The sequence below is a fragment of the Solirubrobacter soli DSM 22325 genome (genome assembly GCF_000423665.1).
GTDB classification, from domain to species: Bacteria; Actinomycetota; Thermoleophilia; order Solirubrobacterales; family Solirubrobacteraceae; genus Solirubrobacter; species Solirubrobacter soli.
The window spans coordinates 56,631-239,036 of record NZ_AUIK01000023.1; the positions used below are offsets into that span (position 1 = coordinate 56,631).

General features: G+C 70.5%; 190 protein-coding genes, 3 tRNA genes and 2 pseudogenes (1 of these 195 cut by a window edge). 106 read left to right on the forward strand and 89 right to left on the reverse strand.

Annotated elements, in window-relative coordinates; all coding sequences use genetic code 11:
- The 9 genes from G569_RS58280 to G569_RS0117880 all read right to left on the reverse strand — a co-directional run.
- Window positions 1-2,285 carry the 5' portion of a peptidase M6 gene (locus tag G569_RS58280; protein WP_157592118.1) on the reverse strand. It extends 319 nt beyond the left edge of the window, so 2,285 of the gene's 2,604 nt are visible here — the first part of the coding sequence; it begins with the start codon at window positions 2,283-2,285; the stop codon falls past the left edge of the window.
- Between the two features lie 134 nt (window positions 2,286-2,419).
- The gene (locus tag G569_RS49430) at window positions 2,420-4,801 is read right to left on the reverse strand and encodes a metallopeptidase domain-containing protein (protein WP_157592119.1); all 2,382 of its coding nucleotides are present in this window, start codon (window positions 4,799-4,801) and stop codon (window positions 2,420-2,422) included.
- A gap of 103 nt (window positions 4,802-4,904) precedes the next feature.
- Window positions 4,905-6,191 carry an ABC transporter ATP-binding protein gene (locus tag G569_RS49435; RefSeq protein WP_053226549.1) on the reverse strand — a complete coding sequence of 429 codons (1,287 nt, stop codon included), beginning with the start codon at window positions 6,189-6,191 and terminating at the stop codon, window positions 4,905-4,907.
- A 66-nt stretch (window positions 6,192-6,257) separates the two neighbouring features.
- Window positions 6,258-7,280, reverse strand: coding sequence for an ABC transporter ATP-binding protein (locus tag G569_RS49440; protein ID WP_037497440.1), 1,023 nt, complete (start codon window positions 7,278-7,280; stop codon window positions 6,258-6,260).
- Complete coding sequence (locus G569_RS49445) at window positions 7,277-8,323, reverse strand: ABC transporter permease (RefSeq protein ID WP_064750389.1); 1,047 nt, start codon at window positions 8,321-8,323, stop codon at window positions 7,277-7,279. Before G569_RS49445 ends, G569_RS49440 begins: the two co-directional genes overlap by 4 nt.
- Window positions 8,324-8,326: 3 nt before the next feature.
- Window positions 8,327-9,352, reverse strand: coding sequence for an ABC transporter permease (locus G569_RS0117865; protein ID WP_028064415.1), 1,026 nt, complete (start codon window positions 9,350-9,352; stop codon window positions 8,327-8,329).
- A gap of 4 nt (window positions 9,353-9,356) precedes the next feature.
- The gene (locus tag G569_RS49450) at window positions 9,357-10,952 is read right to left on the reverse strand and encodes an ABC transporter substrate-binding protein (protein ID WP_037497442.1); all 1,596 of its coding nucleotides are present in this window, start codon (window positions 10,950-10,952) and stop codon (window positions 9,357-9,359) included.
- Window positions 10,953-11,102: 150 nt separating this feature from the next.
- Window positions 11,103-12,341 (reverse strand): PucR family transcriptional regulator, encoded by a 1,239-nt coding sequence (locus G569_RS0117875; RefSeq protein WP_028064416.1) that lies wholly within the window; start codon window positions 12,339-12,341, stop codon window positions 11,103-11,105.
- A 16-nt stretch (window positions 12,342-12,357) separates the two neighbouring features.
- Window positions 12,358-13,794, reverse strand: a complete 1,437-nt coding sequence (locus G569_RS0117880; RefSeq protein ID WP_053226639.1) for an MFS transporter — start codon at window positions 13,792-13,794, stop codon at window positions 12,358-12,360.
- A gap of 60 nt (window positions 13,795-13,854) precedes the next feature.
- Between G569_RS0117880 and G569_RS0117885 the strand changes: the two genes are divergently transcribed.
- Entirely contained in the window at window positions 13,855-14,547 is a 693-nt protein-coding gene (locus tag G569_RS0117885; RefSeq protein WP_028064418.1) for a TetR/AcrR family transcriptional regulator, read from the forward strand.
- 465 nt (window positions 14,548-15,012) lie between these two features.
- Here G569_RS0117885 and G569_RS0117890 read toward each other — a convergent pair whose 3' ends face one another.
- Genes G569_RS0117890 through G569_RS0117900 form a run of 3 tightly spaced genes read right to left on the reverse strand, consistent with a single transcriptional unit; the run spans window position 15,013 to window position 17,581 of the window.
- Complete coding sequence (locus G569_RS0117890) at window positions 15,013-16,017, reverse strand: proline racemase family protein (protein ID WP_028064419.1); 1,005 nt, start codon at window positions 16,015-16,017, stop codon at window positions 15,013-15,015.
- The gene (locus tag G569_RS0117895) at window positions 16,014-16,898 is read right to left on the reverse strand and encodes a dihydrodipicolinate synthase family protein (protein ID WP_028064420.1); all 885 of its coding nucleotides are present in this window, start codon (window positions 16,896-16,898) and stop codon (window positions 16,014-16,016) included. The genes G569_RS0117890 and G569_RS0117895 overlap by 4 nt, the downstream gene beginning before the upstream one ends.
- A gap of 2 nt (window positions 16,899-16,900) precedes the next feature.
- Window positions 16,901-17,581 carry a FadR/GntR family transcriptional regulator gene (locus G569_RS0117900; protein ID WP_037497444.1) on the reverse strand — a complete coding sequence of 227 codons (681 nt, stop codon included), beginning with the start codon at window positions 17,579-17,581 and terminating at the stop codon, window positions 16,901-16,903.
- Between the two features lie 30 nt (window positions 17,582-17,611).
- Here G569_RS0117900 and G569_RS0117905 point away from each other — a divergent pair, with 30 nt between their 5' ends.
- Window positions 17,612-18,589, forward strand: a complete 978-nt coding sequence (locus G569_RS0117905; protein ID WP_028064422.1) for an ABC transporter permease — start codon at window positions 17,612-17,614, stop codon at window positions 18,587-18,589.
- Here G569_RS0117905 and G569_RS58285 read toward each other — a convergent pair whose 3' ends face one another.
- Window positions 18,590-19,399, reverse strand: coding sequence for an oxygenase MpaB family protein (locus G569_RS58285; protein ID WP_053226552.1), 810 nt, complete (start codon window positions 19,397-19,399; stop codon window positions 18,590-18,592).
- A gap of 107 nt (window positions 19,400-19,506) precedes the next feature.
- Between G569_RS58285 and G569_RS0117915 the strand changes: the two genes are divergently transcribed.
- The 11 genes from G569_RS0117915 (at window position 19,507) to G569_RS66405 (ending at window position 27,741) form a co-directional block, all read left to right on the forward strand.
- Entirely contained in the window at window positions 19,507-20,169 is a 663-nt protein-coding gene (locus G569_RS0117915) for a precorrin-2 dehydrogenase/sirohydrochlorin ferrochelatase family protein (protein WP_037497446.1), read from the forward strand.
- A 23-nt stretch (window positions 20,170-20,192) separates the two neighbouring features.
- Window positions 20,193-20,675: a MogA/MoaB family molybdenum cofactor biosynthesis protein gene (locus tag G569_RS0117920; protein ID WP_245602513.1), complete on the forward strand. Its 483-nt coding sequence runs from the start codon at window positions 20,193-20,195 to the stop codon at window positions 20,673-20,675.
- Window positions 20,653-21,315 carry an ABC transporter ATP-binding protein gene (locus G569_RS49460; RefSeq protein ID WP_037497448.1) on the forward strand — a complete coding sequence of 221 codons (663 nt, stop codon included), beginning with the start codon at window positions 20,653-20,655 and terminating at the stop codon, window positions 21,313-21,315. Before G569_RS0117920 ends, G569_RS49460 begins: the two co-directional genes overlap by 23 nt.
- Window positions 21,312-21,986 (forward strand): heme exporter protein CcmB, encoded by a 675-nt coding sequence (locus G569_RS0117930; protein WP_028064425.1) that lies wholly within the window; start codon window positions 21,312-21,314, stop codon window positions 21,984-21,986. The genes G569_RS49460 and G569_RS0117930 overlap by 4 nt, the downstream gene beginning before the upstream one ends.
- Window positions 21,987-21,990: 4 nt before the next feature.
- A complete protein-coding gene (locus G569_RS49465; RefSeq protein ID WP_028064426.1) occupies window positions 21,991-22,722 on the forward strand; it encodes a cytochrome c biogenesis protein in 732 nt (243 codons plus the stop codon).
- A complete protein-coding gene (locus G569_RS0117940; RefSeq protein WP_028064427.1) occupies window positions 22,722-22,910 on the forward strand; it encodes a hypothetical protein in 189 nt (62 codons plus the stop codon). The genes G569_RS49465 and G569_RS0117940 overlap by 1 nt, the downstream gene beginning before the upstream one ends.
- Entirely contained in the window at window positions 22,907-24,184 is a 1,278-nt protein-coding gene (hemA, locus tag G569_RS0117945) for a glutamyl-tRNA reductase (protein ID WP_028064428.1), read from the forward strand. Before G569_RS0117940 ends, hemA begins: the two co-directional genes overlap by 4 nt.
- Window positions 24,181-25,056: a hydroxymethylbilane synthase gene (gene hemC, locus G569_RS49470; protein ID WP_064750390.1), complete on the forward strand. Its 876-nt coding sequence runs from the start codon at window positions 24,181-24,183 to the stop codon at window positions 25,054-25,056. Before hemA ends, hemC begins: the two co-directional genes overlap by 4 nt.
- Window positions 25,053-26,606, forward strand: a complete 1,554-nt coding sequence (gene cobA / locus G569_RS0117955) for a uroporphyrinogen-III C-methyltransferase (RefSeq protein WP_028064429.1) — start codon at window positions 25,053-25,055, stop codon at window positions 26,604-26,606. Before hemC ends, cobA begins: the two co-directional genes overlap by 4 nt.
- Entirely contained in the window at window positions 26,603-27,274 is a 672-nt protein-coding gene (locus G569_RS49475) for a biotin--[acetyl-CoA-carboxylase] ligase (protein ID WP_053226556.1), read from the forward strand. The genes cobA and G569_RS49475 overlap by 4 nt, the downstream gene beginning before the upstream one ends.
- 224 nt (window positions 27,275-27,498) lie before the next feature.
- Complete coding sequence (locus G569_RS66405) at window positions 27,499-27,741, forward strand: SDR family oxidoreductase (protein ID WP_157592120.1); 243 nt, start codon at window positions 27,499-27,501, stop codon at window positions 27,739-27,741.
- Here G569_RS66405 and G569_RS0117970 read toward each other — a convergent pair.
- Window positions 27,644-28,585 carry a methyltransferase gene (locus tag G569_RS0117970; protein WP_053226558.1) on the reverse strand — a complete coding sequence of 314 codons (942 nt, stop codon included), beginning with the start codon at window positions 28,583-28,585 and terminating at the stop codon, window positions 27,644-27,646. The two genes, G569_RS66405 and G569_RS0117970, sit on opposite strands and share 98 nt — an antisense overlap.
- 39 nt (window positions 28,586-28,624) lie before the next feature.
- Window positions 28,625-30,499, reverse strand: a complete 1,875-nt coding sequence (locus G569_RS0117975; RefSeq protein ID WP_084285145.1) for a M14 family zinc carboxypeptidase — start codon at window positions 30,497-30,499, stop codon at window positions 28,625-28,627.
- Window positions 30,500-30,608: 109 nt separating this feature from the next.
- On the opposite strand from G569_RS0117975, the gene G569_RS0117980 reads away from it, so the two are divergent.
- On the forward strand, window positions 30,609-31,199 hold the full coding sequence (locus G569_RS0117980; protein WP_037497450.1) for a LysE family translocator: 591 nt from the start codon (window positions 30,609-30,611) through the stop codon (window positions 31,197-31,199).
- On the opposite strand, the gene G569_RS0117985 is transcribed toward G569_RS0117980, so the two are convergent.
- Together G569_RS0117985 and G569_RS65995 are read right to left on the reverse strand one after the other, a co-directional pair.
- Window positions 31,196-31,987, reverse strand: a complete 792-nt coding sequence (locus tag G569_RS0117985) for an SDR family oxidoreductase (RefSeq protein ID WP_028064434.1) — start codon at window positions 31,985-31,987, stop codon at window positions 31,196-31,198. The two genes, G569_RS0117980 and G569_RS0117985, sit on opposite strands and share 4 nt — an antisense overlap.
- Before the next feature lie 5 nt (window positions 31,988-31,992).
- Window positions 31,993-36,273 (reverse strand): DEAD/DEAH box helicase, encoded by a 4,281-nt coding sequence (locus tag G569_RS65995; protein WP_157592121.1) that lies wholly within the window; start codon window positions 36,271-36,273, stop codon window positions 31,993-31,995.
- Window positions 36,274-36,459: 186 nt separating this feature from the next.
- Here G569_RS65995 and G569_RS58295 point away from each other — a divergent pair, with 186 nt between their 5' ends.
- From G569_RS58295 to G569_RS0118010, 4 genes are read left to right on the forward strand one after another with little or no spacing between them, the layout of a single operon-like run.
- Window positions 36,460-37,038, forward strand: a complete 579-nt coding sequence (locus tag G569_RS58295) for a TlpA family protein disulfide reductase (protein ID WP_053226561.1) — start codon at window positions 36,460-36,462, stop codon at window positions 37,036-37,038.
- Window positions 37,038-37,988, forward strand: a complete 951-nt coding sequence (locus G569_RS0118000; RefSeq protein ID WP_037497452.1) for a galactose-1-phosphate uridylyltransferase — start codon at window positions 37,038-37,040, stop codon at window positions 37,986-37,988. Before G569_RS58295 ends, G569_RS0118000 begins: the two co-directional genes overlap by 1 nt.
- On the forward strand, window positions 37,985-38,407 hold the full coding sequence (dtd, locus tag G569_RS0118005) for a D-aminoacyl-tRNA deacylase (RefSeq protein WP_028064436.1): 423 nt from the start codon (window positions 37,985-37,987) through the stop codon (window positions 38,405-38,407). Before G569_RS0118000 ends, dtd begins: the two co-directional genes overlap by 4 nt.
- A gap of 10 nt (window positions 38,408-38,417) precedes the next feature.
- Window positions 38,418-39,011 (forward strand): hypothetical protein, encoded by a 594-nt coding sequence (locus tag G569_RS0118010; RefSeq protein ID WP_028064437.1) that lies wholly within the window; start codon window positions 38,418-38,420, stop codon window positions 39,009-39,011.
- On the opposite strand, the gene G569_RS0118015 is transcribed toward G569_RS0118010, so the two are convergent.
- Entirely contained in the window at window positions 38,990-39,604 is a 615-nt protein-coding gene (locus tag G569_RS0118015; protein WP_028064438.1) for an ATP-dependent Clp protease proteolytic subunit, read from the reverse strand. The two genes, G569_RS0118010 and G569_RS0118015, sit on opposite strands and share 22 nt — an antisense overlap.
- Window positions 39,605-39,679: 75 nt before the next feature.
- On the opposite strand from G569_RS0118015, the gene G569_RS0118020 reads away from it, so the two are divergent.
- From G569_RS0118020 to G569_RS58300, 4 genes are all read left to right on the forward strand, one after another.
- Window positions 39,680-40,027, forward strand: coding sequence for an SRPBCC family protein (locus G569_RS0118020; RefSeq protein ID WP_169542176.1), 348 nt, complete (start codon window positions 39,680-39,682; stop codon window positions 40,025-40,027).
- 71 nt (window positions 40,028-40,098) lie between these two features.
- The gene (locus G569_RS0118025; protein ID WP_028064440.1) at window positions 40,099-40,392 is read left to right on the forward strand and encodes an ArsR/SmtB family transcription factor; all 294 of its coding nucleotides are present in this window, start codon (window positions 40,099-40,101) and stop codon (window positions 40,390-40,392) included.
- Window positions 40,393-40,404: 12 nt separating this feature from the next.
- Window positions 40,405-41,121 (forward strand): SDR family NAD(P)-dependent oxidoreductase, encoded by a 717-nt coding sequence (locus tag G569_RS0118030; protein WP_028064441.1) that lies wholly within the window; start codon window positions 40,405-40,407, stop codon window positions 41,119-41,121.
- Window positions 41,106-41,783 carry a Clp protease N-terminal domain-containing protein gene (locus G569_RS58300; RefSeq protein ID WP_028064442.1) on the forward strand — a complete coding sequence of 226 codons (678 nt, stop codon included), beginning with the start codon at window positions 41,106-41,108 and terminating at the stop codon, window positions 41,781-41,783. The genes G569_RS0118030 and G569_RS58300 overlap by 16 nt, the downstream gene beginning before the upstream one ends.
- Window positions 41,784-42,037: 254 nt before the next feature.
- Here the strand turns inward: G569_RS58300 and G569_RS49495 are convergent, their stop codons facing one another.
- The 4 genes from G569_RS49495 to G569_RS49505 are packed head-to-tail and all read right to left on the reverse strand — an operon-like array spanning window position 42,038 to window position 46,137.
- The gene (locus G569_RS49495) at window positions 42,038-43,111 is read right to left on the reverse strand and encodes an ABC transporter ATP-binding protein (protein WP_053226563.1); all 1,074 of its coding nucleotides are present in this window, start codon (window positions 43,109-43,111) and stop codon (window positions 42,038-42,040) included.
- Window positions 43,108-44,166 (reverse strand): ABC transporter ATP-binding protein, encoded by a 1,059-nt coding sequence (locus tag G569_RS49500; RefSeq protein WP_053226565.1) that lies wholly within the window; start codon window positions 44,164-44,166, stop codon window positions 43,108-43,110. The genes G569_RS49495 and G569_RS49500 overlap by 4 nt, the downstream gene beginning before the upstream one ends.
- A complete protein-coding gene (locus G569_RS0118050; protein ID WP_028064443.1) occupies window positions 44,166-45,137 on the reverse strand; it encodes an ABC transporter permease in 972 nt (323 codons plus the stop codon). Before G569_RS0118050 ends, G569_RS49500 begins: the two co-directional genes overlap by 1 nt.
- Window positions 45,138-45,141: 4 nt before the next feature.
- Window positions 45,142-46,137 carry an ABC transporter permease gene (locus tag G569_RS49505; protein WP_245602509.1) on the reverse strand — a complete coding sequence of 332 codons (996 nt, stop codon included), beginning with the start codon at window positions 46,135-46,137 and terminating at the stop codon, window positions 45,142-45,144.
- 105 nt (window positions 46,138-46,242) lie between these two features.
- Here G569_RS49505 and G569_RS0118060 point away from each other — a divergent pair.
- Window positions 46,243-46,314 (forward strand) — tRNA-Arg (locus tag G569_RS0118060).
- A gap of 3 nt (window positions 46,315-46,317) precedes the next feature.
- Complete coding sequence (locus G569_RS0118065; protein ID WP_028064444.1) at window positions 46,318-48,105, forward strand: DUF1963 domain-containing protein; 1,788 nt, start codon at window positions 46,318-46,320, stop codon at window positions 48,103-48,105.
- Here the strand turns inward: G569_RS0118065 and G569_RS0118070 are convergent.
- Complete coding sequence (locus G569_RS0118070) at window positions 48,102-48,656, reverse strand: orotate phosphoribosyltransferase (RefSeq protein WP_037497455.1); 555 nt, start codon at window positions 48,654-48,656, stop codon at window positions 48,102-48,104. The genes G569_RS0118065 and G569_RS0118070 overlap by 4 nt on opposite strands.
- A gap of 42 nt (window positions 48,657-48,698) precedes the next feature.
- Here G569_RS0118070 and G569_RS0118075 point away from each other — a divergent pair, with 42 nt between their 5' ends.
- A complete protein-coding gene (locus G569_RS0118075) occupies window positions 48,699-49,811 on the forward strand; it encodes a carboxylate-amine ligase (RefSeq protein ID WP_037497456.1) in 1,113 nt (370 codons plus the stop codon).
- Here the strand turns inward: G569_RS0118075 and G569_RS58305 are convergent.
- From G569_RS58305 to G569_RS58315, 3 genes are read right to left on the reverse strand one after another with little or no spacing between them, the layout of a single operon-like run.
- Window positions 49,766-50,752, reverse strand: coding sequence for a L,D-transpeptidase (locus tag G569_RS58305; RefSeq protein ID WP_053226567.1), 987 nt, complete (start codon window positions 50,750-50,752; stop codon window positions 49,766-49,768). The two genes, G569_RS0118075 and G569_RS58305, sit on opposite strands and share 46 nt — an antisense overlap.
- On the reverse strand, window positions 50,749-51,582 hold the full coding sequence (locus G569_RS58310) for a CPBP family intramembrane glutamic endopeptidase (protein WP_028064447.1): 834 nt from the start codon (window positions 51,580-51,582) through the stop codon (window positions 50,749-50,751). Before G569_RS58310 ends, G569_RS58305 begins: the two co-directional genes overlap by 4 nt.
- A gap of 5 nt (window positions 51,583-51,587) precedes the next feature.
- Window positions 51,588-52,250, reverse strand: coding sequence for an HAD family hydrolase (locus G569_RS58315; RefSeq protein WP_053226569.1), 663 nt, complete (start codon window positions 52,248-52,250; stop codon window positions 51,588-51,590).
- Here G569_RS58315 and G569_RS0118095 point away from each other — a divergent pair.
- The 5 genes from G569_RS0118095 (at window position 52,249) to thiL (ending at window position 56,797) form a co-directional block, all read left to right on the forward strand.
- Window positions 52,249-53,010, forward strand: a complete 762-nt coding sequence (locus G569_RS0118095) for a mechanosensitive ion channel family protein (RefSeq protein WP_028064448.1) — start codon at window positions 52,249-52,251, stop codon at window positions 53,008-53,010. The two genes, G569_RS58315 and G569_RS0118095, sit on opposite strands and share 2 nt — an antisense overlap.
- A 34-nt stretch (window positions 53,011-53,044) precedes the next feature.
- Window positions 53,045-55,234 carry a transglycosylase domain-containing protein gene (locus G569_RS0118100; RefSeq protein ID WP_028064449.1) on the forward strand — a complete coding sequence of 730 codons (2,190 nt, stop codon included), beginning with the start codon at window positions 53,045-53,047 and terminating at the stop codon, window positions 55,232-55,234.
- Window positions 55,235-55,360: 126 nt separating this feature from the next.
- Complete coding sequence (locus G569_RS0118105; protein WP_028064450.1) at window positions 55,361-55,564, forward strand: cold-shock protein; 204 nt, start codon at window positions 55,361-55,363, stop codon at window positions 55,562-55,564.
- Window position 55,565: 1 nt separating this feature from the next.
- Entirely contained in the window at window positions 55,566-55,784 is a 219-nt protein-coding gene (infA, locus tag G569_RS0118110; protein ID WP_028064451.1) for a translation initiation factor IF-1, read from the forward strand.
- Between the two features lie 59 nt (window positions 55,785-55,843).
- Window positions 55,844-56,797 carry a thiamine-phosphate kinase gene (gene thiL / locus G569_RS49525; protein ID WP_306765081.1) on the forward strand — a complete coding sequence of 318 codons (954 nt, stop codon included), beginning with the start codon at window positions 55,844-55,846 and terminating at the stop codon, window positions 56,795-56,797.
- Between the two features lie 13 nt (window positions 56,798-56,810).
- On the opposite strand, the gene G569_RS63830 is transcribed toward thiL, so the two are convergent.
- The 3 genes from G569_RS63830 to G569_RS0118130 all read right to left on the reverse strand — a co-directional run bounded on the left by G569_RS63830 (window position 56,811) and on the right by G569_RS0118130 (window position 59,625).
- On the reverse strand, window positions 56,811-56,930 hold the full coding sequence (locus G569_RS63830) for a flagellar biosynthesis anti-sigma factor FlgM (protein WP_169542178.1): 120 nt from the start codon (window positions 56,928-56,930) through the stop codon (window positions 56,811-56,813).
- Between the two features lie 167 nt (window positions 56,931-57,097).
- Window positions 57,098-57,805, reverse strand: coding sequence for a class E sortase (locus G569_RS58320; RefSeq protein WP_053226572.1), 708 nt, complete (start codon window positions 57,803-57,805; stop codon window positions 57,098-57,100).
- Window positions 57,802-59,625 carry a M28 family peptidase gene (locus tag G569_RS0118130; RefSeq protein ID WP_157592124.1) on the reverse strand — a complete coding sequence of 608 codons (1,824 nt, stop codon included), beginning with the start codon at window positions 59,623-59,625 and terminating at the stop codon, window positions 57,802-57,804. Before G569_RS0118130 ends, G569_RS58320 begins: the two co-directional genes overlap by 4 nt.
- Window positions 59,626-59,677: 52 nt before the next feature.
- Here G569_RS0118130 and G569_RS0118135 point away from each other — a divergent pair, with 52 nt between their 5' ends.
- The 5 genes from G569_RS0118135 (at window position 59,678) to rpsF (ending at window position 65,544) form a co-directional block, all read left to right on the forward strand.
- On the forward strand, window positions 59,678-60,388 hold the full coding sequence (locus tag G569_RS0118135) for a response regulator transcription factor (protein WP_028064453.1): 711 nt from the start codon (window positions 59,678-59,680) through the stop codon (window positions 60,386-60,388).
- Window positions 60,389-61,846 (forward strand): sensor histidine kinase, encoded by a 1,458-nt coding sequence (locus G569_RS58325; protein ID WP_157592125.1) that lies wholly within the window; start codon window positions 60,389-60,391, stop codon window positions 61,844-61,846.
- Window positions 61,843-62,955, forward strand: coding sequence for a S1C family serine protease (locus G569_RS49540; protein ID WP_053226576.1), 1,113 nt, complete (start codon window positions 61,843-61,845; stop codon window positions 62,953-62,955). The genes G569_RS58325 and G569_RS49540 overlap by 4 nt, the downstream gene beginning before the upstream one ends.
- 44 nt (window positions 62,956-62,999) lie before the next feature.
- Complete coding sequence (locus tag G569_RS0118150) at window positions 63,000-64,469, forward strand: alpha,alpha-trehalose-phosphate synthase (UDP-forming) (protein ID WP_028064454.1); 1,470 nt, start codon at window positions 63,000-63,002, stop codon at window positions 64,467-64,469.
- Between the two features lie 700 nt (window positions 64,470-65,169).
- Entirely contained in the window at window positions 65,170-65,544 is a 375-nt protein-coding gene (rpsF, locus tag G569_RS0118160) for a 30S ribosomal protein S6 (RefSeq protein WP_028064455.1), read from the forward strand.
- 146 nt (window positions 65,545-65,690) lie between these two features.
- Here rpsF and G569_RS0118165 read toward each other — a convergent pair whose 3' ends face one another.
- Entirely contained in the window at window positions 65,691-66,155 is a 465-nt protein-coding gene (locus G569_RS0118165) for a single-stranded DNA-binding protein (protein ID WP_169542179.1), read from the reverse strand.
- A gap of 278 nt (window positions 66,156-66,433) precedes the next feature.
- On the opposite strand from G569_RS0118165, the gene rpsR reads away from it, so the two are divergent.
- The 3 genes from rpsR (at window position 66,434) to G569_RS0118180 (ending at window position 67,918) form a co-directional block, all read left to right on the forward strand.
- A complete protein-coding gene (rpsR, locus tag G569_RS60525) occupies window positions 66,434-66,757 on the forward strand; it encodes a 30S ribosomal protein S18 (protein WP_064750391.1) in 324 nt (107 codons plus the stop codon).
- Window positions 66,758-66,759: 2 nt separating this feature from the next.
- A complete protein-coding gene (rplI, locus tag G569_RS0118175) occupies window positions 66,760-67,212 on the forward strand; it encodes a 50S ribosomal protein L9 (RefSeq protein ID WP_028064457.1) in 453 nt (150 codons plus the stop codon).
- 196 nt (window positions 67,213-67,408) lie between these two features.
- Entirely contained in the window at window positions 67,409-67,918 is a 510-nt protein-coding gene (locus G569_RS0118180) for an RNA polymerase sigma factor (RefSeq protein ID WP_028064458.1), read from the forward strand.
- On the opposite strand, the gene G569_RS0118185 is transcribed toward G569_RS0118180, so the two are convergent.
- Complete coding sequence (locus G569_RS0118185) at window positions 67,894-70,578, reverse strand: ATP-binding protein (RefSeq protein WP_028064459.1); 2,685 nt, start codon at window positions 70,576-70,578, stop codon at window positions 67,894-67,896. The two genes, G569_RS0118180 and G569_RS0118185, sit on opposite strands and share 25 nt — an antisense overlap.
- Before the next feature lie 87 nt (window positions 70,579-70,665).
- Here G569_RS0118185 and dnaB point away from each other — a divergent pair, with 87 nt between their 5' ends.
- Genes dnaB through G569_RS0118200 form a run of 3 tightly spaced genes read left to right on the forward strand, consistent with a single transcriptional unit; the run spans window position 70,666 to window position 74,207 of the window.
- Entirely contained in the window at window positions 70,666-72,051 is a 1,386-nt protein-coding gene (gene dnaB / locus G569_RS0118190) for a replicative DNA helicase (RefSeq protein ID WP_053226578.1), read from the forward strand.
- Window positions 72,052-72,873, forward strand: coding sequence for an ATP-binding protein (locus tag G569_RS58335; RefSeq protein ID WP_028064461.1), 822 nt, complete (start codon window positions 72,052-72,054; stop codon window positions 72,871-72,873). It begins immediately after the preceding gene.
- A 14-nt stretch (window positions 72,874-72,887) separates the two neighbouring features.
- Window positions 72,888-74,207, forward strand: coding sequence for an adenylosuccinate synthase (locus tag G569_RS0118200; RefSeq protein WP_028064462.1), 1,320 nt, complete (start codon window positions 72,888-72,890; stop codon window positions 74,205-74,207).
- Here the strand turns inward: G569_RS0118200 and G569_RS58340 are convergent.
- From G569_RS58340 to G569_RS66000, 9 genes are all read right to left on the reverse strand, one after another.
- Window positions 74,204-74,788, reverse strand: a complete 585-nt coding sequence (locus tag G569_RS58340) for an RDD family protein (RefSeq protein ID WP_053226580.1) — start codon at window positions 74,786-74,788, stop codon at window positions 74,204-74,206. The two genes, G569_RS0118200 and G569_RS58340, sit on opposite strands and share 4 nt — an antisense overlap.
- A 10-nt stretch (window positions 74,789-74,798) precedes the next feature.
- Window positions 74,799-75,782 (reverse strand): Gfo/Idh/MocA family protein, encoded by a 984-nt coding sequence (locus G569_RS0118210; protein ID WP_053226582.1) that lies wholly within the window; start codon window positions 75,780-75,782, stop codon window positions 74,799-74,801.
- Between the two features lie 117 nt (window positions 75,783-75,899).
- Window positions 75,900-76,682: an aminotransferase class IV gene (locus tag G569_RS58345; protein WP_169542180.1), complete on the reverse strand. Its 783-nt coding sequence runs from the start codon at window positions 76,680-76,682 to the stop codon at window positions 75,900-75,902.
- A 10-nt stretch (window positions 76,683-76,692) separates the two neighbouring features.
- The gene (locus G569_RS64635) at window positions 76,693-78,417 is read right to left on the reverse strand and encodes a hypothetical protein (protein WP_211233020.1); all 1,725 of its coding nucleotides are present in this window, start codon (window positions 78,415-78,417) and stop codon (window positions 76,693-76,695) included.
- A 49-nt stretch (window positions 78,418-78,466) separates the two neighbouring features.
- A complete protein-coding gene (locus tag G569_RS62700; RefSeq protein WP_157592126.1) occupies window positions 78,467-79,081 on the reverse strand; it encodes a site-specific integrase in 615 nt (204 codons plus the stop codon).
- A 355-nt stretch (window positions 79,082-79,436) separates the two neighbouring features.
- Window positions 79,437-79,509: transfer RNA gene (locus tag G569_RS0118225), tRNA-Lys, on the reverse strand.
- Between the two features lie 28 nt (window positions 79,510-79,537).
- Window positions 79,538-80,179: a tetratricopeptide repeat protein gene (locus G569_RS0118230; RefSeq protein ID WP_157592127.1), complete on the reverse strand. Its 642-nt coding sequence runs from the start codon at window positions 80,177-80,179 to the stop codon at window positions 79,538-79,540.
- An 84-nt stretch (window positions 80,180-80,263) separates the two neighbouring features.
- The gene (gene tatC, locus G569_RS0118235) at window positions 80,264-81,280 is read right to left on the reverse strand and encodes a twin-arginine translocase subunit TatC (protein ID WP_028064466.1); all 1,017 of its coding nucleotides are present in this window, start codon (window positions 81,278-81,280) and stop codon (window positions 80,264-80,266) included.
- A gap of 36 nt (window positions 81,281-81,316) precedes the next feature.
- Window positions 81,317-81,571, reverse strand: coding sequence for a Sec-independent protein translocase subunit TatA/TatB (locus tag G569_RS66000; protein ID WP_064750392.1), 255 nt, complete (start codon window positions 81,569-81,571; stop codon window positions 81,317-81,319).
- Between the two features lie 137 nt (window positions 81,572-81,708).
- Here G569_RS66000 and G569_RS0118250 point away from each other — a divergent pair, with 137 nt between their 5' ends.
- Window positions 81,709-82,140 carry a hypothetical protein gene (locus G569_RS0118250; protein ID WP_028064467.1) on the forward strand — a complete coding sequence of 144 codons (432 nt, stop codon included), beginning with the start codon at window positions 81,709-81,711 and terminating at the stop codon, window positions 82,138-82,140.
- Here the strand turns inward: G569_RS0118250 and G569_RS49570 are convergent.
- The 12 genes from G569_RS49570 to G569_RS0118310 all read right to left on the reverse strand — a co-directional run bounded on the left by G569_RS49570 (window position 82,137) and on the right by G569_RS0118310 (window position 93,069).
- The gene (locus G569_RS49570; RefSeq protein WP_053226588.1) at window positions 82,137-83,111 is read right to left on the reverse strand and encodes a polyprenyl synthetase family protein; all 975 of its coding nucleotides are present in this window, start codon (window positions 83,109-83,111) and stop codon (window positions 82,137-82,139) included. The genes G569_RS0118250 and G569_RS49570 overlap by 4 nt on opposite strands.
- Entirely contained in the window at window positions 83,112-83,792 is a 681-nt protein-coding gene (locus G569_RS0118260) for a class I SAM-dependent methyltransferase (RefSeq protein WP_053226590.1), read from the reverse strand. It abuts the gene before it with no gap.
- 10 nt (window positions 83,793-83,802) lie between these two features.
- On the reverse strand, window positions 83,803-84,522 hold the full coding sequence (locus G569_RS0118265; RefSeq protein WP_028064469.1) for a c-type cytochrome: 720 nt from the start codon (window positions 84,520-84,522) through the stop codon (window positions 83,803-83,805).
- Entirely contained in the window at window positions 84,522-85,325 is an 804-nt protein-coding gene (locus tag G569_RS0118270) for a cytochrome b (protein ID WP_028064470.1), read from the reverse strand. The genes G569_RS0118265 and G569_RS0118270 overlap by 1 nt, the downstream gene beginning before the upstream one ends.
- The gene (locus G569_RS0118275) at window positions 85,322-86,011 is read right to left on the reverse strand and encodes a Rieske 2Fe-2S domain-containing protein (RefSeq protein WP_028064471.1); all 690 of its coding nucleotides are present in this window, start codon (window positions 86,009-86,011) and stop codon (window positions 85,322-85,324) included. Before G569_RS0118275 ends, G569_RS0118270 begins: the two co-directional genes overlap by 4 nt.
- 62 nt (window positions 86,012-86,073) lie before the next feature.
- Window positions 86,074-86,508 carry a hypothetical protein gene (locus G569_RS0118280; RefSeq protein WP_157592128.1) on the reverse strand — a complete coding sequence of 145 codons (435 nt, stop codon included), beginning with the start codon at window positions 86,506-86,508 and terminating at the stop codon, window positions 86,074-86,076.
- An 8-nt stretch (window positions 86,509-86,516) separates the two neighbouring features.
- The gene (hemL, locus tag G569_RS0118285; RefSeq protein WP_028064473.1) at window positions 86,517-87,788 is read right to left on the reverse strand and encodes a glutamate-1-semialdehyde 2,1-aminomutase; all 1,272 of its coding nucleotides are present in this window, start codon (window positions 87,786-87,788) and stop codon (window positions 86,517-86,519) included.
- Window positions 87,789-87,799: 11 nt separating this feature from the next.
- Window positions 87,800-88,873, reverse strand: a complete 1,074-nt coding sequence (gene ahbA / locus G569_RS0118290; protein ID WP_028064474.1) for a siroheme decarboxylase subunit alpha — start codon at window positions 88,871-88,873, stop codon at window positions 87,800-87,802.
- Window positions 88,864-89,835 carry a porphobilinogen synthase gene (gene hemB, locus G569_RS0118295; RefSeq protein WP_028064475.1) on the reverse strand — a complete coding sequence of 324 codons (972 nt, stop codon included), beginning with the start codon at window positions 89,833-89,835 and terminating at the stop codon, window positions 88,864-88,866. The genes ahbA and hemB overlap by 10 nt, the downstream gene beginning before the upstream one ends.
- Before the next feature lie 11 nt (window positions 89,836-89,846).
- On the reverse strand, window positions 89,847-91,157 hold the full coding sequence (locus G569_RS0118300; RefSeq protein WP_028064476.1) for an ABC transporter permease: 1,311 nt from the start codon (window positions 91,155-91,157) through the stop codon (window positions 89,847-89,849).
- Window positions 91,142-91,783: an ABC transporter ATP-binding protein gene (locus G569_RS0118305; RefSeq protein WP_028064477.1), complete on the reverse strand. Its 642-nt coding sequence runs from the start codon at window positions 91,781-91,783 to the stop codon at window positions 91,142-91,144. Before G569_RS0118305 ends, G569_RS0118300 begins: the two co-directional genes overlap by 16 nt.
- Window positions 91,780-93,069: an AI-2E family transporter gene (locus G569_RS0118310; RefSeq protein ID WP_028064478.1), complete on the reverse strand. Its 1,290-nt coding sequence runs from the start codon at window positions 93,067-93,069 to the stop codon at window positions 91,780-91,782. The genes G569_RS0118305 and G569_RS0118310 overlap by 4 nt, the downstream gene beginning before the upstream one ends.
- A 10-nt stretch (window positions 93,070-93,079) precedes the next feature.
- Between G569_RS0118310 and G569_RS49575 the strand changes: the two genes are divergently transcribed.
- Both G569_RS49575 and G569_RS0118320 read left to right on the forward strand, forming a co-directional pair.
- Complete coding sequence (locus G569_RS49575) at window positions 93,080-93,865, forward strand: TIGR00282 family metallophosphoesterase (protein WP_037497463.1); 786 nt, start codon at window positions 93,080-93,082, stop codon at window positions 93,863-93,865.
- A gap of 5 nt (window positions 93,866-93,870) precedes the next feature.
- On the forward strand, window positions 93,871-94,695 hold the full coding sequence (locus G569_RS0118320) for an LLM class flavin-dependent oxidoreductase (RefSeq protein WP_028064479.1): 825 nt from the start codon (window positions 93,871-93,873) through the stop codon (window positions 94,693-94,695).
- Between the two features lie 15 nt (window positions 94,696-94,710).
- On the opposite strand, the gene G569_RS0118325 is transcribed toward G569_RS0118320, so the two are convergent.
- Together G569_RS0118325 and G569_RS0118330 are read right to left on the reverse strand one after the other, a co-directional pair.
- Window positions 94,711-96,177, reverse strand: a complete 1,467-nt coding sequence (locus tag G569_RS0118325; RefSeq protein WP_028064480.1) for an alkaline phosphatase family protein — start codon at window positions 96,175-96,177, stop codon at window positions 94,711-94,713.
- Window positions 96,174-96,764: a hypothetical protein gene (locus G569_RS0118330; RefSeq protein ID WP_028064481.1), complete on the reverse strand. Its 591-nt coding sequence runs from the start codon at window positions 96,762-96,764 to the stop codon at window positions 96,174-96,176. Before G569_RS0118330 ends, G569_RS0118325 begins: the two co-directional genes overlap by 4 nt.
- Window positions 96,765-96,789: 25 nt before the next feature.
- On the opposite strand from G569_RS0118330, the gene G569_RS0118335 reads away from it, so the two are divergent.
- From G569_RS0118335 to G569_RS0118345, 3 genes are read left to right on the forward strand one after another with little or no spacing between them, the layout of a single operon-like run.
- Window positions 96,790-98,142, forward strand: a complete 1,353-nt coding sequence (locus tag G569_RS0118335) for an aminotransferase-like domain-containing protein (protein ID WP_028064482.1) — start codon at window positions 96,790-96,792, stop codon at window positions 98,140-98,142.
- Window positions 98,139-99,083: a D-alanine--D-alanine ligase family protein gene (locus G569_RS0118340; RefSeq protein WP_028064483.1), complete on the forward strand. Its 945-nt coding sequence runs from the start codon at window positions 98,139-98,141 to the stop codon at window positions 99,081-99,083. The genes G569_RS0118335 and G569_RS0118340 overlap by 4 nt, the downstream gene beginning before the upstream one ends.
- Window positions 99,084-99,140: 57 nt before the next feature.
- A complete protein-coding gene (locus G569_RS0118345) occupies window positions 99,141-100,763 on the forward strand; it encodes a hypothetical protein (RefSeq protein WP_028064484.1) in 1,623 nt (540 codons plus the stop codon).
- On the opposite strand, the gene G569_RS0118350 is transcribed toward G569_RS0118345, so the two are convergent.
- Together G569_RS0118350 and G569_RS0118355 are read right to left on the reverse strand one after the other, a co-directional pair.
- Entirely contained in the window at window positions 100,760-101,242 is a 483-nt protein-coding gene (locus G569_RS0118350) for a bifunctional nuclease family protein (protein WP_169542186.1), read from the reverse strand. The genes G569_RS0118345 and G569_RS0118350 overlap by 4 nt on opposite strands.
- A gap of 19 nt (window positions 101,243-101,261) precedes the next feature.
- On the reverse strand, window positions 101,262-102,278 hold the full coding sequence (locus tag G569_RS0118355) for a DNA adenine methylase (protein ID WP_211233021.1): 1,017 nt from the start codon (window positions 102,276-102,278) through the stop codon (window positions 101,262-101,264).
- Window positions 102,279-102,284: 6 nt separating this feature from the next.
- Between G569_RS0118355 and G569_RS0118360 the strand changes: the two genes are divergently transcribed.
- Window positions 102,285-102,644: a cupin domain-containing protein gene (locus G569_RS0118360; RefSeq protein ID WP_028064487.1), complete on the forward strand. Its 360-nt coding sequence runs from the start codon at window positions 102,285-102,287 to the stop codon at window positions 102,642-102,644.
- A gap of 1 nt (window position 102,645) precedes the next feature.
- Here G569_RS0118360 and G569_RS58350 read toward each other — a convergent pair whose 3' ends face one another.
- The gene (locus G569_RS58350) at window positions 102,646-103,941 is read right to left on the reverse strand and encodes a calcium-binding protein (RefSeq protein ID WP_028064488.1); all 1,296 of its coding nucleotides are present in this window, start codon (window positions 103,939-103,941) and stop codon (window positions 102,646-102,648) included.
- Window positions 103,942-103,987: 46 nt separating this feature from the next.
- Here G569_RS58350 and G569_RS0118370 point away from each other — a divergent pair, with 46 nt between their 5' ends.
- The 3 genes from G569_RS0118370 to G569_RS49590 all read left to right on the forward strand — a co-directional run bounded on the left by G569_RS0118370 (window position 103,988) and on the right by G569_RS49590 (window position 107,065).
- Window positions 103,988-104,338 (forward strand): RidA family protein, encoded by a 351-nt coding sequence (locus tag G569_RS0118370; protein ID WP_028064489.1) that lies wholly within the window; start codon window positions 103,988-103,990, stop codon window positions 104,336-104,338.
- Between the two features lie 8 nt (window positions 104,339-104,346).
- Window positions 104,347-105,324, forward strand: a complete 978-nt coding sequence (locus G569_RS49585; protein ID WP_037497465.1) for an aminoglycoside phosphotransferase/kinase family protein — start codon at window positions 104,347-104,349, stop codon at window positions 105,322-105,324.
- A gap of 874 nt (window positions 105,325-106,198) precedes the next feature.
- The gene (locus G569_RS49590; protein WP_053226595.1) at window positions 106,199-107,065 is read left to right on the forward strand and encodes an EamA family transporter; all 867 of its coding nucleotides are present in this window, start codon (window positions 106,199-106,201) and stop codon (window positions 107,063-107,065) included.
- 38 nt (window positions 107,066-107,103) lie between these two features.
- Here G569_RS49590 and G569_RS0118390 read toward each other — a convergent pair.
- From G569_RS0118390 to rpmH, 10 genes are all read right to left on the reverse strand, one after another.
- Window positions 107,104-107,177 (reverse strand) — tRNA-Ile (locus G569_RS0118390).
- Entirely contained in the window at window positions 107,168-108,052 is an 885-nt protein-coding gene (locus G569_RS58355) for a ParB/RepB/Spo0J family partition protein (protein ID WP_028064491.1), read from the reverse strand. Before G569_RS58355 ends, G569_RS0118390 begins: the two co-directional genes overlap by 10 nt.
- Window positions 108,045-108,803 (reverse strand): ParA family protein, encoded by a 759-nt coding sequence (locus tag G569_RS0118400; protein WP_028064492.1) that lies wholly within the window; start codon window positions 108,801-108,803, stop codon window positions 108,045-108,047. The genes G569_RS58355 and G569_RS0118400 overlap by 8 nt, the downstream gene beginning before the upstream one ends.
- Window positions 108,804-108,877: 74 nt before the next feature.
- The gene (locus G569_RS63835; RefSeq protein WP_169542181.1) at window positions 108,878-109,054 is read right to left on the reverse strand and encodes a DUF5808 domain-containing protein; all 177 of its coding nucleotides are present in this window, start codon (window positions 109,052-109,054) and stop codon (window positions 108,878-108,880) included.
- Between the two features lie 18 nt (window positions 109,055-109,072).
- A complete protein-coding gene (gene rsmG / locus G569_RS49600) occupies window positions 109,073-109,747 on the reverse strand; it encodes a 16S rRNA (guanine(527)-N(7))-methyltransferase RsmG (RefSeq protein ID WP_053226597.1) in 675 nt (224 codons plus the stop codon).
- A gap of 14 nt (window positions 109,748-109,761) precedes the next feature.
- Window positions 109,762-110,220 (reverse strand): Jag family protein, encoded by a 459-nt coding sequence (locus G569_RS49605; protein ID WP_084285164.1) that lies wholly within the window; start codon window positions 110,218-110,220, stop codon window positions 109,762-109,764.
- A complete protein-coding gene (locus tag G569_RS49610; protein WP_053226601.1) occupies window positions 110,217-111,149 on the reverse strand; it encodes a YidC/Oxa1 family membrane protein insertase in 933 nt (310 codons plus the stop codon). The genes G569_RS49605 and G569_RS49610 overlap by 4 nt, the downstream gene beginning before the upstream one ends.
- 3 nt (window positions 111,150-111,152) lie before the next feature.
- Window positions 111,153-111,404 (reverse strand): membrane protein insertion efficiency factor YidD, encoded by a 252-nt coding sequence (yidD, locus tag G569_RS64640; protein ID WP_028064493.1) that lies wholly within the window; start codon window positions 111,402-111,404, stop codon window positions 111,153-111,155.
- Window positions 111,401-111,793, reverse strand: coding sequence for a ribonuclease P protein component (gene rnpA / locus G569_RS64645; RefSeq protein ID WP_028064494.1), 393 nt, complete (start codon window positions 111,791-111,793; stop codon window positions 111,401-111,403). Before rnpA ends, yidD begins: the two co-directional genes overlap by 4 nt.
- A gap of 5 nt (window positions 111,794-111,798) precedes the next feature.
- Window positions 111,799-111,933 (reverse strand): 50S ribosomal protein L34, encoded by a 135-nt coding sequence (gene rpmH, locus G569_RS0118435; RefSeq protein WP_028064495.1) that lies wholly within the window; start codon window positions 111,931-111,933, stop codon window positions 111,799-111,801.
- Between the two features lie 301 nt (window positions 111,934-112,234).
- Here rpmH and dnaA point away from each other — a divergent pair, with 301 nt between their 5' ends.
- The 6 genes from dnaA to gyrA all read left to right on the forward strand — a co-directional run bounded on the left by dnaA (window position 112,235) and on the right by gyrA (window position 121,487).
- Window positions 112,235-113,563 carry a chromosomal replication initiator protein DnaA gene (gene dnaA, locus G569_RS0118440; RefSeq protein WP_053226603.1) on the forward strand — a complete coding sequence of 443 codons (1,329 nt, stop codon included), beginning with the start codon at window positions 112,235-112,237 and terminating at the stop codon, window positions 113,561-113,563.
- Between the two features lie 153 nt (window positions 113,564-113,716).
- Entirely contained in the window at window positions 113,717-114,823 is a 1,107-nt protein-coding gene (gene dnaN / locus G569_RS0118445) for a DNA polymerase III subunit beta (RefSeq protein WP_028064497.1), read from the forward strand.
- Between the two features lie 102 nt (window positions 114,824-114,925).
- Window positions 114,926-116,026: a DNA replication/repair protein RecF gene (recF, locus tag G569_RS0118450; protein WP_028064498.1), complete on the forward strand. Its 1,101-nt coding sequence runs from the start codon at window positions 114,926-114,928 to the stop codon at window positions 116,024-116,026.
- Window positions 116,023-116,316 (forward strand): DciA family protein, encoded by a 294-nt coding sequence (locus G569_RS0118455; protein ID WP_028064499.1) that lies wholly within the window; start codon window positions 116,023-116,025, stop codon window positions 116,314-116,316. Before recF ends, G569_RS0118455 begins: the two co-directional genes overlap by 4 nt.
- Window positions 116,317-116,462: 146 nt before the next feature.
- Window positions 116,463-118,913: a DNA topoisomerase (ATP-hydrolyzing) subunit B gene (gene gyrB, locus G569_RS0118460; protein WP_028064500.1), complete on the forward strand. Its 2,451-nt coding sequence runs from the start codon at window positions 116,463-116,465 to the stop codon at window positions 118,911-118,913.
- A 3-nt stretch (window positions 118,914-118,916) separates the two neighbouring features.
- Complete coding sequence (gyrA, locus tag G569_RS0118465) at window positions 118,917-121,487, forward strand: DNA gyrase subunit A (RefSeq protein ID WP_028064501.1); 2,571 nt, start codon at window positions 118,917-118,919, stop codon at window positions 121,485-121,487.
- A 307-nt stretch (window positions 121,488-121,794) separates the two neighbouring features.
- Here the strand turns inward: gyrA and G569_RS65400 are convergent, their stop codons facing one another.
- The 6 genes and pseudogenes from G569_RS65400 to G569_RS63845 all read right to left on the reverse strand — a co-directional run bounded on the left by G569_RS65400 (window position 121,795) and on the right by G569_RS63845 (window position 126,394).
- Entirely contained in the window at window positions 121,795-122,472 is a 678-nt protein-coding gene (locus G569_RS65400; protein ID WP_028064502.1) for a hypothetical protein, read from the reverse strand.
- A 50-nt stretch (window positions 122,473-122,522) separates the two neighbouring features.
- Window positions 122,523-123,281 (reverse strand): annotated as a pseudogene (locus G569_RS66410) (M48 family metallopeptidase); the annotation flags it as partial.
- Window positions 123,282-123,314: 33 nt separating this feature from the next.
- Complete coding sequence (locus G569_RS0118485) at window positions 123,315-123,809, reverse strand: HNH endonuclease (protein WP_028064505.1); 495 nt, start codon at window positions 123,807-123,809, stop codon at window positions 123,315-123,317.
- A gap of 143 nt (window positions 123,810-123,952) precedes the next feature.
- The gene (gene pheA / locus G569_RS0118490; RefSeq protein ID WP_028064506.1) at window positions 123,953-124,786 is read right to left on the reverse strand and encodes a prephenate dehydratase; all 834 of its coding nucleotides are present in this window, start codon (window positions 124,784-124,786) and stop codon (window positions 123,953-123,955) included.
- Entirely contained in the window at window positions 124,783-125,313 is a 531-nt protein-coding gene (locus G569_RS58360; protein ID WP_053226605.1) for a DUF4446 family protein, read from the reverse strand. The genes pheA and G569_RS58360 overlap by 4 nt, the downstream gene beginning before the upstream one ends.
- A gap of 10 nt (window positions 125,314-125,323) precedes the next feature.
- On the reverse strand, window positions 125,324-126,394 hold the full coding sequence (locus G569_RS63845) for a hypothetical protein (RefSeq protein WP_037497470.1): 1,071 nt from the start codon (window positions 126,392-126,394) through the stop codon (window positions 125,324-125,326).
- A gap of 168 nt (window positions 126,395-126,562) precedes the next feature.
- Between G569_RS63845 and G569_RS63850 the strand changes: the two genes are divergently transcribed.
- From G569_RS63850 to G569_RS0118540, 8 genes are all read left to right on the forward strand, one after another.
- Window positions 126,563-128,245: a serine/threonine-protein kinase gene (locus G569_RS63850; RefSeq protein WP_053226607.1), complete on the forward strand. Its 1,683-nt coding sequence runs from the start codon at window positions 126,563-126,565 to the stop codon at window positions 128,243-128,245.
- Window positions 128,246-128,307: 62 nt separating this feature from the next.
- Window positions 128,308-129,057: an FHA domain-containing protein gene (locus G569_RS0118510; RefSeq protein ID WP_169542184.1), complete on the forward strand. Its 750-nt coding sequence runs from the start codon at window positions 128,308-128,310 to the stop codon at window positions 129,055-129,057.
- A gap of 4 nt (window positions 129,058-129,061) precedes the next feature.
- Complete coding sequence (locus G569_RS0118515) at window positions 129,062-129,550, forward strand: FHA domain-containing protein (RefSeq protein ID WP_028064509.1); 489 nt, start codon at window positions 129,062-129,064, stop codon at window positions 129,548-129,550.
- 2 nt (window positions 129,551-129,552) lie between these two features.
- A complete protein-coding gene (locus G569_RS58370) occupies window positions 129,553-130,884 on the forward strand; it encodes a Stp1/IreP family PP2C-type Ser/Thr phosphatase (protein WP_053226609.1) in 1,332 nt (443 codons plus the stop codon).
- On the forward strand, window positions 130,881-132,170 hold the full coding sequence (locus tag G569_RS0118525; RefSeq protein ID WP_028064510.1) for an FtsW/RodA/SpoVE family cell cycle protein: 1,290 nt from the start codon (window positions 130,881-130,883) through the stop codon (window positions 132,168-132,170). The genes G569_RS58370 and G569_RS0118525 overlap by 4 nt, the downstream gene beginning before the upstream one ends.
- Window positions 132,167-133,552, forward strand: coding sequence for a peptidoglycan D,D-transpeptidase FtsI family protein (locus G569_RS0118530; RefSeq protein WP_028064511.1), 1,386 nt, complete (start codon window positions 132,167-132,169; stop codon window positions 133,550-133,552). The genes G569_RS0118525 and G569_RS0118530 overlap by 4 nt, the downstream gene beginning before the upstream one ends.
- Window positions 133,553-135,385 (forward strand): Stk1 family PASTA domain-containing Ser/Thr kinase, encoded by a 1,833-nt coding sequence (locus tag G569_RS49630; protein ID WP_053226612.1) that lies wholly within the window; start codon window positions 133,553-133,555, stop codon window positions 135,383-135,385.
- Window positions 135,382-136,371 carry a D-alanine--D-alanine ligase family protein gene (locus G569_RS0118540; protein ID WP_028064512.1) on the forward strand — a complete coding sequence of 330 codons (990 nt, stop codon included), beginning with the start codon at window positions 135,382-135,384 and terminating at the stop codon, window positions 136,369-136,371. Before G569_RS49630 ends, G569_RS0118540 begins: the two co-directional genes overlap by 4 nt.
- 522 nt (window positions 136,372-136,893) lie before the next feature.
- Here G569_RS0118540 and G569_RS0118545 read toward each other — a convergent pair.
- From G569_RS0118545 to G569_RS0118590, 10 genes are all read right to left on the reverse strand, one after another.
- Window positions 136,894-138,417 carry a protein kinase domain-containing protein gene (locus G569_RS0118545; RefSeq protein ID WP_028064513.1) on the reverse strand — a complete coding sequence of 508 codons (1,524 nt, stop codon included), beginning with the start codon at window positions 138,415-138,417 and terminating at the stop codon, window positions 136,894-136,896.
- 80 nt (window positions 138,418-138,497) lie between these two features.
- The gene (locus tag G569_RS49635) at window positions 138,498-139,097 is read right to left on the reverse strand and encodes a hypothetical protein (RefSeq protein ID WP_157592130.1); all 600 of its coding nucleotides are present in this window, start codon (window positions 139,095-139,097) and stop codon (window positions 138,498-138,500) included.
- Between the two features lie 66 nt (window positions 139,098-139,163).
- Window positions 139,164-139,382: a carbon storage regulator gene (locus G569_RS0118555; protein ID WP_028064514.1), complete on the reverse strand. Its 219-nt coding sequence runs from the start codon at window positions 139,380-139,382 to the stop codon at window positions 139,164-139,166.
- A 29-nt stretch (window positions 139,383-139,411) separates the two neighbouring features.
- Window positions 139,412-139,846: a flagellar assembly protein FliW gene (gene fliW, locus G569_RS0118560; protein WP_028064515.1), complete on the reverse strand. Its 435-nt coding sequence runs from the start codon at window positions 139,844-139,846 to the stop codon at window positions 139,412-139,414.
- Window positions 139,847-139,891: 45 nt separating this feature from the next.
- The gene (gene flgL / locus G569_RS0118565) at window positions 139,892-140,815 is read right to left on the reverse strand and encodes a flagellar hook-associated protein FlgL (RefSeq protein WP_028064516.1); all 924 of its coding nucleotides are present in this window, start codon (window positions 140,813-140,815) and stop codon (window positions 139,892-139,894) included.
- Window positions 140,816-140,819: 4 nt separating this feature from the next.
- Window positions 140,820-142,163: a flagellar hook-associated protein FlgK gene (flgK, locus tag G569_RS0118570; RefSeq protein ID WP_037497474.1), complete on the reverse strand. Its 1,344-nt coding sequence runs from the start codon at window positions 142,161-142,163 to the stop codon at window positions 140,820-140,822.
- A gap of 12 nt (window positions 142,164-142,175) precedes the next feature.
- Window positions 142,176-142,688 (reverse strand): flagellar export chaperone FlgN, encoded by a 513-nt coding sequence (gene flgN / locus G569_RS0118575; protein WP_028064518.1) that lies wholly within the window; start codon window positions 142,686-142,688, stop codon window positions 142,176-142,178.
- Window positions 142,685-142,939, reverse strand: a complete 255-nt coding sequence (locus tag G569_RS0118580; protein WP_028064519.1) for a hypothetical protein — start codon at window positions 142,937-142,939, stop codon at window positions 142,685-142,687. Before G569_RS0118580 ends, flgN begins: the two co-directional genes overlap by 4 nt.
- Complete coding sequence (locus tag G569_RS0118585; protein WP_028064520.1) at window positions 142,939-143,679, reverse strand: flagellar hook-basal body protein; 741 nt, start codon at window positions 143,677-143,679, stop codon at window positions 142,939-142,941. The genes G569_RS0118580 and G569_RS0118585 overlap by 1 nt, the downstream gene beginning before the upstream one ends.
- A 45-nt stretch (window positions 143,680-143,724) precedes the next feature.
- Window positions 143,725-144,423 (reverse strand): flagellar hook-basal body protein, encoded by a 699-nt coding sequence (locus G569_RS0118590; RefSeq protein WP_028064521.1) that lies wholly within the window; start codon window positions 144,421-144,423, stop codon window positions 143,725-143,727.
- Between the two features lie 40 nt (window positions 144,424-144,463).
- Between G569_RS0118590 and G569_RS0118595 the strand changes: the two genes are divergently transcribed.
- The 14 genes from G569_RS0118595 (at window position 144,464) to G569_RS49640 (ending at window position 154,838) form a co-directional block, all read left to right on the forward strand.
- On the forward strand, window positions 144,464-145,045 hold the full coding sequence (locus G569_RS0118595; RefSeq protein ID WP_028064522.1) for a TP0910 N-terminal domain-containing protein: 582 nt from the start codon (window positions 144,464-144,466) through the stop codon (window positions 145,043-145,045).
- A complete protein-coding gene (locus tag G569_RS0118600) occupies window positions 145,038-145,307 on the forward strand; it encodes an EscU/YscU/HrcU family type III secretion system export apparatus switch protein (RefSeq protein WP_028064523.1) in 270 nt (89 codons plus the stop codon). Before G569_RS0118595 ends, G569_RS0118600 begins: the two co-directional genes overlap by 8 nt.
- Before the next feature lie 174 nt (window positions 145,308-145,481).
- A complete protein-coding gene (locus tag G569_RS0118605; protein WP_053226619.1) occupies window positions 145,482-146,204 on the forward strand; it encodes a sigma-70 family RNA polymerase sigma factor in 723 nt (240 codons plus the stop codon).
- A 46-nt stretch (window positions 146,205-146,250) separates the two neighbouring features.
- On the forward strand, window positions 146,251-146,616 hold the full coding sequence (locus tag G569_RS0118610; RefSeq protein ID WP_084285173.1) for a flagellar protein FlaG: 366 nt from the start codon (window positions 146,251-146,253) through the stop codon (window positions 146,614-146,616).
- 12 nt (window positions 146,617-146,628) lie between these two features.
- Window positions 146,629-148,062, forward strand: coding sequence for a flagellar filament capping protein FliD (fliD, locus tag G569_RS0118615; protein ID WP_028064526.1), 1,434 nt, complete (start codon window positions 146,629-146,631; stop codon window positions 148,060-148,062).
- 77 nt (window positions 148,063-148,139) lie between these two features.
- Complete coding sequence (gene fliS / locus G569_RS0118620; RefSeq protein ID WP_028064527.1) at window positions 148,140-148,523, forward strand: flagellar export chaperone FliS; 384 nt, start codon at window positions 148,140-148,142, stop codon at window positions 148,521-148,523.
- Entirely contained in the window at window positions 148,513-148,839 is a 327-nt protein-coding gene (locus tag G569_RS0118625; RefSeq protein ID WP_028064528.1) for a hypothetical protein, read from the forward strand. The genes fliS and G569_RS0118625 overlap by 11 nt, the downstream gene beginning before the upstream one ends.
- Window positions 148,840-149,004: 165 nt before the next feature.
- Entirely contained in the window at window positions 149,005-149,367 is a 363-nt protein-coding gene (gene flgB, locus G569_RS0118630) for a flagellar basal body rod protein FlgB (protein WP_053226621.1), read from the forward strand.
- Window positions 149,367-149,816, forward strand: coding sequence for a flagellar basal body rod protein FlgC (flgC, locus tag G569_RS0118635; RefSeq protein ID WP_028064530.1), 450 nt, complete (start codon window positions 149,367-149,369; stop codon window positions 149,814-149,816). The genes flgB and flgC overlap by 1 nt, the downstream gene beginning before the upstream one ends.
- Entirely contained in the window at window positions 149,813-150,124 is a 312-nt protein-coding gene (gene fliE, locus G569_RS0118640) for a flagellar hook-basal body complex protein FliE (RefSeq protein ID WP_028064531.1), read from the forward strand. Before flgC ends, fliE begins: the two co-directional genes overlap by 4 nt.
- 11 nt (window positions 150,125-150,135) lie before the next feature.
- Window positions 150,136-151,683, forward strand: coding sequence for a flagellar basal-body MS-ring/collar protein FliF (gene fliF, locus G569_RS0118645; RefSeq protein ID WP_028064532.1), 1,548 nt, complete (start codon window positions 150,136-150,138; stop codon window positions 151,681-151,683).
- Window positions 151,684-151,687: 4 nt separating this feature from the next.
- A complete protein-coding gene (gene fliG / locus G569_RS0118650) occupies window positions 151,688-152,731 on the forward strand; it encodes a flagellar motor switch protein FliG (protein WP_053226623.1) in 1,044 nt (347 codons plus the stop codon).
- A complete protein-coding gene (locus G569_RS0118655) occupies window positions 152,732-153,346 on the forward strand; it encodes a FliH/SctL family protein (RefSeq protein ID WP_028064534.1) in 615 nt (204 codons plus the stop codon).
- A 40-nt stretch (window positions 153,347-153,386) separates the two neighbouring features.
- Window positions 153,387-154,838 carry a FliI/YscN family ATPase gene (locus G569_RS49640; RefSeq protein ID WP_084285195.1) on the forward strand — a complete coding sequence of 484 codons (1,452 nt, stop codon included), beginning with the start codon at window positions 153,387-153,389 and terminating at the stop codon, window positions 154,836-154,838.
- Between the two features lie 138 nt (window positions 154,839-154,976).
- On the opposite strand, the gene G569_RS0118665 is transcribed toward G569_RS49640, so the two are convergent.
- A complete protein-coding gene (locus tag G569_RS0118665; RefSeq protein ID WP_028064535.1) occupies window positions 154,977-155,966 on the reverse strand; it encodes an IS481 family transposase in 990 nt (329 codons plus the stop codon).
- 225 nt (window positions 155,967-156,191) lie between these two features.
- On the opposite strand from G569_RS0118665, the gene G569_RS0118670 reads away from it, so the two are divergent.
- Window positions 156,192-157,442, forward strand: a complete 1,251-nt coding sequence (locus G569_RS0118670) for an alpha/beta fold hydrolase (RefSeq protein WP_028064536.1) — start codon at window positions 156,192-156,194, stop codon at window positions 157,440-157,442.
- On the opposite strand, the gene G569_RS58375 is transcribed toward G569_RS0118670, so the two are convergent.
- Window positions 157,426-157,644, reverse strand: coding sequence for a hypothetical protein (locus G569_RS58375; protein ID WP_028064537.1), 219 nt, complete (start codon window positions 157,642-157,644; stop codon window positions 157,426-157,428). The genes G569_RS0118670 and G569_RS58375 overlap by 17 nt on opposite strands.
- The gene (locus tag G569_RS49645) at window positions 157,641-158,120 is read right to left on the reverse strand and encodes a flavin reductase family protein (RefSeq protein WP_064750395.1); all 480 of its coding nucleotides are present in this window, start codon (window positions 158,118-158,120) and stop codon (window positions 157,641-157,643) included. The genes G569_RS58375 and G569_RS49645 overlap by 4 nt, the downstream gene beginning before the upstream one ends.
- A gap of 82 nt (window positions 158,121-158,202) precedes the next feature.
- On the opposite strand from G569_RS49645, the gene G569_RS61235 reads away from it, so the two are divergent.
- The 4 genes from G569_RS61235 to G569_RS66005 all read left to right on the forward strand — a co-directional run bounded on the left by G569_RS61235 (window position 158,203) and on the right by G569_RS66005 (window position 163,224).
- On the forward strand, window positions 158,203-160,224 hold the full coding sequence (locus G569_RS61235; protein WP_084285176.1) for an alpha/beta fold hydrolase: 2,022 nt from the start codon (window positions 158,203-158,205) through the stop codon (window positions 160,222-160,224).
- A 73-nt stretch (window positions 160,225-160,297) separates the two neighbouring features.
- Window positions 160,298-160,864, forward strand: coding sequence for an OsmC family protein (locus tag G569_RS0118690; protein ID WP_028064539.1), 567 nt, complete (start codon window positions 160,298-160,300; stop codon window positions 160,862-160,864).
- Window positions 160,864-162,015, forward strand: a complete 1,152-nt coding sequence (locus G569_RS58380) for an acyl-CoA dehydrogenase family protein (protein ID WP_053226625.1) — start codon at window positions 160,864-160,866, stop codon at window positions 162,013-162,015. The genes G569_RS0118690 and G569_RS58380 overlap by 1 nt, the downstream gene beginning before the upstream one ends.
- 27 nt (window positions 162,016-162,042) lie before the next feature.
- A complete protein-coding gene (locus G569_RS66005) occupies window positions 162,043-163,224 on the forward strand; it encodes a hypothetical protein (protein WP_053226627.1) in 1,182 nt (393 codons plus the stop codon).
- On the opposite strand, the gene G569_RS0118705 is transcribed toward G569_RS66005, so the two are convergent.
- From G569_RS0118705 to G569_RS0118715, 3 genes are read right to left on the reverse strand one after another with little or no spacing between them, the layout of a single operon-like run.
- Window positions 163,221-164,321, reverse strand: coding sequence for a WD40 repeat domain-containing protein (locus G569_RS0118705; RefSeq protein ID WP_028064540.1), 1,101 nt, complete (start codon window positions 164,319-164,321; stop codon window positions 163,221-163,223). The genes G569_RS66005 and G569_RS0118705 overlap by 4 nt on opposite strands.
- Entirely contained in the window at window positions 164,311-164,877 is a 567-nt protein-coding gene (locus G569_RS0118710; RefSeq protein ID WP_084285178.1) for an RNA polymerase sigma factor, read from the reverse strand. Before G569_RS0118710 ends, G569_RS0118705 begins: the two co-directional genes overlap by 11 nt.
- A 25-nt stretch (window positions 164,878-164,902) precedes the next feature.
- On the reverse strand, window positions 164,903-165,811 hold the full coding sequence (locus G569_RS0118715; protein ID WP_037497479.1) for an ornithine cyclodeaminase family protein: 909 nt from the start codon (window positions 165,809-165,811) through the stop codon (window positions 164,903-164,905).
- A 50-nt stretch (window positions 165,812-165,861) separates the two neighbouring features.
- Here G569_RS0118715 and fliJ point away from each other — a divergent pair, with 50 nt between their 5' ends.
- The 22 genes and pseudogenes from fliJ to G569_RS66425 all read left to right on the forward strand — a co-directional run.
- The gene (gene fliJ / locus G569_RS66415) at window positions 165,862-166,326 is read left to right on the forward strand and encodes a flagellar export protein FliJ (RefSeq protein ID WP_028064543.1); all 465 of its coding nucleotides are present in this window, start codon (window positions 165,862-165,864) and stop codon (window positions 166,324-166,326) included.
- 14 nt (window positions 166,327-166,340) lie between these two features.
- Window positions 166,341-166,955 carry a lytic transglycosylase domain-containing protein gene (locus tag G569_RS66010; RefSeq protein WP_053226629.1) on the forward strand — a complete coding sequence of 205 codons (615 nt, stop codon included), beginning with the start codon at window positions 166,341-166,343 and terminating at the stop codon, window positions 166,953-166,955.
- Between the two features lie 6 nt (window positions 166,956-166,961).
- Entirely contained in the window at window positions 166,962-168,329 is a 1,368-nt protein-coding gene (locus G569_RS0118730) for a flagellar hook-length control protein FliK (protein ID WP_028064544.1), read from the forward strand.
- A gap of 24 nt (window positions 168,330-168,353) precedes the next feature.
- Window positions 168,354-168,770 carry a flagellar hook assembly protein FlgD gene (locus G569_RS49670; RefSeq protein WP_053226630.1) on the forward strand — a complete coding sequence of 139 codons (417 nt, stop codon included), beginning with the start codon at window positions 168,354-168,356 and terminating at the stop codon, window positions 168,768-168,770.
- 46 nt (window positions 168,771-168,816) lie between these two features.
- Window positions 168,817-169,650 carry a flagellar hook-basal body complex protein gene (locus tag G569_RS0118740; RefSeq protein WP_053226631.1) on the forward strand — a complete coding sequence of 278 codons (834 nt, stop codon included), beginning with the start codon at window positions 168,817-168,819 and terminating at the stop codon, window positions 169,648-169,650.
- 85 nt (window positions 169,651-169,735) lie between these two features.
- A complete protein-coding gene (locus tag G569_RS49675) occupies window positions 169,736-170,026 on the forward strand; it encodes a flagellar FlbD family protein (RefSeq protein ID WP_053226632.1) in 291 nt (96 codons plus the stop codon).
- Complete coding sequence (locus G569_RS0118750; protein WP_028064546.1) at window positions 170,023-170,823, forward strand: flagellar motor protein; 801 nt, start codon at window positions 170,023-170,025, stop codon at window positions 170,821-170,823. The genes G569_RS49675 and G569_RS0118750 overlap by 4 nt, the downstream gene beginning before the upstream one ends.
- Before the next feature lie 6 nt (window positions 170,824-170,829).
- Entirely contained in the window at window positions 170,830-171,672 is an 843-nt protein-coding gene (locus G569_RS0118755; RefSeq protein WP_028064547.1) for a flagellar motor protein MotB, read from the forward strand.
- Window positions 171,673-171,692: 20 nt separating this feature from the next.
- Window positions 171,693-172,139, forward strand: coding sequence for a flagellar basal body-associated FliL family protein (locus tag G569_RS0118760; RefSeq protein WP_028064548.1), 447 nt, complete (start codon window positions 171,693-171,695; stop codon window positions 172,137-172,139).
- A gap of 16 nt (window positions 172,140-172,155) precedes the next feature.
- Window positions 172,156-172,521: a flagellar motor switch protein FliN gene (fliN, locus tag G569_RS49680; RefSeq protein WP_053226633.1), complete on the forward strand. Its 366-nt coding sequence runs from the start codon at window positions 172,156-172,158 to the stop codon at window positions 172,519-172,521.
- Between the two features lie 29 nt (window positions 172,522-172,550).
- Window positions 172,551-173,492 (forward strand): YihY/virulence factor BrkB family protein, encoded by a 942-nt coding sequence (locus tag G569_RS0118770; RefSeq protein WP_028064549.1) that lies wholly within the window; start codon window positions 172,551-172,553, stop codon window positions 173,490-173,492.
- A 154-nt stretch (window positions 173,493-173,646) separates the two neighbouring features.
- The gene (locus G569_RS0118775; protein ID WP_028064550.1) at window positions 173,647-174,183 is read left to right on the forward strand and encodes a FliO/MopB family protein; all 537 of its coding nucleotides are present in this window, start codon (window positions 173,647-173,649) and stop codon (window positions 174,181-174,183) included.
- On the forward strand, window positions 174,180-174,827 hold the full coding sequence (gene fliP / locus G569_RS0118780) for a flagellar type III secretion system pore protein FliP (RefSeq protein ID WP_028064551.1): 648 nt from the start codon (window positions 174,180-174,182) through the stop codon (window positions 174,825-174,827). The genes G569_RS0118775 and fliP overlap by 4 nt, the downstream gene beginning before the upstream one ends.
- Window positions 174,824-175,096 (forward strand): flagellar biosynthesis protein FliQ, encoded by a 273-nt coding sequence (fliQ, locus tag G569_RS0118785; RefSeq protein WP_028064552.1) that lies wholly within the window; start codon window positions 174,824-174,826, stop codon window positions 175,094-175,096. The genes fliP and fliQ overlap by 4 nt, the downstream gene beginning before the upstream one ends.
- Before the next feature lie 4 nt (window positions 175,097-175,100).
- Window positions 175,101-175,883 carry a flagellar biosynthetic protein FliR gene (gene fliR / locus G569_RS0118790; RefSeq protein WP_028064553.1) on the forward strand — a complete coding sequence of 261 codons (783 nt, stop codon included), beginning with the start codon at window positions 175,101-175,103 and terminating at the stop codon, window positions 175,881-175,883.
- 4 nt (window positions 175,884-175,887) lie between these two features.
- Entirely contained in the window at window positions 175,888-176,955 is a 1,068-nt protein-coding gene (gene flhB / locus G569_RS0118795; RefSeq protein ID WP_028064554.1) for a flagellar biosynthesis protein FlhB, read from the forward strand.
- The gene (gene flhA / locus G569_RS0118800) at window positions 176,952-179,045 is read left to right on the forward strand and encodes a flagellar biosynthesis protein FlhA (RefSeq protein WP_028064555.1); all 2,094 of its coding nucleotides are present in this window, start codon (window positions 176,952-176,954) and stop codon (window positions 179,043-179,045) included. Before flhB ends, flhA begins: the two co-directional genes overlap by 4 nt.
- A 25-nt stretch (window positions 179,046-179,070) precedes the next feature.
- Entirely contained in the window at window positions 179,071-180,555 is a 1,485-nt protein-coding gene (locus tag G569_RS0118805) for a hypothetical protein (protein ID WP_028064556.1), read from the forward strand.
- 5 nt (window positions 180,556-180,560) lie between these two features.
- On the forward strand, window positions 180,561-181,169 hold the full coding sequence (locus G569_RS0118810) for a flagellar brake protein (RefSeq protein ID WP_169542185.1): 609 nt from the start codon (window positions 180,561-180,563) through the stop codon (window positions 181,167-181,169).
- Window positions 181,169-181,543: a hypothetical protein gene (locus G569_RS0118815; RefSeq protein WP_028064558.1), complete on the forward strand. Its 375-nt coding sequence runs from the start codon at window positions 181,169-181,171 to the stop codon at window positions 181,541-181,543. The genes G569_RS0118810 and G569_RS0118815 overlap by 1 nt, the downstream gene beginning before the upstream one ends.
- Before the next feature lie 93 nt (window positions 181,544-181,636).
- A pseudogene (locus G569_RS66420) lies at window positions 181,637-181,999 on the forward strand (flagellin N-terminal helical domain-containing protein); the annotation flags it as partial.
- Window positions 182,000-182,173: 174 nt separating this feature from the next.
- Window positions 182,174-182,406, forward strand: a 233-nt coding sequence (locus G569_RS66425) for a flagellin (protein WP_371683477.1), incomplete at its 3' end; no start/stop codon positions are given.

The window sequence follows — 182,406 nt, forward strand, 5'->3', positions numbered from 1 at the left end:
AGGGACAGCGTGGCCGGCACGGAGCCGCCCACGTTGCCGTCCGAGGAGGTCGACGCGCACGTCGCCGTGGCGGTCTTGGACGGATCGGAGACCGACGTCGCCGTCAGCGTGACCGTGTTGCCCGGCTCCGCGCCCGCGGCGTGCGAGATGTAGACCGGGACGTCGACCGAGTCGCCGAACTTCGCCGTCGCCAGCGCGTTGCGCAGCTCCGCCGACCAACCCGCGCCCGAGGCGGACGCGCTCAACCGGTAGATGTCGTTGTCCAGCGACGCCCGCTCGTCCTGCGGGTGCAGGGCGGGATCGGTGTCGGCGGCAGCGCCGGTGTTGGTCAGCTTGAACGTGCACGTGTTCAGGGCGTCACCCGATGTCGTGGCCACCGCCACGCCGCGCTTCTGCGGCCCGGCGCCCGTCGGGTTCTGGACGCCGACCTTGTAGTGCAGAATGCCGCGCGCGTCCGTGTACTTGTCGATCACGTAGAAGCGCAGGTTGTTCGCGGCGTCGACGTACTCCGCCGACGAGCCCGAGTTCGTGCCCGCGTGGAAGAGCGCGTCGTTGAGCTGCCGGTAGTCGGCGACCGTGCGCATGATCGGCGTGCCGTCGGGCTTGTAGTAGTCGACCTGGTTCATGTCGGCGGGATGCGCGTCCTCGACCCAGGTGAAGCAGTTGTAGCCGCACTGCGAGCCCTCGGTGCCGCGGCTCGCGCCCGCCGCCCACGCCTTGTTCTTGGCGATCAGGACGCCGTTGTCGGGCTCGAAGGACCCGTAGCCGATCCGCTGGACCGTCTCGAGCGAGTAGTTCGTCCACGCGCCGCTCGGACCGCCGCCGTCGCAGAGCGGGTTGGTGTTGACGTCACACGCGGGCTCCTTGTCGACCGGGGCCGCGCCGTCCAGGAAGACCTGGATGCCGGAGCGGATGCCCGCCGGCTGCGGCTCGGCGTTGACCGCGCGGGCGACCACGTCGGCCACGGCGAGGCCGGACTGCGCGAGCCCGTTGCGGTTGACGCGCAGCACCTGCGAGTTGGGCACGAAGCCCATGCCGACCTTCGAGCGCAGCGTGTGCTCGGCGCCCATCGAGGCGCCGAACTGCGCCGGCACCTCCCAGCGGTTGTGCGGGCCGCCCGGGCCGTTGAAGGACCCGCGGTCCATCATGTCCCACGTCCCGGAGCCGACGCGGTGGTACGGCGTGACGTACGGATTGTTGTTGTTGTCGCCGACCGAGAAGATGTTGTGCGAGATCTCGTGCGTGATCGTGCCCGAGCTCTCGCCCTGGCGGATCGAGGACTCGCCCCACTGCTGCTCGCCCGCGAACCAGGACGTCCAGTCGACGTAGCGCGAAGCGACCCAGTTCGGCTTGTTCGGGTTGGGGTTGCCCCAGACCGCGCGCGGGATGTCCTCCTTGTTCTGGAACATCATCTCGCCGAACTCCTGCCAGACCGAGGTCTCGTCGTAGCCGGCGTAGACGAACAGGTGGACGGTCTGACCGCAGTTGGTGGAGGCACAGCCCGTGTCCGCGTTCCAGAGCGCGGTCGCGTCCGAGTTGAAGTTGGTGTTCACGCAGTCCTGCACGGTGACGCCGTTCGCGACCGTGATCGGCACGCTGACCGTGATGTGGGTCGCGTCCGGGATCGCGGTGACCGTCTTGGTACCGGTCGGCGAGACGGTGCCGAAGGTGATGATGTCGCCCACGTAGAACGAGCCGGAGTCGGCGACGGCGATCGTCTGCGTCGTCGTGTGCGCGCCGGTGACCGTCGTCGAGGCCGGGCACCCGTTGCCGGTGGGCTTGCCCTGCTGGCCGATGTCGTTGAGGCCGTACTGGTAGAGCTTCTTCGGCATCCGGTACGGGCCGTACGTCTTGATGTCGGTGATCCCGACCTTGCCGCCGGACTGCTCCATCCAGTAGCCGTTGATGGTGTGGCCGCGGTTGACCGCGCTCGGCGTGTTGTAGAAGTCCGCGTAGAACTTCGGCACGTCCGCCCGCGGGATCGGGTCGATCTGCGGGTTGCCGAACGGGTCGCTCTTCTTCGGCTGGGTGATCACGAACGGCTGATCCGGGAAATCGAACGCGACGAGCGCGATCGTGACCTTCTTGGACGTCGGGACCGCGCCGTTGGTGGCCCAGTCGACCCCCGGGATCGGCTTGTAGTCCTCATACGTCATGTTCTGCTGATCCTGGACCTGCTGAGGATCGAGCGGCGGTACCGCGGCAGACCCAACCGCGGGGAGCACCAGGCCGGCAGCGAGCGCGAGACCCAGCGCGGCCGTGCGACAGGGACGGAACCTCTCCATGCCGTCAAACCTACGTTCCGTCGGTATTGCTCCGCATCCGTCACGTGCCAGAAGTCCGGAGCGCCGCGGGCGACCGCTGTCTGAGGCCGCCGCGGCCCAAGATGAGCCGCGACGGAACCACAGATGAAGAACTCCTACGGAGTGGTGGTGCTGAGCGTGAACGTCAGCGTCTTGGCGTAGGCGCCGGTGCGCAGGGCGTCGACCGCCTTCACGCGCTGCATGAAGTCGACCGTCACCGAGTCGTTGGACGCGGGCGCGCTCCAGGTCAGCACCTGCGTCGCCGCCCCGACGTCGGCGAACGCCCCACCCGGGTTGGCGGCTGTCTTGGCCTTCACCTGCAGCACCTCGGGCAGGGCGAACGCCCCGTTGACCAGGTGGCCCGGGTTCGTCCCCGCGTCACCGACCGACAGCGCCGCGTCGCCCGCCGTGGAGATCACGTTGGCGGTCGTGCTCGCGGTGTAGTCCTTGGTCGCGCCCGGCGTGAACGCGCCGAAGCTCGCCGCCGTCCCCAGCGTCAGCCCCAGCGTCGCCGGCACCGTCCCGCCGACGTCGCTCTGGCCGCACACGCCCACCGCGGACTTCGACGGGTCGCTCTCCGAGGTGGCCCGCAGGGAGACGGAGCCGTTCGCGCCCTGGAAGTAGACCGGGATCCGCGCCGACTGCCCGGCCTTGATCGCGGCCAGCGCGTTGGTCAGGTGCACCTGGACGCCGTTCGAGCCGGTCGCCTCCAGGCGGTAGACGTCCGAGCCGATGTACGGGTTCGGATCGTCCAGCGGCGACGCGGGCGGCGCGACGGAGGCCGCCGTGCCGGTGTTGTTGACCGTGAACGTGCAGGTGCTGACGCCGCCCGCGTTCAGGTTCGCCGTCGGCGCGCCGACGGTGACGCCGCGGGTGTGCGGTCCGGCGCCGTCGAGGTTGCGGATCGCGACGTCATAGGACTGCACGCCGGTCGCGTCGCGCGACACGTCGAGCACGTAGAAGTGCAGGCGGTTGGGCGTGTCCTCGAACTCGTACTGCGAGCCGGACCCGGTGCCCGCGTGGAACAGCGCGTCGTTGAGCTGGCGGTAGTCGCCGACCGTCCGCATCACCGGCGTCTTCGTGCGCGGGCGCAGGAAGTCGACCTTGTTGATGTCCTCCGGGTGCGCGTCGATCGTCCACGAGAAGCACCCGTAGCCGCAGCCGTTGGACGAGTTGTTCTTGTTCTTCTGGATCAGCACGCCGCTGTCGGGCGTCATCGAGTCCTCGCCGATCCGCTGCACGGTCTCGAGCGTGTAGTACTGCCAGCCGGTCCCCGCGCACAGCGGCTCCGTGTTGGTGTTGCAGGCGGGCGTCTTGTCGATCGGCGCCGCGCCGTCGAGGTCGAGCTTGATGCCCGCCAGCGTTCCGTCGGTTCCCGGCTCGACCGTGCGCGCCTTGACGCGCATGACCTGGACGCCGGAGGCCTGGAGCCCGCTGCGGGTGACGCGGTGCACGTCGGCCTCCTTGAGCCAGCTGTTCTTCAGGCGCGTCCAGAGCGTCATGCCCGCCTCCATCGCGCCGCCCTGCGTGACCGGGACCAGCCAGCGCTTGTGCGGGCCGCCCGGCCCGTTGAACGAGCCGCGGTCGAGGATGTCCCACGGGCCGGAGCCGACGCGGTGATACGGCGTGACGTACGGGTTGTTGTTGTTGTCCGGCAGGCCGAACGTGTGGACGATCTCGTGCGTGATCGTGCCCGAGCTCTCGCCCTGGCGGATCGACGAGAGCCCCCACTGCTGCGCGCCGGCGCGCCATGACGTCCACGGCACGTAGCGATTGGTGACCCAGTTCGGGAGCAAGGGGTCCGGCGGGCCCCACTCGTCCGGGATCTCCTCCTTGGTCTCGAACTTCATCTCGCCGAACTCCTGCCAGACCGTGGTCTCGTCGTAGCCGGCGTAGATGCGCAGGACGAGGTCGAACTGCGAGCGGATGTTCGCGCCCTGGTCCGCGCGCCAGAGCGCGTCGACGTCTGAGTCCATATTGCCGTTGCAGGTGTGCCCGGCGGGGCAGCCGCCCTGCTGGTTGAACTCGTTGAGGCCGTACTCGTAGAGCGGCCGCGGCATCCGGTACGGCCCGTACGGCGTGAAGCTCATGCCGATCCGGCCGTGCGTCTGCTCCATCCAGTACTCGTTGACCGTGTGCCCGTTGTTGAGGGCGCTCGGGATGCCGTTGAAGTCGGCGTAGAACTTCGGGACCTGCTCACGTGGGATCGGGTCGATCTGCGGATTGCCGAACGGATCGGAGCCCTTGGGCTGCGTGATCACGAACGGCTGGTCCGAGAAGTCGACCGCCACCACGGCGATCTTCAGCTTGCGTACCGACGGCACGAGCGTGGGGTCCGCCCAATTGGTCCCCGGCACGGCGCGGTAATCCGCCCACGTCATGTCGTCCTGGTCGGTGACGACCTGCTTGTCGATCGGTGGCGGGAAGTCCGCCGCCGATGCCCCAGCCGGCAGCGCCAATACGGCGCCGGCCAGCACGACACCCAATCCAACCCTCATGACGAGCCCCTCCGCGTTTGCGGTCTCTCTCATGAGAAGCCTTCCGGACCTCTGCCGGTCTGTCTTGCGGCAGACGGCAGAAGTCTCACGCGGAGCGGTCCGACTACTGTCGGAGGTCAGGCTTGTAGAGCAGACACGCGGCCATTGCGCCGTCGGTCTCGTAGAGCTCCGGATCGATGCCCGGGACGAACTTGACCCGCACGCCATGCGTCTCGGCGCTGATCTCCTCGACGCCCTTCCACAGCGGCTCGTCGGGCTCCTCCGCGCGGATCTGTTCGAGCATCTTCACCAATTCGCCCGGGTCGCGGCCCGAGCCCGCGGGCACGACGGCCTCGTGGCCGATCTCGAGCTTCTCGAGGTCGCCGAACAGCCCGCGCTCGGTCGTGTAGGCCTCCTCGCCGGCGTTGGTCCAGCGCTCGTCGAGGATCGCTCGCAGGTCGCGGGTCTCCCAGCCGCACGGCCCGAAGGCCTGCGAACAGCGCGGATGGAACGAGCAACCCAGCGGCGGCGAGGCGGCGTCGGGCACCTCGCCGCGCGGCAGGTCACGCGGCAGCGCCTTGTCGGGGTCCGGTTCCGGGATCGCCCGGATCAACGCCTGCGTGTACGGGTGCTTGGGGTCGTTGAAGATCTGCTCGACCGTCCCGATCTCGACGATCCGCCCGAGGTACATGATCGCGACGCGATCGCAGAAGAACTTGGCCGACGCGAGGTCGTGGGTGACGTAGACGTACGTCAGGCCGAGCCGCTTCTTGAGGTCGATCATCAGGTCGAGGATCTTCGCCCGGACGCTCATGTCGAGCATCGAGATCGGCTCGTCCGCGACCACCAGGTCCGGGCTCGTGATGATCGCCCGCGCGATCGCGGCGCGCTGCTTCTGACCGCCCGAGAGGTCGCCCGGCAGGCGGTAGGAGAACTGGTCGACCGGAGAGAGGTTGACGAGGTCCAGGACCTCGCGCACCTTCGCCTTGGTCTCGGCGTCGCCCTTGGTCAGCTTGTGGATCTGGAGGGGATGCGCGAGCGCGGTCTCCAGGGTCATGCCGGGGTTCAGCGAGGCGTGCGGGTCCTGGAAGACCATCTGCAGGTGCCGGCGCTTGGGCCGCAGCTGGCGCTCGGGCAGCCCGGCGAGCTCCTCCCCGCGCAGCTTGACGCTTCCGCCCGTGGGGCGCACGAGGCCGAGCAGCGCACGACCGAGCGTCGTCTTGCCCGAGCCGGACTCGCCGACCAGGCCGAGGACCTCGCCCTCACGGAGATCGAACGAGACCCCGTCGACCGCCTTGACCGCGCGGCCGCCGCGACCGGTGACGCGCGACTTGAAGCTCTCGTGCAGCGCGAAGTGGACCTGGAGGTCGCGGACCTCCATCAACGTCTTGGTGGCCACGTCAGTGGGCATCACGGCACCCCCGGAATGCCTGAAACCGCACGGTGTGTCCCTCGGAGTCGGGGGCCAGGCTCGTCGTCATGCTTCCTCCGAGGCGGCGAGGGCCTCACGCTCGAGCGGGACCTCGAACCCCGCGGGGATGTCCTCCTTGGCGTGCAGCCAGCACTCCGACCGGCGCGCGGGGCCGACGGCGATCGTCGGCGGCCACTCGGTGGCGCAGACGCGCATCGCGTCCGGGCAGCGCGGGTGGAAGCGGCAGGCGGGCGGCGGCGTGACGAGGTTCGGCGGCGCGCCCGGGATCGAGTGCAGCTCGGTCGTCGAGAGCGAGATCGTCGAGCGCAGCAGCTCGCGCGAGTACGGGTGCGCGGGCTTGGACGTGATGTCGTAGGCCGGGCCCTGCTCGACGACGCGGCCGGCGTACATCACCGCGACGCGGTCGCACGCCTCGGCCACGATCCCGAGGTTGTGGGTGATCAGCAGCAGCGCGGTGTCGAAATTGCGCCGCAGGTCGGCGATGATCCGCAGGATCTGCGCCTCGACCAGCACGTCGAGCGCGGTCGTCGGCTCGTCGGCCACGACCACCGCGGGCCGCAGCACCAGCGCGAGCGCGATCATGATCCGCTGGCGCATGCCGCCGGAGAACTCGTGCGGGTACTGGTGGTAGCGCGTGGGCGGGATGCCCATCCCGCGCAGGGTCTCCAGCGCGCGCTTGCGGGCTTCCTTCTTACCGATCTCCGGCTCGTGGATCTTGAGCACCTCTTCGAAGTGCGCCGAGATCTTCATCAACGGGTTGAGCCGGGTCATCGGCTCCTGGAAGATCATCCCGAGCTCCGGGCCGCGCAGGGCCTGCAGCTCCTTCGGCTTGAGGTCGAGGATGTTCTGGCCCTTGAAGGAGACCTCACCCGCGTGGCCGGCACCCTCGGGGAGCAGGCCGAGCACGCCGCGTCCGAGCGTCGACTTGCCGCAGCCGGACTCGCCCACGAGGCCGACGGTCTCGCCGGGCAGCAGGTCGAGGCTGACGCCGTCGACCGCGCGCACGGCGCCGCGCTCGTGGCCGTACCAGATGCGCAGGTCGCGCAGGGAGAGCGTAGGTTCCTTCATCGTCCAGCGTCCTCTTCGACATCCGGCGCCGAGGCCGGTCCGACGGCCGACGAGCCGATCGCGCGGCGTTCCACGTTCGGCCGCTTCACGTTGCGCCGGCGCAGCGTCGGGTTCAACACGTCATTGAGCCCTTCGCCGACCAGCGTCAGGGCGGTCACGGCGATCACGATGCCGAGACCCGGGTACAGCGCGGTCCACCAGATGCCCGCGCCCGCATCGGCGACCGCGCGCTGCAGGTCGTAGCCCCACTCGGCCGCCTCGTCGGGCTGGATGCCCAACCCGAGGAAGCCGAGGCCGGCGAGCGTCAGGATCGCGTCGGCCGCGTTCAGGGTCCCGATCACCGGGACGCTCTGCACGACGTTGCCGAACAGGTACTTGCGGATGATCGTGGACGGCCGCGCGCCCATCGCCCGCGCCGCCTCGATGTACGTGGCCTCTCGCGCGCTCAAGGTGGATGCTCGGACGACTCTGAAGTACTGCGGCACGTAGACCACGGTGATCGCGATCGCGGTGACCACGATGCCGGAGTCGATCGTGTCCTTGAGCAGGAAGGCCGCGACGATCGCCAGCAGCAGGTACGGGAACGCGAACAGCGCGTCCATGATCAGGACCAGGATGCGGTCCAGCCAGCCGCCGACGAAGCCGGAGACCAGGCCGAGCGGCACGCCGATCAGCACCGAGAAGGTGACGGCGAGGACGACGACCTCGACCGCCGTGCGGGCGCCGAGCAGCGCGCGCGACATGACGTCCAGACCGCCCACGGTGGTGCCCCAGTGGTTGCGGTCGGTCGGCGGGCCCTGGCGCGGGAACTCGCCCGCGGCGTCCTTGAAGGTGTCGTAGCTGTACGGCGCGATGTGCGACGCGAAGATCGCCAGCAGGATCAGCCCGATCGAGACGATCGTGCCGGTGACGAGCATGAACCGCTGGACGCCGTGCGACTGACGGTACGGCGCGGCGATCTTCGTGAAGATGTTCCCCTTGCGGGGCGGCTGGACGACCGGGGCCTTGTCGTCGGACCCGGTGACCGTGGTGGTGGCGGCCATGACCTAGTACCTCACCCGCGGATCGATGAGGGCGTTGACGATGTCGATGATCAACGAGATCACGACGACGATCAACGCGAAGAAGGTGATCAGGCCCTGCACCCCGATGTAATCGCGGTTGTTGAGGTACTGCAGCAGCCGGCTGCCGAGCCCTGGCCAACTGAAGGTCTGCTCGGTCAGCACGGCGCCGCCGAGCAGCAGCGCGGCCTGCAGGCCCATCACCGTGACGACCGGGATCAGCGCGTTGCGGAACGCGTGGCGCGAGACGACGCGCCGCTCCGGCACGCCTCGGGCGCGCGCGGCTTCCACGTAGTCACCGCCGAGTGCCTGCCCGACGTTGACCCGTACGAGACGGATGAACACGCCGGTGACCAGGAGCCCCAGCGTCAGCGCGGGCAATATCAAGTGTTTGAGGACATCCACGACCCCGTCCCAGTTGCCTTCTATGGCGAGGTCGACGATCAGGATGTGGGTGTGCTCGACCGACGTGGCCTGCACGAGTGGCGAGGCCATCTTGGATGCTGGTAGCCAGTCGAGGTTCTTGGCGAACAACAACTGCGCCAGCAGGCCGACGAAGAAGGGCGGCGCGGCGTAGCCGAGGATCGCGAAGATGCGGATGAACGCGTCCGGGACGGTCTCCCGGTAGCGGCCCGCGATCAGGCCCAGCGGGAGGCCGATGATCAGCGCCACCATCAGGGCGGCGACCGTCAGCGTCAGGGTCGCCCCGCCGTTCTCGACGATGATCGACCCGATCGACTGTCCGTCGGTGATCGTCACGCCGAACTTCAGGCGGACGGCATCCCACATGTAGTCGAGGTACTGCACCAGCAACGGGCGATCGAACCCGAGCGCGGCCTGGCGGCGGGCAAGCTCATCAGGCGAGAGCTTGCCCCCCAGGGTCGCCGAGATCGGATCGCCCGGGGCGACGCGCATCATGAGGAACACCACGGTCAGGAGGACCCAGATCATGGGGATCATCAGCGCGATCCGGACTAGGACATAGCCCCGGAGCGATCCGGCCCGGCTCATCCGACTAGGACTCCTTCTTGGTGACGAGCCAGAAGCGGAACTGGAACGCCGGATCGAACGTCTTCTCGACGCCCTCGACGCCATCCCGGATGGCTGCGATCTGCTTGCCTTCCCACAGCGGGATCAGCGGAACGTCCTTGGCCTCGGCGTCCTGAACCACGCCGAACGCCTCGGTGCGCTCGGTCTCGTCGTCGGAGGACAGCTCCTTGTCGAGCGCGTCGTTGACCTCCTTGGACGAGTAGCCGTTCTGGAAGAACCCACCGTCGCGCATGAACGGCGCGAGGTAGTTGTCGCCGTCCGGGTAATCCGGGAACCAGCCGAGCCCATAGAAGTAGTACGTGTGCTTGGCGAACGCCTCGTCCTTGTACTGGTCCCACTCGGTCGAGTCGATGTTGACCTTGAACAGGCCGCTGGCCTCGAGCTGACGCTTCAGCTCGTTCCAGAGGTCGACCTCCACCGGGCCGTAGTGGGTCGGGGTGTACCAGCCGTCGAGCTGGACCGGGGTCGAGACGCCGGCCTCCTCGAGGATGGACTTGGCCTTGGCGGGATCCGGATCGCCGAAGGCGTCCTTGAAGGACTCCTTGGCGCCCGGCAGCGCCGCCGGGACCGTCGAGTACAGCGGCTTGACCGTGTCCTTGTAGACGTTGGTCGCGATCGCCTGACGGTCGATGACCTGGGCGATGGCCTTGCGCACGGCGACGTTGTCGACCGGCTTCTTCTTCACGTTGAACGTGATGTAACGGATCTCGGTGCCGGCGCCGTCCACGACCTTGACGCCCTTGTCGGCCTCGCCCTTGAGGGCTTCGAGGTCGGTCGGGGAGAGGCTGCGGTAGGCGACGTCGACGTCACCCTGCTCGATCGCCAGCTTGAGGGCCGAGGCCTGCTCGAAGTACTGGACGATGAAGTTCGGGGTCTGCGCCTTGTTCGGCCCGTTGTAGTTCGGGTTCGGGGAGAACACGGCCTGCTGGTTGGGCGTGTACTTGTCGAGCTTGTACGGGCCCGAACCGACCGCCTTGTCATCCGGCTGCTTCGCGTCAGGCGGATAGATCTTGCTCGGGACGATCGCCGCCACGTTGTGCGTGAGGATGAAGGGCCACGTGCCGTCGGCCTTCTTCAGGTGCATCGTCACCGTCGTCGGGTCGGTCGCCTCGACGTCCTTCAGGGAGGCCAGCAGCGAGGACGGACCGCTCGGGTCCGCGATCTTCAGCTGGCGGTCGAGCGAGAACTTGACGTCCTCGGACGTCAGCGGGTCGCCGCTCGAGAACTTCAGGTCCGACTTGAGCTTGCAGACGTACGTCTTGGGATCGCTGAACTCGCAGCTCTCCGCGGCATCAGGCTCAGGCTTGTTCCCGCCGGCGGGGACCGACAGGAGGTTCTGATACATGTTGCCGATCAGCTGCTGCGAGCCGAGGTCATACGCCCCGGCCGGGTCCAGCGAGACGACCTTGTCGGTCGTGCCGAGGATGACGGTATCCGCATTGCCCTTCGGGGCCTCGGTGGTGGTTCCACCGCTGTCGGTGCTACCGCCCTTGTCGTCGTTCGAGCTGCCACATGCTGCTGCGCCGATGGCGAGCAACGCCGTGCAGCCGAATACGGCCATTCGTCGTGCGTGCATATCTTCCGCCCCCCTCCAATGGGCACGGGTTCGACCTCCACCTCGCCCACAACTCTATGGACGGGCGGCCCGCGGTCCGGCATGCATATGACGGAAACCGCGACGCGGCAGCCTAGACCAGCGTCGCAACGATGACTAGTCGGTGTTGGTTCGTCTCAGCGCCGGATGTATGCCCACCAGGCGCGCCAGTTTGAGGCCGGAGTGCAGTGCGAGCCGGTCCGCGCCGCTCTTGAGTGAGGTCGACGTGATCGCTTCGATGCGCTGCAATCGGTAGTAGAGGCTCGCGCGGTGCAGGAACAGCGCCTCTGCCGTGAGTTTCGTGTCGCAGCCGTTGTCGAGATAGGCCTCGAGCGTCTGCACCAGCGACTCCTTGGACTGCAGCGCGAACAGCTTCGGCAGACCCGGGTGGATGAGCTCCTTCGCGTGCGGCGTATCGGCCGCGCGGGCGAGCAGCCGGTACGCACCCAGACCATCCCAACCAGCAGGTGAGCCATGCTCGGGGAGCGCCGTTGCGACCCGCAACGCCAGCCGCGCGTGCTCGTGCGCGCGATGGGCGTCGCGCAGGTGCTCGCACAGATCGCTGTAGCCGATGACCGCGTGGCCGTCGTGGGCGAACGCGGCGTCGAGCGCGTCCTGGGCGCGGCGGGCGAGGTCGGCGATCCCCGCGCGCTCGGTCAGCGCCGCGATCAGGATGCCGTGGTCGGCGTGGACGGTAGAGAGCGCGTGGCGGCGCGGCAGCGTGCGCCGGAACTGGTCCAGCGCGAGCCCCAGGCGGGCGCGCTCAGCGGCGCCGAGCTCGGAGTCCGGCTCGTTCGCGCGGCGGATCGCGAGCACGCCGACGGCGCTGCCGGCGATCAGGACGTCGCCGACCGCGAGCTCGTGCGCGGCGGCGTCGCGCGCCGCCGCGTCCTCGCCCAGGAGCATCTCCAGCAACCGCACCTCGAGCTCCCGCTGCGGCTTCTCGAGTTCGTCGCGCCGATACATCGCCGTGCCGATCTCCGCCGCGGTGCGCTCGGCCGCCGCGCAGTCGTTGTCGGTCAGCGACTGGTCGGCGTCGATCAGCCACAGGTAGCCGAACAGCGCCCCCTGACAGCGGATCGGTACACATACGCGCGATTCCAGGCCGATGTCCGGCCGGCTCGCGGTCCGAACGGGCTGGGTGGCCGTGGCGATGCCCTGGGAGAAGTGCAGGTCGCGGATGACCCGCGGCGTCTCGCGGGTCAGGATCGCGGTCTTGCGAACCTCGTCGTCGGAGCCGAGCGTGGGGCTGTACGCGAGCAGCCGGAGGCTGGCGTCATCGACGAGCACCGAGCGGTCGAGGTCCGCGCTCAGCTGCTCGACGAGGGCCTGGACCTCGTCATCGCGCGGCGGCATATACCTCTGGAGCCTACTAGTGGTCGTGCCCCTCCCGGGCGCGTTTCGGGAGAAGTGCGACCAATCCGGCTGTCACCACGAGGACACCCGCCTCGATCCACAGCGTGCCGTGGAAGGCGCCGACGAAGTCGCCGCTGGCCGCGATGGAGAAGAAGATCGTGCCGATCACGGCGATGCCGAGGGCGCCGCCGAGCTGCTGCATCGCGTTCAGGACGCCGGAGGCCGAGCCGACCTCGTCGTCGTCGACGCCCGCCAGCACGAAGTCGAACAGCGGCGCGAGCATCGCGCCCATCCCGACGCCGGCGATCAGCTCGGGACCGACGAACGCCCAGGAGCTCGCGCCGTCGTCGGTGGTCGCCAGCAGGCCGAGGACGCCGACGAGCATCACCGCGAGGCCCGCGTGCAGCGTCGGGCGGCCGAACTTCGGGCCGAGCAGGCCGGCGCCGAGGCCCGCGCCGATCGCGGTGCCGAGCGACCACGGGATCAATGTGAGGCCGGTGTGAATGGCGCTGAAGCCCTGGCCGAGCTGCAGGTAGAGGCTGAAGGCCAGCATCAGCCCGATCATCCCGGCGAAGAAGACGAGCGCGCTCGCGAGGCCGGCGGAGAACGCGCGCTTGCGGAACAGGCTCATCGTGACGAGCGGGGAGACGCCTTGTGACTCGCGGCGGCGCTCGAGGATCACGAATGCCGCGAGGGCGATCGCGCTGGCGGCGATCGACACGAAGGTCCACGCGGGCCAGCCGGCCTCGCGGCCCTGGATGAGCGGGTAGACGAGCAGGCCCATCGCGAGGGTGATCAGCGCCGCGCCCTTGAGGTCGAGCGTGGGGCGCTCGTCCGCGCGCGACTCGGGCAGCAGCTTCGCGCTGCCGACCAGCGCGGCGATCCCGATCGGGACGTTGACGAGGAAGATCGCGCGCCAGCCGAGGCCGAACAGGTCGCCGTCGGTGAGCGCGCCGCCGACGATCGGGCCGAGCACGGCGCTGAGGCCGATCACGGGGCCGAAGAGCCCGAACGCCTTCTGGATCTCGTCGGGCCCGAACGCCTGGCGGAGGATGCCGAAGCCCTGCGGGATCATGATCGCGGCGAAGGCGCCCTGGACGAGCCGCAGCGCGATCAACGCCTCGGGCGTGGGCGCGGCGCCGCAGAGCGCGGACGCGGCGGTGAATCCGGCCAGCCCGAGGAGGAAGAGCCGGCGGCGGCCGAAGATGTCGCCCAGCCGCCCGCCGGTGACGAGGCCGATGGCGAACGTGAGCGCGTACCCGCCCGCGATCCACTGCAGCGCGGACAGCGACGCGTCGAGGTCCGCGCGGATCGACGGCGCGGCGACGTTGACGATCGTCCCGTCGAGCAGGTCCATGCACTCGACGGCGAGGATCAGCGCGAGGATCAGCCAGCGCTTCGGATGGCCCAGCGCGGTTTGCTGGGGAACGGTGTTCAGAACAGTGTTCGTCATGACGATCACTGTTCTAGACACGAATCGTGTTCGTGTCAAGTGGTAATGTGAGCGGCACCCGTGTCCGACCTCCCGACGCCGCCCCGGATGCGCTCCCGGCGTCCGCCGCGCCGGACGCTCTCGCCGGACGCGATCGTCGACGCCGCGATGGCCGTGTTGGACGAAGGCGGCGTCGACTCCCTGAGCATGCGCGCCGTCGCCGACCAGCTCGGCACCGGCCCGTCCTCCTTGTACGCCCACTTCGCGGGCAAGGACGAGCTCCTCGCCGCGATGATCGACCGGATCGCCGGCAACCTCCCCATCGCCGAGATCGGGGCCGGCCCCTGGCAGGAGCAGCTCAAGGCCGCGATCCGAGGCATCCGCTCAGAGCTCGCCGCCCACCGCGACCTCGCGTTGGCGGCTCTGGGCAACGTCCCCACCGGCCCCAACGCCCTGCGCTGGGTCGACGGACTGCTGGGAGTCCTGCGCGACGCGGGCCTTCCCGACCAAGTCATCGCCTACGCCGTCGACATCCTCCCCCTGTACGCGAACGCCACCGCGTTCGAGGAGTCCCTCTACCGCGCCAAGGACGACCCGGGCATGAGCGACCAGTACATCGCGGAGCTGCGGCAGTACTTCGCCTCGCTGCCCGCGGACCGGTTCCCGCACGTGGTCGCGATGGCGGTCCCGCTGACGTCGGAGGCCGAGCCGGACGCGCGCTTCGAGTTCGGGCTCGACGCGCTGGTCCGGGGGATCGAGACGATGCGGGGGTAGGCCGTTCTCGGTGGGCTGGCGGTGTGGTGCGTCTTGTGGCCGGGTCTAAGGGAGACCGACAGTTACAGATCGTGGTACTGGACACCCCTATCCGCTCTCGGCTGCCGTGATCGGCCTGAGGAACGTCCATCTGCACTCCGAAGGGGGTGGCCTACGTTTCGCCCCTGTACGGGGGCGGAACGTCGAACACCCCCACGAGCGCGCCAACTCGAACCGTGCGGTTTCGGGCGAGAAGCGCCACCATGGCCGAAAGCGACCACAACCGATCTCGCACGGTCTCCGTGGACCGTAACTTGACGGTCTCCCTGCACGGCGCGGCGAGTCAGCACGGCCAAGCGCCACGGCGGGCGGCGGCACGACCGATCAGGCCGGGGCGCAGCAGCGACCCCCTCCCTCAGTGCTTAGAGGTGTTCAGCGCACGACCAGGCCGACGCACCAACAAACGCCCGATCCAACAAGGGCGGACTAAGACAGAGCGAAACCCGCCGGGAACGGGTCGGAGTCGTCCAGCAGGTACTGGCTCATCCCCGTCACCCACGCGCGGCCGGTGATCGTCGGCACGACGGCCGGGACGCCGGCGACGGACGTCTCCTCCACCAGGCGCCCCGTGAAGCGGGTGCCGATGACGGACTGGTTGACGAAGGGCGTGTCCAGAGCCAACTCGCCTCGCGCGTGCAACTGCGCCATCCGGGCGGAGGTCCCCGTGCCGCACGGGGAGCGGTCGAGCCAGCCCGGGTGGATCGAGGTCGCGGCGACGGCGTCGGCGCCGTCGCGGCCCGGTTCGTAGAAGACGACGTGGTGGCAGCCGTTGATCCGCGGGTCGCCCGGGTGGACGGGGCGGTCGGCCGCGTTGATCGCCGCCATCACCGCCAGGCCCTTCTCGATCAGCGCGGCGTTGTTGGCCGGGTCGACGACCAGGCCCGCGTCGGCGGCCGGCGTGAGCGCGTAGAAGTTGCCGCCGAAGGCCATGTCGTACTTCACGACCCCGAGGCCGGGGACGTCGACGATCTGGTCGCGGGTGTGCAGGAACGACGGGACGTTGCGGATCGTGACGGCGGTCGCCCGCCCGTTCTCGACCGCCACGCGCGCCTCGACCAGACCGGCGGGGACGTCGAGCCGGATCACGGTCTCGGGCTCGGTCACCTCGACCATCCCGGTCTCGACGAGCACCGTCGCGACGCCGATCGTGCCGTGCCCGCACATCGGCAGCAGCCCGCTGACCTCGATGAAGAGCACGCCCCAGTCGGCGTCGTCGCGGGTCGGGGGCTGCAGGATCGCCCCCGACATCGCGCCGTGGCCGCGGGGCTCGCGCATCAGCAGGAGCCGGAGGTCGTCCATGTGCGCCTCGAAGTGCAGCTTGCGCTCGAGCATCGTGGCGCCGGGCACGGGGCCGAAACCGCCGGTCACGACGCGGGTCGGCATCCCCTCCGTGTGGGAGTCGACGGCGGTGAAGTAGCGGCGAGCCCTCACGCCACCGCCGGCTCGCGCAGAATCGCGAGCGCGTCCTCCAGCGCGGCGATCTCGTCGGCCTTGAGCGGCAGGCGCGGCGCGCGCGTCGGGCCGCCGGTGAAGCCGACGGCGTCCTGGGCGGCCTTGAAGTACTGGACGAGCTTGGAGGTCATGTCGAAGCGGGCCACGGGCAGCAGACGACGGTACACGGCGCGGGCCGTCGGCAGATCGCCGGCCTGGATCGAGTCGAACAGCTCGACGCACTCGACCGGGGCGAGCACCCCCACGCCGGTGATCCAGCCGATCGCGCCGGCGGCCAGGCCCTCGAGCGCCCAGTCGTCGCCACCCACGACCACTTCGAGATCGCCCTCGAGGTGCAGCAGGGCGGGGATCCGGCGCGTGTCGCCCGAGCACTCCTTGATCGCGATCACGCCGTCCACCGACTCGTAGATGCGCGCGATCAGCGACGCCGGCAGGTCGACGCCCGAGGCCTCGGGGTTGTTGTAGGCCATGACCGGCAGGCCGCACGTGGCCAACTCGGCATAGAAGGCCACGACCTCGTCGTCGTCGGCGCGGTAGCCGAGCGGCGGCAGCGACATCACGTACTGCGCGCCCGCGGCCTTGCCGTCGAGCGCGTACTCGAGCGACTGACGGGCGGACCCCGAGGACACGCCGACCGTGACCGGCACGCGCCCCGCGGCGGCCTCGACCACCGAACGGACCACCAGCGCGCGCTCGGCGCGTGTCAGGGAGCCGGCCTCGCCCATCGTGCCGGTGGCGACGAAGCCGTGCACGCCGGCCTCGATCAGCTTCTCGACGTTCTCCTTCAGCGCCGGGACGTCGACCTCATCGGCGGCGGTGAACGGGGTGGTGACGGCGGGGATGATGCCTTCGAAGGCCATGGCTATGACAGCTCCATGTAGGCGCGGACGCGGTTGATGTGCTGGACGGAGTAGAAGGAAGCGGCCTCGGCGTCGCCCGCGACGATCGCCTCGTAGATCATGCGGTGCTCGGCGACGTGGATGCGGGTCCGGCCGGGCTGAGCGATCGAGTCGTCACGCAGCCGCTGCCAGAGCGGCTCATCCATCAGCGACGCGACGTGATCGGCGAACGCGAGCAGGACCGGGTTGCCGGTCATGGCCGCGAGCTGGCGGTGGAAGAGGCGGTCGGAGGCGTTCCAGATGGCGATGTCCACCGGCTCGACCTCCATCGCGGCCATCAGCTTCTCCGCGAGATCATCGGCCTGCGCGCGGGCCGCGGCCAACCGGGCGACCGCGGGCTCCAGCGCCAACCGGGCCTCCAACACCGCTGACGGCGACGCGTCGTGCGGCGGCTCCGACGGCGGGAGCCCGACGACGAACGTCCCCGCGCCGTGGCGGGTCTCGACCACGCCCTGCAGCGCCAGCGAGGCCAGCGCCTCACGCACCGAGGCGCGGCTCACCTCGAGTGTGCGCGCGAGCTCGCGCTCGGACGGCAGACGCTCACCCGGCGCGAGCACACCCGAGCGGATGTCGTCCGCCAAGCGCTCGGCGATCTGCTCGTAGCGCTGAAGCAGGCGGAAAGTGGTTCGATCAGAGGACGTCATAGCGATCAACTGGTCTGGTGACAGTACCACATGACGATCGGCTATGACAAGTACGTGGCAGCTTTGCGCCGGGTGGGGGTGCTGGTTGGAACTGTGCTGGTCGCGGTGGCGATCGGTCACGTCTTCCTGGTCTCCACCACCGGCGACGAGTCGTTCGCGAGCGCGGTCAGTTCCACCCCGGGCTACATGCGCGACGTGTTCGTGCACTTCGACCTCGGCGACACCGACGGCCGCCGCTGCGGTAAGCCGGACAGCCTGCACCCGGGTGGTCCGTTGTGTGCGTCCTACAGCCCCGGCTCGGTCGCGCACCTGCTCGTCGACCGCGTGCAGGTGGACGTCCTCCTGCTGACGGTCGGCGCGTTCCTGGGCCTGCTGATCGGCGTCGCCGGCGGGCGCTTCTGCGCCACCCACCCAGGGACGCGGCGCGCGCGCGTCCTGCACGTCGCGACCGCGTTCCAGCTCGCCGCGCCCGTGTTCTTCCAGGCGCTGCTGGTGATCTTCTACTTCTCCTCGAACGTCAGCGAGTTCATCCGCCTCCCGTTCATCTCCGGCCAGGGCCAATACGTGCCCGTGCAGCAGGACCCGATCCAGTTCCTGCAGGCGATGTGGGTCCCATGGCTGCTGATCGCCTTCCCGCTGGCGGCCTTGCTCCTGCGCATCACCGAGGCCTCGCTGCGCGACGACCTGCAGGAGGACTTCATCCGCACCGCCCGCGCCAAGGGCGTCCCCGAGCGCCGCGTCATCAACCACCACGCCCTCCCCGTCGCGGGGCCCGCGATCGCCGCGATGACCGGCGTGAACGTCTCGACGATGCTGATCAACGTCGCGGTGATCGAGGTCGTCTACGGCATCCCCGGGCTCTTCCGCGTGATCAACAACGCGGTCCACGACCCGGCGGACATCGCCGTCCTGCAGGCCCTGGTACTCGAGGGCGTGGTGCTGATCGTCGTCGCCAACGCGCTCGTGGACGTGGTCCACTACCTGCTCGATCCGCGCGTGCGCGGCTGATCAGGCGGGCGCGGGCGAGCGGCCCGGCTGGCGCAACTCGATCCCGGCTCGACCCAAGAGCCCGGTCGCGCGCTTGACGTAGAGCGCCCCGCCGCGCAGCGCGACCGCACGCACCGGATCCCACCGGAACCCGTACTGGCGCCGGACGTCGCCGGGCAGCCAGCCGATCGTGATCTGGTTGACCAGTTCGACCAGCGGCCGATGGCGCAGCGGGACGGGCGGGCTCATGACGATGTCGATCGCGAGCTCGCGCGCCGCCGGCGTGACGTACAGCTCCCCGCCGGAGTACATGTCGTGCATGTAGTCGCGGAAGTCGTCGATGTCGCGCGGCATGTCGCCCTCGCGCAGGCCGAACTGCCGCCCGACGACGCGGTAGTCGGCCCACAGCGAGTCCAGCTCGTCGTGTGAGAGCGATCGCACATAGCGGCCGTAGACGAGCATCGCCGACTCGGCCAGCGCGGCGAGGATCCACAGCAGGAGCTTGGGGTCGTCGGCGCGGTAGGGCGTCCCCGCCGCGAACGGGCCGGCGGCCTCGGCCAGCTCGCCCGAGACCGTCCGGTGCATCGCTCGCACCCGCGCCGTCAGCCGGTCGGCGTGCGCCTTGGTGTCGAACGCGATCGCGTCGAGCACGGTCGCGGTGCGGCGCAGACGCGCGTACGGATCGTCCAGCGCGCCGGTGTGGGCGAAGAAGCCGGCGAAGGCAACCGGGTGCGCGGCCATCACCAGCAGGGCACGCGGACCGCTCAGCCCGGTGAGCCGATGACCCACGACCTGCCGTAGAAGCGAGTGATCGTCGAAGTAGTGCTCCATCTGCTGTTAGTACGGTGATAGGGGATATGCCGGCTCAGGCCTATGCAGGGAAAGAGTGTGTCTGCCAGTACCGGCGCGGGATCTGCGACCAGACCTGCGTGCGCGACATGCTGGACACACCGTTTTACATCGCGTGCCTCAAGCTCACGGGGCGGCGCTGCGTCGTCGTGGGCGGAGGCGAGATCGGCCTCGAGAAGGTCGAGGGCCTGCTGGCGTGCGACGGCAAGGTCGTCTTGATCGCGCCCGAGGCCGAGCCGGAGCTCGAGAAGTTGGCGTCCGAGGGCTCGATCGAGTGGATTCGCCGCGAGTACGCGACCGGTGACCTCGAGGCGACGTTCATCGCGATCGCCGCGACCAACGACACCGACGTGAACATCGCCGTCTACGAGGACGCGGAGCGCCGCGCGATGCTCGTCAACGTGGTGGACGTCCCGCCGCTGTGCAATTTCATCCTGCCGGCGATCGTGCGCACCGGCCCGCTCGCGATCGCGATCTCGACCGCCGGCGCCTCGCCCGCGCTGGCCAAGCGGATCAAGGCGCAGATCGCGCAGGAGTTCGGGGAGCCCTACGCGCGGCTCGCCGTGCTGCTCAACGAGGTCCGCGGGTGGGCGAAGGGCACGCTGCCCACCTACCAGGACCGAAAGGCCTTCTTCGAGGGGATCGTCAACGGCGACCCCGATCCGGTCCAGCTGCTGCGCGCGGGTGACGAGGCTGCGGTGCGCGCCTTGATCGCCGCTGCCCAGCGGGCACACGAACCGGCCACCGCGTAGGCTCTCACGCCATCCGCGCCGCGATCCTCACCGTCTCCACGTCCGTCTCGCGCCGCGAGAACGAGGACCTCTCAGGCCCCAAGCTGGCCGCCGCCGCCGAGGACGCCGGCTGCGAGATCGCGGCGATGGAGGTCGTTCCCGACGACTTCGCGCTGATCGAGGACCGGCTCCGTCACTTCGTCGGTGAGAACATCGACCTGGTCTTCACGACCGGCGGCACAGGCTTCACCCCGAACGACATCACGCCCGAGGCGACCCGCGCCGTGATCGAGCGCGACGCGCCCGGCTTCGCGGAGGCGATGCGCGCCGAGGGCCTCAAGCACACGCCGCTCGGCATCCTCACCCGCGGCGTGTCGGGCATCGCCGACCGCACGCTGATCGTCAACTTCCCGGGCTCGCCGAAGTCGATCGATCAGCTCTTCCCGGTGCTCGCGCCGACGCTCAAGCACGTGGTGCGGACCCTCAGCGGGGACTCGTCGCACCATGAGAGCGATCGAACTGGCTGACGTCGGGCGGGCGTACGGCGAGCGGGTCGCGCTCGCCGGGGTCACCCTGAACGTCGAGGAGGGCGAGACGCTGGCGGTCTTCGGCTCCAACGGAGCGGGCAAGACGACGCTGCTGCGGATCCTGGCCACGCTGCTGCGGCCCCACCGGGGTGTGGCGCGGGTCTTCGGGCGCGAGCTGCCGAAGGAGGGCTGGGCGGTGCGCGGCCAGATCGGCTTCCTCGGCCACGAGCCGCTGCTCTACCGCGACCTGACCGCCCGCGAGAACCTGCGCTTCCACGCCCGCCTGCACGACGTCGCGTTCGCCCGCGTGGACGAGCTGCTGGACGCGGTGGGGCTGAAGGTGCGCGCGGACGACCCGGTGCACACGTTCTCCCGCGGGATGCTCCAGCGCACGGCGGTCTGCCGCGCGCTGCTGCACTCGCCGAAGCTGCTCCTGCTCGACGAGCCGCTCGCGGGTCTCGACCCGGGCGCGGCGGAACTGGTCGCGGCGCTGATCGGCGACGGGACGCGGGTGCTGATCTCCCACGACGTCGAGCACGGGCTCGCGCAGGCGGACCTCGTCCTCGGTCTGAGGGGCGGGCGGGTGGCGTTCTGCGAGCGCGACGTGTCGCCGGCCGACGTGCGGGCGCTGTACGCATGAGGCGCGCCGTCGGAGCGTTGATCCGCAAGGACCTGCAGCTCGAGCTGCGCAGCCGCGAGTCGGTGCCGGCGATGGTGCTCTTCTCTTTGAGCACGTTCGTGCTCTTCCACTTCGCGCTGGACCAGACGGAGGTCAGCGGCGGTCTGGCGGCCGGGATCTTGTGGGTGACGCTGCTGTTCGCGGCGATCCTCGGGATCAACCGGCTGTTCGTGGCCGAGCGCGAGGAGGGCGGGTTCGACGGCTTCCTGCTGGCGCCGGTCGACCGCACCGCGATGTTCGTGGCCAAGGCGACAGTGCTGTTCGTGTTCCTGGCGCTGGTCGAGGTGTTCGTCATCGCCGCCTTCGCGATCCTCCTGCTGGGCCCTTCGCCGTGGCCCGGACTGCCCTCGCTGATCCTCGTGCTGGCGCTGGCCGACGTGGGGATCGCGGTGATCGGCACGCTGGTCGCCGGGCTCGCGATCCAGACCCGCGCCCGCGACCTTCTGGTCCCTTTGCTGGCACTTCCCCTCTCCGTCCCCCTGGTGATCGCGGGGGCGCGGGCGTGCGAGCCGCTGCTCACCGCCGGAGGCGCCGGGGCGGTGGAGGCGCGTTGGCTGGGCGTCCTCGGTCTCTATGATCTGGTCTTCGGGCTGCTCGCCTACGCGATCTTCGACTTCCTGCTGGAGGAATGACGCTGTGTTCGGCCGGGGTCTGAAGACCCTCTCGCTCCTCACCGTCGCGCTGCTGGTCGGCGCGTTCGCTCTCGTGTTCTTCTACGCGCCCAACGACGCGGACCAGGGCTTCATCCAGAAGATCTTCTACCTGCACGTGCCGCTGGCGATCGTCGCCCTGTTCGGCTTCGTGGCGGGCGGGATCTACGGGATCCGCTACCTGCGAACCGGCGATCGGATGCACGACCTGCGCTCCTACGTCGCGATCCACCTGTCGCTGATCCTCGCCGTCGGGGCGCTGGTCACCGGGTCGATCTGGGCCAAGGCCTCCTGGGGCGTCTGGTGGACGTGGGACGAGCCGACGCTGGTGAGCTTCCTGATCGTCTTCCTGCTGTACGCCTGCTACCAGCCGCTGCGGTTCTCGATCGAGGATCCCGAGCGCCAGGCGCGCTACGCCGCGGTCTTCTCGGTCATCGCGGGCGCGTTCGTGCCGTTGAACTTCATGGCGGTGCGGATGGCGCAGTCGCTCGTGCACCCGCGCGTGCTCTCGACGACCGGCGGCTCGATGCCCGGCTCGATGCGGCTGACGTTCCTGGTCTCGCTGATCGGGATGGCGCTGCTGTTCGTGACGCTCTGGAAGTACGAGCTCGCGTCCAAGAGCACGACGTTCAAGCTGCGGGCGCTCAAGCGCAAGCTCGCGGGCGAGGACGAGGTCTGGGTCGGCAACCCGCGCCGTTCTGCGGCGCCCACGCTCTGATGCCCGCGCTCCCCCTCGACGAGGCCGGCAAGTACGTCGCGGCCGCCTACCTGGTGTTCCTGGCCCTGATCCTCATCTACGTCGCGATCATGGCGGGCAGGCTGTCGCGCATCGAGAAGGATCTGCAAGAGGTCACCGAGCTGCTCGAGCGGCGGACCGAAGACGATCGGGAGCCGGTCGCTTCTTGAGCGAGCTGCTCGTCCTCGGGGCGTCGCACAAGACCGCGCCGCTGGCCGTGCGCGAGCGGCTGGCGCTGCTCGACGGGCAGGTCGAGCCGTTCCTGCGCGAGCTGATGGCGCGGCCGGGGATCACCGAGGCGGTGGTCTTGTCGACCTGCAACCGGACCGAGCTCTACGTCGTGGGCGAGGATCCCGAGATCGCGCGGGCCGCGCTGCCGGCCGACGTCGCGCTGTACTCCGAGCGCAACTGCGACGCCGCCCGGCACCTGTACCGCGTGGTCTCCGGCCTGGACTCGATGGTCGTGGGCGAGGCGGAGATCCAGGGTCAGGTCAAGCGGGCCTACGAGCGGGCGCTGGCCGCGCACACGACCGGGCCGATGACGAACAAGCTGTTCCGCGCGGCGCTGGCCACGGGCAAGCGGGTGCGGACGGAGACGTCGATCTCGTCGGGGAACGCGTCGGTCGCTTCGGTGGCGGTCGAGTCCGCGCGGGCGCTCGTGGGTGAGCTCGCCGCACGGCACGTCTTGATCGTCGGGGCGGGCGAGAACTCCGAGGCCGTCGCGAACGCCTTCCACTTCCACGGGGTCACGACGATGTTCGTGGCCAACCGGCGCCGCGACCGGGCGATCGCGCTGGCGCAGCGGTTCGGCGGGTCGTCGGGCTCGTTCGACGCGCTGCCGGACGAGCTGCTGCGCGCGGACGTCGTCGTCTCCTCGACCGCGTCGCCGCACGCGATCATCGGCCCCGAGGAGCTGGCGTTCGTGATGGAGGAGCGCGGCGGGCGGCCGCTGCTGATGATCGACCTGGCCGTGCCGCGCGATATCGATCACGCGTGCGGCGCGTTGGACGGCGTGACGCTTCTGGACATGGACGCGCTGCAGGCGCAGGTGCGCGGGCATCTGGGCGTCCGGCGGGCCGAGGCGGTGCAGGCCGAGGCGATCGTCGAGGACGAGATCCAGGCGTTCGCGGGCTGGCTCGGCCGGTTGGAGGTCCTCCCGACGCTGACCGCCCTGCGCGAGCGCGGGGACGCGATCGTCGACGGGCTGCTCGCGGAGAACGCCTCTCGCTGGGAGTCGCTGTCGGAGCGTGACGCCGCGCGGGTCGAGGCGATGGCGCGCGCCGTGGTCAAGCGGCTCCTGCACGAGCCGACCGCCCGGGTGCGCGACCTGGACGCGACGGACCGCCACGCGCGGCTCTCGCTGCTGCGGGAGCTGTTCGGCCTCGAAGAGGCGGCTGCGGCCGACGCCGACGAAGCCGCCGAAGTCCGCCGGCTCCACGGGTGAGCGTTCTCCGTCTCGGAACCCGAGGCAGCGCGTTGGCGCTGGCTCAGGCGGGTGAGGTCGCGCGGCTGCTCGGCGGCGATGTCGAGATCGTGCGGATCACGACCGCGGGCGACGTCGACCGCGCGCGCGGCGACAAGTCCCGCTGGGTGGGGGCGCTGGAGGCGGCGCTGCTGGGCGGCGAGATCGACCTCGCGATCCATTCGGCCAAGGACGTCCCGGGCGAGCTCGCCCCGGGCACCGTGATCGCCGCGACGCCGCGGCGCGCGGAGCCGTTCGACGTGCTGGTCGGCGAGGCCGGGCTGGATTCGGTGCGCGAGGGCGCGCGGGTCGGGACGAGCGCGTTGCGCCGCCGCGCGCAGCTGCTCGCCGTCCGGCCGGACCTCGAGGTCACGGAGCTGCGCGGGAACGTCGACACGCGGCTGGCCAAGCGGGTGGCGGGCGAGGTGGATGTGTTGGTGCTGGCCGCGGCGGGGCTGGAGCGGTTGGGACGGCGCCGTGAGGCGGGCGCGCTGCTGTTCGACGGCGTCTTCGTGCCCGCTCCGGGCCAGGGCGTGATCGCGATCCAGGCGCGGGCGGGCTCGGCCGCCGCCTCGGAGGCGCTGCGCGCCGACCACGCCGCCACGCACGCGGCGCTGGACGCCGAGCGCCACGTGGCGCGCGAGCTCGAGGCCAGCTGCCACACGCCGATCGGCGTCCTCGCTTCGCGCGACGGAGTCCGCGCGTTCGTCGGACTGCCGGACGGCTCCGAGTACCTCTTCGAGACCGCGTCCACCGCCGAGGGCCTCGCGAAGCGCCTGCTGGACGCCGGCGCCGCCGACCTCCTCGCAAACCTAAAGGGGCCTGACCCCTTTATGTTGCGGCGGTCGTCGTGACGGTCTACCTCGTCGGTGCGGGGCCGGGCGATCCCGGCCTGCTGACGGTGCGGGCGCGCGAGCTGATCGACGCCGCCGACGTCATCTTGTACGACCGGCTGATCCCGCCGGGTGTCCTGGACGGGGTGAGCGCGGAGCTCGTCTACGTCGGCAAGCAGGGCGGCGGGCCGCAGATGCCGCAGGAGGAGATCGACCGGTTGCTCGTCGAGTACGGGACCGGCGGCCGGAGCGTCGTGCGCTTGAAGGGCGGCGACCCGTTCGTGTTCGGCCGCGGCGGCGAGGAGGCGCTCGTCCTGCGCGAGGCGGGCATCCCGTACGAGGTGGTGCCGGGCGTGACCGCGGGGATCGCCGCGCCGGCGTACGCCGGGATTCCGGTCACGCACCGCGAGCTGGCGTCGGGGGTCGCGTTCGTCACCGGCCACGAGAACCTGTCCAAGCCCGAGACGGCGCTCGACTGGCCCGCTTTGGCCGCGTTCCCCGGAACATTGGTCTTCTACATGGGCGTGAAGGCGCTCCCGCGGATCGCCTCTCAGCTGATCGCCGGTGGGCGCCCGGCTTCGCAGCCGGTCGCGGTCGTCGAGCGCGGGACGCTGGAGGGCCAGAAGACCGTGCTCTCGACGCTGGCCGAGATCGGCTCGGTCGAGGGCATCCGCGCCCCGGCGATCACGCTCGTCGGCGACGTCGCGGCGCTGCGCGAGCAGATCGCCTGGCTCGAGACGCGCCCCTTGCACGGCCGCACGGTCGCGGTCACGCGGGCGCGGGCGCAGGCCTCTGCCTTGGCGGGGCGGCTGCGCGCGCTCGGCGCCTCGGTCGTCGAAGCGCCCGCGATCCGCACGCAGGCCTTGCCGGTCGACCTCCCCGACGTCGGCTCGTACGACCTGCTGTGCGTGACGTCGCCGACGGGCGCCGACGAGTTGTTCCGGCACCTGCGCGACGCCCGCGATCTCGCCGGCGTGACGGTGGCCGCGATCGGCCCCGGCACCGCGCGCGCCTTGCGGGCCCGCGGGATCGAGGCCGACATCGTGCCGGCGCGGGCCGTCGCCGAGGGGCTCGTTGAGGCGCTCGACGCCCACGCGGCCGCGCGCGGCGACGCGCCCGACACCGCCGCCGCGGCCGCCCTTCCCGACCCCGCCGCGGCCACTTCTTCCGACCCCGCCGCGGCCGCTCCGCGCGACGCCGCGCCCGCGTTCCCCCGCGTCCTCGTCGCCCGCGCGGCCGAGGGCCGCGACACGCTGATCGAGGCGTTGCGCGAGCGCGGCTCGCAGGTCGACGTCCTCGCCCTCTACGAGACCGTCCCGGAGCCGCTGGACGACGCGACGCGCAAGGCGGCGGAGGGCGCGGACTACCTGCTCTTCACGTCCGGGTCGAGCGCGCGGTTCTTCGCCGCGGCGGGTGGTTCGCTGGACGGACCACGGCTCGTATCGATCGGGCCGGCGACGAGCGCCGAGCTGCGCGGGCTCGGCTGGGAGCCGGACATCGAGGCCGATCCCCACACGCCGGACGGTCTGGTGGCCGCGCTGCTCGCGGACGCCGTAACGTCTGCGGCATGAGCCTCGGAGAACCCCGCGAGCACCACGAGACGATCGGGTCGACCAACCAGCGCGCGCGCGAGCTGGCCGAGGAGGGCGCCGCGCACGGCACCTTGGTCACAGCGGACGAGCAGACCGCGGGTCGCGGCCGTCAGGGGCGCACGTGGGAGACGCCCGCCGGGGTCGCGATCGCGGCTTCGCTGGTCCTGCGCGACTTCGACGAACTGCTCCCGCTCCGCGCCGGCCTCGCGGTGGCCGACGTCGCCGGCCCGGGGTCGCTGGTCAAGTGGCCCAATGACGTCTGGATCGACGGCAAAAAGGTGGCGGGAATCCTCGTCGAGGCGCGCGACGACTGGGCGGTGCTCGGCATCGGTGTCAACGTCGCGCTCGACCCGGCCACGCTCCCGCCCGACGTGGCGGCGATCGCGGGCACGCTCGGCCGCGACCCGTCGGAGATCGAGTCGACGCTGAGCGAGTTGCTGGAGCGCCTCGGGCATCGTCTGACCGCGGGCAAGGACGCGACGCTCGCCGAGTTGCGCGCACGCGACGCGCTCCTCGGCCGCGCCGTGCAATGGGACGGCGGACACGGCGAAGGCGCGGGCATCGACGACGGCGGCGCCCTCATCGTCCGCCGCGACGACGGGACGACGACGACGCTCAACGCCGGCGAAGTCACCCTCACAACCTGACGCCGCCCTCCGTTGGGAGGGCAAGGACCTCGAACTGCACGGCCGTGTGGCCGTCGTCTCCGGTGCCTCCAAGGGCATCGGCCTCGCGATCGGGAGCACGCTGGCCGCCGAAGGGATGACGGTCGTGAGGCCTCGCGTACCGCGCCTGACCTCGACGTCGACCACGTCGGCGGTCCGCCGCCCGCACCGTCGCGGGCTGGACGGGATCGGACGCCGACAGCGTCGTGGCGACGCTCGCCCCGGCGCAGATGCAGCTCACGACCGGGCGGTTCGTCACGCCCCAGGAGATCGCCGACGCGGTCGCGCTGCTCGCGTCCCCCCGCTCGGCGAGCACGACCGGCGCCGAGTGGGTGGTCGACGGCGGGATACTCAAGGCCTTGTGGCTTCGATCACGCTCAGGCCGGCGGGCGAGCCGGTCGGGACGATCCGCGTCACGTTCAGGCCGGCTGCGGCCAACAGGGCGCTGAACTCGGCCTCGCTGCGTTCGCGGGTGCCGAACAGGAGCAGCATGTGCAGGTCCATGCGGATCGCGAACGGGAGGTCGCTCGCCCGCTCCGGGACGATCGCGTCGACGACGAGCACACGCCCGTGCGACGGCAGCGCCTCGCGGATCACCGTGAGGATGCGCCGCGCGGGCTCGTCGTCCCAGTCGTGCAGGATGCGCGAGAGCAGATAGGCGTCCGCGCCCGCCGGGACGCGGTCGAAGAAGTCCCCCGCGACGCACGTCGCGCGGTCACCGAGGGACTCGCGCGCTGTCGCGACCGTGTCCGCACGGTCGACGAGGGTCGCGCGCAGCGGCCAGCGGTCGAGGATCGCCCGCAGCAGGATGCCCCGCCCGCCGCCGACGTCGATCAGCGTCTCGAACGCGCCGAAGTCGTACGCATCCACGACCGCGCTCGCCTCGGTCTCGGCGCGGCCGGCCATCGAGGCGGCGAAGGCCGCGTCATCGGCCGGCGCACCGTCGAGGTGGGCGAAGAACGACGTGCCGTTGACGCGCTCGAAGGCGACCCCGCCCTCGCGAACGGCATCCAGTAGGCCGCCGGCGGCCGAGTAGTAGACCTGACCGCGGCCGCGTGCCATGCCCGCGAGCGGTTCCAGCTGCTCGCCGATCGGCGTGAGCGCGAACCGTCCGTCGTGTTCGGAGACGACGCCCTCGATCGCGAGGCCGCGCAGCACGCGGGTGAGTGCCGCGGGATCGGCGCCGACGGCCTCAGCCAGCTCGGCGCCGGTGCGCGGGCCCTCTGCGAGGACCCGCGCCACACCCAGCTCCTCCGCGACGTAGAGCAGCTGCGTCACGACGTAGCCGTCCAACAAGCGGAGGAGCTGCCATTGCGGTTCTATGCGGTCAATCTACGGGGTGGTCGTCGACAGCGTGAACGTCAGCGTCTTCGAGTACGCGCCGGTGCGCAGGGCGTCGGTCGCGCTGATGTGCTGCTTGAAGGTGATCGTCACCGGGTCGTTGGACGCCGGGGCGGTCCAGGCCGACTTCGAGAACGAGACCTGCAGCGCGGACGGGAGCGAGAACGTCCCGTTCGTCAGGTGGCCGGGGTCCGAGACCGAGAGGGCCGCGTCGCCGGCGGTGGAGATGACGTTGGCGGCCGTGGACGCCGTGTAGTCCTTGTCGACGCCCGGCGTGAAGGCGCCGAAGCTCGCGTTCTGGCCGACCGTGAGCGCCAGGGTGGCCGGAACGGAGCCGCCGACGCCGGCGTTGACGCACGGCGAGACGTTGGCGACATCGCCCTTGTCGACCATGACCTTGGTCGTGCCGAGCAGCGTGCCGTCGGCGGCGGTGCAGGTCAGCGTGTAGCTCTCGGCGTAGAAGCCGCGCGGGCCGGCGTGCACGCCGTCGGCCTCGTAGGCCGGGACGGGACGCACGGACGGGTTGACGTCCCACTTGAACGCGCCGGTCGCGGGGACCTTCAGCGAGGACTCGATGTGGGTCGGGATCGCCTGCGGCGGCGTCGACGGGCCGGGGTTGGGATTGGCACCGCCGCCTTGGGTGTTGCCGATCTGCACGGGCGCGGTGTAGAGGTTGAAGTCCTTCGTGATCTTCAGCGTCGCGCCCGGGACGGCGGTGCCGGTGATCTGCGAGTGCGCGCCGGCGATCGACGCGTAGACCAGGTTCAGCCAGATCGCGTCGCGGACCGGGTGACCCTGGAAGCGAGCGGTCTGCGCGGCGGTCGAGTTCGGGCCGGCGGTGCCGGTGTAATCGGGCGTCGTGCACTGCTGGTACGGCGGCAGCGCCTGCGGGCAGCCGGCGCCGGAGCCGACGAGCTCGAGCGTGTTGGCGATGCCGCGGGTCGCGTAGTAGGACCAGTCGACGGTCTCGCCGGAGGTCTCGTAGTCGTGCGCGGAGTCGCGGACGTTGGTGTAGCCGTCGTTGGTCGCCTTGCCCATGGCCACGGCGAGGTCGCGGTAGCCGTTGTTGAGGTCCGGCGTCTGGCCGGCGAAGACCTCGAGGCCCGGGTAGAAGACCGCGCGCGAGTTCGTGTGCTGCGTGACCAGCGTCACGACCTGGTTCTTGAGCACGATGTCCATCGTGTTCTTGACCTCGGGCTCGGAGCCCGGGCCGCTGCCGCGCTGCGTCAGCGAGACGCCGATGTTCGAGCCCCAGCCGAACGGATAGTTGCGGTTGAGGTCGACGCCGGAGGGCGAGCACGTCGCGGGCGGGACGATCAGCGTGACCGGGCCGCAGCTCGCGCGGCGCGGGGACGCGTTGCCGGCGGCGTTCTTGAAGGCGTGGCCGTCCGGGTTGGTCAGCGGCAGGTCGATCAGGCGGACCTTGTCCAGCAGCGCGGCGACCTTCGGGTTCGTCTTCGCCTGCAGCAGGACGTCGTAGGCGAACTCGAGGCTGTCCTCGGCACCGGCCGTCTCATTGCCGTGGATCCCGCCCATGTTGAAGAACACGGGCTTGCCGTCGCCGACCGCGGCGGCGTTGTTCGTGATCTCGACGTACTTGATCGTGCGGCCCTGCACGCTCTTGAACGGAGCTTCCTTGACCACGACCTGGTTCGGGTACGCGACGGCGAGCGCGTCGAGCTCGGTGTTGAACTCGTCGGTCGTCCGGTACGTGGTGCGGCCGCTGGGCATGCCCGTGAGCGTCCCGATACCGAGATCTTTGAGCTGGGCGACGGCCTGATCGACGATCGGGTCGGCCTGCGCGATCGACGGCACCGCACACGCACCGATCACCACCGCCGCCAGCATTCCTGCTGCGCGCTTCATCCTTGGGGACCCCCTCTGAACATGGAACTTGCCCTCCTCCGACCGGCGACCCTATGGATTGGCCGGGGGCGGGTCAATCGCCCGGCCGTGGAGGTTTATCCTCGTTCGTATGCTCTGGGCCTTCCTGCCGATCGCGGCGCTGGTGACGATCACCCCGGGAGCGGCCACCGCGATGGTCATCCGCAGCGCGATGCGCGGCGGCTGGACGGCCGGGTTGCGCACGATCGCGGGCAACTCGATCGGCGTCGTCGCATGGGCGCTGCTGTCGATCGCGGGGATCTCCGCCCTGGTCGCGGCCTCCGAGGTCGCGTTCATCGCCCTGAAGGTGACAGGCGCGCTGGTGCTGGTCTGGCTCGGCATCCAGTCGTTCCGGCGCGCCGGCTCCGCCGTGGTCGAGCTCGAGCCGCGGCGCGCACGGGCGTTCCGCGACGGCCTGATCACCTCGCTCGCGAACCCCAAGCTCGCGGTCTTCTTCGTCGCCCTGTTCCCGCAGTTCGTGGGCGCACGGGGCGACGTGCTCCCGACCACGCTGGCGATGGCGGCGATGATCGTCTGCCTGGACTTCGTCTGGTACTCGACGCTGGCGATCCTGGCGAGCCGCGCCAAGGCCGGCTTCATGGCCTCGCGGGCGGGTCGCTGGATGGAGCGCGTGACCGGGAGCGTGCTGATCGCGCTCGGCGTGCGCGTCGCGCTGGACTAGCTGCTGTCGACGCGCGCCTGCAGGCGGCGCATGCCGGCGAGCCAGCGGTCGTAGTCGGCCGCCTTGCGCCGGAAGAACTCGAGCACCTCGGGGTGCGGCAGGATCAGGAACCGCTCCCCGGCGATGCCTTCGACGACCGCCTGCGCGACCTCATCGGGCTCGAGCACGGGCGCGGCCGCCGCGACGACGCGGAACCCGAGGCTGTCGGTCCCGCCGAGGCCGTCGGTCAGCAGCGGCGTATTGACGCCCATCGGGCACAGGCAGCTGACGCCGACCCCGCGGGCGCCGTAGGTGATGCTCAGCCACTCGGCGAACGCGACCGCCGCGTGCTTGGTGACCGCGTAGGGCGCCGAGCCGATCTGGCTGGCGATGCCCGCGGCCGACGCCGTCGTGAGGAAGTAGCCGCTGCCGCGCTCCAGCCAGCCGGGCAGCAGGCGCTCCGCGGCGGTGATGTGGGCGCGCACGTTGACGTTGAACGCCAGGTCCCACTCGGCAAGCGTGGCCAGGTTCAGGCCGACGGCGACCCCCGCGTTGGCGCAGAACAGGTCGACCGGGCCGAACGATTGCTCGGCGGCGGAGATCACGACCTCGGCGTGGCGCGGGTCGGTGACGTCGCAGCCGATCGCGATCGCGTTGTCCAGGTCGGTCGCGACGTCGGTCGCGCCCTCCTGGTCGAGATCGGCGACGACGATCCCCTTCGCGCCCTCGTCGGCGAACCGGTACGCGAGCGCGCGCCCGATCCCGGACGCGCCGCCGGTGATCACCACGACCTTGCCGGCGAGGTCCATGGCGCTTAGGCCGCGGCGTCCTCGAGGGCGCGGGCGGCCGGCTTCTTCGCGCGCGGCTTCGCCTTGGCCTTCGGTTTGGCGGCCGCCTTGGGCTTGGCCTTCGCGGCCGCCTTCGGCTTCGCCTTGGCTGCGGGCTTCGCCTTGGCTGCGGGCTTGGCCTTGGCGGCGGCCTTCGGCTTCGCGGCCGCCTTGGGCTTCGCGGCCGGCTTCGCCTTGGCGGCGGGCTTCGGCTTCGCTGCAGCCTTGGGCTTCGCCGCGGCCTTGGGCTTCGCGGCCGCGCTGGGCTTCGCCTTGGCGGCCGCCTTCGGCTTCGCCGCGGGCTTCGGCTTGGCCGCGGCCTTCGCCGCCGGCTTCGGTGTGGCCGCGGGCTTCGCCTTGGGTGCGGCCGCCTTGGCCTTCGGCGCGGACGCGGGCGAGACGATCCCGGGCGCGAGATCGTCGAGCGCGCGCGTGGCGCGCGGCTTCGCCTTCGGCTTGGCCTTCGCGGTCGGTGCGGCGACGCCCGGCGCGAGTGCGTCGGCCGCCGGCTTCGGCTTGGCCTTGGCGCGGGGCTTCGCGGGCGCCTCGAGCGAGGGCGCGGCCGCGGCCGGCTTGCGCGTCGCGCGGGTCGGACCTTCGAGCACGGCGGTGCCGGGCGACTCGAGCGGCGGCGTCTTGGCCGCCGGCTTGCGCCGCCGCGACGGCGCCTCGACCACAGCGATCCCCGGCGCGTCCAGCGGCGGCAACGGCGCGGCCGGCCGCTTGCGGGCAGCGGGCTTCGCCTCCACGACGTCGAGCGTGAGCTGCGACGCCTCGGCGGCGGGCTTGCGCCGAGCACGAGTCTTCGCGGCCGGCTTGACGACCTCGACGACCTCGACCTCCGCGGCGGGCTTGCGGCGACGACGCGACGGGGTGGCGGCAGCCTCAGCGGCCTGCGCGGCCTCAGCGACGGCCCCGGCGGGCTGGGCGGCCGGCTTGCGGCGACGGGACGTGGTCGGCGCGGCCTCGGCGTCGGGCGACGCGGCCGGCGCGACGTCGGCAGGCTGCGCGGCCGGCTTGCGGCGACGGGACGTGGTCGGCGCGGACTCGGCGTCGGACGGCGAGACCGGCGCGACGTCGGCGGGCCGAGCGGCCGGCTTGCGGCGACGGGACGTGGTCGGCGCGGCCTCGGCGTCGGGCGACGCGGCCGGCGCGACGTCGGCAGGCTGCGCGGCCGGCTTGCGGCGACGGGACGTGGTCGGCGCGGACTCGGCGTCGGACGGCGAGACCGGCGCGACGTCGGCAGGCTGAGCGGCCGGCTTGCGGCGACGGGACGTGGTCGGCGCGGACCCGGCGTCGGGCGACGCGGCCGGCGCGACGTCGGCGGGCTGGGCGGCCGGCTTGCGACGACGGCGCGAACCGGCCGGAGCGTCGGCGGTCTCGGCGACTGCCGGTTCGGCCGCGGCCGGCTGGGCCTGCGCCGCGGGCGTGCGGCGGCGGCGCGACGACGTCGGTTCCGCGGACTCGGTCGCCGGGGTGGCCTCGGCCACGCCCTCGGGCGTCTGCGCGGCGGGCTTGCGGCGGCGGCGCGAACGGGTCGGCGCTTCGGAGGACTCGGAGTTCGCGGCGACGGTCGGCTCGGCCGCGGCCGGCTTGCGGCGGCGGGAACGTGCCGACGGGTTCGGCGTCGCGTCTTCGGTCTCGCCCTCGGCGGCCTGCTCGGCCGGACGCTTGCGGGCGCGGCCGCGGCGGGACGACGACGGTGCCGCCTCCGGGTCGGAGTCGACGGCGCGGCGTCGGCGCGACCGGCGCGAGCGCGTCGGGGCGGCCTCGGTTTCCTCTTCGCCTTCGGTGTCCTCGGTGCCCTCGAGCTCCAGCTCGAGATCGTCGTCCAGGACGGCGCCGTTCTCGACGCCCACCAGCACGGCGTCCGGAGCCGCCGCGTCCCCGGCGCCCTTGCGGCGCCGGCGGCGCTTGGTCTTGCCACGGCCCTTCGGGAAGTTGCGCAGCAGCTCCCGCGCCAGGGCGGCGGGCTTGCGGGACATCCGCGTACGGGCGCCGTTGATGACCTCGCCCGCCTCGGCGGTGTGGGGGATCGCGGCAGCCAGCAACGCGGCCGAGAGCCGCCGGTCCTGCAACCGCGCCTGATGGACCAGGCGGCGAGCGTTGCGCGCGTGGGCCCCGCCGGAAGAGTTCACGAGCAGGCCCAGGAGCCGCTTGGTCTCCGGCCAGCGCTGGACCGCGTACTCCTCGTGGACCTCGCGGGTCATGTTCGCGCAGCGCCAGATCCAGTTGTTCGCCTGGTCGCGGCGGCCGATCTTCTTCTCGGCCAGCGCCTGCAGGACGACCTTGACGCCCTCGCGCTTGTCGTCGCGCGGCCAGGACTCGACGAAGTCCAACGCCCGGTCGAACGCCTCGGCGTCGCGGCCGGAAGCGATCTCCTGCAGCGCGCGCAGACGCAGCTGCGGGTTCTTGTTGCGGTCGACCGCGGTGATCAGGAAGGTGCGCTTGAGCTCGCCGCCCTGGTCGAAGTGGAGCATCGCCCGCGCCCGGCGCCAGCCGGTCGGCGCGACCCGCGCACCCGCCAGCGCCGCCCACTGGACCTGCTCGCCGTAGTCCAGGTGCTCGACGGCGATCCGCCAGAGCTCGCGCTCGAAGACCTCGATCCGCCGGTTCTCGTCGGCCGTGACCGGCAGGACGCGGCGCTCGACGCGCAGACGGCGGCCACGGCCGCGGCGGACCGGGCCGACGACGATCGCGCCGCCGCGGTAGACGTCGCGGTCGAGCAGCGAGTGCAGCGTGACGACCGGGTCGTCGTGCTTGGTCGCGGGATGGACGAAGTCGACGACGATGCCCGCTTCCTTGCCCAGCTGACGGCGCGTGACGCGGCCGACGCGCTGCTGGTAGATGCGCTTGGAGGCGGTCGGCGCGAGGTGCATGCAGACCGTGGCGCGCGGCGAGTTCCAGCCCTCGGCCAGCAGCTGGGCGTTGACGAGGACGTCGATGTCGCCGCGCTCGTAGCGGGCGAGGATCTGCGCCAGCTCGCGCTTGGGCGTCTCGCCCGAGACGGCCTGCGCCCGCATGCCGACGTCGCGGAACGCCTGCGCGACGTTGTAGGCGTGCCGGACGCCCGCGGCGTAGACGACGCCCGGGACGCCGTTGAAGCGGGTCTTGTAGAGGTCGGCGATCGCCAGGTTGAACGGCAGCTGGTCGAGCAGCTGGGCCAGCATCTCCTGGTCGAACTCGGTGTCCACCTCGCCGCGGCGCAACGGCACCTTGGCGATCGTGCGGACACCCGGACCCGGCGGGATGCGGACGCAGCGCAGCGGCGAGATGACGCCGCGGCGCGCGGCCTGCGCGAGGTCGAAGCGCGAGGTCTGGGTCGGGAAGAGGTCCGTGACGTGGCGGGCGATCAGCGCGCCCGTGGCCGTCATGCCGACGAAGACCGGGCCGGTCCAGGCGCGGATCGCCGCTGACGTCTTCTCGCCGAGCGCGGTGTGCGCCTCGTCGCAGATGACGATCGAGTAGGCGTCGGAGATGTTGCCCGCGTTGCGGACGAACCACTGGTACGTCTCGACCGTGACGGGACCGTTCGGCGTGTCCTCGTGCCCGAGCAGCGCCGGGGCGATGCGCTTGGCATACCCGCGGTCGCGCAGCTCGCCGTGGAACTGGTCGACCAGGTTGCGGCGGTGGGTGAGGATCAGGATGCCGCCGGTGCGCGACGCCTCGACGAAGCCGACCGCGGCGACGGTCTTGCCGGCGCCGGTCGCGTGCTCGAACCAGAAGCGCTTGCCCGCGTTCGGGTCCTCCGGGGCCTCGGCGATGTCCTCCGCCTCGGCCTCGTCCGGCGTCCACTGCTCCTCGGGCGCCTCTTCCTCGTCGTCGTCCTCGTCCTCGTCGTCGTCATCCGGCGGCGGAGGCGGCTCGTCGGCGTCGAGCACCGGCTCGGCGACGGGGGCGGACGGACCGTCGCCGTTCTTGAGCCGGTCGGCGAGCAGCGCGGTCAGCGTGCCGGAGAGCGCGTCGACCTGGTGGGCGGAGAGCACCGTCCCGTCGACCAGGTGCGGCTCCTCCTGCGAGAGCAACCGCTCCAGGCCCAAAAGCAGCGACCACTGGCGGCGCCAGTGGGGGGACGGGACCCGGGCGCCGCTCTCGAGCTCCTCGAGCGCGGAGTCCAGGGCGCGTCGCCGCGGCGTGCCCGGTGCGAGCGCCGATGCGGCGTCCTCCCCTTCGGTCAGGAAGGGCTCACGGGCGAATGCCGACGCGCGGTCGATCTCTTCGATTGAAGGAAGCGTGGCCGGGTCGGCCACTGGCGTGGTCTCAGCCAAAGAAGACGGCTCGAAAAGTGGCGGTAGCAGCGGCAGCCGGTTGACGCGGATGACGCTCCAGAAGGGACTCACGGGCGGGAGCTCCAGGCGCCTGTAGGCGTTCCCCTCGGTCTTGCTCCCGGCGAGTCAGTGACTATTGAAGCAGGTTCGTAAGACGAGGTCCGCGATCTGCCACCCTCTTGTCTCATGCGCCGGGTCCTGTACATCGCCGTGCCGATCGTGCTCGTCGCGGTCGTGGTCATCGGCCTGACGCAAGCGGGTGGGGGCGGAAACCTCGGCGACGGCACCGACTTCGACCTGCCGGCCGCGAAAAAGGAGCTCGCGACGGCCCCCGCGCCGCTCAACGGGCTTTACGCGCAGGCCAACACGCTGATCGGCGGCGGCGAGTCCGCGTTCGACCAGCGGATCGCCGAATTGAAGGGCACGCCGGTGATCGTGAACAAGTGGGCGTCGTGGTGCGGCCCCTGCCAGGCCGAGTTCCCGGTCTTCCAGGAGGCGGCGCGCACGCACGGCAAGGAGATCGCGTTCCTCGGCCTCAACGCTCACGACTCGGACACCGCGGCGAAGAAGTTCCTCGACACGCGCCCGCTCCCGTTCCCGTCCTACACCGACCCGAAGGACGAGATCGCCCGCAAGCAGGAGATCGCCGTCGGCTTCCCGATGACGCAGTTCATCGGGCGGGACGGCAAGACGGCGTACATCCACACCGGGCCGTACACGAGCGAACAGCAGCTGACCGAGGACATCGATCGATATTTCAAGTAGTGCCTGAGGTTCGCGTCGACCCGCTCACGGGGCTGAAGGTGATCGTCGCCGACGGCCGCGCCCACCGGCCCGGCGCCGAGTTCGACATCCCGCCGGACACGCCGATCGATCCCGCGACGGACCCGTTCGGCCCGGGCAACGAGGAGCAGACGCCGCCCGAGATCGCCCGCGTCGGCGACCCGTGGCAGGTCCGCGTGGTCCCGAACAAGTTCCCGGCGCTCGTCCCGGACCCCGAGGAGCCTGAGCGCGACGCCCACCCGGACCTCTTCACCGCGCAGCGCGCGTCCGGGCGGCACGAGGTGATCATCAACGCCGCGGATCACGTCTCGCACCTCGCGGACCTGTCGGTCGAGCAGGTGCGGCTCGCGGTCGACGTCTGGCGCGAGCGCATGCACGAGCACCGCGACGCGGCCTGCCGGCACCTGATCGTCAACGAGCACCGCGCCGCCGGCGCCTCGATCCCGCACACCCACGCGCAGCTCTACGCACTGGACTTCGTCCCCGCCGCGGTCGCTCGCGAGCGTGAGCGCTTCGGCGCCTACGCCGTGCGCACGATGGGCGGGAACCTGCTCGCCGACCTCGTGCAGGAGGAGGTCCGGCGCCGCGAGCGGATCGTCGCGATCGACGACGAGGCGGTACTGATGGCGCCCTACGCCTCCCGTGTGCCGTTCCACCTCGTGCTCGCGCCACGGCGCGCCCGGGCGCGCTTCGAGGACGATGGGCCGACCGGCGCGGCGCTGCTCCATGACGCGTTGAGGCGACTCCGTACGCGGTTGGGCGTCTCGCCCCCGCTGAACCTGTGGGTGCGAACCGCGCCCAGCGGCGCCGAGCACTTCTCCTGGCGGATCGAGATCCAGCCGCGCCTGACCCATATGGCCGGGCTGGAGCTCGGCACGGGCGTGAACCTCAACATCGTCTCGCCCGAGCAGGCCGCGGCGGAGTTGCGGTGAGGGCGCTCGTCCAGCGCGTCGCGCGAGCCTCGGTGACGGTCGACGGTCAGGTGACGGGGGCGATCGGACCAGGGCTCCTCGTCCTGCTCGGCGTCACGCATACCGACACCGAGGCCGATTGTGACCGCCTCGCCGAGAAGGTTCGCAACCTGCGGATCTTCAGCGACGCCGACGGCAAGATGAACGAGGCGCTGGGCGACCGCGAGGTGCTCTGCGTCTCCCAGTTCACGCTGTACGGCGACACCCGCAAGGGCAACCGGCCGGCGTTCGTCGACGCCGCGCGGCCCGAGATCGCGATCCCGCTCTACGAGCGTTTCTGCGAGCGGCTGAACGCGCGGCGCGGCGTCTTCGGCGCGCACATGGACGTCGAGCTCGTCAACGATGGCCCCGTAACGCTCATGTTGCAGGTTCCCGGCTAGGCTGGCGGCCATGCCGATCTGCCGCTTCGCCGCCGAGCCTCCGCACGGCGACCTGCCGCCGGAGGAGACGCTCCAAGCCGAGTTCCTCGGAGCCTGCCTGCGAGTCGAGACCGAGGAGGAGGACGGCGACCTCGGCGCTGCCGGGGAGATCCACTGGTTCCCGGACCGGACCTGGTCGGGCCGGACGTACGTGCCGGCGACCGCGCGCACCGAGCGCGGGTTCGAGTTCTTCGGCTACGTGTCGTTCTCGCCCACCGACGACGGGCCGGTCGACCTCTACGCGTGGGCGGACTACACCGCCGACACGGCGGACGACCATCCCGAGTGGCGGATGGACATCTCCCAGGAGGTCATCGGTGGCTGGCGCGGCGAGCGGGACACGGCGGCGATGACGCTGATCTGGGGCGTGCCCTTCGAGCGCCGCGGCCGGATCGTCGCCGCCGAGCTCGGGCCGGACACGGTCGACGAGGCCGACGTCACCGGCGATCGCTTCACGCTGCTCGCCCCCGACGCCTATGACGACGCCTACCTGGACGTCGTGCTCAAGGACGGCGCCGGGAACGAGCTGGTGCGCGAGTCGCTCTACGAAGACGACGACGAGTAGCCGTTGCCGTTGTTGCGATCGATCACCACGCGGTCGATCAAGCCGTAGTCCTTCGCCTGCGCGGGCGTGAAGAACCGGTCGCGCTCCATGTCGTTGGTGATCTCCTCCTTCGGCTTGCCGGTGTGGTCGGCGTAGATCTCCTCCAGGCGCTCGCGCAGCTCGAGCGCCTCCTTGGCGTGGATCTGGATGTCGGTCGCCTGGCCCTGGAAGCCGCCTGACGGCTGGTGGATCAGGATCCGGCTGTTCGGCAGCGACGAGCGCTTGCCGGGCGCGCCGCCGGCCAGGATCAGCGAGCCCGCGGACATCGCGATCCCGCAGCAGATCGTGGCCACGTCGGGCTTGACGAACTGCATCGTGTCGTAGATCGCGAGGCCCGCGTACACCACTCCGCCCGGGGAGTTGATGTACATCTGGATGTCCTTGTCGGGGTCCTCGGCCTCGAGGTGCAGCAGCTGCGCGACGACGAGGTTCGCGACGGTGTCGTCGATCGCCTCGCCCACGAACACCACCCGCTCGCGCAACAGGCGGGAGTAGATGTCGAACGAGCGCTCGCCGCGGGAGTCCTGCTGCACCACCATGGGGACTAGGGGCATTTCGTGCAACCTCCGAGTTGCGTGTTTCTCCCCATGGTAGCCTGTAACGCAACCCTTGAGTTGCAGGAGCCGCCGATGCCCGTCGTGAACCGAGAAGTCGTCCTCCCCGTCGATCGCGAGCGCGCGTGGGAGCTGATCACCGAACCGGCCGAGCTCGAGGAGTGGCTGGGCGATGACGTCGAGTTCGAGGCCGCCGAGGACGCGCCGCTGCGCGTCGGCGACCGCGAGGGCGTCGTCGAGGAGGTCACGGAGTTCGAGCGGATCGTGTTCCGCTGGGGCGACTCGCGGGTCGAGTGGCAGCTCGAGGACGCCGTGTCGGGCACGCGGTTCGTGGTGACCGAGCACCGGTACGCGGCCGACGCCGTCACCTGGGGACCGAAGCTGATGGCGCTGAGCGCCGTGTCTTCCCTTTGCCCGGCGTAGAACGAAGGCGGGACATCCCCTCCACCCCGCCCCGATCATCCGACCTTCAGGCTCGAGCGTCCGTCGACGACGTGTTCTTCGCGCTCTCGGACCCCACGCGCCGCGAGGTTCTGCGGTCGGTCGCGCGCGAGCCCGACCTGACCGCCTCCCGGCTGGCGGGCGAGCTCCCCATCACCCGCCAGGCCGTGGCCAAGCACCTGGCCGCGTTGCAGCGGGCCGGCCTCGTGCAGCCGCATCGCGAGGGGCGGGAGACGCGGTACACGCTCACGCCCGCCCCGCTCGTCGACGCGATGGGCTGGATGGCGGACGTCGGCGCGCAGTGGGACCAGCGGCTCGCACGTCTGGCTGAGCGGGCGCGCGGGTAAGGGATAGGCGGCATGCCAGCCGCCCTCGTCACCGGCGCCGCCTCGGGCATCGGCCAGGCCGTATCCGAGCGCCTTCGCGCGGATGGCTACGACGTGCTCGGGGTCGACCTGCGCGACGCCGACCACATCGCCGACCTGACGACGCGCGAGGGCAACGCCGGCGCCGTGTCAGCCGCGGTTGACACGTTCGGCGGGCTCGATGTCGTCGTGGCCAACGCCGGCATCCAACATGTCGCGCCCGTGGCCGAGTTCCCGGAGGACCGGTGGGACGCGATCGTCGCGCTGCTCATGACGAGCCCGTTCCTGCTGGCCAAGCACGCCTGGCCGTCGCTGGCCGCGTCCAGGGCGGGACGGTTCATCGCGGTCGCGTCCGTGCATGCGCTGGTCGCGTCGCCGTACAAGGCCGCGTACGTCGCGGCCAAGCACGGGGTGCTCGGGCTGGTGAAGACGCTGGCGCTCGAGGGCGCCGAGGCGGGGATCGCGGCCACCGCGGTGTGCCCCGGTTACGTGCGCACGCCGCTGGTCGAAGGACAGCTGCCCGCCCACGCCGAGCGGTTGGGGATCAGCCCCGAGCAGGCCCTCGAGGAGGTCATCCTCGCCCCGCACGCGGTCAAGCGCCTGATCGAGCCGTCCGAGGTCGCCGACGTGATCGCCTTCCTGGCCGGCCCGGGGGGCGCCACCTTCACGGGCGTGCCGGTGACGATGGACATGGGATGGAGCGCCCGGTAGACCAACCGAACCGCTTGGTCGAGCTGCTCGAGCACGCGGTCCGCGCCTCCGACCCCGAGGTCGCCCTGCACGCCCTCTCGGCCCTGCGGCGCGAGCTCGACGCCTTCGAGCGCGTCCAGGCCTGGCGCGCGCTCGACGGCGGGAGCTCCTACGGCAGCGTCGCCCGAGCCCTCGGGATCTCCCGCCAGGCCGCCCATCGCCGGTACCGCGAGCTCGCCGCCGCGACCGAGCCCCCGCCCGGCGCCGAGACCCCTTCACGCCTTCGCGTCGCCCCCGAAGCGCGCGCCGCCGTCCAACTCGCGGGCGAGGAGGCGACGGCGCTCGGCGCGCCTCGGATGGGCTCCGAGCACCTCCTGCTCGGCATCCTCCGCGCGGGCGACCCGATCGCCGCCGGCGCGCTGCGCGCCGCGGGCGTGACCGTCGAGAACGCCCGCATGGCCGCCGCGCCGACGCTCGTGGGCGAGGACATCCCGGACGAGAAGATCACCGCCTACGCGCGGCGGGTGTTCACCGAAGCCCTCCGCGCCGCCGCCGCCGACCCGAGCCACATGATCGGCGTCGCGGACCTGTTGCGGTCCGCGCTCGGTGATGAGACGGGCGGCGCGTACCGGACGCTCGTGGCGCTGGGGGTGGATGTGGACGGGTTGCGCCGGTCGCTCTGATTGGAGCGGGCGCCGTGGCTTCGTGTGGCCCCTGAGGAACGTCCATCTGCACTCCGCGGGGGGTGGCGAACGTTTCGCCCCTGTACGGGGGCGAAACGTCGAACACCCCTACGAAGTGGCGAGTCAGCACGGGCAGGGGCCGCGGCGGACGGCGGCACGACCTACTCGGCCGGGGCGCAGCCGCGACCCCCTCCCTCAGTGCTAGTGCAGTTCAGCGCACGACGCGCCAACGCCGGCCGCTCCAACAAGAGCGGTCATGACTCGTGCACGTTGCGCGCCGACGGCACCCGCTCGAGCACCTCGGCGTCCGTCAGCGGGAAGTGGCACGCGGCCAGGTTCCCGCCCGCCTTCGCCTCCAGCGCCGGGTCGTCGGTGCGGCAGATCTCCTGCGCCTTCCAGCAGCGGGTGTGGAACCGGCAGCCCGGGGGTGGGTTGGTCGGGGACGGGACGTCGCCCATCAGCACCTGGCGCTTCTTCGCCTTCGCCAGCCGCGGGTCCGCGACCGGGACGGCGGACATCAGCGCGCCGGTGTACGGCATGCGCGGGTGTGAGTAGAGCTGGTCGGAGGTCGCGAGCTCGACGATCCGGCCCAGGTACATCACGGCGACGCGGTCGCACATGTGGCGCACGACGGACAGGTCGTGGGCGATGAAGATCAGGGTCAGGCCGAGCTCGCGCTGCAGCTCGCGCAGCAGGTTCAGGACCTGCGCCTGAATCGAGACGTCCAACGCCGAGACCGGCTCGTCCGCGACGATGACCTTGGGCTTCAAAGCCAGAGCGCGGGCGACGCCGATGCGCTGCCGCTGGCCGCCTGAGAACTCGTGCGGGTAGCGGTTGTAGTGCTCCGGGTTGAGGCCGACGGTGTCCATCAGGCCCTGGACGGTGGCCTTGCGCTCGGCCTTGGTCTGCTTGATGCCGTGGATGACGAACGGGTCCGAGATGATCGAGCCGATCGTCTTGCGCGGGTTCAGCGACGAGTACGGGTCCTGGAAGATCATCTGCATCTCGGACCGCAGGCTCTTCAGCTCGGAGCCCTTGATGTCGGCGATCTCGCGGCCGTTGAACGTGATCGAGCCCGACGTGGGATCGACGAGGCGCAGCAACAGGCGCGCGGTGGTGGACTTGCCGCACCCCGACTCGCCCACGAGCCCCAGCGTCTCACCGCGGATCACGTCGAAGGACACGCCGTCGACGGCCTGGACCGCGCCGACCTGGCGGCGGAAGAAGCCGGCGTTGATCGGGAAGTGCTTGACGAGGTCCCTGACCTCCATCAGCGTCTCGCCCGCCGGGGTGGGGGTCGAGGAGGCCTCGCTGGCGGCGACGCTCATACAGCCTTCTCCTCTTCCATCACTTCTTGGCGCGCTTCGTCGGGCTTGATGCCCTGCTGGAGCTCGCCCCACAGCTTGCGCCGCGTCTCCGGCGCGAGCAGGCACGCCACCGAGTGGTTCTCGGCGCCCGGCACCAGCTCGAGCTGCGGGTCGGTGCGCTTGTGCGCCTCGCGCACGTACGGGCAGCGCGGGTGGAACGAGCAGCCGCCCGGCAGGGTGATCAGCGAGGGCGGACGGCCCGGGATCGGCACGAGCTCCTCCCCGCGCGGCGAGTCCAGCCGCGGGATCGACGAGAGAAGACCCCAGGTGTAGGGATGCTCGGGCGCCGCGAAGATCGTGTCCGTGTCGGCCTTCTCGACGATCCGCCCGGCGTACATCACCGCGATCTCGTCGGCCATCTCGGCGACCACGCCGAGATCGTGGGTGATCACGACGACCGCAGTGTCGAACTCGCTCTGCAGATCCTCGATCAGCTCGAGGATCTGCGCCTGGACGGTCACGTCGAGCGCCGTCGTCGGCTCGTCGGCGATCAGCAGCTTCGGATCGTTGGCCAGGGCCATGGCGATCATCGCGCGCTGGCGCATGCCGCCCGAGAACTCATGCGGGTAGGAGTCGGCGCGCTTGCGCGGCTCCGGGATCCCGACCAGCGAGAGCATCTCGACGGCCCGGTCCCACGCCTGCGCCTTGGAGACGTCTCGGTGCGACCGCACGCCCTCGGCGATCTGCGCGCCCACCTTGTAGAAGGGATGCAGGGAGGACAGCGGGTCCTGGAAGATCATCGCGATGTCGTTGCCGCGGATCTGCCGCATGTCCTCTTCGGACGCGCCCAGCAGGTCCTTGCCGTCGAAGCGCACGCTGCCGCTGATGCGCGCGTTGCGGGCACGGCTCAGGCCCATCACGGTGAGCGACGAGACCGACTTGCCGGAGCCCGACTCGCCGACGATCCCGAACGTCTCGCCGCGATCGACCGAGTAGGAGATCCCGTCGACGGCCTTGACCAGGCCGTCCTCGGTCTCGAAGTGGACCTGGAGGTTCTCGACCTCGAGGAGAGCCATCAGTACCTCACTCGCGGGTCGATGAACGCATAGAGGATGTCGACGACCAGGGACATCATCACGATGAAGAACGCACCGAAGAGCACCGTGCCCTGGATGACCGGCAGGTCGGACACGGCGATCGCGTTGTACGCGTAGCGGCCGATGCCGGGGATGTTGAAGACGGTCTCGGTCAGGATCGCGCCGCCGAGCAGGATGCCGATGTCGAGACCGAGGAGGGTCACGATCGGCGTGATCGCCGCGCGGACGCCGTGCCGGAAGACCACGCGCCGCTCGCTCAGGCCCTTGGCCCGCGCGGTGCGGATGTAGTCCTCCTGCAGCGTGTCGATCAGGTTGCCGCGCAGGAACCTGGCGTAGACCGCCGCGAACGCCGCCGCGAGCACGCACCACGGCATGATCAGGGCCTCGGCCTTCCCCGCGAAGGTGGTCGCGGCGCCGTAGGCGGAGTTGCCGGGCAGGATCGGGAACTTGCCGATCTTGTCGTCGAAGAGGTAGAGGGCGACCAGGCCGAGGAAGTAGACGGGCGCCGAGATGAAGATCAGCGCGATGCCCATCGCGATGCGGTCCAGCCACGTGCCGGTCTTGACGGCGGAGAGCACGCCGATCGGGATGCCGATCGAGAGCCACAGGATCACGGCGCCGGCGGTCAGGAAGAGCGTCGTGGGGAGCCGGTCCAGGATCTCGGGCAGGACCTCGGTGTTGTTGTTGTAGCTGAACCCGAAGTAGATGCCGTTGTGTCCGAGGAACGGCAGCAGGTCCCCGATGTAGTTGACGAACTGCACCGGCTTGGACTTGTCGAGCCCGAGCTGCTCGCGGATGTTCTGGATCAGCTCCGGCGACGGCTGGCGGCCGGCGCGCGCGACGGCGGGATCGCCGGACGGCAGGACGCTGAAGATGATGAACGTGATCAGCGTGATCACGAACAGCAGGAAGACCACCCAGACCAAGCGGCGGGCGATGTAGGCGGCCACTAGATCACCTCGACTGTGAGCTCTTGGGGTTCAGCGCGTCCTGCATGCCGTCGCCCACGAGGTTGAACGCGAGGACGGTGAGGACGAGCGCCAGGCCCGGGAACAACATGTACCACCACGCCGAGGCGAAGATCGTCGAGGCGTCGGACAGCATCGATCCCCACGACGCCTGCGGCGGCGTCACGCCCACGCCGAGGAACGACAGCGAGGCCTCGAGAATGATGTTGGCCGGGATGAACAGCGTCGTGTAGACGATGATCGGCGCGACCAGGTTCGGCAGGATCTCGCGGAAGATGATCCGCTTGTTGGAGGCGCCGAGCGACCTGGAGGCCTCGACGAACTCCTTCTCGCGCAACGAGAGCACTTGGCCGCGGATGATGCGGGCGACGTACGGCCAGTTGGCGAGCACGATGATCACGACCACGACCTTCAGACCCGGCTCGAGCGCTCCGCCCAGGCAGCCGTCCTTGGTCGAGCACGCCGACGCCAGGCCGAGGCCGAGCAGCAGCACGGGGAACGCCAGCAGCACGTCGATCGTGCGGGCGATCGCGGTGTCCACCCAACCGCGATAGAACGCCGAGATCATGCCCATCGTCACGCCGATGGCCACCGACAGGCCGGTGCCGACGAAGGCCACCAGCAGCGAGACCCGCGCTCCGTCGAGAACGCGGGAGAACACGTCGCGCCCGAGGTCGTCGACACCGAAGAAGTGCGTGCCGCTCGGGCCGGACGGCAGCCCGAAGTCATCCAACGCCGCCGGGTTGTTGTCGTTCGGCGGCGGCGTGTCGAGGATCTTGCGAATCAGTGGGGCGAAGATCGCCACCAGGACCAGGAGCACGATGAACACCAGCGCGGCCATCGCGACCTTGTCCTTGCGAAAGCGACGCCAGAAGAGTTGCAGCGGCGAGCGCGCTGTGACCGGCGCCTTACCGGCGACGATCTCATCGACGCCGCTTTCCTCGGCGTTCAGCAGATCGCTGGCGCCTGTTCCCGTACTCAATTCGATTGCTCCCCTCGGGTGGGTTGCTCCCCCTGATTCCCCGAACCAGTGAACAAACTACACCTTGCGAGCCGCTCCATTCGCTTCCCCATACCCTTCTCGGCGGCCCTCGTAGCTCAATGGATAGAGCACGCGCCTCCTAAGCGCGGGATGCAGGTTCGATTCCTGCCGGGGGCATGAGTGATCGATGACGGCGTCCAAGCGCGTCTGCGCGACCTGAGGCGCCGCCCGAACGCCCGCGCTGCGCTGCGCGCCGAGATCGAGACCGCCGTCGCGCAGATGGTCTTCGGGACCGCCCGGGAGCTGTGGATCCCGCCGGTCCCGCTCCCACCACCGCGCAACGCGCCGCCGCCACGGATCTTGCAGGAGCCTGGCGAATGGGACTTACTCGCGGGTCTGGACGAGTCCGGCCGCGCCGTCCTCGTCCGCTCGGTGCACAGCCCCGGCGGTGAGCCGCCGGCCGCGGTCCTCGCGCACCCGAGCGAGGAGTACGTGCCCGGCGCGCCGGGCCAGACCGTGATCCACACGGACCTGCTGCGCCACGAGGGCGACCGGCTCGAGGTCATCCACTTCCAGACCGCGACGGGCATCTCGTCGGTCACGTGGATCGACCACGACGCCGACGGCCGCCCGATCGGGTTCGCCACGGCGACAGAGGACGGCGTCGAGGCGACGCGCTGCGAGTGGGAGGGCGCCCACTGCGTCCGCGCGAACGACATCACCGGCGAGTACGACGACGCCGGCCTGCTGCGCGTCCGCGACGGCGACGCCGTCGTCTGGGACCGGGCGCTCCACGGCTACGAGCCCGATCCGCTCGACCGCGAGGCGGCGTTCGCGGCCTGGGTCGACGCGCTCGCCGATGCGGTGCCGCGCGCCGTTGACGGTGGGGCGTTCGCCGTCCGCGTCGACAGCCGGTTCGAGCACGACGAGGAGCCCGTCGCGATCCCGGTCGACCGCGCCTACTTCGAGGACGCGGCCGCGCGGGTCGGCGCCGATGACGCCTTCAGCTCCTGCTGGAAGCCGAGCATCCCGCTGCTCGGGTTGCTCGACGAACACGGGCTGCGCGCTTGGCGCTCGCTGCGCCAGCGCGGCACCCACTGGTCACCTGTGCTCGCCGAGCGGTTGCAGGAGCGGCTCGCCGACGCGCCATGGCCGGTCGGCGTCGCTGGCGCCGGGACACCGAGGTTGCCCGATGTCGCGCCGAGCGCGGTGGCGCCCCTCGAGCGCGTGCCCGCCTCAAGAGAGGAACTGGCGTCGGTGCTGACGGCCCGCCGCCTGCCCGCGCGGCTGGCCGAAGACGCCCGCTGGGGCCTCGCGCTCCTCCCCGGCGGAACGGGCACGAGCCGGCTCGGCGGACGCCCCGAGCTGACCGGCGCCTGGCCGACCGCCGACGGCCGCGCGCTCACCCATCTCGCGACGATCGCGCTCGACGAGGTCCCCGAGATCGAGGGCCGCGACGTCCTGCCGCGCGACGGGACGCTGGTGTTCTTCGCCGACCTGACCGAGGAGGGCGAGCTGTGGGACCCGACGCCCGCGAGCGACCCGCGGGTCCGGATCGTCTTCATCCCCGCGGGCACACCCACCCACCCGGTCGACCCGCCCGACGAGCCGGATCGCGACCCCGACATGCTCCCTCCGCTGCTCGCGGAGCGGAGGGTGCGCTTCGAACCCGCGCTCGCGCCGCGTCAGAACCCGGAGGGGCTCTCCGCCGCCGAGCAGCTCGGCTACGACCGGCTCTACTACGACGAGCTGGCCGAGCGCATGCCCATCCACCTCGTGCTCGGCCATCCCTGCGCCGTGCAGTGGGACCCGCGCGGGCCGGACGAGCTCAACCTGCTGCACATCGGCTACGACCGGGTCCTCGGCTTCGAATGGCTCGACGGCGCGGACCTCACGTTCCACGCCGAGCCGGGCGTCATCCGCGCCGGCCGCTGGGACGACGTCACCGTGACCCCTCAGAGCGGCTAACCGCGGTCGGGGCGGTCCGGGTAGACCTCGTCGATCGTCGCGAGCGCCTCGTACGGCGCGTCGTCAGAGGCCAGGGCGATCTTCGCCGCGCCGCCCGCCAGCCGGTCGAGGATCGAGACGACGCCGACGACGTCGTAGCCCTCGGCGCGCACGGCCTCGATCGCCTGCACGGTCGAGCCGCCGCTGGTCACGACGTCCTCGACGATCAGGCACCGCTCGCCCGGCTCGAGCATCGGGCCTTCGATCTTGCGCTGCAGCCCGTGCGCCTTGGTCTCCTTGCGCACGAAGAAGGCCTTGACGTCGGCGCCGCCCGCCAGCGCGGCGCAGGCCGGGGCGTCGGCGCCCATCGTGAGGCCGCCGACCGCGGTCGCCTCCCACTGACGGGCGAAGCCCGCGACGAGCTCGGAGAGGGCGGCGAACCCGGTCGGTCGCAGGATCGCCCGCTTGGCGTCGACGTAGTACTGCGCGGTCGCGCCCGAGGTGAGCGTGACCTCGCCGATCACGAGGGCGTGCTGGCGCAGTTCGGAGATCAAAGTGTCTTTTGCTGACATCGATTTGGACACTATTGGGCGTCGCGGCAGTAGGCTGCGCGTGTGGAGCCGCACTTCGGCCTGGAGGCCGATTTCGCCCTTGGCATCGAAGAGGAGCTCCTGCTCGTTGATGAGCGGGATTTCCGCCCGGCGAACATCGCGAGCGATCTCGTGGCGAAGCTCACGCCTGAGCGCGGAGCGATCACCAACGACGTCTATGAGGCGTTGATCGAGTGCTCGACGCCGGTGGTGTCGAGCGCGCCGGAAGGCGTCGAGTTCCTGGCGGGCTTCCGCGAGCAGCTGCGCGACGCGGGCGCGGCGTTCATCGGGGCCGGCATGCATCCCGGCGCCGCGTTCGGCGACGTCATCCACGTCCCGCTCGAGCGCTACGAGGCGATCCACCGGGAGATGCGCGGCCTCGTCGCCCGCACGCCGACGGCGGCCGTGCACGTCCACGTCGGGATGCCGGACGCCGAGACGGCGATCACCGTGTTCAACGGCCTGCGCGCCCACCTGCCGCTCCTGCAGGCGCTCGCCGCGCACTCGCCCTTCTGGCACGGGCAGGACTCCGGCCTGGCCAGCGCCCGCGCCCTCACGTTCCGGGCGTTCCCGCGCTCCACGATCCCCCCGGCGTTCGCCAACTGGGCCGAGTACGAGGCGCTGGTCGAGTGGTGCATCAAGGCCGCCGACGTCGACGACTACACGTACCTGTGGTGGGACATCCGCCCGAGCCCGAACCTCGGCACGGTCGAGGTGCGCGCGATGGACGCGCAGTCGCGGCTGGAGACCGTCACCGGCCTGGCGGCGCTGATCCACGCGCTCGCGGTCGCCTGCGCCGACGGCAACCACGAGCCCACGCCGCCCAGCGAGGCGCTGAAGGAGTCGAGCTTCCGCGCCGCCCGCGACGGCGTCGACGCGACGATCTGGTGGCGCGGCGCGATGCGGCCGATCCGCGAGGTCGGCGCCGACGCGCTCGAGTTGGCGCGACCGTACGCCCGCGACCTCGACGGCGAGGACGCGCTCGAGGAGATCGAACGCGTCCTGCGCGAGGGCGGCGGCGCGGACCGCATGCGCGAGGCCCACGCCTCCGGCGGCATGCCGGGCCTGCTGGCCCGGCTCGCCGACGAGACCTACGGCTCGACCCAGACCACGTCGCCGATCCGCAGCCAGTCGTAGATCGACCGGGCGTTCGGCACCGGCACCCGCAGGCAGCCGTGGCTGGCGTTGTACGCCGGGACGTCCGCGTAGCCGTGGATCGCGTAACCGCGGATGAAGTAGCTCGAGTCGACCATGCCCTTGGCGTTGGTGCCCGGCGTCTTCATGTAGACGCTGAACTTGCCCTGGACGGTCGGCGTCGACGGCTTGCCCGACGAGGTGTGGTAGATCCGCTCGACCTTGGAGCCGTTGATCAGCGCCAGGACCTGCTGGTTCAGCCGCGCCTCGACGTGGTGGCCGTCCTTGGGATGGCGGACCTTGAAGACGCCGCGGCCCTTGAGCATCCCCGCGAACACGTCGGCGGTCGCCGTGTATGTGCGCGAGTAGCCCGCGACCTTGCGCCAGGCCATGATCGCGCGGCCCGTGGCGGCGTCGTAGACGCCCGAGCGCGACGTGACGTAGTGCAGCGACGCCAGCTTGTTCTGGAGCCACTTCACCTGCGGCCCCTTGGAGCCCGGGCCGGCGTACGCGTTGACGACGCTGATCTTGACCGGCTTGGCGACCACGGTCGCGAGGCCGGGGGTGGCACGGTGCGACGCCTTCAGCGTCACGGTGCCGGAGACCTTCGAGGCGACCTTGATCTCGGCCACGCCCGACGTCCCGCCGGCGACCGGCTTGAACGTGAGCGACTTGACCTTGATCTTCTTCTTGCCCCGGTAGACCCGGAGCACGGCGCCCTCGTTGGCCACGTAGGGCTTCATCACGACCCGTGCGACGAACGAGCGGCCGGTGAGCGCGGCGGTCTTCGTCAGGGCACCCGTGGCGGACACGCTCAGCGCGGCCGTCGCCGGCGCGGGGGCCGGAGGCGGGGTGGGCGTCGGCGTGGGCGTGGGAGGCGTCTGTGCGGCGGCCGTGGCGGGCAGCGCGAGCACTCCGAGGAGCGCGAGCGCCGACCGCTTCATCCGGCCACCGCCGCGCGGCGGGCGACGGCGGTGCCGCCGGCGATCACGGTGCCGACGCTGAGAACCACGACGGCGGCGAACAGGCCGCCGTCGAGGTCTTTCGTCGCCCCGAACGTGATCGAATTATTGAGGGCGTGGAGAGCCATGCAGGGAATGATGGACTGTGTGCGCCAATAAAGCAGACACAACCCGAACCCGAACGCGCCGAGCGCGATCAATTGGATGGGCGCGGCGGGGGCGTGACCGAGGCCGAAGACCACCCCGTCGAGCAGCGCCGCCCACAGCAGCGGCATCCGTTTGACGAAGACGCCGAACATGAAGCCGCGGAAGAAGAACTCCTCCACGACCGGCGCCAGGACGCAGATCAGGACCGCCCAGCCGATCAGGATCAGCGTCGAGTTCTCGGCCTTGAGGTCGGTCACCAGGTTCTGGTCGTCGGGATTGCCGAAGACCAGCGCGAGCACGAGCGCGATCCCCCAGAAGATCGCGTACGCGCCGCCCGCCCACTTCAGCGCGGTCTTCCAGTCGCGCACCGGCCGCAGGCCCAGTTGCGCGAGCGTGGCCGTGCCCAGCGCGAGCTTGACCGCGATCCAGGCGCCGAAGACGAACACGAGGTCCTGGAAGAACGTCAGTGCCAGCGTCGCCGCGTCCGGCAGGTCGTCGGCGCTCTTGATCGTGGGATCGGAGGCCTTGACGACGCCGTAGACCGCCGCGGCGGTGATGCTCACGATGATGAGCACCGCGAGCAGCGCGGCGAACGGGGCCCAGACCGGCACCGTCGGCTCACGGGGCTCCGGCGGCGGCGGAAGCGGGATCTCGGGCTCTGTCATCAAGTTCAGAGCAAGGGTATGAGCTCGGTGAGCGAACGGACCGAGCCGGCGGGAGCCGTCCCGTCGCGCGCGATCAGGACGGGGTGGATCCCCGCCGCCCGCGCGCCGGCGACATCGGCCTCGGGCGTGTCGCCCACGTGCCAGGTCTCGTCCGGGCGCGCGCCGGCGAGCTCCAGCGCCGCGGCGAAGATCGCGCCGTCGGGCTTGGCCGAGCCGATCTCGGCCGACGCGATCGCGCCGTCGAGGAGCCCCGCCAGCCCGGTCTCCCGCAGGCGCTCATGCAGCGAGAAGTCCCAGTTGGAGACGACGACCGTCCGGATGCCACGCGAGCGCGCCTCGCGCAGGAACGGCGCGCTGTCGGCGTACGCGTGGAAGCGCAGTGAGTCCATCAGCGCCGCGAAGACGAGCTCGCGGTCGTACGGCAGCCGCATCGCGTCCACGCAGCGCAGCCGCAGGTCGAGCAGCGACTCGGCGTCGCGCCCTTCGTCGAGGTGCGCGCGGTAGTACGCGATCTCGGCCCGGATCGCCTCCTTGGCCGCCGCTTCGCCGATGTCGGTGCCGGTCCGCTCGACGAGCGCGGCCCGCAGGTGCGGCACGGGCGACTCGAACGTCAGCAGCGTGCCGAGCGCGTCGAGCAGGATCGCCCGGGGTATAGGTTGCCGCGCCATGGATGCGGATGCTGGCACCTGGATACAAGCGGGCGCCGCGCTCCTGATCGCGTTCGCGGCCGCGACGCTGCTCGACCGGGCGTTCCGGGGACGCGCGGCGAAGCTCGCGAGCGAGCGGATCAGTCGCGAGGGCGCGACCCGGCTGCGCTTCGTGCGCCGGCTGATCTATGCGGTGATCCTGCTGATCGGGATCGCGATCGCCCTCTCGGGCTTCACCGGGATCAACCAGTTGGCGACGAGCCTGCTGGCGTCGGGGGCGATCGCCGCCGCGATCGTCGGCTTCGCCGCCCGCCAGGTGCTGGCCAACTTCATCGCCGGGATCATGCTCGCGATCACGCAGCCGATCCGCGTCGGCGACTGGGTGACGTTCGAGGCAAATTACGGCGTCGTCGAGGACGTCAGCCTCAACCACACCGTCCTGCGCACCCCCTCCGAGCAGCGGATCGTGATCCCGAACGAGAAGCTCGCCGGCGGCATTCTCAAGAACGACACGCTCAAGGTCGACCTGGTCGCGCTGGACGTCGCCGTGTGGGTCCCGCCCGAGGCCGACGTCGAGCGCGCGGTCGAAGCGTTGCACGATGAGACAGGCCAGGATGTGAGCGTCGCCGAGGCGGTCCCGTGGGGCACGAGATTGGCGGTGGGAAGCGACCCCGTGACCCCTCCGGAGAAGGCTCCGGCCGAGGCCGCGCTGCGCCGCCAGTGCCTCAAGAGACTGCGTCAGGAAGGCCTTCTAAGGGGAGGTTTAAGCAACCCGACCTAGAATCCGACGTTCGCCCTTGAGTCATTCTGCGCGCATGAGGCGGCGCCAACAGGGCGCCCATTACGGTCGATGGATCCTCCTCGGGGTCTTCATCGTGCTCCTCGCCGGTGCCGGCGCGGCCGGTGCCGCGGTCACCTGGGTGCTGCGTACCGCCAACTCCGCGCCCGCCCTCTCGACCTTCGTGCCGAAGAACCCGGGGTCGCTGTCCGAGGTGTTCGCCTCCGACGGCAAGACCCGGCTCGGCTACATCCAGTCCGACGACCTCGTCCAGCCCGTCGCGGCCGACCAGTTCCCGACGGTGCTCAAGCAGGCGACCGTCGCGATCGAGGACGAGCGCTTCTACAAGCACAAGGGCGTCGACTACGAGGGCATCATCCGCGCGGCGGTCAAGAACGCCACCGAGCACAAGACCGTGCAGGGCGGCTCCACGCTGACGATGCAGCTGGTGAAGATCCTCTACACGCAGGACGACACCCGCGGCGGCTTGAAGGGCTACCAGCGCAAGATCAAGGAGGCGCGGCTCGCGCGCGACCTCGAGGCCGCGCACAAGGACCCGAAGAACTGGGTCCTCGGCAAGTACCTCAACAACGTGCCCTACGGCACCGTCGGCGGCCAGTCCGCGATCGGCGCGGGCGCCGCGGCGCGCCTGTACTTCAACAAGCGCGTCCAGGACCTGACCCTGCGCGAGGCCGCGATGCTCGCCGGCATGCCGCAGGCGCCGTCGCAGTACTCGCCGGTGCTCAACGCGAGCGGGACCAAGAAGCGCCGCAACGAGGTGCTGGGCAAGATGGCCGAGCTCGGCTACATCTCCCGCGCGACCGCGCAGAAGGAGATGAAGAAGGGCCTCGGGCTGCACATGGAGCGCTACTTCCAGAAGGCCCGCGAGCGCTACGTCCTGGACTTCGTCCAGTCCGAGTTGATCAAGGAGTACGGCCGCAAGAACGTCCAGCGCGGCGGCTACAAGGTCTACACGACGATCGACCTGAACAAGCAGAAGGAGGCGCGCGCGGCGATCGCCGACAAGCTCGCCAACGTCGGTCCTTCATCCGCGATCGTCTCGATCGACCCGGCCACCGGCAACATCGTCGCGATGGCCTCCTCCGCGCAGTACGGCAAGTCGAAGTTCAACCTCGCCGCCCAGGGCCATCGCCAGCCCGGCTCGTCGTTCAAGACGATGGTGCTGCTGACCGCGCTGCGCGAGGGCGTGAACCCGAGCTCGACCTCCTACGTGTCGCGCGGCACGATGGAGCTCGACGACCCGCCCTGCGGCTCGCCCGCCAGCCCGTGGAAGGTCAAGACCTACAGCGGCTCGGGGCGCGGCTCGATCAACCTCGTGAGCGCCACGCTGGCGTCCGACAACTCGGTCTACGCGCAGCTGACGTCCGACCTCGGGCCGGACAAGGTCAAGGAGACCGCGCGGATGATGGGCATCAAGTCCAAGCTCAACGGCTTCTGCGCCGAGTCGCTCGGCGGCCTCGAGAACGGCGTCTCGCCGCTCGAGATGGCCTCGGCCTACGCGACGATCGCCAACGGCGGCTACCGCAACCGCCCGCGGATCATCAAGAAGGTCGTCGTCAAGGGCAAGACGCAGAAGCTCCCGAAGCGCTGGCGCATCCACCGTGTGAAGGCGTTCTCGGATGGCGTCACCTATGAGGCGACGAAGATCCTGCAGCAGAACATCCAGGGCGGCACGGGCACGCACGCCAACATCGGCTGCCCCGCCGGCGGCAAGACCGGCACGACCGACAAGAACATCGACGCCTGGTTCGTCGGTTTCACGCCCCGGCTGTCGACCGCCGTGTGGGTCGGCTTCCCCGGCTCGGCCGCGATCTCGATGAACGGCATGTACGCGCCGACCGGCGGCAACATCGACGGCGGCACCTACCCCGCCGACATCTGGGGCGAGTACATGAAGAAGGCCGTCGGCAAGTACTGCGGCGACTTCAAGAAGCCGACCGAGCCCTTCACGAGCTCGCCGTTCGACGGCCACTACGCGCGTATGGGCGGCAAGGACGACGAGAAGAAGGACGAGAACGGCAAGCCGGTCGATCCCAACGCTCCGGACACGCAGACCAAGCCTGGCGCGGACACGCAGGACCCCGCCAACGGCGGCGATCAGAAGAAGCCCACGACCGATAACAACGGCAACTTCGATCCCAACGCCTACGAGACGCCACCGCAGGCGGATCCGGGCGGCGGTACGCAAGCCCCGACCGACGGCTAGCCCTCACCCCCAAACACTGGTACAACTTGCGCCGTCAGGGCCGCCGGAGGCGGTCGTGGTGGTATGCGGGAAGGCAGTGCCGGCAGCACCCCTCGCGCATGCAGATCCAATGAGGAGTGCTGTCAGATGGCTACCGGTGTCGTGAAGTGGTTCAGCGACGAGAAGGGCTTCGGCTTCATCACGCCCGATGACGGAGGCAAGGACGCGTTCGTCCACTTCTCCGGGATCGCGGGTGATGGCTTCCGGACGCTGGCCGAAGGCGCAAAGGTCGAGTTCGAGCTCGGCGAGGGCACGAAAGGCCCTCAGGCCACGAACGTCAGGGTCATTTAGTTTGGCGAAGGAAGACAAGGTCGAGTTCGAAGGCGAGGTCGTCGAGGCGCTCCCGAACGCCATGTTCCGGGTGCAGCTCGACAACGGGCACGAGGTGCTCGGACACGTCGCCGGCAAGATGCGGCGGTTCCGTATCCGCATCCTCCCGGGCGACCGCGTCCGCGTAGAGGTCTCGCCGTACGACCTCAACCGAGCGCGGATCGTCTACCGCCATCGCTGAGCGAGCTGGACCACGGCGCAAGCGGCCCGCCCGCGTAGATCAGGCATCCCGGGTGTGGTTTGGGTGAACTTGGGCTGATCTCGGCGATCCGGGATGCGCTCTCCGTGCGCCCGGGTTCCCGAGTCGTGCGCTGGATCGGCGACGACGCCGCGGTCGTGCGGGCGGACGGGGTCGCGGCGATCTCGACCGACGTGATGGTCGACGGCACCCACTTCCGGCTCGGCCAGGCGACCCCGGAGGACGTGGGGTGGCGCGCACTTGCCGGTGCGCTCTCCGATGTGGCGGCGATGGGCGCCGAAGCGGGCGAGGCGTACCTGAGCGTGGTGCTGCCGTCAACACTGGGCGACGACGACGTGATCGCGATCCATCGCGGCGCCGAGGCGTTGGCCGCCGAGAGCGGCGTGACGATCGCCGGCGGCGATCTCGCGCGCGGGCCGGCGCTGACGCTGGCGGTCACCGTGGTCGGCTGGGCGCCGTCCTCCGACGCGCTGGTGGGCCGGGACGGCGCGCGCGTGGGCGACCGCGTGGGCGTCACCGGGACGCTGGGCGCCGCCGCGGCCGGATTGGCCGTGCTCGACGGCGAAGCCGGGCGGTTCGCGCTTCCGCGCTCCGTCCACGACCACCTCGTGTGCCGCTACCTGCGCCCGCGCCCGCGGCTGGAGGCGGGGCGGGCGCTGGCACGCGCGGGGGCGAGCGCGATGCTCGACCTGTCTGACGGACTGGCTTCGGACGCACGGCGGATCGCCGACGCGAGCGGCGTGCGCATCGAACTGGACGCAGGGGCGCTGCCTCTGGCCAAGGGGGTGCCGGAGGTGGCGGCTGCGCTGGGGGTCTCGGCGATGGAGCTGGCCGCGACCGGAGGAGAGGACTACGAGTTGTGCGCCTGCGTCGCTCGCTCGAGCGATGTGGCGGGCCTCACCTGGATCGGTGAGGTGGTTGAGGGGCCTCCTGGCGTGGTGTGGAGAGGCGCCCCGCCAGGCTCGGAGGCCTGGCGGGGGTACGAGCACGCTTAGTTGCGCCAGCCCGTCACTTGTCGCCTTCCGGGGTCAACAGCAGGCGCTTGAGGATCGCCTCGGCGACAGCCGAGGAGTTCACCTCATACGTCCCGCCTTGAATGCTCGCTTGGAGCTGTTGCACTTTGGTCACCGCACCATCCTTGGGAGGGAGCGATGGGGAGCAGCGCGCGAAGCGCCGTCCACCGTCGCGAGCCGGGCCCGTCACCCGGGCTCGCGGTACATATCGGATGTCCTGCACCGTCATATGAGCCTCATCGTCCTCAGACGGACAACGGTCGATGGGGTCCTCGCCCGATGTCACGCCGCGGCGCCGCGCGGGGCCGATCGGATGAGCCGCGCGAACACGACGATGCGCTTCGCCGCCGAATACAGCGGGTGGCACGCGGAGAGGATCAGTCGATCGTATGACACCCGCTGAGTGACCCAGACGGCGGTCGGCGGGACGATGCGGGTGCGCTCCACGCGGTAGGTGAAGCGGCCGTACGGCATCACGACCGTGATCTGGTCGCCCGGCTTGACCTTGTCGATCTTGCGGAACGGCGCGCCGTAGGTCGTGCGGTGCCCGGCGATCGCCACCGTGCCGTGCTGGCCGGGCAGCGGCGTTGCCGGGTAGTGGCCCGGGCCCTTGCGCAGATCGCCCGCGTTCGTGCCCTCGACGAAGACGGTGTTGAGCCCGATCCGTGGGATCTGGATCTTGCCCACCGCGTCGCCCTCGTGGGTCTTGCGGTCCAGCGAGCGGGCGGCGAACGCGAGCCGCCGTGTGGGATCGGGCAGCTTCTTGAGCGCCTGCACCTCGACGGGGGTCGGCTTGACCTTGTCGAGCCGGTCGAGCTCGCCCTCCAGGTCGCTCTGCTGGTAGTGGGCGTACAGCGAGGAGACCGGCTCCTCCCACACGAGCGTCGCGGCCGCGTCGGCGAGGAGCAGGCTGCCGGAGACGATCAACAGCGTCGACAACAGCCGAAGCGCGGAGCGGACGCGGCTGCGGGTGGCGGTCTTGGCCGTCATCGGCGCAGGGCGGACTCGGTGCCGCCGAGCGAGCCCGGACCCGCATAGGAGACCGGGCCGCGGGTCTTGATCCCCGCGCCGCTGGGCGTCTCGTCACGGGCGAGCCGGCGGCGCGCGAACAGCACCCGGATCGTCCCCGCCAGGGCGGACAGCACGCCCGCCAGCAACAGCGTCGAGGCCAGCCCGGACCCGGTGCCGGCCGCGAGGGCGGCACCCCAGGCGAAGTCGAGCGGCGACAGCCCGAGCGCGAGGCAGTAGTAGACCGGCACGAGCACGATCGGGACCAACCCGACCAGCACCGCCACGACCGCCGGCCACCCGCGCCAGCCGCCCGCGGAGAACAGCCACAGGTGGGTGGCGAGAACGAGCACACCGGCCGCGTAGGGGTTCATCGCCCAGGTAATCGCCGCGAGCGCGCAGATCCACACCCCGGTGGCGACGGCCAATCCGTCGACTCCCGGGACGGGGCGCCGGCGACGTCCGTCGCCATCGTCCGGCGGCGACGCCGCGCGGGGCAGCAACGCACCGACGAGAAAGCGCATCAGCCAGCACGCGAGCGCGCCCGCGAGCAGCGCGGAGACCATCGCCACGATCCCGCTCGTGTGGAGCGGATAGAGGCTCGGGAGCACCGGGCCGTCGGGCACCTCGATCACGTCCGCCGCGCCGAGCGCGCGCAGCCAGAGCCACGCGACCGGGAGCGGGACGGCGGCGACCGCGAGCCACGCGATCCAGGGCGCGATCGGGATGCGGCGCCGGCGGGCGCGGAAGAACGCGTCCAGCGCCGCGAGCAGCGCGGGCAGCAGCAGCGAGCCGACGATCAGCCGCGCGCCCCAGTCCGGCAGCACGTTGCGCAGGGTGACGATCCCCTGCGACGCCCCGGCGAAGGCGGGCTCGTCGCGCGGGCCGGCGGCGTCGAGCGCGCCGACCGCGTCCAGCGCGGCCCGCCCGAAGACCTGCAGGCGCTTGTCGAGGACCTGCTCGTCGGCCTTCGGGCCGCGCTCGCCGGATTCCGAGAGCAGCACCGCGGGAAGGCCTTCGCCGCCGATCGGTCCTTGTGCGGACACCGCGATCGGCAGCGCGCGGCGCATCCACTGCCCGAACGCGCGCGGCCCGCCCGCGTCGCTGTGGATCTCACGCCGCACGGAGGCCTGCAGCGTGCGTTCCAGCCCGAGCGGCGTCGGGCCCGACGACTGCGGCCAGCCGACGATCCACGGCTTCGCGAGGCTCGTCCCCGCCATGTCCCCGAGCACGATCACGCCGTCCACCTGGCCCGCGGGCTGCGTCTTGGCCCAGGCCCGCGCGCCTTCGAAGCCGGTGGTGGCGCCCGAGGTGGAGACGAGCACCAGCGTCTTGCGCAGCTCGCGCGACTTCAAGACGCGCGAGAGCTCGAGCAGCGCCGCGGTGCCGGACAGGTTCGCCTGGCCCGCGCCGTCGCGGTTGGCGAGCAGGACGATCCGGCGGTCGGACTGCCCCGGGCGGGTCGCGACGACCGTGGTCAGGTCGCGGCCGCGGCTCGGCGTGACGATGCGCCGGACGGTGAAGGGCGCGTTGCCGCTGGTCTCGTCAGGCGCCTTGAACGTGCGCTCGACCAGGTCGGCCATGCGGTTGTCGTCCGCGGATCCCGGACTGCGGTCGGGAAACGCCTGCGCCAGGCCGCTCAGGGACGTGTCGGCGCCGCTGAACGCGCGGGCGCCCTCGAAGACATCCGCGGCCACGGTGCTGCGTGACGGGTCGGGCCGATCCTCGAGCGCGAACGCAGCGACGAACAGCGCCACGAGCGCTGGGAGGAAAGCGGTCCGGTACACGCGGGCATCCAGCACCTCCGTCGAGGTTAATGCCCACGTCTCCAACTATCCTGTTTTTGCAAAGGTCATGGCAGACCGGGCTCCCCGAATTCTCCTCGTCGACGACGAGCAGCCGATCCAGACCCTCCTGTCGTTCCCGCTCCAACGTGACGGGTACGAAGTGGTTCAGGCGGCAGACGGCGCTGAAGCGCTGGCGCGGTTCGACGAGCAGATCTTCGATCTGGTCGTGTTGGACGTGATGCTGCCGCGGATGGACGGCCTCGAGGTCTGCCGGCGTCTGCGCGCCAAGGGCGAGACCGTCCCGATCATCATGCTCACCGCCAAGTCCGAGGAGATCGACAAGGTCCTCGGCCTCGAGCTCGGCGCCGACGACTACATCACCAAGCCGTTCTCGATGCGCGAGTTCCGCTCGCGGGTGAAGGCCGCGCTGCGGCGGTCGGGGATGGCGCGCACGGACACCGACGACGAGCGCCCGATCGACGTCCGCGGCCTGCGGATCGATCCGGGCAAGCGCACGGTCGCCCGTGACGGCGAGGTCGTCGCGACGACCTACGTCGAGTTCGAGATCCTCGCCGCGCTGGCGCGCTCCCCCGGGCGGGTGTTCACGCGGGACATGCTGCTGGCGCGGGTGTGGGGGGACTCGGCGTATCGCGACCCGCGCACCATCGACGTCCACATTCGCCACCTGCGGGAGAAGATCGAGGTGGATCCGAAGGAGCCCGAGTACCTGTTCACGGTGCGCGGCGTCGGATACCGCTTCCGCGACGAGGAGGGGTAGTTGCCTGGGCTGCGGTCCTTGCGCAACCGCCTCGCCGTCATCTTCGCGCTGATCATCATCGGCGCGATCGGGACGATCTACCTGTCGGTGACGCCTCGCCTGGAGGCGTCGCTGACCTCGCAGCGGCTCGATCTGGTGCGCGCGAGCGCGATCCAGTACACGCCGGACGTCGCCAAGTACCTGTATCCGCCGCGGGCGTTCTACGACGGCCCACCCCCGGTGCGCGACGGCAAGCGCGACGACAAGCGCATCCTCGTCGACCGCAACACGGCGGTCCGGCGCTTGGCCGAGCGGATCGGCACCGAGATCATCACGATGTCCGTCCGGCCCGGCGGCGCGTACCTGCTGACGGACTCCACGCCGGACGGCGGCGCCACCAGCCGCGACGTGCAGGAGGTGACCCGCGAGGCGGCGCGTACGAATCGGCTCGCCTCCGCCGTCGTGACGACGGACAACGGGCGGATGACGCTCGCCGCGATGCCGATCAAAGACAAGAACGTCAAGGGCGGCCGCTACGTCGCCGTCTTCGCCGACTCCTTGTCGGACGTGCAGGACAACGTCGCGCTGATCCGCCGCCAGGTGCTGATCTCGGGCGGGATCGCGCTCGTCATCGCGATCCTCGCGGGCTACCTGGTCGCGCGGGCGCTGGCGGCACGCGTGAAGCGGCTCGAGCGGGCGGCGCGCAAGGTCGCCTCGGGGGACTTCTCGAACCCGATCCGCGCCGACTCCGACGACGAGCTCGGCCAGCTGGCGCGGGCCTTCGACGACATGCAGGCGCAGTTGGCCCGGCTCGACCGGGCGCGCAAGCAGTTCATCGCCAACGCGTCGCACGAGCTGCGCACCCCCATTTTCAGCTTGGGCGGCTTCCTCGAGCTGCTCGCCGACGAGGACCTCGACGAGGACACCCGGCGCGCGTTCCTGGCGCAGATCCGCGGGCAGGTCGACCGGATGCGCAACCTGGCGGTCGAGCTGCTGGATCTCTCCCGGCTCGAGGCCGGCGCTTTGGAGCTGCGCCCCGAGCCGACGGACGTGGGCCAGCTCGCGCGCGAGGTCGCGGCCGAGTTCACGCCCGCGGCCGCGCAGCACGACTCCAACGTCACGTTGAGCCTGCGGGCGGAGCCGATCGAGCTCGACTGCGACCCCGAGCGCGTCGCCCAGGTGCTCCGGATCCTGCTCGACAACGCGCTGCGCCACACCCCGCCCGGGACCGGGGTTCAAGTTTCAGCCGCCCGCTCCAACGGGCACGTTCGGCTCGAGGTCACCGACGCCGGACTAGGGATCAAGCGCCAGAACATGCCCCACATCTTCGAGCCGTTCTTCACCTCCAACGAGCAGGCCGCGGGCGGCGCCGGGCTCGGCTTGGCCATCGCCCGCGAGCTGGCGGAGCGCATGCACGGTCGCCTCACCGTCCGCTCCGGCCCGGGCCGCACGACCTTCTCGCTGGTCCTGCCGTCATGAGACGGCTCGCGCTCGCCTGCGCGGTCGTCCTGCTTGCCGGCTGCGGCGACAAGGCCAAGCCCTCCGCGACGCCGGCGCCGTCCTCGCGCGACGAGGTCGTCGCGTCGATCGGCGCCGAGGGCGGATTCGACGCGCAGAAGATCTACACGGACGAGGCGCCGGGCGTGGTCACGGTGCTCTCGCAGTTCGGCTCGGAGGGCGGCGAGGGCTCAGGGTTCGTGCTCAATGACGACGGCGAGATCGTCACCAACGCGCATGTCGTGACGACCGGCGAGGGGTCGGCGCTCAAGCGCGCGTCCGCGGTGTACGTCGAGTTCGCGGACGGCAATCGGGTCGGCGCGAAGGTGCTCGGGACCGATCCCAACGCGGACGTCGCGCTGCTACGGGTCGACACGAAGGGCCTGACGCTGCGGCCGCTGCCGCTCGGCGACAGCGAGAAGGTCTCCGTGGGCGAGCCGGTGGCGGCGATCGGGTCTCCATTCGGACAGGCGCAGTCGATGTCGGTGGGGATCGTCTCGGCCGTCGATCGCTCGGTCGCGTCGTTGACGGACTTCGCGATCTCGGGCGCGATCCAGACCGACGCCGCGATCAACCCGGGGAACTCGGGCGGGCCGCTGGTCGGCTCCGACGGGCGGGTGATCGGGATCAACCAGCAGATCCAGTCGCGTTCGGGCGGGGGCGAGGGCGTCGGGTTCGCGGTGCCGATCGACGTCGTCAAGCGCTCCGTCGGGCAGCTGCGCGACGAGGGCCGGGCGCGCTACGCGTATCTCGGCGTCTCCTCGGTCCCGCTGTATCCGCAGCTCGTCGAGCACTTCGGGCTCAAGGCGGCCAAGGGCGTGTGGGTGCAGCAGGTCGTGGCGGGCGGGCCGGCGGCCAAGGCGGGGGTGCGCGGCGGCAACGGGCAGGAGGTCTTCCAGGGCCAGCCGTTCGCCCGCGGCGGCGACGTCATCACCAAGGTCGGCGACCTCGCCGTGACCAACTCCGACGACCTCGCGACGGCGATCGCGAAGTTCAAGCCAGGCGACAAGGCGTCGGTCGAGATCCACCGCGGCGGCGAGACGAAGACCGTCCAGGTCGAGCTCGGCGAGCGCCCGGACGCCGCGCGGTAATTGCCGCGCATGGAACGGCCTCCGTCCGGATAAGGTCAGAGTCCATGACCGAGCAACCGCCCCTGGTCCTGGTCTCCAACCGAGGCCCGGTGACCTACCAGGACGACGGGTCGGTCAAGCGCGGCACCGGCGGGCTCGTGACCGCTCTTACCGGCCTGGCGTCCCACCGCGACGCGATCTGGATCGCGTCCGCGATGACCGAGAGCGACGTCGAGGTCGCCCGCGAGCACGGCGGCAAGCCGTTCGCGGTCGAAGCCCCCGAGGGCGGCTCCTTCCGCGTGCGCTTCGTCGAGTCCGACGACGAGGCCTACGACCGCTTCTACAACATCATCGCCAACCCGATGCTGTGGTTCATCCAGCACTACCTCTGGGACCTCAGCAACGCGCCGGACATCCGCCGGCACGAGGTGGTCGCCTTCCAGGAGGGCTACCAGCGCGTCAACCGCGACCTCGCCGAGGCGGTCGTCGATGAGATCGAAGGCCAGGACGAGCCCGTCGTCATGGTCCACGACTACCACCTCTACACGCTGCCCGCGATGGTCCGCGAGGCGCGCCCGGACGTCTTCCTGCACCACTTCGTCCACATCCCGTGGACGCAGCCGGACGCCTGGCGGGTGCTGCCGACGAAGATCCGCGAGGAGATCTACCACGGCCTGCTGGCCAACGACATCATCGGCTTCCACACGCAGTCCTACCAGCGCAACTTCCTGCAGTGCTGCCGGGATCTGCTGGACCTCGAGGTGTCGTTCTCAGACGGCGTCGTCGTGGTCGACGGGCGCGAGGTGTGGGTCCGGGCCTACCCGCTGCCGATCGACTACGAGGCCACCCGGGCCGTCGCCCGCCGGCCGCGGGTGCGGGAGTTCGAGGAGCGCGTGCTGGCCCGGCGGCGCGAGTACTCGATCCTGCGCGTCGACCGCGCTGATCTGAGCAAGAACGTCCTGCGCGGTTTCACGGCGTTCGACATCTTCTTGGAGCAGCACCCGGAGTTCTCGGAGCGGATCACCTTCACCGCCCAGCTGATGCCGTCGCGGACGGACGTCCCCGAGTACGCCGAGTACCTGGAGAAGATCGAGGCGCTGGTCGCCGTGGTCAACCACCGCCACGGCACGCCGGACTGGATGCCGATCGACCTCAAGTTGCGCGACGACCTCGACGAGGCCGTCGCCTCGTACAAGCACTACGACGTGATGATGGTCAACGCGATGTTCGACGGCATGAACCTCGTGGCCAAGGAAGGACCGCTGGTCAACGAGCGCCACGGCGTGTCGATCCTCTCCGAGAACACCGGCGCCCACGAGGAGCTCGGCGAGTTCGCGCTGTCCGTGAACCCCTTCGACGTCCAAGAGCTCGCCGACGCCATCCACTCCGCGCTGGTGATGAGCCCCGAGGCCCGCGAGCGTCGCGCCCGCGGCCTGAAGGAGATCGTCACCTCCCGCGACCCGGGCGACTGGATCGACGAGCAGATCGCCGACATCCGCGCCAAGGCCGGCACGGCCTCCCCCACGCACACCTAGCGCGCCCCTTCGAAGCCGAACTCCCCCCCGCCGGCGGGCGACGGCCGCGCGGGCACACGCGGCGACGGCGCGGGCGTACGAGGCGCCTCACCTCCGCGCGAGGTACGCCGCTCCACGGCTGGGCGATCCCGCTGCACGCGCCGCTTGGCCGCAGCGCGTCGCCGCTCGGCCGCCCGCCGCTTGGCCGCAGCGCGTCGCCGCTCGGCCGCCCGCCGCTTGGCCGCAGCGCGTCGCCGCTCGGCCGCCCGCCGCTTCGCCGCGGCCCGCCGTCTCTCGGCCGCCCGCTTCACCGCGGCCCGCCGGTGCTCCGCGGCCCGCGGTCTCTCGGCCGCGCGCCGCTCCGCCGCGCGCCGCCGCTCCGCGCTCCTCTCCCGCGCGCGTGGCTGCTCCGCGGCCCGCCGTCTCTCGGCCGCGCGCCGCCCTGCCTCGCGCTCGGCGCGCGGGTCGGCCCCGCTCCGGGCGCCCCCGTCCGCGCCGCGCGTGCTCGCGCGACCCTCTCCGCCCGCGACCAGCGGGCGGGGCTCGTCGGGTGGCAGCTCGGGGGAGGAAGGGGAGACGATCGCCGTCGCCACGACGGCCAGGACGGCGAGGGTGAGGGCCACGTTGGACCACCGGATGCGTCGGAGGACGTCGCGGCGCATGCTTCTGGTAGGCCGTGGGGCGGGTCGGTTCGCCCCACGTTGCTACCGTGAGGGCCGCAATGGCGAGCGGACAGCACATCTACGACCTCACGCTGCTCCTCGACCCGGCCGTGGAGGCCGAGCGTCGTGAGCAGATCGTGGCGGACATCGCGGACCTTATCGATCGCACCGGCGAATTCATCGGACGGCACGACTGGGGTTCCCGTCAGACCGCCTATGAGGTGCGCAAGAAGGCCGAAGCGGACTACCACCTCATCCAGTTCCGGGGTGCGAACGAGCTGCTCGAGCAGCTCGACCACAACCTGAAGATCACGGACGGCGTCCTGCGCCACCGGATCATCAAGCTCCGGCCCGGCACGCCCGAGCCGCCGGACCTGCGCCCGTCGGCCACGCCGACGCAGGCTCCGCCCGAGCCGGCCCCCGCAGAGCTTTAGCCAACGCGCCCTCCGGGGCGCGTTTTCGTTGGGGGTGCGTGACGAAACTTGCCTGTCGGGACGGTTTCGTAACGCACGTCCACACGCAAACGAAAGGGCCGCTCTCCCGAGCGGCCCCTGACCTGCGACGCGGTGTGCGCGAGCGGCTAGAACGGGATGTCGTCGTCCGCCGGCGGCGCCGGGCGGCCGCCACCCACGGGCTGCGGCGCGAAGTCCGACGTGTCAGCCGGGACGTCGGAGTGCGGAGCGAAGCCGTTGTTGTACTGCTGGCCGCCGCCGCCGTTGCCGCCGTTGTCGTCGCGGCCGCCGAGGAACTGGACGGACTCGGCGATGATCTCGATCGCCTCGCGCTTGTTGCCGCTCTGGTCCTGCCACTCGCGCCAGTCGAGACGGCCGTCGATGCAGACCGGGCGGCCCTTGGCGAGGAAGCGGGCGCAGTTCTCGCCCTGGGCGCCCCAGACGGTGACGCTGAAGTAGTTGGGCTTGTCGACCCACTCGCCCGACTGATCGCGGCGACGTGAGTTGGACGCGATGCGAAGACTGCAGACCGACGTGCCGGACTGCAGCGACCGAAGCTCCGGGTCGCGCGTGAGGTTCCCTGTGAGAACCACGCGATTGATGTTGCTTGCCGCCATGCCGGCTGGCTCCTTTCCAGACTCTCTAAGACCTGCGGTCGAGTCTACGGGCGCCTTCGGAGAGATCCGGCCAACCACGCCGGTTTCTCCGCAGAAAAGTCACACTCTTGTTGCGAACCAAGACTGTCTAGCGCGAAAGGCGGACGGAACGAAGGAGTCCGCTACCCTCTCTGGCTGCGCCGAACCCGGCGCAATGGCCTCGTGCGCGCGGGGCGCGCATCCGAAGAGTCAGCAGCTAGAGAGGTTTTTCAACAGTGGCGAAGCAGCGCAGCCGGCCGACGCGCCGGCGTGATCGCAAGACCGGAGGGGGCGGCGGACGCCGGAAGTCCTGCCAGTACTGCCGCGACAAGGTGGAGTTCGTCGACTACAAGGACATCACCGCCCTGCGGAAGTTCATCTCCGACCGCGGCAAGATCCGGTCGCGCCGCATCACTGGCGCGTGCCGCCGGCATCAGAACCAGATCGCGACGGCGGTCAAGCGTGCGCGCGAGCTCGCGCTGCTTCCGTACGTCGGCGAGGGTTCGGGCAACGACGAGCGCGAGGGCGGCCGCGGCGGCCGCGGTGGACGCGACCGTTAGTCATGCCTGAGGCGATCCTCCTGCAGGACCACGAGCTGCTCGGCGCCCGCGGGACGGTCGTCGACGTCTCGAAGGGCTACCTGCGCAACTACCTGATCCCGCGCAAGCTGGCCGCCCCGGCGACCAAGGGCGCCATCGCCGCCGCCGCCAAGCGTGCCGAGGCGCAGGAGCGCGCCCTCGCCCAGGCGACGGCCGCCGCGCGCGAGGCCGCTGAGGCCCTGAACCGCACCGTGCTGACGATCCCGCACCAGGCGGGCGACGACGGCCGCCTCTTCGGCTCGGTCACGTCGCAGGACATCGTCGACGCGATCCAGGAGGCCCGCGGCATCACGATCGACCGCCGCAAGGTCAACCTCGAGGAGCCGATCCGCACTGTCGGGACGCGCATGATCGAGGTCGAGGTCGAGGACGGCGTCGTCGCGACCGTCAAGACCATGGTCGTCGAGCAGAAGTAGCGCCGCGCGCAGAACGAGCTTCACCCCAGGGCGCCCCACGGGCGCCCTGGCTCGTTTAACGGACGGGACGTATCACCGGGGTCCGTCCTCGCTCGTATGAGCATGGGCTTCCGTATCCGTCCGCATCGAAATCCCCGGGTAAATGGCAGGGTGAGACGCCGTGGCCCAACCGCCGCGCGGACGGGACGCTGATCCCATGACCGAGACCCAGCTCGTCCGTGCCGCCGCCGCCCGCGACCCGCAGGCGGTCGCGACCCTCTACAGGACCCACTTCGGCACGCTGCAGCGCCGTGCCCTCGCGATCACCGGCTGTCCCGAGGACGCCGCCGACGCGGCGCAGGACGCCCTCCTGGCCACGTTCGCCCGCCTCCCGCAGCTCGACCCCGACACGGTCTGCTTCGGCGCCTACGCGACGACGGTCGCCCGCCACGAGGCCCTGAAGCGCCGCCGGGTGATCGCCACGCCCGCCGAGCGCGTCCTTGTCGATGACCCACACACCCACCTCGAGCGCGCCGAGCTGCGCCAACGCGTCCGCACCGCGATCAAGCGCCTGCCGGAACGCCAGCGAACCGTGATCTTCCGCAACGACTTCGAGCAGGCGGACCGCAAGGACATCGCCGCCGAGCTCGGCCTGACCGAGAACGCCACCGGCCAGCTGCTGTTCCGCGCGCGGCGGAACCTTCAGTCGAGCCTGGCGGCGAGCTGAGCCCGCGACGAGATGTCGAGCTTGCGGTAGGCGCTGGAGAGATGCATCTCCACCGTCTTCAGGGTCACGAACAGCTCCTGCGCGATCTCGCGGTTGCTCGCGCCGTCGGCCGCCAGCCGGGCCACGCGCGCCTCGGCCGCGGTCAGCAGGTGCGCGCCATGGCCGCCGCGCTTGCGCGGCCGCGCGCCGGCGGCGGCGAGCTCGTCCAGCGCCTCGTCGACCAGCCCGCGCGCTCCCGCGGCTGACGCGAGCTCCATCGCCTCCCGCAGCGGCTCCCGCGCGGCGGCCGGCGCCCCGCCGACCCGCTCCGCACGGCCGAGCGCAAGCAGCGCCCGCGCGCGCACGACCGGATGCGACACGCTCGCCGCCTCGTCCAGCCCTTCGACGGTCCGCAGCAGGAACGCACGCGTGATCAGCGCGTCGCCGGTCGCCGCCGGCGCCCCGAACGCCCGGGCCATGCGCAGCTGCTCCTCCGCCAGCGCGACGTCGGAGCCCGCCAGCGCCGCGGTCCTGCGCCACGGGAGGAAGACGGCGTTGTCGGTGAGCGTCGCGGCCGCCCGTTCGCCGGCTGCGCGCGCCGCGGCGAGCGTCTCCTCCGCCCGGCGCTGCGCGAGCAGGACACGCGCCCGCGCCAACTGGGCGAGCTCGTCGACCGCGATCTGCGGGACCGGGTCGATCGACGCGGCCGCCGCTGCCGCCTCCTCCAGGCGCCCCTGCTCGAGCAGGATCTCGACGAGGAACTGCATCGACGCCGCGTTGCCGAATCGCCACGACGGGTGCTTGGAGAGCTCCAGCGACTGCAGCGCGTCCGCCTCCGCCGCCTGCAGCGCGCCGCTGCGCAGGTGCAGGCCCGCGCGCAGCACGAGCGCCAGCGCGTAGGTGACCAAGGCGCCCGTGCGCCGACCCAGCTCGACGGCGCGGTCGAGCTCCGTCCGCGCCTCGTTGAAGCGCTCCAGCAGGAGCAGCGCCCAGATCCCGTAGCCCCACGCGCCGGTGGTCGCGAGGTCCAGCGGCGCGCCGCAGAACCGCAGGGCGAGCTCGGGCGCGGGGACGTTGCGGATCGCGAGCTCGTAGGCAACCGTGCCCGCGAGCAGCGGGTGGGTCGGCTCGACCGAGGCCATCTGATCCCGGAACGCCCGCGCCGCCGGCGAGTCGGTAAAGAGCGCGGCGGCGTGCAGCGCGGCCTGCTGTTCGGGGGTCGGCTCCCCGCCGAGGCTCGAAAGGACCTCGAAGGACCGGGCCGTCTCGCCCGCCATCCCGAGCGCGCCCGCGTACTGGAGCGTGATCGGGCCCGACGGGGCGACCGCGAGCGCGCGCTCGTAGTGGCGCAGCGCGCCGGGCAGGCCCGCGTGCGAGGCGGCGTCGCCGAGGCGCGCCAGCCGGCGGGCGAGCTGGGCGTCGTCGGCCGCGGGCTCGTCGATCGCGCGCGCCAGCAGGGACGCCGCGCTGTCCGGCGCTCCCAGCTCGAGCGAGCGCTCGGCGGCCTCCTCCAGCTCGCGGGCCGCCCAGGCGTGCCCGGTCGGCCCGGCGTGGAGGAGGTGTGCGGCGACCTGCTCGCCGGTCGCGCCCCGTTCGTGCAGCGCCGTGGCGGCGCGCAGGTGGGTCGCGGCGCGCTCGACGGGGGAGAGCAGGCGGTAGACGGAGGTGCGGACGAGCGGGTGGACGAACCGCAGCCGCCCGTGGTCCTCCTCCAGCACGTTGGCTCGCAGCAGCGCGTCGACGGCGGCCGCCGGGTCCTCCACGCCCGCGAAGGCGACCGCCTCGGCGACGCTCACCCCATCGCCCAGCACCGAGACCGCCTGCGCGAGCCGCAGCGCGCCCGGCGGAGCTCCGCTCAGGGAGCGACGGACCCGCTGGCCGATCGGCCGGACCCCCAGGGCCTGCAGCTGCGCCGGCGTCGTGACGTTCCCGCGCGCCTCGGCCACGAGCGCGCGGAGCATCAGCGGGTTGCCGGCCGTGAGCGCATGGCACACGGGAGCGAGGCCCTCCGCGGCCTCGGGCCACGCCTGCGCGAGGTAGGCGGTCGTGGCCGCGGGGGACAGGCGGTCGACGTCGAGCAGCGGCACGTCCTCGAACATGTCCGCGAGCGCCTGGCGGTGCTCGACCTCGACCGCGGGACGCGTGGCGAGCACCTGCGCGACCGGCAGACCGTCGAGGCGGTGGCCGAGGAAGCGCAGGAAGCGCAGCGAGGGCTCGTCTGCGCGGTGGGCGTCGTCGACCGCGAGCAGGAGCGGGCCGAGCTGCTCGGACAGGTTCACGACGAGCCAGTAGAGGCCCTGCTGGCGGGCGAAGGACGCGTCATCACCCGCACCATCGCCCCGCGGGGAGAACACCTCGCGGGCCAGCTCGGCAGGCCCGTCCCAGACGCTGTCCGACGCCGTCCGCAGCACCGGCTCGAGCAACTGCCGGACCACGCCGAACGGGAACTCCTGCTCGAGCTCGTCCCCCCGCGCGCGCAGCACGCTGAGCCCGTTCACGGACCGGAGCAACTCCCGCAGGAGCAGGGATTTCCCGACCCCCGCCTCGCCCACCACGAGCACCGTGGTGCCCTCCCCGTCACGGACCTGCTCGAGGATGCGGCCGAGCTCGTCGAGCTGACGGTCGCGCTCGAGCAGCAACCCCGCCGGGCTGGGTGCGACGACGGGGTCGATCGTGGCCACGCACCGAACCCTATTTCACGGCAAACCCCGCAGGGAGCGGGCAGAACGTGTGTTCGATCCGACCGGCGACTTAGACTCGACTGCCCGATGAGCGCACCTCCCATCACCAACGGTCATGGCGATGGGTTCGCCGGCGGCCCGCTGGCGCCCCCGCAGAACCTCGAGGCCGAGCAGTCCGTGCTCGGCGCGGTGCTGTTGTCGGACACCGCGCTCCCGGCGCTGATCATCGAGGCGAACCTCGCGCCGCAGGACTTCTACCGCGACTCGCACGCCCGCATCTACGAGGCGATGCTCGACCTCAATACGCGCGGCGAGCCGGTCGAGGCACTGACCGTCATCGAGCACCTCAAGCAGGCCGGGGAGCTGGAGAGCGTCGGCGGCGCCGTGGCGGTCGAGCTGCTGGCCGGCTCCGTCCCCGCGGTCGGCAACCTGCGCAACTACGCCAAGATCGTCAAAGAGAACGCGATGCTGCGGCGGCTGCTGCACGCGTCTTACGACATCCAGGCGCAGGTGCTCAACCACGAGGCGCCGCCGCGCGACCTGGTCGACATGGCCGAGCGCGCGATCCTCGAGGTCGCCCACCAGGACTCGCGCAAGGACTTCCGCTCGGCCGACCAGCTGCTCAACGAGGAGCTGGACAAGCTCCAGAAGCTCTCGCTCGAGGGCAACCCGATGACCGGCACGCCCTCGGGGTTCGAGGACCTCGACCTGATCACGGGCGGCTTCCAGCCGGGCAACCTGATCATCCTCGCCGCGCGTCCGTCGATGGGCAAGTCGGCCTTGATGGTCAACTTCGCCGAGAACGCGGCCCTGGCGTCCAACAAGGCCGTCGCGCTGTTCTCGCTCGAGATGTCCGAGGGGGAGCTCGCGCAGCGCTTCATCGCCTCGCAGGCGTCGATCAAGGGCGACGACCTGCGCAAGGGCCGCGTGCCGCAGTCGCGCTGGGGCAAGATCCTCGCCGCCTCGGGCCGTCTGGCCGAGTCCAAGCTCTTCGTCGACGACTCGTCGGATCTGAGCGTCCTCGACGTGCGCGCGAAGTGCCGGCGGCTGTCGCAGCAGAACCCGGACGGGCTCGGCCTCGTGCTGATCGACTACCTGCAGCTGATGCGCGCGGGCGGCACGGTCGAGAACCGCGTCGAGCAGATCGGCATCATCTCGCGCGGCCTGAAGTCGCTCGCGCGCGAGCTCGAGGTGCCCGTGATCGCGCTGTCGCAGCTCAACCGCGGCGTCGAGCAGCGCACGGACAAGCGGCCGGTGCTGTCGGACCTGCGTGAGTCGGGCGCGATCGAGCAGGACGCCGACCTCGTGATGTTCGTCTACCGCGACGACTACTACGACAAGGAGTCCGAGCGCGAGGGGCTGGCGGACGTGATCATCGCCAAGCACCGCAACGGCGGCCTGGGGACGGTCGAGCTGACGTTCCAGAAGGAGTTCCCGCGGTTCATGACGTACGTCGCGGACGATCGGTACTAGATGGCGGAGTGCCTCGACGGCCGGTGTGACGGCTCCGGGTTCCTCTTCGACGAGGAGAAGCGGCGGGCGTACCCGTGCTCCTGCCGCGATCGCGTGATGGCGCGCAAGCGGGCGGCGGCGGTCGCCGGCCGGATTCCCAAGCGCTATCGCGAGGTGTCGTTCGAGCGGGAGCCGCTGCCGTCGATCGAGCGGGCCAACGCCCCGGTCGTGCGCGAGGTCCGCAGCTACATCCGCCGCATCTCCGAGAATCTCGCGGCGGGCCGCGGGATCTGGTTCAGCGGCGACGTCGGCACCGGCAAGACGACCCTGGCGATGCTGATCTCCAAGGCCGCGATGGAGGCCGACCACACGGTCGCGATCTACTCGCTGCCGCGGCTGCTGTCGATCCTGCGCGAGACCTACGACGACGACGCCCGCCACTCGCTCACCGAGTTCATCGACATGCTCTCGTCCGTCGACCTGCTGCACATCGACGACGTCGGCGCCGAGCAGTCGACCGATTGGGTGCTCGAGCAGCTCTACACGATCTTCAACACCCGCTACGAGGACGGCAAGGCGGTGCTGCTGACGACCAACCTGGTCGGTACCTCGCACGCCTCGGCCGAGTCGCATCCCGCGGCGGATCTGGTGGCCCAGATCGGCGAGCGCACGGTGTCCCGGATCTGGGAGATCTGCGGCGATCCGAACTTCCTCTTCGGCCACGACCGGCGCCTGGAAGCGCAGTACCACCTGCCGGAGCCGGTCGCGCCGCGCAACACGCCCGACCCGTTCGACGACTCGCGCTGGGATGAGCGCGATCGTGGATACGGGCGAGCGCCGTAGACTGGTCATACGACATGGCCGGAATCGTGATCGTGGGCGCCCAGTGGGGCGACGAAGGCAAGGGCAAAGTCGTCGACCTCCTCGCGGAGAAGGCGGACCTCGTAATCCGCTTCCAGGGTGGGAACAACGCCGGGCACACCATCGTGCGCGACGGCGTGCACTGGAAGTTCCACCTGATCCCGTCCGGGATCCTCTACCCGGGCAAGCTCTGCGCGATCGGCAACGGCGTCGTGATCGACCCGAAGGTGCTGACCGACGAGCTGGACTCGTTGCGCTCCAAGCAGGTGGACCTGTCCGGGCTGCGGATCAGCGCCAACGCGCACCTGATCATGCCGTACCACATGTTCCTCGACCACGCGGGCGAGACGAAGCTCGGCAAGCTCCAGATCGGCACCACGCGGCGCGGCATCGGCCCGTGCTACGCCGACAAGGCCGCACGCCTGGGCATCCGCGTCCAGGACCTGCTCGACGAGAAGATCCTCAAGAAGAAGATCGTCGCCGCGATGGAGCCCAAGCGGCTCTCGCTGCGTCCCTACGCGAAGGCGGCCGAGCTCGACCTGCAGTCGATGACCGAGGACTACCTGACCTACGGCCACCGGATCGCGCAGTACGTCGCCGACACCGCGAAGCTCACGTGGGACGTCCTGGATGCCAACGGCCGCGTCATCTTCGAGGGCGCGCAGGGCACGCTCCTGGACATCGACCACGGCACGTATCCGTTCGTGACGTCCTCGAACCCCGTGAGCGCCTCGGCCTGCACGGGCACCGGCGTCGGCCCGAAGGACATCGACGAGGTCTGGGGCATCGCCAAGGCCTACGCGACCCGCGTCGGCTCCGGCCCGTTCCCGACCGAGCTCGACGATGACCTCGGCACCACGCTGCGCGAGGCCGGCGGCGAGTACGGCACCACCACGGGCCGCGCGCGCCGGGTCGGCTGGATCGACCTCGTGGCGCTCCGCTACGCCGCCCGCATCAACTCGCTGACGCACCTCGCGATCACCAAGCTCGACGTACTCACCGGCCTCGGCGACCTCAACGTCTGCACCCGCTACCGCGGCGCGGAGGAAGCCACGTTCACGACCTATCCGTACCACCAGACCGTGATGCACCAGGCGGTCGGCGAGTACGAGCGCCTGCCCGGCTGGGACGAGGACATCACGGGCTGCCGTGACGAGTCCGAGCTGCCGCAGAACGCCCGCGACTACCTGGCCTACATCTCCGACGTCATCGGCGTGCCGATCGCGCTGATCGGCGTCGGTCCCGGCCGCGACCAGATCATCTGGACCGAGGCCGGGCGCAACAGCATGGCGGCGGCCGAGCCCGCCGCCGCTTAGTCGAGGATGGTCCGGGAGTCCACGACGAAGTCGTGGAGCGCCCGGTTCTCCTCGTCCCACAGCGGCCACAGGTAGTCGATCAGGGCCGCGAGGCCGAACGTGAACGAGTTGGCGATCACGCCGAACAGCAGCCACTTCACGAGGACCTCGCGCAGGCAAGCCCAGCCGAAGGTCACCGGACCGCCCTTCGCGCGCACGACGCGGATGCCGCACGCCATGCGGCCGAGCGTCTTGCCGTTGGTCTTGACCATCATCAGCGGCGCGTAGAGCAGCGCGGCGACCAGGACGCAGATGCCCCAGCCGAGGATGCCGAGCACGGCGGCGATGTAGCCCGTGGTGTCGCCGACCAGGAATCCCGCGCCCGCGAAGGCGGCGAAGACGCCGAAGAAGATCCCGGCGATGAGCGAGACGACGATGCCGTCGATGATGAGCGCGCCGGCGCGCCGCCACCAGCCCGAGAGCTGCCAGTGGCCGGCGACAGGCGCCTCGAAGGGCGCGGTCGCCACCCCGCTCGCGCCCGGCGGCGGCGGGGACGTGTACCCGGCCAGCGGGTCGCCGGAGGTGATGTGTGGGTCGCTCATGAGGACAACGCTACCTGCGCGTCGCGTCCAAGTTCTCCTGGAGCTGTGAGAGCACCCGCACGACCCGCAGGCCCGCCTCTCCGTCCGAACGCGGCTGCGTTCCCGTACGGATGCACTCGACGAAGTGCTCGCACTCGATCCGCAGCGGCTCGCGGTTGGAGATCCGCGGGCTGTGGATGTCTCCCGAGCGGGTGATGTACTCGCCGTAGGAGTGCGTGTCCTCGTCGAAGCCCTTGTCGTAGATGGTGACCTTGCGCTCGAGCTCCATGTCGTCGAACGTGGCCATCCGCTTCGCGCCCACGATCGTGAAGCTGCGGGTCTTGTGCGGGTCCAGCCAGGACATGTGCAGGTGCGCGGCGACGCCGGACGGGAACCGCAAGAACGAGAACACGACGTCCTCGACGCCCGGCCGCGTGTAGGCCTCCCCGCGCGCCTCGACGAAGTCCGGGTCCTGGCCGGCCAGATGCAGGACCACCGAGATGTCGTGCGCGCCCAGCGACCAGAGCGCGTTCTCGTCGCTGCGCAGCTTCCCGAGGTTGAGGCGGTGGCTGTAGATGTAGTGGATGTCGCCGAGCTCGCCGGAGTCCGAGATCGCCTTCAGCTTCTCGACCCCGGGGTGGTAGACGAGCAGGTGGCCGACCATCAGGATCCGGCCGCTGCGCTGCGCCGCCGCGACCGCCCGCTCGGCGTCCTGGACCGTGTAGGCCAGCGGCTTCTCCACCAGGCAGTGCTTGCCGGCATCGAGGACCTTCTCCGCCAGCGGGCCGTGGGTGGGAACCGGGGTGGCGAGCACGACGGCATCGAGCATGTCGTCGTCGAGGAGGTCGTCCAGGTCGGCCGTGAAGCGGGCGGTCTGGAACGACGGCGCCCAGCGGGCGCGGGCCTCGTCGGACGCGTCACAGCACCACGCGAGCTCGACGCCCGGGATCGCCGCGAAGTTGCGCGCGAGGTTGGGACCCCAGTAGCCGAGGCCGACGACGCCGACCCGGGTCACGTTAATTCACCCCACATGCACGGGTAATACGTAGCGCATGGGTCGCATCCGAGGGATTGTCCGGCACGTCGTCTGGTACGTGGACTACGCGTGCGGCGGCGAGCCGCGTCGGCGACGCTAGACGGCAGCACCCAGCTCCCGCTCGATCGCCTGATCCATGATCTCGCGCGTGCGGAGCGTGACCGCGCCCGGCGCCGCCGGGAGCTCGAGCTCGTCGATCGAGGCGATCGGCATGACCGTGCGCGTCGTGGACGCGATGAACGCCTCCTCGGCGTGGCGCAGGTCGTCGAGCGTGCACGTCTCCTCGATCACGTCGGTCTCGGCGAGGAGCCGCTGGCGGGTGATCGAGCCCAGAATGCGCTCCGAGAGCGGCGGCGTGTAGAGACGCTGGTTGCGGACCCAGAAGAACGACCACGTCGGGCCCTCGAGCACCCGGCCGTGCGGCGAGACCAGCAACGCCTCGTCGTAGCCGCCCTCCCTCGCGATCCGCGTCGCCAGCATGTTGCCGGCGTACGAGAGGGTCTTGAGGCCGTCCAGGACGCGGTTGGGCGCGTAGGTGATCGTCGCGACGCGCGCGAGCGCCTTGTGGCGCGGGGCGGGCTCGACGATCGAGATCCGGCGGCCGCCGCGGGTCAGCACGAGGCGCAGCAGCGAGTCGGTGGGTCCGTTCGCCTCCAGCAGCGCGGCGATCTCGGGGCGCCACGCGTCGAGGTCGAGCGGCAGCCGCAAGCCCTCGCAGGTGCGGCCGAGCCGCTCCAGGTGATCCTCGAACGCGAACGGGCGGCCCTGGTAGAGGCGCATGACCTCGAAGGCGCCGTCGCCCCTGAGAAGGCCTTCGTCCGAGACAGGGATCCTCGCCTCCTCGGCGGGCCCGATAGCACCGTCGACGCTGGCGAGCATGCCCATGAGGTTACTTGCAGGCCGTGTAGCGCCGTTTCTCGGTCAGTCCTTTGCCCTTCGTGAGCGTGATCGTGACGGTGAGCGTGAACGTGCCCTTGGGCAGCTTGCGCAGGTAGAGCGGCTTCTTGAGCTGCTTGCCCTTGACCGTCGCGACCTTCTTGGCGTTGACCTTCACCGTGACCGTCTTGACCGTGTAGCCCTTCGGGGGCTTCTTGAACTTGATCGTGAGCTTGCGGCCGCGGATGCACTTGGAGGCCGCGGGGAGGGTGGTGAAGTCGGCGATCGCGCTGGGGGGTGCTTGGGTGGGCGTCGGCGTGGGCGTGGAGGTCGGGGTGGCAGTCGGGGTCGGGGTCGCCGGGAGCGGGTCGGGCGTTGCGCTCGGAGTGGCCGTCGCCGTCGCAGTGGGTGTCGCCGTGGGCGTCGCGGCGCACGTGGTCGACGGCTTCGTCGAGATGACTTCCGTGCGCTCGTTGCTGCCGCCATGCACGCCCCACGCGAGATAGAAGTCGTTCCCCCCGCCGCCGGCCTCCGGGTCGCGGAACTGATCGCTGCTCGTGCCCGGCGGCGAGACGCGCGCGATCGCGGGCCACGCAGCCGAGAGCGACGACGCGATCACGGCGTGCGTCTCCGGGTCGTTCCCCGCCGTTCCCGCCACGAGGATCTCGCCGACGCCGTTGACCGCCACCGTCGGCCCGTACACCGCGAACGGCTTCGGCGTGTCCCAACTCGTCCCGTTGAACCGCGACACCACGGTCTCGATGACGAACGACTGCGTCCGCCGCTCCCACGCCGCCACGAGGCCGCCCGGATGGCGGACGAGCGCCTTTGTGTTCCGGAGCCGCCACTGCTGCGCGTTCGGCTCGTCGTCGCCGAGTTGCTGGTTCGTCGCGCCCCAGGCGCCGTTGCTGCCCGTGTTCACGCGCAGCGCGTCGGTGACGTTCTCGTTGAACGAGGCCATCGCCACCGTCCGCCCGCCACCGTCGAACTCCACCATCAGGTCCTTGATCGTGTTCTGGAACGTGTTCTCGATGACCTTGACCTCCCCGCCCCAACTCCCGCCCGCGGAGTGGTACTTCGAGTACACGTAGCCGGGCGTCGTCTGCTGATACAGCAGCACCGCGTCCCCCGTGGCGCTCATCGCGACGTCGTGGCGCAGCATCGGGTTGGCGACCTTCTCCGGCGCCCCCCACGCGCCGCCGGCGGGCCGGAACGAGGCCCAGATCCCGCCCGGCGTCGGGTCCGCCCACACCGCTACCGCGGCCCCGCCGTCGCTGAGCGCGAACTGGACGTTCGAGATGTCCGAGTCACTCACGATGGTCTGCGGCTGCTCCCACGAGCCGCCTGGCCCGCGGATCGCCGAGTAGTGCGTGTCGGTGTTGCCGTCCTCCACCCGCCACACGGCCATCGCCGTCCCGTTCGCCGCGAACTCGATCCCGGTGCCGAAGAAGTTCGCCGCGGGCGTCCCCAGCAACGTCCGCTGCCACGTCGTGCCGCAGCGCTCGTAGATCGCCAGCTGGTCGTCACCTTTGCTGTTGCGGGCAAACGACGCCCACAGCGCGTTGCCGTTGGCGTCGACCGCCAACTGCGAGGCGTCGTCATTGAACAACCCGGGCGGCCGTGTCGTCGAGTCGGCAACCTCCACCGCCCCCCACGGGTCCGCTGAGACCGCGAGCGCCGCCGGCACCACCCCGAACACGACGATCGCGATTGCGGGGAGCAGGCGGCGTAGTCTCATCTGCGCCCCATCCTCTTCGTGCGTTGTGCAACGAGTCAAGCCCGCGCGGCTAGCCATTCGGGCAGCGGTTGCCCCATGGCCTCGAACGACGAGGTGAGTCGAGCTCGTCACGGATTCCGAGACGCGGCCGACACGCCTGGAGTCGGCGGCCCGCGTCCGGGTGATCGACGACGCTCTTGCGGAACCGGGCCGGCAGGTTGAGCGGCAACGCGCCAGCAACGCCAAGAGGGCTAAAGGTCTTCGTCCGCGCTGCCGATATCTCCGTTAGACCGCCCGCCGAGGCGGTCTTTTGCGTTCTCGGCGACCAGGCGCGCGTGATGGGCCCTGCGCTCCGTCCTGACTGGCCCGATCGTCGTCCTGCGGCGCTGACGTCCGTCCGGCGGCCGCCGCGTCCACGCCGATGGCGATCGCGAGGCCAGGTGAGCCGGGTTCGTCGCGGATTCCCAGACGCAGCCGGCGCACCTCGCGTCGGCGTGCCCGCTTCGACGTCGGACCGGCGCAGCGCGACGAGCTCGCCGCGGCGGAGGCCTGTGAACGCCGCGGCGACGTAGATCACGCCGTCCTGATCAGACTCGGCCTCGCCGACCAAAGCCATGATCTCCTCCGGCGAGAACACCTCGATGGCGGTCGAGCGCCTGTGGCGCGGCTTCTCGACGTCGGCCATGGGGTTAGCCGGGAGCCGAAGGACGCGACGGGCCCGAGCCATCCCGCCGTTCAGGCCTCGATGCGCTTGGTTGTCCCGTCCTCGAGCCGGAGAGACCCGAACGCCGCCGAGAGGTGGACCCGGATCACGGAGCGGAAGTCGCAGAGGGTCGACGGCTTGCGGTCCCTGCATGCGCCTGGCCGAGCACATCGCGTAGCCATCCCTTGGGGGCCGCGCTTGGTGAAGTACCGCGCTCGCCGCCGATCGCGAGGCCAGGTGCGCCGGGTTCGTCGCGGATTCCCAGACGCAGCCGGCGCACCTCGCGTCGCCGCGCCCGCTTAAACGACGAAACCGCGCCGTAGCGCGGTTTCGGAAGTGCCCCCGCCAGGAATCGAACCTGGAACCTTCGGATTAAGAGTCCGCTGCTCTGCCAGTTGAGCTACAAGGGCTGGGCCGCACAGGATAGCGGCGAACGCGTTACCCGCCGACAGTGGGCGTTGCGCTCGGCACGGCCTGCTGGAGTTGCGAGGTCAGCGCCTGGGTCTTGGCCGAGTCGAGCTGGGTCTTGAGGTCCTTCTGCTCGTCCTTGGGGGCGAGTTCGACGGCCTTGGCGGCGGCGAGGTCGCCCTTGCGGGTCTGGTTGGCCTGGTAGGCGAAGATCGCGAGGTTGGAGTAGGTCTGCTGGGTGGGGTCGACCTGGGTGACCAGTTCCTGGGCGGTGACGGCCTTGCCGACGTTGCCGACCGACATGAAGGCGTTGGCCATCTGGCGGGCGAGGCGCTCGTCGGGGGTCGGGGGGTTCAGCGCGACGTACTTGTCGAAGGCGGTGGTGGCGGCGGTGATCTGCCGCTTGCCTTCGGCGGTGTAGTTGCCGGTGGCGGCGTCGAGGTTGTCGCCGACCTGGGCGAGGCGGACGCGGGCGAGCGCGAGGGCGGACCAGGCGGCGGGGTCGCTCGGGGTGGCCTTGGCCTTGGCGTCGGCGGTCTGGACGGCGGTACTCAGGCGCTTGACCGCGGCGTCGTCGCCGCCGCCCTGGGTACCGTTGCCGGTGATGGCGTCGACGATGCCTCCAGACAGGCCGCTGGACCCGATGCTGAACCCGACGAAGCCTACGAACATCAGTAGGGCGAGGCCGAGATAGACAACCTTGACGGTGCGGCGTCGAGCGCCGCTTCTCAGATCGAACAGCATGGGAGTTGCGGACTAGTCCTGATCGCGGGTGACGTGCACTGGCTCCGGGGATAGCGAGGTCTCCTCAAGATCCTCGAAATCCTCGTCGTCGGCGACGGCGCGGCCGGCGCGCCGGTCCAGCAGCCAGGACAACAGGATAGACCCCTCGAACAAAACGTACATAGGGGCCATCATCATCGTCATGGTCACCGGGTCCTGACCGGGCAACAACATGGCCAGGACGGCGATGACCAGGATCGCGTAACGGCGGTTGTGCGCGAGCTGGCTGGTGGAGACGATTCCGACCCGCGTGATGGCCACGATCCCAATGGGGATCTGGAAAAGCAGCCCCATCGCCAGCAGGAGCATGAGCACGAACTTGTAGTACGGCTGCGCCTGCACGAGCACGTCGAACGAGTCGGTGTTGAAGTTCTGGAGGAACTCGATCGCCCGCGGGACGACCGTGTAGTAACCGAACACGACTCCACAGATGAACAGGATCGGGATCCCCAACATGGCGGGGAGCGCGATCTCCTTCTCGCGGGGGGAGAACGCCGGTAGGACGAAGGCGTAGACCTGGAAGAGGACGATCGGCAGCGAGAGGAGGAGGCCTGCGTACGCCGCCACCTTCAACGTCTGCATGAAGGGCTCCGACACGCCGAGCGTGACCGGCTTGCGGGTGCTGACCTCCGGGACGGACGCGGCGAGCTTGTCCCCCTGCGCGGCGAGCTGGTTGAGCGCCGCCTTGACCTGGGGATCTTGCTCGTTGGCCGCCTGAAGACGCTGCACCGCGCTGGAGTCCTTGATCCAGGCGGCGACGTCCTGATCCCAACGCGCACCTGACGCGAGCGGGTCGCTGGTGTCCGACTGCTCCGTCTGCTCGAGCGGCCGGTTGAGGATGTCGAGGACCCGGTCGTTCTGCCAGAAGCACAGGATCGTGGCGGCCACGAAGGCCACCAGGGAGATCACGAGACGGACACGGAGCTCCGTCAGATGCTCGACGAGGCTCAGGCGGTCCTCGTGCGCGACGGATCGCAGCGCAGACGCCATGGGTGCGACGGACGGTTGTGGTCGGTGTCGGGAGTGCTAGCGGGGGGAGCGCTCGCGGACGGTCTCACCGTCGAGCGGCGCCTGCTCGCCATCGGGGCGGCCGAGCGCGGCCTCGACGTCACGACGATCGTCGCCGCGCGAGGCGCGCGCGTCATCGTCGTCGTCCTTGTCCTTGCCCGTGATCGACTCCTTGAACTCGCGCATGCCGGTACCGAGCTGCTTGCCGAGGCCAGGCAGCCGTTTGGGGCCGAAGACAAGGAGGACGATCACCAGGACGATGGCGATCTCCAAGGGTCCGATGTTGGGCATCGTGCTCTTCCCGGAGGTGGTTGGACGGCTACTACCAGTTCCTGGGAACGAGGGTAGCGGTACAGAACAAACGAAATTGGGTCAAGTTCGTCATCCGGAGGCCGATCTAAAGGGCTGTCATGAGCCAGCCCACCAACTCCAACGGTCAGTACGTCCGCCGCGTGACCCTCCCCTCGGGCCGCTCGATCGAGGTTGTCTACTTCGAGCCGCTCGCCGCTGAGGCGGCCGGCGCCGCCGCCGCCGCGGCCTCGAACCCGGTCGAAGAGCTCCACATCTGCCCCGAGTGCGACCGCGACCTCGTGTACCCGGTCGACTGGGAAGAGGCTTCCGTGACGCACTGGGAGGTCGAGCTGCGCTGCCCGAACTGCGAGTGGAGCGAGGTCGGCACGTTCGACCAGGCCACCGTGGACCGGTTCGACGAGCACCTGGACCTGGGCACCGAGGCGCTGGTCAAGGACCTGCGTCGCCTCGTGCAGGCGAACATGGAGGCCGAAGCCGAGCGCTTCGCCGCCGCCCTGGACGCCAACGCGATCCTGCCCGAAGACTTTTAGGAGTAGCGGTCGACCACGGAGTCGGCCACCAGCTCCAATGCCGCCTGCTGTGAGGGCTCCGGCAGGCACGGGAGGTCGGCCTTCGCGTCGGCGACCATCGCCAGCGCCACCTCGCGCGCGGCCTGCAGAGCGCCGGTCGCGGCGATCGCGTCGCACACCCCCTCGGCCTGCTCGGGTGTCCGCACCGCGCGCAGGTCGAGCGAGGCGATCTCCGGGTCGCGCTCGCGCGCGATGATCAGCGGCAGCGTCACCGTGCCGTCGAGCAGATCGGTGCCGCGGTGCTTGCCGGTCCGCTCGGCGGGTCCGGAGACGTCCAACACGTCGTCGAGCAGCTGGAACGCGAGCCCGATGCGCTCGCCGAACTCGCCCAGCAGCGCGACGTTCCCGCCACCCGCCAGTGCGCCGAGCTCGCACGCGGCGCGGAACAGCCGCGCGGTCTTGAGATCGCAGCGCCGCAGGTAGCGCGCGCGGGTGGTGTGGAGGTTCCACGCGTCCTCGCGCTGCAGCAGCTCGCCCTGCACGAGCGCCGACGAGGCGTCCGACAGGACCCGCACCGGCTCGACCGTTCCCCCGCCCGCGAGTTCGGCGAACGCGCGCGAGAACAGCAGGTCCCCCGTCGCGGTGGCGATCGAGCGCCCCGCGGAGGCGACCACGGTCGGTCTTCCTCGCCGCAGGACCGCCGCGTCGAGCACATCGTCATGGACCAGGGTCGCCGAATGCACGAGCTCGACGGCCACCGCCGCCCGCAGCGCCGCGTCGCGCCCCGCCGGATCGGGACCGGCCGCGACGAAGACCAGCAGCGGCCGCAGGCGCTTGCCGCCGGCGGCGATCGTCGCCCCCGCGTGCTCGCCGAGCGTCGACCCGTGCGAGGTCGCGACCTCGGCCAGGCGCACCTCGAGGTCGCGCATCAGCCCCGGGACGTGCGCGCCTCCCGCTTCGACGACCGCGGCGACCGCCTCGGCGCTCGCCACTTAGCGAACCGTCCCGTGGTGGATCGCGATGATCCCGCCCGCGGTCAGGATCCAGCCGACATCCTCGCACCCCGCCTCGACCAGCATCCCGCCGAGCGCGTGCGGGCCCGGGAAGCGCTTGACCGAGTTCGGCAGGTACGTGTACGCCTCGTCGAAGCGGCCCAGGAGCGGCACCAGCCGATCGAACCACAATGAGAAGAAGGTCGACAAGGGCGGCTTCTGCGGGGTCGTGATCTCGAGGATCACCACGCGGCCTCCCGGACGGACGACCCGCGCCATCTCGGACAGCCCGCGCGAGAGATCGCTGAAGTTGCGGGCGCCGAAGCCCACGGTGACGGCATCGAAGGCATTGTCTGGATACGGGAGCGCGAGCGCGTCGGCCTGTTCCCAGGTCAAGCCCGGCGCCTTCGCGCGCGCCCGCTCGAGCATCCCTTCCGAGAAGTCCGAGCCGACGACGTCACCGCCGCGTGACGCCAGTTCGATCGCGAGATCGCCCGTGCCCGTGGCGACGTCGAGCGCGCGCGTACCCGGCCCGACGCGGGCCAGGTCGACGGCCCGGGTGCGCCACTGGTGGTGCAGCCCCGCCGTCATGACCGTGTTCATGACGTCGTAGACGCCCGCGATGCGGTCGAACATCGCCCGCACCGAGTCGGCGGGCAGCGTGCCGGTCCCGGCCGCCATACGGGCCGGCCTAGCCTTCTTCGTTTCCTTCCTTGAGCGACGCGAGGAAGTCCACCAGCGCGGTCTTCTTGTCCTCGGGCAGCCCGCGGAAGGAGGGCATCGGTGCGGTCGGGTTCTCGAGCGTCCGGCGGATGGCGCCCTTCTCGAGCACGTTGCCGATGTTCGAGAGGTGCGGGCCAGGGCCGTCGTTGCCATTCTCGCCGATCTTGTGACAGGCGAGGCAGCCGGACTGCGCGGCCACGAGCTTGCCCTTCTCGAGGTTCGCCGGGACGACCATGTCGATCGAGTTCGGCGAGCCGGCCTCAGCGCCCATGAAGGTCAGGTAGCCCATGGCGACGATCACGAGGATGCCGGACAGCGTCGCGATCGGCCGGCGCTCAGGCCGCCGTTCCGGGCCGCGGTCGATGAACGGCAGCAGGAACAGCATGATCATGCAGATCGTCGGCACGCCGATGGTCGCGAACGGGACCAGTTCCGGCGGCTTGATGACGCGCAGGACCTCGAAGAGGAAGAAGAAGTACCACTCCGGACGCGGCACGTAGGTCGTCGTCGTCGGGTCCGCCTTCGGGCCCAGCTCCGCGCCCAGCACGATCGACATCGTGATGATCACGGCCATCACGACCATCATCATCACGCTGTCCTTGGCGACCGCGTAGGGGAAGAAGGGCTTCCCCTTGGACTTCAGGATCGCGTACTCGCGGAGGTACTCCTCCTTCTCGCGCTGATTCATTAGACGCGCTCCTCCCGGAGCTTCTCGTCCTTGTCAGCGCGCAGCCACGGCGGCGCGGTCGTGCCCAGCTTGGCGACGAGGTACAGGTGCGCGCCGATCAGCGCGGCGATCAACCCCGGCACGAGCATCATGTGGATCGCGTAGAACCTCGACAAGGTCGTCGCCCCGAAGTCGGCGCCTCCTCTCAGGAAGTCCGACAGGAAGGGACCCACCAGCGGCCCGGTGCCGTTGATGTTCGCGGCCACGATCGTCGCCCAGTAGGAGCGCTGATCGAACGGCAGCAGGTAGCCCGTCAGCGACATCACGAACGTGAGGATCACGAGCACGACGCCGATGATCCAGTTCAGCTCGCGCGGGTACTTGTACGCGCCGAAGAAGAACGTTCTCGCCATGTGCAAGAAGATCAGGATCACCATCACCGACGAGCCCCACTTGTGCATGCCGCGCACGAACTCGCCGAGGAAGACGTCGTTGGTGATGTGGCGCGCGGACTCGTAGGCCTGGGTCGGCGACGGCGTGTAGTACATCGCCAGGAACACGCCGGTGATCGCCTGCGAGACGAACGCGAACATCGTCGCCGAGCCCAGCGTGTAGAACCAGTTCGTCCCCTTCGGCACCTTGCGGAAGAACATCCAGCGGACGCCGCCGGACAGCGACGTGCGCTCGTCGACCCAGTCGGCGACGTGGATGCCGGCTTCCTTGACCTGCTCGAGCGGTTTGACCTTGTCGGCCTCACCCGGGCGGGCCGGGGAGTCCTGGAAGGACTTCGGAACAGGGGGCTTGGGAAGCGTCGGCAGTCTCATGGGTTCTTCGGCGTCGAGAAGCGGCCGGGGTAGAGGTACTGGCCGATGCCGTCGAGCGGCTGGCCCGGATCGCGGTAGCTCGGGAAGCGTGTGAACGACGAGTTGACCGAGTAGCGCGGACCCACTTCGACGACGCCGTTGCGCATGCGGGTGTAGAAGTGGTCGAGCGGGCGGACCGGCGGACCGCCGTCGACGGCGCCTGTGAAGCCGTAGACGCCGCCGTGGCATGGGCAGATGAAGCGCTGCGCGGCGGCGGTCCAGCGGACCGGGCAGCCGAGGTGCATGCAGCGACTGGAGATCGCGACCACCGGGGCGTCGGTCGCCGGCGGCGCGGGCGCACCCTCGGCGTCGTCGATCTCCGGGTTGCGCTGGCGCATGTACACGGTCGTCTTGCCGACCTCGCCGATGCCCTGCGTGATCGTGATCACGCGCGGCACGTAGTCGTCGTCGGGGAAGTCCGTCGGCTTGCCGACGGGCGTCCAGATGACCGGGGCGCGCTCGAAGATCGGGCTGCCGGCGGCGAACCCGAGCACGGGCAGCAGCACCGCGGCGGTGGCTACCGCACCGGCGGTGTGCACCGTCCCGACCATGAGGCGGCGACGGGTGACGGTCTCACCTTCGAACGCACCCGGAATGTTGCGGTCGGCGGTGAACTTGGAAACGGGCTGCTTGCGGGACTCAGGCAAGGGGCCGGAATGCTATCGCTCGGCTGCGGTGGGGCGACGTGTCGGCGCGCCAGGCCTGTGCGTCAGACACCGCGCCACCGCCGTTTTGCAGCCTGATGGTCAGCGGCAGGACCGCCGGCGACCGCGGCCGCGCCCGCGTCCCATACGGCGTCGGCGCGGGCCGGGTCGCCCTCGGCGTGGGCCTGCGCGCACAGCGCGATCACGTCCGCGAGCTCGGCCACGGCGTCGAGGTCGCCGATCGCTGCGAGCCGCTCGAGACCGAGCGCGTAGAGCCGGTCCCCGGCCAGCAGCGCGAGGTCCGGGTCGTCGGGCTTGACGACCCGCCCCGAGGCGTAGTGCTGGAGGTAGCCCTCGCGGATCGCCTCGACGAGCAGCGGGTAGCTCTCCCCGCGGCCGGCGACGGCGTCCCCGTGCGGCTGCGGCTGGGCGCCGTCCTCGCGCACCGTGTTGGCGAGCAGGCCGCCCTCCTGGCGGAGCTCCTCCGCGAGTCTGTGCAAGGCGTCTGTCATGAGACTTCGGCGAAGGCCGCGGCGGCCGCCTCGACGGTCCTCGTGATGTGGTCGGAGGTGTGCGCCAGCGACGGGAACCAGGCCTCGAACTGCGAGGCGGGCGGGTAGACGCCGCGGGCGAGCAGCGCGCGGCACCAGGCGCCGTAGGTCTCCGTGTCGCAGGCCGCGGCGCCCGCGTAGTCCGTGGGCGCCTCGGCGGCGAAGAAGACCGTCACGAGCCCCGTCGTGGACGTCACGGAGACCGGACGGTCGCCCGCGGCCTCGCGCAGGCCGTCCGCGAGCGCCCGCGTGGTGTCGCTGAGCGTGAGGTACGCCTGCTCGTCCAGCAGCGCCAATGTCGCCCTGCCGGCGGCGACCGCGAGCGGGTTCCCGCTCAGCGTGCCCGCCTGGTAGACGTCGCCGGCGGGCGCGATCCGCTCCAGCAGCGCCGCGGAGCCGCCGAACGCCGCGGCCGGGAGCCCGCCGCCGAGGATCTTGCCCATCACCGTCAGGTCGGGCAGCACACCCGTGAGTTCCTGCGCCCCGCCGGGGGCGACGCGGAACCCGGTGATGACCTCGTCGAAGATCAGCAGCGCGTCGTAGCCGGTGCAGAGGTCGCGCAGCAGCTCGAGGAAGCCCGCGGCGGGCGGGATCAGGCCCATGTTGGCCGGGTACGGCTCGACGAGCACGGCCGCGAGCTCGTGCTCGGCGAACGCGGCGCGCACGGCGTCCGGGTCGTTCCAGGGCACGACGATCGTCGCCGCCGCCGCGGACTCGGGCACGCCGGACGACGCGGGGATGCCCTGCGTCGCCAGCCCTGACCCGCCCGCGACCAGGAGCCCGTCCACGTGGCCGTGGTAGGCACCGGCGAACTTGAGCAGCTTCTCGCGCCCCGTATGAGCGCGCGCCAGGCGGATCGCGCTCATCGACGCCTCGGTGCCGGACGACGTCATCCGCAGCATGTCGACCGAGGGCATGCGCGCGCAGATGGCCTCCGCGAGCTCGACCTCGCCCGCCGTCGGAGCCCCGTAGGAGGTCCCGTACGCGGCGGCCTCGGTGACGGCCTCGACGACCGCGGGGTGCGCGTGCCCGTGGATCAGCGGCCCCCAGGAGCACACGTAGTCGACGTAGACGTTGCCGTCGACGTCGGTCAGCTCGGCGCCGGAGGCGCGCTCGACGAAGATCGGGTCACGGCCGATGGCCCGCATCGCGCGCACGGGCGAGTTCACCCCGCCCGGGAGCACGTGCAGCGCCCGCCGGTAGAGCTCGGCCGAGCGCGTATCCGACAAAGAGGAGGCGCTCAGGACCCGTGCTCCTGTTCCCACCGCTTGAAGTCGTCGGTGAAGTAGAGCATCCGGATCTTCTTGAACTCGGTGCTCGAGTAGAGCGTCGCGCGCTCCGTGATCCCACACGAGTCGGCGATCGCGTCGAGCACCGCGTCGCACTCCTCCTTGGACCGCCCGTGGGCCATCGTGAAGACCGAGTACGGCCAGTCCGCGTAGGTCGGGCGCTGGTAGCAGTGGCTGATCCCGCGGAACGCCGCCATCCGGCGTCCGGTGTCGAGGATCTCCGCGTCGGGCACGGCCCAGACGCCCATGCCGTTGGCCGAGAAGCCCGCCCGGCGGTGGTAGAGGATCGCGGCCACGCGCCGCAGCCCGCCGCGCTCCTGGAGCGACGCGAGCCGTGACAAGACCTCAGCGACCGGCACTCCCAGCTTCTCAGCCGCCGGGACGTAGGCGTCGGACCGCACGGCCATCGGGCCCTGCGTGGCCTTGATGACCTCGATGTCGGAGGCGGAGAGCTCGATCGGGTCGAGCTCCAGCGGCTCGACCGCCTCGCCCGCCTTGGCGAGCGCGTCGGTCCCGCCCTCCATCTCGAGATCCATCCGGATCTTGAAGAGCTTGAGCGTCGGCAGCTGGCGGATCGACTCGGCGCCGGTCTTGGCGGCCATCACGTCGAGCGTTCCGTCCAGCCCCAGCTTCGAGTCGGGCTCGACCGCCAGCGTGAACCAGAGGTTGAACTCGTGGTTGCGCAGATAGTTGTGGGTGACGCCCGGGTGCGAGTTGATGAACTGCGCCGCCCGGTGCGGGTACTCCGGATCGACCTTCGCCGCGACCAGCATCGAGCTGTAGCCCAGCGCGCGCGTGTCGAAGATCGGGGTGATCTCGCGGATGATCCGCTTGTCGAGCAGGTACTGGACCCGTTCCATCACCTCGGACTCGTCGATCCCCGCGAGGCCGGCCACATGGGCGAACGGCCGCTCGCAGAGCGCGAACGACCCCTGCATCAGGTTCAGGAGCTTCTTGTCGGTCTCGTCGAGCGGGACGGCTGCGCCGTCGCGCCGGGAACGCGTCTTGGCGCGAGCTACAGCCACTTCGCAACATCCTTGGCGTGGTAGGTGATCACGATGTCGGCACCGGCCCGGCGGATGCCGGTCAGCGCCTCGAGCACGGCGGCGCGCTCGTCGAGCAGGCCGCGTTCGGCCGCCGCCTTGAGCATGGAGTACTCGCCGCTGACGTTGTAGGCCGCGACGGGCATCCCCGTCTCGTCCTTGACCCGCCGGATGATGTCCAGGTACGGCAGCGCCGGCTTGACCATCAGGATGTCCGCGCCTTCATCCATGTCCAGCTTGGCCTCGCGCACCGCCTCGAGCGCGTTGGCGGGATCCATCTGGTAACCCTTCCGGTCGCCGGACTGCGGCGCGGAGTCGGCGGCGACGCGGAACGGGCCGTAGAAGGCGCTCGCGTATTTGGCGGAGTAGGCGATCAGCGGCGTCTCGGACAGCCCGCGGTCGTCGAGCGCGGCGCGCAACGCACCCACGCGGCCGTCCATCATGTCGCTCGGAGCGACCGCGTCGGCACCCGCCTCGGCCTGCGAGACCGCGGTGCGCGCGAGCAGCTCGACCGTCTGGTCGTTGTCGACGACGCCGTCGGGGCGCAGGACGCCGCAATGGCCGTGCGACGTGTACTCGCACAGGCAGAGGTCGGTGAAGACGAGCAGGTCCGGGTGCGACGCCTTGATCGCGCGGGTGGCGAGCTGGATCACGCCCTCGTCGTCCCAGGCGCCCGAGCCCTCGTCGTCCTTCGACGCCGGCAGCCCGAAGAGCAGGACCGCGGGGATGCCGAGCGCTTGCGCGATCCCGGCCTCCTCGACCGCGCCGTCGATCGAGACGTGGTCGATCCCGGGCATCTCGGCGATCGGTGTGCGCTTGGGACCTGTCGCCACCACGAACATCGGGTAGACGAGATGACTCACATTGAGCTCCGTCTCGCGCACGAGGCCGCGGAGCACCCCGGTCGAACGCAGGCGACGCAGGCGGGTGGCGGGGAAAGCCATCGGAGCGAAGCTTAGAACCGGCGCAATGCGAGGCGACTGATCGCCCCGTAGGCGGCGGCGAGCACGACGAGATGCAGCAGCGCGAGCCCCTGGCCGTCGAGCGCCCGCAGCGTCGGCTTGAACGGGAACAGGCCGGAGATGACGTTGAGGGTGTCGTAGAGGCCGGCGTTGACCGCGCCGGAGGGGATCAGGGCGAGGAACGCGAGCGGCAGCGCGAGCAGGATCGCCAGCAGCGAGGCCACCCGCACCTCGCGCGCCAGCGCTCCCAGGGCCGTTCCGAGCGCGGCGAACGCCAGCGCGCCCGCCGCGAGCGCCAGCGGCTTGATCTCCAACGTCACGAAGATGCGGATGACCGCGAGCTGGATCAGCGTCACCCCGAACGCCGCCGCGGCCGCGAGCACCACCTTCTCGGTCAGGAGCGTGGTGCGCGAGACGAGGCCGCGGACGAGCCGCGCGAACACGCCCTCCTCGCGCTCGAGCGCCAGCAGGCCCGCCGCCAGCAGCAGCGTCACGAGCATCAGGCTGAGCGTGGCGGCCACGGACACCGCGAACTGGTCGAGCGGCGTCTTGGAGCCGGAGACCACGGTCTGCTTGACCCGTACCGGTTGGCCGATCGAGGACAGGATCGGCTTGGACAGGTCGAGGTTCTCGGCGGCCAGGCGCGCGAAGCGGCTGACCTGTTCGAGCGGCACCCGCTGCGGCGAGTCCGCGGGCATGCCCTTCAGCGAGGTGTCGATCAGCGTCTGCGCGTTGCGCAGGCCGAGGATCTTCACCTCGCCCACGAGCGGGAACGACAGCTTGCCGCCCTTGACCACCAGGTCGAGGTACTTCGCCGACTGCGCCAGCACGGCGTCGCTCAAAGCGCCGTTGGCCTCGGCCAGCCGCGAGCGGATCGTCGACTCGACGTAGCGGCGCTTGACCGGGTCCTCCGCGTTGTAGAAGACCTCGACCGTGGGCGGCTCGCCGCCCGCCAGGGAGAGCATCCCCTGCAGTCGCTGGATCGCGTCGGCCGGGACCACGAGCGCCGCCAGCGCCTCGCCGTCGCGGACCTTGGCGATCGCCTCCTCGCGGGTCTTGACGCGGATCGGGTCGACCGCCTCGAAGAACCGCGACGTGTACGCGGTCGCGTCGAGCGACTGCCCGCCGAGGTTGAACTTCGCGTCGCCGGCGAGGTTCGCGAACGCCACCCGCGGCTTCTCCGGCCCGCCGGTCAGCGCCGCGCCGATCAGCACCGCGACGACGACCGGGTAGAGGATCAGCAGGCTCACCAGCAGCGGCGAGCGGCGCAGGATCCGCAGGTCCTTGATCAGGAGCCAGCGCATAGCGCGAGGAACGCGGTCTCCAGGTCGCGGTCGCCGGCCAGCTCGGCCGGGGTGCCGATGTAGAGCAGTTCGCCGTCGGCGAGGACCAGCACGCGGTCGGCGTGCCGGTCGGCCTCGCCGACGTCGTGGGTCGTGTAGAGGACGGTCGCCTCCAGGGTCGCGATGAAGGCCCAGAGGCGCTCGCGCTGCGCCGGGTCCAGCGACGCGGACGGCTCGTCGAGCAGCACGAGCGGCGGGTCCCCGAGCAGGCCGACGGCGATGTTCAGCCGCTGCCGGTTGCCGCCCGAGAGCTTGCCGGTCTCCTCGTCCCCGGTCAGCTCGGTCAGCTCGAGCATCCGCTTGACCCGCTCCGCCGGTGCCTTCTCGAGGTGCGCGAAGAGCTGCAGGTTCTGGCGCACGGTCAGCTTCGAGTAGACCGCGGCGCGCTGCGGGACCCAGCCCGCGGGCGGGAGGTCGACCTCGCCGTCGTCGGGGACCATGCTGCCGGCCAGGATCTGCAGCAGCGTCGTCTTGCCCGCGCCGTTGGGCCCGAGCAGCGCCACCCGCTCACCCGCTTGGAGGCTGAAGGAGACGTCGCGCAGCGCCGTCGTGGCCCCGAAGCGCTTGCCGACGCCGTCGATCCTCATCCGGGCGCGGCCGCGGCCGCCGAGGCCGCCGCGTCGCGATCGCCGAGCTCCGTCCCGCACGCGGGGCATTCCTCCGCGTCGGCGCCGACCAGCACGCCGCACTCCGGGCAATGCGTCTGCGTCGTCTTGGGCGGCGGGGGCTCGACCGGAAGGTCCCAGCGCTGGAAGCGGGTGTGGTCGCGGAGGTACACGATCGTCTCGCGCAGGATGGCGGCGATCGGCAGCGCGATGAACGCGCCGACGAACCCCGCGAGCTGCCCGCCCATCAACAGCGCGAAGATCACCAGGATCGGGTTGATCCGCAGCGCCTGGCCGAAGACGTTCGGCGCCACCACGTGCCCTTCGAGCTGCTGCAGGATCGTGAACGCGATGATCAGCCAGACCGCGTCGATCGGGTTGTCCGACAGCGCGGCGATCACGACCGGCGGGAAGCCGCCGACCGCCGGTCCGACGTACGGGATCAGCTCCGCGAAGCCGAACCACACCCCGAACGCGACCGCGTACGTCTTGCCCTCGGGGAAGATCCCGAGCGAGCCGAGCACCCACAGCATCACCCCCGCGCTCGTGCCCATGATCAGGCTGAACAGCACCTGGCCGCGCACGTAGCCGAACAGCGACCTCTGGATCCGCGTCGGGAAGTCGTCGGCCGGCGAGCCGTCGCCGGGCGGCACGAGACTTCGCGCCACCGCCCCGATCCGGTCGCCGTAGATCATCATGTAGACACTCAGGACGATGATCAGGATCAGCGCGAGGCTGGCCTCGACGAGGGTCTGCACGGCGTCGCGGGTGAAGCTCACGACATCGCCGGCGCCGCCGGTGATGCGCTCGCCGATCGTCTGCAGCGCGGTCTCGCCCTCCTGCTTGACCTGGATGTCGATGCCCTTGCGGTCGAGCCAGCCCTGGAGGTTGGCGAGCTCGGAGTTGGCATCGTCGACGTAGCGCGGGACGTCGCGCTGGAAGCCCGAGACCTGGTCGGAGATCGGCGCCGCCAGCAGGAACCCGAGGCCGGTCAGGCACGCGAGCACGACGATCATCACGATCCCGACCGCCGCGCCACGCGGGATCCGCAGCTTCTGCACGAGCGCCACCAACGGGTTCAGCAGCAGCGCGATCAGCCCGGCGATGATGAACAGCAGCAGGATGTGGCCGGCCGCGTGCAGGAACAGGTAGGCGCCGGCGATCCCGACCGGCAGCAGGACCATCTGCACCCAGCGCGGGATGAGCACGGGCTCGTACGGCCGTGACGGCGAGGTCTCGTCGACCGGGTTGGGAGCCTCCTCCGCCATCACTGCCAGTATGCCCGGCGTGACGGCCATCCTCTTCATCGGCGACGTCGTTGGGCGGGCCGGCCGCCGGGTCCTGCGCGAGCTGCTGCCCGGCCTGCGGGATGAGCTCGCGGTGAGCTTCGTGGTCGCCAACGGCGAGAACGCCGCCGGCGGCCTGGGCATCACGCCCAAGGAGGCCGACGAGCTCTTCAAGCTCGGCGTCGACGTCATCACGCTGGGCAACCACACCTACCGCCATCGCGAGATCTGGCCCTATCTCGAGGAGGAGCGGCGGATCGTCCGGCCGTACAACTTCCTCCCGACCCAGCCGGGCCGCGGGACGACGATCGTCGAGCGCGACGGCGTCTCGCTCGGCGTGGTCAACCTGAGCGGCGCCGTGCACCTGCAGGCGGGCGCGCCGCCGCTGGTCGCCATCGACGACGCGCTGCGCGAGGTCGCCCGCTGCGACCAGATCCTGGTCGACATGCACGCCGAGGTGACGAGCGAGAAGGTCGCGCTCGGCTGGTACCTCGACGGCAAGGTGACCGCGGTCGTCGGCACCCACACCCACGTCCCGACCGCGGACCTGCGGGTCCTGCCGGGCGGCACCGCCTACATCACCGACGTGGGCATGACCGGGGCCCGCGGGGGCGTGATCGGGATGAAGAAGGAGCAGTCGATCGCGGTCATGCGCACCCACATGCCGATGCGCTACGAGCCGAGCGACGTCGACCCGTGGCTGAACGCGGTGCTGATCGAGAGCGACGGCCCGCGCCGCGCCGCGCGCATCGCCCAGGTGCTCAGACCCGTAGCCTGAGGCTCATGGACGTCGGCATCGGACTGCCCTCGACGATCCGCGGCGCCACGGGCGCGCAGATCGTCGACTGGGCGCGGCGGGCCGAGGCCCGCGGCTTCTCCAGCCTCGGGACGATCGATCGGGTCGTCTACGCCAACTACGAGCCGCTGACCGCGCTGGCCGCGGCCGCGGCGGTGACCGAGCGGATCAAGCTGGTCACGTCGATCCTGATCGCGCCGCTGCGGGTGAGCGGGGCGATGCTGGCCAAGCAGGCGGCGTCGGTCGACGCGCTCTCGGGCGGGCGGCTCGTGCTGGGCGTGGCCGTGGGCGGGCGCGAGGACGACTACGAGGCCGCCGGCGCCGAGTTCAGGACGCGCGGCAAGGACTTCGACCAGATGCTCGCGGAGTGGCAGGAGATCTGGGACGGCGAGGCGATCGGCCCGGCCGCGCACCCGACCGTGATCATCGGCGGCTCCTCACCCGCGGCCTTCCGGCGAGCGGCCGCACACGACGGCTGGATCATGGGCGGTGGGTCGCCCGACAACTTCCGCGAGGGCCTGGTCAAGCTGCAGTCGGTCTGGCAGGGCGACGACCCGCCGCGGACGCTGGCGCTCGGCTACTTCGCGCTCGGCGATCGCGCGCAGGAGGCGGCGCAGGCGTACCTGGGCGACTACTACGCGTTCCTCGGCGACTACACGCAGATGATCGTCGACAGCGCGGCCAAGGACGCCGAGACGATCCGCGCCGCGGTCCAGGGCTTCGCCGACGCCGGCTGCGACGAGCTCATCCTCTTCCCGTGCGACCCGGACCCGGGTCAGGTCGACCTACTCGCAGACGCCCTCGAAACCTAAAGGGGCCTGACCCCTTTAGGAAACGCCGAAGTGCTCCGTGATCATCGGGACGATGTCCCGGAGCGCCCACTGCTCCTGCGCGGACTTCTCCGGACCCGTTCCGGTCCAGATCAGCACCGCGTTGGAGTCGTTTGCATGCAGTGAGCCGTGGGAGCCGCCGCCGACGTGGTGGGCGCCGCCCCAGTCGAGGAACTCGTACCCCGGGCGGGCGGAGGCCAGGAGCTCACCTGCGGAGTGGCAGCGCAGCGCCGACCAGACGCGGCTCATCGCGTCCGGGTAGGTGGAGGAGCGGATCTGGTCGTCCTCGATCTTCAGGCCGAGGAGGTCGAGGTCGCCGTCGACGCTCCAGCGGGCACCGCGCGCGTCGACCAGGTCCCCGCGCGGGGCGAAGCGCAGCTCCTTGACGCCACGGGAGCGCTCGCCACGGACGACCGCCTCGCCGTCCGGGTGGTCGCCCATCCGCATGACGAGGTCCACGCCCTCGAGCGCGAGCAGCGTCCGCTCGACCCTCGGGATCAGCTTGCGGCGGTTCTCGCGGTCCAGCACGTAGACCTGCGCCGCGCGGGAGTTCGGGCAGACCGCGATCTCGTCGTCCGCGCGGGAGCGCTGGGCGGCGCGCAGACCGAAGCCGTCGAACGCCTTGAAGAGGTCGATCTCACCCTCGACCTTGGACTGCGAGTGGTCGCTGCAGACGATGAAGGCGTGGTCCTCCAGGAATTTGTCCGGCCCGCCGGCGGCGTCCATCACCCGCGCGATCTGGCGGTCCGCGGCCGCGATCGAGTCGACCTGCGCGAACGGCCCGTACTTGTGCGAGTGGGTGTCGTTGTCGGGCAGCGACAGCAGCAGGAAGTCGAACAAATCGTGCTCGACCATGTACTCAGAGACGCAGCCGGAGTGCTGGTCGCGCACGCCCGGAAGGCCGAGCTGCGACCGGCAGGACGTCTTGCGCGAGGCGAACAGGTCCGCGTAGAAGAGCTCGCGCGGGCCCATCGTGGGCAGGCCGAACGCGGTATGGGCGAGCCGGGAGAGCGCGGTGTCCACCGACGGCTCATGCCGGTGACGCCCGCGGTACATGAGGTACGTGGTGCCGGCGGTGCGGATGTCGGCGTCGTCGAGCTTCTCGAACACCGTCTCCACGTTCTTGGAGAGGTGCTCGAGGTTCATGTTGTAGATCGTGTCCGTGAGCGACTGGCGGATGCCGAAGGCGCGCGAGGCGCCGAAGCTCGTGCCGTACTCGATGTAGCGCTCCTCGCCGCGGTGCCACCAGTTCATCGCGGGGATGTCGTGCTCCCCCGGTCCGGTGCCGGTGGCGATCGAGGCCGCGCACACCGGCGTGACCGACGGGAACGCGGCGACGCACTCGTCGACGTAGTGCCCGCGCTCCATCAACAGCTGCAGCGTCGGCGCGCGACCCGTCGCGACCGCCCGCTCGAGCATGGCGGGCTTCATCGCGTCGATGACGGCGAGGACGAGCTTCTTCACCGCAGGATCCGCAGCCCGGCGTACTTCTCGCCTTCACGGCGACGACCGCCGATGAGCAGCCACGCGAGCGCCGCGACCAGGAGGATCGCCAGCGGCGGGAAGAGCACGGACAGGCCGGCGCCGAGCAACGCGCAGCCCTCGGCGTACAGCGGGAGCGCCTTGGCCGTGTCGGCGTCCAGGCGGGCGCTGACGCGGCCGAACAGCGACCTCGCCGACAGGAAGCCGAGCGACGCGGCGGCGACCCCGATCGGGACCCCGGGCCACCAGTCGGAGCTGACGTCGGCGATCGAGCCGCTGGCCAGCAGCGCTCCCAGCACCAGGGCGCACCCCAGAAGCAGCGTCACGACGGCGCCTTGGCCGCTCGTATCGGCGCCTCGGCGGCGGTCGATGATGTTGAAAACGGCCACCGCGATCACGATCACGAGCAGGAAAGCGGTCTGCTCCAGGAAAGCAAAGTCCGTGTTCTCGAAGTCGATGCCGAGGTCGCCGGCAGCGAGCGCTCCGACAAGGAGCGTGGGCAAAAAGGGCCGGATGCCGATCGCCGCGGCGATCCCGAGACCCTGGAGAAGGGCGAGGAGGTAGTCCATTGCGCGCTAGCGTTCGTTCCGCCGCATGACGATAGACGAGACCCCCGGGAAGGGCGCGACGCCCTCCAGCGCACACGAGATCGAGCGCTACGGCGGGCTGTTCGCACGCCGCACGCGCGGGATGACCTCCTCGGCGATGCGCGACATGATGGCCGTGACGGCGCGGCCCGAAGTGATCTCGCTGGCCACCGGCCTGCCGGACACGACGACGTTCCCCGCCGAGGACTTCGCGATGCTGATGTCGCGCGTAGCCGTCGACTCGAGCGCGGCAGCGCTCCAGTACGGCCCCACCGACGGTCTCGACGACGTTCGCGCCTGCATCGTCCAGGTGATGGCGGCCGAGGGGACGATCGTCGAGGCCGACGACCTGATGGTCACCACGGGCGGCCAGCAGGTGATCGACCTCGTCTGCCGCGTGTTCCTCGATCCTGGGGACGTGGTCGTGGCCGAGGCGCCCACGTATCCCGGCGCCGTGCCGTGCTTCAACTCCTACCAGGCCGACGTCGTGCAGATCGAGATGGACGACCACGGCATGCGGATCGACGTCCTGCGCGAGACGCTCGACCGGCTCCGCGCCGAGGGCCGGCGGCCGAAGTTCATCTACACGATCCCGAACTTCCAGAACCCGGGCGGCGTCACCATGCCGCTCGACCGTCGCCAGGAGCTCGTGCGGATCGCCAACGAGCAGGAGCTCGTGATCCTCGAGGACAACCCCTACGGCCTGCTGCGCTACGAGGGCGACCCGCTGCCGACGCTGTACTCGCTCGACGGCGGCCGCTACGTCACCTACGCGGGCACGTTCTCCAAGATCCTCTCGGCCGGCCTGCGGATCGGCTGGGCGGCGGCGCCCGCCCCGATCCTCGAGCGCCTGAACCTCGGCAAGCAGGCGGCGGACCTGTGCTCGTCGCCGCTGAACCAGTACTTCGTGATCGAGTACTTCCGCCACCGTGACTGGCGCAAGTACCTGGACGAGCTGCGCGGGATCTACCGGCGCCGGCGGGACATCATGCTCGCGTCGCTGGAGGAGTTCCTCCCGCCCGAGACGACGTGGACGACGCCGCAGGGCGGGTTGTTCATCTGGGCCAAGCTGCCGGATTACATCGACACGACCGACCTCCTGGCGCGGGCGCTGCGCGAGCACGTGGCGTTCGTCCCCGGTCGCGCGGCGTACCTCGACGGGCGCGGCGGGTCGGAGATGCGGCTGAACTTCTCCGGCGTCGGCGACGACGACATCCGCGAGGGCATCCGGCGGATCGGCAAGGTCGTCTCCGAGCAGGTCGCGCTCTACGGCACGCTGACGGGCATGAAGCCGGCGGCGCCGCGGGCGAGCGAGCCCGAGGGCCAAGTCGTCGAGTTCCGCCGCCGGGAGGCCTCGTGAGGGTCGCCGTATTGAAGGGCGGGACGTCGCTTGAGCGGCCGGTCTCGCTGCGCTCCGGAGCGCGGGTCGAGGACGCGCTCGCGCGGCTCGGGCACGACGTGCTGCCGATCGACGTCGGCGCCGACCTCGTCGACCGCCTGCAGGCCGCGCGGCCCGACGTGGCGTTCGTCGCGCTGCACGGCCGCGGGGGCGAGGACGGGACCGTCCAGGAGCTGCTCGAGCTCGTCGGCATCCCGTACACCGCCTCGCGGCCCGGCGCGTGCATCCGCTGCATGGACAAGGTGGTCGCCAAGCACGCGCTGCGCGACGCCGGCATCCCCACGCCGGACTTCTACGCGTTCAGCCAGACCGCGTTCGAGGAGCTGGGGGCGGCTCGTGCCCTGCCGGCGATCGAGGAGCGGCTCGAGTTCCCGATCGTGGTCAAGCCCGCCGGTCAGGGCTCCGCGCTGGGCATCAAGTTCGCCCGCACCGCCGCGGACGTCCCGAACGCGCTGATCGCGGCGTTCTCGTATGACACGAAGGTGCTGCTGGAGCGGTTCGTCGACGGTCGCGACCTCGCGGTGGCGGTGATCGAGGGTCCGGACGGGCCGGAGGCGCTGCCGGTCGTCGAGGCGATCCCGGAGACCGACGACTTCTACGACTTCGAGGCGCGCTACGTGATCGGCGCGACCCGGTTCGTCTGCCCCGCCGAGCTCACGCCCGAGGTCCAGTCGCACGCCCAGGAGCTGGCGCTGGCGACCTGGCGGACGCTGGGCTGCGCCGGCTTCGCCCGCATCGACCTGATGCTCGCGGGCGACGAGCTCACCGTGCTCGAGGCCAACGCGATCCCGGGGTTGACCGACACGTCGCTGCTCCCGTTGGCCGCCGAGGCGGCGGGGATCGGCTTCGACGAGTTCGTCGGCCGGATGGTCGACCTCGCGGCCTCGCGACTTTCGGTGTAGTCCAGATCCCTCGCGCGGAGGACGTCGCGCGCAATCCGCCTGAATACGGTCGGCGGCATGCGCTTCGCCCTGCTCGCCTTCGTGTTCGGTCTTCACCTCATGGACCCTTCGAGCGCGGCAGCGGCGAAGCGCTGTCCCGTCAAGGTCAAGAAGGCGTGCGTCTACGCGAAGCTCGACGGGCCGAAGGCGCTCAAGCCGCTGATGAAGCTCGGCCTCAAGGGCGGCAAGCCCAAGGCCAAGACGGAGAAGCTGGCGCAGCGGATGCTCGACCTGCGCGTCGGCAAGACGGCGCGGATCGCGTCGTCCGACGATCCCGTCTTCGGCCGCGAGGTCAGCGTCACAGGTGACACCGACGGGCCGCAGACGGCGGTCTACGAACGTGCCGACGGCGTTCGGGCCACGCTGAACATCGACAACGCCGGATCGGCGGTCATCGAGTTGCGCGACCGCAAGGGCGCCGGCCACACGCTCGGGCTGACCAAGGCCGACGTCGTACCCGACTGCCCGCGGGCCAACGGCGACGTCCCCGCGACGTACGACCACAGCTTCACCTTCGGGCAGGCGACCGCCGAGCACGGCAAGCGCACCTGGACGCTCGCCACCGTGCGGGTCGAGGTGACGTGGACCGGCCACGTGGGGGTCGGCGCGAAGGCCGAGACGTTCGACTTCGCGCTGCGCGGCGAGCTGTCGATCAAGTCCGGGGTCGAGATCGCGTCGACGGGCAAGGTCCTCAAGCGGATGCCGACCAAGACGTATCGCGCCGCGCTGACCAAGCGCGGCGTGCGGGTGGGTGCGGACCCGCTCCCGTTCGCCAAGGACTTCACACTGCGCGGGCCCAAGGGCAACCGGGCGTCCGAGGAGGACATCCAGCCGGTCACGGGGCTGCTCACGACCGCGATGATGGGCATCAGCGACCTCTCCGACGCGCTCCTGAAGGGCGACAAGCGCTGGTACGACGCGATGATGTGCGCGTCGCTGGACATCGCCTCCTCGCCCGAGAAGGTGGTCAAGGGCGGGCAGGGCGACTTCGACGTGCGGGCGCTCGCGCAGGATGGGACGCCGGTCGCCGACGCGCGCTGGACCGTGACGAGCGGGTGCGGCACGGTCCAGGCGCCGGCGAGCGGCCCGGCGGTCCACATCACCGTCACCGATCCGGCCCGCGCCTGGATCCCGTCCTCGCAGGGCGCGTGCGCGCACGCCGAGGTCACGACGACCGCGGGACGCCCGGTGCCTTTGAACCGCTCCATCCCGCCGGTCGAGGCCAAGCGGTGGCGCTACGACTTCAAAGTCACGTTCAACAAGACCATGGGTCCCGGGATCGCGGAGACCAACGCGGTCGGCGCCGCCGGCGTCACGATCGGGCCCGAGGACGGGTTGGTCGAGGGCACCGGAACCTACGCCGGGACCGAGTGGGACCAGACGGTCTTCAACACCTGCGGGCAGGACATGGCCCGCGCCCGCGGGTTCAGCTCGCCCGCGACGTTCGGCGGCGAGATCCAGGGCGACGAGGTCACACTGGGGTTCACCGCGAACGAGCGCCCGTTCGAGGCCGCGTGGATCGTCACGCTGCCGGTCACGGGCGGCACGCGAACCATCACGGCCCGCCAGCCGTTCTGCGGTGAGCCTCAGAAAGCGCTGACGACAGCGGTGATCGCCGTCAGCGCCACGCCCGTGGGCTAGGTGTCGCCCCCGGCGAAATCCTCCGGGGTGACGCGGTCCAAGAACTCCTTGAACTTGTCGACGACCTCTTCGGTGTCCTCGACCTCGTGCTCGAACTCGATCGCCGACTCGGCGATCACGTCCTCGGCGGCGAAGATCGGCGCACCGGAGCGCACGGCCAACGCCAGCGCGTCGGACGGCCTCGAGTCGATCTCGACCTCGCGTCCGTTCACTGACAACGTGATCGACGCATAGAACGTGTTCTCCCGCAACTCGGTCACCGAGACGCGCGTACACGCGACCTCGAGCTCTCCGAGCATGTCGAACAGGAGGTCGTGCGTCATCGGACGCGGAGTCGACGCCCCCTGCAGTTTCATCAGGATGGCCGCCGCCTCTGGATGTCCGATCCAGATCGGCAGGAACTTGTTCGTGTCGACGGCCTTGAGCAGCACGATCGGCTGTTTGCCGACCATGTCGAAGCTGACGCCGTAAATCACCATCTCCTGCACCTGCGGGAGTCTACCTCGCGACGAACACCCACTCGGTCGCTGTCCTCCGCGTAGCCGCCGCGTGAGTCCCGAACGCGTACCGGTGCGGGATCTCGATGCGGCGGACATTGCGGCGGTGGCGGGCGAGCAGGTCCTGCAGCTCGTCCGCGGTCAGGTCGGCGTTGGAGCCGTAGGAGACGACGACCGCCTGCGGGGCGCTGAAGTGGTCGAAGAGGCGGTCGAGCGCTTCGCGCACCGTCCGCTTCGAACCAAACGGGGTGTGGCGCTTGCGTAGCTTGCGGGTGCGGGTCTCCCACATGATCTCCTGGCCGCGCCAGTACGTCGCCAGCCCCTCGAGGAAGTGGTAGCGCTTGACATAACACGTGTCGTCGCGGGACGGCGCGTACGGCGGGTCGAGGTAGACGAGCGCCGCCTGCGCGGGGTCGATCGCGAACACGTCGCCGCAGGTGGCGGTCGCCGCGCCCGGCCGCACCGCGGCGTTGCAGCGCTCCACCGCCTCCCTGAACAGGGTCTGCAAGGGCGTGTGCAGCTGGCGGCGGCCGTCGTCGTACCGCGGCGTCGTGACGGTGAACACGCCGCGCGGCTGCTTCCAGGCCGCGGCGAGGCAGAGCGCGCTCAGGGCGAGCGCGCGCTTGGCACCGTCCAGGTGGTCGACGTGCGACCACGCGGCGTCGAGGAAGGCGTGGTCCTGCGCCGGGAAGTACAGGCCGGCGAACGTGGTGGCGATGAAGTCGCGCCCGTCGCGGTTGGGGGAGCACAGGCGCTCGACGTCCTCCGGGCCCAACGTCTGATCCTGGTTGGCGACCAAGGCCTCGGCGAGCGTCGCCGTGAAGGTCAGGTGGTCGTTGGCGTGGGTGGCGCGGCCGGTCGCCTTGAGCGTGTACGCGACCACCCCGCTGCCCGAGAACGCGTCGATCGCCGGCCCGGGCGGGAGCGTCGCGAACAGCTCCGCCAGCTGGGGCGCCAGCCGATGCTTGGAGCCCATGAAGCGGATTCGCGGGTAGGCGGCGAGCGCGTCCGGGATCATCGGTGTATGGACGACAAGATCACCCTGGCCGAGAAGTTCGCACTCCTGCCGGACGCCTACCAGCCCGGGCTCCTCGGCTACATGAACGACTACAAGCTGATCGCGGTCAAGGTGCTCGGCGAGTTCGTCTGGCACAAGCACGACGACACCGACGACTTCTTCCTGGTGATGAGCGGCAAGTTGACGATCCAGCTGCGCGACCGCGACGTCGTCCTGGGGCCGGGCGAGCTCTTCGTCGTCCCGAAGGGGGTCGAGCACTGCCCGAAGGCCGACGAGGAGACGCACGTGCTGCTCATCGAGCCCCGCGACACCGTCAACACCGGTGACGCGGGGGGCGATAAGACGGTCGAGCCGATCCAGATCTAATTCAGCTGCACTTCGTGGGCTTCGTCGCGCCGACCGCGACGCACAGGCCCTCCTGCTTGACGACGCCCCGCTTGCCGATCTTCAGACGCACCACTCGGCCGATCTCGTTCGGGCGCGTGACGCGGATCTCGAGCACCGCGTTGAGCTTGAGGTAGCGCTTCTTGAGCAGTGAGACCAGGTTGACCTTGCTCTTGCCAGCCTTGCCCGTCTGCGTCTTCTTGCTGAACGGGCAGGCCTTGCTCTTGCCACCGGAGCAGCGGACCTCGATCTTGTCGTCCGCCTTGATCTCCGACAGCGTCAGCTTGGTGAACTTCGCCGAGTTCCCCTTGCGCGCGGTGCTGTAGCTCAGCGGCGCGGTGACGCGCAGGTACTGCGGTCCGTCCTTGCAGTCCTCGTCGACGTTGTTGCCGACGATCTCGCCCGCGCCGGGATGGATCGCCGCGTTGTCGGGGGCGCAGTCCTGCTCGTTGGGCGTGCCGTCGCCGTCGCGGTCGGGCGCGACCTCGCAGTTTGCGGCGCTGTCGCCGATGTCGGCGAGGACCGTGTCGTTGCCGGGACCGCAGTCGATCGCGTCGAAGCGGCCGTCGCGGGCGTCGATCGTGTCGTCGCCCTCGTTGCCGTTGAGCGTGTCCTCGCCCGCACCGCCGGTGATCGTGTCGTTCCCGCCGCCGCCGGACAGGCGGTTGCCGAGCGGGTTGGCGACGAGCACGTCGTTGCCCGAGCCGCCGATCGCACCCTCGACGTCGGCCCCGATCGTGTCGTTCTCGCCCGCCTCGCCCGAGACCGCGGTCCCGTTGAGCCGGACCGTGACGGGCGCGGTGCGGTTGGAGTAGTCGACCGTGTCGTCCCCGTCGCCGCCCGCGAAGACGTCGGTCCCCCGCCCGGCGATGTTGACGTCATTCCCCGGTCCGCCATCGATCGAGTCGTTGCCCGCCCCGTCGAGGATGTAGTCGCCGCCGGCGCCGCCGATCGCCTGCAGGCTCGACCCGGTCAGCAGGGACGCGTCGATCCGGTCGTCCCCGCCGAGCGTCGTGGCGGTCGTCATCGGCGTCGTCGTGCAGTCCAGGGTGCTGCCGTCGACGAACAAGCAGACGGCGCCAGGTCCGAGCCCGATCCCCGAGGAGACGAACCGCGTCTGGCCCCCCGACGTGGAGATCGTCACCTCTTCAGGGTCGACGGACCCTTCGTAGACGTTGTTGGACCCGCCGGCATTGCTGACGGACCCCGCTTGCGCGGCTGTGGGAAAGGCCAGCGCGAGCACCCCCGCGCAGACGGCGACGACACGGTGACTCGGCATCGTGTGAACGTATCCGGGCTCTCATAGGGCGTGCAACCATCGGCCGATGGACCTCCTCGATCCGACGCCGAACGGCTACAGCCAGATCGCCCGCATCCCCGCCGGCAAGTCCCTCGTGTGGATCTCCGGGCAGATCGCCGACGGCGACGGCTGGGAGGAGCAGACGCGGGCCGTCTTCGCGAACGTCGGGGCGGCGTTGGCCACGGGAGGCGCGACCTGGGCCGACGTGTTCAAGCTCACGATCTTCGTCGTCGACGTCGGCGAGATCGGGACGATCCGGCGCGTGCGCGACGAGTTCATCGACGTGAGCCGCCCGCCGACCAGCACCCTGGTCCGCGTCGCGGGCCTCGTCCGGCCCGAGCTGCTGCTCGAGGTCGAGGCCGTCGCCGCGGTCTGAGCGCTTCGGTGCCGTCACCGCTGGAGCGCGAGCTGTTCGGGACCGGACGGCGTGCCGAGCTCGTCGACGCGTTCTGCCGCGCGCACCTCCGCTCCGGCGTAGCGCGACGCGAGTTCTCGGCCAGCAGCGTCGGCAGCGTCCACGGCGTCCGGCTTCAGGACGGACGCCGCGTCGTCGTGAAGGTGTACCGGTCGGATGTCGACGTGGTCCACCTGGCCGCCGTCGGGCGCGTCCAGGCGCGGCTGGCGGACAGCGGCTTCCCGGCGCCGCGCCCGCTGTTGGCGCCGACGCCGCTCGCGAACGGCGTCGCGGTCGTCGAAACGCTGGTCGACCGGGGTCGCTGGGCCGACGCCCACGTCCCGGCGGTCCGGCGAGCGGTCGCGGGTGGCCTCGCGGCGTTGCTCGAGCATGCTCGCCGCGAACCCGGGCTGGTGGCGTGGCGCGAAGCGTACGAGCAGCTCTGGCGCTCTCCCCACGATCGCCGCTTCGACTTCGCCGGCACCGCTCACGGCGCCGAGTGGATCGACGAGTTGGCGTCTGCCGCCCGGCGACGGCTGGACGAGTGCGCCGACGGCCCGGTGGTCGTCGGGCACGGCGATTGGCGGGTCGAGCACCTGCGCTTCGCCGACGGCGCCTTGAGCGCCGTCTACGACTGGGACAGCCTCGCCGTCGCACCCGCGCCGGTCTTCGCGGGTGCCGCCGCTCACCAGTTCACGGCCGACTGGAGCATCGAGGGCCACGCGTGCGCGCCCACGTTCGAGGAGTCCATGGCGTTCCTGTCCGACTTCGAGGCGGCCCGCGGCACGCCGTTCAGCGACCGCGAGCGGCAGCTCGCGTACGCCGCCTTCGTCGCCGCGCTCGCCTACTCCGAGCGCTGCGGCCACTCCGATCGCCTCACCGCGTTCGGCACACGCCCGCCCACCGACGCCGTCGAGGACGACGACAGCATCCTGCGCCGCCACGGGGCGAATCTGCTCGCCGCGTGAATCGGTCGCTCGGCCGCCAATCGGACGGGACGAACGTTGTAGATCTCGAAGCCGAGCCGCTGCTGGAAGTACTGCAGGCCGGGTGCCAGCCGAACGGTCCCACCGACCAGCAGGAGGCTCACCCGCTCGTCGATCAGCGAGTTGATGACGTGCAGCGAGAGCGCGTAGCGCGCCGGCGCCCCCGCAGCGCCCGCAACCCCGTGCAGGAACACGAGGAGCGCGCACCGGACGTCCACCTCGAGCGCGGCGATCGCGACCACGTCGCCGGTCGGGTCGACCGCCACATGCACCTGCTGCCGCGCGACGTCCAGGCCGATCGCCTGCTTGAGGTACCGCCGCTCGGCTCGCGTGTTCGGAAGGTCCAGGTTGCGCAGCAGCCGGTCGAGCGCCGCGTTCCTCTCGTCGATCGAGTGCAGCTCGCGGCACGAGATCCCCAGCGCGTCCGCGTGGTGGACGTTGGTCCGCAGCGCCTGGCGCGAGTGCCCTCGTTGGTACCGGACCCGGTCATCCGGAAGCGGCAACACGGCGCGAGCGAGCCGCGTCGGCGGCGACCGCACCGTACGCCGGATCGCGTCACCCGCCGGTGACGGCGAGAGCGGCAGATCGAGGCGGTCGAGCCGCCGGACCGCGCCCGCCCCGTTCCACATCGCGCGGCGACGACTCCCCGCCAGCACGATCAACTCACGCCAGCAATGCGCGCGGCGAAGCGCCTCGACCTCGCGTGCGACGGCGCTGAGGGTCTGGAAGTCCGCGCTGGCATACCGCGTCCTCACATCTCGACGCTACCAACATGAGAACTCCCTGTGGATAATCCGCACATGACGACGATCACCCTCGACGGGACTCCTCGCGGCGACAGCCGACGTGATCCTCCCTGACCGCGCGTGCCGGCCGCGCCCTCGGCGCGACCCCGGCACCGGCCCTGGTCCTGCTCGGCATCCTCAGCGTGCAGCTGGGCTCGGCAGTGGCCAAGCATCTGTTCGACGAGGTCGGCAGCTTCGGAACCGTCGCGCTGCGGCTGTGCTTCGCCGCCGCGGTGCTCCTGCTGCTGTGGCGGCCGCCGCTCCGCCTGAGTAGGCGCGCCTGGACCGTCGTGCTCGCCTACGGCGCGGTCCTCGGCCTGATGAACCTGTGCTTCTACTCGGCGCTGGCCCGGATTCCGCTGGGGATCGCGGTCACCATCGAGTTCCTCGGGCCGCTGGCGGTGGCCCTCGCCGGCTCGCGGCGCTGGCTGGACGCCGTGTGGGCCGTGCTCGCGGCGGGTGGCGTCGTTCTGCTGATGGACGGCGGCGGCGCCGACCTCGACGCGCTGGGCGTGCTGCTCGCCCTCGCGGCCGGCGCGTGCTGGGGCGTCTACATCCTGGTCGGCGCGGCGCTCGGCCGCCACACCACCGAAGGCAACGGACTGGCGCTGGGCATGGCCGTCGCTGCGGCGATGGTCGTGCCCTTCGGCGTGGCAGACAGCGGCGCCGGACTGCTCGAGCCGTGGGTTCTCCTCGCGGGCTTCGGCGTCGCGCTCCTGTCGTCGGTGATCCCCTACTCGCTCGACCTCGAAGCGCTGCGGAGAATCCCGCCGCGCGTGTTCGGGATCCTGATGAGCCTCGAACCGGCCCTGGCGGCGCTCATCGGCCTCATCCTGCTCGGAGAGTCTCTGCACGCGTCCCAGTGGATCGCCGTGCTGTGCGTGGTGGCCGCCTCGGCGGGCGCCACGCGCGGCGCCCGAGGGGAGGTTGCGGCCTAGAGACGCGAAACCCCGCTCGGTGGCGGGGTCTGGGCGAGTGGGCGATCCAGGATTCGAACCTGGGACCTCTTCCTTATCAGAGAAGCGCTCTAACCGACTGAGCTAATCGCCCGCTGCGGCGCGGAATGATAGCCGCTCGGCGAGGGCTTCGGCCTCTTGCAGGGAATCGACCGCCAAAGTGAGGGTGTAGCCCTCCTTGCGGGGGGTGACGCGGACCTCGGCTCTGAGGGCGAGGGAGAAGACGTCCTGGAGGCGCTCGGCCGCGGCGAGCTGGTCGGGGTGGAACGTGCGTTGGGGGCGTGGCGCGGCGTCCGGGGCGCGGGCGGCGTCGCGGGCGCGGGATTCGGTCTCGCGGACGGTCCAGCCCTCGGCGACGGCGGCGCGGGCGAGGCGGCGGCGGTCGGCGTGGTCGGGCGCCATGAGGAGGGCGCGGCCGTGGCCTTCGCTGAGGCGGCCTTCCACCAGGAGGTCGAGGACCTCGTCGGGGAGGTCGAGCAGGCGCATGAGGTTGGAGACGGCGACGCGGGAGCGGCCGACGCGCTTGCCGACCTCCTCGCGGGTCAGGCCGAGCTCGTCGACGAGGAGGGAGCAGGCGCGGGCCTCTTCGATCGGGTTCAGGTCCTCGCGGGCCATGTTCTCGATCAGGGCGAGCTCGAGCGACTCTCGGTCCTCGTAGTGGGCGACGACGGCGGGGACGCGTTCGAGGCCGGCGAGCTGGGCGGCGCGCCAGCGGCGCTCGCCGGCGATCAGCTCGTAGGTGCCGCCCGGGCAGGGGCGGACGAGGACGGGCTGGATGACGCCGCGCTCGCCGATCGACTCGGAGAGGCCGTGGAGCGCCTCCTGGTCGAATGTCTGCCTGGGCTGGCGCGGGTTCGGGGCGATCATGTCGACCGGGACCCGGCGCAGCTCGGGGGTCGAGTCGCCGTTCTCGCTCGGGGTGAGGATCGCGGCGAGGCCGCGGCCCATTCCGCGGTTGCCGTTAGCCACGGGCAGCCACCTCCTTGGCGAGCTCGAAGTAGGCCTCCGAGCCGGCGCAGTGGGGGTCGTGGTGGATGACCGGGATCCCGTAGCTCGGCGCCTCGCCGAGGCGCACGTTGCGCGGGATCACGGTGTCGAAGACCAGGGCCGGGAAGTGCTCGCGGACCTCGCGCTCGACGTCCTGGGCGAGCTTCGTGCGCGCGTCGTGCATCGTCAGCAGCATGCCGGCGACGGTCAGGCGCGGGTTGAGCTCGCGCTGGATCAGCGAGAGCGTGTCGAGGAGGCCCGCCAGGCCTTCGAGGGCGAAGTACTCGGTCTGGACCGGGACGATGACCCGCTCGGCGGCGACGAGCGCGTTGACGGTCAGCGGGCCGAGCGACGGCGGGCAGTCGAGCAGGATGAAGGCGTACTCGGAGCGCAGCGGGTCGAGCGCGTCCCGGAGGCGGCTCTCGGAGCCCGGCAGGCGCGGGAGCTCCATTGTCGCGCCCGCGAGGTCGGGCGTCGAGATGAGGATCGAGAGGCCTTCGACCCCGGTCGGCCGGACGGCGTCGACGGCGTCGATGTCCCCGGCGAGGACGTCGTAGACGCCCGGACTGTCGTCGCGGGACACGCCGAGGCCGACGGTCGCGTTGCCCTGCGGGTCGACGTCGACCACGAGGGTCTCGTAGCCCGCGGCCGCGATGCACGCGGCCATGTTGACCGCGGTGGTCGTCTTGCCGACCCCGCCCTTCTGATTCGCGATCGCGTAGATGGTGCCCATGCGGACCCGAAGCTAGCGGCGGGACCGGTCGGACCCGCGCCTCGGGTGTTTCACGTGAAACACCGATCCCGCGTTCAGCGGGACTTTCGGCGCGGGAAGAACGCGCCGAGATTGACGTCGTACCCCCAGCCGTACGCCTTCGGGACGAAGACCGTCCGCGAGTCGCGATTCCACAGCGTGCGGCGGAAACGCGCCACGGTCGGGGGGCGCCAGTCGTACGGGATGCCGAGAAACGTGCCGCGTTGAGCCATGACTCCAGGGTGCCAGCCTCAGGTGCCGAGCGGCCGCTTGCTCGCCATCCCGGGGCGGCGTGGGAAGCGCGCCGGCGTGGGCGCGATCTTGCGGAACGGGTGCAGCGTGTGATCACGCGCACCGGGGAAGGGCGTCACGCCGACCACCTCCAGCGGTTCCAGGCCGAGGATCTCCGCCGCGGCGAGTCCGCGGGCGCGTTCCTCCTCGGACACGGCAGCCTTCCACGCGACGAAGTGCCCGCCCTCCACCAGCAGCGGCGCCGCGTACTCGAGGATCACCGGCAGCGCCGCGAGCGCCCGCGCGGTCACGAGGTCCTGCACCCCCAGGCCCTCCGGCCAGGCCTCCGCCCGCGCGTTGACGACCGTGACATTCGTGAGCTCTCCCACCTCCACCGCCTTCTCGAGGTAGCGGCAATGGCGGATCTGGCTGTCGACGAGGGAGACCTCCGCCTCGGGCAGGGCCGCGGCCAACGCGAGGCCAGGCCATCCGGCGCCGGAGCCGAGGTCCGCGATCCGCGAGGCCGCGGCCACGTATGGCAGCTGCAACGCGACGAGCGCATCGGCCACGTGCCGCTCGACCGCATCGGGGACGTGCTTGACGGTCGTCGACGCCGTCGGGTCCGTCGCCTGCAGCTCGAGGATGCGCCCGAGCGCGCGGACGGCGTGCGCGGGCGCGACCTCGGAGAGTTTCACGTGAAACGCCTGGCTCAGTCGAGCGGCGCCACGACGAGGTGGCGATCGGGCTCGGTGCCCTCGGAGTACGTCTCGACGTCCTCGCGGTCCTTGAGGTACTCGTGGACGACCTTGCGCTCCGTCGCGCTCATCGCGTCGAGGGCGACCGGACGACCGCTGTCGACCGCCTTCTCCGCGGCCTCGTCGGCCTGGCGCTGCAGGGCCTGCTCACGCCGCTCGCGGTAGCCGGCGGCGTCGACGACGACCCGCATCCCCGTGGCCGGCGGATGGTCGCGCGTCGCGGCCTTGAACGCGAGGTGCTGGACGGCGTCGATCGTCGCCCCGTGGCGGCCGATGAACAGCCCCAGATCGTCACCTTCGAGGGTGGCCGTGATCACACGGCCCTCCTCCTCGATGATCACGTCGGCGTCGAGCGAGAGCGCCTCGCTGACGTGCTCCAACAGGTCCCGGACGCGATCCCCGGATGCGCTCATCGCCGTCTCCCTGAACGTTTCTTCTTCTTACGCGGTGGTGTGGGCGGCGGACCGGGCGCGCGGCCCTTGGGCTCCGCCGACCCGTCCGACGTCTGCTTGGGCTTTGCCGCACGCGCCGGCTTGTCCGCTGTCGAGGTCGAACTCGACGACGACCCGCCTCCGAACAGGGCGGACAACCCGCCACCTCCGGTGTCGACGCCGGCGGGCCGCAACGGACCAAGACGCTTGCGGATGATCGCCTGCTGCGCGATCGTCCAGATGTTCGTCGTGATCCAGTACACGAGCAGGCCGGCCGGGAACTGGATGACGAACGTGACGAAGACGAACGGGAGCGCCAGGAAGATCATGCGCTGCGTGCGATCGGTCGTGGTCGACATCAGCAGCGTCGAGAACAGCTGCGAGCCGACGTAGAGCACGATCAGGATCACGAGGGTCGTGCCCGTCGCCTTGTCCGTCAGATCGGTGATGAACCCGAAGGACGACTCGGCCGTGTGCCCGCACGGGATCGGGTGCGCGTAGTTCGCCGTCCCCTCGCCGTTGATGTCCGGGCAGATGTCGCGCCGGAGATCGGTGCGGAGCATGTAGTACAGGGAGATGAAGACCGGGAACTGCGCCACCATCGGGAGGCACGAGGCGAACGGATTCACCTTGTTCTCGCGGTAGAACTTCATCATCTCCTGGTTCATCCGCTCCTTGTCGTTCTTGAAGCGTTCCTGGAGCTTTTTCATCTCCGGCTGGAGATGGGCCAGCCGCTGCATCGAGTGGAACTGCTTGAACGTGAGCGGAAGCAGGCATGCGCGCACGAGGATCGTCAGGAAGATGATCGACCAGCCCCACGAGCCGATCACCTTGTGGATCTCCACGAGGATCGCGTGGAAGAAGTCGATCAGCGGCTGGATGATCGGGACGGAAGCGAGAAGGAAGTGCACGGCCTAAGAGTGAGAGGGGTGGTGGTGGCGATCGAAAAGGGTCTGCGCTGTCACGGGGTCATAGCCGCCGTGGCTGAACGGGTTGCAGCGCAGAATGCGCCAAGCCGCGAGCACCGTACCTCTGAGGATGCCATAGCGCTCTACGGCCTGCACCGCGTACTCCGAGCAGGTCGGGTGGTACTTGCAGCGACGCGGGAACGCCGGCGAGATCCAGCGCTGATAGGCGCGGATCGGGCCGATCACGAGCGCCTTCACGAAGCGCCTTCGGAAGCGGGCGCGCCGCCGAGCGAGTCGACGAGCTCCGCCAGGACCTTGCGCACGCCGGGCATGCCCTCGCGCTCGGCCAGGCCCCGCGCGTCCGGCCGCGCGACGACGACGTAGTCCGAGCTGGTGGGCAGCCGCGCCGCCTCCTCCCAGAACGCCTCGCGCAGCACGCGCTTGACCCGGTTGCGGTCGACGGCGCCGCCGATCCGCTTGGAGACGGACAGCCCCAGGCGCGGGCCCTCGGACGGATCCGCGCGCGACTCGTCCTCGCGCGGGAAGGCGTATAGGACGAGGAAACGATTCCCCTTGGAACGGCCTTGCCGATAGACGCGCTCGAACTCCGCGCTGCGCGACAACCGGCGGCGACGGGGAGCGGCCACAGGGGCTAGACAGTCAGTCGCTTGCGGCCCTTGTCGCGGCGCCGCTTGAGGACGATGCGTCCCGCGCGGGTGGACATGCGCTGACGGAACCCGTGGGTGCGGGCGCGCTTGCGCTTCTTGGGCTGGTAGGTGCGCTTCACGTTCGTGGACTCCTTCGCCGCGGGCCGGGGGTGTGGAGGGCTCGGGGCAGCACCGAGCCGCCTCGCTTCGCGGCGGCGTAGAAGGATACACGGGAGCTCTGCACACCCCCGCGAACAGCCTGTCAACAGCTGTGCGCAGTCTTCGCGTTCACATTCTCACGCGATTTGCGGAGGCGTCCGGACGACCCGGCGATCGGCCCCCAGACCCTTTGCTATGTTCGCCGCTCCGGGCCCTCCGCGGCCCTTCTCTGTAGCCCACCACGAGCCTCGGCTCTCGCCGAGGAGGTCCTTCGCCGCGCCTGTGTCAGATCCCGATCCAGCGACAATCTGGCACCGCTTCCGGACGGAAGCCCAGCGTGCGGTCTCCGAGACCACGTGGAGCATCTGGCTCGAGCGGCTGACGCTCCGCGAGTTCGCCGGCACGACGCTGGTCATCGAGGCGCCGGACGACGTCCGCTCCTGGGTCGAGACCCGTTTCGCCCGCCTCCTCGGCGCGCTCGCCGAGACGGTGGTCGGGCCCGGCGCGCGCGTGGACATCGTCGGGCCCGAGGAGGAGATCCTCTATGAGCGCCCGCGGCCCGAGGCCGTCCGCGCGGCCGCCGCGCAGGAGCTCAACCCGCGGCTGACCTTCGACCAGTTCGTCATCGGCGACTGCAACCGGCTCGCCCACGCCGCCGCGCTCGCGGTCGCGGAGATGCCCGGGCTGGCCTACAACCCGCTCTTCATCTGCGGCCCGCCCGGCCTCGGCAAGACCCACCTCCTGCACTCGATCGCCAACTACGTGCACGAGCACGGCGGCGGCCTCAGCGCCCGCTACACGACCGTCGAGGCCTTCACCGACCACTTCGTCGGCGCCCTCCACGGCGGTGGGCTGGAGGAGTTCAAGGCGGCCTACCGCGGCGTCGACGTCCTGCTGGTCGACGACGTGCAGTTCCTCCAGAGCAAGGCCAAGACCGAGCAGGAGTTCTTCCACACCTTCAACGCGCTCCACCAGGCGGGCGCGCAGCTGGTGCTGACGTCGGACCGGCCGCCGCGCGACCTCGAGGCGCTCGAGGACCGGCTGCGCGAGCGCTTCGAGGCCGGCCTCGTGTGCGACGTCAAGCCCCCCGAGCACGCCACCCGCCTGACGATCTTGCGCAAGCGGGTCGCCCAGGACGACGTCGGCGACGTCGACCCCGAGGCGCTCGAGCTGATCGCCCGCCGCGTCGACGCCAACATCCGCGCGCTCGAGGGCGCGCTGATCCGCGTCGTCGCCTTCGGCTCGCTGACCGGCCGCCCCGTCACCGCGGAGCTGGCCGAGGAGGTCCTCGCCGGCCTCTACCCGAAGCTCAAGCCGCGTGCGCACACGGTGCAGGAGATCCAGGAGCAGACGTGCGAGGCCTTCGGGATCACGATGGACGCCCTGCTGTCGAGCAGCCGCGCCCAGCCGGTCGCGTTCGCCCGCCAGGTCGCGATGTACCTCTCGCGGGAGCTGACCGACGTCAGCCTGCCGGCGATCGGCCGCGCGTTCGGCAACCGCAATCACACCACGGTGATGCACGCGTGCAAGCGCACGGCCGAGCGGATCGCGACCGACAAAGAGGCCTACGAGGCTGTGCGCAAGCTCACCCGCGAGCTCGGCGGCGAGTGATGCGATCCGACTCGCCTGACAGACTTCGACAGTTCATGCACAGGCCTTCACGGCTCGCTGACGCGGTTCGACCGGCTTGTGCACACAATGAACAACCCCGATGACCACTGAACTGACCCATCACCCGATCTCGACGCGAGAGGCGGCAGCCGAATGAAGATCACGACCCGGCGCGACGCGCTCTTCGGCCAGCTGCAGACGGTCACGCGCGCGGCATCCACGCGCAGTGCCGTCCAAGCGCTGTCCGGAGTCCAAGTGCTCGCCACCGGCGGCGCGATCGAGCTCCGCGCCACGGACATGGAGATCGGCCTGCGGGTGCCGCTCGAAGGCGACATCGTCCGTGAGGGCTCCGTCGTCCTCCCGGCCCGGCTGGTCGTGGACGTCGTCCGCGCGCTCCCCGGCACCGACGTCTCCTTGGAGCTGCGCCCCACCGAGCAGGACGTCGAGATCGTCGGCGGCTCTGCGAACTTCCACATCCGCACGCTGCGCTCGGAGGACTTCCCGCCCTTCCCGGAGCCCGAAGGCGATCGCGTCCTCGTCCCCGGCGACGCGTTCGTCGGCACCGTCAACAAGGTCGCCCGCTCGGCCTCGCGTGACGAGACCCGTCCGGTCCTGACCGGCATCCTCGTGAGCGCGAACGGCGACGAGCTGCGGATGGTCGCCACCGACTCCTACCGCCTCTCGGTCAAGGAGACCAAGCTCGAGGAGGCCCTGAGCGGCTCCTTCGAGGCCAACGTGCCGGCGCGCGCGCTGCAGGAGCTGACCCGGATCGTCCAGCACGAGAACGCGCAGGAGCTGGCGGTGTCGGTGCGCGCGAACCAGGTCGTCTTCGAGGCGGGTGGCGTCGTGCTGTCCTCGCGGCTGATCGACGGCCAGTTCCCGAACTACCGCCAGCTGCTCCCGGACACGTACGAGCACGCGCTGCGCCTGGCCGGCGGGGAGATCTCGGAGGTCGTGCGCCGCATCAGCCTGCTCGCGCAGAAGAACGCGCCGCTGCGGCTCGCGTTCACCGAGGGCGAGCTGACCGTGTCGGCGCGTACCCCGGACGTGGGTGAGGCGCGCGAGACGCTCCCGGTCCCGTTCGCCGGCGAGCCGCTGGAGATCGGCTTCAACCCCGAGTTCCTGCGCGACGGCCTGGAGGCGATCGAGGGCGGCGACGTCGTCCTGAAGCTGATCTCCCCGCTGCGTCCGGGGATGATCGAGGCCGGAGATGAGTCCGGCTTCCAATACCTCCTGATGCCAATCAGACTGAATGTCTAGGAAAGGCGATGCAGCCCCTCCGCCCCACCCCGATATTCGAGGCTAAGGCGATGCAGCCCCTCCGCCCCACCCCGATCATCCGACCTTAAAGAGGCGCGAGGCATGCTCGCGATGCGGCTTGTGCTGCGCGACTTCCGCTCCTACGAGGCGGCGGACGTGCGGCTCGGGCCGGGTCTGACGGTCATCTCTGGTCGCAACGGCGCCGGCAAGACGAACCTGCTCGAAGCGGTCTACTTCGCCTGCACCGGCCGCTCGTGCCGGACGGCGAACGAGCGGGAGGTCGTGCGGTTCGGCGCCGAGCTGACGCGCTTGGAGCTCACGTGCGAGGACGAGCTCGGCCGCCACGACATCTCGGTCGGGTTCAAGCCGGGCGAGCCGAAGCGGCTCAAGGCCGACGGGGCGCCTGTGGACAACTTGGTCGGGGTGTCGGCAAGGCCGTTGGTATCGGTCTTCCTCCCCGACCGGCTGGAGCTCGTCCTCGGTGCGCCCGCGCTGCGGCGTGCGCACCTGGACCAGGTGATCGCGGCGCTGTGGCCGGGACGGTCGGCGACGCGGCGCTCCTACAGCGCCGCCCTCGCGCAGCGCAACGCCCTCCTGGCGTCGATTCGCGCCGGCCGGGCATCGCGGGCCTCGCTCCCGGCCTGGGACGCCGAGCTGGCCCGCCACGGGCTCGCGCTGATGGCCGACCGCGCCGAGACCGTCGAGCGCCTACGCCCGCGGTTCGCCGAGCACGCGGCGGGGCTTGGCCTCGAGGGCGAGGTCGAGCTCAGGTACCGCCCGCGATCGAAGGCCGCCGACGCCGAGGGCCTGGTCGCGGAGCTCGCCGAGCGGCTCGACGGCGATCTCGAGCGCGGCTTCACCGGTCACGGGCCGCACCGCGACGACCTGGCGTTCCGCCGCGAGGGGCGCGAGCTCAGGAGCTACGGCTCCCGCGGGCAGCAGCGGCTCGGGCTCCTGGCGCTGCTGCTGGCCGAGCGGGAGGAGCTGGCCGACGCGCGCGGCGCCGCTCCGCTGCTGTTGCTCGACGACGTGATGTCCGAGCTGGACGCGACCCGCCGCGAGCGGCTGACGACGCTCCTGCGCAGGGACGGTCAGGCGGTCATCACCACGACCGAGATCGAGCACGTCCCGGGAGGAGAGGCCGACGACGTGGAGAAGATCTTCATACAGGGCGGGCAGGCAATCCAGAGGATCACGGCGTGAGAAGGAACGGGCCGAGACCGTTCTCGTTCGCGCTGGAGGCCCTGGCGGACCAGTTGGAGCCTCCGACGACGCTGGCGGCCCTCCAGCGGGTCTGGCCGGCCGCGGCCGGGTCGTTCGCCACGACCGCCGAGCCGGTCGCCGAGAACGATGGCGTGGTGACCGTGGCGTGCGACAGCGCCGTGCTCGCGCATGAGCTGGACCTGATGTCGGAGCTGGTGGTGGAGCGCCTCAACGCCGCCGTGGGCCGCGAAGCGGTCAAGCGGTTGCGTACCCGCGCGACACGTGCCTGACTCTTGACATTTGCAGCATCTTTGCTACGCGCGCGCGTCCTTATTACGAACCCGCGGCTGCTAATATTGAGGCATTGATTTGCCACGCCCCGGCCTCGGACGTTGGTCGTCCCGCCGGGGCGTCCTTGTGTGGACGAAAGGGACCCTTGAGCACCGGCGACCCGAATAACGGACAGCAGCAGCAAGCGGGCTATGACGCCCAGGACATCACGGTTCTCGAGGGCCTCGAAGCCGTCCGCAAGCGTCCCGGCATGTACATCGGCTCGACCGGTGTGCGCGGCCTGCACCACTTGGTCTACGAGGTTGTGGACAACTCGGTGGACGAGGCGCTCGCCGGCTACTGCGACACCGTCTCGGTGACGATCCATCCCGACGACTCGATCACGGTCACGGACAACGGCCGCGGCATCCCGGTCGCGACGATGGAGAAGGAGGGCAAGTCCGCCCTCGAGGTCGTGCTGACCGTCCTGCACGCCGGCGGCAAGTTCGGCGAGGGTGGCGGCTACAAGGTCTCCGGCGGCCTGCACGGCGTCGGCGTGTCCGTCGTCAACGCGCTGAGCGACGAGCTGCACGTGGTCGTCATGCGCGACGGCTACCGGTGGACGCAGGACTACTCGCGCGGCGTGCCCCAGGGGCCGATCGAGCAGGGCGAGCCGACCGAGGAGACCGGGACGATCATCACGTTCCGCCCCGACGGCGACGTCTTCGAGACGCTGACGTTCGAGTACTCCACGCTCGAGCAGCGCCTGCGCGAGACCGCGTTCCTGACCCGCGGCCTGCGGATCTCGATCACCGACGAGCGCAAGGCCGGCGTCAGCGACGAGGACGGCACGGTCCAGGCCGCCAAGTCCGCGGAGTTCCACTACGAGGGCGGGATCGAGGACTTCGTCCGCTACATCAACGAGAACAAGGACGCCCTCCAGCAGAAGGTCATCTTCTTCGACGGTGAGAGCGACGAGGGCTCGGTCGAGGTCGCGATGCAGTGGAACGGCACCTATCAGGAGTCGATCCACTCGTTCGCCAACAACATCAACACCCACGAGGGCGGCTCGCACCTCTCCGGCTTCCGCTCCGCCCTGACGCGCACCATCAACCGGTACGCGCGCAAGGAGGGCATCCTCAAGGAGAAGGACAAGGCGCTCGAGGGCGAGGACATCCGCGAGGGCCTGACCGCGGTCATCAGCGCCAAGCTGACCGACCCGCAGTTCGAGGGTCAGACGAAGACCAAGCTCGGCAACCCGGGCATGCAGGGCTTCGTCGAGTCCGTCGTCAACGCGGGGCTGTCGGAGTTCCTCGAGGAGAACCCGAAGGAGGCCGCGCAGGTCATCCGCAAGGCGGTCGACGCCTCACGCGCCCGCGCCGCGGCCCGCAAGGCCCGCGACACCGCGCGCAAGTCCGCGATGGGCGGCATGGGCCTGCCCGGCAAGCTCGCCGACTGCATGGTCAAGGAGCCCGAGATCGCGGAGCTGTTCATCGTCGAGGGCGACTCCGCCGGCGGCTCGGCCAAGCAGGGGCGCGACCGCTCCACGCAGGCCGTCCTCCCGCTGCGCGGCAAGATCCTCAATGTCGAGAAGGCGCGGATCGACAAGGTCCTCCAGAACACGGAGATCCAGGCCCTGATCACCGCGCTCGGCACCGGTGTGCGCGACGAGTTCGACATCGAGAAGCTGCGCTACCACAAGATCATCCTGATGACGGACGCCGACGTGGACGGCGCCCACATCCGCACGCTGATCCTGACGCTGCTGTTCCGCGAGATGCAGGATCTCGTCGAGGCCGGACACATCTACATCGCCAAGCCGCCGCTGTACCGGGTCACGCAGGGCAAGAGCGACCGCTACATCGAGAAGGAGTCCGAGCTCGAGGCGATCCTGCTCAACGACAAGTTCGAGCGCTTCGAGGTCGTCGACAACGAGGGCCGGGCGTTCAAGCTCACCGACGTGCGCTGGCAGCGCTACTCGAGGCTGCTCAAGCAGTACGAGGGCTGGTCGAGCGCCCTGCGCGCCGAGCACGGGCACGAGGTCGTGCAGTTCCTCGAGGAGTCGCAGATCCTCGACAACGAGATCAAGAGCCCCGAAGAGCTCCTGGAGCTGCTGGCGCGACCGGTCGTCGAGACCGACCCGTTCCTGACCGAGCTGGTGTCGGCGGACGAGAACCTGATTCGCGTGAAGGCCACCGAGCGCCGCTCGAACCTGGCCCGCACGCACCGACTCCGCACGTCGCTGTTCACGGCCAACGAGTTCCGCCAGCTCGCGCGCGTGCACGCCGACCTGATCAAGCTCGCCGGCACGCCGCCGTTCACCGTGACGCTCGGCACCGAGAGCGACGAGGCGCCATCGTTCGAGGACCTGCGCCGTGCCGTGCTCAACGTCGCCGGCAAGGGCGTCAAGCTGCAGCGGTTCAAGGGGCTCGGCGAGATGAACGCCGATCAGCTCGCGTCGACGACGATGAACCCGACCAGCCGCACCCTCGCCCAGGTCACGATGGACGACGCCGCGGCCGCCGACCGCCTCTTCACGATGCTGATGGGCGACAAGGTCGAGCCACGCCGAGAGTTCATCGAGGAAAACGCCCGCGTCGCGACCCTGGACATCTAAGCCATGTCAACCGCAATCATGTCCGGCAACGTCGAGCCCCGTGGGCTCGAGGAGGAGATGCGCTCCTCCTATCTCGACTACGCCATGTCCGTCATCGTCGGGCGCGCTCTGCCCGACGTCCGCGACGGCCTGAAGCCCGTCCACCGCCGCGCGCTGTTCTCGATGAACGAGAACGGCCTGCAGCCGAACCGCCCGTACGTGAAGTCGGCGCGCATCGTCGGCGACGTCATGGGCAAGTACCACCCGCACGGCGACTCGGCGATCTACGACACGATCGTCCGCATGGCGCAGGACTTCTCCCTGCGCTACCCGCTCGTCGACGGCCAGGGCAACTTCGGCTCGGTCGACGACGACCCCGCTGCCGCCATGCGGTACACGGAGGCGCGGCTGGCGCCGATCGCGCGCGAGCTGCTGCGCGACCTGGACTCCGACACCGTCGACTTCGGGCCCAACTACGACGGCTCCGAGCAGGAGCCGCTCGTCCTGCCGGCGCGGTTCCCGAACCTGCTCGTCAACGGCTCCTCCGGCATCGCCGTGGGCATGGCGACGAACATCCCGCCGCACAATCTGAAGGAAACGATCGCGGCGACGATCGCGTACATCGACAACCCGGACATCGATACGCCGGGCCTGATGCAGTACATGAAGGGCCCGGACTTCCCGACCGGCGGCGTGATCCTCGGGCTCTCCGGCATCCGCGACGCCTACGAGACCGGCCGCGGCCGCGTGCGCGTGCGCGCGACCGCCCACATCGAGCAGATCCGCGGCAACCGCGAGGCGATCGTGGTCACCGAGCTGCCGTTCATGGTCAAGAAGGGCGGCGACGGCGGTCTCGTCAAGAAGATCGCCGAGCTGGTCAACGAGAAGAAGCTGACCGAGATCTCCGACGTCCAGGACCACACGGACCGCAACGGCATGCGGCTGGTGATCGAGCTCAAGCGCGACGCCAACCCGAAGGTCGTCCTCAACAAGCTCTACAAGCACACGCCGATGCAGACCACGTTCGGCGTGAACATGGTCTCGCTGGTCGAGAACGTGCCGCGGCTGCTGGGCCTGCGCGACGTCATCAAGTACTACGTCCGCCATCAGCGCGAGGTCGTGGTCCGGCGCGCCAAGCACGAGCTGCGCGCGCTCGAGCGCTCCGTGCATCGCCTCGAAGGCCTGCTGATCGCGCTCGACAACCTCGACGCGGTGATCTCGCTGATCCGCTCGTCGCGTGACCGCGACACGGCCCGCACCGGGCTCATGGAGCAGTTCGAGATGACGGAGATCCAGGCCCGCGCGGTCCTCGACCTCCGCCTCCAGCAGCTGACCGCCCTCGAGGCCGACGCGCTGCGCAAGGAGCACGCGGACAAGATGGAGCGGATCGCCGAGCTGCGCGCCCTGCTCGGCGACGAGGACAAGGTCCTCGAGCTGATCAAGACCGAGCTCAACGAGGTCTCCGAGCGCTACGGCGACGAGCGGCGCACGAAGATCGCGCCGTCCGAGGACGACATCGACATCGAGGACCTGATCGCCGACCAGCAGATGGTCATCTCGATCACGAACTCGGGCTACATCAAGTCGCTCCCGCTGGCGACCTACCGCGCCCAGCGGCGCGGCGGCGTCGGGATCATCGGGATGGACACGAAGGACGATGACTTCATCGAGCACCTCTTCGTGTCCTCGACCCACGACTACCTGCTGTTCTTCACGAACCGCGGCAAGGTCTACCGGTCCAAGGTCTACGACCTGCCCGAGATGTCGCGCACGTCCAAGGGTCGCTACCTGGGCAACGTGTTGCCGCTGCGCGAAGGCGAGCGAGTGCAGTCGGTGCTGGCGACGCGCGACTTCTCCGAGTCGCCGTACATCATGTTCGCCACCCGCAACGGCACCGTGAAGAAGACGGCCTTCCAGGCCTACAACACGCCGATCCGGGCCGACGGCATCATCGCCATCAACATCCGCGAGGACGACGAGCTCGTGGCGGTGCGCCGCGTCGACGAGGACGACGAGATCCTGATGGTCTCCCACGCCGGCCTGGCCGTGCGCTTCAAGGAGTCAGACGCCCGCGCGATGGGCCGCGACACCAGCGGCGTGCGCGGCATGGACGTCGCGGACAAGAACAACTACGTGCTGGCGATGGACGTCGCGCGGCCCGGCCAGGATCTCCTGGTCGTCACCGAGGGCGGCTACGGCAAGCGCACGTCGGTCGACGAGTACCGGCTCACCTCGCGCGGCGCCAAGGGCGTCAAGACGATCACGTTCACCGAGACCAAGGGCCTGCTCGCCGGCGCGCTGGTGGTGCGCGAGCACGAGGAGCTCGTGTTCATCTCGCAGAACGGCATGGTCCAGCGGACGTCGGTGCGAGGCATCAACCGCTACGGGCGCGCGTCCCAGGGCGTGAAGGTCATGAACCTGCGCGCCGGCGACGCGGTGTCGGCGATCGCCCTGGTCGTGGAATCCGAGAGCTCGACGTCGGCCGCCGTGCCGGACGAGGACCTGCCGCTGGAGATCCCGATGGAGGGTGAGCTCCCCGATGCGGTCAGTGAGGACACAGACGAACCCTCCCCGGAGGAGGAGGCCGACGATTAGCGCTTGCGGGTCCGCCTGAAGGTTCGCTACTCTTCGAATCACCAGAGAAAGGGGGTGGTCCGAAGTTGAGTGACAGTTCTTGTGGGACCCTGGAGGTGCCCGGCCGCTAGACCAGCCGGCGCTGGACCCCGCGTTTCTAGCGGAATCCACACCGGTGCACCGCCGTGTTCGATGCCGGAGTTAGTCCCCCCGGCCGCCTAGAAAGTTCGGACGCGGCAGAAAGTCCAGCAGGTTGTAAGCGAGGCCCCGGTTGTCGACCGGGGCCTCGTTCTTTAACCGGGTGGCTGCCGCCCCCCGGACCCCCCGCTTAAGCCCGCGTCGGTGTCGCGACGCCGAGCTCGAGGTCGGCGACCCCCAGCGCTTCGACGCGCTCGCGCCAGCGTTCGGCGCTCAGCTCGCCGTCGCGGAGCTCGTGGATCGACACGTGCGGCGCGAGCGTGTCGTCGCCGCGGCGGGCGCTGACCGGCTCGGCCGGCTGCGCCTCGAGGCTCCAGCCCGCGTTCTCGAGCGCGAGCAACACGGCGTCGCCGAGCACGCCGGCGGCGAGCGCGTTGCGGTCCTCGACGTCAGGGTCGGTGATCTTGTCGGCATGCTCGCCGATGTGCTCGATCGCGGTCGGGAGCGTGCCGACGGTGACGCCGGCGACGACGATGGCGAAGCGCTCGGTCAGCGCCCGTGCCCGGGCGCCGTAGATCTCGGCGCCGACCGCGTCCCAGTCGATCGGCGGGAGGCCGGCGACCTCGCTCCCGAGCAGGAACTCGAGCAGGTCGCGTTCAGTGCGGGACGCCTCGTTGAGGGCGTCGATGGCGCGCGGAGAGTCGTCGGGGTCGCCGTCCGGCAGGTCCTCGACCGCCGCGATCCGCTCGGGAAGCGACGGGTGCGAGTCGTAGGGGTCGGTCTCCTCCTCGCGCAGCGCGTCGAGGTACTCGCTCGCGTTCGCCTCCACCGACTCGTGGGTGATGAAGCGCTGGAAGCCCTCGGACACGGGCGGGCGGCGGCCGGCCTCCAGACCGGGACGACCTCGAGCTGCCAGTAGTAGTCGAACCCGGGCGCGTAGGCGTGGATGCGCTCGAGGGCCGACACGTGCGCGGCGCGGCCGACGCTGCGGACCGCGCACGCGTCGGCGGCGAACTCCTGCCGGCGCGAGATCTTGGCGGTGATGCGCAGGAACGCGTTGCCGTACCAGATGAACGGCTGGCGGACGAGCTTCTGCGACCAGGACTCGTCGCCGTCGCCGTCGCTCAACTGGTGGACGGTGCGGATGATCGTCGCCCGTGTGCGGTAGATCCATGGGCCGAGGCGGGTGTCGCCGCCGCTGTAGTGGCCGAACTCGTGGGCGAGAACGCCGCGCAGCTCGCGCTCGGACAGGATGTGCAGCAGCGGGATGCCGACGATCAGGACGCGGCTGGTGCGCGAGGCCTGCGTGACGGCCGCGTTGGCCTCGAGCGTGAGGTAGACCGCGTCCGGCATCGGCTCGCCCGCGGCGTCCGCCTCGTGCTCGACGAGCTCGAACAGCCGCGGCTGCTCGCTCTTGCTGACCTGCAGACCCGGCGCCTCGAACTTCAGCCGCCGCGGGATGATGGCCCAGAGGATCGAGAACCCGAGGAACAAGCCGGTGATCGTCAGCCATAGGTTGCCCGTGCCGTTGAGGACCCACCCGAGGATCGGGCCCGCGATCAGCGCCGCGGCGATCACGAGCGCGAGGACGTAGAAGCCGATCGTCAGGGCGATGGCGGCGGCGAAACGGCCGGCCAACGATGGGCCGGCGGGAACGTGAGCATCAGTTCGAGGCATCGCACCGGTGTGGATGCCCCGAATGAAGGTCTGTTACGCCGCCCGGGGGAGATACTGGCGCCAGGTCGCCGGGATCGTCGGCGAGGCCAGTTGGATGAAGATGTGGGCGCCGGGGGTGTGCGGCTTCGCCCGCGGGTGCATGTTGACCTGGTGCGGCAGGCGGTCGGCCTTGCGCCGGTTGCAGGGCGCGCAGGCGGCGACGATGTTGTCCCAGCCGGACCCGCCGCCCTTGGAGCGAGGGATCACGTGGTCCACCGTCAGCGAGGTGCGGGCGCCGCAGTACTGGCACATCCAGCCGTCGCGGGCGAAGACGGCGCGGCGGGTGATCTTGCGCTTGTGCGTGTCGCGCGGGATGCGGACGTACGTGACCAGGCGGATCACGACGGGACGCGGAAGCGAACCGGTCGCCCAGTGCAGGTCCTTGGTCCCGACCTCGACGACCTCGGCCTTGTCCTTGAGCAGCAGGACGGTCGCGCGCCGCACGGTGCACACGTTGATCGGCTCGTACGTCGCGTTGAGGACGAGCACACGACCACCACTCCAACGGCTACTCGAGCCGTCAGCTTCAGGTCCGTGCCGCGGGTGGTCGCCGGGCGGCACGGACCCCAGTGGTCCTGGGGGTACAGCGGTTGCCACGATCGGGAGTGTAGCGATAGGTCTGACGGAAGGACCTAGGTTCCAAACGAGCCGAGGACTCGAACCATTTCCGCGTGGCGCTTGAGCCCCTGGACCGCGCCGACCACCGCAGGGTCGGCCATCGAGGCCTCGAGATCGAGGAAGAACATGTACTCGCCCATGCCCTGTCGAAGCGGGCGCGACTCGATCCGCGTGAGGTTGATGCCGGCGAACGCGAACACCGCCAGGCAGGACACGAGCCAGCCGGAGGCGCCCGAGCCCATGCCCCAGAACACGAGGATCGTCTTCGCGGGTCCGGCGTCGGGCGGGGCGGGTGCATCGGAGGCCTGGGCGATCCACGCGAAGCGGGTCGCGTTGCCCGGATCGTCCTCCAGATCCTCGGCGAGCATCACCGCGCCGTAGCGGCGAGCCGCGAGGCGTGGGCCGATCGCGGCGGTCGTGCCGGTGCCGTCCTGCGCGACGTCGCGGACGGCGTCGGCCGTCGACGCGGCCGGGACGACGGCGGCGTTGGGCAGGTTGACCTGGAGCCACTCCTTGCATTGCCCGAGCGCCTGCGGGTGCGAGCGGACCATCGTGATCTCCTCGAACGCCAGCGACCGGCCGGCCGCGAGGCAGTACGAGACCGGTTGGACGACCTCGCCGATCAGCGCGACGTCGGGCGCCTCGAGCGCGAGCGCGTCGAGCACCGGATCGACCCCGCCCTCCAGCGCGTTCTCGACCGGCACGAGCGCCCGCTCGATCCGCCCCTCCTGGACGGCGAGCACGACGTCGCGCAGCGTCGCAAGCGGCACGGCCTCCGCGTCGGGGGCGGCCGCCGTCAACGCCTCGTCGCTCACGGTCCCGGGCGGACCCAGATAGGCGACTCTCACTGCGACTCGATGATCACGGATTGGACCTCGCCGCCGGCGAGCGCGAGCCGCACGGCCTCCTCCTCCTCGGGGGAGAGCTGGTGCTCGCCGCGGCCGGCGTGGATCTGCTTGCAGTACAGCCGGGCGGTGTCGCGGTGGGCGATCGAGGAGAGCACGACGCCATTGTGATCGGCGTCGAGCAGGGCGATCGTGGTCGACTGGTGTCCGGACATCTCGCCGTAGGCGTCGTAGCGGACCAGCGAGCGGTAGGCGATCGCGCCGTCGAGGCGGTCCTCGGCCGCGGACATGCGCTCGTCGAGGTGGGCGGCGACGTCCTCGACCCGCGCGTGGAGCGCCTCGAACGCGTGTTGGAGGTCGCTCGCGTGGATCACGAGGTCGGTCTGCCCGTGCTCGCCCAGCACCGCCCGCTGCGCGCTGCGCACCCGCCGGAAGCGGACGCTCAGCACCAGCAGCCAGATCATGGCGATCAGCGCCGCGGCGGCGGCGGCGAGGGCAACGATCCCCGGGGCCTCCGAGAAGTCCGACACGCCCCGAACGTTAGCCCTGCGCGAAGAGCGTGGGGTACGTCGACTTGTTGTTGTCGGTCTTCTCTTCGCCCGGGACCTTGGCGACCGTGACGTTGATGTTCACGACGGCGCCGAGCGGGGGTTCACGGTTGAGCGGCAGCTCCACGGTCGCCTTCTCGCCCTTGGCGACCTTCGGGACGGTCTTGTTGAGCGTGATCGGCGTGCCGGTACCGCTGGCGAGCTGGATCTTGAGCGTCACCTTGACGTTGAACTCGTCGTTGTCGCCCTGGTTGGTGAAGGCGACGAGGAACGGCTGGCCCTTGACGTAGGTGAGGCGGTTGGAAGCCGTCGGCGACAGCGTCACGTTGCCGTAGCTGGTGGCGTTGAGGCCGGTGCCGTGCAGGCCTGGGCCGGTCGGCTGGTTCTTGTTCGTGTTGTCGCCGCTACCCGAGGTGTCGCCGGTCGACAGGCGCGTGCCGAGCTTGGACGCCACGAACGCGGGCGAGACCCAGGAGATCTCGCGCAGGAACTGGGACGACGTGATGTTCCCGCCGATCCCGGCGTCCGCCAATGCCTGCTTCATGAACGGCTGGACGCGCGCGTTGTAGAGCACGTCGGACGCGTCGAAGGCGCGCATCTGGCCGGCGATCCCCTTGATCGCGTTGTCCGCGTTGTCGCCTTCGTCGCCGAGCGCGTTCTTGACGTCGTCGGAGATCTTCTGCAGGCCGTTGCGGCGCAGCTCGAGCGCGATCAGGAACGACTGCTGCGCCTCGGTCATGTCGCCCGGGACGCTGAGCGCCTGCGCCTGCTTGAGCGACTGGTCGGCCGAGCCCTTGAAGCTGAGGACGCTCTGGTAGAGCTCGGTCGGCGAGGTCTGCTGTGCCCCGTCCATCGCCTTGAAGAACTGCTCGCCCTGCCCCTGGGACTCCGTGCCGATCTGGGTGACCTTGGCCGTGTAGTCGCGCAGCGCGTTCTTGTGGCGCGAGTTGTTGCACGCGCGCACCCCGAAGAACAGGAGCAAGAGGATGAGCAGGCCGGCGATGCCGGCGATCATCCGCCGGACGAGCACGGTCTGGGCGTCCGTCGCCCCACCGGAAGTCACCCGGCCGCGACGCGGTGGAGGCGATGGGCGCACACGAGTGCGCGCGGTGCGTGGGGGCTCGTCGTCCTCGTCGAAGAAGGACAAATCTTGGTCTCCTCAGGGCTCCGGCAACTTCAACGTAACAGGGAGGTCGGAGGGAACCGCGGTGGTGCGCCGAACTCGGGCGTGATGGAGACCACCGACGAGCTCCCTACGGAGGTCGCCGCGGAGCTCGTCCTTGGTCGGTACCGGCTCGGCCAGCGGCTCGGCTCCGGCGGCTTCGGGACAGTCTACGCGGCCACCGACGAGCGCCTGGAGCGCGCCGTGGCCGTGAAGGTGATCCCGGGCCCGCCGATGCACGGCGAGCGCGGGCGCCGCGAGGCGCTCGCCGCGGGGCGGCTCGACCACCCCGGCGTCGTCGCGGTCTTCGACGCGGGGGAGGACCAACGAGCCCGCTACCTGGTCTCCGAGCTCGTCCACGGGCGCACCCTCGACCAGCTCGGCGCCGAGGGCGTGTTGAGCGACCGCGACGTGCTGCGGATCGGCCTCGCGCTCTGCGGCGCGCTCGAGCACGCCCACGGGCGCGGCGTCGTGCACCGCGACGTCAAGCCGCAGAACGTCATCATCCCCGACGCGCCGCGGTCGGCGGCCGGTGTGGCCAAGCTCGCGGACTTCGGCGTCGCCCACCTCGCCGGCGACGAGCCGCTCACCCGCACCGGGGACGTGGTCGGCACCCTTGCCTACATGGCCCCCGAGCAGGCCGCCGGCAAGCGCATCGACGAGCGCTGCGACCTCTACAGCCTCGCGCTCGTGCTCTACGAGGCGCTCGCGGGCGTCAACCCGGTCCGCGCCGGCTCGCCCGCCGCCACCGCCCGGCGCGTCGGCACGGTGCTCCCGTCCCTGCGCCGCCATCGCAAGGACCTCCCGGAGGAGTTGTGCGCGGCGATCGACACCGCCCTGCGCCCGAAGCCCGACGAGCGCGGGACGATCGACGACCTCGCGGCCGAGCTCGCCGAGTCGCTGCCCGAGGTCTCCGACGAGGGCGGATCCGTCGCGCCGCACCCGCTCGAGCGCACGCAGCCGTTCGCGCCGCTGCCGCGCGGCGTCGCCCGCGGCGCGGCCGCATTGCTGGCCGGCGGCCTCGCCGCCGCCGCGCTGCAATGGGTGGGGGAGCCGATCCTGCCCGCGCTTGCCGCGGTCGTCGCGGTCGCGCTCCTGCCGCGGATCGGCTGGCTGCTGACCGCCGCGGGGGTGATCGGCGCGCTCTCGACGGAGCAGCCGGGCGCCGCCGTCCTGGTCGCGGCCGCGGCGCTGCCGGTGCCGCTCGCCCTGCGCCGGGACGGCGCGACATGGTCGGTGCCCGCGGTCGCGCCGCTGCTCGGCCTCGCGACGATCGCCGGCGCCTACCCGGCGTTCGCCGGACGCGCCCGCGGCGCGGTGACGAGAGCCGCCCTCGGCGCGCTCGGCGCGTGGTGGGCGCTCCTCGCCGCGCCGCTGCTCGGCACGGCGACGCTCGGCGGCGAGGATCCGTCCGGCGTGGCCGTACTCGGCGCGCGGCCGCCGCTTCCGATTGACGCCAACGCCGCGCTGGACGACGTGATCGCCCCACTGCTCAGCTCCGGCGCGCTGCTCTACGCCGCGCTGTGGGCGGGTGCGGCGCTCGTGCTGCCGTGGCTGGTGCGTGGTCGCTGGCTCGCCGCGGACGTCGTCGCGGGCTCGATCTGGGCTGCCGGACTCGGCGCCGCGACCGCCGCGATCGCCCAGTCGATCGACGCTCCAGAGCCAAACGGGCTGGTCCTGGGCGCGGTCGTGGCGGGCGTGATCGCCGTCGCGGTACCACACCTCCGGGGAGGACCGGTGGTGGAGCCGTGACGCCGGGGCGGATACTGTGCACCGGCAATCATGGCCACATGTCCGGGTAGCCGCCAGTGAGCGTGCTGCGCAGCCTTGAATCCAAGCTCGCCGGGCTCGTCGAGGGCACGTTCTCGCGTGCCTTCAAGTCCGAGGTCCGCCCCGTCGAGATCGCGCGCAAGCTTGCCAAGGAGATGGATCAGCACAAGGTGCAGTCGTTGTCGCGCGTCTACGCGCCCAACGAGTACGCCGTGTGGCTGTCCCCGGACGATCGTGCCCAGTTCGAGGGGACCGAGGAGGAGCTCGCGTCCGAGCTCAGCGGGTACCTGCTCGAGCACGCGCGCCGCGAGCGGATCACGCTCGGCACGAGCCCGCGCGTGGTCTTCAAGACCGACGAGAAGCTGCGGCTCGGCGAGTTCGGCATCCAGGCCCGTCGCGTGAAGCCGCCGCAGACCGAGAACGAGGCGCCGTACCAGGCCGACGAGGGGCGGACGATGGTCTACTCCTCGGCCGAGCGGGTGGCGGAGCCGCTGCGCGAGCCGGACCCGCGCCGCGGCCGCGCGCGCCTGCGCGTCGACGGCCGCGCCGAGATCGTCGGCTCCAAGGGCGCGATCCTGGGCCGCTCGCGTGACGCCGACGTGGTCATCGACGATCCGAACGTCTCCCGCCATCACGCCGAGATCCGGCCGTCGGGCGGGTCGTGGATCGTCAACGACCTCGGCTCCACCAACGGGATCAAGGTCAACGGCCGCCGCGTCGACGGCCCGCAGTCGCTCAAGCGCGGCGACGTGATCGAGATCGGCACCTCACGAGTGACGTTCGAGCTGGAGTAAGCGGGTGGAGCTCGATCCCATCGCCGTCGCGCTGAAGTTCGGCTTCCTGGCCGTCCTGTACCTGTTCCTGCTGTGGGTCGCGCGGTCGGCGCTGAAGGACCTGCGCGGGGTCGACGACAGCGTCTACCTGGGTCCGAGTGCGGACGTCGATGACGCCACCGGCATGTATACGGCGTCCGCGCCGCTGGCTCGCGACGGTGGCGCGCCGAAGCTGCGGGTGAAGTCCGGAGCGGGCCTCGCGCCTGGTTCCGCCTATGATCTGAGCGACGGCGCGCTGCTCGGGCGTGGCGATCAGGCGGACATTCGCCTCGAGGATGGATTTGCGTCCGCGCGACATGCGCGCCTCGTCCCGCAGGGGGATGTGATGGTGTTGGAGGACCTTGGCTCCACGAACGGTACGTACCTGAACGGTGAACCGCTGCGCGGCCCACAGCCCCTGCATGTCGGGGACAGGATCAGAATCGGCGACAGTGAATTCTCCTTCGAGCGCTGAGCATGTTGCGAATCGCTGATCAGTGGCACGGATCGGACCTCGGCCTGCAGCGGCAGGGCAACGAGGACAACTACTTCGTGCGCGCCCCGCTGTTCGTCGTCGCCGACGGCATGGGCGGCGCGCAGTCGGGCGAGGTCGCGTCCGAGATGGCCGTCGAGGCCTTCGGGGCGGGGATCCCGGACGGCGACTCGCCGGCCGAGGGCCTCGTGCACATCATCGAGACCGCCAACCAGCGCATCCACGAGCGCTCGCGCTCGGAGACGCAGCGGGCCGGGATGGGCACGACCGTCACCGCGGCCTACGTCGGCGAGAACTCGGTCACGGTCGCGCACGTGGGCGACTCGCGCTGCTACCGGGTCCGCGACGGCGAGCTCCAGCGCCTGACCGACGACCACTCGCTGGTCGGCGATCTGGTGCGGCTGGGCAAGCTCACCGAGGAGCAGGCCGAGACGCACCCACAACGCTCGGTCATCACCCGCGCGCTCGGCCCCGAGCCGAACGTGATGGTCGACGTCGAGGAGTACGGAGCCCGCGCGGGCGACCTGTTCCTGGTCTGCTCGGACGGCCTCACGTCGATGGTCCGCGAGGACAAGCTCAAGCCGCTGCTGAGCGGCTACTCCGGCCCGCTGGACAAGCTCGGCCACTCGCTCATCGCCGCCGCCAACCAGGCCGGCGGGCGCGACAACATCACCGTGATCCTCTTCACGCTCGCGGAGATCGACGCGCCGGCGAGCGGCGGCGCGACCGCCGCTTCGGCGTTGGTCGACGAGGACACGCGCGAGTACAACACCTTCACCGGGGAGGCCGTCGCCGAGCCGCGTCAGGGCGTCAGCCGCCCGCAGGGCCACACGCGCCGCTGGGACGAGGTCCCCGCCGGCTCCACCCGCGCTTCCGACGAGGCCGAGGCCGAGTACCGCGCCTCCGGCACCGTTGCTCTGTCGGCCGTCCGCCCCAGGGCGCAGCCGATCGAGGAAGGCCACGCCCACGCGCCGCCACGCGAGCAGCCGCGCCGGCGGCGGCGATTGCTCTCACCGGGCAAGTTGCTCACGGTCGCATGCATCATCGGCTTCCTGGCGGCCTTCTGGCTCGCCACGCGACAGGTCTTCTTCGTCGGCGTCGACGAGTCCCGCGGCAACGTCGTCACCCTCTACAAGGGTCTTCCGTACGACCTCCCGCTCGGGATCCGGCTCTACTCGCCCGTCCGCCATTCCGGCGTCACCCTCCAAAGCCTCCCGCCCGCGCGGCGGGCGACGTTCACGAACCACAAGCTGCGCCCGAAGGACGACGCCGAGAGCCTGGTGAAGGCGGCTGAGGACGGGACTCTCTCTCAGTGAGTGCACGCAATCGTGAGCTGATGGCGCTGATCCCGGCGTCGCTGTTGTTGACCGCCGGGTTCGCCGCGATCTTCATCCAGCGCAACGCTGTGCTCTCGAACGTCTCGCTGACGTACGGGGCGATCTTCCTCGGCCTCTGCTTCGCGGGTCACCTCGTGATCCGCTTCACGCTGCCGTACGCGGACCCGTACCTGTTCCCGCTGTGCGCGATCCTCGCCTGCTTCGGGCTGGTGGTCGTCTACCGCATCGACGAGGACCTCGCGCGCGACCAGGCGCAGTGGTTCGTGATCGGGCTGATCCTGTTCTCGATCACGATCATCGCGCTGCGCGACTTCCGCATCCTCGAGCGCTACCGCTACACGATCGCGCTCGCCGGCCTGGCGCTGCTCGTGCTGCCGCGCGTGCCGGGCATCGGCCAGCAGGTCAACGGCGCCTACCTCGGCGTCAAGGTCGGGCCGATCTCCTTCCAGCCCGCGGAGTTCGGCAAGATCGCGATCGTCATCTTCCTCGCCGCGTACCTGCGCGACACGCGGCAGGTCCTGGTGCAGTCCTCACGGCGCTTCCTGGGGATCACGATCCCGCGGTTCAAGCACCTCGGGCCGCTGCTGGTGGTCTGGGGCGCGGCGATGCTGATGCTCGTCTTCATCCGCGACCTCGGGTCCTCGCTGATGTACTTCGGCGCGTTCCTGGCGCTGATCTACGTGGCGACGAACCGGCTGTCGTTCGTCGTCGTCGGGATGGTGCTGTTCCTCGCCGGCGCCTGGTTCTTCACCAAGACGGTCGGGCACGTGCAGGACCGCATCGACATCTGGCTCGATCCGTTCAAGACCTACGACACCTCGGGCTACCAGATCGCCAACGGCCTGTTCTCGATGGCGGACGGCGGGCTCTTCGGGCAGGGATTGGGGGCGGCCTTGCTGACCGTCCCGGGCGGCGGGCCGCTGCTCCCGGCGCCTGAGACGGACATGATCTACGCGGTCATCGTCAACGACCTCGGCCTCGTCGGCGGGGCCGGCGTGATCCTGACGTACCTGCTGATCGCCGAGCGCGGCTTCAAGATCGCCACGCTGGCGACCGACTCGTTCTCGAAGCTCCTGGCGACCGGCCTGACCGCCGTGATGGCGCTGCAGGTCTTCGTCATCATCGGCGGCGTCACGCGCGTGATCCCGCTGACGGGGGTCACGCTGCCGTTCGTGTCCTACGGCGGCTCCTCGATCGTCGCCAACTTCGTGCTGCTGGCGCTGCTGCTGCTGATCTCCAATCGCGCGAGGCAGCCCGCGTCGTGAACGCCCCGATCTTCCGCCTGTTCGCGCTGTTCGTGCTGATGTTCGCCGTGCTGGTCGGCTTCAGCTCGCGCTGGTCGGTGTTCGGCGCGCAGCGGCTGCGGGACAACCCCGACAACAAGCGCGTCGTGCTCGAGGAGCAGCGGGTCAAGCGCGGCGTCATCCGCGCCGACGACGGCACGGTCCTGGCCGGCAGCACGGCGCTGTCCGGCGGCCGCTACACCCGCCGCTACCCGACCGGGCGCCTGTTCGCGCTCCCGGTCGGCTTCGACGACATCCGGCTCGGCCGCGCGGGCCTGGAGAAGTACTACAACGACGAGCTCGTCGGTCGCAAGGAGGAGCTCGGGCGCCTGATCGACTCGATCGTCTCCAAGGACGTCGTGGGCGACGACCTGCAGACGACGCTCGACCCGAAGGGCCAGACGGTCGCCTACGAGCAGCTCGCCGGCCACAAGGGCGCGGTCGTGGCGATGGACGTCAAGACCGGCGCCGTGCGCGTGCTGGCGGGCACGCCCTCGTATGACCCGAACGACCCGGGCAAGCCCGGCACGACGATCTTCAACAACGCGACCCAGGGCCTCTATCCGCCCGGCTCGACGTTCAAGACCGTCACGGCGTCGGCCGCGATCGACTCCGGCAAGTATCAGCCCGATTCGAAGGTGAGCGGCAAGAACGGGAAGGTGATCTCGGGTACGCCGCTGAACAACTTCGGCAGTGAGAACTTCGGCGACATCACGCTCACGGAGGCGCTCACGCACTCGGTCAACACCGTGTGGGCGGAGGTCGGCGTCAAGCTCGGCCGCTCGACGATGCAGGAGTACATGGACCGCTTCGGCTTCGGCAAGAAGCCGCCGATGGACTACCCGGCCGATCAGATGTCGGTCAGCGGGCCGAACCGGCGCGGGAAGATCCTGCCGATGAGCTCGGACCGCGTCGACGTCGGGCGGACCGCGATCGGCCAGGCGCTGCTGCTGGTCACGCCGCTGCAGATGGCGACGGTCGCGCAGACGATCGGCAACGGCGGCCTGCGGATGGAGCCGCGGCTGGTCGAGAAGGTCGTCGACCCTGACGGTCGCACGGTCGACAAGCCGCTGCCCAAGGAGGCCGAACGCGTGATGTCGCGCGAGAGCGCCGCCAAGGTCACGACGATGATGAAGTCGGTCGTGCGCGAGGGCTCGGGCACCGCGGCCGCGCTCGAAGGCGTCGAGCTGGCGGGCAAGACCGGAACGGCCGAGATCAACATCGCGCAGGGGATCAACGACCTCTGGTTCATCGGTTTCACCGACAAGGTCGCGGTCGCGGTCATCATCGAGAAGGAGAAGGGTCAGGGCGGGACGGTGGCCGCCCCGATCGCCAAGCGCGTCCTGCAAGCACTGGGGCAGTAGATGCACACGATCACCCCTGACACCGTGATCGACGGCCGCTACCGGGCGCAGAAGCGGCTCGGCGCCGGCGGCATGGCCGAGGTGTGGTGCGCCGAGGACGAGGTGCTGGGCCGGCGCGTCGCCGTGAAGCTGATGGGCGGGCGGTTCGCCGAGGACCCGTCCTTCCGCGAGCGCTTCCGGCGCGAGGCGAAGGCCGCGGCGGGCATGCAGCACCCCAACATCGTCGGCATCTACGACTACTCCGAGTGGGACGGGACGCCCTACATTGCGATGGAGCTCGTCGACGGCAAGACGTTGAAGGAGCTCGTGACCGAGCGCGGGCCGCTCCCGCCCGACATCGCGGTGGGGCTGACCGAGCAGGTCCTGCGGGGGCTCGGCTACGCCCACAAGCGCGGGATCGTGCACCGCGACGTCAAGCCGCAGAACGTGATCATCGACCGCGACGGGCAGGCGAAGGTCGCCGACTTCGGGATCGCGCGGGCCGGCGACACCTCGGAGATGACCCAGACGGGGACGATCGTCGGGACGATGCAGTACCTCTCGCCCGAGCAGGCGGAGGGGCATCCGGTCGACCGGCGGGCGGATCTCTACTCGGTCGGGATCGTCTTGTACGAGCTGCTGACCGGGCGGGTGCCGTTCGACGGCGAGGCGCCGATCTCGATCGCGATCAAGCAGATCAACGAGCTTCCAGTCCCGCCCGCGCAGCTGCGGCCGGGGCTCTCGCCCGCCTTGGAGGCCGTGGTGCTGCGGGCGCTGGAGAAGGACCCGATGCGGCGCTTCCAGAGCGCCGAGGAGTTCATCGCCGCCTTGGAGGCCGCACAGCGCGCGCCGACGCGGCAGATCGTGATGGAGCCGACGCCCGGCGAGCCGTGGGACGAGTTCGAGGAGGAGCAGCGTCGCACGCGCTGGTGGCTGTGGGCGATCGTGGCGTTCGCGCTGGTGGCGATCGCCGTCGGCGCCTACCTGACGCTGGCGGGCACCAAGGTCGACGTGCCGAACCTCGTGGGGCGCAGCGCGTCCGACGCGGCGGACGTCGCGCACAAGCGCGGGCTGGAGATCGCCTTCGTCCCGCGTGTGTCCGACGACGTCCCGCGCGACCAGGTGATCTCGCAGGACCCGGCGGCGGGTGAGCGGGTCAAGGAAGGAACGACGATCACGACCGTGATCTCGGCGGGCAAGGGCGAGGTGCCGGTGCCGGCGGTCGAGGGCCAGTCCGAGGACGATGCCGTGAAGGCATTGGAGGACGCCGGGTTCAAGACCAAGACCAAGACCGCGTTCTCCGACTCCGTGGCCTCCGGGGAAGTGATCTCGCAGGATCCCGCCGCCGGGACGTCGCTGACCAAGGGCCACACCGTCACGCTCACCGTGTCCAAGGGCGTGCAGGGCATCGAGGTGCCGAAGGTCGTCGGGCTCCAGCAGGACGCCGCCGAGGCGCAGCTCGAGCAGGCGGGCCTGACCGCGAAGGTCGTCGAGCAGGAGACGACCCAGCCGCCGGGTACCGTGATGAAGCAGGACCCGCCGACGGGGACGCGCGTGGACAAGGGCGCCACGGTCACGCTCACCGTCGCCAAAGCACGGCCCGAGGTGCCGGACGTGACGACCAACCACCCGACAGAGGAAGAAGCGACCGCGACGCTCGAGAAGGCGGGCTTCAAGGTCGACGTGCGCACCCGCCCGGACCCGGCCAACGTGGGCCGCGTGTCCGACCAGAACCCGGCGGCCGGCACGCCGCGCTCGACCGGCGCCACCGTGACGATCTTCCTCGGCTCGGACTCCTCCGGCGGTGCCGCCACGCCGACGGCTTCGCCCACTCCGACCCCGACGACTGGATGAAGGTCGCCGTCCTGGCGGGCGGGCGCTCGTCCGAGCACGACGTCTCGCTGAACTCCGCCGCCGCCGTGCGCTCGGGTGTGGCCGCAGCCGGTCACGAGGTGCTGCCGGTGACGATCGGGCGGGACGGCGACTGGGTGCATGACGGCGTCTCGCTGTCCCTGCGGCCTGGCGGCGGGTTGCTCGGCGCCGACGTCGTCTTCCCCGTCCTCCACGGGCCGTTCGGTGAGGACGGGACGCTTCAAGGGCTGCTCGAGCTGCTCGACGTCCCGTACGTGGGCGCGGGCGTCCTCGCCTCGTCGCTGTGCATGGACAAGGTCGTGTTCAAGGAGGTGCTGGCGGCCGCCGCGGTGCCCCAGGTGCCGTACGCCGGCGTGCGCCTGTCGCGTTGGCGCGAAGAGCCCGAGGCCGTCGCCCGCGAGCTCGCCGTCCTCGGCACCCCGGTCTTCGTCAAGCCCGCGCGGCTCGGCTCCTCCGTGGGCATCGCGAAGGTCTGGTCCGAGGCCGAGCTCGGCCCGGCGCTCGATCTCGCGTTCACCCACGACTCCCTGGTGATCGTCGAGGGCTTCTCCGCGGGCCTCGAGGTCGAGTGCTCCGTGCTCGGCAACGGCGAGCCCGAAGCCTCGATCCCCGGCGAGATCGTCCTCACCGGCTCCGAGTGGTACGACTACGAGGCCAAGTACCAGCCGGGCGGCATGGAGCTCGTCGTCCCCGCCCGTCTGTCCGCGACCGTCCTGGACGAGGTGCGCCGCCTCGCGTGCGACACGTTCGTGCGGGTCGGCTGCTCGGGGCTCGCTCGGGTCGACTTCTTCGTCGAGGACGGCGACCGCGTGCTGGTGAACGAGCTCAACACGCTCCCGGGCTTCACCGCCACGTCGGTCTACCCGAAGCTCTGGGAGGCGAGCGGGTTGGAGTTCCCGGCGCTCTGCGACCGCCTGCTCGCCTTGGCGGTCGAACGCTTCGAGACCGAGCGCGCGGTCGCGTTTTAGGGCGCTGGAAAGGCAAGCACCGAGGGGGAGGGGGTTGGTGCACCCGCGTGCACCTGCTGGCGCCTTTCGTCGGCGCATCTATCGGCTCCCGCTCTCGCGGCCGGGTCTAAGGGAGACCGACAGTTACAGATCGTGGTACTGGACACCCCTATCCGCTCTCGCCTGCCGTAATTGGCCTGAGGAACGTCGATCGGCACTCCGAGGGGGTAGTTCGAGTTAGTTCACAGGGGGTGAACTAACTCGAAACACCCCTCTCAACGTGCCAGCTCGAACAGTGCGCTTTCGGTCGAGAAGCGCCGTGGCCGTTGAAAGCGATCACAACCGATCTCGCGTGGTCTCCGTGGACCGTAACTTGACGGTCTCCCTGCACGGCGCGGCGAGTCACCGTGGCCAGGGGCGACGGCGGACGGCGGCACGACCGATCAGGCCGGGGCGCAGCCGCGCTCCCCCTCCCTCACCGGCCCGGCCTTTCAGCGCACGACCAGCCTGACGCACCAACAAACGCCCGCTCCAACAAGAGCGCTAAGCGGCGACTTCCTGGAACAGGCGGATCTCGGAGATCTCGGCGTTGTCGGCGTCCGGGGCGAGCTTCGTGATCCACACGAGGTAGTAGCGGTACTCGACGCCTCCCGTGTCGAGCTTGAAGCGCTTGTCGGCGCTGGAGACGGTCCCGCCGCCCACCTTGGTCCAGCCCTCGTCGATCGACTTGGGGACGGGGCCGGCCGGGGCGGCGTAGATCGTGACCTTGAAGCCCGGGGCAGGGGTGTCGATCTGCATCGAGACGGCGGCGACCTTCGGCTTGGCGTCGACGTAGATGCCCACGCCGGCCTTGCCCGCGCCCTCGATGCCGTCCTGGTAGGTCTCGGTGGACCAGGCGGTGCCGTCGTCGCGGTCGACGACGCGGGCGACCTCTTCGCTGTGCTCCTCGTCGTCACCGAGGGGGTCGTAGTCGTGGGCGGAGCCGCGGGGGACCGAGACGACCTTGGTGCCGGTCGGCGTCGACTGCTCCAGACGCCCGGCGCCCGTGCCGCGCTCCACCCGCTGGGGGACCTCGTTGCCCACGAGCAGGACGATCACCACGGCGACCGCGGCGAGCGCGATGATCCCGAGCACCGGCAGCGAGTGGCGCATGCGGAAGGGGAGCCGTCGGCGCGCCTTCGCGGGGAGGGTGCGGATGACCGCGGTGGCCTCGCCGGTGGAGGTGCCCTGGCGGGCGGCCTCCAGCGCCAGCGCGTCCTCGAGGTCGGCGACCAGCGACGGGACGTCGGCGTAGCGGTGGGCGAGATCCTTGTCGGTCATGCGGTCGAGGACCGCCGCCGTGGTGGCCGACACCTCGGGCCGCACGGCCTGGATGTCCGGGATGTCCTCGCGGACGTGCTTCATCGCCACGGAGATCTGGTTCTCGCCGTGGAACGGGACGTCCCCGGTCAGCATCTCGTACAGCACGATCCCGAGCGAGTAGATGTCCGACTGGCCGTCGACGTCGTGACCCAGGGCCTGCTCGGGGGACACGTAGTCGGTCGTGCCCAGGACGCGGCCGTCGGCGGTCAGGCCGTCGTCGCGGAGCGAGCGGGCGATGCCGAAGTCGGTGACCTTGGCCGAGCCCTCGGGGTCGATCAGCACGTTCTGGGGCTTGACGTCGCGGTGCACGATGTCGTGCGAGTGCGCGCAGCCGAGCGCGCGGGCGATCTCGATCGCGTACGCCAGCGCCTCGTCGACCGGCAGGCGGCCGAGCCGGCGGATGCGGTCCTTCAGCGTCTCGCCCTCGACGTATTCGAAGACGATGTATGGGCGGTTCTCGTCCTCGCCGGCGTCGATCACCCCCACGATGTGGGGATGCGAGAGCTGCGCGACGGCCCGCGCCTCGCGCCTGAAGCGCTCCAGCTGGTCGGAGTCGGCGGACATCTCCCGGTGCAGGAGCTTGATCGCGACCCGCCGCTCGAGATTGACGTCGAAGGCCTTGTAGACCGTCGACATCCCGCCGGCGCCGATCTGGGCGTCGAGCCGGTAGCGGCCGCTGAGCTGCATGCCCACGAGCGTGCTCATCAAGAACTCGCCCCTATTGTGGCCGATGTCTGCAAGGCGCGGGTTAACTTCGGCGCGCGGACGCCGGTTCCCGCCCTATTTCAGGAGTCGGCGGAGCGCCCGGACCAGGTCCGCCACTCGGGGTCGTCGCCCGGCTGCTTGGTCGGGCCGGTCTCCTCGGCCGCCTCGCGCAGATCCGCGTCCCCCTGCTCGACGCCCTCGGACTCGCCCTCGCCCGCCTCGGCGAGCGGCAGCTCCTCCGGCGTGGCGGGCTCACCCTCCGGGCCGGCGTAGTCCGGGGTCGGACCGCCGATGTTCGCCGCCTCGGCCGCGGCGGCGGCCTCCTCGGCGGCCTCGTCGATCGTCGGCGGCTCCTGGGCCGGCGGAACGGGCACGGAGGTCGCGGTGTTGGCGACCGGCCCGGCCGCGTCGTAGTTGGACACGGGCGGGGGCGTGTACCCGGAATCCGACGGCGCGGGCGCGGACTCGCTGCGGCCCGGCAACAGCGCGGCCACCTTGTCGCGCTTGAGCAGCAGCACGGCGGCGCCGGCCGCGGCCGCGCCCCCGAGCACCAGCAGCTTGCGGTTTGGGCCCCGCTTGCGCGGCTTGACCCCGGGGAATTGAGCGGCGAGACGGTCGCGCGCGAAGGCGAACGCGAGGTCGGCGATCACGGCGTTTCGGGCGTTCCTGGCGAGGCTCATACACAGGACGCTACCCGTCAGGTCAAAAAGAAGGCCGCCCACTGGGCGGCCTTCATGAAGCGGGGGTTATGCGGCCGGTGCCGGCTTTGGCAGCGAGAACGGCGCGTCGGCGGCGGCGCGGTTCTCGTCGCGCACCGCGTGCCAGATCTCCTCGCGGTAGATCGGCGTGGAACGCGGGGCCTCGATGCCGACGCGGACGGTGTTGCCGACGATCTCCTTGATGTGGACGACGATGTCGTCCCCCACCATGATCTTCTCGCCGGCTCGGCGGGTGATGAGCAGCATGGTTCCTCCTTGGATTCAGCTGCGAGGGATTAGGCGGCGGCCGCGACGGCCGGGAACAGCGGGGCGCGGACGGGGGCGTCCGCGGACTCATTGATCACCTGATGGCCCTGCCCGTCGGCGACGAGGATCGGCGCGCGCAGGTTGGCGTAGAAGTCGGAGAGCTCCGCGCCGGCGCGGACCGTCACGAAGACCGTGACGTCGGCCGCGTCGGCCGTGATCGGCTCTGCGGCCTCGTCGGACAGGTCGACCGCGTAGTCGCTGAAGAAGTGCCACGGGTTCGTGACCGGCAGCGCGAGCGTCGGGTCGTCGATCGAGTGCAGCCAGCTGAAGGCGCTGTCGTCGGTGGCGACGATCGCGTACCGGCTGCCGCCGAGCCCGATCAGGCCGGCCGGGAACTCGATGACGTCCTCGGCCGCGATCTCGATCGTGCCGAAGCGCGAGGACTCGATGGTGAGGGTGGACATGCTGGGAGGGATCTCCTGGAGGGAACGGATATGCGCTCTATCGGCTCAGCGGAGGAAATCCATGAGCGACGACTGCACGATGTTCGCGCCGGCACGCAGCGCGGCCTGGTAGGCGGCGCTCTGCGAGTTGAAGTCGATCATCGTCTTGGCGATGTCGGCGTCCTCGGTGTTCGAGAGCTGATTCGTCAGCGCGCCCGTGATCTGGTCGATGCGCGTCTGGGCCGCCTCGAGCCGGTTGGTCTGGGCGCCGTTGCGCGCGCGGACCTCGAGCAGGCCGTCGAGCCGGCCCTTGAGCGCGGCCATGTCACCGCCGCGCAGCGCCACGCCGTCGTTGGCCTTGAGGTGGTCGGAGATGTCGCGCAGCGCGTTGAGCAGCTTGCCGTCGGTCGGGTTGGTGCGACCCTCGCCGAGGATCTCGACGGCGACGGAGTTGATCGTCATCGTCACGCCCGGTCCGATCTCGCGCACGATGCCGGGGACCGCGGGGTCCAGGCCGCCCAGGTTGCCCTGGTACGTGTCGTCCGTGCCGAGCAGGTACGGCGGCGTCGAAGTGGCCGTGCCGGACATGATGTATTTGTCGCCGTAGGAGGCGTTCGCCGTCTCCTTGATGCCTTCGATGATCTGGTCGATCTCGGAGGCGATCGCGGTGCGCGAGGTCGCGTCGGCGGTGTCCGTGGCGCCCTGGACGAGCAGGTCGTGCGCGCGGTTGACGTACTGGGTGATGGCGTCGAGCGAGGACTCGGTGGAGTCCATCCAGCCCTGGGCGTCCTGGATGTTGCGGATGTACTGCTCGTTCGCACCGATGTTCGACCGCAGGCCCATCGCCTGGGCGGCCTTGAACGGATCGTCGGACGGCCGCGTGATCTCCTTCTGGGAGGCGGCCTTGGCCTGGGTCTTGGCGAGGTTGCTCTGCAGCGTGTTGAGGTCCGCGAGAACGTTGCGCTGGACCATGGAGGTGGTGATGCGCATGGGGTTACAGCCCGACCCTTCCGGTACGGTTGATCAGGACGTCCAGCATCTCGTCCATCGTCGACATGGCTCGTGCGGAGGCCTGGTAGGCACGCTGGAAGCGCACGAGGTTGGACATCTCCTCGTCCATCGAGACGCCCGACACGCTGGTGCGGCGGTCCTCGACGGAGTCGGTCAGCACCTGGGCGTTGGCCTGCATGCGCTGCGCCTCATTGAGGTCACCGCCGACCTTCGCGACGAACGCCTTGTAGACGCCGTCGATCGCCGGGTTGCCGCGCAGCTGCGAGACCGCCAGCGCCAGGTCGTTGGAGCCGGTGGCGCCGGAGCCTGAGGTGATGCTCGCCGGAGCGGCCTGGATCGGGGCCGACACGGCGATCGTGGCGCCCGAGGGGACGCCGGAGGTGAAGAAGGCGCCGCCGTACGCGTTGTTGACCGCGCTGGCGAGCGAGTCGGTGAAGCTGTCGAGCGACGTGAGGTACCCGTCGATCGTGCCGCCGGTCTGGCCGATGGCGAGCAGGCCGCCCATCTGGCCGCCGGGCGACCAGGAGGTCGGCGGGCCGACCCAGTCGGCGGTCTGGTCGGTCACGATCGGGTACTTGGTGCCGGTCGAGCCGTCCACGAAGGAGACGTTGGTCGAGCCGCCCTGGAGGTTGTCGACCGAGACCTGGCCGTACTGCGAGAGCTGATCGATCAGCAGGTCGCGACGGTCCATCAGGTCGTTCGGGCTGTCGCCGTTGGAGATGAACGACGCGATCTTCTGGTTGAGCCCGGCGAGCTCGGTCGCGATCTTGGTGACCTGGCCGCCGTTGCCGGCGATGTCGTTGTACTGGCCGACCGCAGCGTCCTGGGCGGCGACCATCTGCGAGCGCACGGAATGGATCGAGTCCGTCAGCGCGCCGGCCTGCTGGACGAGCGCCTGCTTGGCCGCCTGATCGTCCGGGGCCTTCGCGAGGTCCGACCACGACTGCCAGAACTTCGACAGCTGCGCGTTGATGCCGGTGTCGGACGGCTCGTTGAGCGAGAGCTCGGCGGAGTCCAGGCCCTCGGCGCGCGACTTCCAGTCGTTGAGGTTCGTGTTCTGGGCGCGGTACTGCGCGTCCAGGAAGTTGTCGCGGACGCGGCGGAAGCCCTGGACGTCGACGCCGGAGCCGAGGTGCGCGCCGGTCATGTTGCCGGCGCCGGAGACCTGGATCTGCTGGGCGAGCGACGCTGACAGGAGCGCTTCCTGGCGTGAATAACCGGCCGTCGACGCGTTCGCGATGTTGTGACCGGTGGTGTCGAGCATTCGCTGCTGCGCGATCAAGCCGCGCAGCGACGTCTGCATTCCGTAGAAGGAGGAGATGGGCATCGTGGAGGGGGCCTATGCCTGAAGGTCGAGCGCGCGGTACACGGACGGCGCGGAGGGGGCGGGTGCGGTGCTGCTGGCGCCGGGGCGGTTGTAACCGGCCTCCGGCTCCTGGCCGATCAGCCGCGTCAGGTGCGACAGGAACGTGAGCTCCTGACGCATCAGCGCGCGGTTGATGCCGTGCTCGCGAGCGATCTCGGACAGCAGTCCGCGGAGCTCGGCGGAGCGCTCCATGGCGGCCTTGGCGGCGCCAGGAGTGACGAGCGCACACAGCCGCTCGAGGGTGACGGTCGTGGGGGCGATCCCGAGGGCCGCGCCGGCGCGCTGGAGGAGCTTGGCGCGCTCCTGCTCGAGCGTGCCGCGGCGGACCATCTCCGACTGGATGTCGGCGAGGCGCGCGAGCACCGCGTCGGTGTCGCGCTCGCGGATCGCGGCGCCTTGGGCGAGGACCAGCTTGAGGAGGTGACGTGCGGAGTTGATCTGCGAGTCCAGGTGGACCAGCAGCTCGGCCTCGAGGACCGTGCTCATGACTGCATCTCCTTGTACAGCTGGCGGGCGAGGCCCAGCCCTTGTCCACCGACCAGCGCGGTCGAAAGCGTGTCCTGCATCGTCGAGGCGTACGGGCCCTGGGACAGCTCGGAGTCCTTGGGGACCATCTCCTTGACCAGCTCGCCGACGAGCATCTGCTCGAAGGCCAGCGCTGACTTGTAGTTCTTCTGCGCCTCCGGGCCCGCCGAGCGGACGTCGGCCGGCAGCGAGAAGTTCGAGATCGCGTCCATCAGCGCTTGACCCCGTTCGCGATCTCCATCATCTGATCGGCGGTCTGGATCGCCTTGGAGGTCAGCTGGTAGGTGCGCTGCGCCTCGATCATGTCGGTCATCGCGGTCGAGATGTCCGTGTTGGAGGCCTCGAGCGTGCCCTGCTTGAGCGTGGTCGCCGCGGGGGCGGCGACGGCGTTGCCCGAGCGCGCGGTGGTGACGAAGGCGTTGTCCCCGACCGACTGGAGGTTCTGCGGCGAGCGGACCGAGACGAGCGCGATCTTGCCGACGGCCTGGCCCGCGGCGGTCACGGTGCCGTCCTGCGTGATCGAGATCTGGCTCGGCTGGATGTTGTTCGGGATCTTGATCTGCGGCTGGATGAAGCCGCCGAAGCTGGTCACGAGCCGGCCCTGACCGTCGAGGTGCAGGTTGCCGTCGCGCGTCAGGCCGTCGCGGCCGTCGGCGAGCTTGACCCGCATGAAGCCTTCGCCCTCGATCCCGACGTTGAGCGGATCGCCGGTGTTCTGGAGATTGCCCTGCTCGAAGTAGCGGCCGTTCTGGACGATCCGCGAGCCCGTGCCGAGCTGCGCGTTGTCCGACGTGGTCGGCCGTCCGCCGCGCTCGTACAGGAGGTCCGCGAACCCGACCCGCTGGCGCTTGTAGCCGGTCGTGTTCGCATTCGCCAGATCGTTGGAGACGGCATCCAGCTTCTGCTGCTGCGCCAGCATGCCTGCGGCGGCGGTTCGAAGTCCTTCGAGCATTGGTTATCTAGTCGGCGGAGGGGAGGGAGGGCTTTAGGGACGGTGCTACGCGGAGAGGGAGCCGACGGAGGACGCGGCCTTGCCGAGCGTCTCGTCGATCGTGTGGATGACCTTCTGGCCGGCCTCGTAGGCCCGCATCGACTCGATCATGTCCACCATGGACTGATTGGCATCGGCGCCGGAGCCCTCGAGGGCACCCGCGCGCACCGCGCCCGCGACCTGGCCGGCCACGGCGCCCGGCGTGCCGGTGATGTAGTTGTAGCCGGCCTTCTCCGGGTTGGTGAGCAGGACGACGTTGAGGTTGCGGGGATCGACCTTGCCGTCGGCGCCGATCTTGACCGGCTGGTTGTTGCGGCCGAGGACCGGGTCGCCCATCGAGGTCACGAGGCGGCCCTGCTCGTCGGACTGGAACTCGCCGTTGCGCGTGTAGCGGACGCCGCCGGCGGTCTGGACGGCGAAGAAGCCGTCGCCGTTGATGGCCATGTCGAGCGGCTCGCCGGTGTCCTTGAGCGCGCCCGGGGTCCAGTCGGTCACGGTGTTGGTGACCTGGACGCCGGTGCTCTGGGAGCCGACGCTCGCGCCGGTGACGGAGTTGGTGAGGAGCAGCTTCCCGAACGACTGCTGCGTCGTGCGCTCGGCCTTGTAGCCCGACGTCGACGAGTTGGACAGGTCGTTGGCGATCTGGTCCTGGCGCAGCTGCTCGGCGAGCATGCCGGAGGCTGCGAGATAAAGGCCTCGATCCATTGTCCACCCCATCGGCCCTTCGCTTGAGATCCTTGAGGTCATGGATCCGATTGCCGTGACCGCCGCGCTGCTGCGCAACCAGCTGCCCGACGTCACGATCCGCGAGGGCGCGAGCGTGATGGCGCGAGTGGCGTCCAAGGGCGAGGGCCACGCCGTGATCGTGATCGCGGGCATCCCCGTGACGGCGCAGCTGCCGCCGGAGGTCGAGGCCGGCGCGACGCTGCGGCTGAAGGTCGCCGAGGTCACACCGGAGCGCGTGACCCTGCGGATCGCTCCGGATCAGGCATCCCCCAACCAGGTGATCGGCACTTTCACTCCAAGCGCGCAATCGGTAGAAGCCAGGGTGCAGGTCGAGGAACGACCGGCGCGCCGTCGAGGGGCAGACGGCGAGCCGGCGGACATCGTCTCCTTGGCCTTCACCTCGCCGGTACTGGGTCGTCTCGACCTGCGACTGGAGCTGCGCGGAGAGCGTTTGCTCACCGAGATCACGACCCCGGCAGGTCGTCCGAACGCGATCGCGAACGAGGGCGCTGAGCGTTTACGCGCCAACTTGGAAGCGAAGGGTTTGGAGGCCACGGTGAAGGTGCGCCCGCGTCACGAGCCGCTCGACCTCTATGCCTGATCCGAACGTCACCGCGGCGCTGAAGTACACCGGCGACGGCGCGCCGCAGGTCGTCGCCGCCGGGAAGGGGCATCTGGCCGCATCGATACTCGAGCGCGCACGTGAGGCCGGAGTCCCGGTGCACCGGGATCCGGAGCTGGCTTCGGCGCTCGCCCAGCTGTCGCTCGGGCAGGAGGTGCCGGAGGCGATGTGGACCGCCGTGGCCGAGGTTCTGGCGTGGGCGTACGGCCTGTCTGGAAAGGGACCTACCCCAAATCGGTGATGAAGGTTGTGGGGTCTGAGCCCGATACAGCCTTCGTCCGTTTGATCGTCCCGCCCCTCTAGGAGCGCAGTTCCAGCAATGAAGCCCACTTCGTCATCTGGCAGCCGCCGCCGCGTTTCCGCGGAGGATGCCCTCGCGCTGTGGCGTGAGTACAAGGCCACGGGTGATCTTCAGGTGCGCAATCGCCTGGTGATGACCTACGCGCCCTTGGTCAAGTACATCGTGTTCAAGAAGGTCCGCGAGCTGCCGGCGCGTTGTGAGGTCGAAGACTTCATCTCCTGTGGCCTCGAGGCGCTGATCGCCTCGATCGATCGCTACGACCCGGACAAGGGCGCGACGCTCGAGCAGTTCGCCTGGACCCGGATCCACGGCGCCGTCCTCGACGAGCTCCGCCGCCAGGACTGGGCCCCGCGCTCGCTGCGCCGGTGGGAGCGCGACATCGCCAAGGCGCGTGACCAGTTCACGACCATCCACGGCCGCCGCCCGGTGCGCGAGGAGCTCGCCGCCGCGCTCTCGATCTCGGTCGAGGAGCTGCGCAAGCGCGAGGACGACATCGCCGTCTCCGACGTCACGTCTCTCAACACGCTCGTGATCTCCGACGACGAGACGACCGTCGAGCGCATCGACACCCTCGCCGACGGCGACACCCGCCTCGACCCGGAGCACCAGGCCGCCAACGCCGAGGCCAAGGCCAAGTTCCGCCGCGCGTTCGACACGCTTCCGCAGCGTGAGCGCGAGGTCGCGGTCCTCCTCTACGTCAAGAACCTGACCCTGCGCGAGATCGGCGAGGTGATGGGTGTCTCCGAGAGCCGCATCTGCCAGATCCACTCGCAGCTCAAGCGCACGCTCAAGCAGCAGCTGTCAGACGACGCGGTGCTCTTCTCAGCCGTCGGCTGAGAGACCACTCAAGGTCAAGCGACGAACGCCGACAACTCAGATTGAGATGCAAATCGGTCGCTTCACCCCATCCCCGTACGAGCAGGTCGCCCCAACTGCGACGTCCTCGGCCGGCAAGGTTGCGCCGGTCATCGCGCCTGAAGCGGTGAAGCCGGCAGCGACCGATGTCGACCACTCCAAGGACACGATCCTCGGCGACGTGCCGCCCGCCCCGACGGCTGAGGCGCGCGAGATGGTGGACAAGGCCGCGGAGCGCGTGCAAGAGCTGCACAAGCAGAACCGTGAACTCCACTTCTCGCGCGACGAGACGTCGAACCGCGTGGTCATCGAGGTCCGCGACCTCGACGGCAACGTGATCAAGACCATCCCGCCCGCGAAGGCGCTGGACATCCTGTCCGGCGCAGAGCTCTAAGGAGACCGCATCATGGCCGGCATCTCGCTGACCGGTATGGCGTCCGGTCTGGACACCGATTCGATCATCTCCCAGCTCATGGCGCTGGAGCAGAACAAGGTCGTCGCCGTCCAGATGCGCCAGGTCAAGGTCCAGGCTCATAAGGACGACCTGTCGTCGATCAAGTCCAAGCTGGACGCGTTCAAGTCGGCTGCCGCCGCGCTGAGCGACGCCGCCACCTGGAAGGCGACGCAGACGTCGTCGTCCTCGGACACGACCAAGCTCGACGTCGCGCTGCTCTCCGGCGCCGGCATCGGCGGTCACTCGGTCAAGATCGACAAGCTCGCGTCGTCGGCCCAGCACGGGTTCACGTACACGGCGAGCGCGACCGCGGGGACCTTCGACCTCGCTTACGCGCCCACCGCGGCGAACCCGACGCCGACGAAGTCCACGATCACCGTCGCCGCCAACGCGACCGCGACCGACGTCGCCACGGCGATCAACGCCAAAGAGGACTCGCCCGCGTACGCGGCGGTCATCAAGGATGCCAACGGCAACGAGCGCATCGTCCTCTCCGCCCGCAAGACCGGCGAGGACTCCAACTTCACGCTGGACTCCACGAACATGGGCGCCGGCAGCTCGCTGGTCGAGGACAACACCTACGCCCGGACCGGCACGACGCTGAACGCGTCCTACTGGCTCGATGACGAGGTCACCGCCCGCACGTCGCAGTCCAACATCGTCGAGAACGCGATCCCGGGCGTCCGCCTGACGCTGAAGGGCATCACCTCGAGCCCGCTGTCGGTGACCACGACCGCCGCCGCGATCGACACCGCCGGCGTGCAGAAGAAGGTCCAGGCGCTGGTCGACGCGTACAACGCCGTCGTCTCGACCACCCGCTCGCAGCTGACCGAGAAGAACGACCCGAAGGCGACGACCACGAGCGGTCTCTCGGCCGGCACGCTGTTCGGCGACTCGGGCCTGACCTCGATGCTCGGCTCGCTCAAGAGCCAGATGACCCAGGTCGTGACCGGCCTCGGGCTCACGGGCCTCGGCGACCTCGGCATCACCGTCCCGAAGCCGTCCGGCGGAACGTCCACGCAGGACGCGAAGGACGGCAAGATGACCTTCGACACGTCGAAGTTCACGGACACGCTCAATGCCGACTGGACCAAGGTCCGCGACCTGTTCTCCGGCAAGGGCGCGACCAAGGGCCTTTCGACGCTGCTGTCCGACTACGTGACGTCGCAGACCGGCACGAAGGGTGTGCTCACGGGCCGCATGGCCTCTGACGACTCGACGCTGAAGGACTTCACGGACCAGATCGCGCGGCTCAACGACCGCATGACGACGACGCAGGCCCGCCTGAAGGCGCAGTTCACCGCGATGGAGACCGCGCTCAACCAGTCCCAGACGCAGCAGGCGTGGCTCACGAGCCAGATCTCGTCCTTGCCGAAGCTCGGATGAGCTTCAAGCACCCGGCTCCCCAGCCGATCAATCACCTGATCCCCCCTCCCTCCCTCCAACCGACTCAGGAGCCTTCAGTGGCCACCTACGCCGGCAACCAATCGGCCGCTTACAAGCAGCAGAGCATCCTCACGGCTCCTCCCGGGCGCCTCGTCGTGATGCTCTACGACGGCTGCCTCCGATTCCTCTTCCAGTCCGCCTACGCCATGCGCGAGGGCGACCGCCGGCAGTCGCAGGACCGCATGCGCCGCGCCGAGGCGATCATCGACGAGCTCACGGTCACGCTCGACCACGAGCGCGGCGGCGAGATCGCCAGCCGCCTCCAGGGCATCTACGCGTTCTGCCGCCGTCACCTGATCGAGGCGGCCGCCGAGCAGGACCCGACCAAGATCGAGGAGGTCTCCGAGTTGCTCGGCGAGCTTCGCGAGGCTTGGGCGGAGATCGCCGGCAGTGAGTCCTGAGAGCCCCTGGGCCGAGCTGGTCGCACTCGCCGAACACGAGCTCGAGCTGATTCGCGACGGCCGCTGGGAGGAAGTCCCGGCGGCCTCGGCGGAGCGGCTGAGCACCGCGCAGGGCCTGGGCGATCCGCCGGCCGAGGCGCGAGTGCACCTCGAGCGGCTGGTCGAGCTCCAGCACGCGATCCACGCCGGCCTCTCCACCGGCCGGGCGTTCACCCTTCAGAAGCTCGGGAACATGCACCGCGGCCAGGCCGCGTTACGCGGATACAGCGGGGGTGCCCCCCGCCCCGCAGCCACCGCCTTCAACGGCCGCGCATAAGCGCGGCCGTTGGTCGTTAATGGCCCTGTAGCGCCAAAAAGTTAGGGTCCGGACCCTAAAGTCCGCAACGGGGAGGGCCGATAGGGAGAGTGCGCCCCAAGGACGGGACGCAGTGAGGCTCAAGGACGGGCCGCCCCCTCTTCCCTCCAGGAGCCATCCGTCCCCGTGCTGATCGATACCACCCAGCTGGCGCTCGAGCGCAGCATCTCCGGCGCCACCCAGCGCCAGGAGGCGCTTGCGGCGAACATCGCCAACGCGAGCACGCCCGGCTACAAGCGCGTCGACGTGGACTTCCACAGTGCGCTCGCCGCCGCGCTCGGCTCCTCGAACGCCAAGGGCGCCGTCGAGGGAACCACCTTCACCACGCAGGCCGACGCGACCGTCGGCGCCACGCAGGCCGACGGGAACTCGATCGACGTCGAGAACGAGTCGGCCAAGATGGCCGCCAACGCGCTCGAGCAGCAGGCCGCCGTGTCCGTCGCCAAGACCCGCAACGCGATCCTGCGTTCGGCCATGGGTGTCGCCTGATGAGCATGTTCGGCGGCATGGAGATCTCCGCGAGCGCGCTCACCGCGCAGCGCCTGCGGATGAACGTCACGGCCGAGAACCTCGCCAACGCCGAGACGACCAAGACCCCGGACGGTACGCCGTACCGCCGCAAGGAGGTCGTGTTGGAGTCGGTCCCCGGCAATGGCGGCTTCGGTGCCCAGCTGAGCAAGGCGATGGGCGGCGGCTCGGGCGTGGCGCCCGGCGGCGTCCAGGCCAAGGCCATCACCGAGGACCCGACCCAGGGCAAGCTCGTCTATGACCCTTCGCACCCTGACGCGGACGCGCAGGGCTACGTGCGCATGCCGAACGTCGACACGGTCACCGAGATGGTGGACCTGATCGACGCGCAGCGCGCCTATGAGGCGAACGTGACCGCCATGTCCGCCTCCAAGCAGATGTTCGCCAAGACCCTGGAGATCCTCCGATGACCATCGATCCCTCCCTCGCCGTCTCGGGCGCCGAATGGCAGATCCAGCCGGTCGAGGGCGTCGAGGCCACCGGCGACGCCGGCTCCGGCTCGAGCTTCGGCTCGCTGCTCTCCGACTCGATCTCGGCGCTGGCCAAGACCCAGAACGACGCCGCCGCGCAGGCGCAGGCGCTCGCCACCGGGCAGGCCGACGACCCGACCGCGGTCGTGATGTCCGTCGAGCGCGCCCAGCTCTCGATGCAGCTCGCGGGCCAGATCCGCAACAAGGCCGTCGAAGCCGCCCAGGAAATCTTCCGAACCCAGGTCTGACCTGATCCCCTATGCCGCCGTTCCTCCAAAACCTCCTCGCCCTCCCGACGCGGACCAAAGCCGTTCTCGGCGTGTCGGCGGTCGCGATCCTCGCGATCGCGTTCGTCATGCTCAAGATCGCCACGGCGCCGTCGTACGCGCTGATCGCCAGCGGGCTCGACCCCGCCGAGACCGGCAAGATCACCGTCGCGCTCGACGAGCAGGGCATCGCCTACGAGTTGCGCAACAACGGCACGGCGCTCGCCGTGCAGAAGTCCTCCACGGCGCAGGCGCGCATCGCGCTCGCCGGCCAGGGCGTCCAGACGTCGGGCGGCGGCAGCCAGCCGGGCTACGAGCTGCTCGACCAGTCCAAGCTGGGCGCGTCCCAGTTCCAGCAGCAGGTCACCTACCAGCGCGCGCTGGAGGGTGAGGTCGCCAAGGCGATCTCGGGCATCGACGGCGTCTCGAACCCGAACGTCCAGATCGTGATGCCGCAGGACGACCTGTTCGCCGACGAGGCGACGCCGGCCACGGCCGCGATCCAGCTCGGCAACCCCTCCGACACGCTCGCGCCGGGTGCCGTTCGCGGCATGGCGCAGCTGGCCTCCTCATCCGTGAAGGGCCTCAAGGCCGACAACGTCACGATCACCGACTCCAGCGGCGCGGTCCTGTGGCCGAGCGACGAGGCCGGCGGCGCCGGCACGGGCAGCTCGAGCAAGGCGAGCGCCGAGGCGCGCTGGGCGCGTCAGAAGGAGACCGCGATCAACGCGATGCTCGCGTCGACGCTCGGCCCGGGCAAGGCCCAGGTCAAGATCAACGCCGACCTGAACATGGACGAGACCACCAAGGACGAGTTGGCCTACGGCCAGAAGGGCACGCCCCTCACGGTCACGCAGGACAACGAGGACCTCAAGGGTGCGGGCGCCGCCAACGCGGGCGGCACGGCCGGCACCGGCTCCAACGTCCCGACCTACTCGGGGACGAACACCTCGGGCGGTAACGGCAACAGCTCTTACAAGTCCCGCAAGGGCACGACCACCTACGGCGTCGACAAGACGGTGACCAAGACCAAGACCGCGGCCGGCGCCGTCAACAAGATGGACATCGCCCTGCTGGTCGACAAGTCGGTCCCGGCGCCGGTCTTCCAGTCGCTGCAGAAGACCGTCCAGGCCGCCGCGGGGTACAGCACCTCGCGCGGCGACACGATGTCGGCGGCCCAGATGGCCTTCGCCAAGCCGGCCACGCCCAAGGCGGGCCCGGTGCCCACCACGATGCTCGGGCCGCTGAAGTGGGTCGGTCTCGGCATCGCGAGCCTCCTGTTCCTCTTCTTCATGACCCGCGGCCTCAAGAAGCGCGAGAGCGAGAACCTCGGCACGCCGGCCTGGCTGACGACGATCGAGGAGCCGATGTCGCTCGCGCAGCTGGAGGCGCACACGCAGGGCAACTACCTCGACACCGCCGCCTCGTCCATGCTGCCGCCGCGCGTCCCGGACACGAGCCTGCATCAGCTCGACCAGCTGATGGAGCGCGAGCCCGAGCGCGTGGCCGCGCAGGTCAAGGCCTGGATGGCGGAGGACTAGTCACATGGCCGCACTGGCAACCACTGACAACGCCGCCCCGAAGAAGACCAATCTGAAGGGCATCCAGAAGGCCGCCGCCCTGCTCGTCGCCATCGGCGAGCAGCGCGCGAGCGAGATCTTCAAGTACATGGGCGAGTCCGAGGTCGAGGCGCTCTCGCTCGAGCTCGCCAAGGCCCAGAAGATCCCGACCGAGGTCTGCCGCGACGTCATCACCGAGGCCGTCGAGTCCGTGCTCGCCGAGGACTACCTCGCCGAGGGCGGCGTCGACTTCGCCCGCTCGGTGCTGATGCGCTCGCTCGGCGAGGACCGGGCGGACGAGATCATCGGCCGCCTCGCCGCCACGATCGAGCGGCGCCCGTTCGAGTTCCTGCGCCGCACGCCGGCCGAGCAGATCGTCGTCTTCCTGCGCAACGAGTCGCCGCAGACCGTCGCGCTCGTCGTCTCGAACCTGCACACGACGCTCGCCGCGCAGGTGCTGTCCGACATCGAGCCGGAGATCCAGGCCGACGTGGCCCTGCGGATCGCGATGATGGGCGAGACCCGCCCGGAGGTCGTGGCCCAGGTCGAGAACGTCATGCGGTCGCGGCTGTCCGCGGTCGGCTCGCAGGAGTACGCGAGCGCCGGCGGCATCAAGTCGCTCGCCGACATCCTCAACTCCTCCGACCGCACGACCGAGCGCAACGTGCTCGACGAGCTGGCCAAGGCCGACTCCGAGCTGGCCGAGGAGATCCGCCTCCTGCTGTTCACCTTCGAGGACGTCGTCAAGCTCGACGACCGCTCGATCCAGATGGTGCTCAAGGAGGTCGACCAGAAGGACCTCGCGATCGCCCTTCGCGGTGTCAACGAGGACGTCCGGTCCAAGATCTTCGGCAACATGTCCGAGCGCGGGGCCGAGCTGCTGCGCGAGGAGATCGACTTCCAGCCGCCGCAGCGCAAGCGCGTGGTCGAAGAGGCGCAGGGCCGCATCGTCGGCGTCGTGCGCCGCCTCGAGGAGGCCGGCGCGATCGTCATCTCCCGCGGTGCGGGTGGAGAGGACGCGCTGGTCTAGATGAGCGTGATCGCCGACTTCGACTTCCAGACGCTCGAGCCGCTGCCCGAGCCGCGGACGCCGGTCTCGGACGCCGAGGCCGTCATGGACGTCCTCGCCGAGGCGCGTGCCGAGGCCGAGCAGATTCGCGAGAACGCCCGGGCGGAGGGCTACGCCGCCGGCCGGGCGGACGCGATCGCCTCGCTGGAGCCGGCCCTGGCCGCTCTGACGCAGGCGATCGGCGACGTCCAGGCCGGTCAGGCCGAGATGGCCGTCGAGCTCGAGCGCCGCGCGGTCGAGCTCGGCATGGGGCTCGCCCGCAAGGTCGTCGCCGGCGCGTTGTCGGTTCAGCCGGAGCTGGTCGTCGAGGCCGTCACCGGCGTGCTGCGCGGCATCGTCGAGCGCGAGCGCGTCACCGTGCTGGTGAACCCCGCAGACCTCGAGATCGTCCGCGAGGCGATGGAGGGGCTGCGCACGTCGCTGGGCGGGCTCGATCACTGCGTGGTCGAGGCCGAGCGCCGGGTCGGCCGCGGCGGGTGCCTGGTGCACACGCCGGTGGGCGAGATCGACGCGACGGTCGAGACCAAGCTCGAGCGGGCGGGCGAAGTGGTCGCCGCCGCGCTCGGGCGCTCATGATCCTCGTCCCGCTGCCGATAAGACCTCTGTGTTCTCGGTGATGGATGCGGCGCTCGACGCGGTCGGCGCCTCTTCGGATGACTTGCTCGATGAGGCCACCCTGGCGATCCGCGAGGCGGATCTCAGCCGGCGGACCGGCCGCGTCGTCGACCTGATCGGCCTGATCGTCGAAGCGACCGGCCTCGAGGCCGAGGTCGGCGAGGTGTGCACGATCCAGACCAGCCGCGGACGCCCGACGGTGCCGGCCGAGGTCGTCGGCTTCCGCGCCGGCCGCACGCTGCTGATGGCGCTGGGCGACGCCGCGGGCATCGGCCCGGGCGCGCGTGTCACGGCGTCCGGCCAGCCGCTCGCGGTGAATGTGAGCGATGCGCTCTTGGGGCGCGCGCTGGATGGACTCGGTCGTCCGCTGGACGGCAAGGGCCCGATCCCGGTGTCGATGTGGAGGCCCGCCGAGGCCTCGCCGCCCGATCCCCTGTCGCGCCCGCGCATCGAGGATCGTGTGTCTTTGGGCGTCCGCGCGCTGGACGCGATGGTGCCGTGCGGGCGCGGGCAGCGCCTCGGCATCTTCGCCGGCTCCGGCGTCGGCAAGTCGTCCTTGTTGGGCATGATCGCCCGGTCGACCTCGGAAGAGATCAACGTCATCTGTCTGGTCGGCGAGCGTGGTCGAGAGGTGCTGGAGTTCATGCAGCGCGACCTCGGTCCCGAAGGGTTGGCGCGGTCCGTGGTCGTCTGCGCCACGTCCGACCAGCCCGCGCTGGTGCGCCTGAAGGCCGCGTTCACCGCGACCGCGATCGCGGAGTACTTCCGCGACCAGGGCCGCAACGTGATGCTGATGATGGACTCGGTCACCCGCTTCGCGATGGCCCAGCGCGAGGTCGGCCTCGCGATCGGCGAGCCGCCCGCCACCCGCGGCTACACGCCGTCCGTCTTCGCGATGCTCCCCAAGCTGTTGGAGCGCACGGGCACCTCGCCCGCGGGCTCGATCACCGCGCTGTACACGGTGCTCGTCGACGGCGACGACATGAACGAGCCGATCGCCGACGCCGTCCGAGGCATCCTCGACGGCCACATCGTCCTGTCGCGCCATCTCGCCCACGCGGGCCACTACCCCGCGGTGGACGTGCTGTCGTCCGTCTCGCGCCTCGTCGGCGAGATCGTGTCCGAGGACGTCCGCCTGGCCGGCAACGAGGTCCGCAAGCTCATGGCCACCTACAAGGAGAAGGCCGACCTCATCTCGATCGGCGCCTACCAGGCCGGCTCGGACCCCGCGATCGACGCCGCCATCGCGGCCCGCGGCCCGATCGACGCGTTCCTGAAGCAGGGCGTCACCGAACCGTCCTCCGCGGGCGACGCCGATGCGACCCTGGGCCAGCTGGCGATGCTGGGTGGCGCGTTCGACGGCCCCGTGTTGGACGGCGAGCTGCAGATGACGCCGGAAGAGGCGAACATGCCGCTCCACAACGCCATCCCGCCGCTGCACATCCCGTCATAGCGGCGCCGTTCGTAGGGGTGTTCGACGTTCCGCCCCCGTACAGGGGCGAAACGTAGGCCACCCCCCGGAGTGCAGATGGACGTTCCCGGCCGCGAGAGCGGGAGCCGATAGACGCGCAGGAGAAGGCTCGAGGACCCGCTAGCTGTAGGACCTAGCCAGGTTGTTCAGCTCGTTGAGGCGAGCGATGGGTAGTTGGTGGCTGAGTGAGCCGTGTGGGCGGCGATGGTTGTATGTCCAGAGCCAGCCGTCAAGGGCTGCGGTGCGTTCTCGGCTTGAGCCGTAGATCGCGCCGTAGGCCCAGCCACCGAGCAGAGTGCGGATGAAACGTTCCGCCTTGCCGTTGGTGCGTGGCCGGTAGGGGCGCGTCCGGAGGTGGCGCAGGCCGAGCGCGCGGCACGCGAAGCTGTGCACCGTCGAGCGGTAGGCCGAGCCGTTGTCGGTCATCACGCGCTGCGGGGCGATGCCGTGGCGTCGGTAGAAGATCAAGGCGCGGCGCAGGAAGGCGACGGCGGTGCTGGCTTTCTCGTCCGGGAGGACCTCGGCGTAGGCCAGGCGGGTCGCGTCGTCGACGCAGACGTGTACGCACTCCCAGCCCGTGGTGGCTTCGCGTTGGCCGGCGGCGTTGGTCTTGGTGGATTTGCGCTGCCGGGCCTTGTTGCCATGGACGCGGTGCCCGGCGCCCCAGTCGGGGATGCGACCGAGGTTCTTGATGTCGATGTGCAACAGCTCGCCGGGGTGGCGGCGCTGGTTGCGGTTCGGTGGCTCAGGCGGTTCCAGCTGTGAGAGCTTGCCGAGCCCGACACGCAACAGCACCGCCGAGATCGTGGACAGCGCGATCGGCAAGCATTCGGCGATCTCGGCCGGGGTCATCCGCAGCCGCCGTAGGGCCACGATCGCTTCCACGGCGCGCTCGTCGGTGCGATGTGGCACCGATCGCGGCGCCGAGGAGCGGTCAAGCAACCCGGCTCGGCCTTCGGAGCGGTAGCGCGCGAGCCACTTCGAGCACGTGCGCTCGCTCACGCCGGCGGCCTCGGCCGCCGCCGTGAGCGACCACCCATGCTCGATCACCCGCCGGACCATGAACTCGCGGCCTTTCGGACCGAGCGGAGCGTTAGCGTGAACCTTCATCCGGTGCCCTCCGTTGGAGAACTGTGCTGGTTGGCACCGCTCAGCCTCCAACAGGGCCTGGATGAACAACGCTCCTAGGAACTACAGCTAGCTCTCCTCCCCCTCCCCCCTCGGTGCAAGGCCGTTTCCCGAATACCGGCACGGCCACACAACAACGCGACCGCCCACCGATGCCACGGCATACCGGTTTGTGTACGGGGCCGTCCATGTAGCGTTCGCTCACACATGGATCCCATCCGGTACGTGGAAAGCGTCGGCGGCTACTCGATCGCCTATCAGGTCGTCGGGGACGGGCCGTTGGACATCGTGTTCGTGCACGGGTGGGTGTGCTCGTTCCAGCCCGGGTGGGAGTGGCCGGCGTTGGCGTCGTTCTACGAGCGGCTGGGCAAGATGGGGCGGCTGATCCTGTTCGACAAGCGGGGAACCGGGCTGTCGGACCGCGTGCTCGGGATCGCGAGCCTCGAGGAGCGGATGGACGACGTGCGGGCGGTGATGGACGCGGCGGCGGTCGAGCGCGCGGCGGTGGTGGGGGTGTCGGAGGGCGGGCCGATGTGTGCGCTGTTCGCCGCGACGCACCCGGACCGCACGCGGGCGCTGGTGACGATGGGGTCCTACGCGCGGCGCAACTGGGCGCCGGACTATCCGATCGGGCGCCGGCCGGAGGAGGACACGTGGTTGCGCCCGACCGCGGAGCAGTGGGGGGAGTACGCGGCGCGGCGCTTCCTCGCCGAGCGGGCGCCGTCGGTGGCGGACGATCAGGACGCGATCGACTGGTACACGTCGTATCTGGTGCGCGGGGCGAGTCCGTCGGCGGTGGCGGCGATCACCGACATGAACGAGGAGATCGACGTGCGGCCGGTGCTGGCGACCGTGCGGGTGCCCACGCTCGTGCTGCACCGGCAGCAGGAGTACCTGCGCGAGGCCTCCGAGTACATGGGCGCGCGGCTCCCGGGGGCGAACGTCGTCGCGGTGCCGGGCGTCGACCATCTGCCGTGGGAGGGGGACCAGACGGCGGTGCTCGACCAGATCGAGCTCTTCCTCTCGAGCCTGGGTCAGACGCCGGTCAGCCCCGGGCCCGTGCTGACGACGGTGCTCGAGGCGGACCTGCCGCCCTCCGAATCGCACCTGCTGGACTCGGTGCTCACCCGCTTCCGCGGGCGGGAGCTCTCGCCGGGCGGGCGCGGGCGGGTGGTGCGGGCGAGCTTCGACGGCCCGGCCCGCGCGCTGCGCTGCGCCCTCGCCCTCGCCGACAACGTGCCCGCGCTGCGCGCCGGGATCCACACGGGCGAGTGCGAGCTGCACGACGACACGCTGTCCGGCCCCGCGCTCGCCGTCGCCTCCTACCTCGCCGGCACCGCGAAGCCCGGCGAGGTCCTGGCGACCTCCACGGTGCAGGACCTCGTCGCCGGCTCGGGGATCGACTTCGACGAGCGCGGCATGCTCGGCGACCTGCGCCTGTTCAGCGTGCTGCGCTGACCAGCGCCGCGACGTCCCCATCGGAGAAGTGCAGCGTGCCCGGCTCGTCCCGGCGCCAGAAGACGTAGGAGCCCAGACCCGACGGGTAGCGGCGGCGCAGCGCCGAGCGCAGGCGCTCGTGGGCGACCGCCGCGGGCACGTCGACGTCGGCGATCACGAGCACGCCGTGGGCGTGCAGTTGGGCGTGCAGGGCGGGGTTCATGCGGCGAGCCTTTCGGTGGTCAGGGGCGCGACGTAGCCGCGCCGGGTGTAGGCGAGAGGGGTCGAGGTCCCGCGCTCGGCGCGCGTCACGGCGCCGAGGACGAGCGTGTGCGTGCCGGCGACCGTCAATGTCGCCACGTCACAGGTGAAGCGGGCCGCCGCGCCGTGCAGCAGCGGTGGGGCGCCGCTACGGAGCGGCCACCAGTCGCGCTCCCGGAAGACATGGGGAGCAGTGGCGAAGGACTCCGCCAGCTCGGCCTGGTGGTCGCCCAACACGTTCACGGCGAACGACCCGCGCCGCGCGATCGCGGCGAGCAGCGGCGATCCCGAGCGGATCGACACCAGGAGGAGCGGCGGCTCGGCGGAGACGGAGCACATCGCGCTCACGGTGCGCCCGATCGGCTCACCGGAGATCGACGTGGTGACGACGGTGACGCCGGTGACGGCGGCGCCCATGGCGTGGATGAAGTCGGTCATTGCCGATACAGACGCGTGGCGCGCCAACGCTCGGTAGCTGTCGGGTAAACGCCCGGCAGTCGGATAGCGTGAGCCGCCACAAATGGACTACCGCGTTCTAGGTCCGCTCGAGGTGCTGGACGACGCCGGCAAACCGCTCAGACTCGGTGGGCGCAAGCCGCGCGCGCTGCTCACCCGCCTGCTGCTGGACGCCAACCGCACGGTGTCGATCGAGCGCCTGGTCGAGGACCTGTGGGGTGACGACATCCCGGAGTCCGCGGTCAAGATGGTCCACATCCACGTGTCCGCGCTACGTAAGGCCCTACCGCCCGACACGTTGCAGACGCGGCAGCCCGGCTACGCGCTCGAGCTCGACCCGCTCGAGCTCGACCTGCACCGCTTCGAGCGCCTGCAGACCGAGGGTCGTGCGGCGCTCGACGAGGGCGACGCGGCCACCGCGGCGGCCCGTCTCAAGGAGGCGCTCGCGCTCTGGCGCGGCCCCGCGCTGGCGGAGTTCACCGAGCCCTTCGCGACCGTGGAGGCGACGCATCTCCAGGAGCGCCGCCAGGTCTGCATCGAGGACCGGATCGACGCCGACCTCGCGCTCGGCCGCCACGCGGACGTCGCGGGCGAGCTCGAGGCGCTGGTCAACCGGGACCCGCTGCGCGAGCGTCTGCGCGCGCAGCTGATGCTCTCGCTGTACCGGTCGGGCCGCCAGGCGGACGCGCTGAACGCCTACCGCGACTTCCGCGCCGCGCTCGACACCCAGCTCGGCCTCGAGCCCTCGCCCAAGATCCGTGCGCTCGAGGGCCAGATCCTCAGACAGGACGCCACGCTCGACCTCGAGAGCAAGGCCTTCGACCCGCGGCGGGGGATGGACCCGATCCGCTACGTGCAGAGCCTCGGCGGCTACTCGATCGCCTACCAGGTCGTCGGCGACGGCCCGCTGGACATCGTCTTTGTGCACGGATGGGTGTGCTCGTTCCAGGCAGCGTGGGAGTGGCCCGCGCTCGCCTCGTTCTACACCCGCCTGGCCAAGCTCGGCCGGCTGATCCTGTTCGACAAGCGGGGAACCGGGCTGAGCGACCGCGTGCACGGGATCGCCGGGCTCGAGGAGCGGATGGACGACGTGCGCGCGGTGATGGACGCGGTCGGCTCCGAGCGCGCCGCGATCCTCGGCGTCTCTGAAGGCGGCCCGATGGCCGTGCTGTTCGCCGCCACCCACCCCGACCGCACACACGCGCTGGTGACGATGGGCTCCTACGCGCGTCGCAGCTGGGCGCCCGACTACCCGATCGGCCGCCGCGCCGAGCAGGACGGCTGGTTGCGCCCGACACCCGAGCAGTGGGGCCGCTACGCCGCCCGCCGCTTCCTCGACGAGCGCGCGCCGACGGTCGCCGGCGACGAGGAGGCGATCCGCTGGTACGCGTCCTACCTCGTCCGCGGCGCGTCGCCGACCGCGGTCGCGCAGATCACCGACATGAACGAGGAGATCGACGTCCGCCACGTCCTCCCGGCCGTGCACGTCCCGTCGCTCGTCCTCTACCGCGAGCAGGAGTACATGCGCGACGCCTCCCGCTACATGGGCCAGCGGCTGCCGGGCGCGCGGGTGGTCGCGCTGCCCGGGCCCGACCATCTGCCATGGGAGGGCGCGCAGGAGGACGTGCTGGAGGAGATCGAGGCGTTCCTCGAGAGCGTCGAGGAGCACGGCGAGTCGGAGCTGATCCTCACGACCGTGCTCGACGCCGAGGTCTCGGGTCCGTTCACGCGCGCCGCGGTCGCCCGCTTCCGCGGCGTCGCCCTGCCCGCGCCCGAGGGGCGCGTGCGCGCGAGCTTCGACGGCCCCGCCCGCGCCGTGCGCTGCGCGAGCGCTCTGCGGGAGGTCCAGCCCGAGCTGCGCGCCGGCGTGCACACCGGCGAGTGCGAGCGCCAGGGAGAGGCGCTGAGCGGCCCGGCGCTGGACATCGCCGCCGGTGTCGCGAACGTCGCCCGCCCGGGCGACATCCTCGCGACCTCGACCGTGCACGACCTCGTCGCACTCTCCGGCGTGGACTTCGAGGAACGCGGCCCGCACGCTATTCCCGGCGCCCAGCGCGAATGGCGGTTGTTCGCCGTCTCCCGGTAGAGCCCGCCGCACCTACTCGACGTTTACCCTGCGCGCCCCTGGCGGGCAACCGCGGGGCCGGAACCTACCGGCCATGACGCAGACGCTCTCCACGATCCGCAACGGGGTCGACACGACGCAGATGTTCGGGACGCTGGACGCGATCGGCGCCCAGCCCGAGCTCGGCGCGTTCACGTTCCGCGCCACCAACCAGTGGCTCAACGGTGCTCACAACCGCTCGACGATCAAGGGCTTCTTCGGCGCCGGCGGCGAGGACACGACCCGCGCCGAGGCCTTCCTGCTCGACGCGGGCGAGCCCGCGGTCCTGCTCGGCACCGATCAGGGCCCGAACCCGGCCGAGTACCTCCTGCACGCGCTTGCCGCCTGCCTGACGACGACGCTCGTCTACAGCGCGTCGGCGCGCAAGGTCCGCCTGACCGAGGTCACCTCGACCTTCGAGGGCGACATGGACGTCCGCGGCTGCCTCGGCATCGACGACGCCTACCGCAACGGCTTCACGCAGATCCGCGGCACGTTCACGATCAAGGGCGACGCGCCGGCCGAGAAGCTGCGCGCGATCGTCGAGAACGCGCAGAAGCGCTCCGCCGTGTTCGACATGGTCTCCAACGGCGTGCCCGTCCAGATCACGGCGATCGCCTGATGCTCCTCGCCGCCCGTACGGAGCCCGGCGCGCGCCTGGTCGCGCTGGCCGAGACGCTCGCGCTCGAGATCGCCCCGCGCGCGGCGGCCCATGACCGCGACGGGACCTACCCGCACGCGAGCGCGGACCGGCTCGCCGCCGCGGGGTACTACGCGGCGCCGGTCCCGGCCGAGCTCGGCGGGCTGGGGGTCGACTCGCTGCACGACCTCGTGGTCGCCTCGAGCCGGCTCGCCGGCGCCGACGCATCCCTCGCCATCGGCGTGAACATGCACATGGCCGCGCTGGCCAACATGGCGCGGATGTACCGCGACGGCGCGACCAAGCTCGCGCCCGTGCTCGAGCGCATCGCCCGCGAGGGCGTGCGGATGGCGGCCGCGGTCTCCGAGCCGGGGCAGGATCTCACCCGGCCCGGCACCGTGGCGACACGCACGCCGGACGGCTGGCGGATCGATGGCCGCAAGCTGTTCTGCACCGGCTCGCCCGCGGCGACCGTCCTCTACACCTCGGTCTCGTTCGTCTCGGAGGACGGCGGGGAGCGCTACGGCTACGCGATGGTGCCGGCCGACGCCGAAGGCGTCACCGTGCACGGCGACTGGGACGCGCTGGGCATGCGCGCCTCCGGGAGCCACTCCGTCACGTTCGACGCCGTGGCGCTCCCCGCTCAAGCCCTGCGCGGCGGCTTCCCCGCCGGTGACGCCGACGGCTACATGACCCGCAACTTGAATGCCGGCCTCTTCCACGCGGCCGCTTCCCTCGGGATCGCCGAGGCGGCCCAGGAGCAGGCCCTCCATGCCGCTCGGCGAAGCGACGACGCGCGTTCGCGTGCGCTCGTCGCCGAGAGCGCGATGGACCTGTCGGCCGCGCGCGGGGCGCTCTCCCGAGCCGCCCAGCTGGTCGACGAACGTCGCGACGACGTCGTCGCGCTCTTCGCCGAGGCACAGACGGCGAAGACGTTCACCAACGACGCCGCGTTCCGCGTCGTCGACCGCGCGCTCGCCCTCGTGGGCGGCGCCGGGTACATGAGCGGTCACCCGCTCGCCCGCGCATATCGCGACGTCCGCGCCGGTGCCTTCATGCACCCGCTCGGGGCGAACCGCGCGTATGACCTCGTCGGCCGCGTCGCCCTCGGCGCGGACCCGGCGATCCACTAGATCACTCCTCCTCCCCCAAGGATCCCCATGCACAAGCGCATCGCCCTGGCCGCGGCCGTGACCGCGACCGGCATCCTCGCCGTCCCCTCGTTCGCGAGCGCGGCGACCACCTGCTCCTACGACCTCAACGCCCGCCAGATCAACATCCAGCTGGCCAACCCGAGCTTCGGTGGCCAGACCACGATCCTCCGCGCCCCGGGCAGCTTCATCCAGGTGCAGGACAACAACGAGATCCCGCGCGGCTGCTTCATGCCCGGGTTCTCCGACGCCGACCACTCGGCCACGATCTTCGGCACGAACAAGGTCGTCGTGAAGGGCTCGCCGAGCTTCGAGCACGTCCGCATCGCGGAGCGCGCCGGCACCTTCGCCCCCGGGGCGAGCACCAACACGGACGCGGGCCGCAAGCACGTCAAGTTCCAGCTGCTGACCGGCTCGGGCAACGATCTGCTCGAGGTCGAGGGCACGAGCTTCGACGACGCGATGTCCGCTTTCGGCGGGCTCAGCCCGCAGGTCGACATGGACAACGACGGCGATACCGACGTGAGCATGACGCAGGCGTCCCGCGTGACGCTGATCGGCGGCCTCGGCAACGACCGCCTCTCCGGCTCGAGCATCTTCGGCTCGGCCTCGTTCCTGCCGGTCACGCTCGACGGCGGCGAGGGCAACGACGTGCTCTTCGGCGGCGGCGGCAACGACCTGCTGCTGGGCGGCGCCGGCAACGCCGACTTCATCAACTCCGTGGGCGGCGGCGCCGACGTCGTCTCCGGCGGCGACGGCACCCTCGACCAGGCGTTCTTCGACCGCGACGACACGGTCTCGACCGTCGAGGTCAAGACGCAGCAGGTCGGCGTGCTGAGCGGCTCCAAGAAGACGGTCGAGGCGGCTGCGGGCGCCGAGGCGTCGCTGTCGCTGGCCTGGACGCACCCGAAGGCCTGGAAGGACCTGAAGTCGATCAAGGCGACGATGTTCGACGGCGCAAAGGCCGTCGGCACGCTCACGCTGACCCCGGCCGGCAAGGTCACCTCGACCGGCGCGATCGCCGCCACGCGCTCGACGATCGGCCACCACGGCAAGACCGTGACGGCGAAGCTCGGCTTCAAGGCCGCGAAGTCCCTCAAGGGTCACACGCTCTCCGTCGACATCGCGGCCACCGACAAGGCCGGCCGGACGCAGACCGAGAACGCCGCCCGCTCGATCGCGCTCCGCTAGCAGCACCATCCGTGGGTCCGTGCCGAGGCTCCGAGCCGTCGCACGGAGGACACGGACGCCTGCCCCGCGGCTCGCGCCAGCAGCCACTGTCCGCCGGCGGCGTCACCCGCCAGCAGCCAGCGGCCGTCCGGCGACCATTCGAGGTCGTCGAGACGGCCGCCGGCTGAGAAGAGGACGCTTCCTCGCAGGCGGATCTCGGTGCGGTCGCCGTGCCGGACGGCGAGCGCGAGGCCGGGCGGCCCGTACGCGGCGGCGAGCAGGTCGCCGTCGAGCTTGACCGGGGTGCGCGCGCCGGTGACGTAGTCGTGGATCGTGCCGTTGCGGCGGCCGGCGATGAGCAGCTTGCGTCCGTCGTGCGACCACGCGAGGTGACGGACGGCGGCGCTGCGGTAGCTGCGCAGGACCTTCGCGGTGTCCGCGTCCTCGACCGTCACGGTCCCGTTCGCGTTCGCCCACGCGACGGTGCGCGGGGTCGTCGGGCGCCAGGCGGGTGCGACCGGGGCCATGTCCTTGCCGGCCAGCACGTCGTGCCGGCCGTTGCCGTAGACGATCCGCAACGCCCCGCCGGCGCGGTAGGCGACGTGCAGGCCGTCCGGGGCCCAGCGCGGCACGCTCACCGTCCCGCCCGGGACGAGCCTCCAGCGTAGCGCTCCGTTGGCGGGGTTGAGTGCGACGAGCGCGCGGCCGTCGGTCGCGCCGACGAACAGGCCGTGCGGCGACCACGTCGCGTCGTCGTATCCGCCGAGCCTGATCCGGCGCGCGCCGCTGAAGACCGTGAGGCCGTTCGCATCGCTGACGAGGAGCCGGCCGGCGGGGAGCGGGGCGGGCGGCGTCGGGGTGGGCTTCGGCTCGTTGACGATCTCGCGCACCCGCCGCTCGAACGCCTGCACGGGTCCGCTGTCGCGCTGCGTGACCACGAGCGTGGCGAGCACGACGGCGATCGCGACGTAGACGAGCGGCGAAAGCCGCCGGAACCGCCGCCGCGAGCGCGCTTGGTGGTGCGCGGCCAGTACCGTCCGCCGCGCCCGCTCGCGCGCCGGCCCGGCATCGGGCGGCTCCAGCTCCCGGAGCGCGCGCTCGAGCTCCTCAGCCTTCATCGGCCAACCTCAGCGACAGCGCGTCGAGCGCGCGACGCAACCGCGAGTTGACGGTCCCGCGCGGAAGCTCGAGCATCGTTGCGATCTCGCCTGGCGTGTACCCCAGCAGGTGCCGCAGGACGACGACCGCGCGGTGCTCGGGACCGAGGTCGGCGAGCGCCGCGATCAGGTCGTCGCCGAGCTCCGGGGCGGCCGCGGGGGCGACCGGCTCCTCCACGGCGTCGGCGGGGGTCTCGGGCCGCAGCGAGCGGGCGCGGGCGAAGTCGATGGCGCGGTTGACGACGATCCTGTGCAGCCACGGGGCGAGCGGGCGGCGCCGGTCGAACCGGTCGAGCGCCCGCAGCGCGCTGACGAACGCCTCCTGCGCGATGTCCTCCGCCGCCGCCGCGTCGTGCACGACCAGCCACGCGGACCGGTGCACCGCGGGCCAGTGCCGGCGGAACAGCTCCTCGACGGCCTCGGAGGAGCCACCCTGGGCCGCACGCACGAGCGCGGCGTCGCCACGGCGGCTCAACGGTCGCCCCACGCCCATCCTCCCCGCGACGATGTGTTCCATCGCACGCACTACGAGGGGCGCTGCGCTAGAGGTCCACTCGGGTGCCGGTGCCCGTCTCGAGCGCCGTCCGGTAGACGAGCTCGGCGGCGGCCGCGTCCTCGGCGATGTGGCCCATCGCCTTGTAGACCGTGATCTCGGAGTCCGACGTCCGGCCTGGAGCACGGCCCGACAACACGGCGCCGAGGTCGGTCCCCGCGGACGCGTCCAACCCCACGAGCTCCGCGCAGCCCGCGGGAGGAGGCGCGAACGCCACCCGCGACTCGACGAACAGGCGAGCCGCCCGCGCCAGCGCCGGATCGAGCTCGCCGCCCGGCGGCGCGTACCCGACCGACGTGACGTGCGTGCCGGGGAGCACCTCGGCGGCCCGCACGACCGGCGTGGGTGAGGACGTGGTCAAGCAGATCACGTCCGCACCGGCGATCGAGCCCCGCTCGACGCCGAGCCGTGCCGCCGCACCCGGGTCGCGGGCGACGAGCCGCACGGACGTGAACGCCCGCACCAACGGCAGCATCCGCAGGTGCGCCCGCGCCTGCACGCCGGAGCCGACGACCGCCAGTACGGACGCGTCTTCGCGCGCGAGCGCGCGCGTGGACAAGGCAGAGGCGGCCGCGGTGCGCAGCGCGGTGATGTGCTCGCCGTCCATCACGGCCAGGCAGCGGCCGGTACCGGGGTCGATCATCGCGATCGTCGCCGGGTGCGGATCGAGCCCCAGCGCGACGTTGCCCGGGAAGACGCCGACGAGCTTGACGACCACCGGCTTGTCCACCTGACGTCCGGCCATCGTCAGGAAAGGGCCACCGTAGGCGGCCACCGACTGGCGCGGCGCGGACGAGAACGCGTCGACCGAAACCGCCTGCAAACCGCCGGAAACGGCGGCCAGCAACGCGTCCGGTTCCAGCAGCGACTCGACCTCGGCACGCGAGAGGATGAGCACGACCAGGGAGGCTACTTCAGGTCAGGACCCCATTTGCCGATAGAGCCTTCGTGGAGACGCCCTCCTTCACGTTCCGGCTCGAACGAGTCCGAAACATCCGTGAACGCGCCGAAGACCGCGCCCGTGAAGAGCTCAGCAACGAGCTGCGCAACCGCGCCGAAGGCGAGGCGCTGCTCCAGCAGGCCGCCGACGCTGCGGTCGCCGCTCGCGACCACAGCCGGACCACGGTGCACACACAGCGTCTCTCCTCGTCTGACTTCCTCGCCGCGCAGGCCTTCATCGAGCGCACCGAACGCCTTCGGATCGACGCTTCGCTCGAGCTCGCGCGCCGGGACGCCGAGGTCGCCGTCCGCCGCGAGGTGCTCGCGGCCGCGGCCCGCGACCGTCAGGCGATCGACAAGCTCAAGGAGCGCCAGAAGGCCGAGCACGACGCCGAGTGGGCACGGAAGTCCCAAAACACATTGGACGAGCTCGCGCTCGCCGTTCACCGACGTGGAGGGGCCCTGGCCACATGAGCATCGAAGCCGTTATGAGCCGAGTCAGCCAGCTGCAGGCGATGCTGGCGGCCGGTAGTCCGCCAGTGCAGCAGCCCGCGCCGACGAACACCAGCAGCACCAGCTTCTCGACCGCGCTGCAGAACGCGACGACCCCGACGAGCTTCGCCCCGCAGGCCGCGGGCATCACCGCGAGCCCCACCTCCAGCAGCTCGAGCCTTCCCGCCGGCACGCCGTACGCCGCCGAGATCACCCAGGCGGCCACCGCCAACGGCGTCGATCCGGCGCTGCTCGCCGGCCTCGTCAAGCAGGAGTCGGGCTTCAACCCGAACGCCGGCTCCGGCGCGGGCGCCCGCGGCCTCACGCAGCTGATGCCCGGCACGGCCTCCGGCCTCGGCGTGACGAACATCCTCGACCCGCAGCAGAACCTCAACGCGGGCGCGAAGTACCTCAAGCAGCAGCTCGACGCGTTCGGCGGCGATGTGACCAAGGCCCTCGCGGCCTACAACGCCGGCCCCGGCGCGGTCCAGCGCTTCGGCGGCGTCCCGCCCTACTCAGAGACCCAGAACTACGTCCGGATCGTGCAGGCCAACGCGGCCGCCTACCGGGTCGGCAGCACTTCGACTCCGTCCTCTCCCTCCGAGATCTAGAGGCCCATGACCACCGATCGCACCGCTGCGCCCACGCGCAGCACTGCCCTCGTGACCCCGCCCGCGGGCGGTCGCACCCCGGCCCCGCCGAACGACATGTTCTCGGCGCTGCTCGGGGCCGCGACGCCCAAGAGCGACGCGCCCGCGCGCCGCGACGACACGCCGCGCCGCGACAACCGCCAGCGCGACGACCGGCCGCACGGCGCGGATGACGCCCGTCGCGCGAAGCCGCGCGACGACGCGCCGAAGGCGGTCAAGCACGCCGACGAGCCGGTCGCTGACGCGCCGGCCACCCCGGCCGACCAGGTCCCGACGGAGCCGGCCGCGGACGACAAGCCCGCGGTCCCGACGACCCCGAGCCTGTTCGCGCTCCAGCTCGCCTCGCCGCTGCCGCCGCAGACCGCGACGCCGGCCCAGACACCCGCCGAGGCCCAGCCGCTGCCGGTCCTCGCCGGCCAGATCCCCGCTTCGCTCGCCGCGGCCACCACCGCGCAGGCGACCGCGCCGTCCGAGCTGACCGGCGCCGTCGCCGCGTCGGTCGCGCAGAACGCCCCCGAGACCCCGGCCACCGCCACCCCGGGCCCGATCGCGCTCAGCGGGCTCCCCGCCGAGGCGACCGCCGACACGACGCTGCCGGCCGGCCTGGACCTGAGCAAGCCGCAGGCGCAGGTGACGACGACGCAGCCCGCGGACTCGCAGGTCAAGCCGCAGGACGCGCAGCTGCCGACCACCGCCCAGCAGCAGACGCCGAACGACCAGCCGCAGGACCAGCCGAGCGCCCCCGCGCAGCAGAGCGCGTCCGCGCCGCAGGCCAAGCCGGCCGACGCGCCGGCTCCGGCGCCCACGCAGGCCACCGCCAGCCCGATCACGCCCGCCGCGGCTCCGGCGATGCCGTCGACGCCCAGCGTGCAGCGCGCCGTCCCGCTCAGCCGTGCGATCCACACGACCGGCGTGATGGTCCACATGATGGCCGACAAGGGCGTCAACCACGCCCGTCTGAACCTCAAGCCGGCCGAGCTCGGCGGCATCGAGGTCCGGCTGCGCAGCACCGGCGACGGCGTGCACGCCCTGCTGGTCGCGGATTCGCCCGAGGCCGCGCGCATGCTCGCCTCCGCGGGCGACGACCTCAAGCGCCAGCTCGAGGACAAGAACGTGAACCTGCTCTCGCTCGACGTCTCGACGTCCGACCAGCGCCAGGAGCAGGCCGCGCGCTTCGCCGCCGACGGCGGCTGGGGCGACGATCGCTACCGCCCGGGCCACTCGAACATGAGCCGTTCCAGCGCAAATGAGAGCGCTCTCCTCATGGATGCGCCCGCAGCTGCCGACACGGTTCTTGTCCTCCCTGACGGCGTCCACGTCGACGTCCTCGCCTGACCCTCCGACCGGACCTCCCTCCTCATGACTGTCACTCCGCCTCAGACGACGACGACTGGTCCTCAGTCGGGCTCGACGTCGGCGACCAACCCGAACGCGGCGCTGGACAAGGACGGCTTCCTGAAGCTGTTCGTCGCCCAGCTCCAGCATCAGGACCCGACGTCGCCGATGGACACCAACGACTCGATGCAGCAGATGTCGTCGTTCTCCATGGTCGAGCAGATCACGAACATGGCGAGCACGACCGCGAAGGTCGCCCAGTCGCTCAACACGTCCTCCGCGGTCGGCCTGATCGGCCGCACCGTGACCTACATCGACGCCAGCGACCAGCTGCAGACCGGCAAGGTCGAGAAGGTCGCCACGTCCAAGGACGGCGTCGCCACGATCACCGTCGGCGGAATCGCCGGCATCGACCCGTCCAAGATCACCGAAGTCGCCTGATCCGGCGGCCAACGAACAAGGAGCTCCCCCTCCCATGATGCGAGGTATGTTCGCCGCGATCAGCGGCCTCAAGCAGCACCAGGTCATGCTCGATGTCACCGCCAACGACATCGCCAACGTGAACACGATCGGCTACAAGAGCTCGCGCGTCACGTTCCAGGACTCGCTGACCCAGATGCAGCGCGGAGCCGCCGGCCCGACCACCACCAACGGTGGCTCCAACGCGGCGCAGGTCGGTCTCGGCGTCGGTCTCGGCTCGATCGACAACCTGATGACCGGCGGCGCGGTCCAGACGACCGGCAACCCGCTCGACGTCGCCATCCAGGGCGACGGCTTCTTCCAGGTCGCTCCGGGCAACCCGGCCGCCGGCGGCGCGCTGATGACCCCGACCTCCTTCACCCGCGCGGGCAACTTCTCGATCAACTCCGAGGGCTTCCTGACCACGCAGACCGGCCAGTTCGTGCTCGGGTTCGCCCAGCCGACGGCGGCGACGCCGCAGACCTGCGCGATCCAGGTCCCGCCCGGCGCCACCGGCCTGGCGATCGACCAGACGGGCGGCCTGTCCTACATCGACCCCGGCACCGGGACGCGCACCACCCCGTACCGCATCACGCTGGCGACGTTCTCGAACCCGTCGGGCCTCGAGCGCACGGGCGCGAACCAGTGGGTCGCGTCGGCCAACTCCGGCGTCAAGACGCAGAACACGCCGGGCATCGCCGGCCTCGGCGTCACGACCGCGGGCGCGATCGAGATGTCCAACGTGGACCTCTCGCAGACGTTCACGAACATGATCACCGCCCAGCGCGGCTTCCAGGCCAACTCGCGTGTCATCTCGACCGCTGACGAGATGCTCCAGGACTTGGTGAACCTGAAGCGTTAGTCGCACACCTGACCGATGGACAAAAGGCTCCCTTCGGGGAGCCTTTTCCGTTTAAGACCCTAGGTCATGTGCCGATCTTAGGGATGTGATCCGTCTCCACCGCCTATCCGCGCGGGCTGAGGTCTTCTACCTCAACCCCGACCTGATCGTCGCCATCGACTCGACGCCCGACACGGTGGTGACCCTGACCACGCATCAGAAGGTGCTCGTGGCCGACAAGGCCGAGGACGTCGTCGCCGCCATCCAGGCCTGGCGCTCGTCGATCCTCGCCGGCGCCATGCCTTCCGTCAAGCGGCGCGTCAACGACGCGGGCCTCACCCTCGTCGCCGCGACCGCCGCCACCCCACCCACTGACCACGAGGAGAGCGACCGATGAAGGCCTCATCCGCTATTGGCCTGGTCGTCGCGATCGTCGGCCTCTATCTGGGAGCGACCATGGAGGGTTCCAACCCCATGGCGATCCTGTCCCCGTCCGCCATGAGCATCGTGCTCGGCGGCACCCTCGGCGCCGTGATCATCGGCACCAGCTTCGCCACCATCACGAACATCCCGAAGATGTACATGAAGGCGTTCAACCCGCCGCAGCACGACCTCAACGCGAAGGTCGCCGAGCTGGTCGGGTACGCCGAGGCCGCGCGCCGCGACGGCCTGCTCGCGCTCGACGAGGTCACCTCGTCCATCGAGGACCCGTACACCCGCAAGGGCCTGCAGCTGGTCGTCGACGGCACCGACCCCGACCTCGTCGCCGACATCCTCGAGTCCGAGAACGAGGCGATGCGCAAGCGTCATGGAGCCGGCGTGCAGCCGTTCGACAAGGCCGGCGGCTACGCCCCGACCATGGGCATCATCGGCACCGTCTTCGGCCTGATCCACGTGCTCGGCAACCTCGACAAGCCCGAGACGCTCGGCCCGTCGATCTCCGCGGCCTTCGTCGCGACGCTGATCGGCGTCGCCTCGGCCAACGTGATCTACCTCCCGATCGGCGCCCGCCTCAAGCAGCTCTCCCAGGAGGAGCTCCACGCCCGCGCGCTGATCGTCGAGGGCATCCTCGCGATCCAGGCCGGCGACAACCCGCGCGTCGTCCAGGAGAAGCTCATCACCTTCGTCCCGCCCGCCCTGCGCGTCGACCCGGAAGCCGCCAAGTCCGGCGACGCCGCGAAGGCGGCCGCGTAAACCCTCATGGCCAAGAAGCGACACAAGCCTCACCACGAGGAGGAACACGAGAACGAAGAGCGCTGGCTCGTGTCCTTCGCGGACATGATGACGCTCCTGTTCTGCCTCTTCATGGTGCTGTTCGCGATCTCGTCCGTGAACACGTCCAAGTTCGAGGCGCTCCAGCGCTCGCTCAAGGACGCGTTCTCGGGAGCGGTGCTCGACGGTGGCAAGTCGATGCTCAGCTCGGGCTCTGACCAGGACAAGACCAAGCAGTCGGCGGTCGAGCCGCCGCTGCCGTCCCTGCGTCCGCTGACCGCGATCAACAACACGAGCCGTGAGCGCAACGTGGCCCAGGAGGAGAAGGACGCCAAGCAGGAGGAGCAGGACTTCCGCGCGCTCAAGCGGCGCGTGGACAAGCTCGCCAAGGACGCCGGCGTCGCCGGCAAGGTCAACGTGACGGTCCGCCGTCGCGGCCTCGTGATCCAGCTCCTGACCGACAAGGTCTTCTTCTCCTCGGGTGACGCGACGCTGCACCCGGAGGCGCACAAGCTGGTCGCGAAGATCGGCCAGATCGTGCGCGACGAGCGCAAGCACCCGGTCGTCGTCGAGGGCTACACCGACTCCCAGCCGATCGCGAACTCGCGGTTCGCGTCCAACTGGGACCTGTCGGGCGCTCGCGCCGCCGCCGTCGTCAATGACTTCGCCGAGATCGGCGTCCTTTCCGCCCGCATGTCCCTGCAGGGGTACGGCAGCCAGGTCCCGGTCGACACCAACTCCACGGCGGACGGCCGTGCGAAGAATCGCCGGGTGGAGATCGTCCTCTCCCGGATCCACTCAAGCAACACCGACACGGAGTCAACCCCGTAGCGCATGGAGGCGCTCACCCCATGGTCAAGAAGCTCGTCCCCGTCATCGCTTTGCTCGCCGTGCTCGGCGGCGTGTACAAGTTCGTGCTCGCCAAGCCGGCGCCCGCGAAGCCCAAGCCCCACGTCGAGGGCACGGTCTACATGCTCCAGAAGGAGTTCCTGATCAACCTCGCCGACGGCCGCTTCGCGAAGATGCAGATCGGCCTCGTCCTCGCCCACGACGACACCTCGACGGCCGCCGCCGGTGGCCATGAGGCCGCCGCCACCCCGCCTGAGGGCTACGGCGCCATGGGCCAGGAGGGCATCGTCCGCGACCTGATCACGGGCGTCCTCACCGACGCGACCGACAAGGACCTGATCGAGGAGAAGGGCCGCGAGGAACTCAAGAAAGAGATCCTCAAGGTGCTCAAGAAGAAGACCGATGTACATGTCGAGGAAGTTCTCTTCTCTGACCTCACCGTTCAGTAACCCCAACTGAGACCCAATGGCCGAAACCGTCGATTACGCACCCTTCGAGACCACCACGGCCGGGCCCGTGGAGTCGGCGCCTGCCGCCGCTCCGCACCCGGTCACGGCCGAGGAGCTCTCCCGCCTGCACGACGTGTCGGTGGAGCTCGCCGTCGAGGTCGGACGCACGCAGATGACCATCCGGGAGGCGCTCGCGCTCGGCCCGGGGTCGATCGTGACGCTCAACCGGCTGGCCGGCGAGCCGGTGGACCTGTTGGTCAACGGCAAGCCGATCGCCCGTGGCGAGGTCGTCGTCATCGACGAGGAGTTCGGCCTGCGGGTCACCGAGGTGCTCGCGCCCAAGAGCGCGAGCGAGGCGGCTGAAGCCGCCCAGGACGCTTAAACCAAGGCAGACGCGGTATTACGGGCGGTGTGCATCGCGCCGCCCGAGCCGTCGCCACCTTCTGGCGCAAGGCGTACGAGGACGGACTGACCGGCCTCGCCTCGATGGTGGCCTACAACCTGCTGCTGTCGATCTTCCCGCTCGCGCTGATCGCGCTGTTCGTCGCGGGCCGCGTGCTGCGCAGCCCTGAGCTGGCCGCCTCGGTCGTCAACGACGCACGGACGATCTTCCCCACCGCGGCGGAGAGCACGCTCGTCGAGGGCGTCCGCCGCCTGCAACAGTCCTCCACGACGGTGGGCATCGTCGCCCTCGTCTCCGCCCTGTGGGTCGGCTCGTCCTTCTGGGGCGCGCTCGACACCGCGTTCTGCAGGATCTACAAGCTGCCGTGCCGGACGTGGGTCAGGCAGAAGCTGTTCGGCTTCGGGATGCTCTTCGTGGTCCTGATCTTCATCGCCGCGAGCGTCGCCGTGCCAACCGTGCAGTCGATCGCGCTCTCGGGCGCCAAGGACCTGCCGTTCGGCCTCGGCGACGCGCACGACGTCCTCTACTACGGCAGCATCGGGGCAGGCCTGCTGATCCTGTTCCTGGCGCTCTGCATCACCTACGCGGCGGTGCCCAAGGGCTCGATCCCGTGGTCGTGCGTGTGGCCGGGCGCGCTCGGCGCGACGGTCGCGATGGGCATCGTCGACGCGACGTTCCCGATCTACCTGACGAACGTCTCGACGCTGCGGATCGGGACGAGCGCGGTCTTCGTGCTGATCGCGCTCGTCTGGTTCTACGTCCTCGCGCTGGTCGTGCTCAGCGGCGCTGTCGTCAACGAGCTTCGGTTTGAGCGGGTGCGCTCACGCGGGGGAACCGTCGACTTGCCGGCACCTCGCGTTTCCACGTCTCCACCCGGCGCTCGAACCGCGATTCCGGCTTCGCGGGCGCGCGGGGATAGGTCCGGTGGGTCGGCGGGCGAGAGTTCGTAGAGGCCATCGGAGAAGACCAACAGTTACCCGCGCGATCGGCATTGGCCCGTAGGTCCTGAGCCGAACGCCAAGAAGTCGACGTTCAAGTTTCCGCACCCCCCTGCCGATACGAGCCGTGAGCTTGATCCGGGCTCACCCTCCTCCTTCGGTAAAGATGCGGACCCTCCACGCCATTCTTCCCGCGGCCGTTTTCGGCTGCCTGCTCACCGCCCCTGCCGCGTTCGCGGCGGGCAGCAGTGAGGACAAGACGATCCACCTCTCCGATTCTGCCTCCGGCTCGGCGAAGACGGCCACGGCCTCGAGCAGCGGCAGCATCGTGCGCACCATCATCGGCCTCGTGGTCGTGCTCGGCGTCATCTACGGGCTCCACTGGGTGCTCAAGAACGTCAAGGCCTCCAAGGAGTCGACCGCGGCCGGCGACGGCCTCGAGACGCTCGCCACCCTCCCGCTCGGCCACAACAAGACGCTGCACCTGGTGCGCGCCGGCCGTGAGATCGTCCTCCTCGGCACGGCCGAGCAGGCGATCGCCCCGATCCGTCGCTACAGCGAGTCGGAGGCCCGCACGCTGGGCCTGATCGACACGCCGGAGACGGTCGACGTGCCGATGCACGCCACGCTGGCGAGCCTCGAGGCGCCGGAGCAGCCCAAGGGCTTCCTGAACGCGCTGCGCTCGAAGACGGTGGTCAAGTGAAGACCGACGGCTCCAATGCGGTCCAGCTGCTGCTGTTCATCGGCGGCATCTCGCTGGTCCCCGCGCTGCTCTTCACGGTCACGGGCTTCACGCGCATCCTGATCGTCCTCAGCTTCATCCGCACCGGCCTCGGCACGCCCACGGCGCCGCCGAACCAGGTGCTGGTGGGCATCGCGTTCTTCCTGACGCTCTTCGTCATGAGCCCGACGCTGAAGACGATCAAGCACGACGCCTACGACCCGCTGCAGAAGGGCGCGATCACGCAGGAGGTGGCGCTCAAGCGCGCCGAGGCGCCGCTGCGCGAGTTCATGTTCAACCAGACCCGCGACAAGGACATCGCGCTGTTCGTGAAGCTGTCGGGTGAGAAGCCGTCCGACGTCAAGACGCGTCGCGACGTGCCCACCCAGGTCCTGATCCCGGCGTTCATCATCTCCGAGCTCAAGACGGCGTTCCAGATCGGCTTCCTGATCTTCCTGCCGTTCCTGATCATCGACCTGGTGGTGTCATCCACCTTGATGTCGATGGGCATGATGATGCTCCCACCGGTCTTCATCTCGCTCCCGTTCAAGATCCTGCTGTTCATCCTCGTGGACGGCTGGAACCTCGTCACTTCGTCGCTCGTTCAGAGCTTCCACATGACATGAGCCAGGACAAGGTCGTCTCACTGATCGTGGACATGATGGGCGTGACCATGAAGGTCGCGCTCCCCATGCTCCTCGTGGGCCTGGTGGTTGGTCTGTTGATCTCGATCCTGCAGGCAGTGACGCAGATCCAGGAGCAGACCCTCTCCTTCATCCCGAAGATCCTGGGCCTCGTCGCGGTGATCGCGATCCTCGGCCCGTGGATGCTCAGCACGGTCGTCGACTGGACGACCCAGCTCTGGTCGCAGATCCCGACGTACGTCGGTAGCTGATCCGATGACCGCCAACGAACTCCTCGCTCGGTTCTCCGAGCAGCAGGTCGCTGCCTTTTTCCTGGTCCTGACGCGCCTGTCGCCGCTGTTCATCTTCGCTCCGCTGTTCTCGAGCAAGATGATCCCGGGGCGCGTGCGCACGGTCGTGGCCGTCGGCCTGACGGTCGGCCTGATGCCGGTCGTCGAGCACGGCCCGATCGACCTCGACCCGCTCGCCTTCGGCGGGCTGGTGATCAAGGAGTTCGTGGTCGGGCTCGCGTTCGCCTACGCGCTGGCGGCGATGTTCGCCGGGCTGCAGGTCGCGGGCTCGCTGCTGGACACGCTGATCGGGTTCTCGTTCGGCTCGCTGGTGGACCCGGTGACGGGCAACCAGTCGACGGTCATCGCCCAGCTCTACTCGCTGTTCGGCGTCGCGATCCTGATCGCGATCGGCGGCGACAGCTGGATCATCAAGGGCCTCGCTCGCACGTACGACAAGGTTCCGATGCTCGACTCGCCGGCCATCGGCTCGCTCGTGGAGGGTGCGCAGGTCGCGTTCTCGGGCATCTTCGTCGCCGCGTTCATGATCGGCGCGCCGGTCATCATCGCCCTGATCATCACCGACGCCGCGTTCGGCGTCGTCTCCCGCGTCGTGCCGCAGATGAACGTGTTCGCGGTCGGCTTCCCCGCGAAGCTGATCGTCGGCCTGATCTTGCTGGGCGCGTCGCTGCCGTTCGTGTCGAACTTCTTCAACGGCGCGCTGCAGGACGCGATCGCCCAGGCGCTGCACTTCCTGAAGGTCGGCTAGCGCCATGGCCAACGACAAGACGGAGAAGGCAACACCCAAGAAGCGCGACGACGCGCGCAAGAAGGGCCAGGTCGCCAAGTCCGCCGACATCAACGGCGCGGCGATCCTGGTGGCCGGGCTGCTCGCCCTCTCGGCGGCCGGCCCGAAGGCGATCGAGCAGATGAAGCTCGCGATGGTTCAGGTGCTGCAGCTGATGGCGCACCCCGACGTCGTCGACCGCCAGGGCGTCGGCACGCTCTTCGCGATGGTCGGCCAGCACATCGGGCTGGCGATCCTGCCGATCGTCGGCACCTGCTTCATCGCCGGCCTGGTCGCGTCCGCCGCGCAGGTCGGGCTGAAGCCGATGCCGGGCGCGATGAAGCCGGACTTCAAGAAGCTCAACCCGGCGTCAGGGCTCAAGAACCTCTTCAACCCGCAGCACTTCGCCTTCGAGAGCGGCAAGAACATCACCAAGACCGCGATCGTGGGTGCGATCGCCGCGCTCGCGCTGTTCCCGAAGCTCGACGAGATGGCCGCCCTCGTGGGCACGCCGCCGGGCCAGCTGATCCCGCTGATCGCCTCGATGGTCATGACCATCGCGATGCGGGCCGCGATCGCCTACCTGTTCATCGCCGCCATCGACTACGCGTACCAGCGCTACAAGCACGAGAAGTCGCTGCGGATGGACAAGGAAGAGATCAAACAGGAGTTCAAGCAAACCCAGCTTCCTGCCGAGATCAAGTCTGCGCAGCGGCGGAGGGCGATGGAGCTCTCCCGCTCGCGAATGATGGACGCAGTTCCCACCGCAGACGTGATCGTCACGAACCCCACCCACTACTCCGTCGCCCTCAAGTACGAGAGCGGGAGTGCGGCACCGATCGTGGTCGCCAAGGGTGCCGACAACCTCGCGTTCAAGATCCGTGAAGCCGCCAAGGACGCCGGCGTCATGATCGTCCCCGACCCGCCGCTGGCGCGCTCGCTGTACGCCTCGGTCGACGTCGGTCGTCAGATCCCTGAGGAGATGTTCCACGCCGTGGCGCAGCTCCTCGCCTACGTCTACCGCGTCGCCGGAGCCCAAAAGGTCGCAGCATGAACTCATTCCTCTCGAAGATCGGCCGCAAGGCCGACCTGCTCGCCGCGGCGGGCGTGGTCCTCATCGTCGCGATGTTGATCATCCCGCTGCCGCCGGTGCTGCTCGACTTCTTCATCACGCTGAACATCTCGGCGGCGCTGATGATCGTCGTGGCCACGATGTACGTGCCGCGCGCGCTGGACTTCTCGTCGTTTCCGACGATCCTGCTGTTGACGACGCTCTTCCGCCTGGCGATCAACGTGTCCGTGACGCGGTTGATCCTGCTCGAGGGCGACGCGGGCCACGTGGTCGAGGCGTTCGGCAACTTCGTCGTCGGCGGCAACATCGTCGTCGGCCTCGTGATCTTCCTGATCCTGATCGTGATCCAGTTCGTGGTCATCACGAACGGCGCCGGGCGCGTGGCCGAAGTCGGCGCGCGCTTCACCCTCGACGCCATGCCCGGCAAGCAGATGGCGATCGACGCCGACCTCAACACGGGCCAGATCACCGACGAGGAGGCGCGCAAGCGCCGCGCGGAGGTCGCCCAGGAGGCGGACTTCTACGGCGCGATGGACGGTGCCTCGAAGTTCGTCAAGGGCGACGCGATGGCGGGCATCCTGATCACGGGCATCAACCTGATCGGCGGCATCGTCATCGGCGTCGTCCAGCAGGGCATGACGGCCGCCGAGGCCGGCCACCACTTCTCGCTGCTGTCGATCGGTGACGGCCTCTGCGCCCAGATCCCGGCGCTGCTGATCTCGGTCGCCACCGGCATCCTCGTCACGCGTTCGGCCGGCGCCGGCGACCAGGACCTCGGCTCGACGGTCTCCCGGCAGATCCTCGACCAGCGCAAGGCGCCGCTCGTCGCGGGCGTGATGATCATGGTCTTCGGGCTCGTCCCGGGCCTGCCCAAGCTGCCGTTCTTCGTCATCGGCGCGCTGTTCGTCTCCGTCGGCTGGGCGCTGCGCAACCGCCCGACCACCGCCCAGCGCGAGGCCGCCGCCACGGCCGAGGCCGTCGCCGCCGGCGAGCAGGGCGCGCTGCCCGCGCCGCGCGACGCCGCGCTGGACGCGCTGCAGGTCGACCCGCTCGAGCTGGCGATCGGCTTCGGCCTGGTCCCGCTCGTCGACAAGGGCGCCGGTGGCACGCTGCTGGCCCGCGTCGGCACGATCCGCCGCCAGATCGCCTCCGAGCTCGGCGTGGTCATCCCGCCGGTCCGCATCCGCGACGATGTCGGCCTGGACTCGCACGAGTACGTCATGCGCGTGCGTGGCTCAGAAGTTGCACGCGGCGGCGTGATGGCCGGTCACCATATGGCGATGAACCCGGGCGACGCCATGGGGCAGTTGCCCGGCATCCCGACCACGGAGCCGGCCTTCGGCCTGCCCGCGGTCTGGATCCCCGAGTCGGGTCGCGCCGAGGCGGAGGCCCTGGGCTGGACCGTGGTCGACGCCGAGTCGGTGGTCGTCACGCACCTGACCGAGATGATCCGCGCGCACGCCTCCGAGCTGCTCACCCGCCAGGAGACGCGTCACCTGCTCGACCAGCTCAAGGAGGTCAACGCCGCGGTCGTCGACGAGGTCGTCCCGGACGTCCTGTCGCTCGGCGAGGTCCAGCGCGTGCTGCAGTCGCTGCTGCGCGAGGGCGTCTCGATCCGCGACCTGGGCGCCGTGCTCGAGGCGATCGGCGACAAGGCCCGCCTCACCCGCGATCCCGCCATGCTGGCCGAGTACGCCCGCCAGGCGCTGGGCCGGACGATCACCGCCCCGTTCCTGGACGCGGAGGGCACGCTGCGGGTCATCGCGCTCGACCCGTCGCTCGAGCAGGCGATGGCCGAGGCGCTGGTCCAGACCGCCGACGGCGAGTTCCTCGCGATGGACCCGAATCTGGCTTCGCAGGTGGTCGAATCCGCGGCCCAGCAGGTCGAGGTCGCGATCGCCGCGGGCGGCCGTCCGGTGCTGCTGTGCTCTGCGCGAGTGCGTCGCCATCTGCGACAGTTGTGCGAGCAGCGGCTGCCGCAGTTGGCGGTCTGCTCGTACAACGAGATCAGCCCCGGGATCGGGGTAGAGACCACTGGAGTGATTGGCGCAGTCGAAGCTGTCGCCGCCTAGTGTCAGTCGACTAGGGAGCGCATGAATGGAAGCCTCCACGAGCAACGATCCGGACGTCAAAACCTTCCGCGGGCGCAGCCTCGAGGAGATCCTCCCGCAGATCAGGGAGGAACTCGGGCCGGACGCGATCGTGCTCCGGCGGCGAGAGGGTCTGACCGGCGGCGTCGGAGGCTTCTTCCAGCGCCCCTACATCGAAGTCGACGCTCGTCCTCCGCTGGGAGATGAGCAGGCGCTCGAGATCCGCAGTGACCGCGCGACGGCCGAGGGACTCTCGTCCCCGGCCGTTCAGGCGTTGTTCGAGCAGGCGACGCCGTTCGCCGACGCGCTGGCGGCCGCCGCGCGCGACGCAAGTCCGAGCAATGACTTCTTCTCGGCGACGGTGACGCCGGATGCGCCGGCGCGCACCGAGCCCGTCTCCTTCGAGGAGGACTTCTTCGATCCGGCGAACATCTCCGGGTCGGCGGGGCTCTACGGGCCGCAGCCGAACGCGGACGCGATCCGCCGGGCGGCCAAGCCGGCGCCCGAACCGGCGCCGGAGCCCGAGGCCGCGGTCGCGCCGGTGGTCGAGCCGCAGGCCAAGCCCGAGCCGGAGCCGGTCCCCGAGCCCGAGCCGGAACCCGTTCTCGAAGCAGAGGACGAAGAGCCTGAGGAGGACCTCGACGAGCTCGAGGACACGCCGCCGTCGTTCACCTTCGACGCGCCGAGCGGGTTCACGATCCAGCCTCCCCCGCGCCCGGCTCGCGGCAGCGGCTCCGAGCCGCTCCTGCCCGACCGCCCCGAGGCGGCCGACGCCGCCGAACGGCGCCTGGTCGCGGCCGGCCTCAGCCAGGCGCTCGCCGAGGACATCGTCCGCGAGGCGGTCGTGCACGGCCTCCCGTTCACGTCGCCGCGCAACATCAAGAAGCTCGTGCGCAACGTGCTCGCGGGCCGCATCGACGTCTTCCGCCACCTCTCCACCGAGCCGCGCACGATCGCGGTGGTCGGCGGCGGTGGCGCCGGCAAGACGTCGACCGTGGCGTACATCGCAGCGTCCTACGTGGCGGTCGGCGCCGACGTCGCGGTCGTCTCGCTGCGCGGCGACACGACGCTCGCCGCCCGCCTGCAGCCGCTCGGCGTGGCCGTGATCCAGGCCAAGGACGGCGAGCAGGCCAAGAAGCGGCTCGGCGTCGCGAGCCCGCTGCTGACCCTGATCGACACCCCCGCGGTCGGGCTCTCGAGCACGCCGGGCGAGATCAAGGGCCTGGCGGCGGAGTTGAAGCTGCTCGGGGTGACCGAGGTGCACCTCGCGCTGCCGGCGACGCTCAGCGCCGCGGCGGCCGACGAGCTCTCCGAGGCGCTCGCCCCGCTCGGCGCGACGCACGTGGTGCTCTCACACGCCGACGAGACCAAGCGTCCAGGCGCCCCGATCGAGCTCGCGCTCAAGGCCGGGCATCCGCTGTCGTACATCTGTACGAGGGCGGGCGTGAGCCCGGCCGATCCCGCCGAGCTCGCCGCCCAACTGCTTCCATGATGACCATGTCCGCATCCGCCCCCACGCTCGCCCCCGGCCAGCACGTGATCGTGCGCAACGTGCACGTCGGCATGCTCCCGGCGACGATCGAGAAGGCGGACGCGGCGACGGTGACGGTCGCGCTGGCCGTCAAGGACGAGCGCATGGGGCGCCTGGTCGGGCACGAGATGGCGGTGGAGATCACCTCCGGTCGCGGCATCCATCGCTACACCGGCACCCTCTCCGCGGAACGCTCCGGCTCGCTGACGATCGGCCTCTCCGGCGACATCGAGCGCATCCAGCGCCGCGAGTTCGTGCGGGTCGCCGCGCACCTGGACGTCACGATCCAGGGCGTCGACCAGGACGTCGGCGGCGAGACGACGACGCTGGACGTGTCCGGCAGCGGCATGCGGATCGCGGACAAGTGGGAGCTGCCGCTCGGGATCGACGTGCGGATCGAGCTGATGCTCCCCGACGGGCCGCCGCTTGCGGCGCTCGGCCGGGTCGTGCGCGTCGGTTCGGAAGTGGACCAGAAGGGCGTTCGCTTTGACAGCGTCTCCCGAGCCGACGAAGATCGGCTGATGCGCTACATCCGCGACCGCGAGGTCAAAGCGCTGAGAGCCTCGCGAGGCTGATGGCGAAGGAGCCGGAAAAGGGCAAAGGCAAGGCGGAGAAGGGCGACAAGCCCGAGCTGGTCGTCTCGATCGCCCAGCATCCGCGCGCCAAGGCCGGCATCCGCCGCGCCCGCACCCGCGGGGCGTTGATCGTCTTCGCCCTCGTACTGGCGATCAACCTGTACTCCGACCAGGAGCTCTTCGACGCCGTCTGGCGTGCGCTTCTGGCCGGGATCGTGGCCAACGTGGTCATCTGGCGCTTCGCCATCGTGATCTGGCGGCACATCGTCATCGGCGAGGTGCGCCAGCTGGAAGAGGAGCGCGCGGAGAAGCTCAAGGCGCAGCAGGAAGAGCGCGAGAAGCGCGCCGCCGAGCAGCAGGCGCGCGCCGTCTAAAGATCAGCGCCGGCGCGCCGAATAGCTCAGCTGAGGCGACATGGAGTCACCTCGCACACGCCCTCCATCCCGATCAACAAGGAGTGTTGAATCATGGGCCTTCGTATCCAGAACAACGTCGAGGCGTTCAACACGCACCGGCAGCTGACCGCCACGTCCAACGCGGCGTCGAAGTCGATGGAGAAGCTTTCCAGCGGCTACCGGATCAACCGTGCCGCTGACGACGCTGCCGGCCTCGCCATCTCCGAGAAGATGCGCGGCCAGATCGGCGGCCTGGCTCAGGCCCAGCGCAACGCCCAGGACGGCATCTCGCTCGTCCAGACGGCGGAAGGCGCGCTGACCGAGGTGCACTCGATGCTGCAGCGCGTCCGTGACCTGAAGGTGCAGTACAACAACGGCACCAACAGCTCGGACGACAAGGACGCGATCGCGGCCGAGGTGTCGCAGATCGCGCTCGAGGTCAACGACATCCTCACCGACACGAAGTTCAACGGCAACGCCGTCTTCAACGGCACGAGCTTCGCGTTCCAGGTCGGCGCCAACGACTCCGAGACGATCTCCACGACGGCTGCGCAGTTCAGCGGCGCGGTCGGCACGTCCGGCACCGGCGGTCTGCAGGAGATCATCGGCATGTCGTCCGCGACGCTGGCGGCCCAGGGCCTCTGCAACGTCGGCGGCGGCGGCGCCGTGTCGAACATCTCGGTGATCGACAACGCCATCAAGAACGTCTCGACCGTCCGTGCGGCCTTCGGCGCGGTCCAGAATCGCCTCGAGCATCGCCTGAACAACCTGGCGACCTACCAGGAGAACCTCACCGCTTCCGAGTCGCGGATCCGCGACGTGGACATGGCGGCCGAGATGAC

Excerpts from the sequence above, each read along its gene's own strand:
- G569_RS49430 (WP_157592119.1), bottom strand. The coding sequence starts at position 4,801 with ATGAGGGTTGGATTGGGTGTCGTGCTGGCCGGCGCCGTATTGGCGCTG.
- G569_RS49435 (WP_053226549.1), bottom strand. The coding sequence starts at position 6,191 with ATGCCCACTGACGTGGCCACCAAGACGTTGATGGAGGTCCGCGACCTC.
- G569_RS49440 (WP_037497440.1), bottom strand. The coding sequence starts at position 7,280 with ATGAAGGAACCTACGCTCTCCCTGCGCGACCTGCGCATCTGGTACGGC.
- G569_RS49445 (WP_064750389.1), bottom strand. The coding sequence starts at position 8,323 with ATGGCCGCCACCACCACGGTCACCGGGTCCGACGACAAGGCCCCGGTC.
- G569_RS0117865 (WP_028064415.1), bottom strand. The coding sequence starts at position 9,352 with ATGAGCCGGGCCGGATCGCTCCGGGGCTATGTCCTAGTCCGGATCGCG.
- G569_RS49450 (WP_037497442.1), bottom strand. The coding sequence starts at position 10,952 with ATGGCCGTATTCGGCTGCACGGCGTTGCTCGCCATCGGCGCAGCAGCA.
- G569_RS0117875 (WP_028064416.1), bottom strand. The coding sequence starts at position 12,341 with ATGCCGCCGCGCGATGACGAGGTCCAGGCCCTCGTCGAGCAGCTGAGC.
- G569_RS0117880 (WP_053226639.1), bottom strand. The coding sequence starts at position 13,794 with ATGACGAACACTGTTCTGAACACCGTTCCCCAGCAAACCGCGCTGGGC.
- G569_RS0117895 (WP_028064420.1), bottom strand. The coding sequence starts at position 16,898 with ATGGCCTTCGAAGGCATCATCCCCGCCGTCACCACCCCGTTCACCGCC.
- G569_RS0117900 (WP_037497444.1), bottom strand. The coding sequence starts at position 17,581 with ATGACGTCCTCTGATCGAACCACTTTCCGCCTGCTTCAGCGCTACGAG.
- G569_RS0117905 (WP_028064422.1), top strand. The coding sequence starts at position 17,612 with ATGACGATCGGCTATGACAAGTACGTGGCAGCTTTGCGCCGGGTGGGG.
- G569_RS58285 (WP_053226552.1), bottom strand. The coding sequence starts at position 19,399 with ATGGAGCACTACTTCGACGATCACTCGCTTCTACGGCAGGTCGTGGGT.
- G569_RS0117915 (WP_037497446.1), top strand. The coding sequence starts at position 19,507 with ATGCTGGACACACCGTTTTACATCGCGTGCCTCAAGCTCACGGGGCGG.
- G569_RS49460 (WP_037497448.1), top strand. The coding sequence starts at position 20,653 with ATGAGAGCGATCGAACTGGCTGACGTCGGGCGGGCGTACGGCGAGCGG.
- G569_RS0117930 (WP_028064425.1), top strand. The coding sequence starts at position 21,312 with ATGAGGCGCGCCGTCGGAGCGTTGATCCGCAAGGACCTGCAGCTCGAG.
- G569_RS0117940 (WP_028064427.1), top strand. The coding sequence starts at position 22,722 with ATGCCCGCGCTCCCCCTCGACGAGGCCGGCAAGTACGTCGCGGCCGCC.
- G569_RS49475 (WP_053226556.1), top strand. The coding sequence starts at position 26,603 with ATGAGCCTCGGAGAACCCCGCGAGCACCACGAGACGATCGGGTCGACC.
- G569_RS0117975 (WP_084285145.1), bottom strand. The coding sequence starts at position 30,499 with ATGAAGCGCGCAGCAGGAATGCTGGCGGCGGTGGTGATCGGTGCGTGT.
- G569_RS0117980 (WP_037497450.1), top strand. The coding sequence starts at position 30,609 with ATGCTCTGGGCCTTCCTGCCGATCGCGGCGCTGGTGACGATCACCCCG.
- G569_RS0117985 (WP_028064434.1), bottom strand. The coding sequence starts at position 31,987 with ATGGACCTCGCCGGCAAGGTCGTGGTGATCACCGGCGGCGCGTCCGGG.
- G569_RS58295 (WP_053226561.1), top strand. The coding sequence starts at position 36,460 with ATGCGCCGGGTCCTGTACATCGCCGTGCCGATCGTGCTCGTCGCGGTC.
- G569_RS0118010 (WP_028064437.1), top strand. The coding sequence starts at position 38,418 with ATGCCGATCTGCCGCTTCGCCGCCGAGCCTCCGCACGGCGACCTGCCG.
- G569_RS0118015 (WP_028064438.1), bottom strand. The coding sequence starts at position 39,604 with ATGCCCCTAGTCCCCATGGTGGTGCAGCAGGACTCCCGCGGCGAGCGC.
- G569_RS0118020 (WP_169542176.1), top strand. The coding sequence starts at position 39,680 with ATGCCCGTCGTGAACCGAGAAGTCGTCCTCCCCGTCGATCGCGAGCGC.
- G569_RS0118030 (WP_028064441.1), top strand. The coding sequence starts at position 40,405 with ATGCCAGCCGCCCTCGTCACCGGCGCCGCCTCGGGCATCGGCCAGGCC.
- G569_RS58300 (WP_028064442.1), top strand. The coding sequence starts at position 41,106 with ATGGAGCGCCCGGTAGACCAACCGAACCGCTTGGTCGAGCTGCTCGAG.
- G569_RS49495 (WP_053226563.1), bottom strand. The coding sequence starts at position 43,111 with ATGAGCGTCGCCGCCAGCGAGGCCTCCTCGACCCCCACCCCGGCGGGC.
- G569_RS49500 (WP_053226565.1), bottom strand. The coding sequence starts at position 44,166 with ATGGCTCTCCTCGAGGTCGAGAACCTCCAGGTCCACTTCGAGACCGAG.
- G569_RS0118070 (WP_037497455.1), bottom strand. The coding sequence starts at position 48,656 with ATGTCAGCAAAAGACACTTTGATCTCCGAACTGCGCCAGCACGCCCTC.
- G569_RS58305 (WP_053226567.1), bottom strand. The coding sequence starts at position 50,752 with ATGAAGCGGTCGGCGCTCGCGCTCCTCGGAGTGCTCGCGCTGCCCGCC.
- G569_RS58310 (WP_028064447.1), bottom strand. The coding sequence starts at position 51,582 with ATGACAGAGCCCGAGATCCCGCTTCCGCCGCCGCCGGAGCCCCGTGAG.
- G569_RS0118095 (WP_028064448.1), top strand. The coding sequence starts at position 52,249 with ATGGATGCGGATGCTGGCACCTGGATACAAGCGGGCGCCGCGCTCCTG.
- G569_RS58315 (WP_053226569.1), bottom strand. The coding sequence starts at position 52,250 with ATGGCGCGGCAACCTATACCCCGGGCGATCCTGCTCGACGCGCTCGGC.
- G569_RS0118100 (WP_028064449.1), top strand. The coding sequence starts at position 53,045 with ATGAGGCGGCGCCAACAGGGCGCCCATTACGGTCGATGGATCCTCCTC.
- G569_RS0118105 (WP_028064450.1), top strand. The coding sequence starts at position 55,361 with ATGGCTACCGGTGTCGTGAAGTGGTTCAGCGACGAGAAGGGCTTCGGC.
- G569_RS58320 (WP_053226572.1), bottom strand. The coding sequence starts at position 57,805 with ATGACGGCCAAGACCGCCACCCGCAGCCGCGTCCGCTCCGCGCTTCGG.
- G569_RS0118135 (WP_028064453.1), top strand. The coding sequence starts at position 59,678 with ATGGCAGACCGGGCTCCCCGAATTCTCCTCGTCGACGACGAGCAGCCG.
- G569_RS49540 (WP_053226576.1), top strand. The coding sequence starts at position 61,843 with ATGAGACGGCTCGCGCTCGCCTGCGCGGTCGTCCTGCTTGCCGGCTGC.
- G569_RS0118150 (WP_028064454.1), top strand. The coding sequence starts at position 63,000 with ATGACCGAGCAACCGCCCCTGGTCCTGGTCTCCAACCGAGGCCCGGTG.
- rpsF (WP_028064455.1), top strand. The coding sequence starts at position 65,170 with ATGGCGAGCGGACAGCACATCTACGACCTCACGCTGCTCCTCGACCCG.
- rplI (WP_028064457.1), top strand. The coding sequence starts at position 66,760 with ATGCCTGAGGCGATCCTCCTGCAGGACCACGAGCTGCTCGGCGCCCGC.
- G569_RS0118180 (WP_028064458.1), top strand. The coding sequence starts at position 67,409 with ATGACCGAGACCCAGCTCGTCCGTGCCGCCGCCGCCCGCGACCCGCAG.
- dnaB (WP_053226578.1), top strand. The coding sequence starts at position 70,666 with ATGAGCGCACCTCCCATCACCAACGGTCATGGCGATGGGTTCGCCGGC.
- G569_RS58335 (WP_028064461.1), top strand. The coding sequence starts at position 72,052 with ATGGCGGAGTGCCTCGACGGCCGGTGTGACGGCTCCGGGTTCCTCTTC.
- G569_RS0118200 (WP_028064462.1), top strand. The coding sequence starts at position 72,888 with ATGGCCGGAATCGTGATCGTGGGCGCCCAGTGGGGCGACGAAGGCAAG.
- G569_RS58340 (WP_053226580.1), bottom strand. The coding sequence starts at position 74,788 with ATGAGCGACCCACACATCACCTCCGGCGACCCGCTGGCCGGGTACACG.
- G569_RS58345 (WP_169542180.1), bottom strand. The coding sequence starts at position 76,682 with ATGCTCGCCAGCGTCGACGGTGCTATCGGGCCCGCCGAGGAGGCGAGG.
- G569_RS64635 (WP_211233020.1), bottom strand. The coding sequence starts at position 78,417 with ATGAGACTACGCCGCCTGCTCCCCGCAATCGCGATCGTCGTGTTCGGG.
- G569_RS62700 (WP_157592126.1), bottom strand. The coding sequence starts at position 79,081 with ATGGCCGACGTCGAGAAGCCGCGCCACAGGCGCTCGACCGCCATCGAG.
- G569_RS0118230 (WP_157592127.1), bottom strand. The coding sequence starts at position 80,179 with ATGTTCGTAGGCTTCGTCGGGTTCAGCATCGGGTCCAGCGGCCTGTCT.
- tatC (WP_028064466.1), bottom strand. The coding sequence starts at position 81,280 with ATGGCGTCTGCGCTGCGATCCGTCGCGCACGAGGACCGCCTGAGCCTC.
- G569_RS0118250 (WP_028064467.1), top strand. The coding sequence starts at position 81,709 with ATGAGCCAGCCCACCAACTCCAACGGTCAGTACGTCCGCCGCGTGACC.
- G569_RS0118260 (WP_053226590.1), bottom strand. The coding sequence starts at position 83,792 with ATGGCGGCCGGGACCGGCACGCTGCCCGCCGACTCGGTGCGGGCGATG.
- G569_RS0118265 (WP_028064469.1), bottom strand. The coding sequence starts at position 84,522 with ATGAATCAGCGCGAGAAGGAGGAGTACCTCCGCGAGTACGCGATCCTG.
- G569_RS0118270 (WP_028064470.1), bottom strand. The coding sequence starts at position 85,325 with ATGAGACTGCCGACGCTTCCCAAGCCCCCTGTTCCGAAGTCCTTCCAG.
- hemB (WP_028064475.1), bottom strand. The coding sequence starts at position 89,835 with ATGGCTTTCCCCGCCACCCGCCTGCGTCGCCTGCGTTCGACCGGGGTG.
- G569_RS0118300 (WP_028064476.1), bottom strand. The coding sequence starts at position 91,157 with ATGCGCTGGCTCCTGATCAAGGACCTGCGGATCCTGCGCCGCTCGCCG.
- G569_RS0118305 (WP_028064477.1), bottom strand. The coding sequence starts at position 91,783 with ATGAGGATCGACGGCGTCGGCAAGCGCTTCGGGGCCACGACGGCGCTG.
- G569_RS0118310 (WP_028064478.1), bottom strand. The coding sequence starts at position 93,069 with ATGGCGGAGGAGGCTCCCAACCCGGTCGACGAGACCTCGCCGTCACGG.
- G569_RS49575 (WP_037497463.1), top strand. The coding sequence starts at position 93,080 with ATGCCCGGCGTGACGGCCATCCTCTTCATCGGCGACGTCGTTGGGCGG.
- G569_RS0118320 (WP_028064479.1), top strand. The coding sequence starts at position 93,871 with ATGGACGTCGGCATCGGACTGCCCTCGACGATCCGCGGCGCCACGGGC.
- G569_RS0118330 (WP_028064481.1), bottom strand. The coding sequence starts at position 96,764 with ATGGACTACCTCCTCGCCCTTCTCCAGGGTCTCGGGATCGCCGCGGCG.
- G569_RS0118335 (WP_028064482.1), top strand. The coding sequence starts at position 96,790 with ATGACGATAGACGAGACCCCCGGGAAGGGCGCGACGCCCTCCAGCGCA.
- G569_RS0118345 (WP_028064484.1), top strand. The coding sequence starts at position 99,141 with ATGCGCTTCGCCCTGCTCGCCTTCGTGTTCGGTCTTCACCTCATGGAC.
- G569_RS0118350 (WP_169542186.1), bottom strand. The coding sequence starts at position 101,242 with ATGGTGATTTACGGCGTCAGCTTCGACATGGTCGGCAAACAGCCGATC.
- G569_RS0118355 (WP_211233021.1), bottom strand. The coding sequence starts at position 102,278 with ATGATCCCGGACGCGCTCGCCGCCTACCCGCGAATCCGCTTCATGGGC.
- G569_RS0118360 (WP_028064487.1), top strand. The coding sequence starts at position 102,285 with ATGGACGACAAGATCACCCTGGCCGAGAAGTTCGCACTCCTGCCGGAC.
- G569_RS58350 (WP_028064488.1), bottom strand. The coding sequence starts at position 103,941 with ATGCCGAGTCACCGTGTCGTCGCCGTCTGCGCGGGGGTGCTCGCGCTG.
- G569_RS0118370 (WP_028064489.1), top strand. The coding sequence starts at position 103,988 with ATGGACCTCCTCGATCCGACGCCGAACGGCTACAGCCAGATCGCCCGC.
- G569_RS0118400 (WP_028064492.1), bottom strand. The coding sequence starts at position 108,803 with ATGGGCACCATCTACGCGATCGCGAATCAGAAGGGCGGGGTCGGCAAG.
- G569_RS63835 (WP_169542181.1), bottom strand. The coding sequence starts at position 109,054 with ATGGCTCAACGCGGCACGTTTCTCGGCATCCCGTACGACTGGCGCCCC.
- G569_RS49605 (WP_084285164.1), bottom strand. The coding sequence starts at position 110,220 with ATGAGCGCATCCGGGGATCGCGTCCGGGACCTGTTGGAGCACGTCAGC.
- dnaN (WP_028064497.1), top strand. The coding sequence starts at position 113,717 with ATGAAGATCACGACCCGGCGCGACGCGCTCTTCGGCCAGCTGCAGACG.
- recF (WP_028064498.1), top strand. The coding sequence starts at position 114,926 with ATGCTCGCGATGCGGCTTGTGCTGCGCGACTTCCGCTCCTACGAGGCG.
- gyrA (WP_028064501.1), top strand. The coding sequence starts at position 118,917 with ATGTCAACCGCAATCATGTCCGGCAACGTCGAGCCCCGTGGGCTCGAG.
- G569_RS63850 (WP_053226607.1), top strand. The coding sequence starts at position 126,563 with ATGGAGACCACCGACGAGCTCCCTACGGAGGTCGCCGCGGAGCTCGTC.
- G569_RS58370 (WP_053226609.1), top strand. The coding sequence starts at position 129,553 with ATGTTGCGAATCGCTGATCAGTGGCACGGATCGGACCTCGGCCTGCAG.
- G569_RS49630 (WP_053226612.1), top strand. The coding sequence starts at position 133,553 with ATGCACACGATCACCCCTGACACCGTGATCGACGGCCGCTACCGGGCG.
- G569_RS0118540 (WP_028064512.1), top strand. The coding sequence starts at position 135,382 with ATGAAGGTCGCCGTCCTGGCGGGCGGGCGCTCGTCCGAGCACGACGTC.
- G569_RS0118545 (WP_028064513.1), bottom strand. The coding sequence starts at position 138,417 with ATGAGCACGCTCGTGGGCATGCAGCTCAGCGGCCGCTACCGGCTCGAC.
- G569_RS49635 (WP_157592130.1), bottom strand. The coding sequence starts at position 139,097 with ATGAGCCTCGCCAGGAACGCCCGAAACGCCGTGATCGCCGACCTCGCG.
- G569_RS0118555 (WP_028064514.1), bottom strand. The coding sequence starts at position 139,382 with ATGCTGCTCATCACCCGCCGAGCCGGCGAGAAGATCATGGTGGGGGAC.
- fliW (WP_028064515.1), bottom strand. The coding sequence starts at position 139,846 with ATGTCCACCCTCACCATCGAGTCCTCGCGCTTCGGCACGATCGAGATC.
- flgL (WP_028064516.1), bottom strand. The coding sequence starts at position 140,815 with ATGCGCATCACCACCTCCATGGTCCAGCGCAACGTTCTCGCGGACCTC.
- flgK (WP_037497474.1), bottom strand. The coding sequence starts at position 142,163 with ATGCCCATCTCCTCCTTCTACGGAATGCAGACGTCGCTGCGCGGCTTG.
- flgN (WP_028064518.1), bottom strand. The coding sequence starts at position 142,688 with ATGAGCACGGTCCTCGAGGCCGAGCTGCTGGTCCACCTGGACTCGCAG.
- G569_RS0118580 (WP_028064519.1), bottom strand. The coding sequence starts at position 142,939 with ATGGACGCGATCTCGAACTTCTCGCTGCCGGCCGACGTCCGCTCGGCG.
- G569_RS0118585 (WP_028064520.1), bottom strand. The coding sequence starts at position 143,679 with ATGCTCGAAGGACTTCGAACCGCCGCCGCAGGCATGCTGGCGCAGCAG.
- G569_RS0118590 (WP_028064521.1), bottom strand. The coding sequence starts at position 144,423 with ATGGATCGAGGCCTTTATCTCGCAGCCTCCGGCATGCTCGCCGAGCAG.
- G569_RS0118595 (WP_028064522.1), top strand. The coding sequence starts at position 144,464 with ATGGATCCGATTGCCGTGACCGCCGCGCTGCTGCGCAACCAGCTGCCC.
- G569_RS0118600 (WP_028064523.1), top strand. The coding sequence starts at position 145,038 with ATGCCTGATCCGAACGTCACCGCGGCGCTGAAGTACACCGGCGACGGC.
- G569_RS0118610 (WP_084285173.1), top strand. The coding sequence starts at position 146,251 with ATGCAAATCGGTCGCTTCACCCCATCCCCGTACGAGCAGGTCGCCCCA.
- fliD (WP_028064526.1), top strand. The coding sequence starts at position 146,629 with ATGGCCGGCATCTCGCTGACCGGTATGGCGTCCGGTCTGGACACCGAT.
- flgC (WP_028064530.1), top strand. The coding sequence starts at position 149,367 with ATGAGCATGTTCGGCGGCATGGAGATCTCCGCGAGCGCGCTCACCGCG.
- fliE (WP_028064531.1), top strand. The coding sequence starts at position 149,813 with ATGACCATCGATCCCTCCCTCGCCGTCTCGGGCGCCGAATGGCAGATC.
- fliF (WP_028064532.1), top strand. The coding sequence starts at position 150,136 with ATGCCGCCGTTCCTCCAAAACCTCCTCGCCCTCCCGACGCGGACCAAA.
- fliG (WP_053226623.1), top strand. The coding sequence starts at position 151,688 with ATGGCCGCACTGGCAACCACTGACAACGCCGCCCCGAAGAAGACCAAT.
- G569_RS0118655 (WP_028064534.1), top strand. The coding sequence starts at position 152,732 with ATGAGCGTGATCGCCGACTTCGACTTCCAGACGCTCGAGCCGCTGCCC.
- G569_RS49640 (WP_084285195.1), top strand. The coding sequence starts at position 153,387 with ATGGATGCGGCGCTCGACGCGGTCGGCGCCTCTTCGGATGACTTGCTC.
- G569_RS0118665 (WP_028064535.1), bottom strand. The coding sequence starts at position 155,966 with ATGAAGGTTCACGCTAACGCTCCGCTCGGTCCGAAAGGCCGCGAGTTC.
- G569_RS0118670 (WP_028064536.1), top strand. The coding sequence starts at position 156,192 with ATGGATCCCATCCGGTACGTGGAAAGCGTCGGCGGCTACTCGATCGCC.
- G569_RS58375 (WP_028064537.1), bottom strand. The coding sequence starts at position 157,644 with ATGAACCCCGCCCTGCACGCCCAACTGCACGCCCACGGCGTGCTCGTG.
- G569_RS49645 (WP_064750395.1), bottom strand. The coding sequence starts at position 158,120 with ATGACCGACTTCATCCACGCCATGGGCGCCGCCGTCACCGGCGTCACC.
- G569_RS61235 (WP_084285176.1), top strand. The coding sequence starts at position 158,203 with ATGGACTACCGCGTTCTAGGTCCGCTCGAGGTGCTGGACGACGCCGGC.
- G569_RS0118690 (WP_028064539.1), top strand. The coding sequence starts at position 160,298 with ATGACGCAGACGCTCTCCACGATCCGCAACGGGGTCGACACGACGCAG.
- G569_RS58380 (WP_053226625.1), top strand. The coding sequence starts at position 160,864 with ATGCTCCTCGCCGCCCGTACGGAGCCCGGCGCGCGCCTGGTCGCGCTG.
- G569_RS66005 (WP_053226627.1), top strand. The coding sequence starts at position 162,043 with ATGCACAAGCGCATCGCCCTGGCCGCGGCCGTGACCGCGACCGGCATC.
- G569_RS0118705 (WP_028064540.1), bottom strand. The coding sequence starts at position 164,321 with ATGAAGGCTGAGGAGCTCGAGCGCGCGCTCCGGGAGCTGGAGCCGCCC.
- G569_RS0118710 (WP_084285178.1), bottom strand. The coding sequence starts at position 164,877 with ATGGAACACATCGTCGCGGGGAGGATGGGCGTGGGGCGACCGTTGAGC.
- G569_RS66010 (WP_053226629.1), top strand. The coding sequence starts at position 166,341 with ATGAGCCGAGTCAGCCAGCTGCAGGCGATGCTGGCGGCCGGTAGTCCG.
- G569_RS0118730 (WP_028064544.1), top strand. The coding sequence starts at position 166,962 with ATGACCACCGATCGCACCGCTGCGCCCACGCGCAGCACTGCCCTCGTG.
- G569_RS49670 (WP_053226630.1), top strand. The coding sequence starts at position 168,354 with ATGACTGTCACTCCGCCTCAGACGACGACGACTGGTCCTCAGTCGGGC.
- G569_RS0118740 (WP_053226631.1), top strand. The coding sequence starts at position 168,817 with ATGTTCGCCGCGATCAGCGGCCTCAAGCAGCACCAGGTCATGCTCGAT.
- G569_RS0118750 (WP_028064546.1), top strand. The coding sequence starts at position 170,023 with ATGAAGGCCTCATCCGCTATTGGCCTGGTCGTCGCGATCGTCGGCCTC.
- G569_RS0118755 (WP_028064547.1), top strand. The coding sequence starts at position 170,830 with ATGGCCAAGAAGCGACACAAGCCTCACCACGAGGAGGAACACGAGAAC.
- G569_RS0118760 (WP_028064548.1), top strand. The coding sequence starts at position 171,693 with ATGGTCAAGAAGCTCGTCCCCGTCATCGCTTTGCTCGCCGTGCTCGGC.
- fliN (WP_053226633.1), top strand. The coding sequence starts at position 172,156 with ATGGCCGAAACCGTCGATTACGCACCCTTCGAGACCACCACGGCCGGG.
- G569_RS0118775 (WP_028064550.1), top strand. The coding sequence starts at position 173,647 with ATGCGGACCCTCCACGCCATTCTTCCCGCGGCCGTTTTCGGCTGCCTG.
- fliQ (WP_028064552.1), top strand. The coding sequence starts at position 174,824 with ATGAGCCAGGACAAGGTCGTCTCACTGATCGTGGACATGATGGGCGTG.
- fliR (WP_028064553.1), top strand. The coding sequence starts at position 175,101 with ATGACCGCCAACGAACTCCTCGCTCGGTTCTCCGAGCAGCAGGTCGCT.
- flhB (WP_028064554.1), top strand. The coding sequence starts at position 175,888 with ATGGCCAACGACAAGACGGAGAAGGCAACACCCAAGAAGCGCGACGAC.
- flhA (WP_028064555.1), top strand. The coding sequence starts at position 176,952 with ATGAACTCATTCCTCTCGAAGATCGGCCGCAAGGCCGACCTGCTCGCC.
- G569_RS0118805 (WP_028064556.1), top strand. The coding sequence starts at position 179,071 with ATGGAAGCCTCCACGAGCAACGATCCGGACGTCAAAACCTTCCGCGGG.
- G569_RS0118810 (WP_169542185.1), top strand. The coding sequence starts at position 180,561 with ATGTCCGCATCCGCCCCCACGCTCGCCCCCGGCCAGCACGTGATCGTG.
- G569_RS0118815 (WP_028064558.1), top strand. The coding sequence starts at position 181,169 with ATGGCGAAGGAGCCGGAAAAGGGCAAAGGCAAGGCGGAGAAGGGCGAC.